Raw genomic sequence first — 230,686 nt, 5'->3', positions numbered from 1 at the left:
GCCATATAAGAATTAGAGAGTAATAACTCGTACCCTTTTTGGTTCACTGCACGATTAATATCGCTCACAACTTTAAGTAAAAATGGGTCGTCGACGGACTGTTTGGTTTCGGCTTCGAGGTTGATAATAACGGCAATGACTTTGGTTTTTTGCATCCGTAAGCGACTAGCGGCCGCGTTAACGCTAAAGTGATGCTCTTTTGCAAGCGCCTGTATGCGCTCTCGAGTTTCCTTTTTTATCAGAGGGTTATCATTGAGTGCACGGGAAGCTGTGGAGGTAGAGACTCCAGCTAGCCTTGCTAGATCCGATAGCTTTAATTGTGTTGTTCCCATCGCAAACCCCTTCTTAGCACACGTTATTACATCGCTATTCTTACAATTTTTTGATATTTAAACCATAACTAATTGAATCTCCTACCCTAACCAAGCAGAAAAGATAAGCAATCACTGTAAATTTGTAACGCCTTCCACCATTTTATGACAAATTTTTAAACAACATCATTGCAAACGTTTGCATTAAGATCTATTTTAAAAAATAGACAGTCGTTAAATACCAGTCTATGACAACAACAAGAGGGCTTTAGCCGTGATAAAAACTAACTCCTTAAACTTGATCGCTGCTGCTGTAACGCTTGCGTTAAGCGCATCAGCTCAGGCTGAGCAACAATCGAACAATAATAAAGAAAAAGTAGAAACCATCATTGTGTCAGGTACACCAGGTGGCGCAGGGATCAGAAAAATTGACGCTAGCTTTGCTGTAACTAATATCGATGCCGTGCAAATTGATAAGCTCGCCCCTAAAAGTACCGCAGACTTACTTAAAGCAGTGCCTGGGATCTGGGTTGAAAGTTCAGGAGGTGAATCCGGTGCCAACGTTTTTGTTCGCGGTTTTCCAGGCGGTGGTGATGCACCATTCTTAACAGTTAGTTTGCAAGGTAGTCCTATCTATCCCGCGCCAACGCTCTCATTTTTAGAAAACACATCGATTTTCAGACTTGATGAAACCATCAGTATGATGGAAGGCCTACGTGGTGGACCAAACCCAGTGGTGTCCAATGGTCAGCCGGGCTTAACCACGAATTTTCAACTCAAACGTGGCCAAACCGACACTGAAGGTACGTTTAAATATACCACCACAGACTATGGTCTAAACCGCATTGACGGCGTGTTAAGTGGTGAGATCTCCAATGATCTTTACTACATGGTTGGCGGTTATATCAAACGCTCTTCAGGGATCCGTGATGCGGGCTTTACCTCAGAAAAAGGTCATCAATTTACGATCAACCTAACCAAAGAGTTTGCTGACGGTGAGTTCAACCTTTATACCCGCCAAACTGATGACAGAGGCGCATGGTACCTGCCAACCCCACTTAATGTGGAGGGTGTGGATGCGGGCTTTACTCAGCTGGGAACGAATAATCGCAAAGCTATTATTTATGTCGGTGATAAAAATGCACCGATGAGCGTAGATATGGGTGATGGTCGCGGCTGGAAAGGCCATGTTTCTGGAGGTAGCTTAAAAGTAGAATTCAAAAACGGCTGGCAATTAAATGACCGCTTTAGCTTAACGCAAGGCGATGCAAATACACTAGGCCTTGTACCTGCTGGCAGTGCAATGCGTTTAAGTGAAGTGGCGGACAATGGTGAAACCGCAACAGGTAGCGTCACGGGCGATGAATACGCGGGCGATACCATGGTACAACAATATGGTCGCTGGGTTGTATTAAAAGATATCGAGGCTTTCACTAATGACTTAGCCTTGAGTAAAACCTTTGGTGATTGGTCAAGTGCCTTTGGTATTTATACAGCAACTACCTCAGCAAAAGACTGGTGGAGCTTAGGTAATACCGCCTACCACGTTTTGGAACAAGGTGGCGAAGCATTGAATGGTATCGCGTGTAATAGCGATGTTGCGGGTTGCGCCTTCAACTACGACATTAACAGTTCTGGTGATGCGACAACATGGGCCATCTACACCACCCAAAGTTACCAAGCAACGGAAGCCCTTAAGGTAGATTTAGGCTTACGTAGCGAGCAACACGAGGTTGAGTATTCGGTCGACGAAGGTTTAGATGGGGCTATCACCAAAGCGGTTGACTATGATGAGCGCAAGACTTCATGGACCTTAGGTGCTGACTATAGTTTGAGCTTAGATTCAGGTGTTTTTGTGCGTATGAACAAAGGCTACAAAATGCCTTATTTCGACGACTTTAGAGACAACTATAGCACCTATGAATCTGGCGAGTTGCTGATTAAAGAAGTCACACAAGCAGAGCTTGGCTATAAATATATGGGTGAAACCGGCGACCTGTTTGTTACTTTATTTACCAACGAAGTAAAAGGCGACACGTTTGTAAGACGCCCAGGTGTACCTGCGGAAATTCTAACCAACGAAGCAACTGGTGTAGAACTTGATTACTGTTACAACCATGAGTCGGGCCTATCGGTAAACTTGAATGCCACATGGCAAGACACTGAAATTACTGAAAGCCCGACCAATGAAGGGAATAAAGCACAGCGCCAACCTGACTGGATGCTACGTATTACACCGAGCTATGACTTTGAAATATCAGGTATGTACGCCACCTTGTATGGCACACTCTCAGCTGTAGATGACCGTTTTGGCGATAATGAAAATTCCGTTGTGTTAGAGGGCTATGAAAAGCTTGATGTTGGCCTTATCGTAGAGCCAACAGAGGGCGTAAAATTACAACTGGCGGTAGATAACCTTACTGATAAACAAGGGATCACCGAGGGGGATCCACGTAACCCAGATTCACCTAACGGCCGCTATATCATGCCAAGGAGTGTGAAATTTAGCGTTGCGTATACGTTCTAGTTGCTGTAACTAAGCGTTTAACATAGCGCTGCCCGCTTATATCAAATGTCTAAGGCTGGTAGCGCTAAAAGAAAATTACAGACTAAAACTGCCGACATCGTTATTAGGCCATACTTTCTCAATCGGATAGTTGCCCTAACTTTGTTTTCGGGCAGTGTCGAGAAAAACGATTTTAAGTGATTTATATCAATTAGCTTAATTAAGTGATCTATTTTGAGGCGAGAAAATCTTGTCGATAACTAGGCGAAAATTTTGCTATTTAGTTGTTCTAAATGAGAAATTCTTAACGCAGTTAGCGCCAGATTTGTTCCTTCAAATTGAGCAAGTATTAAGACTAATTGGTATTACTCACGTTAGCTTTGAAAAGTTTCCACATGATTTAGGATGGGACAACTACAACAAAAAAGCCGCTTAGTAAGAAACTAAGCGGCTTTTTCTATATTCAAACAAGGGCTGGATTAATCTAACCAGAACTCTTTTTTGAACTTAATACCAAACTCACTGCGGTCATTGCTGCGCATGACACCAACAAAGCCACTTTGCTGTAGACGACCTACATCGTACACTTCGTTTAGCACGTTTTCACCGTATAGCGTTACTTCCATATCGCCTTCAGCGTTGGTGTATGAGATGTTAAAGCCTAACAATTCGCGAGAATCAATATACTCACTTGCACGTGTGACAGACTGACCTTGCATGTCTGAGCGGTACGAGTAGCTTGCGTTAACTGCAATCGTTGCACCGTGCTCTAAGTCATGGAAGTAAGATGGTGCCACCATCACTGTCCATCGCGGTGTGAGTGCTGGCGCATCCCCTTTACCAATACCAATAACACCTTCATCAACATGGGTAATTTCAGAGTCTAGGTAACCGATTGAGCTGCGTACTGAAAAATCATCAGTAATTGCGATTGTCGTTTCAAGTTCAATACCTTGTGCTTTCGACTCACCCGCATTTTCAACGATAGTGACGAAACCACCGCCAGCTGTCGGGTCGTTGAAAGGTAACGCCAGATCGGTGTAATCCGTTACAAATGCAGCAACCATCATAGATACGTTTTCATGCACTTGGCCTTTGAAACCGATTTCGTAGTTAATCGCTTTAGTTTCATCAAACGCAGCGAATTGATCTGGACCACCAAATGGACGCGGCGGGAAGCCGCCACTTTGGTATCCTTTTTGGACCTGCGCGTAAACATTGATGTCACGAGTTAACTGGTATGACGCATTCACGTCCCACGTCACTTCGTCAAAATCTGCGCTTACGTATTTACGAGTGCCAAAGCTTGGAAATAGCGCGTTTGCCTCTTTTTTGTCTTCAGAGTAACGTAGCCCACCACCAATGCTTAGTAGTTCAGTCACGTCAAAGCTTGCATTGATGTACGCGGCATAGGCATCTGTTTCTTGGTTGATATCAAAGTAACCGTAGCCACCAAAAGAAGCGGTCTGACCATCATTTAATAAGCCATTTGGCGTGTTCCACGGGCTAAATACAAAAGGGCCAGAGCTGGTAAAGCCATCTTCGTTAAAGTAATAAAGGCCCGATACAAAATCCCAAGCGTCATAAGTACCGTTTAGTTGTAGTTCAAATGAATATTGATCTGCACCGCCCTCTTCTGGGAATTCAGATAGATTAAGTGCTACCGCATCGTCATCTAGGCCGCCGGTATATTCAGAGCTACGCTTGCTCGCGATAAATTTAACCGCGTAAACATCACTTGCTTGCCAATCAGCAGTCACTGAGCCGCCCCAACCAGAGTAATCTGTGCTTTCAATTCCAGCAACCGTTGTCGCCAAATCATCTGGATTGTTTGGCAGCATAGACTCTTCTAGCAATGGGAAGTCACCATTGAAAGGGTCATTTGAGTCAAGTGGATCTGTTAACTCGATAGTATACGGCGATTGACCAGACTCGTTCTCGACGCCGTCAAATGCAGCGGTAACAACTAAATCATTCGTTGCTTGCCATCTAAGCGCTAAGCGACCACTAAACTCTTGCTCTTCACCGATTTCTTTTTCAGGGTTTGCTAAGTTGATTGCTTTACCTACACCATCACGCTCTTTATAAGATGCACTCGCTGAAAAGCTTAGTGTGTCCGTTAACGTTTGGCTTGTATACAGATCAGTCGCTAAACGACCGCGAGAACCTATTTTAGCTTCAACACGCGCAATTTCTTCGGCGCCAGGTTGTTTAGTAATCACGTTTACTGCACCACCTAATGTGTTGCGGCCGTACAGTGTACCTTGTGGGCCACGCAGTACTTCTACGCGTTCAACATTTGGCAGTGAAAGGTTAGAACCCATCTGACGGCCAAGGTATACACCATCAACGTAAACACCAACACCAGGATCTGTTGTGATCACATGGTCTTGTAGGCCAATTCCACGAATAAATACAGAAGCATGTGCGGCGTTACCTACACCATAGCGAGTAATATTTAAGTTTGGAACGAACTTGCCAATATCGTCTAGATTGCTGATATTGGCTTTATCAATATCGCTAGCGCCGATAGAAGTAATCGCAGTAGGCGTTTCGAACAAACTTTCAGTACGTTTACGAGCAGTCACTTCTATTTTTTCAAAAACTTGCTTTTCTTGCTCTACATTAGCTTGCTCAGCCAATGCTGTACTAGGAAGGGCTACTGCTGCTAACACTGCAGCTGAAATCGCAGATAAACCAAGGCGAGGTAAAACTGTAATCATATAATCTCCAAAGGAACCACCATGTGTTTGCTAGTTGCGAGAGGTCGCAAACTAGAGAAGTAACAAGCTAAGTGTTATTACTTCTAGCCCTGTAATTCGTTAAATCTAGTTAGATTTAAACACTACAAATTTTGGGCATAAAAAAAGATGCACTAGCGGCATCTCTTTCCTCTGGAGGGGCATTATAGTCACAATGGGGATAAATGGAAATAATTATTTAATAAAAATTACTTTTGGGTTTTTACCACCATAATAAAACCAATATTAGAAAATTAATTTTTATAAAAAAGCGTTATAGAACAAATAATTATACTAAATAGCTGGATAATATGTTACTAAAGTGAAACTTATGCCTAGATTTTGCCATTGTTTCAGGTTCGCTTGAAAATGACTTCTATTAGCGAAGCTGCATCACTGTAATTAGGACAAACTTTGATAAATAAAAAGTTAAACTTATGAATAAGCTTCAACGAAATAAGAGCCCAAGAAGATCCCGACTTAGTTTGAAAGTGTAAACGAAAAAAAACCAGCTTAAGCTGGTTTTTTTATTTGGTGCGAATGGGGGACTTGAACCCCCACGGCCGAAGCCACCACCCCCTCAAGATGGCGTGTCTACCAATTCCACCACATTCGCAAATTCGGTGTATTTCCTAATGATTAGTTAGGAACGTCAGAAGCTGGATTTTCTTCTGTCGCTGGCACATCACTTGTTGCTGGAACCGTTGTTGCAGCTGCTGGTGCCTCTAGGTTTTCCCACTCGTTAGTCTTTTTAATTTGACCTGTAGTTAGGTTACCTAGAACAATACTTAGCACAAAGAAAATCGTTGCTAAGATTGTCGTTGTTTTGGTCATAAAGTTGCCTGCACCTGATGAGCCGAAAACTGTCGCTGATGCACCTGCACCGAACGATGAGCCCATATCTGCGCCTTTACCTTGCTGAATTAACACCATACCAATTAGTGCTAACGCGACAATTAAGTAAACAACCATTAGAATTTCGTACATTTACTTATCCTTTTGCACTTCTGCATATAGCTGCGAAACTCTCAGGTTTTAGGCTTGCGCCACCGATAAGTCCACCGTCTATATCGTCTTGTGCGAATAACAATTCACTGTTCTGTTCATTCACACTGCCACCATATAAAAGTTGCAGTGATTGTGCAATCTGCTTGTCATTTTCTGAAAGCAAATCACGTATAAATTTGTGTACTGTTTGCGCTTGCTCAGGAGATGCTGTTTTACCAGTACCAATAGCCCAAACAGGTTCGTATGCTATCACAGAGTTAGTTAGCGCTGCCACACCTAATTTGGCAATAACCGCGTTTATTTGTCTTGCAACCACTTGCTCTGTCTGCCCATTTTCTCTTTCTTCTTCGGTCTCACCAACACATAAAATTGGTGTCAGACCTTGTTCTTGAGCATGTGCAAATTTATTAGCAACATCTTCATCGCTCTCACCATAAATAGCTCGACGCTCTGAGTGACCAACTAAGGCATATGTTGCACCTAGCGCTTTTGCTAGGGACGCCTGAATTTCTCCAGTGTATGCGCCTTCTTTATATTCCGAAACAGTTTGTGTTCCGACAGTAAGCCCTTTACTTGCTGCTTGCTCAATGAGCATGGCAGGAGGAAAAACAATTACATCTGCTTGAAATGTTTGATTGCTTACTGCTTCTGATATTTGGTTAATAAGGGCTTTTGAGCCATTCATTTTCCAGTTACCAGCGACAATTTGCTTTCTAGTTATCATACGATACTCCGCAGTAGAAAGCGGGTGAGATACTAACTCCACTCACCCGAAGTTACAAGAAATAAATTTAATTTTTGGTTTAATTGCTCACAGATTCAACAACTTCAGCGATTTTTTGAGCAAAATCGATAACTTGCTTCTGTTGCTGAGCTTCAACCATGACGCGAACCACTGGCTCTGTACCAGATTTACGCAATAGCACTCTCCCCTTTCCGGCAAGCTGAGTTTCAACTTCAGCAACGACAGCTTTCACAGACTCTTGCTCGGTTGGATCATCTTTAGTGCTATAGCGCACATTGATCATCTTCATTGGGTATTTGCTAAAACCGTCACCCAAATCTTTTAATGTTTTATTCTGCGCAACCATGGCTGCAAGCACTTGCAAGCTAGAGACAATGCCGTCGCCAGTGCTGATCAGATCCAGATTTAATACGTGACCTGAGCTTTCGCCGCCGATTTTCCAGCCTTTTTCACCAAGCAGCTCCATTACGTAGCGGTCACCGACCTTACTGCGCTCAAAAGCAATTCCGCGTGATTTAAGGGCGTTTTCGAGTCCCATGTTAGACATGACTGTACCTACAACACCGCCACCTAGTGTGCCATCGGCATGAGCTTGGCATGCAATGATATAGACGATGTCATCACCATCAAATACATGACCGTCGTGATCGACCATCATGACTCGGTCACCATCACCATCATAAGCAATACCAACATCCGCTTGATGTTCAAGCACCGATTTTTTCAACGCTTCGACATGCGTTGCACCGCATTTTTCGTTGATGTTGACACCATTAGGCTCACACGCGGTTGTGATAACGTCTGCACCAAGTTCACGCATCACACTTGGCGCAATGTGATAAGTCGCGCCATTTGCGCAGTCCAACACCACTTTCAACCCTTCAAGCGATAGCTCTTTAGGAAACTGGCTTTTACAAAATTCGATATAGCGACCATCCGCACTCTCTAGACGCTTAGCTTTCCCGAGTTTTTCAGACGCGACACACGTCATCGGCTCATCCAGCTTTGCTTCTATTGCAAGTTCCACTTCGTCAGGGAGCTTTTTACCATCGCCACCAAAAAACTTGATGCCGTTATCATGGTATGGGTTATGAGATGCACTAATCACAATACCAGCCTCAGCTCTGAACGTTTGCGTCAAATAAGCAACAGCTGGTGTCGGCATAGGTCCTAATAAAATCACATTGATCCCAGCAGCAATCAACCCAGCCTCTAACGCGGTTTCAAGAAGGTAGCCAGAAATGCGGGTATCTTTGCCAATAATTACCTTTTTGGTACCACGCTCAGACAGCACTTTTCCAGCCGCCCAGCCTAGTTTCATTGCAAATTCAGGCGTAATTGGGAACTCGCCCACCATGCCCCTTACACCATCCGTACCGAAGTACTTTCTTGTTGTCATTGAGTAACTCCATTGACCGACGCCAGCCATACATTAAGGACGTCGCTTGTTTCTTTTACGTCATGAACACGAATTATATGTGCGCCTTGCTGCGCACATATCAGTGCACCGGCTAGGCTCGCAGCCACGCGCTCATGCGTTTCCCGAGTGAGTAGTTGTCCAAACATGGACTTTCTAGAGAGGCCTGTCAGAATAGGCAAATCGAAAGCGTAAAACTTGTCCAATCCACCTAATATCTGAAAGTTATGCTCTAGAGATTTACCGAAGCCAAAACCAGGATCTAAAATCAGCCGATTGGTATCAATCCCAGCTTGCTTGCACGCACTGATCCTAGCTTCGAAAAACTGACTGATGTCTGAAAATAAGTCATCATAGTGAGGGTTATTTTGCATTGAGCGAGGTTCGCCCTGCATATGCATTAAACAAATTGGTACATCGGGATATTGGGCTGCGACTTCCAACGCGCCAGATCCTTGCAATGCCCGAACATCATTAATGATATCAGCGCCAGCCTCTATTGCTTGTTTCATCACCTCGGCTTTACTGGTATCTACCGAAATCACACAGTTCGAGTGTGTGCGAATTGCTTTTATGATCGGTATTACGCGCTGTAATTCTTCTTCTAATTGCACGTTTGGTGCACCGGGACGAGTTGACTCTCCACCGATGTCTAAGATGGTAGCGCCTTGTGAAAGCATTAAATTTGCTTGTTCGAGCGCACTATCAAGGTGAGTAAAATGTCCACCGTCAGAAAATGAGTCAGGAGTAACATTTAAAATCCCCATTACTTGAGGCTTATCTAAACTAAGGGTGCGCCCTTTGGGTAAACGTAACTCGTACATTCTATACCTATTTTCTGTAATCTAAGTTTAGTGATAGCGAAAGGTTTATAGCGGTTGATTTAAGTTCTCGCATTTAGCGCTCATAAAACTTACATCAACTGATACAAAAAAGCCCCGATTGCTCGGGGCTGTCGTATTCTACCTAATCTTACGATTTGTCATCAAGTTCTGAGTTTGATGATGTGTCGCTTGACTGATCTTCTGCTGGTTTCTCAGCTTTAGGCTCAGGTTTTATTTCTGTTACTTTCGCAGATTCCGCTTTTTTCTCTGGCTTAATGTCATGGGCATCCCTCGGTGGACGAACATCACGACGCTCCATTAAGTCATCAATCTGCAATGCATCAATCGTTTCGTATTTCATCAACGCGTCTTTCATCGTGTGAAGAATATCCATATTGTCTTTTAGGATTTGCTCTGCACGTTGGTAGTTGCGATCAATGAAATCTTTAATTTCTGCATCAATCAGCTTAGCGGTTTCATCTGACATACCTGACATACGGTGAGAACCACCACCCATGTACATCTCGCCTTGCTCTTCCAAATACATCTGTGGACCAAGTTTCGGACTTAAGCCCCACTGAGTAACCATTTTCTTAGCAATATCGGTCGCGCGTTCAATATCGTTGCTCGCGCCTGTCGTTACCTTGTCATCACCATAAATCAGCGCTTCAGCGATACGACCACCGTATAAACTTGAAAGCATAGACTCTAGGTGTTGCTTAGAGTGACTTACACGGTCTTGCTCTGGTAAGTACATTGTTACCCCTAATGCGCGACCACGTGGAATAATCGACACTTTATATACTGGGTCATGCTCAGGCACTAAACGACCAACAATCGCGTGACCAGCTTCGTGATAAGCCGTCATTTCCTTTTCTTGCTCGCTCATCACCATGGACTTACGCTCAGCGCCCATCATGATTTTATCTTTCGCCGCGTCAAATTCCGCCATGCTTACCTTTCGCTTGTTTCCACGAGCGGCAAATAGAGCAGCCTCATTCACAAGGTTAGCTAAGTCAGCACCAGAAAAACCCGGTGTACCACGTGCAATCACAGATGCTTCAACATTATCGTCTAACGGTACTTTGCGCATGTGCACATTTAAGATTTGTTCACGGCCACGAATATCCGGAAGGCCAACCACGACTTGGCGATCGAAACGACCAGGACGTAACAGTGCAGGGTCAAGTACATCAGGACGGTTAGTGGCGGCGATAACGATAATACCTTCGTTGCCCTCAAAGCCATCCATTTCTACAAGCATTTGGTTAAGTGTTTGCTCACGCTCATCGTGACCACCGCCCATACCAGCGCCACGTTTACGTCCTACAGCATCGATTTCGTCGATAAAAATGATACAAGGTGCTGCTTTCTTTGCCTGTTCAAACATATCACGAACACGAGACGCACCAACACCGACAAACATTTCTACGAAGTCAGAACCAGAGATGGTAAAGAATGGTACTTTTGCTTCACCAGCAACCGCTTTGGCAAGTAAAGTTTTACCTGTACCTGGAGGGCCAACCATTAACACGCCTTTCGGAATGCTACCACCCAGCTTCTGGAACTTAGAAGGATCACGTAAGAAGTCAACTAGCTCAGTAACGTCTTCTTTCGCTTCATCACAGCCAGCAACGTCCGCAAATGTTGTTTTGACTTGGTCTTCACTCATTAATCGAGCTTTGCTTTTACCAAACGACATTGCGCCCTTGCCGCCACCGCCTTGCATTTGGCGCATGAAGAAGATCCACACCCCAATTAGCAGTAGCATTGGGAACCAAGAAATAAAGATGTTTGCAAGGAAAGATTGCTCTTCCGGTGCAACGCCTTTGATATTCACATCGTTCTTAAGTAAGTCATTAACCAAATCCAAATCAGTTAATGGAATTACTGTTTGAAAACGATCGCCGCTTGAACGAACGCCACTAATTACGCCTGTTTGACGGTCAATACTGACTTCTCTTACAGAGCCATTGCGCACATCCTTTACAAATTGTGTGTAACTCGTTTGGCGATCATATTGTTCGCCACCGTTAAAGCTCTGGAACACAGTCATTAGCACTACTGCAATCACTAACCAGAGTATTAGATTTTTAGCCATATCGCTCAAGGAGTTAACCTCTTGTATCCAAAAAAATTCAAATTCAACTTGATGCTTCCCAACTGTACTACAGTTTGTAGCCTGTCGCCACTACATATACTTCCCGTGAACGAGGACGAGACGCTTTTGGTTTACGGATCTTTACGATCTTAAAACAATTACGTACCTCTTGTACAAATTGATCAAAGCCTTCCCTTGGAAAACTTTAACTGCGAATGCACCGTTTGGTTTCAATACTTGATGACACATATCTAGTGCTAGCTCGACCAGATACATACTACCAGATTGGTCGGTTGACATATTACCGCTCATATTTGGTGCCATATCAGAAAAAACCACGTCAACGTTTTTGCCGTTTATTCTATCCAATAATACGTTTAATACCGCTTCTTCCCTGAAGTCTCCCTGAAGGAAATCGACACCCGCTAATGAGTCCATCGGTAAGATATCACAAGCAATAACTTGTCCGTCAATATCTACCTGTTCTGCAAGATACTGCGACCAGCTACCCGGGGCAGCTCCTAAATCGACTACCGTCATTCCTTTGCGGATCAATTTATCCTTTTGCTGGATTTCTTCCAGCTTAAAAACCGCTCGTGAACGATAGCCACGTTTTTGGGCTTCATGTACATACGGGTCTTCTACGTGTTCTTTTAACCAACGTTTCGAACTGGCGGAATGTTTTTTATTTGCCATATTAGCTACAACTCATTAGTAATATTGTCTAGATGGCGTTAGAATATCGATAATTCAAGCCTTTTAATAAATAAGATTGTATCAATATGACCTTATCAAATAAACAAAAGCAGTTCCTAAAAGGGCTAGCTCATTCTTTAAACCCAGTTGTTCTTCTAGGCGCAAACGGCCTAACCGAAGGCGTCATGGCTGAAATTGAGCAAAACCTGAACATTCACGAACTTATCAAGGTTAAAGTACCAACCAACGATCGTGAAACTAAGAAGCTGATTTTTGAAGCAATTGTTCGTGAAACAAATGCACATAATGTACAAACCATTGGCCATATCATTGTGTTGTACCGTCAAAGCGAAGACAAAAAGATCCAGTTACCTCGTAACTAATCTTTGTTGTCTGCGACGTTTTCACCAGAAGACGTCGCAATCTCTTGTAATAAACTCGCTTCTTCTGCTTTTACTTTCTTAATTTCCTGCTCACTCACCTGAGGCAGTAATTTCTTCTCAAGCGCCAATGCGTCAACAATAAAGTCGTTCGTTAACTGATTAATAATGCCACTCTCTGCATTTAACAGTAGACTAAATCCAACACCAAGCTCTGGAATAATCACGACATCGGTACGATAACCTTGCACCCAGCCGCTATGATAATAGAGCAACCTGCCATCGTAGCGATAGATTCGCCACCCAAGTCCATAGTATGCTTCTTCAACATGACCGCGCCAAACGCGCCTGCGGAGCTCACGCTTAGTCAACGTATACGGCACCGATTGCTTACTCAGCGCATCCGGTGATAAAACGCTTGGATACATACCTAATTGTGCTTTTAGCCACTGCGCCATATCAGCAGCACTCGCGTTTACACCAGCGGCAGGGAGTACTTTATAATAGTGCGGCTTTAATTTTGCGGTATGCCAGCGCTTTCGCCCTCTGACATGCGGCCACGCAAAATTATCGTTTTGCGTCATTTGCTCGTAACCAAGACCAGCGTCATGCATATTAAGTGGTGCAAAAATAAACTCTTCCATCCAAGTTTTGTAACTTATATTCGTCGCTTGTTCGATAACATCGCCAATCAAGCTAAACATGACATTTTGATAACCATAACACTCGCCAGGCTGACATAAGGCTTTGACTTGCAGTAAACGCTCGACAATTTGTGGATAGTCCATACGAGACTCTATCAGATTATCGTAGGCATTAGGGACTAAGCCACTAGAGTGACTTAACAGGTGATAGAGCTTAAGTTGACTATAGTCACCTTCGGTGACTTGTGGCAAATAGCGACCGACTCTATCGTCAATATTAAAATGCCCTTCGCTTACCAATTTAGCCGTTAGGCTTCCTGCAAACGTTTTTGAAACCGATGCCAAGCGAAAGCGAGTTCGTTCGTTAACTGCGCTTCCTTGTCGACTTTTTGTCCTGCCAAAACCTTGTGCGTAGCTTCCGTGCTCGACATGCACGACGGATAAAGCAGCACCGGGCACCGATTTTTCTTTTAGTTTGCGCTCGACTTGCTTAGAATAGCTCTTTAAAAATTGTGACCATTGCTGGTTTGGGGTTTTTGCAATCGTTATTTTTGGATAACTAATGCAAAAAAAACAAACTAATGTGAGAATTAGCGACTTCATAATGACTCATTTCATTAACACTCGCCCGCCATACTAACATGATGAATTGGCGGAACTCACTAAATATAAGAAAATAACTGTTTAATTGAGGTATTTTAATGCGTTTAGTGCTAGCAGCTCTATGTACAAGTCTACTTTTTGGATGTGTCACCACAGCGCCATTAGCGCCAAAGTTAGATGTACCTAAGAAGCCACTACTAAAAAAGTCTGTTTATCAAATCAGCTATAGTACCGAACTTAATTCCGCACGAATTAAATCAGTGCAATTACCCGCTCACGCTCTTGCTCAAGGGGACACAGTCTACATCAACGCCGACAAGGTAAGCCTGACAGATACACTAAGAAAGCAAATTGTTGCTTTGCTTGAGAAAAAAGGCCTGAAAGTTGTTGCTGCTAAAAACGCAAACTACACGCTAACGATTCATCAACTCGATTTGGAATTTGCAGCTAATAAAACGTACGCACTGGATAGACCAAGAAATCCACATCCACATATCGCTGAGCTGGCGCAAAATTCACCAGCATTCCAATGTACGAATATCGTGGCTTCAGTCAGTATGCGTCTAGCACACCAAGCGTCATCAGATGTAGTTTGGTTTGCCAAGTCATCAGTAGATAGCGCGGGCTTCCAGGGTATCCCTTTACAATTCACCTTTACAGAGGTGGAGAAAATAGAAAACGAACACGACGTACTTTCGTTTATCGTTGCACAAAATACTGACGAAGCACGTCGTCAACGTGGCGAGAAACCCGTTGATATTCCTCCTTACAAGATTACTAAAACGGTCTCGCCGCTCGAAAAAACCGCAGGTGCATGTACCCAAACAGAAGTATCAGCGTTAACAGCGGATATGCAAAAACACTTGGCTGAGAGTTTAATCGAGAAGCTAAATGTTAAGTAACATAAGTATTAGCCAGTTTGACAGAGGTCAACTGCAAGCTGGCGCTACACTTATTTACAGACAATGAGGCTTTTAGGATTATACTCGACGCAGAAAAATAAAAAGTTCGGAGTAAAGACATGGAGCAATACGGCACAATCTTATTGGTTGAAGATGATACTTCATTAGCGCAGTGGGTCGCTGAATATCTTGATAACCAAGGCTATAAAACACATTGCTGCTATCGCGGTGATGAAGTTATTGAACGTGTGAAGTCACTAGACCCGGACCTTGTTTTACTTGACCTAATGCTCCCGGGTAAGGACGGTATCAGCGTATGCCGCGATTTACGGCAGTTTTATAATAAGCCTGTTATTATGCTCACTGCCAAAGATGAAGAAATGGATGAAGTCATCGGTTTGGAAGTCGGCGCTAGTGATTATGTTATCAAGCCTGTTCGTCCTCGTGCTTTACTCGCTCGGATCAAAGCGAATGTGCGCGCAGCACAAGAAAAACCGCAAGACCATCATGCCGCTAATCACGAACTCGTGGTTGGACATTTATGCATCGACACTCAAGCTCGCAAAGTCAGTGTTTCAGGCCAAGAAGTCATCGTTTCTAGTGCCGAATATCTACTACTACAATTTTTAGCTAGTCACGCTGGTGAAGTTGTCTCTCGCGACGCGGTATTTAAAGCGACCAAAGGGAGAGAGTACGACGGCCTCGACAGAAGCGTCGATGTGCTCATTTCTGCTCTGCGTAAAAAGTTTAATGATGATCCTCAAAACCCTGAAAAAATTAAAACGGTGTGGGGTAAAGGATATCTACTCGTGCCATCAGCTTGGTAATGAAGGTCGCAAGCTAAATCGTGAAAAAACTCTACATCTACTTACTCGCCGGTGCGTTGATTTCGATCTTCGCATTGGGTTGGGTGATCGACACCTACAATCAGCAAACCGCCCCCTTGGAGGATAGTTTTGAGTGGCAAAGCAAACTGATTAGCGGCCTGGCTAAGCAAGTTGCAAATATTGAGCAGGAAAAACGTGAAGACGCAACGGCTTTGATTGCTCAGCAATTTGACATCAATATTAGCTATAAAGATGGCGACACATTAGCTATGCCGCTCGAGTTAAAGCAACAGATGTTACATCCTGATGGGTTAGTGATAGAAAACGAAAATGTATATCTGCTAAAAACAACTCCTGAAATGGCGCCTGATTACGTTGAACTTGAATGGCAACCTCAGGTTGAACAAGCAGATTACGATGTATTGCTGACGTTATTTTTCTACGGCGGCATTTGCGCAATATTATGGTTTATTCTCTCTCCATTAGTTAAACGCTTGATCGTACTCAATACCGCAGCAAAACATTTTGCCAGTGGCAACCTAAGCGCGCGCATCACTCCTAATCATTTCACTTACATCCGCGACTTAGAAAATACCTTCAATCGAATGGCGAGCCAAATAGAGAAGCTGATGGCTGAGAATAAGCTAATGGCTTCCAGTCTTTCTCATGACATCCGCACACCCGTTGCGTGTTTAAGATTTGGCCTAGATGCAGCGTTAGATGAGAGTGATATCGATGCCATTCACGATTATTTAACGCGCATGGAAAAAGATTTAGATCAGATGGAAGATATGCTCTCGAGCTACCTCTCGTTTGCGACGCTTGAGCAAAAGTCTCACTTACTCAAGCACGAAGTAACGACCTTATCTCGCTATGGTCAAGATTTGATGCAACAAATGCAACCAAAGCTACAAAAAAATCAACTTTCTGGTCGCGTAGACATTCCTGAGCACTTAATGATCCATGGTGACTTGCATTGGCTTGCAAGAGCAATAAGTAATTTGATTAGCAATGCCTGTGACTTTGCTAACACCAGCGTGTTATTAAGTGCACACCGCACCGAGCATTGGCTCATTATTACCGTTGAAGACGATGGTCCTGGGATCGCGAGACAAAATTGGGATAAAGTCTTTAGTCCTTTCTTTCAAGAGCAAACTCACCGCAACCGTGCAGGAAAAAGCTATGGCTTAGGTCTTGCAATCGTTGCAAAAGTCATGGATTGGCATCATGGTACAGCTACCGTCAACCAGTCTGAACGATTAGGTGGCGCAAAATTTGTGCTTTCGCTTCCCTGTAAAGAAAAATAATTATTGTAAATAAGTCGCTACACAGCGACCTATCTCATATAGAAATAATCGTGAAAACATTAGCTTATAAGCTAAGCTTTTCTTTTTGAGTGCAACAACTTAATTACGGCTAAATATCAGGCTAAAACTTGCGCTAAATCAAGGTAATTTACTCTTTTTATTTCTTTTTAATTACAGTAGATTGTCAGCGCCGTTAGAAATTTTAGAGAAGTATAATAATTATGAGCAATGTCCGAGGAGAGTTCAGCTCTCGCTTTGGTTTTATTATGGCCGCCGCAGGTTCGGCGGTAGGTTTGGGAAACATTTGGGGATTCCCAACACAAACTGCATCCAATGGTGGCGCTGCGTTTGTTTTAGTTTATCTGGTTTTGGCTTTTTGTCTCGCCTATCCAGCACTAATGGCTGAACTCGTTATTGGCCGTCACGGCCAAGCAAATGCGGTAACTTCACTGCGCAAACTCACAAATACAGCATGGCAAAGTAAGCTTGCTTTTGTTGTCGGATTCGGCGGTATCATTTGTGCGGGTCTTATTTTAAGTTTCTATGCAATAGTGGCGGGCTGGATGTTTAGTGCAACGCTTGAACCCATCGCGGAAGTAGCATCAATGACTCAAGCGCAATCTTGGCTTGCTGATCAGTCTATGTCTCGCAATATCGTCTTTACAGCCGCCTTTATCGCACTCACCGTACTTATAATTAGCAAAGGCGTAGAAAACGGGATCGAAAAATGGTCCAAGCGCTTGATGCCAGCCCTTATCGGTATCTTATTCTCTTTAATTGCGTACGTACTCACGCAAGAAGGCGCTGTTGAAGGACTCAAAGTTTATCTTGTTCCTGATTTTTCTTCCGTTCTCAATCCACAGTTACTCGTTGATGCCCTAGGACAAGCATTTTTCTCGCTTTCGCTTGGTACCAGCGTGATGATCATTTACGGTTCATACATTAGTAAAAAAGAGAATCTAGTTTCACTTGGCGCAATGGTTACCTTAATCGACGTCTTTATCGCATTCGTTGCCGGCTTACTTATCATTCCCGCCATGTATGTCGCGCAAGCGCAAGGCGTAGAGATTTTTGCAGCTGACGGCTCACTGCTAAATGAAGACACCTTAGTGTTTCAAGTATTGCCAGCATTGTTTGATAGCATGGGTAGTATTGGTCTTTTGGTAAGCTTCGCTTTCTTTGCTCTGATGAGTATTGCCGCACTCACCTCGTCTATTTCGATGCTAGAAGCGCCCGTCTCCTATGCTGTTGAACGTTTTGCACTGGGCAGAGTACAGGCCACCTGGGTCATCGGTACCTTGGTAACAGCAGTGAGCTTCACCATTTTGGTAAACATCGAAACCCTGTTCGGCTTTACTGTTAGCCTAACAACGAAGTTTGGTCAGCCACTACTTGGCATGCTGTGCTGTGTATTTGTCGGTTGGATTTGGCACAGAGCAAAATTGCTTAAAGAAATTGAATCAGGATGCCCGGAAGTTGGCAGCAGTTTCTTCTGGAAAGTATGGCCTTGGTACATCCGCTTTGTTTGTCCAATCGCCATTGCTGCGGTATTTTTAAATTCACTATAATTTCGCTCATAAAAAAGAGGCTACGCATAGCCTCTTTTACTTTTTCACAAATAACATATCCTGATGGGGGATCCCATCTTCTAGGTATTCCCCACCTTGCTTCACAAAACCGAGCCCCGTATAAAACTTGTCTAAATAACACTGCGCAGAAATAACTAAAGCTTCATGGGCAATATCCGTTTCACAGCAAGAAATCGCACGATGCATAAGGTCGTGTGCAACGCCCTGCCCTCGCTGCATTGACGAAACAATAACACGGCCGATGGATGCGGTAGTTGCGGATTTTCTATAACAACGAGCATAAGCCAAAACTTTCTCGCCTTTCACCAAGAACAGATGTCTAGTTTCAGGCGCTCTATCGATATCATCAATTTCCGGATAGGGACATACCTGTTCCACAACGAATACATCTACCCTTAACTTTAAAATTTCAAACAGCTCATCTTTTGTAAGCGCATCATAACTTTTAAGTTGCCAATTCATTTTTCTCTCTGTCATTTATGTTTGAAACAAAAACGCCCAGACAAAGCTGGGCGTTTTGGATTAAATCAAGTGATTATGAGAACAGCCGCTCCAACTGATCGCATAATTGAGAAATATTTACGTGATCGTGTTCAATCGTTAGATCGACATAACCGTCCCCTCGAAACGCTCTGTCCAACTCTATGAGTACATGGGTTCGATGCGCTTCAGGTACGAACGAGAGCTCAACTTCTTGTAATCCAAATAGTGAACGCGAGTTTGGTCGGTATTCAAGTTCTTGGTAGCAACCAGAAACAGACTGAAACTCAGAAGCCCGTAAATAGCCCTTTTCTACATCTGCTTTCACTAAATGGAAGCCTAAACGCTCCATCGCTGTCATACACGCTTTCACTGCTTCATTTGGATAAATGTGTAAAGCGTCTTTGTCCGATGGATCGATTGCTAAATCAATGTCTAAGCCAGTTTCAATCCAAACATGGCAACGGTTGAACCCCGCATTGATTTCTGTGATTGGTGTTTCTGAATGAAGTCGAGCTTCAAAAGGAATAACTTTTTCTTCGTCAGGGCCTATCGTGAAGCTATTGCCTACACGCCAACGGTCAATAACATGATTACTAAAATATTCGCCGTCTTCCCCTTCAACTTTAACTCTTGTCATTAGCGCAAGTTCTAAACCTGTTACCTCTTGGCTAACATCACCACCTTTTACTATAATTTGCGCTTGAAATTTCTGTCCCGGGTGCAAATGTTCTGTTTCCAATACAGTATCTACTTTTGCCGCACCGATACCGACAGATGCTAGGATCTTCTTAAACATTACGTCTCCTGTCCGGTATGTCCTTACCTGCATCATAACCATATTTTTTCCAACTTGTCAGCGAAAATTTATAATTTATATATCAGGAGGTTTTGGTACACTGCTCATATCTTGGATAAAAATTTAAAGTTATGGAACTGCTCTATTTTGCTGTCGCATTTGCATGCGGATTTTCTGTTTATCAATTAAAGCTTCCACCTTTGATTGGTTTTTTGATGGCGGGCTTCGTCTTAAACCTACTTGGCCATAAAACCACTGACTTACTTACCCAACTAGCAGATCTTGGTGTAACACTGCTGCTTTTCAGCATAGGTTTAAAATTACGCGTCGGTAACCTAATTAAACCTCAGGTTTGGGCACCAGCGAGTATGCACATCATTACCAGTACGGCGTTTTTCGCTAGCCTGTTGCTGATGCTAGGGCGATGAGCCTACCTTTATTTACCGACCTAGATTGGCAAAGCGCTTTATTGGTTGGTTTCGCATTTAGCTTTTCCAGTACCGTTTTTGCGGTAAAGGTGCTAGAAGAGCGCGGTGAAATGGCAAGTCTTCACGGTAAAATCTCAATCGGTATTTTGGTTATGCAAGATATCTTTGCGGTTATCTTTCTCGCCGTTAGCACTGGCAAAGTACCCAATATTTGGGCACTTGCGCTGCTTATTGTGTTACCACTTGTACGTCCAGTTATGTTTTGGGTATTGAGCCGTTCAAAACATGGTGAGTTACTTCCTCTTTTTGGCTTCTTTTTTGCGTTAGTCGCAGGTTATCATGCCTTTGAATTTGCGGGTCTCAAGGGGATTTAGGTGCGCTGATCATGGGTATGATTTTCGCCCCACATAAAAAAGCGGGCGAGTTATCAAAATCACTGCTGAATGTAAAAGACATCTTGCTGGTTGGGTTTTTCTTAAATATCGGGTTAAATGCCACAATTACGCTAGATGCACTTTTAATCGCGATTCTATTAGTAATTGTTCTCCCGATTAAAGTCTCACTGTATTATGTCTTCACCAACATGTTCAAATTGCGTGCTCGTACATCACTATTGAGCGCATTTACACTAACCAACTATAGCGAGTTTGGTCTTATTGTCTGTGCCGTAGCATCTGCTTCCGGTGCAGTTGCTCCTGACTGGTTAGCTGTAGTTGCCATTGCTGTTTCTATTACGTTTGTGATTGCGTCTCCGTTAAACAAACGCTCGAACGAGGTTTACGTCAAGTTCGAGCCTTGGTTATTAAAATTTGAGAGTCAAGACCGTTTAGAAGAAGAGCTACCCGTAAACCTTACAAATACTAAAATCGTAATATTTGGCATGGGAAGAATTGGAACGGGTGCTTATGAAACGATACAAGCCAGCTTCCCTGATACCGTTGCTGGTGTAGATATTAAGCCTGAAGTGGTTGAAAAACATGTTTCCCGGGGACGCAGAGTATTGACAGCTGACGCGACCGACCCTGACTTTTGGCAACGTGTAAATCACTCTGAAGTAGAAATGGTGATGCTTGCGATGCCCAAACATATGCAGAATATTTACGCACTAGAACAGCTCAAAGCATCGGGTTACAACGGCCAAGTTACCGCCATTGCAAACTACCCTGACCAACAGAAAGAGTTAGAAGAAATGGGCGTGAATTCTACCTATAACTTCTACCTCGAAGCCGGTAGTGGTTTTGCAGAACACGTAAAAGAGAAATTATTTACTTAAATTAGATATTGGTTCTCAGTATCATAATTGGTACTGAGAACTATTTTCATATTCAGATCATTGTGTTACATCTAGACGTCTATTTCATTATTCCATTCCGCTCATTATTCGATTTACAAAGCTTTACATCCAAGATGGTAATTTGCCCTCACTTCAGAGTAAACTGATCACATCGGACATGGCGTAAGTATCTATTTTATGAACATAAATTGATGCCAAATGCCTTTTGAACATCGTGTCACTGGATTGTGAACAAGCTATACCTTTGGGGGTTTTATGATTAAGAATAAATCTAATGGTCAATTTTCTGCAGTAGTGGATGACGTCAAGGCTGCGCCTTTTTCAGACCTCCAAGAAAGACTGGATGCGATTCAGGACGGTGGTATGACAGCGCTGGCAATTCGTAATATCCTATTTCATAAAATGCTCGATATGCATTCCGTACCAAACGATCATTATTTAAGAGATGAAGAAACACCTAATCGTTTGGACGATCCAAAACTAATTGAAAAGCTGAATGAATTAGGCTTTTTCCGCAGTAAGCCTTCATCACAGCTGCACTAATAAAGATTTAGGGAGCCTACTCTCCCACATAGGCTGACAATGCCCGTCGTCAGCCTATTTTCCTCTTCTAACCACACGCCTGAGCTTTTTGCTTATTTTAAAGAATAACCTTACTAGTAATAATACATAGCGTAATTTGTTACCGTAATTATACCAATTAGCTTAATTAAGTGATCTATTTTGAGGCGAGAAAATCTTGTCGATAACTAGGCGAAAGTTTTGCTATTTAGTTGTTCTAAATGAGAAATTTTTAACGCAGTTAGCGTCAGATTTGTTCCTTCAAATTGAGCAAGTATTAAGACTAATTGGTATTAGAACCAACAAAAACCAATTAATTGCAAAGATATGGATCTGAATAACTTAGGTCTAGTCACCTTGCGGTGATTTAAATGGCGGGTTATTTCTCCTTTTCGGTAATAACGTTTTCCAAGCCTCCTTGAATGGCTTTAAGTAAATTGCGGTAAGTGAATCATGTCCTGCATCATATTGTCCAACTCCAATAGTAATTTTTCCCACACTCGAGGCTTTAATCAGAGAGCCATATATACGATCCCAAATGGCTAGAGCAGAGCCTAAATTGGTATCGAAATGGATAGGATTATCACTATGATGCACTTGGTGTTGTGCAGGGCTAATAAACCAATTCTCTACCCTATCACCCCAACTCAGCCAGATATGTGAATGTCTTAAGTTCGCCCGAAGATATTAAACAAAAAGACAAACGCATTCGCACCAAGAATATCGTACATGCTCAAGCTGCTGCCAAATACGTAATATCCTACTCCAACCACTATCCCTTGGGTTAATGCCATGCGACAGGCGTACAGGTAGCTTTCAACTGGATGTGAGCGATAAATAGTAAAGGGTGTCAGGACTTTTGCTGAATGGTGCACCTTGTGAAACTCCCAAAAGAATGGGATTTTATGCAGCATCAGGTGCAACAAGAACCGAGTGAGGTCATCTACTATAAATAAAAATAACGTAAATAGCCCAATAACCACCCATTCTGGCGCTTCAAGATGTGACGCTGGACCAAAGAGCGTTTCAAGCCCAGCGGACAACCCCAGCGCCACGGGTACCATAGTCAACACGATAGGTGTGAACGTCGCCGCCTTTATCAATCGATTTGTGATCAACAAGCAGTAATCGAGCTTGGCGCTTTTACACCACCACACTTGCTTGGGAAATAGGAATTTAAAGAAACCTTTACTAGAGTGCGCTTTCTCTGTGGCGATATAAACAGGAACAGCCATCAAAATGGCACTAAACAAGTATGGCAAATACACTCTTTTATTGGCATCAAATAAGTAGCCAGGAAGTTCAGTTATGCTTTGCCATAATTGCTCTAACATAGTCATTTCCATCAAAAAGAAATAATGAATTCACATATTTTTGGAACAACTCCATAGGTCTAACGGCAGACTCCATGAAGCTGCGGCTCCTAATCAAGAGCCGCATAGACAATCAATTAAAACTGGTATTTGTACCCTAAACTAAATTGTCTTGGTTTGCCCGGACGCGCGCCATACGGGCGGCGACTAACAATTTCTGCTTCGTCGAACAAGTTGTCGATTTTAGCATAAATTTGACCGTACTGCCCTAGCTCGTAACTCGCGGATACATCAACAATCGTTGTGCTTGGCACCTTCGCGCCTTCAAGTACAAGCTCAAAGTCTTCAGTGCTTCTGCCGGCAGCTTCGTTCATCTCACTGATGTATTTGATGGCGACATTAACTTTCCAGTCACTTGCTGCAAGGCCAATATTAAAAGTGGCTTGATGAGACGGTAAATACGGAAGCTCATCGCCGTTTTTAATGTAACCCCATTGCGCGAACGTTGTAGCACGTTCATTCTGGAACTCACCTTTAGTATAGGTGTAGGTGAAGCTATACGGGATATCCAGTTGCAGGTTAAGTGGGTAACGCTGCGCAAACTGCATTTCGAGACCGTAAACATCCACTTCACCACCACTGAATTGCTGGTCTTGTTGGTCATTGACACCACAGTTAGACTGACCACAACTTTCATTCAGATTTTCATAATCGTTGAAAAAGCTCACAATCTCAAACTGAGTCACACCATCATTGAAGCGCCCACCAAATTCGTAGTTAACACTCTTCTCAAGCTCTATATCAGGATCTTGTTGTGGTGAAGAAGGCACAAAACCTTGGTGCACACCAAATAAAAGACCAGCATCATCAGAAAGCTGATAGAAACCACTTAGGCTAGGTAGCCAAATACGGGTGGTTTTATCAATCCAAACATCGGCATCTTTATTATCTTGGTAAGACATGTCCATCAGCTCGCCACGAAGGCCAAGGCCCAGTGTCAACGCATCAAGTTGTACTTTGTCTTCTAGATATACTGACCACGCTTTGGTATTTTCAGTATTCAGTGATGTAAACTGCTTTGAGCCTTCCAGCAACACAGGTGAACCACCTTCCATTGCATACGCTTGCTCAAAGTGTTTGCGCTCAATTTCATCTTCGTGGAAACGCACGCCAAGAGCAATATCATGGGTTAAATTAAATAGCCTAAAGCTTGTATTGGCATCGACTTGAAGACCTTGAGAGAAATACTCACGGTCATTAGTCCCCATATTCAAAAAGATGTTTGAACCTGCAACAACAGAGTCCCTTACCCCTGTGATCACGCCGTACTCATTTGCAAAAGCCTCAGGATTTGCCATGATTTTAGACAGTGATGGTCCACTTTTGCTACCTAGACTATTAAGCTTAAGCCAAGCTCGTTCATAGTCATTGCGGTACAGTCTTGTTGTAACGTTGAAGTCTTTACCATCAAGCACATGGGATAACATCACTTGAGTATGCTTGGTATCCATCTCTGCAGGCTGAGACGCTGCGTATCGACGATACGGGTTTTCAGCAAAATCTGCATCCGTTAAACCAAGGTAGGTTTCATCGGACAACTCGTCGGCGTAGCTGAGTTTTAACCCAAAGGTATGGTTTAGCTCACCTTGTGAAATTTTATAATTAAACTTGGCTAGGATATCGTTCTTCTCAAATCCCGTATCACCACCGCCATCAAGCTCTTTAAAGCCATCGGCTTGTAGATTAACCGCTTCGAATAAGAAACCAACATTATTTACCACTGAGCCATAGTAACCGTGCGCTTTGGAGTAACCATCGCTGCCAGCCGCAACATCGATACCGCCTTCTGTAAATTCAGGAACTTGACGAGTCACTAAGTTAAGCGCACCTGCAACCGTTTGTGGACCATGCTTGATAGCCGCAGGTCCTTTAAACACCTCAACCGCAGTCATCCGAGTCGTAACAGGGAAATAATAAGCGGCTGGTGCTGAATAAGGTGCGGGGCCAATGAGCACACCGTCTTCCATTATGGTGATTTTTTTACTTCGCTCAGGTGTTACACCACGAAAACCAATATTTGGTCGAAGGCCATAGCCATCCTCTTCACGAATATTAACGCCAGGCACATTAGAAAGAATACGGTGAATATCATCGTATTCGTATTCTGCCAACTGCGCTTCTGATAACAAAGTGGCAGAGCCGGCTTCTTTTCGCAATTTATCGTGGTGGCTGATAATAGATATATGCTCAATATCTTGATTGTCATCCGCAGCTTGCGCTTGAGGTAGCGCAAAAATTACCGCTACAGCTAATAAAGATCTCTTCATGTTCATGCGCTTAGTCATTGTCACCTGCCGAAGTTTGTGGAAGCTCTAGGGCGAGCTTTTCGATAAACTCAGTCTTTAAATCATCTGTCACTTTTTTAACGTCTGTATGCGTTTGCGTTACTTGCTCTGTAGAACCTGCAAGCTCAGCTTTGAGACTCGCATCCATCGCAAGCAACGTGGCCTCTGCGTCAGCAAGCCCTGCAAGCATGCGCTCTTTTACATCACTACCATTCTCAGCATCTAAAAAGTCGTCAAAACCCAATGTATTCTCTGTGTCTTGGCCATTACCGGTGAAGATGTTTCTAAATGCTCTGATGTTAGCAAGTAAGTTCTCTTTCGAATGTTCTGCAATTGGCGACTCCACCGCTTCAGAGCAAGCCTCTAAACCACACGCGTTCGGAAAACCTAGGCCTAACGGCGTCGCTATTTTGCCGTCTTTTAACTCTTCGGTCATGTAAAACAGCGCCTTTGATATTTCATTGAGCGCTAAGTGGGGCGTGTCGAACGGAGAGCCTGGTTGTCCTGCATTAACAAGCTTAGCTGCATAGCCATTTTCTCCAGTCCATTGAGACAAGAGTAAATTGCTCTGTGCTTCAATGTCTTTCGCCACTTCCGTCGCAAACTCACAACGCGCAACGGCTCTTTCCTGAGTTGAGCGGCTATTCCATGGTGCCAAAGCATCATTCACAGACGAACAGTTATGGTCAAGATTGGCATTGAACAGAAGGTGCTCTAAGGCCGTTAAGCCTTTACGGTTTGCTGTACGCTCAGAGATATTGTAAGGGTTGCTGGCATTACCATTAATAACGCCATCTTCAAAATACACTACATCCAAGTCGATATCACATAAAGAGCCAGTAGCAGGCCAAACATAAATGTTATTTTTAAGCTCTTTGCTATTGGCTGTAAGTGGACCCATTTGCATCAATTCAACATACTGCCACCCTACCATAGCGCTGCGCCAGCTTTGTTGAGCATTTAATTTTAACGCGGCGGTATTTTCAGCCAATGCCTTTTCAGCACTACAATAATTCGCGACTTCAAGTTGCTGCGTTATGGCTAGCTCATTGAATTGTTCAATTGCAGGGGTAAGCACATTATTGACTAGGTTACTCACCAAAGCCGCTTCATCAAATTGCGAGGGTAAAGTTGGGTTATCCGTTCCAGAGTTATTATCCTTCACTCCGGGGCCTTGGCTACTCGAAGTACTTTCACCACAACCCGACAATACCAAAGCTACAGCGACGGCAGCAGCACTAAAACGTTTAGATACTCTCATTTGCATTCTCTATTATCTATATACAACAAAAGGTTAGCAGAATAAACGGCTAACCTTTTAACGTTATAAACGAAAATTTAGATTACCAGTTGGCAACATTCTCAGCATCAAAATCATATGCAGTTGCGATGATTTCTCGCGCTTCCAATAAAGCAGTCTTATAAGCTTCCACTTTATCCGCCGCGAATTCAGGCTTATCACCCATCAATTCATGGATTTTAACAAAATCTGCATCTGTGACAGGAGAAAACGGATTAAACTGGAAGTTTAATGCGAAGCCTTTCATTTCTGACCAGTGCTTTGCAACTGTGTAGAATTGATCAGCATCAAAATTGCCTGATGCGATATCGTCTAAATCACCATCATCATCTGAAATTGTGTCGTTGATGTAGTGTACAACCGTCGCTGCGATCGATTTTTCCCATGCTAGCAACGCTTGATTACGTAACGTTTCTAAACGTGCTTTATCTTCATCTGACCACTGAGCAACGTTAGTACCAAAGTTACCGTTAATTAGTTTACGCGCTTCAATAAACGCCAATTGTGCTTCAGCAGTGAAGTCAGTTGGGTTAGTGTTAGATTTAGTTCCTCGGTCACGCTTTGCTGCATTGGTTGAGTTACCGAAGTTAAATTCAGACAGTAGATCGATTTTGCCATCGTTGTCTAAATCATGATAACCACTCGCATAAGCTTCACGGCCACCTTTAGCTGAAAGTTCATCATCTGTATAGTCTAGATAATCAATTGCGGCACCGAAGTAGCCATAGCCTTCATCAAACTTGTGCTCAAGTTCTGTGTAGCTTTTGCCATCCGCCAATGTCGCGTTATCGGCTGACTTTTCACCAATAAGTAAATCATCTAGATAATCATCCGCACCTTGAGAAAGCGACACTGCACCGTTTAAATGTTTTTGCATTAACTGGGCAAGATCAAGCCCTTCTGGTGTTACGTATAACTTGTTCAGTGTGATAGCGGTGCCATTATGCTCTGCTTTGATCGTTGAGCCATTTTCAAACTGCTGAAGTTGCGCTTGTAACAGGTCTAAATAATGTAGAGCTAAACCTTCAGGTGTTTTTGACTGTGTACCAAAGTTAGTCCAACCAGCCATGACCCCATCCTCTTCCCATGCTTTATGCATATTAGAGGTATCGCGCCCTGCAATTTTACCACCTTCACCAGCGACGTTTTTTAGTGAGCTTGATATTTGTCCTAATGTGGTTTGTGCTGCGTTTGCCGCAACAGCAAAATCTAGAGGTTCATCCAACACCACTGTATCTGTCGGCATTAAGAAGGTTTTAATCTCCGCGATTGCCGCTTCAGCCGTTTTTTGATCAACAGCATTACCCACAGTTTCATTATTAAGCTTACCCATTAGGCTCTTGATATGAACCATAGCCGCATGACGTGCGATTTGGCCAGAATAAGAAACTGACGATTCACCTTGTGTGTTATTAAAGGCATAGCGGTTTACACCCGCTTTGTTTTCTTCAGCAATTTGTTGAACAGCGATTTCAGCGTCAACTTCTGTTTTTTTGCCTTTACTGTCAGTTGCCGTGATAGTTACCGATACTTTACCGCCTTCAACCTGTTCGAAATTTAGTGCGTTTGCAGCTTTGAGCTTTACGGCACCGTCAACAATTTCAAAACGATTGTCAGAGATGGTTAGTGTCAGTGCACTTACTTCATCGCTATCGTCAGAAAAAGAGATATTTGCAACCGCAGCACCAAGCGTATCTTCAGATACTGATGCGCTGTCTACGGTAATAGTAGGTGCGGCATTGGTGGCTGGAGGTGGTGTTGTGTTGTTATCATCGTTGTCATTTGAGCTGCTGCTAGAGCCACCACATGCAGTGAGACCTAAAGTTGCAGCGAGTATAGCAGTCGTTAACAGAGACTTTTTAAGTGCCATTGAATTGTTCCTTTGAGACTAATTATGTTTATATCTTCATAACTAGGCGTAAAGTATACACACACCTAAATAGCAATCAATATTATTTGCATTGTATAAATAACAATTTTTTTAAGAATGCTACGTAACAGCTAACTACTCCAGCGCAATGACTCGTCAAAAAGAATATAGATACTCCATATAAAACAAAAGGATAACGCCATAAAAATGGCGTTATCCTTTTGTATCAGGAACTCGTTTCACAAATTTCTCCGAATTGAGCATTCGAAAAATTCGACGTATCTTTGCGTTATATCAAATGAATGATTGCTAGTTCCAAACATCTGTAACAAACAAATAACCTTGACGCCAAATAGTTTTGATCTTCTCTGGTCGACTTGGATTATCATGCAGCTTTTTACGCAAGCGAGAAATTCTAACGTCTATTGTCCGAGTATCTGGGCGATAGTATTTGCCAAGGATCTGCTCGTACACAAAGTCACGTTTCACTACTTTGCCGCCATTGCTCGCAAGTAACCATAGCAACTCAAACTCATGAGTTGTGAGGTCAATGCGCTCCTGCCCATAACTCACACGTCTGGTGTTTTTGTCGATATGGAGCTGGCCAAAGGTTAATTGCTCTGGCTCATCATCAAACTGTGAGTTTGCAGCTTGTCTTCTTAGCACTGCATCAAGTCGAGCTCGCCATAGTCTCGGCTTTGCATCTTTGGAAATAACTTCATCAGCGCCAAGCTCTAAAAACAGGCTGTGGACATCCTCGTCGTCGCTGTCGAGACTAACGATCACGGGGGCTTTGAATCTTTGTCTAAATTGGCTGATTGAATCGCAGGTTGGTACGGATGCGATGGCTTGATCAAGCACGATACCGTTAATGGATTTCCCTGAAAAACCGTTCAATTGACCTAATTCCCTCAACAACTCAACAGTATAGCCTTGCTCTTCAAGCATTTTTTGTTGTGATGTCAATATAGTGTTATTGCTTTGTGCAACCAAGATAGTGGACACGGACGCACCTCATTCATTCAACATGGATGAACACAGTGTAGTCACGCAACCTGAATGGATGCTTTACAACGTAAACAATCCTTTTGCCGTATCCCAAAGCGCTTTAACAACGGGGTCATATAACCGTTTATTCTTAGTTACAAGTCCAATTTCAATCTCGTCCGATCTAAGCTGCAATAGCTGAACTTGGTTTTTAAATGGACTTTGACTAATTACTATCTCGGGGACACACGCAATACCAAAACCTAAACTTGCGAGCGCAACCATAGCTTCATGACCCGAAACATGCGCATAAACCTTAGGAACAAAATTGTGTTTTTTGCAAAAGTCATCAATGCGGTCTTTTAACACACCTCGCTCTGGCATAATAAAAGATAGCCTCTGCCACGGCATTTCACTATGACTATATTCATCAATAATAGACTTAAGCGGACAATCCATCGTTGGGCCAATGAACACTAATCTTGAACGGCCGATTGGCAAGTATTCTATACCGCTTGGTAGATGTTTTGGCTTCACTGCTACCGCGATATCTTCCTTACTACTAGCAACTTCTGCTATTGAATGTGCAGGATCGCCGGTAATAAGGTTTAGCTCTACTTGCGGGTATTGATGGCGAAATTTGGAAAATAGATCATAAATAAAACTGTAAGTGGCGGTCACTGAACAAAATAAGCTCAGCTCACCAGTCAAAGGCTTATCATCGTCAACACATTCGCTCTTAAATTGCCGCCAGCTGGCCAGCGTCGCTTGCGCGTAATGAACGAATGCTTTGCCGTGTTGAGTCAGCTCAACGGTTCGGTTGTCTCGTAGGAATAAAGGCGCGCCGACTTCCTCTTCTAACTGTTTGATTTGACGACTTAATGTCGGAGGGCTAACAAAACAGCGTTCGCTCGCCCGAGAAAAATGCAGTGTATCTGCAAGTGCCAAAAAATATTTTAATTGTTTATGATTCATAGCATTTCACCTTTTGAAACACTATAGTTCAAATATATCATTTTACGCAATCAAAAGTTCGCCCTACTCTGACTTCAATCTATTTCTACAGAATCAGGAAATATCATGTCGAACTACTTTAATACTTTATCTTTACGTGAGCAATTAGCTCAGCTTTCTCAATGTGAATTCATGGATCCAAAAGAATTCGAACAAGGTGTCGACGTTCTGATTGGTAAAAAACTGGTCATCGTTGGTTGTGGCGCGCAGGGCTTAAACCAAGGTCTGAACTTAAGAGACTCTGGCTTAAACGTCAGTTATGCACTACGTCCATCTGCAATCGAGGAAAAACGTCAATCGTTCCTTAATGCCTCTGAAAATGGTTTTATTGTTGGCACCTATGAAGAACTCATTCCGGAAGCGGACTTGGTCCTAAACTTAACGCCTGACAAGCAGCATACTTCTGTTGTAAACGCGGTAATGCCGTTAATGAAAAAAGGCGCAACACTCGCTTATTCTCACGGCTTTAATATCGTAGAAGAAGGCATGCGAGTGCGTGAAGACATCACCGTAATCATGGTTGCACCAAAATGTCCTGGCACAGAAGTACGTGAAGAATATAAACGCGGCTTTGGTGTACCTACGTTGATTGCAGTTCACCCTGAAAACGACCCTGAAGGTAAAGGCCTTGAGCAAGCTAAGGCATACGCGGCAGGAACTGGTGGTCATCGAGCTGGTGTATTAAAGTCATCATTTATCGCCGAAGTTAAATCAGATCTAATGGGTGAGCAAACCATCCTATGTGGTATGTTGCAAACCGGTTCACTACTATGCTTCGACAAAATGGTAGAAGAAGGGATAGAGCCTGGATATGCATCAAAGCTCGTACAATATGGCTGGGAGATCATCACCGAAGCGCTAAAACATGGTGGTATCACCAATATGATGGACAGGTTGTCTAACCCCGCCAAGTTACGCGCATTTGAACTGAGCGAGCAACTAAAAGGTATCATGCGCCCGCTTTACAACAAGCATATGGACGACATCATCAGCGGCGAGTTTTCAGAGGGCATGATGGCTGACTGGGCTGAAAACGACAATAAATTGCTTACATGGCGTGCAGAAACCGCACAAACCGCGTTTGAAAAGCAAGCTAATACGGATGCTGAAATTTCAGAGCAGACTTTCTTCGACCAAGGTATTTTAATGGTTGCTATGGTTAAAGCCGGTGTAGAGCTGGCGTTTGAAACCATGACAGCCGCTGGCATTATTGATGAATCAGCTTACTACGAATCACTGCACGAAACGCCGCTAATCGCGAATACCATCGCACGCAAAAAGCTGTTTGAGATGAATCGTACGATTTCAGATACCGCCGAATATGGCTGCTACCTATACAATCACGCATGTTTACCACTATTGAAGCCATTTATGGAGTCAATCACAAAGCGTGAAATTGGTGGAGGCTTGTCAAACAATGATAACTATGTTGACAACCAAAAGCTCATCGCGGTGAACCGTGCGATCCGCAACCATCCTGTAGAAAAAGTAGGCGAAACACTACGTGGTTATATGTCAGATATGAAAAAGATTATTTAGTTATTAGAAATAAATTTGCGTCGATAATAAAGTTCGCTTGTTAGTAACCAAGGTCACTTTCCACCCTGAGATTGTGGCCTTTTATCTCCATTCATCAACATAAACTATCATTTAACACAAATACGGTTAACACTAAATTCTGGTTTTAACTTTATTTCATAAACCAAAATTATTTTTTTGTGATTTTGATTGTTACTTGTTCCGAGCTGGTTATTTACTATGCTAGAATAGTTGGTTCCACGGGATTACACACACAGATCGAATGCAAAACACAGGTTTAACAATTACTCAAAGAATTACCCTTTTGGGTAGTCTCATTGCAATTGCTGTCGCTTGTTTAATTGGGTTTACCTCGCTTTACAGCGCCAAAACGCTCATTAATGAACGCATGATGCAATCTGAATTGCCAAGCAAGATAGAAAGTATCAATAAATCATTAAGTAAGCAGATAGACACATTGAAAAATGCAGCCGAACAGCTTTCAGGCAACTTATTGATCACTCAAAGTGCTAAGCAAAATACTTTGGATGAAAAACTCCTTGTCAACGAACTTAAGCGTATTGCGGCGCAGTATGACTTAGTTACTGCTTCTTGGGCTAACCGTGAAACCAACCAATATTGGAATCAAAACGGCTTTTTACGGGTACTAAATAGAGAGCAAGATGGTTGGTTTTTCGACTTTACCACCGGTGACTCAGCATACTCTATTAGTATTTACCAAGAAGCTCCAGGCGACGTAAAAATGTTTGTAAACCATCAACAGCCAAACGGCATTGGTTTAGCTGGACTTGCGAAAAGTATTGATGACATGCAAGCGATGCTTGCCAACATGAAAATCGAGCAAAGTGGCTTTGTTTTCGTCATTAACAGGCAAGGTACGGTGCAATTGCACCCAGATGCAAGCAAAGTAGCAAAGTCCTCAATCGAAGACTTTTACGGTCAGCAAAGCCGTGACTTCACCTCAGCACGAGGATTTATTGTTGAAGAGTTGGAAGTGAATGGCGAAACCAATTTAGTTGCGGCGAGTCCAATTCCAAACACAGAATTACTTGTTATTGCCCAAGTGCCAACCAGTGAAGTCAATAGTGGGATCACTTCCCTGCAGTGGCAAATCATTGGTTTTGCGCTAGTGATCGCACTAGTGGCGAGCTTTTTTAGTATGCTACTGGCTAAAAACTTAAGCGCCCCACTTAAAAAGATGGCTGATTTATTTGAACAGCTTGGCAGCGGCGACGCAAAACTCAATTATCGCTTACCAGACTCAGCACAGCCCGAGCTACACGCTTTGGCTGGCGGCTTCAACCAGTTTATAGCTAAGATCGAAGAAGCTATCCACATGGTTGCTGAAGAAAGCCGCTCGATTCGTGTGACAAGTGAATCTGTGTTCAAACAGAGCCAGCTAAACTCTCAGTCACTGGATGAACAAAAGTCTCAAACTATGTCTGTTGCCGCGGCAATCAATGAGATGGGTGCAACAGTACAAGAGATAGCGAGCAGCGCGACCAACACGGCAAAGTTGACAGAAGAAAGTAAAGCGTCAACCAAGCGCAGCCGTCAAGGCGTGCAAGAAAGCCAAGAAACACTTCACCTCCTAGCTGGTGACATCGAAAATATGGCAGGTCAAGTCGCTACATTGGCAGAAAAAACACAGTCAATTGCCAACATCGTTGATGTGATCAGAGGCATATCTGAACAAACCAACTTGCTTGCTCTCAATGCCGCGATTGAGTCCGCACGAGCAGGTGAGCACGGTCGTGGGTTTGCCGTCGTTGCAGATGAAGTTAGAGCACTTGCGAGCCGTACATCACAATCTACCGACGAGATCCAAGCGACGATCTCTGAGTTAACTCAAGTGTCTGGCGCTGTCGTAAACCAGATTCAACAATCCAGTGAACAAGCAGAGCAAAGTGTTAAAACGATGCAATCGTCAGTGGAATTAATGTTGGAAATCTCGGAAACCGCAAATCAAATAAATGACATGACTGCGCTTATCGCTACAACGACCGAAGAGCAAAGTAATGTCGTGGCGGACGTTGGCCGTAATATCGAGCAAATTAGCGAAATAAGCGATGCTGTGATGAATGAGCAGCTCGACACAGAGCAGGCTATCCAGCGTCTCGCTGCATCAGCAAAAACGCTTGATGATCTAGTCGCAAGCTTTTAAGCGCTCTTCAACCCTAAGGTAAGCCTGCACGCTCAGCCTTGCAGGCTTACCTTATCCCCCTCTTTGTTACATGGTGTAACAATCACACCGCGCAAATTTTGCAATTATAGTCTAAATTCAATAATAGTAAGGGCCTTAGGTAAGCAGTTAAGCAATAACTAAAAGTCAGCCGAATGTCCAATCTGGAGGTTGTATGAAGATATTAATTCAGTTCTCTATTATTATGCTTAGTGTATTACTTAGTGCCTGTAATAGTACTCCCAAAGCGACAATAGACACATCAATTCTCAATTCGGATCATCAATTTGATATTCAGCCCGTAGAGTCATACTCAGAGGTATTTCAACTAAACAATCAAATTAAAGCAAAACTCGCTCAATATTTTCACAACGATGAAATTGGGGTTAAACGAGCAAAAATGTTGATGGCGTTTTTAGTCAATAGTGGTGACGATTCAATGTCATATTTATCCGGCGCTAATCTCACTGCAACCCAAGCTTTCAGTAATATGAATGCCAATTGTCTGTCGCTATCAATTTTAACGCATGCTATCGCTAGACAAGTGGGTTTGAGAACTCAATTTCAGCGTGTGCACATACCCGAATACTGGGATGAGAGCCAAGGCTACAGTCTGCTTACAGGGCACGTAAACATCAAAATCTTTGAGGTGGATAATACTCAAGACGCTGTAAAAACGCTTTATGTGAAACCCGCTTCCGTTACCGTTGACTTTGACCCCAATAGCCGAGCACAACAATTTAGCACATCAGCAATAGATACAAACACTATCTTATCCATGTTTTATAACAACAAAGGTGCCATGGCAATGATTAATGGCGACCTTGACATGGCCTACAGTTACTACAAAGCGGCGGTTGAGACCGACCCCTATCACGATGGCGCATGGGGTAATCTTGGGATTTTGTATCGCCTTACTCAGCAGTATGACCTTGCGGAGCGCGCATACAACCAAGCACTGGCCATTAACCACGACAATCGTAATGCCCTCGGCAATCTTGCGAAGCTTTATCATCTTACAGAGCGCGACCGCGAAGCTAAAATGATTGAGGCCAATATTCACAACTTAAGAAAGAGCAACCCTTATTACATGTTAGTGTTGGGTAACGAAGCGTTTAAGCATGGAAATTTAAGTCGCGCTAAGCATTTTTATCAAAAAGCTTATCAACTCGACCGTAGTATTCATGGCAGTTACTTTGGATTAGCAAAAGTCGCTTTTGAAGAAGGGAATAGAGAAAAAGCCGAGTATTACCTCAACAAAGCATACAAAGTGTCTGTCTTCGATCACGACAAAGCGCGTTACGAAGGCAAATTAGCCTTATTGAGAGGTGTTGCAAGCAACCAGTTGAATAACACAGATAATGATGAGAGATAATAAAAAGAATGAAGAAGCTCCCTTTCAAGCTAATCGGTATGATGCTGACCGCAATATGTACCATAAATGCAGCGGCTCAGGCGCAATATCCAACTATTGCTAATGTCGATAATATATTGGTGCAAGATTTACAAACACTCACGAGTACTAGTCACCAAGGCCGTAAAAGTGGTGCTCGGTCACCTAATATCAGTGCACAATATATTTTCGATGCTTTTAAGCAAATAGGTGGAAATCCGAGCTATCAGCACTTTACCTTTAGAGCTGGTATTTTTAGTAAAGACGCAGGTCACAACATCACTGCGACTTTACCTTGCACGCAACCTCGATGTGACAAGGCCATTGTGATCAGTGCGCATTACGACCATTTAGGAACCTCAGGACAGAGACATTACCCAGGCGCCAATGATAATGCATCTGGCACTGCTGCGATGTTGCACATTGCAAGGCAACTCAGTAAAACAAATCGCTCTCGTGATATATTGTTTGTCGCGACCGATGCCGAAGAGCGCGGCTTACATGGTGCAAAATATTATGCCAAACACCTTAATCGAGAAGTTGAACTCAATATCAACCTTGATATGTTAGGGATAAATAATAACAACCGTTTATTTGCCTTGTTTTCACCTGGCTTCAAGGAATATAAAACTAAGCTCCAGAGCAAGGCGCAATCTCCAATAAAGTTGACCATAGTATCGTCACAACGACAAATTGAGCGTTATACAAATAATCCAAGAGTTGATTGGCATAAAGCGAGCGATCACTACGCATTTTATCGCCAAGGGATCCCCTATATTTATTTTGGTATGGGTGAAGATAAACATCATCACACCACGAGAGATACGCTAGATAATATGGATTTAAATAAGTATCAGGCAGGCGTAAACCTCATCAATGACTTTATTTTGTCATTAACTCGTTCGCCATTGGACTCTACTAGCTGAATTTTTTGTGCTTTTGTAAGCTGCTTAACATGCCACTCGAGTTTTGCAGCCTGAGACTTAGTGCCGACCCGACATTGATATTTCAACGTCAAGGGCCCTTTGCCTTTTAAATTTTTTGCCCCCTTCCCAGCCTGATGCTGTTTCACTCGCCGTTCTACATTAGTTGTTATTCCTGTGTACCAATGACCCAAACGGGTTTCTAGGATGTATAGGCTCCAAGTAGCGTGGCAACCCCTTGTATTGGGCTCGCTAAGTAACACTTTTCCTAGCACTTAGTGGTTCTCCTCAAGACCTTATCAATGATTTGCGTTGCACATGACAACTATTGCAACTTATGTACGAACTTTTTACACTTAGTGCAGTCCAATTCCGCTAAGAGACTTTACCTTCTCTGTGCAATCGGTATCATGCAAACAACTGATAATAAGGATACACAATTTCATGCTGTCTAATAAAACCCTTTCTGTTTGGCTCAGTGCTGTAGTTATGACGGTGTTTATGTCTGGCTGTTCAAGCTGGATTTATCGCATCAACGTGCCACAAGGTAATTTCTTAGAGCAGTCAGATGTAGATAAACTTCGCGTCCAAATGACCAGAGAGCAGGTGCTATACGTACTTGGTACACCGCTTGCTAAAGACACTTTTAACAACAATGTCTGGCATTACCAATACGTATTCAATATTGATAGAGAATCAGAGGTCCGAAAGTCATTTACCGTTTATTTCGAGAATGACAAATTAGTTCGCGTAAGCGGCGACTTCGAAGAGCCAGAAGAATTCAACACCCCTTTAGACTCTTAATGGTTTAAGGGCACACATTATTTCGTAGTCAAAGGGGAAGGTATTTCCCCTTTTTTAGTCTTTATCTCCTAAAGAGACAGGTCGCCCACCGGTAACCTTGCTTGCACGGCCTTCTTCTTTTGCTTTTTCGGCACGGCGTCTGCGCGCTTCTTTCGGGTCAGCAATTAATGGACGATAGATTTCAATTCTATCACCGTCACTTACTACTTGATGTAATTTTACCGTGCGGTTCCAGATCCCGAGCGTCAAGTCATTCGCATCTATCTCTGGACATTTATCTAATATCCCTGACTGCAAGACCGCTTGCTCAGCAGACGTCCCCTCAGGCACATCGACCGACAACGACGTCGCGCTGTCTGGCAACGCAAATACCACTTCAACCTTGATCATCATCGCGCTCCATAAACAATTTTGGCTCGTTGGGTAAACGCAGACACCATATTCTTGGCAACTTCATTGAATAACTTACCAAACGCCATCTCAATCAACTTACTCGCAAATTCAAATTCTAATTTCAAACTCACTTTGCAAGCCTGCTCATCCAGTGCGGTAAACTCCCAGTAACCGTTTAAAGACTTAAATGGTCCATCTACTAAACACATCTTTACTCGATTGCCGTCAAATTCGTTTTTCGTGGTAAACCACTTTTTTAGGCCGGCTTTTGAAATTTCTAGACTCGCGGTCATCCCATCATCATCGCTGCTGATCACCTTTGCATCTGAACAATGCGGTAAAAACGCAGGATAAGCGTCAACATCGTTAACCAATTCAAACATTTCTTTGGTGCTATACATCACCAAAGCACTTTTTTCTATCTGCGGCATAGACACTCCAAATCTTAATACGAGGATTTTACCAAGGTTTTGCAGATTTATCTTGTTTGCAGCCACTGACTAAGTAAAAATACGTCACATTAATGAAAAAGCGCTGTCTTAAAACAGGATTTATAGGTAGACTAAGCCATTATGGCAAAGAAAAATTCAAGTAAATCAAATAGCAATACCATAGCGCTAAATAAAAAAGCGCGTCATGAGTATTCACTACATGAAAAGTTCGAAGCAGGTATCGAATTACAGGGCTGGGAAGTAAAAAGTATCCGCGCCGGTAAAGTCAATATCTCAGATACTTACATCCATATCAAAAACGGCGAAGCCTATTTGTTGGCCAGTCAAATCCAACCGTTGAATAGTGCTTCTACACATGTGATATGCGATCCGCTTCGTTATCGTAAACTGTTACTAAACAAACGTGAAATCTCACGTCTTATCGGTGCAACCGAGCGTGATGGTTACTCTCTGATTGCCACAGCAATGTACTGGAAAAAGTGCTGGGTAAAACTCGAGTTCTATCTTGCGAAGGGTAAAAAGCAACACGATAAGCGTGCAGATATTAAAGACCGTGATTGGTCACGTGATAAAGAACGTTTGATGAAACACAATGTACGTTAATTTATTTTAATATACGAACAGAACGAAAAAAGCAGGCTAAGCCTGCTTTTTTGTGTTTGGTATAAAGTTAAGCTAAAAAACTTAACCTTTGTACTTTTGCATCACAAGTGTTGCGTTAGTACCGCCAAAGCCAAAGCTGTTTGACATTACGGTATTCAGTGGTCCATCACGGCGCTCAGTTACTATGTCTAAACCTTGCGCTTGCTCGTCTAATTCATCAATGTTAATTGATGGTGCGATAAAGTCATTGTCTAGCATAAGCAAAGAGTAAATCGCTTCATGCACGCCAGCTGCACCGAGTGCGTGACCTGTCATCGCTTTAGTTGCACTGATAGCCGGAGAATTATCACCAAATAATTCTTGAATTGCACCTAACTCTTTCACGTCGCCAACTGGTGTTGAAGTACCGTGCGTGTTTAGGTAGTCAATCGGTGCGTCAAGACCTTGCATCGCTTGCTTCATACAACGCACCGCGCCTTCTCCGGATGGTGCTACCATGTCGTAACCATCTGATGTTGCACCATAACCAACAATTTCAGCATAAATGTGTGCACCGCGAGCAAGTGCATGTTCTAGCTCTTCAACTACCACAATACCGCCGCCACCAGAGATCACGAAACCGTCACGATTTGCATCATAAGTACGCGATGCGCGCTCAGGTGTTTCATTGTACTTAGTAGACAATGCCCCCATGGCATCGAATTCCATCGCGAGCGTCCAGTGTAACTCTTCACCACCACCAGCAAAGATCACATCTTGTTTACCTAGTTGAATTTGTTCAACTGCATTACCAATACAGTGTGCAGATGTTGCACATGCAGAGCTGATTGAGTAGTTCACACCTTTAATTTTAAATGGCGTCGCCAAACACGCAGAAGTCGTGCTTGCCATGGTACGCGGAACCATATAAGGCCCAACACGCTTAACGCCTTTTTCGCGCAGAATATCAGCGGCTTCAACCTGGTACTTAGACGAACCACCACCAGACCCCACAATAAGGCCTGTGCGTTCGTTTGATACTTGCTCTTCAGATAGCCCTGAATCTTCAATTGCTTGCGCCATCGAGATATAAGAAAACGCTGCCGCGTCCCCCATAAAGCGATGTGCCTTACGGTCAACTAGAGATTTTACGTCGATATCTATTTTACCAGACACTTGGCTACGTAGGTTGTAGTCTGCAAACTCTTGGTTAAAAGCAATACCGCTCTTACCTGCTTTTAATGACTCTAAAACTTCTTGCTTGTTGTTGCCGATGCTCGAAACAACACCGATCCCCGTAATAACGGCTCTTCTCATGGGTTTATTCCCTTCGATATTACAAATTATGCGTAGTATACGCTGAATTTTAGCGCCAAGTGGTCAGCTTTCCAGCGTACACATGTACTCTGAACCTAAATAACTAAAAATGCAACCAGACTATTGAGTCGAAAGACAGTAAAATAGTTCCCAAATAGTCGAACATAGAGTCTTTCATGATAAAAAACGCTCAAATACACTTCAACGATGCAGGCACCCCTGTTGCCGATAGTTTTGACGATGTCTATTTTTCCAACGATGATGGTTTAGCTGAGTCACATTACGTCTTTTATACTCAAAACCATATCGACGAGCGATTACAAAATCATGGCAAAGACCGATTTGTCATCGCAGAAACTGGTTTTGGTACTGGATTAAACTTTCTCAACGCTTGGTATCACTTCAACCAGCGTAGCAAAGACGCAAACGTTAACCAACTCCACTTTGTCTCATTTGAGAAGTTCCCCATCCATATCGGTGATTTAGTTAAAGCGCTACAAGCTTGGCCTACGCTTGCCCCGCTCGCCGAAAAACTTTGCCAACAATACCCAATGGCACTCGAGGGTTGCCATCGCCTAGAGTTTGAAAATGGTCAAGTGACCTTAGATTTATGGTTTGGTGATATTCACGATAATTTACCACAGCTAAGTTTTGAACAAGCCGGATTTGTCGACGCATGGTTTTTAGATGGCTTTGCACCGAGTAAAAACCCAGATATGTGGCAACAAAGCCTATTTGATGCGATGGCAAATATGAGCCGAGATAGCGCTACTTTGGCAACATTTACCGCAGCGGGTTTTGTCCGCAGGGGACTACAAAACGCCGGCTTTGCGTGCAAAAAAGTCAAAGGGTTTGGTCGCAAACGCGAAATGGTGGTCGGAGCGCTGAGTCGTGCCAATAAAAACGCCAATACTCCAGCGTATTACAGCACCACACCGCGTAAGCTAGAGAGTATCGCTATTATTGGCGGCGGTATTGCCTCAAGTTGTTTGTTGTATCACCTTAGTAAACGTAATCTCGGCGCAACACTTTTTTGCCAAGACGACGCGTTAGCCAAAGGCGCTTCTCACAACCGTCAAGGCGCGCTATATCCAAACCTACAAGCAGATCACTCGCCGTCGAGCGAGCTATACGCCCATGGCTTTTTATATGCAAAACGTCTTTACCAGCATATTGCAAATACAGGCTATCGGTTTGCACATGATTGGTGTGGCGTACTCTTGCAGTCCGTCAGTGAAGCGAAACGATCGCAGCATCAAAACTTAGCTGAAAAAGCAACTTGGCCGCATGACTTAATTCATGCCGTCGACGCTAAGCAGGCTTCAGCTATCGCAAATACCACGCTGCCCTACGGTGGACTTTATATTCCAGAGGCTGGCTGGCTAAACCCGGCAGAGGTAACGCAAGCGGTGTTTGATGCAGCTCACGCATTAACAGCGGTTTCGACTCATTTTAATACTGATATACAAAAGCTTGAAAAAACTGAGAGCGGCTGGCTGTTACACAGTGAAGATAATACGTTTGGGCCGTTTTCAGATGTCTTTGTCTGTGGCGGTGAGCACTCAGACCGGTTCGAGCAAACCAAACATGTTCCTTTACACGGCGTCCGCGGTCAGGTCTCTCATGTTGATGCTGGAGAAGAATCACAAAGACTCAATACCGTACTTTGCCATAAAGGGTACTTTACTCCCGCAATGAATGGGCAACATTGTATGGGCGCGACATTTGAAAAAAATAGCAAAAGCCGGGATCTAAAAGCCGAAGACGATGCGGTTAACCGCGCCCAGCTTGAACGCTTTTATAAAGACACGGGTTTAGCCGCCAGTCTTGGCGAAATCACCTCTGCAAAAGCCGCTGTACGTTGCTGTTTTAACGATCATTTGCCTATGCTTGGTCAAGTCCAGCATAACGATGAGTTTTGCTCGGCGTTTGCTAATTTAAGAAAGGGAAAACACTACGGTTTTGGGACACCAGCACTACCCTATCAAGGAATTCATATTGTTACCGGTTTTGGGGCACGAGGACTGTGCAGTGCTCCACTTACTACTGAGCACTTAGTTGCAACTCTACTTGGCGAAGCGAGACCGTTAAGCGAGCGCGTGCATCAGGCAATCCACCCAGCAAGATTGCTCGTCAGAGATTTAATTAGAAGTAAAATCTAATAAAGTGCTAGGGCATAACATCACCTTGATATTATGCCCTAAGTTATATACTCCAACTACACAGTAAATACCTGTCTATCTACGACTCCCCAATAGCCGTATTAATATTGAGATTCGTTGTAGTCAATACCTTTTAATATCATGAGAATATGACGACTACTCAAGGTTGCTAGTTGAAGAAAGCACGTAACAGCCAGGCTTTCTTGGGCAGCTTTTTCCTCGAGTACAAATCACCCGAACTGAGCCCTCAAGCCCTCGTTCAATCCACTGGATATTTAAAATCTTGGCAACACGGAGTAATTGGGTTTTCATATGATAGGGCACCACGCTCGCCCCACCATGGCTAATACAAGCTTGCTGTAACTCACCAATCAAGGCGTCGGCATCAATCCCTTGTGCATTAATAGCAGGGTTGAGATCAAGACCCGCGCAAAGCACCCTTGGACGATTCGCTACATCAACGATTTTTACTGATTCACAGCAATACAAACGCGGTTTGCCATTGACGTTCAGGATCGAAAGCTGCGCACTAGCACTATTGCTATCATCATGAAATTTACGAAATACGGCCCAGTGCTGACACGGATCGGCAACGCTACGCATATTACCCCATGGTAAAGGAATGCCATTGCCCCGATAAACCGCCTTGAGTTTACCCGCTTGATACGCATCAAAATAATGCCAATGTGGATAAGGTGAAACCGATGTCATTCTGCGCATTGCAACAGATGCCGAAATACCAAGTTGCTCATGGACGCGCACATCGTAACCTCGGCTTTCGAGTAACTGCCGAAATGGTGTACGGGGACACAATAATGCCCCTGCGAAGAAGCTCGATTCAAAATCCTGCCACGCGCTCAAAATATCTTGGGCATTTGGAGTATCATGATCGGGATTATCGTTACTTTTACGACTTTCTCCAGTAGTGAGTACACATTCTAAACCTTCACTATTGTGAAGCACGGCATGGCCAATATGAACAGCTAAATCGTATTTCATTCTCGCGGGATGAGCGTGCAACGCGCGATTTATAAACACCATGTTTGGCTCTTTGAAATAAGAAGTGATCATTCCCTCTCCGTCAGGCGAAGATTGCTCAAACCACTCCACTTTGCGACCTTTTGCTATCAAAATTGCCATGAGGTCATCACAGCTGAGATAGAGATTTTTACCTCCCACTTCATCGGCTGCTCGCTCTAAATCAGGAAAGTGGTTTTGATGGTGCTCTTGGTGGGCGCGGATCAAAAGATGCGCAAACTGCCTACCACTGATCCCCGCTTGGGACAGCATTTCTGGGATCGCAATTTGTAATATCTCTTTGGCAAAGAGGAAGTTGGGCTCTAAAGCCATTCCCACTATCCCACCGAAATTGCCTTTGTCTGGCGCTATCTCCGGTGCTTCTGGTTGACTGTCTAAAAACCACTCAATCGGTTTTTGAAATACAGTAGAGAAGTTTTCGAGCATCGCTTCACTTGGCGTGCGCTGCCCTCTTTCAATCATTGATAGGTAGGAAACAGAAGGTGCGCTGGCAGGATCTTCCTTAACACATCTAGCCGATAAGTCTTCTAAAGTCAGATGGTTACGCTTTCTTAGATTTCTTATTTTAGTGCCCAAAAAGTGAGACTTTCTAATTAAGCTTGCAACTTTTGCCATGATTTCACATCTCCATTTTTGTGAAATTCACACTGTGAAATTCTTTTTGTGAAATTATTTAAATATTTAACTTACACTCAAAATGTACACAAAACAACCAGAACATATTTCCCAATTGATGACAACATGAACAAGTGAGGTGGATCATGGCAGCGCAATTACAACCGCATACAGAGCAACTAGTTGACGATACCAAAGCACGACAATCGATGCTTGCAAAGCAGTATCTTGATGAACAATGTCCTTTAGAATTTGGTTCACACATGGAGGTGACAGACTATGTGGTTTACTACAATCACCTTCTTGCGTTTTTTGCCAACGGCACTCACTGTGGCTTAAAAAATTGTAGTCAGTTCGTCGCGCTTTGCGGTCACCGTGAAACACCAGAGGCTATTTTGTTAAAGCAAGAAGATGGCTTGCATATTGAAATCACCTTCAATCGCACAGGACTACTCGGTCAATTTGATAGCGCCCATATCGAAGATATTATCGTAGAAACACCACTGGCGTCTGTAGTCGGTAAAAAGACAAAAACTCAGCTACAAAAACTGTGGATGAGCTTTTATCACGGAGTGCAACAACCGGCAGGAAAAGCCTGTTATCGTGCCAAAAATGGGGATGATTATGAACTTTGAGTAAACACTCGATGATTTGTAATCAAATCGCTCAAACATTCAGTACGTTTTAAGCTAAGCTAATTAAAATACCGCTCTTTTTTCGACTGAGCACATGACTAAATTGCTTAATTTTCTAAAAAACATTAACTGGATGCTTTGGGCGCTCATACTTGGCATTTTTGCTGGCTTGGTTTTTGGTGAACGGTTATCATTTTTAAAACCTATTGGCACAGGTTTTGTAAACCTGATGCAAATCACCATTCTCCCTTATATTGTCGTCAGCCTTATCGTGGGTTTAGGGAAATTTAATCCCGAACAAGTTAAAAGCATTCTTGCAAAAGCGGCGTTAGTCATGATCTCCATTTGGGTGGTAGGTCTTGCTGTGATCTGGTGCTTTATTATGACATTACCAGCACATGACGCTGGTACCTTTTTCTCACCAGCACTGGTCGCCGCAGCTCCCGAGGTAGACTTCGTTAAACATTATATTCCATCTAATCCTTTTGCCTCCATGGCGGAAGGTAATGTACCGGCCTTAGTCATATTTTGTATTGCGCTAGGTATGGCGCTTATTTCTAATCAAAAGAAAAACCGTTTACTTGATGTGTTAGAAGTCGTCGGTCAAGGTCTGTCGGTTATTTCCAAGAAGATCATTGCCATCTTCCCTATCGGCATTTTTGCGATGACTGCAAGCACCGCAGGCACGATGAGCGCAGAAGAACTGTCTGAATTACAAGTGTACTGGGTTGTCGTTTTATGTGTCGGCGTCTATTTGATGTTAGTACTACTCCCTATGCTTGTTGCCGCACTCACCCCTGTTAAGTACCGCGATCTTATCATGGTTATGCGCAATGCGTGGATCACTGCATTTAGTACCGGAAACGTGTTTATTGTATTACCGGTGATCACCGAGGGGATCAAAGATCATTTACGCAAGATTAAGCAAAGTGATGAAAGCTCTGATCACATCGCTGAGGTGTTAGTTCCTATTGCTTACACGTTTCCAAGTTTAGGAAAACTTACCACTCTCATTTTTGTCTCTTTTGCGGCATGGCTTACTGGCAACCAAATCGGCATTGAACAAATACCCAATGTGTCTTTGTCGGCGATGCTAAGTTACTTTGCTAACGTGCATATCGCTATTCCCTATTTGCTCGATACCTTGCGTGTCCCGGCTGATACTTATCAGTTATATCTATCGATGTCAGTACTCACCGCAAAAGTGGTTTCACCAACCACTGTGGTATATATCTTCGCATTTGTATTTTTATGTATTTTTATCAATCGCAGACAATTACACTTAAAACGCGTGCGCTCGGTTTATTATTTAACGCTACTATCTGCATTACTCCCAGCATTTATGCTGTTGAGTTTTACAGCAAATAATTACCTCGGTAAACAAACTAAATCGGCCGATGAGGCCATAGCTAATATGGTGATCTCAGATACCGTCCCAGCTCATGTGCTTAGCTATGTCCCTAAAGCATACCAAAGTGGTGAGCTGTCTCTGACGAATATCGATGTGATTAAAAAGCGTAACCTGCTGCGTGTAGGATATCTTATCGATAATGTGCCATTTAGTTACTTTAATCAAAAAGACCAGTTGGTTGGTTTTGATGTCAGCCTCGCACATAGACTCGCATCTGATCTCGGGGTTAAAATCGAGTTTATTCCTTTTAAAAAGCCACAACTGGCAGAGTATCTCAACAAAGGATATTTCGATATTGCAATGTCCGGCCTTGAAATTAATATTGCCGACTTACAAAGCTTGCGCTTTAGTGACAAGGTATTGGAGCTGCAACTGGCGCTTCTGGCCAAAGATCATGATTTAAAGAAGTTTGCTGACAAGTCAGCCCTACTTACGCTTGATAAGCTGAATTTAGCTCACGTTGAGTATGCTCCGTTACTCAAACAATTAGCGCAGCAAAACCCTAAGGTAAAAGTGTCCAGTATTAACAATCTACAAAGCTATTTTAAGCACCCAGAAAAATATGACGCCTTAGTGATCAGCGCAGAGGCGGGCTTTGCATGGAGCATGTTCTACCCTGAATTTGGTGTTGTGGTGCCGGAAGGAGCGAGTTTGAAATACCCTGTTGGATTTGCCGTCGCCAAGCGCAATCAAGATTTACTGAGTTATGTAAATGCTTGGCTGACTATCCAGCATACCAATGGCCGTATTGAAAAAACTTATGATTACTGGATCTTAGGAAAAGGTAGTGTACAAAAGCAAACTCGCTGGTCGTTAATGGATGAACTGGAAATCGACCCAAACACACTCATTGATAAACTGAAGTTCTAATTAAAAAAACGCCGTCAGTTAACACGTTAACTGACGACAAGTCTACTCACTGGGCGAGCTAGCTTTCAAGCTCACTTTAACCTTAGTCAAACCATAAAATAAAACAAGTTTTTAACAAAAAATTCATCAATTTGATAACCGGCTTCGTAAACCACTACTGCGGCTCACACTTCGATTCATACCCTGCACTAATACTTTATATTGCGCCACCAATTCAAACTGCTGTTTAGCTCGGGTGATCCCTGTATAAATGAGCTGGCGGTTTATCCCCTGCTGCGCACGTTGAATTGGTGGTAGTATCATTGCCGTGTAAGCAAACTCCGAGCCTTGCGATTTGTGGATAGTCATTACATACACTCTATCAAAGCTCGGCAATCTGGCAGGATAAAAGCGCCTAACGCTGCCCTGCTCATCAATAAATGATGCCTGTAGCTCACCCTGTTCGTCACGTAAAATGATCCCGATATCTCCGTTAAATAGTTTCAACTGGTAATCGTTTTGAGTGATCATAATGGGCATACCAACGTAAAATCGCCCTGTCGGTTGTACCAATCCCATTTGACTAAGCTTAAGCTCTATTCTGCGATTTAATTCGTTCACACCGTAAGGGCCTTCTCGCACGGCCGCAAGCAATTGATAACTGGCAAACTCGCTATGTATTATGGCCTCACTCTCACCATGATGAATGGCAAGCAGGTATCGCTGGTATTGCTCCGCCGCTCTGGCAATTAAGGCATTGTAGGTTTCACTATTTAATTCATGATGCTGTATATCGCTATAACCTTGCCTCAGCACGCTGTCTAATTGCCGCTGATTGTTGCTGTTTACGGCAAATGCTAACTGGCCAATCCCACTTCGACTGTCAAAACGGTGACTTTTTTGTAAAAATGCCAGATTATCTTCCAACATAAAGTCAGTGCTGGTATCACCCGACTCAGGCAGGTTTTGTTTACTCAACTCAGCTAGCTTTGCTTTCAGTGCCTGACTGTAATGTGGTGCTTGTCCAAGCGTTAAGTTTTCACATAGGTCGCTGAGTACGTTACCGGTATCCACCGATGCGAGCTGGTCTTTATCACCAAGCAAAATAAGCCGTGCATGTTTTGGTAGTGCATCCACCAGCTTCGCCATAAGCGATAAGTCCACCATGGATGCTTCGTCGACAATCAACACATCTACATGCAGCGGGTTATCTTGATTGTGACGATAGTGCACGCTATTGGGAATAACACCTAACAAGCGATGAATAGTTTGCGCCTGCTCCGGCAGTAAGTCGGCAAGCGCTGGCGGCAGATTTAACCTCGATTTCGCGCCAATAATTGACTCACTGAGCCTAGCAGCGGCTTTGCCGGTTGGCGCAACTAGCTTGATGGTCAACGGGGCACTGTTATAAAGCGATTGTAAAATCGCAAGCAGTTTTGTGACCGTCGTGGTTTTTCCCGTACCGGGACCACCCGTGATGACACAAAATCGCTTAATGATAGCAAGCGTACAAGCCACTTTTTGCCAATCAATGTCTTCTTCATTGGCTGGAAAAAACGACGTCAACAGTGCACTCAGTTTTGCTTCGTCCAGCGTAACATCGGCTTTTGCCAACATTTCAAAGTGTCCTGCAAGCCTTGCTTCATAATTTGCTAATCTCGCCAAGTAGAGCTTATTACCGTATAGCCGAAGCGGCTTATCTTCACCGATTGCAGGATGCTGTGTGAGCGCTGCAACGGCTATACCTGTGCTTGAAAATGGCGACAACTCTACTGATCCATCCGCAATCGCGTAGCTGAGCTCAAACGGATCCTGATAATTAATACTGTCTAACTCTAAGCAGCTATGCTGACGTCCATGAGCGATTAATAATAGTAAAAATACATAGAAGTGATCGTCGTAGCCTTGCTGATTCAGCAATTTAGCTAATGCGATATCGGCTTTACCGACTCGTTTGTGCTCAAGCAATAACGCAATAAAGCCGTGATGGTCAAATGCCTCAAAGTCCATATTTAACTGGCTCATACAGACTCCTCAAATAATGCATCTAATTCTAATACCTGCTCTACGCTTAACTGATTGAAGAAAATCCCCTGATTGTCCGGTAATGCACGTAAAAATAAATAGTAGTTTCCACCTAAATGCTGCTCAGGGTTATAGTCCAAAAGCCGCTGCTTTAACAAACGGTGAAGTGCCACTGTATAAATCATATACTGCAAATGATACTGGTGAGACGACATCGCGGCATTGAGGTTATCGTGTTGATAATCTTCTGGGTTATCGCCAAGATAGTTGGACTTGTAATCGAGAACAAAAAACTGTCCTTGCCACTTGAAAATTAAGTCGATAAAGCCCTTCAGCATGCCTTCCACATCATCAAAGTTTAAAAACGACTTTTGCCCCGTAATATCGCTGAGGAGCTTATTCAGTTTCACTGCACTGAGCGGTTTAAGTGGCAAGTAAAACTCCATTTCAACAATGCAGTCGTCTGGTGATAACACACCAAGTTGTAAATTAGGATGTGGCGCAAGTGGTGCTGCCAAACAGCTTGTTATCCAACGCTCTGCTGTCTCTTGCCATTCAGTCGCAATACCAAACTTATCCAATGACTTAGTTACCGCTTCGCTCAGCGTAAGCTTATCATCGTTTTTGGGATAATTCGGTGCGGTAAAATCTATGAGTTCGAAGATTTCGTGCAAACAGCTACCCGGCTTGGCGCCCTTTGGAAAAGTATAAGCTGTTTTTTCCCGCTCTTGACGCTGCTCAGGTAAATCCAGTAAATGGTTTTCGTCCACAGCCCCGGCGGGTTTATCACCATGATGCGTGTGATAACTTAGCTGACTAAAGCTGGTAGTGCGCCACTGGCGTTCAATTTGGCCGGTGAAGGGTTTTGCAGACAGAGCCAAAGGCTTATCTTCAAGCGCTGCGTTTATCACTCGCTGTGGCTCTGCTAATTCATCTAATACTTCATATTCCATTCCCGAATGTGCGTTACATAACTGGCTTAAGGCACTTTGCCAAGCCTCTGCACTGTCGAAGGTTTCCGTACCAAACAAGGCAAATCCTAAAGCCGTTTTGTGCAGCGCAGACTTTTTACTGCGCCCTTGTTGAATGTCGTAAAGCCCAAGCTCGCAATAATGCACCGCACGCGTCAGTGCAACGTAAAGTAAGCGAATATCCTCTGCCAGCCTTTCTTGTTCTGCTTTCTCTTTGGCATCATCACTGCCTTTAAGGTCGACAACTAACTTATCCCCTTGGTGATAAACCAATGTATCAGGCTCACGAAATCCAAGCGCAAATGGCATAAAGACAATCGGATACTCCAGACCTTTTGATGCGTGCATGGTCACAATTTTCACCAGATTGGCATCGCTCTCTAAGCGAATTTGGCAGCTGTCACTCTGAGCATTATTTAGCTGCGATAAAAACCAACGTAACACACGCCCCGTGCCATCAAGCTCTAATTGCTTATGCTGTAAAAGCTCAGCCAAATGACGGAAGTCAGTAAGCCAACGCTCCACTTCCATTCCCCGCTGCTGCCAAATCACTGGCAGCTCACAAGTTATCAATAAGTGTTCCAGCATCGCCATCGCACCAGAGCGATACCACAGCTGTGTTAACTCACTAAATAACTGCAAATAACCTTGCCACTGCTGCTCATTAAACTGCAAGTCGTATAGCGCTTGGTTATTAAAATAAAATAATGGTCCCGCAAGCACGCCTCTGAGCGCAGCTTCGTCGTAACTCCCGTGCAGTACATCAAGCAATTGATACAACGCAATTGCTAACGGCTGCCTAAATACACTATCTCTGGCAAGGTACACACTGGCAATATCGAGTTGATTTAAGGCTCGTTTGATCAAGCTCGCTTCTATGCGGTCACGAACTAAAACACAGATATCCGCAGGGACAACTGGGTTTTCGCCAATCTTCGCAATCCCCGACTGCCCTTGCTCGATAAGCGCTGCAATTCGACCAGCGAACGCCTGGCTTAGCTGCGCTTGCGCGGCGCTTTTGTTAAGCGCTTCATCCTCATTTGGTAATACACTGAAGCGCAGAGCTGACGACTTTTTAGACGCGATAGTAAATTGCGCATCCTCGGCTTTACCTTGCGCGCTTACCTCAATGAAAGGGATATCTTTGTTGTAGATAAAACTATTGGGATGGCGAGTAAATATCGTATTCACTGCGGCAACCACGTCACTATCGGAGCGATAATTGGTTGCAAGCGTATACTGCCTGTCTTGCGCAACTTCTTGCTTTGCGCCGATATAAGTAAAAATATCCGCCCCGCGAAAGCCGTAAATGGCTTGTTTTGGATCGCCTATCAAGGTTAATGCCGTATTTTCCTTTGCGTAAACTCGGCTGAAGATCCCATATTGAATAGGATCGGTATCCTGAAACTCATCTATCATGGCAACCGGATATTGCAGTGCAATTTTTTCGGCTAAACGCTCACCACTATCACCCATCAACGCTTGATGCAGCTGCTTAAGTAAATCATCAGGAGAGATCAAGCCATACTCTTCTTTGTGAGCGTGAAGTAAAGATCTCACCTCGGCCACCGCCTGTTGCACTAACGCAATTTTAAGCCCACTCCTGACCAATTGATGGAGCTCTGCCAATGTATCAAAGTGACGAATGAGCTCATGCTCCAGCGGCGTGGTATTCTTTTTATATTGAGCAACGTCTGCAAGACTTTCACTGCCCCACAGTCCAAAGGAGTGATTACTGCTACCAAACTCAAACCACCACTGCTCACTGTTTACATAATCCTCAAGTGCTTGAAGATTAGCCTTTCGCCCTGGTGCACGATTGCCCGCAAGCCCTGCTTTTTTCAACACATTGATATAGTCAGCTTTGACTATCTCGGCCTTTAACCACAGTGCTAATGTTTGGTACTTTTCTCGAGCTGCAAACACCTCATCTAATGAAACTGAGGGTTTAATTTCGGCACTTTCTCTTGTTAATAAGGGTCTAACCTGCTTCGCCAGTGCATATGGCGTGGCAAATTGCTCTATCACAGCCAGTGTTTTTTCTGCGTCCAGCGGGTAAACAAAACGTCGCCAATGATCTGCCATTGCAGCGTCAATCAACTCACTTTCATCAAGAATAAACTCGAGGTTAAATGCGACCTTAGACTCAAAAGCATGTTGCTTCAGCATTCTTTGGCAAAAGCCGTGAATGGTGAATATCGCGGCTTCATCCATTGACTTAGCGGCTGCATCAAGGAGATCAAAGGCACGCTTTTTATCTTCAACTTGCGCCAAAATAGCATTGATCAGTTCATCTTTACAGACTTCACCTAGTAGCACGTCTCGAGCTTGAATAATGCGTTTTCTCACTCGGTCTTTGATCTCTTGTGTTGCCGCTTCTGTGAAAGTTACCACTAAGATTTGTTCAACGCTTAACGGCTCATGCTGCAGATCAGAAGTACGCAAACCGAGTAAATAACGCAGATATAAACCGGTGATGGTGTAAGTTTTCCCCGTACCTGCACTGGCTTCAATTAGGTTTTGGCCACTTAGAGGCATAGTAATGGGATTAAGCATCTCCATGGCGTACCTCCTCAGCGGCATCAAGAATAGGTGTTAACAAAGTAAGGCTAAGTGCACAAAAACGCGCTTCATGAGCTGAAAAATCGCTAAAACAAAGCTGAACATAGGGATCTTCCCCTTCTCCTCGACCAACATATTGCGGCTTAAATTTATTTTCAGCCTTTTTAATATCCTGTGTTTTGGCGTATTCCATACTAGAACTTGGGAAAAATGCCACAGGTTCACTCAGCGCTTGCTTATAAAAAGCCAGCCACTGCTCCAAATATTGTTGTGCTTGTGGCTGTGAAATAGTAGCAAAGTGCACGCTTTGATCTAGCCCAACAATATAAGTAGTGACTTCATGCCCATTACACAGGCCGCGCAGTGATGTAAAAACCCTTTAATCAAATCTTTGGCTTTAATACTGGCGCTACGATAGTAAACTTGCCTGTTGTCATACACACAATCAAGCCAACCAACCAGTATATGCTCTGCAACACCAAGTTTTAGCTCTAGAGGTTCCTTTGGTTCATTAAGCAACGGGGTCAATACGTTAACCATAGGTTCAACGCGGCTGAGCAGCCCCTCTAACTGTAGCTTGCCGATGTTTGCCTGAGGCAGCGAGCCTCGTTGTAAAATTTGCTCAAGATTTAAGGGCTTTTGCTGTAGCTGAGCATCCAGCACTTCATCTAAATATTGATAGCGCTCCAATGCATCTAATGCAAAAGGCTCTTCATCAAGTGTTAACGCTTCTATTGGTTTGAGTTTAATGCCCAGCGCTTGCTGATAAAATAACTTTTGCGGCTCACAAACGCCGCGCAGCAAATCGCTAAACTCAATTTCTGTGTCTAAAACTGGTGCTAACGGTTTTGTCTCATCAGCTTGCGCCGCTCTATGCTGCCAAAGCCAAGTACGATTGTAGCTCTGTAGTGAGCCTGCTCTAAAATGTTCGGGATTAAAAGGTTGTAATGGCAGCTGTGAAGTTAATCGAGTAACAAGCGACTGCTTTGGCATATCTTCAAAATAAAAGCTGCGATCTAAATATTCAGTCAATTCGCTGACTAGAACGGACGGCACTTGGGCTTCGTTGTTAAAGCAAGAGCGGCCAATATAACTGATATACAAGTTTTCTCGAGCACTGAGTAACGCTTCTAGAAACAAGTATCTGTCGTCTAGTTTTCGTGAGCGATCGCCTTTACGTCTCGTGGAGTGTGCGACTAAATCAAAACCAATAGGCTGCACGGTACGAGGATAGTCCGCATCATTTAGACCAAGCATACACACCACTTTAAATGGAATAGCACGCATCGGCATCAGCGTACAAAAGTTTACCGCTCCTGCTAAAAAGCGCTGCCCAACCCCTTTTTCTCTAACGCCTTGCTTAACCAAATACGCTAAGATTTTTGCTGAGACTGGCGCTTGAATATCGCCATTTTCATGGTGTTTTTCGATGTTCTCTATAATCTGCTCAAGCTTAAGCAAATCCCAACTCTGTTCAGACTCTGACGAGTAAAATAGCGCCATAGCTTCACGTAGAATTGCTGCGAAACTCGTTAAGGTCTTTTCGCTGCTGAGTTGTCGCTTTAACCAAATCAGCGCATCAACAAAGCCGATAAGCTTGTTAAGTACCACCACAGACATGCCTTCAACTTCATCTGCAGGATAAATGGATGCAAACGGCGTCTGTTCGTCGTTCGTTGCAACCCCTAAGAGCAGACGGTTGAGTCCATGTTGCCACGTATTTAGTGGTATTTTTGGCAAGCCATATTCGCTTTTATGACTGTCATTTAAGCCCCATTTCACACTAACTTGGTCTAGCCAATAGCGAATTAAATCAAACTCATGGCTTTCAAGGTTAAACTGTTCGGCGATCGGCGCAACGCCCAACAGATCGAGAATATCCGACACGCAAAAACGGTTATTGGGTAAGTCGGTTAACGTCACAAAAGACGTTAAAATAGGCCGCTCTTGCTCGATTGCAAGATCGGAAATCGCATAGGGGATCCGCTGTGTATCTTCACTGCTGTCAAACACCGCTTTAATAAATGGCGAATAGGTGCCCACATCAGGCATCATGACGATAATGTCTTTAGGCGTCAGGCTTGGATTTTGTTCAAACAGATTGAGTAAATAATCATGGAGCCGCTCGACCTCACGCAGTGGCGTGTGACAATCCTGAAAAACGATACTGGTATCATCGGCCATAATGGGTAACTTGCCCTGCTGCGAAACAAACCAATTTGGATCAGCGGTTAACGACTCTCCTTTAAATGCCAACTGGTAGATCTCTTGCTGTACCTGACCAAGCAAGCTGTCATCAAACGCGTCATCAAATCCATCAATCCAACTAGCATCAAGCTGCAATAATTGCTCAAAATAGTCACGCCCGAGCTTTCCCCATGAAGAGAGAAGTGGATTACCAATGTAATAATACTCGCCGTCTTTCGCTTCAAGCTCTGGCATCTTGGCGTATTTTGCCGCGACTTTAGCTTGAGTCTTCTCATCAACTAAATCTCCCCAGTAATGTTCACTGGGGTTAAAAAAGAATAAAAATACATTCGTTTTTTGGCCAAGCGCTTGAAAAATATCAAGCTGACTGGTCGATATGGCCGACAGTCCAAATATACAGATCCGCTCGGGAAGTTTGCCTTCTGGTGCATTGGCCAGCCCTTGCAGTAACTGATCGTGCATGTTGGCACGGTGATATGGACTTTGTTCAAGTGCTTCAACATGGTGGACTAAACGACGCCAGAGATCAGGCTGCCAAGGGGCGATGGCTTCAACATCCACATCTATAAGCGTATCTTGGCCCTGATCCCAAAGTTCAATCCACTGGGGGCGGTACATTAAATATTGGTCAAAAACGTCGGCAATTTTTTCACACAGCGCAAAGAGTTTAATCCCTGAAGGGTCATCTCCTAAATAATGCTTAAGCGCAATATATTGAGGGTTATCAATGCAGCCGGGTAATAGCGTAAATAGTTTCCAAGTCATATTGCTTTTATTAAAAGCAGATTCCTTGGGAACATCATCAATGAAATTTTGGTATAGCTTCCAAATGAAGCTAGATGGTAATGGAAAGTCGACCTGTGCACTTATTCCTAAGTGCTGACTCATGCCTAGTTTGAGCCATTCAGACATACCAGGAGATTGTACTAACACCACTTCTTTTGCAAAAGGGTTAGCGAGCGGTGCTGATTTTATGAGTGTGCAGAGTTGCGCCTGCAAGATTTCCATTCGATTCGATTGGATGATGTGTAACATGTTGTCTGCCATGCAGTTTAACGCTGTGTTAAGTGTATCTGAATCTTCCTATAAGCGGTAGTTATTGAGGTTAATGCGAGCGCGCTTGAATAGAAAAGCGACAGCCGTCGCTTCTCAGATAAACTGTTAGAACAGATCTATATCAGAACTCTCTTCCGGCGCTTCAATTTTATGCTCAGACAGCAACTCTTCGTAAAAACAAAGCATATCGCGACCGTTATCTTTTGCGTAATAAAGTGCTTTGTCTGCATTCTCAAGCACAGTGATGGGGAAATCATATGGACTAATGCGAGACATCCCGACACTGACGGTAAGCTTTTTTACGAATGGGAAGTGGGTATTTCGTACCAATTCCATAAACTCGTCCATCTTAGCTTTTATGGAGTCATAATCGGTTGGCTCAAAGACCAGTACAAACTCTTCGCCACCGAAGCGAAATAATAAGTCTGTGGAGCGAAAAAACTGGCGCATACGCTGCGCTAGCAAAAGTAACACTTCATCTCCGCATACGTGCCCGTAGTTATCGTTCACTTTTTTGAAGTGATCGATATCCATGATGGCAAGCCACGAGGTTGCGCATTTATGCACGGAGCGCACATCACCATGCCATACTGTTTTGTGTTGTTTGATAACTTGCTTTTCAATCAGTTGTTTTAAGCGCTTTTCAAACGTTTGACGATTCAGTAGTCCGGTGAGTTTATCGCGTTCATTTTCGTGAAGAATGGTGAGATAATTTTCAAAAATGCGGCAAAAAGCATTGAGTAGTACTTGATCTGCGCTCGACAACCCCGTACTGATAACCGCTATCGCACCAACCGGTTTTTCCTGAAGGCTAATTGGCACCCAACGGTGCTCTGTGCCATCTTTAGCCTGAACAGTGATGATGCAGGCAGACTGCAAGCAAGAAATTAATTCCTTATCGGGCTCTTTAACCAAGTTTCTTTCTTCCCAATCAAATTCCTTATCGGAGAGTTTCCTTAAGAGTAGGCTTCTTTCAATTGCGATCTCTCCAGGAACGAGCAGATCCTTATAAACAGCAACCTCTTTACAGCCTATGAACTCTTGAATAGTAGAGACTAAGCTGTATTCGAGAGAATCAACATCTCTCGTTTTTGTTATTTTGATAACGGAATTTAATAAATCTTCTTGCATGTCCGACGCACTCACAACTGCATTGCTGGCATATTATTACACACTTAGCGAACAAATAAACTCCAAAGTACTCCTTTATTCCTATCAATGTTAAAAAATAAGCTACAATCCAGTTGATTATTGATTAGCAAATACTTGAGGGTTAAACACTTAACCACCCTCAAGCTTAATTGATAAAGATGACAACTTTTGCATCAAAAGTTTTCGCTTTACCACTGACGCCTGCTTTAAGCTTATGCAATGTACAAAAAAATGCCAAACTTAAGTGTTTGGCATTTCTCTAAATTCGTACTTATGGATTGGTTTTAGTCTAGTGTTGCAAGCATAGATTCATCGTACTCTTTCACAGTCTGACCAGCTTGTACCCGCTCAACGTAGTCTGGGTTGGCAATAAATGGCCTCCCAATCGCCAATAAATCAAATTGTTGGTTTTGAATAGCCTCAGCACCTGACGCTGCAGTGTAGCTCCCCACACCAACTAACGTTCCTTGATAAATACTACGCAAATAAGCTGAGGCACTGCCGCCCAAATACTCAAACTCCATCGCGTCATCAAAGATACCCACGTGCAGATAGGCTAAGTTACGACTATTTAAGGCGGTAATTAAGAAATCAAATACCGCTCTGTCTCTTTGGTCACCATCCATGTTGAAGTAGGCACCGGGTGATACTCTCAAGCCCACCCTGTCGGCACCAATACGGTCAACGACCGCATCGGTGACTTCCAGAGCAAATCGACTCATATTTTCTGGCGTTTGACCATACTTATCTGTGCGCTGATTCGCGGCGTAATGTAAAAACTGGTCAATTAAATAACCATTGGCACCGTGAATTTCCACTCCATCAAAGCCTGCTTCAATCGCGTTTGCTGCCGCTTGGGCATAATCAGCAACAAGTTGTGTGATTTCTTCCTGAGTCACAGCTTTAGGAGTTTGATAGGTGAGTTCACGCATTCTTGGAACCGTACCCTCAATACCAATAGCCGACGGTGCTAAGACCTCTCCGTCAAAAAAGTATGGGTGCGCAACACGCCCAACATGCCATAACTGTGCAAACATTTTGCCACCTTCGGCATGTACGGCATCTGTTACTTTTTTCCACCCTGCAATTTGTGCTTGTGTAAACAAACCTGGGGTATTCGGGTAGCCTTGTCCATCAGGGCGAATAATCGTTGCTTCACTGATGATTAATCCTGCTTTGGCTCGCTTAGCATAGTACTTCACCATGTCATCGGTAGGAACTAAATCGTCACCTGCCATACAGCGCGTCAGTGGCGCCATCAAGATGCGATTATTGAGTGATATCGTGTTATTTAGCTTAACATTTTCAAAAAGTACCTGTGGCATGCGTGTCTCTCCATATTTGAATATACATTCAAGATAAGGATTCTTGAATCATTATTCAAGTTAAACCTTTACATTTTTTTCATTGTTATCAAAAATAGGGGGAAGTATTGGTATAATGGCGGCGTTTAAACACATTTGGTGCATTTAGGAAATCGATGAGAACAGCAGAGTTTGATAGAGAAACCGTACTGAGAAATGCCATGCAAGCATTTATGACTTATGGCTACAACAAAACCAGTATGCCCAAACTGACCGAAGTAACCGGACTCCATCCAGGTTCAATTTACTGTGCCTTCAAAAATAAAAAAGGATTGCTATTAGCTGCGATAGAACAATACCAGGCAGACAGACGAGTCCACTATCAACAGCTGTTCGAAAACAGCACCAGCCTTCGCTGCGCACTTGAGCGATTCTTACAAGATCTCGTCGGTGAGTGTTTGGGCGACGAGTCAAAGAAAGTGTGTTTGCTCACCAAAACGCTTAATGAAATTGGCGAGCAGGATGCAGAAATTCAAACGGCACTCAGCGCTAACTTGCACCAATTTGAATCACTGATCAGGCAACAATTTTTAATGGTTTGGCCCGATAGTGAAGCATTAAGTGAAGATGAAGCCACAAAGAGAGCGCGTTTTTTCATTATGTCTGTATATGGTATTCGGACTTATGCAGCGACTCAGTGCGATAGCTCACACCTAAATGCGCTGGCGGATAGGTTATTGGAAGTCTCTGTTTAAAGCCGAGGGCTTTGCGCTTGGCTAAATTGCTGTTTAAACACATCGTGTAAACTCTTGTCTATGTATTCGAGATGCCAATTAATAAAACGCTCGTCCATCGTCAAGCCCGCCAATACAGAATTAACCGCCGCTAAAAACCTCCGTGTAACGGATGTATCCCGACAAGCGATATGCCCAGTAATAAATGGAGCAAAACCACTAACCGCAATTGGTACGGGTTTTTCTGATGCGCCTTTCGCGTGGTATGCAATAACCGAAGGGTATTCAAGCAGCAACTCAAAACGCTTGCTCATCAACATAGAATACATTTGTGCTTCGTTTTCGCTGCCTTCTTTCACGTAGAGCTGATCTGGCGGCGTCTGCTGTATCATGGCATCGGCAATATCACCATATGAGCGCTCTTTTTCTACGCCCAACAACCATTTGGGATGACTCGTTAACAATGTCTCTAGGTTTTGCTCGGTTTGTGTAGACAACAATTGCGCGGAGGGTGCAGCAAAAACTTGTAACCCCAAAAAGTAAGTGGTCGGCTCAGAAAATAGCAATGTTTTACTGCGCGCTTTATTCACAACTAAGTTTCTAACGCACTCCCCCTCACCTCCTGCAATATTTTTAAGCGCACGGTCAACACTAGCATCAGACAGTGTAATCTCAAACTGAGTTAACTGGCTTTGCAGATAGGAAAATACGCGGCTTTCGGTTTGAACACCTTGAGAAGGGTTATTGTAAATTGTGATTGCTTGGAGCTGGGGCTGGGCGATTGAATAGCTACAACAAAATAACAAACCAATTAGTATGCCAAGTCTATTCATTGATACATCCTTTTATTTCCCGTTGAAACGTGCCACACACCGTTTGATATATAAGGCAGAGTATACAACGAGAACAAGCCCAAGATAAATGAATCACCGAAATTGATATCTACGGATACTTTTCACACAACACTATTACTTTCGATACTTTTCATAGAAAGAGTCAATTGAGTATTCAAATAGCGCTTTTATATGATTTTTAGCCTCTGGAATTGAGACAAGCTCAAAATCGACGGAAACAGATTTACCACCAAAGATGCCAAAAGTAGCAGGCTTAGACACAACATCCAAAGTCAGTAATCCGCGGTTATTTTCTATTGGTGTCAATTGGTAAGAGGCGGACTTACCGCCTTCATCGCCAAGTATAAAAAACAACCCGCCCCCTTCACCAAACTCCTCGAACAATTCCAATTCTTTGTCCCAAGGGTAATGATCAATAACATCCCAAGCCTCACGATAAGATTGTAATTCTTTTTCATGATTGATGAGCTCAGTGCCACCGTCACGATGTTGGTAATAGACCTTAACTCGTCTCACTAAACTTTCCTTATCCACTAACATCACATTTTTTGAGAATTTGCTGACGTAGAAAAACCTTCAGCAGCTTAGTTGACATACTCTACATTTGCGCCGCAAATACGTCATGTATTTTCTCTGGCGTTAGCTGGTTGAAATCACCGTCGTGATAGTTTTCGACATATTCAACGTTGCACTAAAGTTAAACTCGAAAAAGCGTCAAATATCGAAGCGAAGTTTGTAACAATGCTGGTCTTTATATATTTTTAAATTTACTGCTTTGAAGTAGAATTTTTCGCGTTCACTTCTCGCTGGAAAAGTTTCAAATTCAACATGTTCTTGAGCGTTAAATGAAAATGGAAGAATTAAAATCAAATTATTAAACTTTCCTTCAAGAATATATCTAGTAGTTTTATTCGTCGCCTCTTTACTTACTTCTAAAGACATTATTTGAGGTAAATTTACGTCTGGTAGTCTCACACCATAAGCAATTTTAGCCTCGTACTTAAATGAGCTGAACCCTTCATCAGAGAGTAACCATTCAATAACATTATCGAATAAATTCAGCTCATCATCAGGGAGTAACGATAGTAAGCATTTTAAAAGAGCCTTGTAAACTTTCACTTGAGAAAACTTTGGCATTACAACATTGAAACCTTTGTCGAGTGTTTCAAGGCCAGCCTGTATTTTTATAAAATTAAAATCTCCAGAGATCTTACGACCCCCTTTAAAATGAACTTCGTTAAAGCCATTTTTCCCTCTTATTCTAGTGATAAATGATGGTGGGATGAACTTAGCTAATTCGGCTTCATACTTAGCGAACTTTCTATTACAAAAATCACATTCATTTATAGTAAAGACACTTTTGTTTCCAAGCATTTCCGGAACAGATTTTGAAAGATACAGAGTGGCTTTTACAAAACCTACAAATGTTGGTATTAGTTCCTATTACTTTCTTCGGCCAATCCAAGTTATCTTTTTGTGTATGTAAAAATAAGCAGTTATTCAAGCTGGTTCCCAGAAATAGAAAGAGTTACGATATAAACACCTTGCATATATATTCTCCAATCGGAGTAACTCTCAAGCAGAAAAATATCATAAGCATAAATTGCAGGCACCCACTTCAAATGTGATTCAAATATGTAGTGTTACTTCTGAGCGACTTTTATCGAATTGTAAGTCTGAAGCATTTGTTGGTATTCCTTACTACTTTCTCCAAGTCGCAACTTAATTTCCTGCATAGCTTTTTTAAAGTCTTTCATTTGAGCACCGGAGACAACAAACGGCTCGGTAGGGGGAACATCAATCTTCCAGTTACATGTTTCTAATATAGGAGATAAAGCTGTTTTCAAACCTGTAGTATTAAATACCGCTGTAACAGGGCTTTCGTTATAAGGAGTTATTTGTGCCACGAATTGATTTGATGAAGTTATATCACGCAGTAAGCTCATAGAATTTTGCGCAAAGGATGCTTTTTTATCAGTAGATAAAGACCAATTGGAGGTTTCTGCTGATTTAGACCCAACTCGGGTTGTGACTATTGCTTCACTACCCAAATAATGATTCCAATTTATGTAAACTTCTGTTTTACCACTTTTACAACGGACATAAAAGCTTATTGGATTCCCCAAGATATTTGATCCATTAGATGCAATGAGAGAAAGAGTTATCGTCTTTGTATCATCTAAAGGGTTGATTTGGGTAAATATTCTCCAATCCCCTTCTGTGCGCTTCGTTTCCTTCACTGTACTTACAAAACCTGACTTTTGAGCCAGTTCATCGTAACAAGCTAACCTATCAAGGGATGAAGTATTGTTAGCACATTTAGAAAACTCAGTTTTATTAATTGCTGCTTGTGTATTTGCGGCATAAAGCAAAAGCAATATTTGATAAGCTGTATTAGGTTTGAAAGAAAGCATGAGTGAATTCCCTTTTAGTAATAATTGATACTGTTATGAGTTAAACAAATCATCGTAGCAATAAATAGTAACTCCCCTGTAATACGCGATTGTATCTGTGATATGTTCATGCCATACCTCGTCGGCAAGCTGCGGCGGTGTGATTGGCGTATCTGGATATTTCGACTTCAATGTCAGAAATTGTTTATACAGTACTTCTGCTTGAAAACAATCATCCTCTGTCATCCCAGCTGCGGTTTTGAGTCTATGTGTTACTCGGCTCAGATCCAAGCCCTTAAGTCGCTCACTAAGATTTGTCATCTTAATGTTCCTTTCTGCTTTCTATCTTCAGGGTATCAAATCTAAACTTAGCGCTATTTTCAAAATTGGACAACCGCTGGCAATGCTAGGTGCTAAATACTCGAGTATTCAAAACCTCTTTAAATATTAAATAGCTTCCGAATATCCAAAGTTTCATCAATTAGGTAATACACAATTTGTCTGGGAAAGTTGATAAGAGGAGAATTCAAGGCACAAAAAAACAGCTTTAGCTGTTTTAGGATGGCGGAGAGAGAGGGAGTCGAACCCTCGATACGCTATAAACGTATACACGAGTTCCAGTCGTGCGCCTTAAGCCACTCAGCCATCTCTCCGCACTGAATTGCGGGGCTAATACTATGAAAAGCCTCGCACTTTATCAAGCAGTTTTTTGCTTTTAGGATCTATTTGTCTATTAATCCTACTATTTCTGCAAGGATGCAGAAAAATCTAGCATGCGATTGAGCGAACGTAGTGCGCCTTCACGCAATTCCATATCAACGAAGACTTCTTTGCCTTGTGGGCTGATAAGCGCTTCTTCAATTGCCTGTAGGCCGTTCATTGCCATCCAAGGGCAATGGGCACAGCTGCGGCATGTAGCGCCTTCACCAGCGGTTGGTGCTTCGAAGAACTCTTTCTCAGGACAAAGTTGCTGCATTTTGTAGAAGATACCGCGATCGGTAGCAACGATAAACTTCTGATTATCCATTTCTTGCGCAGCTTTAATTAACTGACTCGTTGAGCCTACCGCATCCGCTAAGTCTACAATTTCCGCAGGAGACTCAGGATGAACCAGTACCGCAGCGTCAGGATGTAGCTGCTTCATGTCTTTAAGGGCTTTGGTTTTAAATTCATCATGAACGATACACGCACCATTCCACATGATCATATCGGCACCCGTTTTCTTTTGGATATAAGAACCCAAGTGCTTATCCGGACCCCAGATAATTTTTTCGCCTTGCTCATCAAGGTGCTCAACAATCTCAAGCGCGCAAGAGGAAGTGACGATCCAATCCGCTCTGGCCTTTACCGCAGTTGAAGTATTGGCGTATACCACCACTTTTCTGTCTGGGTGTTGATCGCAAAACGCAGAGAACTCGTCGATAGGGCAACCAACGTCCAACGAGCAAGTTGCTTCGAGTGTTGGCATCACAACAGTTTTGTGCGGTGTTAATATTTTTGCCGTTTCGCCCATAAAGCGCACGCCGGCGACGATGATCATGTCTTTGTCTTCTTGCTTAGCGCCAAACCGTGCCATTTCTAATGAATCAGCAACACAGCCGCCAGTTTCTTCAGCAAGTGCTTGGATCTCAGGATCAGTATAATAATGGGCAACCAGTACCGCATTTTTTTCAACTAATAGCGCTTTGATACGCGCTTTATACTCTGCTTTTTCTTCAACGGTAAGAGGGGCAGGTTTTGGAGGGAAGATATAATCTTCCGGCATAATACGTTCAGCTAGACTCATTTCTCGACCACTAGTCCACATTGCATAATTAGGTAGAATTATACGAAAAATACAGGGGTAATCCTAGCGAATGTTTAGCTCAAAATGGCGAGTTTAAGAAAGTATTTTGAATAATATATGAAGAATAAGAGGATGGTGGGTCATGATGGACTCGAACCATCGACCAATGGATTAAAAGTCCACTGCTCTACCAACTGAGCTAATGACCCGCTCAAGAATTATAAGTGCCATTAATTCGTCCTGAAGAGGTGTTCCGGCTCGTCGTCCTGACTCGCGTTCAAAAAGCTGCGAAGCTTAGCTTCGGTCTTTTTTCACCCAACTGAGCTAATGACTTGCTCAAAATTGAATTCATATGCTTGTAAGTGGTGGGTCATGATGGACTCGAACCATCGACCAATGGATTAAAAGTCCACTGCTCTACCAACTGAGCTAATGACCCGCTCAAGCATTAAAAATGCCATTAATTCGTCCTGAAGAGGTGTTCCGGCTCGTCGTCCTGACTCGCGTTCAAAAAGCTGCGAAGCTTAGCTTCGGTCTTTTTTCACCCAACTGAGCTAATGACCCGCTCAAAATTGAATTCGTATGCTTGTAAGTGGTGGGTCATGATGGACTCGAACCATCGACCAATGGATTAAAAGTCCACTGCTCTACCAACTGAGCTAATGACCCGCTCAAGCATTAAAAGTGCCATTGATTCATCCTGAAGAGGTGTTCCGGCTCGTCGTCCTGACTCGCGTTCAAAAAGCTGCGAAGCGTTGATTCGGTCTTTTTTCACCCAACTGAGCTAATGACCCGCTCAAAATCGAATTCGCATGCTTGTAAGTGGTGGGTCATGATGGACTCGAACCATCGACCAATGGATTAAAAGTCCACTGCTCTACCAACTGAGCTAATGACCCGCTCAAGCATTAAAAATGCCATTAATTCATCCTGAAGAGGTGTTCCGGCTCGTCGTCCTGACTCGCGTTCAAAAAGCTGCGAAGCTTAGCTTCGGTCTTTTTTCACCCAACTGAGCTAATGACCCGCTCAAAATTGAATTCGTATGCTTGTAAGTGGTGGGTCATGATGGACTCGAACCATCGACCAATGGATTAAAAGTCCACTGCTCTACCAACTGAGCTAATGACCCGCTCAAGCATTAAAAGTGCCATTGATTCATCCTGAAGAGGTGTTCCGGCTCGTCGTCCTGACTCGCGTTCAAAAAGCTGCGAAGCGTTGATTCGGTCTTTTTTCACCCAACTGAGCTAATGACCCGCTCAAAATCGAATTCGCATGCTTGTAAGTGGTGGGTCATGATGGACTCGAACCATCGACCAATGGATTAAAAGTCCACTGCTCTACCAACTGAGCTAATGACCCGCTCAAGCATTAAAAATGCCATTAATTCATCCTGAAGAGGTGTTCCGGCTCGTCGTCCTGACTCGCGTTCAAAAAGCTGCGAAGCGTTGCTTCGGTCTTTTTTCACCCAACTGAGCTAATGACCCGCTCAAAATTGAATTCATATGCTTGTAAGTGGTGGGTCATGATGGACTCGAACCATCGACCAATGGATTAAAAGTCCACTGCTCTACCAACTGAGCTAATGACCCGCTCAAGCATTAAAAGTGCCATTAATTCATCCTGAAGAGGTGTTCCGGCTCGTCGTCCTGACTCGCGTTCAAAAAGCTGCGAAGCGTTGCTTCGGTCTTTTTTCACCCAACTGAGCTAATGACCCGCTCAAATATGAATTCTAAAGCTTGTAAAGTGGTGGGTCATGATGGACTCGAACCATCGACCAATGGATTAAAAGTCCACTGCTCTACCAACTGAGCTAATGACCCACTTAACGCAGCAGTGTTTTGTTACCAATCGCCTGCTGCGGGCGCTTATAATACTTATTTAAATTTTGAGTGCAACTGAAATAGCTAGTTTTTTTCACTTTTTATGACTAAGCGCCTAATTTTAAGGCACTCAGCTCAAAAAGTGATAATTACATCTTCGCTAAACGCTCTGTTGCCAATTTTGCAGGAGTCGTACTTGGATACTCTTTAATCAATTTATTAAGGAGCGTCTTCGCTTCGGCAGCTTGTCCCTGTTTATGTAAAATAGTACCCAGCTTTAACATCGCTTCTGGACGTTTATTCGATTCAGGGAAATTATCAACAACGGTTGCAAAATGAGACTTGGCTTTACCATCGTCAGATTTTATTAAGAATAGCTGACCTAGCCAGTAATGCGCGTTCGGCACATACACTGAATTTGGATACTGTTGTAAGAAACTTTGAAACTCGGGGATAGCCGCATCGTAGCGCTTATCCTTCATTATCATGTTTACTGTACGGTCGTACGCTTCATTTTCAGACAGATTGCTGCTGAATGCTTGTTCTGGGGTAATATCAGGCGTCACCGCAGCTGCGGTGGATTGTGACTGGTCATAAGCTTGACTAACGCGATTCTCGATCTCTTGATACAGCTCACGTTGACGTTGTAGCACTTTTTCAAGCTTATAGCTCTGCTCTTCTGTCACACCGCGCACTTGGCTTACTTCTTCTTGTAGAAGATTAAGCTGTTGCTGTAGCTCAGCCTGCAGCAAATTGCGGGTTCTCATCATACTCTCAAGTTGAGAGACACGTTCTTCCAGTGTTTGATTTGAATTTGCAGCTTCTGAAACAGGAGCGGGAGCAGCCCAAACTTGGGCGCTCCCGCTCATGAGTAAGAATGCTGCCAAAATAGTATTCGGCTTCATAATAACTCTTTCTTAGTACACTAATACCGCGCGACGGTTCTTAGCGAACGCTTCTTCTGTGCGTGACTTAACCATTGGTTTTTCTTCACCATAGCTCACTACAGAGATTTGGCTGTCAGAAACACCTAGGCTTTGAAGGTATTTAGCCACTGCTTTACCACGGCTCTCACCTAGTGCGATGTTATACTCAGGCGTACCACGCTCGTCCGCGTGACCTTCCACAAGTACTTTCACGCTTGGGTTTTTCACTAGGAAATCAGCGTGCGCTTGAAGTAGTTCAGCATATTTGCTCTGAATAGTAGATTTATCGAAATCGAAGTAAACGATCTGCTCTTGACGTAGGGCTTCGTATTTCTCACGTAGCTTTTCTTCAGCAGATTTCTCGCGAGACATAGTGTTTACGTCAACAGTGTTGTCTTGTGTGGTTGCCGCTTGGTTGCTTTCGCTAGCCGCGCCCTCATCAACACTTGAAGATGAGCTACATGCTGCAAGTGTCATCACTGGCAACGCGACCATTAAGGCTTTTAGAGTTTTGTTAAGTTGCATCGAGTATATTCCTATATCTTTATAAATCTAACCAGCAAAATTACTGTAAAAACGGCGACCAGGCTGGTGCCTTAACTTGACCGTCCAAGACAGGTAACCTTGCCTTGAAACGACCATCCATAGACACCAATGCCAATACCTGCTTATTATTGTGCAAGGTGCTGTATATTATCATCGAACCATTTGGTGCAATACTCGGGGACTCATCTAGTCTCGTACGAGTCAGCACTTGAAACAACCCGGAATCTAATTCTTTTTTCGCAATGTGGTAACGGCCCAGCGTGCGGTTAACCATAATCAGACGTTTACCATCTGGCGTGATCGAACCTGCTAAGTTCATGTCGCCGTCGAACGTAATTCGCTTAGACCTACCAGTTTTTAAATTTAACTTATAAATCTGAGCATTACCACCCCTTTCAGATGTATACACAATTTCTTGACCGTTTGGATGCCAAGACGGCTCAGTATCTATACTACGATGACGAGTTAAGCGTGTTTCTTGACGAGTTTTCAAGTCGATTAGATACACTTCTGTCGCACCACCTGAATCTTTAGAGAGTACAGCAAGTAATTTAGTTCCATCTGGAGAAAATTGTGGCGCGCCATTAATACCAGGGTGACTCGTGATCAGTTCACGTTTTCCGGTGTAAATGTCTTGAATGTAGATTTGCGATTGGCGATTTTCAAAAGTCACGTACGCAAGTTTGTTTGCATCCGGCGACCATGCAGGAGACATTAACGGCTCTTTTGAGCGTAATAACACCTGTTCGTTGTAGCCATCATAATCGGCAACAACCAATTGGTATGGCTTATCTTGGCCATCACGTACGATGACGTAGGCAATCTTAGTTCTAAATGCGCCTCTTTCACCTGTTAAAGCTTCATATACTACGTCGCTAATTTGGTGCGCGTAATTTCTAAAGCCTGTACTGCTAACAATACTTTGGCGTCCTTCTAGCACATGGTCGTCGCTTTGCATTAAGCGACCATTTGACATAATGCGAGTTTCACCACCGGTAAGCTGCGCTCTGATCACATCGATCAATTCATACTTTACCAGGTAGCGCCCTGCAGATTGCTGAGTCACGGTACCTACGACTACCGCTTCAACCCCCGCATCTACCCACGCAGCGTAGTCGATTTCCGAGTCAGTGGTTGGTAATTGCGGCATATCAGCCTCGGCAACGGGCTTAAATTTACCGCTGCGCATTAAGTCTGCAGAAATAACGTCACTTAAACTCGACGGCATTTCACCAGTACCATTATATTTAAATGGCACAATTGCGATGGGTCTAGCACTGTCTACCCCTTCTGTTATCACAATTTCAAGTGCGGCTTGCGCAAACTGTGATACACCCAGAGTAAAAACCAGCAATAAGGTTGTGAACTTCTTTAGCATGTTCGTCCTTTAAAAATTTGGTTTAATTGTTAAATTGATATTCTTAAGCTGCTCAAACACGTCTTTATCTTTAGAAACAGGTAAAGTATCTGCCATTTTCACAGCACGGATAGCAGCTTCACACACTAGCTTGTCGCCACCCAATGACTCAACATGTGTCACGAGACCGTTGAAGGCTAAACGAATGTTTACTCGGCATTGTTTACCTTTCATTGTTTCATCTATAAGTAAGTTTGCTTGAATGCGTTGCATAATAAGTGCTTTAAACTTATCTACTTCGCTTAATACTTGCTGTTGACGGATCCTAGCTCTTGCTGCCTGCTCTTTCGCAAGCTGGTCACGCAGCATTTGTTCCTCAAGTGCCTTTTGACGTTGACGCTCCGCTTCTTCCGCTTTTCGTTTTTCCTCGGCTTCGCGACGTTTCCTCGCCTCTTCAGCCTTTCTTAAACGATCTTCCTCAGCTTGGCGCTGGGCTGCAGCTTTTTTAGCAGCTTCTTCTGCAGCGGCTTTTTCGGCTCTCGCTTTATCAGCCTGCTCACGTTGCTTTTTCTCTATTTCGCGAGCGCGTTTGGCTTGCGCCTCAGCTTGGCGAGTCTCTTCCAACTTCGCTTGACGCTCTTGCTCCAGTTTTTTAATGCGGCGCGCTTCGGCTTCCCGGTCTTTTCTGGCTTGCTGCGCACGCCGTTCAAGATCTCGAATACGGCGATCTTCAGCAGCTTGCTTTTCTTCTTCACGCTTTTTTAAATCAGCAATCTTTTTCTCAACCGCTTGCTGATCAACCGACACAGCAGAAACCGCTCTTTCAGGCTTTTGATCTTTTTGCTGTGGATTTAAGGTGACTTCCATCACAGTAGGTGTTTCAACTTGAAAATTTGCCGTAGCAAATAGCAGACCGCCAATCGCGCCATGAAGCAATACTGACTTAACTACGCTGCTAGATAATGAACTCATTACTCATCCTCAAATGATTTAGTCATTAGGCCAACAGAAGGAACACCCGCTTTTTTCAAGAAATCCATTAAATAAAGGACTTCTTGATACGACACTCTGCCTGAACCTTTAATCATTACAGGAGTATCTGGATTTTGTTCTAACTTAAGTTTAATCACCGCAGCTACTTCTACGGCATCCATCGGTGCTTCAGGATCGGTACCAACAGTCACAAAATAGCGACCTTCAGCATCAATGGTGGCGATAATCGGTGGCGAGTCTTTGGTTTCAACCAATTCAGACTCTTCCATCTGAGGTAAGTCTACTTTTACGCCGTGTTGGATAAGTGGAGCCGTTGCCATAAAGATGATTAACAGCACCAACATAACATCAATATAAGGAACGACGTTGATCTCCGCGACGGGACGGCGTCTCTTACGCTGATACATTTTGTTTTGCCTCTACTTGTGTTGCAGCCTGACGATAAAGGATATTAGCGAACTCTTCCATAAAGTTTATGTACTGAGTTTCTAGCTTTTCTACATTTTTGGCAAATCGGTTATACGCCATTACCGCTGGAATTGCCGCAAACAGACCCATGGCTGTCGCAATCAAAGCTTCGGCAATACCTGGCGCAACCATTTGCAGTGTCGCTTGTTTCACTTCGCCGAGCGCGATGAAGGCATTCATGATCCCCCAAACAGTACCAAATAGACCGATATAAGGACTGATAGAGCCAACTGTCGCTAAAAAAGAGAGGCTTGATTCTAACTTTTCAATTTCACGAGAAAGCGCGACACGCATTGAACGGTGAGTACCTTCAACAACAATCGAAGGAGATTGGATATTGCCTTTTTTATGCTTTGCAAATTCTTTAAAGCCGGATACAAATAACGCTTCTAATCCTGTTGCACTACCCGTTCTTGCGGCTATTTCATTATACAGTTTGCTAAGATCCATACCGGACCAAAATTTTTGCTCGAAATTCTTTGATTGGTTTTGGGCTTGAGAAATGACAGTTTTACGTTGAAAAATAATTGCCCAAGAAGCAATAGATAATCCCACCAGGGTCAACATAACAAGTTGTACCAAAAAGCTGGCTTTTAAAATTAGATCGACAAAATTTAGTCCCGATTCCACGTTATTATACTCCCAAAAGTGTTTCGGCAATGGTAGCCATTTATATTCTTGCGCTCTACCGAGCAATATCTAGAGATAGACTAGATTTACTACCAAAAGGTTCAGCTAGTTTAACCACACTACAAATACCTTACAATCTCAATACTGCGAATTCATTGTATTTGACGATAAATAGAGCAAAACAGTGTAACTCCCTTTGCTTTACCCAAACTTAAGCAAATTCGACACTCTCCAACACAGCCTCTAAATATGATCTAAAACTGCATAAAATAGGAGTTTTATGCACAAATAGAGAATAAAACCTCAAAAAACACATTGGTCTTACCAATTAACAACAAATTATCTAATATTCATATTTTGCGCATTTAACATACAATACCATATTTTACATAAACTTACACATATACATTACTATACTTAAGCTCACTTTTTAGCCTTTATAAAAATTTTGATATTAGTTTTTTCTATCTGAAAAAAGAATTTTTCTAGTTTGATGAAACACCAAAACCTCTTTAATATACACCCTGTACTGAGCGAGCAGCTGAAGTTTCAGCAAAGCACAGTTACTTGCAATAGGATTCTGATTTTTCGTATTGCTTAGATGACGCATTTTGTGGATAAAACCCAAAGTAACTCATCTTGTTCCCTGGATTACTTCCTTCAACTTGTTGTTTTGCCCGCATTATTTGCGGGCTTTTTTTTGCCTGAAATTTGGTGCAAGCTCCTTATTACGATCCACGTTTTCTTTAACACCCGGTCATTTTGCGGTTTTTATTTAGCACTTGGTTTAAAGGACGAGACAATCTACAAATAGTTTAAGCAACGTATAGCCCACACAGGTCGAGATAAATTTACCTGAGGTTTAGCAGTTAGCGCTAAAACTGGCTACTAGAAAGGCATTAATTATCCGAAGCTCAGGTAAATTACTTCAGCAGTGATGGATCTTGCCTGAATTTAGCTGACACAAAATAATGGATTTGTGCAAACGCGATTTGCGATAAGCGAGTGTAGAAATGAAATAGCCGAGTGAATACTCGGCTATGAAGAATAAAGTTGTTCGTTACCCAGCTTAGATTATTCAGGCTTGTTTAGCTCAAAATGCATGTAGGCTTTGTCAGAGACAATACGTCCCCTTGGCGTGCGTTGAATAAAGCCTTGTTGGATCAAAAATGGTTCTATCACATCTTCGATGGTTTCTTTTTCTTCTCCGATTGCCGCAGCAAGGTTATCTAGACCAACTGGGCCACCGGTAAACTTTTCTATGATTGCCAGCAGATATTTGCGGTCCATATAATCGAAGCCACATTTATCAACATCGACCATATCCAACGCTAGATGTGCAATCTCTTCAGTGATAGAGCCATCCCCCTTCACTTCAGCAAAGTCTCTTACCCTGCGTAGTAAACGGTTTGCTATTCGTGGCGTACCGCGCGCTCGACGCGCCACTTCAGTTGCGCCCGACTCGCTGATCTCTAGATTTAAATGATACGCTGAGCGAGTCACTATCGAAGACAAATCCGCAACCGAGTAAAACTCCAAGCGCTGCACAATACCAAAGCGGTCTCTCAATGGTGAGGTTAACGAGCCGGCACGTGTCGTTGCACCAACTAAAGTAAAAGGTGGTAAATCCAGTTTAATCGAGCGTGCTGCTGGACCTTCACCAATCATGATGTCCAATTGGTAGTCTTCCATAGCGGGATAGAGAATTTCTTCCACCTGAGGACTTAAACGATGGATTTCATCAATAAATAACACATCCCCTTCTTCAAGGTTAGTGAGCAATGCGGCTAAATCTCCTGCTTTTTCAAGTACAGGCCCCGAGGTCGTTTTAATATTAACCTCGAGCTCGTTTGCAACAATATTTGCAAGCGTGGTTTTACCTAAACCCGGCGGACCAAATATCAGTAAGTGATCTAAGGCTTCCTGTCTTGAACGCGCTGCCGCTATAAAAATTTCCATTTGCTTTTTAACATGCGGCTGACCAGTATAATCATTTAGTAATTTAGGTCTAATTGCCCTATCAACTAAATCTTCATTACCTTGGATCTCGGGTTCAATTAATCTATCTGCTTCAATCATAGTTACATCATCGATTTAAGAGCATCTTTAATGATACTCTCGGTCGTCATGCCTTCTCTGTTAACGGCTTTTACCGCTTTTTGTGCTTGAACTTGTTTATACCCTAATGCCATTAAGGCTGCAATTGCTTCATCTGCGGGGGTATCACTTACTGTCGGATGCTCTTGCGGCGCAAGTACAGCAGCATCGCTAAACGGTGTGAGTAAGTCATTGCCAAAGTCTTTTAGCTTATCTTTCATTTCAAGCACTAGGCGTTCAGCAGTCTTCTTACCAACTCCCGGGATCTTAACCAAAGTAGTCGCATCACCATGATTCACGCAGCTAACAAATTGCTCCGCTGACATGCCCGACAAAATTGCAAGTCCGAGCTTTGGACCGACTCCGTTCGCTTTAATTAACGTTCGAAACAATGCACGTGCGATCTTGGTATTAAAACCGAACAGTAACTGCGCATCTTCACGCACCACAAAGTGAGTAAATACTGAAACCGGCTCACCTACGCTCGGTAATTCATAAAAACAGGTCATTGGCATTTGTACTTCGTAGCCTACACCTGCAACATCAATTAATATCTCTGGTGGCTGCTTTTCTAACAGTGTTCCGCTTAATTTTCCTATCATGGTTATCTCAACCTTCCTCTTACGGTTTTACGCGCTGCGCCTGCCATTTTTATTAAGTTTTGCCTTGAGTGCGCGTGACAAATCGCTACCGCCAACGCATCTGCAGCATCAGCTTGGGGTGTGCCAGGCAGCTTTAATATGCGCTTTACCATTTCCTGTACTTGGGCCTTGTCTGCACCACCGGTACCCGCAACGGCTTGTTTAACTTGCCTTGCCGAATATTCACTCACAACCACTGACTGCATGGTCGCTGCAACAATGGCCGCACCTCGCGCTTGACCAAGTTTTAAGGCCGAACTTGGATTGTGCGCAACGAACACTTGCTCAATCGCAAAGTCGCTCGGCGAAAACTGCTCTATGAGCTGTGTGATCCCTTGATAGATCATTTTTAATCGAGTGGGAAAGTCGTGTTCACCAACTTTGATGCAACCGCTCCCCAAATATTGGAACTTTGCACCTTGGTGAGCGATCACGCCATAGCCTGTAAATCTTGACCCCGGATCAATTCCTAAAATGACAGCCAAATGCATCGTCTCATTGTTTTTTGGTTATAATGCCAAAATACTGTATAGATTACCAGTTATAAGCTAGTTCATCTGATCAAAAAAGGCGACCAAAGTCGCCTCTTTTACATCAGGTTGACGAACTTACTCGCCTTCACCTTGCTCTGCTAACTGCTTTTCTATTGAGATAGCAAGCTCTTTTAGCGCATCTGGGTTTGCAGGGCTTGGCGCATCAGTCATCAAGCACGACGCTTGCGTTGTTTTCGGGAAAGCAATAACGTCACGGATATTGTCAGTGCCGCACAATAGCATCACCAAACGGTCAAGACCAAATGCCAAACCTGCATGTGGAGGCGTGCCATATTTCAGTGCGTCGAGTAAGAAACCAAACTTCTCTTGCTGCTCAGATTCTTCAATACCCAGAATTCTAAACGCCGCCTGTTGCATTTCGTTGTTGTGAATACGAACCGAACCACCACCGACTTCGTAGCCGTTAAGTACCATATCGTATGCGTCAGAAAGTGTCCCAGCCGGGTTTGCTTCAAGTTCCGCAGCACTTACGCCCTTAGGTGCAGTAAACGGGTGGTGTACCGCGTGTAGGTTACCTTCGTCGTCTTCTTCAAACATCGGGAAGTCAACAACCCAAAGTGGTGCCCACTTAGTAAGGTCAGTGATTTCTAAATCAAGACCAATCTTCAGACGTAGCGCGCCCATCGCTTCGTTTACGGTATTACGCTTGTCTGCGCCGAATAGAATAATGTCGCCTGTGTTTGCGCCTGTGCGCTCAAGCAGTGCATTGATCACTTCTTCGTTCAAAAACTTAGCGATTGGTGACTGTACGCCGTCGATGCCAGCATCACGGTCGTTCACTTTCATCCATGCAAGGCCTTTCGCACCGTAAATACCTACAAATTTAGTGTATTCATCGATTTGCTTACGTGAAAGTTGTGCGCCACCAGGTACTGCCAATACTGCAACGCGACCTTTTTCGTCGTTAGCAGGGCCGCTTAGTACTTTAAATTCAACGTCTTTTACGATGTCTGCAACGTCGATAAGCTCAAGCGGGTTACGTAGGTCTGGTTTATCCGAACCATATTTGCTCATCGCTTCGCTGTATGGCATCACAGGGAATTCACCCAAATCAACATCTAGGAAAGACTGCCACATTTCGCGGATCATTTTTTCTGTCACGCCACGAACTTGATCTGAGTTCATAAATGACGTTTCGATATCTATCTGAGTGAACTCAGGCTGGCGATCGGCACGTAAGTCTTCATCACGGAAACATTTTACGATTTGATAGTAGCGGTCAAAACCAGACATCATTAGCAGCTGCTTAAATAGCTGCGGCGACTGCGGTAGCGCATAGAAGCTGCCTTTGTGAACACGACTTGGTACTAGATAGTCGCGTGCCCCTTCAGGTGTCGCTTTCGTTAGTACTGGCGTTTCAATGTCTAAGAATGCATTTTCATCCAAGAAACGACGCACGAAGCTACTCGCTTTAGCACGCATCTTAATACGATCGCTCATTTCTAGACGACGTAGGTCTAAATAACGGTATTTAAGACGACGCTCTTCAGAGTTTTGCTGATTGAAATCAAGCGGCAATGGTTCTGAACGATTGATAATGGTTAAGCCAGTACCTAAGATCTCAACTTCACCGGTTGCCATGTCTTTGTTTACTTGGCTTTCAGGACGCGCACGGACAACACCTTTGATCTGAACACAGAACTCTTGGCGCAACGTATTCGCTTTATCCATTAAGCCTTCCACTTCTGGATCGAATACCACTTGCACAAGCCCTTCTCTATCTCTTAAATCGACAAAGATTAGGCCGCCAAGGTCACGACGTTTATTGATCCAACCACATAGTTCAACTTCCTGATCTACATGGCTCTTATTTAGTTTTCCGCAATATATAGAGCGCATAAAATTCCTGTCAGTCCAGTTTGCTCTTACGACTAATCACTTCTCACCACACAATATGAATTCACAGTATTGGTAAGCCAGTCGCTAAGACTCATTTTCAATAACCGCCAATTATATAAAAATACGCTGCATTGTCATCCTCAATCTAAGGATCTGATACACTATTCACACATTTAATCGTTGTTTTGATCACTATGTTGTATCTGGGTTGCCCACAATGGAGTAGCGCACACTGGAAAGGTCGAGTATTTTCCAGCCATTGTAGTGCCACAAATATGCTCAAAGAGTATGGCCAAATTTTCAATAGCGTTGAAGGCAATACGACTTTTTATGCCGATCCAAATCCGCAGACCGTATTAAAATGGTTAGAACAAGTGCCCGATGACTTTCGCTTTACGTTTAAAATTCCTAGGCGTTTTAGTCATGAAATGGCGCTTAGCCACTGCCAAGATGAATTACTGGCTTGGTGTAAAAACATGGCACCGCTGTTTCCTAAATTAGGCGTATTAATGCTGCAATTACCTGCGCAGTTTGCGCCTGAACATATAAATAAAATGCGACAATTCTTATCTTGGTTGCCAAAAGCGCTAAAGGTTGGTGTTGAAGTACGGCATTGGGACTTTTTTCGCAAAGGCGATGCTGAGCGCAGATACAACCAATATTTAATCGAAAATGACTACAACCGCATCGTGATGGATACTCGCGCACTCTTTAGCGAGCCTGCCTGTACCCCTGCGATAGTAGATGCACAGCAAAAAAAGCCGCGATTACCAGTGCATGCTATTGCCACAGGGGACAGCCCTATTCTGCGCTTTGTTGGTTGCTCTCAGCTTGAATCTAACAGAGACTTTTATCAGCCTTGGTTAACAAAACTCAATCAGTGGCTTAGCGAAGGTAAATCACCTTATGTGTTTTTCCACACTGCAGACAATTTTGATGCACCATTTTTAGCAAGACAATTTATCGCTGATTTAGAGATACATCATCAAGTAAGCCATCCATTCCCCGCTGAAAAAGAAGCAAAGCAAGAGGCGCTGTTTTAATGTCCCATCCCTACTTTTTAAACTACTCCGAACAAGTCCAAACTCAAGTCACTCAATTAATAGAGAGTAAGCGACTCAGTGACTTTTTCAAAAGTCGCTATCCTGAGCCGCATCAAATAAAAAGCGACAAGCTACTCTACGAATATGTGGAAGGATTGAGGCAACAGTATTTAAAAAATACCCCACGGGTATCACAAGCTAAGTTTGAGAAGCGCAATAATATGGTATTAAATGCGTTAGGAACGCATACGTTTAAGACCACACGACACGGGCAAAAACAAAAGACCTCACACCAAATACACATAGCTGCACAGTTAAAACACGCTCCCGAGGCGGTGCTACGCGCATTGGTTGTGCACGAGTTAGCGCACTTTAAAGAGAAAGACCATAACAAGGCATTTTACAAGCTTTGTCAGCATATGGAGCCTCACTATCATCAACTGGAGCTAGAGTTACGGCTATTCATGCTGATGTGTGAGACTGAAGGCAACACCAATTACACTTAACTAAAGTGTAATTGGTGTTTATGCGAGACTAGCGTTTACAGCTTGGCGCAAAACCAGCCGCACGCGCTTTGCTCGCAGTTGCTTGGGCGGTTGTCATGTTAGCCTGTAATTGCTTAATTCGATTTTCAGGTGCGGGGTGCGTCGACATAAATTCTGGTGGACGCTGTTCGCTCGTTTTTGCCATATTTTGCCAAAGTGCAACCGAGCCTTCTGGATTAAAGCCTGCCTTAGCCATTAGATCCAAGCCAATAACATCCGCTTCGCTTTCATGAGAACGACTAAATGGCAGCGCGACACCGTACTGCGCGCCGAGACCTAATCCCTGCATAATGGCATTGCGATATTCGATATTATTCATTTCAAGCACCGCCGCACCGGCTTGCAGGCCAAACTGCAACACACTATTTTGCGACACACGCTCATTGGCGTGTTCAGCAATAACGTGCCCTACTTCATGGCCCATCACCGCCGCAAGTTGATCTTGGTTTTCTGCAACTTTGAGGATCCCCGTATGAACCCCAATTTTACCGCCGGGTAGCGCAAATGCATTGGCAGAGTCATCTTCAAATACCACAACTTCCCATTGCTGGTTTGCGTAGTTTGCAGGAAGTTGTGCTATTAAGGCATTTGCAATACACTTAACGTAGCGATTGGTTTTAGCATCAGTATCGACTTTTTGCTCTTGCTTCATTTGTTCAAAGCTCGCAACACCCATTTGGTCCATTTGCTGCTCTGAATAGAGTGCTAACTGAGTGCGTCCGGTAGGCGATGTTTTACAACCAGCAAGCGTTGCCGCCACAGCTATCGCGAGAACCAGTTTTTTCATAACTTGTTCCTTTTCTTTTTTATAACTTAAGTTTCTCTAAGTTTACCGCAATTTCGTCACTTAACGAGACTAACTTAGTACAATATAAAAAATTTTTCATGAACTTCTGCTGATCAGAACGCCGTCTTTTCGTTGCTCTACTCTAGTGCACCGAGTTCCATCTCCATATCAAGCGTCTCTGATTGGTGTATTTATTCTGCTTAACATTAATAAGGTAACAATACCAACATATGAAGTCATCAACACTCCCAGCAATACTCTTGCCATTACTGGCTAGTATTGTCGCGATAACGCCTTTGGCTATCGACTTGTATCTCCCCGCGATGCTTGCGATTGCAGACAGCTTGAATAGCCCGCTTGAGCAAGTACAGGTTTCTCTTAGTAGCTATTTAGCAGGTTATGCTGTCGGCATGATGGTGTTTGGCCCCCTTGCAGATAGATTCTCAAGACAGACGTTAGCTATTTGGGGCTTGGTCGGCTTTACCGCATCGTCAATTGGGCTTGCGCTAACGAATGACATCGATATGTTTTGCTTCTTACGGGTCGTTCAAGCATTTTGTGGTGCCGCAGCAACGGTCGTTGTACCTGGTGTGATCCGCTATCACTACAAAGAGCACACAGCTAAAGGAATGTCTTATGTCTCTATGATCATGATGATCGCGCCACTAATTGCTCCCTCTCTTGGTGCGTTGATCTTGCTGTACTTTGATTGGCACGCCATTTTTTGGTTTTTAGCAGTTTATGCGGTGCTCGTTATCATCGCACTACAGTTTTTCTGTATTGCAATTCCAACCAAAGCCGATGTACCGCTTAGCTTGTCGTTTTTCCTGAAAAACTATCGGATTGTATTAACACAAAAGAAGGCTCGCTATGATATTCTTTCTTCGATGCTAGCTTCGTTTGCATTCTTTTGCTTTTTAACCTCAGTTTCATTTATTTATCTTGAGTATTATGCAGTGTCGGAGCAGCTGTTTGGGGTGTTATTCGCCATGAATGTGATTGCATTGATGCTCGGTAACTTTGCCAATACGCGTTTAGTACCACGACTTGGTTCAAGAAAAATGCTCAATATCGGCCTCACGATTGGTGTCGTCTGCTCCACGCTCTTGGTCATACTCAGTAGCCAATCAGTCTCGGTTTGGATACTCGCATCAGCCATCGCACCTTTGATGATGAGTTTAGGGATCATTGCCAGCAACGCTGATGCGCTGATATTACTGAGTTTTGAACATCAAACCGGCACTGCGACTGCAGTGATAGGCACGCTACGATTTGGTAGCGGCGCTTTGGTCGGCCCTTTACTTGCACTCGCGGTTCCTGAATCACCTATGCCGTTCTCAAGCTTTATGTTCGCAGCCATTGTGCTAACCATCGTCTGCCAATTGTTAAATAGGCGTTTTGAGAAAAGCCTCATCACCACTGAAATCAAAGAGTAATATAAAAAAAGCCCCGACGTGCGGGGCTTTTCTATAAAGTCGTTATTAGATCATCTTAATTAAGTTCTTTATCTTTCCAGAACTTAGTGCCTTTTACTGTTGCTTGCAGTGCCAAACCACTCTCTGTAAAGGTGTACACAGTAACATCACCATAATAGGCTTCGCCTTCTACTGACGCACCTTTTTTAGCGGCTTTCGCAGCAGCATCTGCATTTCCGCCAAACGTCCAGCCTGAAGTAACAAACTTATTCATCGCTTCAGGAGTATGGAATACCATCACAATACGATAATCTTTTACACCTAGACCAAGGCCTACACCACCTTCAGCCATATTCATATACGTGTTACTTCCTACACTATTATCGTGTACGACACCGTAACCTGTTCCAGCTGCAACAAATAGCAGATTAATATTAGCATTAGAAAAAACAGCATAGCCTGGCGCTGCCGCAATTTGCGAACGCGTATCAGGCTTCTTGCTGTAAAGCTGAGTAAGTACATCGTTTTTCATATCTAGGATAGCGCGTTGCTTTTCAACCTTGTCACCATCGCCCATTGAAGCACATGCACTAAGCATGACTGCCAAAAAGCCAGCCATTAAATGTTTAACGTTTACCATAGGTTTTTCCTTTCCTGCATTAATTGAAAATAACACTACCTATCATAGACGCTTAGTTTGAATACTGGATTAATCTAGAGATATGTTTCGAGCCTTGCCAAACCTTCGGCAAAGTTACGCTTACCCGTTCCTAAACGAAAGTGGCACTCGCTTTGCAGAAGAAATAATTTTGCGGGTAACAACAGGGTTTTTGAGGCCTCCGAAAATTGACGTGACCACTTGAATGAGTCCGTTACTGCGTTTATCCTCAACAAAGACAACACTCCTCCTTGAGGCTCAACCCAAGTTACTTTTTGCGAGTATAAACTAACAAATTCACGCATCAATTGGACGTTGTTTGCAATGACTTTCGCATTGTGCGCTAAGATAGTTTCACTGTGTTGCAATGCGGTCGTCGCCAATAGGTCATCCACTTTACTGCCGCAAATACTTAAGTAGCTTTTACCTGCCAGCAAGGTATCTGCCAATGCTTTCGAACCACAAATTGCCCACCCTACACGTATGCCAGGCAACCCCATACTTTTGGATAATACGCCTAACGTAATTGACCTCGGATAAGCGGAAAAACGGCCACTTACGGCGCTGTCATCGTCACAACTCTGTGCGGATACTTCATCACTCAAAATGTAAGCACCACACTGCTCTGCCAGGAGCTGTATTTGTCCAACTTCTTTGTCAGTCAAGCATGCGCCTGTTGGATTGTGGGGAACATTGACGATAATAAGTTTGGTTTTTGCCGTCACTGCGTCTTTGAGTCTTTCTATATCAAACTGCCAGTCGTTCTCTTCTTGCAATGGTACCGTGTTGACGATAGCGCCAAACTGCGTGGGAAGTTTCGCAAGCGACGGATAGCTCGGTGTACAGACTACCACCTCATCTTGCGGGTTTAGTAACTGTGCCATCGTGGTGAAAATAGCTTCTTGAGCACCGCTAAATGTCACGATTTGAGTGAGACCCACACATGCAGTCGTCGGCAAGTGATAAGCTTTAATCGCCGCTTTTAGCCCTTCACTGCCCGCAATCGGATTGTAACCCAGTTCAATGTCTGGCAGTTCGCCTCCACCAAGCTCAATAAGTTCACTGAGCGTGACGCCTTGAGCACAGGAATCACTCAAGTTGATATCAATGGGAGCTGCTAAGCTTTGGCTAAACTTAATGTGATCGGGTAATACTAATTCCATTTTCTAACCTAAAAAATCATGCCAGCGCTTTGGCTGGCATATGTATCAACGACTATTTAAGACGCCATAGCGTAAGTTGGCATCGCTCTAGTTCAACTTTACGTGCGTTTTTACTTATGGCTGACATCACTTCGTCTTCTGCCAACAATTCAAAATCTCGTCCCAGTAAAATGTCTAGACCATCACGGCCCGTGACATTTTCACCACTGACCTTATAACCACCCAACCAGTTTTGTGCTTGGGTTAGCGTTTTATCCCACTGATAGGCTGAGCTTATCGCAAGGACCCCCCAGCATTCAAGCGCGATTTAATTTGGCTTAAGAAGGTTTTTGGCGAATATAAGTATTCCACAACACGATGGCATAAGATTAAGTCATACTCAGCAAATTGTGGTTTAAGGTTATGACCATCCCCTTGGCAAAAATGAACACGCTCGCTGAGTTCATTAAAACCTAACTGCGAAGTCGACACTTCGTGGAAGTCCACAATTTCACCTTCAATCTCGGTGGCAAAACGTACCGGCGAGCCTTCTTTTAGGGCCAACGCGTGTTGAATATTGCGCGCAGTAAAATCAATGCCGTCGACTTGGGTAAAGTGTTTGGCTAATTCAAAACTTGCGCGACCAACCGAGCAACCCAAATCCAGCGCTTTATCTGTATTACCTTGATAATGCACCATTAGCTGTGAAACAACACTTTGCAATGGATTGCCAAAATGCATAACAGGCTTGCCGTAGTGGCTATGTAGCGCATTGGCAACATCAGTATCCATTTCACATAAGTTGACCTTTTGTACAGGCACTTCAGGGTTCTCACTTTCTACGTATCTAAATCCGGCATGTTGGAAGAAGTGACGTCTAAAGGCATAACGAGAATCACGCACCGCTTCGTTGCCTGTAGAAATCCAAGAACCGCCTTTGATCAGATTATGTTTACCGTCGAAAGTAGGCGTTGAGAAGTCATCATATAATGGATGCACTTTAAAGCCGCTATATGCGTCGATCGGACTTTCCGTCCATTGCCAAACATTGCCGATGATGTCGAATAAGCCTTCAGTTTCAAAACGGTTTACCGGGCAGCTTGAAGCACATACCTCAAGGTTGATATTCCCCGGCGCTTCACTCCATGTCGGCAGATCAGCATCGAGCTTATCCCGCAGTACTTGCCACTCAGCTTCTGTTGGTAAGCGTACAAAGTGCTCACTTTGCTCAGATTTCCAATTACAAAAAGCCTTTGCTTCAAGGTAATTAACCTCGACTGGCCAATTGAGTGGTAATGGGATTTCCTCAGCTAAGTTTCGTTGCCACAAGCCGCTCTCTTTTTTTACCCAAAAGCGCGGCATGGTTGATTTAGTTGAAGCCAGCCAAGCTTGACCTTCTTCTGTCCAAAACTCAGGCTGATTGTAGCCACCTGCTTCGACAAAGGTTAAAAACTCTTGGTTTGAAACCATATACTTACTGGCTTTGAAGGGCACCACATTGACATCTTGTACCCCATACTCGTTGTCCCAACCGTAGGTTTGGTTTGATTCTGGTTTACCAAGCCGAACATCACAACCGCTTACCGAAATTAAGCTATTGTCAGGTGCATCACCATATTCATCGCACGCGCCCCAACCGGGTTGTAAAGTCAAGTCAGCCAGCGGCAACATACGCATGATCACCGACGAGGTTTCTAAGTGAATACGTTCATGTTCAATACCCATTAAGACAACCCACGCGAGGCTATCTTGAGTGATTGGTAGGGTAATATCCATCTCATCTATTAACCCGTTAATCAGCACTTTCACTTGTTGGCGATAAGCACGCACTTCCGCCACTGTAGGCCAATCATAATTATTGCTATCAAGGTCATCCCAAGACATTTCGTCTACACCAACAGCACAGGTAGATTCAATATGTGGATTAACGCGTTGAGTGATGTATTTCCCTAGCATCAACTTATTAACGTAAAAACAAGCAGTATGACCAAAATAGAAAATGAGAGGATGCCGTAACCGCTCAGCCTTGACAAAATAGGCGTCGTCATTGTTGATATTACTAAATAATGATTCGTACTGCTGCCAGCTATTGTTGAAGTATGCTTTGATCTCAGCGCGCTTTTTCTCCACGTCGCCACCTGAAAGCCAGATTGGCTTTAATGTATTTGGTCTTTCCATACAATTATCTTCTTTAAACTTGCTACTTCGATACATACACCATTTCAATGCATGCAGCTTTTAAACTTTGCTCACTTTGCCACTGAATACCGATGGCATCTTGCTGTATACGTTTGATAATCTAGCTTAGACCACTGATATCAACTTTTTATGACCTTAACTTATTCACATTTAATTTTCACTGCCGTCAGGACTATTTTCAGAAAAAACTTCATCTGTGACATGTAATGCCAAGCTTCAACGTTAAATAAAAAGAGCGCAACTCAGGTCACGCTCTTTTGGCAGCAGGGCTGCATCACAATGAAATTTACTCAACCTTGGGCTCTACAGACACAGGCAGGATGGGCGCTAATGTCAAAAATGCAATCACCATGATATTGCCGATAAACCACAAGTCTTTAATCACAAATTGTCCCAAGCCGCCAAGTAAGCTCATGTCACTAAACGCGCCCGAGGCGGTAAACAGGAAGCTTTGCGTCATAACAAATACCGCGAGACACCCAAAGCCTGCGATACTAATCAAGACTCGCTGATTAAACCAAATGCCAATGCCGAGCAAACCTGCCACCAAAATGTCATAAACGCCTATAACGTTTGAGGCTTCTTGCACGGAAAACAACTCGTACATCCAAGACATAAACGGTGAAGTTTCTACTAGTGGCACGATTGCCTTGGCTTCGAGTTCGAGAAACTTCATTCCGCCGATCCAGACTAAAACCAATGCGACGGGAAAATAATTCGCCCACACTAAAGTGCGCTCGTTGATATGTTGGCGGCAGTAAAGAAATAGCGCGATGGGCACTAAGGCGAAATATTTGATGATCCCTTGTCCAGAACCAATAACCGGAAAGCCACCATGGGCTGCAATCCAGCGATTCTCTGCAAGCAGTGTCAACAAAGTATATAAACTAATAATGGCGATTAAGGCCAGTGGCCACACCGCAGGAATAATCTTGCATTGCTGTAAAATGACTAGGCCCGAAGCCAGGATTAACGCAAAACCAAATATAATGCCAAGCGTAGCAACGGGTACCCACTCTGTTAACCCGTAAAAGCTAAATGTGCCTGAAATAGTACTTGGCCCAGCGCCAAACAAAAATGAAATGCCAAGCAGTAATAAGCTCACTGCTAACACACCTGAAATAGAATGATCGATAGTTATGAACGACATCTCTAACCTCTTAATATGCTATTGTCTATAAGACCCGAGGTTTTATAAAGTTCGTTCAGCGTTTGTGAAGTTTATACCGATTGCAAGCTGAGTTGAGTAGTTAGGTCGCCAGGCCAGTTCAACGCCAGTGCGCTGCAAAATCAATGAGTCGCGTTAATATTGGGCTTTGAAATTTATCTTTACGCGTCACCAGCCAAAACTGCCTCGGCGCTGCTTCTAAACCTGAAAGCGCCTTAATTCGTTGCTGTGCTACGGCATGTTCAGCGGAGTATTTTGAGATACACGCTAAACCTAGCCCTGCCGCAACACCATTTATTATCGCCTCGGTGGAGTTTAACTCAAACGCGGTTCGCCACGACGTAAGCTGCGCTGCGATATTCGCTAAGAAAAACTCTCGACTGCCAGAGCCTTGCTCCCGCAATAACCAGCGGGATTGACTTTGCATCAGTGCTTGAAAGTCAGTTACTGCAAAATCCATTGCACTCACGATGCACATTTCATCTTCAAACCAAGGCATGATGTCCAAATCTTCGCCTATCACTCTGCCTTCAACAAAGCCAATATCTAATTCGTAATCACGAAGCATGGCGCACACTCTCGCCGTGTTGGTGATAAACAACTGCTGTTGTGTATGCCCAGTTTGCTGCTGAAAAGCCGCTAACAAGGGGGCAGCAAATGATTGCCTAAGGTATCGCTGGCACCGATTTTAATTTCGCCATACAGCCTCTCGTTTTCTTTAAATAACGATTCTAAAAAGCGGCATCTATCCAACACTTGATGAGCATGTGGTAGTAACAGCTCACCAGCAGGACTTATCACTAGTCGATTGTTTACGCGATCGAATAATGGTTGCTCGAGATGACGCTCTAACTCCGCCAAAGCCATACTAACAGCGGCCTTAGTTAAACATAACTGATCCGCTGCGGCCGTGATCGAACGCTCTTGCACTATTACCGTAAACACGTTGAGTTGCTTAAGGGTTATCATCGCTGTTAAGAATTATTGAACACTAATTTAAATATATTCAGATATTCTTAATTAAAGCGCAAGCGTATTATCCCTTCACCGAACAATTGTTGTGAAATTACGCATGGCTACTCTTCTTTCTTATGGTAAAAAACTCACCGCCAATATCCCCACCCCTATGTCTGGTCTTGCTCTTGGGCTAGCTAGTTTAGGCTGGTGTATCAGTAACCTCTTTCCCGCATTTTTTGTGTTAAAACCTTTAAGTGCACTTCTGGCTGGCTTTATTTTATTGCTGTTAGTGCTTAAGTTTGTTCATCAACCTGCTCAATTAAGAGCAGATCTCGCGCATCCAGTGGTTGGGAGTGTATTACCAACCAGTGCCATGACAATCATGGTGATTTCTCATAGCATCGCGGCCTATTCTCACCTTATTGCAACTGTGGTTTGGCTACTCGCCATTGTGCTTCACCTAGGGTTACTAACCAGCTTCGTGTATTTTCGCAGCCGCAATTTTGAGCTTAACCAGCTAGTGCCAAGTTGGTTTATTCCCCTGTTGGGTTTGTCGTTGCCGATGTTACCTTTAACGGCATGTCAGCGTTGCAACCTTTGGCTATGGGGCTTTGGTACTTGGGAGTGATATTTTACTTACTGCTGCTACCGTTCATGATTTACCGTTTGTGTAGAGGCAGTGCCATACCACAGCAAACCCAGCCTACAATTGCAGTCATGGCAGCGCCTGCGAGTCTATGTTTGGCAGGATATTTAAGTGTCCACCCAATGCCAGCGGCTGGCGTGGTGTTTGCCCTACTGAGTATTGCTATTATTATGACCCTAGCGATATACCTTGCTTTTATTCAGCTGCTGCGACTGCCATTTAGTCCCGCTTTCGCAGCATATACCTTTCCATTAGTCATCGGCGTCACCGCCATGAGTAAAGTCGTCACTTGGCCCGGCAGCGAACACTTAAGCTCAGGCTGGTTAAGTGTGTTGCAGTACCTAGTTTGGTTTGAACTTGTTGTTGCGATCGCTGTAATTAGCCACGTTTGTATTCACTATGTGCGATTTTTACTAAAAATAAGCACCGCCAATTCAGAGAGTTAAAACTAATATTGCAATAACCTAAACACTCACCATTTACTTAGCATGCTAACTAATTTAAAATACTTAGCATGCTAAGTAAATATATCTTAAGTTATGTCGTCACTTCCATTTCATGAAACGCTCGATCTCAGTCTCTGTGGCAAGTTAGGCCGAGTCCATAGAATTTGCCGTCAAGCCGTAACCCAAGCTGTAGAGCCACTCGGTTTTACCCAGCCACGCTGGACCGCCATGATGCATATTCATCATTTAGGTGAAGGCTGCACACAACACCAATTGGCGTGCAGTTTAGATATCGAAATGCCGAGCCTGACTCGCACGATGAAACAGTTAGAAGAGAATAACGTCATTGAGCGCCGCATTGATAAGCAAGACAAACGCTGTCGAAAAATCTACTTCACTGACCACGGGCAAGCCCAGTTAGCGCAGCTAAAGATGCGGATCAGTGAAGTGAAGGCACTTTTATATCATGGGCTTAGCGATGACGAGCTCAATGCTATTGCACATGCTTTGGTGAAACTTGAGAGCAATGCTCAGCAATGTTGTGACAATATTTCTGAAAATGGGAGTACCAGTGAGTAAACTTAGTCCAGATCAGCAATTTTCCCGCTACGTAAAGGTTTCAATCGCCCTTTTTGCACTCTGCTTTAGCTATTTTATCTTTGCTGATCTCTATATTCCAATGACGCCTCAGGCACGTGTGTATCATCAAGTAACCAAAGTGACGCCTAAAGTCAGTGGTGAAGTGCTTGCCGTGAATGTCAGCAATAACCAAAGAGTACAGCAAGGGCAACTACTCCTTACTATTGATGAAGCACCGTATCGGTTAGCATTAGCTAAGGCAGAACTCGCTTTGGCTGAGGTTAATCAGCAGAACAAACAATTAGATGCACAGATAGCCGCCCAGCAAGCGCAAATTGAGGCTGCTGTAGCCAAGTATGATGAGCAACAACGACTGTATAAACGCAGTCAATCTTTGTTGACACAACACGCAATCTCAGCGCAAGAATCAGATCAAATTCAGGCAAATTTTGCGACGGCTAAGTCGCAGCTTAGTGCGCTCAAAGCAAACCTAAATGCCCTTGAAGTAAAGCGTGGTGCAACCGGCAAACATAATATTGCACTAATGCAAGCGCAAAATGCCGTAGAGCAGGCTAAATTGCAACTCAGTTATACCCAAGTGCGAGCCCCCACGATGGTGTCATTAGTAACTTACAAGTAACCATGGGTACCTATGCTCGCACGGGTGTGAGCCTAACCAGTTTGGTTTCGGACAATGTTGACTTAGCTGCGGATTTCAGAGAAAAGTCGCTTTACCACGTCAAACTTGGCGAACAAGCGTTAGTGAGCTTTGATGCGTTACCGGGCAAAATCTATCCTGCTGTGATCCATGAATTTTCTGCCGGCGTCAGTGATGGACAGCTCAATGCCGACGGCCAATTGGCTGCCGTTGAGACCTCCAACCGCTGGGTGCGAGATGCGCAGCGTCAACGCGTTCATTTAGCATTTGATGAGCCATTACCTTTACTAGCAAGTGGTGCAAGAGCGACGGTTCAAGTCCAGCCTGAAAGCACTTTGCTTGCAACCCTTGCACAAGCGCAAATCAAATTCGTCAGTCTACTTCACTACGTTTATTGATATGAAAGTTGAACTGAACGCCAATGACCTGAGACAGATGCTGCGTATTGCAACTGGTAGTACGCTAGGCTTTGCGCTAAGCAAATTGCTTAACTGGCCATACGGTATCTTTTTTACCGTATATCCCATGCTGCTGCTTGGGTTAGTACCTATGTTAAACGCACACATAGTGCGCCAGTTTATCTTAAGTGGGTTGGTCTGTGCCTTTTCAGTATTAGTACTGCAAGGGCTATTTGGCTTCCACCCTGCGTTAATGTCCCTACTCACCTTTGCCTTATTTGCCTTTTTGTTTTTGCAAATGAGCAAAGGCGTTAACTTCTTATTTGGTGCAATGAGTGTGGTGGGGCTATCAATCCAACTCCATTTTGCCAGTTATGCTTCAACCAGCGGTGGTTTATATTCACTCATAGCCAGTAACTCTCTGGCTATTATCATTAGTATCGCAACCGCTTATGTAATGCATTGGTTATTTCCGGACGTTGCTGTGCGTCAATTACCACCCCGGCCAGCGAAAGATGCTGCCAGTATTCGCCATGAAGTCTTACTGTGCGCCACCGTAGCCACACTCTCATTTATGGTATTCCAAATACTAGATTTACAAGATTCCGTTTCCGCCCAAGCGGCATCAATATTAATCCTCTTTCCACTGAGTTGGAAGGCGGCAGGCACTGCGGGCTGGCAACGCGCAGTTGGCACGCTGATAGGCTGTAACTTGGCGTTAGCAGCGCAAATCCTACTGCAAACCTATAGCCAAATTTTACTTTTTCCAATTTTGATTTTATGGATCTTGGTCTTCATTTTTAGTCGCTACCACTTGCTTAGTGGTGGTGCTCCCGGAATAGGCTTTGGTATTATTACCACTTTTGGGATCTTGTTTGGTCAGTCTCTCGCGCCAAATCAAGATTTAATTTATAGCGCACTGTATCGCTTCAGTTCAGTGAGCGTTGCTATTACGGTAAGTCTCTGTGCGATTTACCTTATTCATCGCCTACTTAATCACTTTAGTGCAACGCGCCACCATTCCTATGCCTGAATAAAAGAGGAACCCACTTGAAGCTTGGAAAACGCTTACAGACTTTGCATGATGTTGTTACCCAAGACTATCAACATATTTGGGACTGCTGCTGCGATCATGGCCAGCTTGGCGCACAATTTTTACATTCGAGCCAAGCGCACATACATTTTGTTGATGTCGTCCCAGCGCTCATTGCAAAAGTGAAGCAGGATCTCACATGCTTCTTTCCAGAAGCTGAAACGCGCTATAGCCTTTACACCCTAGATGTTGCGAAGCTCCCTCTTACGCAATACTTAGGCAGGCAGTTAGTGATCATCGCAGGTGTTGGCGGCGACTTAACCGCGACACTGATGACAAGCCTTTGCAATGATTTGCGTGATGAGGTCGATTTCTTGCTTTGCCCAGTTCATCATCATTATTCCCTGAGGCAAACCTTACAATCTCTGCCACTTAAGGTGGTCCATGAGTCACTGGTTGAAGAAAATCGACGTATTTACGAAGTGCTCTATCTCACTTCGGGTAAGACAGGCACTGCCATAACCCCATTGGGCGAAGCAATTTGGCAGCAAGGCGCGCTTTCCAAACGCTATTTGGAGAAAACGCTGGATCATTATGCGCGAGTCGCCAAAGGCAAACCCGAAGCGCAAGCCATTTTATCGGCTTATCAACATCTTACACTATAAAACACAGCGCACTCAGCCAAACTAGCTGAGTGCCATAACTTAATCGCTGATAGAGCCCACTATTTCGCTTCTGTTTATACGCTTTTGCAAGCTGATAGCTAAAACCCACACAAACAAGGACACAAGCAGTAGAAAACCAAGCAAATAGCGAGTTTAAAGGACTTACAAACCAAACCAATAAAGGGGCGATGAGCAAGCTTAATAGCATTACCATGCCCGCGAAAGAATGAATATGACACGCCCGACTTGGAGAGGTTGTGTATGGGTCGGGATCCATAGGAAAGAAACCTGCAACAGCGGTTGCTAGACCATGACAAACAATCAAACCACCAATAACGCCTAACGCCCAGCTCCCTTCAGGTACCAAGATGATATAAAAACCGAAACAACAAAATAGCAGGGCTAAGGGGTAATTATTAACTGCAGGAGACAATCGCTCTGTTGGGCTACCACTGGCGCCTAACTCACTACAAAATTGATTTTTGTGACTATAATTTGGGTAACGCTTGGCAACGCCATATACCCCTACCAGCATCCATATACTTGCTAGTATGCCAAAATAACTCACCAACTCTTGCAGCATCACGCCTATCCTTAATGCGCTAAATTCATGTCTACACACTTTATACTAATTTAGGAACATACGAAACCAAGCAGTTGCATTCAATTTAGTGTATTTTCCAGCGCTCCAAAATAGCTTGGTGCTGGCCACTTTGACTTAATTCCGCTAGTGCATACTGCAAACGGTTCGCAAGCTCATTGGGAAATTCTGCATTCACCGCCAAAGCCAGCTCACTTGGGAAATGTTCAAGAAGTAACTTATGCTCAATTGCTTGTGGGTCCAGTTTAAGGGCATTGAGTTCTTTCTCGAGTGTTAGAGTGTTGGTTAGCACAAAATCAATCCTGCCCTTAAACAATAAATTCCAAAGACTTTGGTAGTTTGACACTAATACCAACTCATAGCCTTCAGAAAAGCCAGCTTGTTTGAGAAAGGTTTCACTATAATAACCGCGTATGGTTCCAGTACGATACCGCTTTGCAGCGTCAAGATCGTTTATTGGCGTTTGAGATTGTTTCAGGCCAATGAGTGATGCGGACGTATGGCACATAGTCCCCAAAAAGCGGAAATAGACTTCTCGAGTTGGTGTTTTCAGCCAAGACAACAGCACCACATTAGGTTTAGTTTCTAATTCGTGTAACACACGTGCCATCGGCATTATTTCTATTTTAGCCGTAACATTAGCTTTATCTGCCACCGCTTGAGCAAGCTCAACTAGGCCACCATCCACTTCTCCTTGGCCATTAATAAAATGATAGGGAGGTAAATCTTCCGCTACAAAATGCACCGTTTCTTGCGGCAAAGCAATTATTTTGGTTGATGCAAGTAACGTCGTTAGGAATAAAATTTTCCGGATCATTTTATCTCAATAAATTAAACAATCATTCGGTCAGTGTGCCCGTGTTTGCATTGCAATTCAATCCGCAGCAATGGCTAGATTGCCTCAAAAGTATTTCATTTGATAATCAAGTACATCATGTAGTAATGGTTTTACCTCGCCATGGGTACAGATAGCTACTTATGACCTGCGTTTACCGCTGCCAGACCCTGCCAATCTTCTAAATCTTGTTCTGGTTTCTCAGTACGAAATTGTTGATACAATGCAATACCTTGCTCATCTTCTAAAATATCGACCTGTACGCCCTTGCTTTCAAGTAACGGCTCATTGCCTGAAGCATTAGTGATATCCCCAACCACGACTCGCTGAAAACCACGCATATAGAGTAACGTTGCGCATACGTCACAGGGACTTAGGCTGGTATACAAAGTGGTTTTACTAAAATCAATCCGTCCCGCATCTCGAATTGCCGAGGTTTCACCATGGTTATATGGGTGGCTCTCTTGTACTAGCGTATTATGTCCTTTACCTACAATTTGATTGGTTTCGTTATCAACAATAACCGCACCAATTGGGCAACCGCCCTCTTCATAACCCTTTTTTGCCAGTAAAACAGCGATGCGCATAAAGTCTTTATCGCAAAGCTTACGCGTAAAGTTGCTATCGAGTAATACGCCAAGACTCTTGGTTGGCATATGTGCAATGGCATTGAGCGCTTCGCTATTTACTTGGGTCTCTGCGTTGAGTAATACAGTCATTTTTTAATTCCTTGTTGTTTTTATAGGATCCGAGCTTAACACTATAATTTGGCGCAATTATGAAGTACCCAATCACATAGCTTATCTAGCCAAGGTTTTGCCGCATCAAGCGGCCAACCGCAATTGATCCGCAGATGGTCTTGATACAACTCTCGGCTTGTAAATAAGCTGCCTTGGCGAATTTCGACCCCAAGTTCAGCTAGCCGCAAAGCGAGAGCATCACAATCAATATTAGGCAGTTTCAGCCATAATGCCATTCCGCCCTGAGGGGAAGATATTTTACAGCCCTTCGGTAAACGCGATTTCAAATAGGTTTGGTAAGCGAAGCAGTGTGCCGCTAAGGTGCGATTAAGCGTCCGTAAATGGCGCTGGTAATGTCCTGTCTCAATAAAGCGTGATACCGCCATTTGTAAACATTGATTTGGCATGCCGTGAAATGCCTGCATGAGCGCGGCCACTTGGCTTTGATAACGCCCAGCTTCACACCATCCAACTTGCAAGCCCGGCGCTAACGTCTTAGACACTGAGCTACACCAAATTACATATCCGGCTTTATCCCACGCCTTTATCGGTAAAGGCATCGTGTGATTATGGCTCAGCTCCCCAAAGACGTCGTCTTCAATAATCGCCACTTGATACTGCGCAGCAAAATCCGCAAGCCATGCTTTTTGTTGCACAGATAGACTGTGCCCGTTGGGTTTTGGTGGTTTGCCGTAAGCAAACACGCTGATATCCTTTGCGTTGTCACTACCTGCTCCAAGGCTTCTAGATCGAGTCCTTCGGGCGTCGTTGGGACCTCAATCACCTTGAGCTGTAGCGTCGCAAGCAGTTGCAATAAACCTTGATAACATGGTGATGGCACCACCACACAATCTCCCGCTTTTGTAACAGCCTGCAGTCCCGCCATCACGGCTTGAATACAACCGCCTGTCACCACGAGATTATCAGGATTCAGCGCCAACCCCTTTTGTTTAAAGTGCTTGGTTAAATTCTCTCTAAGCGACATCAGTCCCATCGCGCTTGGATAATGAAAATGGTGATACTGAGGAGAGTCGAACGCTTGCTTTATAAACTTAGTCAAGCGATTTATGGGCATCAACTCGGGCGCTACTTGCACCGTCGATAACATCGTATTGAGCCCTACGACAGAGGGTCTTAACGCACTTTTAGGCGATTTCACTTCACTCGTAAACGTGGCAAAGTCAATGTCACTATTTTTCGCTTTCGGTTTACAAATATAAAAACCAGATTTCTCTTGAGAAGCTAAAAAGCCATTATCCTGTAGTTCCTCGTAGGTTCTAATTGCAGTACTCATGCTCACGCCATGCTGCTTGGCAAAGATCCTAAGTGAAGTCATTTTTTCACCGACTTGACGTTCACCGGCGTTTATCTCTGTAATCACCTGCTCACTTAATGTAATAAACTTCCTCGCCATCTGTACCCTTAACAACCAAGAATTCTGTATCTGTACTGCATTTTTACCGAAGTTACACTGTAATTCCAGTATTCGTTTACAAATAGGATTGGCACATGACGATGACACACAACCAATGGCAAGCATTACCCCAATTGCTCACTGAATTTTCTAAACTTACCGAGGCATTTATACAGTCTAGTAATAGCCGCCCAGTCGCAGGTCGAGATATTGCTCCGCCCGACCTCACACTCACAGAATCAGGAATTGAATTTGAGTCTCTGATAGAGATTTTTAGTAAACAAGTAGTGCCAAACTTAAGCACCAGTATTGGGCCTAGGTATTGGGGATTTGTCACCGGCGGCGCAACGCCTGTTGCCACCTTTGCCGATTGGCTGGTGTCAACCTATGACCAAAATGTCTCGAAGGGTGATGGCTCCATTGCGACCAATATAGAACGGCAAGCCATTCGCTGGCTAACCGAATTATTCGACCTACCAGCAAGCTTTGATGGCCTTTTTACTACAGGGGCGACAGCGGCAAATTACTTAGGTGCAGTCATAGCACGCCAGTTTGCAGGGCATCAACAAGGGATCAATGTGGCAGAAGATGGAGCCTTCGGTTTGGAAGTCGAGGTTTTTTGCGCGACGCCCCACGCGAGTATGATTAAGGCGCTTGGTCTTGCAGGCCTAGGCCGTAACCAAATCACGAGAGTCGCAACGCAAGTAGGCAATGAAGCTACGGATATTGCAGCGCTTGAGTCAGCGCTTGCAACAAGTAACGCCAAAGGAAAAATTGTCATCGCTAGTGCCGCCACAGTTACTGGCACTAATTTTGACGATTTAATGCAGATCCGCCGTCTATGCGATAAACACCAAGCTTGGCTGCATGTTGATGCTGCATTTGGCATTTTCGACCGTCTGGTTTCTGGCTCAGAAGGTCGCACTAAGGGGCTTGAGTTAGCCGATAGTATTACCTTGGATGCACACAAGTGGCTCAATGTTCCATACGACTGTGGGATCTTTCTCACTCGTCATTTGCACTACTTGGTTGAAAGCTGCGACGTTCCAGCTCCTTACTTAGTCACATCAAAAGCCGACCCCGACTTTTTTTCGATGGGTGTAGAGAACTCTCGTCGATTTAGGGCATTACCCGTTTGGATGTCATTACTTGCGTATGGTAAAGACGGGATCCGTCAATGGGTAAGTAAAAATATTGCGCAAACTAAACAGCTTGCAGACTGGTTTACTGATTCTCCAGACTATGAATTAGTCTACTACGGAGAGCTGAACGTGGTGCTTTTCAAGCCAAGCGGCAAAGACGACGCAGCAACAACCGCCCTCCTTCATGCCATTAATGCGGACGGCCGTATATTTGTCAGCCCAGGAAGTTGGCAAGGACAGAAGGTGATCCGTGCTGCGCTCAGTAATTGGCAAACGGAGCAAGTTGATTTAGACATAGCTAAATGCGCATTAACCGAATTAGCTAAGGCGCTTTAAGATTATAATATTTGAAGTTAGCTAACGCTGTGGTTAGGAGTAATACTTTGCGCCAATTTGCGACTGTATTCCTCAAAATCGATATTGCTTTGCTCACCAAGTCCAGCCACCGCATGAGAAATAAACTGCGGTGGTATAAATAGATAAGTACGTTTTTTAAATTTCCAATGACGCACGATGTGCTTGGGCTGATGTTTATCTTCATCTAACCCAGCCAGCGAAAATAAGTCCTGCCAGTCACGCTCGGTATCGCCTGTCAACTGGGTAATGCTTTGTGGTTCGATACTCAGCAAAATTGCAGACGTTTGTGGCACGCCCATCAACAGCTCACCAATAAAAAAGATGCTACCACTGCGGCACAACTGCTGCTGCGCTTCCGTCATCTCAGATTGCTCTGCCGTCTTCGCGCTTTGATATTGCATACCATTAAACATAGACTTGGCAAATGGCAGCTGCTTTTCAGAGAACTCCCTATTTAAGACATGCTGAAATAGCGCTTTGCCGAGCGTATTACCTACGCCATCGTGACTAAAAGTGCCTTCTTCCACATTAGTTTCAATGAAAAGCCCTGACTCTACCAAAATATTTTTCACGGCTTGATAGTTAAATATTGAAAACGGCTTACCCGTCACTGGGTTTGTTGTCGACGTCACCGCTTTTGTCATCGCAGCAAAAAACACGCTGATATCAACGAATGCACTTTTTAAGTCAGTGTCAAAGCTCTGAATGCTATCCGCCGTTGCACACAACATGATATTACCCGTTTCATTAAACACATAATGTTTAGTGATTGGAGTATATATTGGCTGTGATTGCGGTTTTGACGGTTTATCTTGCTTGCTAAACCAAGTTGAGAACATCATTCACTCCCAACACATTAACTGTCCTTTTTCGCCGCTTTGTTAGCTGAAGCACTTTGCGAAGGTGCTGTTATGACACTGCGCATCGACTCAATTAGGTTATTAAATTCTGGATCAGACATAGCTTCGTTTAGTGATGCTGCTTGCTTAACAAATGCCGGTGGCACAAACAAATATACAGATTTGCACAGACTTAACTGCACGTCTGTATGCCCACCTTGTAAGCAAGGACCCGCTTGCCAAATGGCTTTTACATCACTGGCATCAGCTGAAATGACAATGGGCGCGATCGAAATTGCCCCGAGTAAATATTCACACACAAAAATAATCGTCCCGACCTTTTTATCTTGGTTGTCAGAACTCGCACTGATACTCACCGAGGCTTGCCCCATACCAGCGATCATATCCATCAATGATTTACCTATGGAGGCTAAATTACCACTGAGCCCAAGTAAAGTTTGGATCAATTGGCTTGATAAAGTGACGCCACTTTGCTTACTTTCAAATTGAATATTGCTATCTGTTACTTTGACAAACAGTCCCGAGCTTGAGACTAATTTATTGAGTGCATCGTAGTCGTACAGACTTGTCCCAGCTTCCGCCATCGCTTTTGTGAGCGCGGCAAAAAATACGCTAACTTCACCAAATGCATTTTCAGCTTCTTGCGGCAATACACTTCCACCTGCGGTACCGTTTAGCGTACTTGCAATAAATAAGTTGCCGGTGGCATTCACTACAAATTGTTTAGTCGCTGGCACTTCACTGCTGTTTGTCGTCGTTAAATTAGCCGCTCTGGTTTGTGCATTGCTCACTACAGTGCCCGGTTGAGGTGTTGGCATACTCGTTCCTTAAATCTTGTTCTAGCAGATATTGTTCTTATGTCGATTTAGTGTAGTCGTATTTTTAATTACTTAAAATTTACTTTGTGATTTTTTGTAATCCAATCTATGTCGTAAAATATCCTTACTTAAGTTCGATCTAACCTCATCGGAATGAATCTAATACCGTTTCTCTGTGCTTCTTGCCCTGTCGCCTGAAAACCTAGCGCAATATAAAAAGATGCTGCATTTAGCGATGAACACAGTGAGATTTGAGCTGCGGATGTACTCGCTAACACAGTATCTAATAACTGCCCACCAATCCCTTTACCTTGAGCTGACTTGGCAACAAATAAATGGGTGAGATAGTTACCATCTCTTAATAAAGCAAATCCAATCAGCTCGCCGTTTAATAACGCCTTGGCACCGACAAAGTTGGCGTTGCACATCACCTGAGTCACTTCAGGTATTATTTCGTTTAAATATGTATCTCTTCCAAGCTGCGAAAAATGCGGTAAGACGTCAACCTCTGAGACTTCACACATTAACCTTTCAATGGCATCCGCATCCTCGGCCTGAATCGCATTGATTGTAACCTTCACTTATGACCTTTTGATTTATTGCGTGCTTACATTTCTGGCAAACGTTATCCCAAATAAAAAGTGCATCACTAACAGACTACTTACTACCGTACTGAGACTAAGCTCAAAGACCCAAAAACATATTGCAAATATCGGGTGTATAGAAACGAGCAGCCACCAGCCCATTCGACCAATTTTATACAAGAATTCACTGTGTTTTTGCTGAAAATTTAGTAATCCAAACGCCCAAGGAAACAATGTCCAAATCAAAGACATGATTAATAGCATGGTCACTAAGAATTTGATTAACACTTCCCCTAGCATCTATAGCCCCTCAAGTGAGGTACGCAAAACATCTTGAGGTTTAATATTGAGTTCATCACGTCCAAACGCAAAACTATCTCGTTTATAGCGGGGGAAAATATGCAAGTGATAGTGGCTCAATTCGTTAAAGTGCCCATTGTTTTGCACAAGCGTAATCCCATCTGGGGAAAATTTACGCTCAATTCGCACATAAAGGTCACGCGCAACGTGGTGGATTTCAGCCAGTATGGATTCTGGGACTTGAAGTAGCGTTTCATAAGGGGATTTGGGGCAAATTAAGATATGGCCAAAGTTTATGGGGTCATGATCGGCAAACGCAATCACCTGCTCTGATTCATATACAATAACCGCTTCTATATTCCGAGCAACTATCTGTTCTACAATCGTCATCAGCTACCTCTCCTTTACTTGATTGCATAGAGTAATGTACCTGAGCAACCTCCTTCCTACCAGCGCTATATTCTATTTTCTCCTTTGTTAAGTGAATAATTTTCAAGCCTAAATTCACTCACAACCCATTTAAACCAGTTACATTATTCAATGAATAACCCTACAAGGAATACAACATGTTAAAAACGTTAGTTACGGTGGCTTTATTAGCTTTTGGAAGTGTAGCCAGTGCCGCAAATCACGCAGCGACCCATCATGCAATTCATTATGAAGGGCGCGTCAGTAAAAACTACTCTGATGGCAGTGTGAGTTTTAATTGGCCGGGTAGCCAGCTGCATACCAAGCTCACCGGCCGCGCCTTTCGTATCGAGTTGATGGGCTATGGCGATCAATTCGATGTATTGATTGATGACAAATTTACAAAAAAGCTAAAGACCAATGCTGATGGTGTTGCTGAGACCTTCACACTATTTGAAAGTACAAAGGTAGAAACCGTCACAATTGAACTCGTTAAACGCTGGGAGCACTACGAACACAATACTCAAATCCTAAGTGTTGATGTCGACGGAAAATTAGAATCAATCCAGCAGCCACAGCCTCATATCTTATTTATCGGCGATTCAATTAGCGCCGGCTTTGGCAGTGAGTCCACCCAAAGACAGTGTGAATGGAGCGAAATTCTTGATTTGAGTAACGCACGCAAAGCCTTTCCATATATGAGCGCACAACAGTTGGGAGCCAGTTTTACCCAAGTTTCATATTCGGGTTTGGGCTTAATTCGAAATTGGGGCGGCAATCAGACGCATCATACGCTACGCAGTTACTACGACAAAATGTCAGCAGTATTTACCGACAACACTGACTTTGAAGACAAGTTTCCACAGCTTATCGTCATTGAAGTAGGCACCAATGACTTTAGTACCGATCCAACCCCTACCGAGCCTTGGCAAACCATTGACGAAGTCAAAACGCAGTGGGTAGAAACAATGGTCGTTTTCACCAAACAGCTGCGTGCTAGATATCCTGCGGTCCCCATTATTTACATGCCTCGTCCGGCATATCCATATAACTTCATTATTCCAGCAACACACGATGCAATTGCAAGGCTTAATCAGCAAGATATCAGTAAACTATACAGTCATACATTCGACTCACCATTAGAAGGCTGTGTGTGGCATCCAACCGCTTCGGAACATCAAGACATTGCTGAGAAACTCGTTACCTTTATCAAGCAGCAAACACTTCTCTAAGTAAATGTTCGGCGTTATTCAGTGAGATTAAGCTCGATGTACTGAATAACACGTAAGCCATTTACAAACTTTCACATTGTTTTTTATACAAAAATTCACAACAAAAAATCAACTAACCCGCTTTAAAAATAAATTAATGAGAACGATTTTTATTTTTAAAAATAATACCCGTTGAGATTCATGCTTTTTCCAACACTCAAAGCGCTTACTTTGAACGACTCACATTAATTTCATTATTCACAATAAAAAGTTCCAGGGATAACCTTTTGGCAATAACTCCCCTCTTTTCAAGCACGCAAAAATATGATTAATATCGTTATGTTATAACATTTTTAAAATAATCATTTGTATCGCACAAATGATGGTTCTTTTCACATTCGTTTTTGCAGTTGGAATAACAAAATGACAAGGTCACTCCTGACAGTTAGCGTGCTTAGTAGCTTATATTCTTCACTTAGTGTTGCCGAACAATCCATTGAAACAATTGATGTGCATGGCACTCGCGCGCCTCTTTACAGCACGAGAGACGTGAACGCTTCGGCATTGGGGATGAAAGACCCGCAGCTTCTTCCTATTTCCATTCAATCATTTTCTGAAGAACTGATCAGCAATCAAAGAGTAAAAACGCTAGGCGAAGTGCTTGCCAACGATGCTTCTGTTCAAAATACCTCAATTGGTACGGTGTTCGACTTTGTGAGTCTGCGTGGCTTTCAACTAGATTGGACCAACGGTCTAAGACGCGACGGTTTAGCGCTTGCCCCCTACCAAGATGTACCGCTAGAGAATATTCAGCGCATTGATATCGTTAAAGGCCCGTCAAGTCTCGTATCAGGCTTTAACAACCCCGGCGGTACAATCAACTATGTGACAAAGCGCCCTACCATGGACGCCTTTTTGGATGTCACAACAGAAGTACGTAGCCGTGGAGGAAAGTACTTACACATCGACCTCGGTGGGCCAATTTCCGAAGAGCAAACGCTCGGTTATCGTATTAATGCCGCAGCAGAGAAAAACGGTGACTTTACCGGTGGTGATGACTTAGAGCGCTATTTCTTTAGTGCAGCACTAGATTGGCAAGTCTCAGACCGCCTATTTATCCGATTAGACGGCGATTACCAAGACAAAAGCACTGTATCACAGCCTTTGATAGGACTTGCCAGCGACCCCAATGATCCTGACCGTAAAATATTACCGCCCTATGTCGACACCAGTGATGTATTGCTCGGACAACCTTGGGCAAAGTATGAAACCGAGTCATATAACCTTGCCGCACGTGCTGATTTTTGGTTGAACGACACGTGGCAATGGGTAAACCAAGCTGCGCTTTCTGGTAATGATAGGTTTACCGTTTTTCCTGATATCTACTCGGTTGATACACAAGGCAATGTGCTGTCTGCCGCTATCCATATTACCCCAGACGAAACGTATGACACGCTCTCCGCACATAGTTTTATCAGCGGTCAGCTTACCACCGCTGCAATTGAACATGAGTTAGTCGTCGGCGTTAGTATTCGTGATTATGAGTCTAAGGATGGGCGTTGGTTTGAGTTAACCAACCCCGTTGGCAATATTTTCAATCCAATTCATAGCAATAAACCGCAGTTCCCTGATTATCCCAAACCAACCAAAACTGAAGCCTCTGAAAGCGCATTGTTTATCACAGATACCTTGCACTTTAACGATGTATTTTATGCCACCTTAGGGCTGCGTCATATTCAATACAAAAAAGAGCAAACTCTACCTGGCCAAACTAAAAGCACGCTAGACGACCGCACTTTTAACACTCCCATTATAGGTCTTAACTACAATCCTAGCGATCAGCTCGCGTTTTATGCCAGTTACTCAGAAGGCGCGGGGGAAGGCGGCGTTGCTGTCATCGGTAGCGGTGCAATAAACGAGGGCGAATCACTCGGCCCACAAGAAAGCGAACAAATTGAAGCCGGTATAAAATACCAAACGGACACCATGAACTACTCGATAGCCGTTTTCGAAATAGAAAAAATGTTGGAGTACCACAATCACATTACTAACTATTTCGTGCAAGACGGTGTCCAGTCACATAAAGGTATTGAGCTCAATGCCAGTGGTTCATTTACTCACGGCCTTGCAACCGTAGCATCCATCACCTTGATGGACCCCAGCTTAAATAAGCTTGACGGCGAGCCCGCGCTTAATGGCAACACCCCAGCCAATGTGCCAGAATTTCAAGCGAATCTCTATGTCGACTATCAGCTGCCATTTTGGGAGGCATTAAGCATCAATGCAGGTATTTTCCATGTTGGTGAACGCGAACAAAACGTCAATAACACCCTACAGCTACCAGCCTACACACGCTTCGATTTAGGCGCGAAATACCACTTTACTGACATTAACACCACGCTACGACTCAAGGCCGAAAACCTGTTCGACAAAGAATATTGGCTATCTGGCGGTGCCAAAGGCATAGATTGGGGAGTCGCGCCTGGTCGTGGCCGCACCTTTATCGCCTCATTAAGCGTGAGCTTTTAAGGATAATTCATGACTACACCTGTTATTCAAATCAATAACCTGCAAAAGCGCTTTGGTGAATACCAAGCATTACAGGGACTAAGCTTGAGCGTACATCAAGGTGAAATTCTAGCGCTGCTAGGCCCAAATGGAGCGGGTAAAACCACCACGATTAATTGCTTACTGGGCTTTTTACAACCGGATGCCGGGGAAATCACCATCGCTGGAATTAATCCACAGCATGACGTAGTAACGGCAAGGCAGCAACTGGCTTATATTCCTGAGCAAGTCGCGCTCTATCCGCGACTTAGCGGACTTGAGAATCTCGCGTATTTCACCAAAATGGCCAGCGTAGAAAAGACCGACGAAGCCTTTCGCACACTGCTCAGTGAAGTAAAACTACCAAGTCACGCTGTAGACAAACCCGTTGCAACCTATTCAAAAGGGATGCGACAAAAAGTGGGCATAGCTATTGCCCTTGCAAAGCAAGCCAAGGCATTGATCTTAGATGAGCCTACATCAGGTCTTGATCCTTCAGCCAGCCATGAATTTAGCCAGCTTATTCAGTCATTAGCAAAGCAAGGTGTCGCGATTTTAATGGCGACCCACGACTTATACCGTGCTCAAGAAGATGCCCATCGCGTGGCAATTATCAATCAAGGGCAATTAGTCGATACCTTAGTCTATGAACAACTGCAAGAAGTCCAACTTGAATCCGTTTACCTCAAACATATCAAGGTGGGTGTCTGATGTTTCAAACGACATTAAAAAAGGAATGGCTCGATACCAAGCGGCAGGGACAAGCGCTTTGGCTTGGAGGCATTGCAGTATTGCTGCTCTTGCTTGCCTGCTTGACCGGTTTTAAAAGCCACCAAAGCTATCAGCAAGCCGTTACTGAGGTGTCTCAATCAGAGCAATTACGCTGGTTAAATCAAGGTGAAAAAGGCCCCCATTCCGCCGCCCACTACGGTATTTACGTGGTCAAACCCACTACCCCACTGGCCGCACTCGACGCGGGATTACAAGCATATCAAGGGAATGTGTTGAGACTTGAGGCTCATATTCGTAACGATAGTATGTTTCGAAGTGCGCAAGATAACTTGCCGATGTCACGCTTTGGCAGCTTATCACCCGCCTTTGTGCTGCAAGTATTACTGCCGCTATTGATTATATTAATTGGCTACCCACTACTTGCCCGAGAGCGTGAGCAAGGCACCTTAAAACAACTACTCGCATCGGGCGCAAGCCCAGCTAAGTTGTTTATCGCCAAATGTGCGCTGCTTTTTGCTATTTCTTGCTTATTTTTATTGCCTGTTGCGCTTTTTTTACTTTATAGCCAAGTAACAAGCACGGAGCCTCATACACTCAGAAGTGGGTTATTTTTACTGTTTTATTTAGTTTACTTATTACTTTGGTCGTTACTCACCACCACGCTTTCAAGTTTACTCCCAACGGCAAGGCGCGCATTGATCACGCTATTAACCATTTGGGCCTTTACAACGCTTTTACTGCCAAAACTGGCGATGAATATCGCGACCACCATTCACCCGCAAGGTTCAGGTCAAGCGTTTCAAGCAAAGCTTGAAAGTGAGGTTTATACCGATGCACGAGTTGAAGCCATCGCAAAGTTCAAACAGCAAACATTGACTCAATATGGTGTCAGCAATGTGGAAGACTTACCTTTTGATTATGCCGGAGCACAACTCCAATTTGGTGAACAATACGCTGATAAAATTTTTGACCGCTTATTTTCAGCGCGTTTAGCTCAACTAGAAGCGCAATCACAAAGCTATCAACTTGCTGGGATGCTAACGCCGTTTATCGCGATACAAACGCTGTCGATGGCCATCGCTGCCAGCGACTTTACCCACCAGCAAGCATTTGAGAATGCGGCAGAGCAGCACCGCCGCCTGATGCAAGAGGTGCTTAACTTTAATCAAAGAGATCACGGTCACAAGGCGGACGGACATTACACCGCGGGCGAGGAATTATGGCAGCAGATCCCAAAGTTCGCATTCCAATACCCCAATTTCATTCGTTACCTGCCTCACTACGTTATCAGCCTGTTTAGCCTGAGCTTTTGGCTAATCGCTCTGGTGTTATTGAGTTTCTTCGCGATTAAAAAGCTGCGTTTGGAGGAGCAAAGATGAAACGTTTAATGTTAGCGACTGAGTTTAAAAACCTCTGGCGAGAAAAGCTCGTACTCGCGCTGTTCTTGACCACCAGCGTGCTCGCGCTAGTGGCATTTCTTAACGCCCATTACTTTGCTAAAAAACAGCATGACGCGGTACTTGCCGCGCAGCAAATGCAGCAACAGGCCATCCAAGATGCCAAAGCTGGATTACCCGAAAGGCTCGCCAGTACAGCAGACTATAAGTGGTGGGAAGACCCATACGACCTGCGCGGGCAGGCTTTTTACTTAATGCAAAATTACGCCACCAAAACCCCGCTTGCAACGTCGCCAATCGCAACAGGGCAAGCCGACGTATTACCTTACTATTTTAAAATGCTAATCAAAGAGAAACAGCACATCGTTCATCAATATGACTATGTTCACCCGCTATCTCTGTTGTTAGGCCAGTTCGATTTAAGTTTTGTGATTGTCTACTTACTGCCATTGCTCATTATTGGCATTTGCTTTAATGCCTTGGCAAGTGAACGCCAAGGTGGGCAACTAAGACTACTGATGCTTCAAGGAGGCAGTGCGACCCGCCTTCTGACCTATCAATTATTGCTGCGAAGCGCGTTAATTGTGCTGCCATTTTTAAGTATTAGTAGCCTGCTTTTAATAACAATACGAGAGCAGCTAGGGGTGATTGAACTGCTGAGTTATAACCTTATCGCACTATGTTATTGTGGCTTTTGGATTGCCTTAACCGCTTGGGTAAATAGCAGAGCGAAAAGTGCTGCAAACAACGCAGCTACCTTAGTCACCTGTTGGCTTGCCTTGGTGATTGTGGTTCCAGCTTTGGTCAATACCAGCATCGCTTTACTCGACCCAACCCCTTCACGAATTCACTATATAGATAGCCTGCGTTCCGCCAGCGACGAAGCCCAAAAAGCGAGTGAAAAAACTTTAGCTCAGTATTTTCAAGATCATCCAGAGCTTGCAAAAAATGGCAATGGTGCCAGCGATTACGCCACCAAAAAAATCGCTACGATTAATTCTGTTGAACGCGCAATGGCAGCCCAAGATGGGCGATTTTTAACAGCGCAACAAGCACAGCAACATAATGCGCAAAAGCTACAATATCTCTCCCCCGCACTCATCGCACAAACACTGTTGGTTGATTTAGCGGGCAATGGTCTAGCACGTCATCACGCCTTTATGGCAGAAGTTGAAGCTCATCATCAAGCCCTACAAGGTTTCTTTGCCAGCGAAATTGCCAAAGCCAATCAAAGAGGCGATTTTGCACCTTGTGAGGGTTGTAGCGCAAAACCAACGCTTACGGATCTTGCGGATATTCCTCAATTTAGCAGCGACTTTGCCACACCAGTGAACAGCTTTGCACCACTAATCTGGTTGCTGCTACTTGCCGTTGGCCTACTCTTTATAGCAAAGCGCCGCGTCAACAAGTTAGACAGTGCGAGTAACAAAGAGGTGTTAGTCATATGAGTGACGCATTTGTTGCAAAATTGCATCCGCAAACACAAAGCCTGCTAACGGAGCACCACGCCAAGTTATTTGAATGGGCAGCGGCATTGGGAGCACCGCTACATTTAGTGTTTCCTCAGCGTTTTGCGGAAAATATCGAAACCCTGCAAGCCAACTTTATAAAGCTCGGGCTTGAGCATGAGATTTATTTTGCGAAAAAAGCTAATAAAGCCCAATGCTTTACTCAAGTCGCGTCTAATCACGATATAGGAATAGACGTGGCTAGTGTGCAAGAGTTTGAACTTGCCCTAAGCGGTGGTATCCAAGGTGTAAAGATTGGTGTTTCTGGTCCGCATAAATCAGATGCACTGCTTAGCTTAGCGCTTGTACATCAAGCGCTGATCGCCATTGACTCAAGTGCTGAGTTAATCTCGGTCATTACACTGGCCCGCCGGCGAAAGCGCCCTGCACGGGTGCTACTGCGTTTACAAACACAACCAACTAAAGCCTCACGCTTTGGCAGTTCACTGTGCCAGCTTACGCCGCTATTAGCCCAGTGCCGAGAATACCACGAGTGGGTAAGCTTAGAAGGATTTAGCTGCCACTTAAGCGGATACTGCCCACAAGCACGTGGCCAGAGCATCCATACTTTAATCGATGCGATAGACGAGGCTAGGCAAATAGGACTGTCGCCATCAAAAGTGAATATTGGCGGTGGCCTGCCCGTCTCCTATCTACAAAATGAGCAGTGGCAACAAGCCTTGGACTTTGAATGCTTTTTTGCAGGTAAAACCTTTGCAGGATTTTACCCCTACTATAATGAGCAAAGCCCTGCGGACACCTTACACGCTATTTTGGCAGTGAAGAACGCACATGGGCAAAATGCATTAGCGGCATTACGTCAAAGGAGCCTTACACTGATGCTTGAACCTGGGCGCGCATTGCTCGATGAGGCTGGCATTAGCTTGTTTAAAGTGCAAGGGACAAAGCCACACCTAGGCACATCAGACTGTCATATCGCTACGCTTTCTGGTTCAAGTCTATCGTTATCAGAGCAGTGGTTTGAAAGTGAATACTTACCGAACCCGCTGTTACTCTCAGCACATTCAAACCGCAAACAAGGAGCGTATCGCGTGGCCTTTGGCGGCGCAACCTGCCTAGATAGCGACATGGTAAGCTGGCGGTTTATCCCTCTGTCGCAACTACCGCGGCGCGATGATCTAATGGTTTATCTCAACACCGCTGGATATCAGATGGATTCAAATGAATCCGAATTTCACTCTGTGCCATTACCACGAAAAATCGCCGTAACCTGGGAGAACAACATACTTTCCTGGCAACTACTTAGCTAAAAAACACCCAACAACACAACGTAAAGGAGCCTATTTATGAACATAAATGCGCAGCATTCGCTCGCCTCGACATTACACCTAACCCCCTATTTAAGGGTTTCACAAAGCATTGGTAATACCCCGCTAATGCAGTTTTTAAGCCTACCAAACGGTAGCAAACTGTATCTTAAGCTTGAGCAGTTTAACCCTACCGGTAGCGCTAAGATCCGAATGGCGAAGTCTATGTTAGATGAAGCAGAAGCCAGCGGCCAACTGAAGCCGGGCGGCTGGGTCGTTGAGTCAACCTCCGGCAATACCGGCGTGGGTCTTGCACTGCTTGCAGCGGAGCGTGGCTATCGCTTTACCGCTCTTGTGGATAACCATGCGGCAAAAGAGAAAATCAGTAATATGAAAGCTTTTGGCGCGGAAGTGATCTGCGTTAGCGAAGCCGGAGACGACAGCTTATCGACTGATATTCGCGATGCAATGGCCGCAAAGCTGGCAAAAGAGCAAGGCGCATTTTGGACCGCCCAGCACAATAATTTTGCCAATAGCCGTGGTTATACAGGACTTGCGCAAGAAATCTTTTATGAACTTGGTGAACACATTACCCACCTTGTCGGCGCGGTTGGCACAGGTGGATCGCTATGCGGCACTACAAGAGCTCTGCGCGACTTAGGTTGTCATCAACTCACAACGATTGGGGTTGAACCAGTGGGTTCTGTGATCTTCGGTGGACCAGGACTGAATTATCATCAATCAGGAACGGGGACGCCGGAAGGCGCTGAGATAGGTCCTGTAATTGAGTATGAGCTCATCGACAAAGGCGTGAAGGTATCTGACAAACAAGCGTTTAATACCGCCAGATACCTTGCCAAGCACTACGCCCTAATGGTCGGTGGCTCGGCAGGTGGGGTTATATACGAAGCGCTACAGGCGTTAAAAACCGCCCCCGCCGATAGCTTATTTGTGGTGCTCGTTTGTGACGGTGGTGAGAAGTATCTCGATACGGTATTCAATGATGATTGGATGGCAAAGCACGACCTTATCGATATTAACATCGAGCAGGAGCTTGATGAGCTCTTAACGCAATATAAACCAACCGCGAGCGCCTAACCATGACTCAACAAACTGTTCTGCCGATACTAAACGAAGCCCGACTGGCGCAACTTGATTTTCCTTACAGTAAAGTCATCGAGGTGGTGGAAAATGCCTTTCGCTCACTGCATCACCCCGACTCCGCCAACCCACTTAAAGTGATTATGACACCACAAGATGGCCGCTCCATCGCCTATAGTATGGCTGGCCGAGATGCAGCTAGTAATACCGTTGGCTTTAAAGTGGTCTACGAATACGACCCTGACAGAAGCCGTAACCAATATCAGTTTTACTCTTTTATCTTCCTTTGCGATGATGCCACAGGCCACCCTGTGGCCCTAATGGATGTAAAAGAGCTGGGCCCCATGCGCACGTCAGCCACCTCGGCCTTGTTTGCAAAGTATGCCGTTCATTCAGAAGCCAAAAATGCGCTGGTTGTGGGCACAGGCGTTCAGGGACAAATCGCTTTACCCATGCTCGTCACGGCATTACCACAACTCACACACTTAACCGTCCACGGCAGCTATCAAACGGGTTTGGAAGCGGTTCAGCAAAAACTAAAAGATCATCATCGACAGCGACATGTTGCGGTATCACAAGACTTAGAAGCTTCAGTAAGGCAAGCTGACGTGATCCTTGCCGTTACTGGGTTATCCGCCAAAGAAAACATTAAATATGAATGGTTGAAACCCGGCGCAGTGGTGATTTTGGTTGGCTATGGAATCGAAAAATCAGTGCTACACCGAGCTGATAGGTTGCTCACAACGGATGCAGAACAAATGAAGGTCACCGGAGACGATTTATTAGACGAGTACGGCAAGCTACCCGCCGTTGATGCGACATTGACTGAAATACTAAATGGTGAGAAGCCGGCACGCACCCACCCTGATGAAATTATTTTTGTCTATAACAGCGGCATGATCATTACTGACGTGGCGCTCGGACGAGCCGTTGCAGACTTTGCCATCACACAGGAAAACGTGGAGGAAGTAACACTATGGTAGCTTCAGCGCGCACCGATATTTTTAAAGTAAGCCAGCTCGCAGGGCCGCTTATTCTGACCAATCTGCTCTACGTGGCAATTGCAACGATAGATCTCATCATGCTCGGGATGTTGAGCCCATTAGAGCTGGCTGCTGGTGGCCTCGCCATTGGTATTTTTAATCAATTTAGAACCATGGGAACGGGCGTGGTGACAGCAACAGGCAATTTGGTGTCTGATGCGATCGGCAAGAATAAGCGAGATCAGATCACCTCTCTTTTTAACGCCAGCATGCTTATTGGGACATTTTTAGGCCTAGTATTCGCCGCCATAATGTTTGCCATGGGACCTTTCTTAAGATTTATTGGTACATCCGAGTCGATTGCCAATTTGACGACCCAATATTTAACCGTTGTCGCGTTGGGCTTATTACCCTGTTTTTGGTTTCAAAGCGTACGGCATTTTAGTGTTGGATTGAAAAGGCCAGGGCCATTGATGTTAATTACGGGTGTGTCTGTTGTCCTCACCATCGTGCTCAATTATGGCCTGATTTTTGGTCAATTTGGTCTACCACAACTCGGCTTTGTTGGGGTTGCAGCCGCCACGTGCATCGTGCTGTATTTATCGTTTTTACTGTTTGTACTATTTGCCAAGCGCGATGACGTACTCAGCCCCTACCTCACTATAAAGTTTTGGCAAACCGACCGTGAAGCACTTAGTAAAACATGGAAAATGGGCGTGCCAATTGGCGCAACTTACGGACTTGAAGCTGGTTTTTTCACCGTGCTTGCGCTATTTGTGGCAACACTCGGTGTGAATGCCTTAGCCGCCCACAACGTGGTAAGCCAAATGGTGTACATCGTATTTATGGTATCTGCCGGCATTTCATCTGCTTGTTCTATTTACATCAGTGAAGCCAACGCTGCGGAGGACTTTCATCATGCAAAACGCATCGGCAATTTGGGTATTATTTGCGGTGCTGCGGTCATGTCTGTTTTCGCCTTAATCTATTTATTCACACCCGAATTTGTGCTGCTGCCATTTTTAAGTGCAGAAGAATTACAAAATTCCGACGTCGTTGTTATCGCCATAGAACTACTCGTTATTGCCGCCTTTTTGCAGTTTTTTGATGCATGGCAAAATATCGGACTCGGTATCTTGCGTGGACTTGGCGATGTTAAAAGCACCCTAATGCTGTCGTTAATTGGCTATTGGTGTATTGGTCTTCCCGGTGCGTGGTTATTTCAACAATTTTTTGGTTTGGGGATTTTGGGCGTTTGGTACGCCTTAATGTTAGGCCTTGCGGTCACAGCGCTATCTGAGATTTGGCTTTTTAATCATAGGGCTAACCGTTTGCTTGAGCCCACATCACTCAAGGAGCAAAATGCATGACAACGACAATGTTAAACCCAGCTCGCAAAGAAGTTGTTGCTCTGCCACCCTATGGTGCGGGGCAAACCATTGAGCAAGTAACAGCGCGCAATCTCCACCCCAATATGATAAACCTCTCGGTGAATGAAAACCCTTTAGGGCCAAGTCCCGTAGCGCTTGATGCTTTTAAAGCGCAGCTGCATACCGCTAGCTGCTATCCAGACAGCCAATGCACAGAGCTAAGTGAGTGCCTATCCACTAAACTTCACGTTACTAGAGAGCAAATAGTACTCGGCAATGGCTCTGAGGATGTACTCTCAATGCTCTGCAAAGCCTTTCTCAGTCAAGGCGACAAAGTGTTAGTGGCCAAGCCTACCTTTGCGCTGCATGGGATATATGCCAATATGATGGGGGCAAAGGTACTGGAGGTGCCGATGCAAAGCGATTTGTCCTATCGAATTGATGATTGGCTCGATGCTATCGCACGCCATCCAGACTTAAAAATGCTGATGCTTGCTAACCCGTCCAACCCTGTAGGTTGTACGTTTGATGCCAATAATTTGCAGCGCCTTATTGATGCCTGTCCGCTCAATACGATTATCGTCATTGATGAAGCATACTGCGAGTACGCACAAGGCCATGAACAGTTTACTGACAGCTTAGCGCTACTTCAAACACAGCCTCGTCCCTACGCGGTATTACGGACTTTTTCCAAAGCCTATGGTCTTGCAGGGCTTAGAGTGGGCTATGGCGTAATGGCAAATGCACAATTGGCGGATTATCTGCACCGCGTGCGTACACCTTACAATGTAAATCGACTAGCGCAGCTTGCAGCGATCGCAGTACTACAAGATCCTTCTTATTTGGCAGACACGGTCACGCAAACGAATCGCGAGAGAGAAAAACTCAGCGCCGCAATCACTGAGCTGGGTTATTTTGTCGCGCCAAGTCTAGCCAATTTTTTATTTATTGATGTTAAGCAGCCGTCTGCGCATGTCGCATCTTTGCTGCTGCAACAAGGAATTATGATAAAACCTTGGTTAGAACCAGGTTTTGATCATTTTGTAAGAGTGACCATAGGACTTCCAGAGCAAAACCGTAGAGTGCTAGAAGCCTTTAAACGGTTGTAAGTATCGCCCTCTGCGAGGGCCTTTTACGCACAAATTGCCTGCTGATTCAAATGGTAAAGCACTTGGCTGTCGGCCTTGTGGGTAAATAAGGTCGACTTTTCTGGAAAATACTTGCCTGCTTTGGCGGCAGTAAAGATGTCTTCAATGTGAGGATCGCGACAGATGGCAGTTACAACATGAGGGTCATCACTCAGTTCAACTTTATTGTTAGACCAGAGCTCCTCAAACGCTGGTAGTGCCTGCAGTGCTCTGCGCAACTGGGTCTGAATAAGATAAGAATCGCTTTTCACGTGTTGAAGAGCAAAACACAAAGCAACTTCTGCCACCCAAATAGTATAATCGGCCTCAGCCTCCGAGCATTCACAGATATCAAAATCGCTAAGGTGCTGTTTGAATTTAGTAACATCTACAGCTTGTGTATAGGATGCCTGCACTGCAAAGCTCGTCACCACTGCTTCTTGCTGTGGGACTAACCATGCCATCATCCGAGATTGAGGCGCATGACGTTGGCTTGCGGCAAACATCCTGTGATGTCCATCTGCAATTAGCCATTGCTGGTGCATTGAGATCTGCTGTCTGAATTCTTGTAGCACGCGGGGATTTTCAACAGCATAGAGCCGATGAGTACACTCACCGCAATCACTGTACCACTGCGCAGTTTCAACACACTCTGCTTGCCATCGCACCTCGTCCAAGTTAAGTCTTCCGATCAAAAGACAAGGGGGTAAAAGTAACTTCTCGAGCTGAACGCGCTTTTTCAACGCCATTGCATGGGAAACCGAAACTGACTCGTGAGGCAAAATTGCTTGCTCAGGTAACGCTGAAACGTCGAACTCGGTCAAAAGACCTGTAACCAAAATACCACCTTGTTCCACTTGGTAAAGATGGAGTGGTTCATTCGTTGTAATTATCATAAAGTAAACCTCGCACCATTTTAGATACAATATAACATACCAAAATTTAAGTAACATCAAGTTTACATGACAATCTATACTTCGCTAAGTGTTGCTATTTCTTTGCTTCAACAGAAAAGCTCAACCCTACCTTCAATAAATTGAAGGTGACTGAATCAAACTCTTTGATTAAAAAATGGGTTTTAACACTGCAACAAACCGTGATAATTCCGGTTGTAAACAACCAGCATCCTTGCCACTCTCAATAATAATCAATTCATATTGCCTATCGTTGTAAGCAACTATGAATTATTTGTTTTGAGGCTTATTAAGCCCCCTGATTGATTCTATCGGCTTTTTGCCATCACTTCCTCAATCCACTCAACATAGCGAGAGATTCTTACTTGATAGGACTTCCCACCATAAAGACCGTGTTTAAACTGCTGTAAATCGCCTTCAACATAATCCCAACTAAATAGCCCTGCTAGCTCAGGCTTGCCGTCCACCATCATTATTAAAGGGCCGCCACTATCGCCAGAACCATCAATTCCTTCTAGCGGTAAAGCTTTATCGCCGTCATCAAGCGTCATTGAAAGCCAATTTCCCTCAACGTTATCAATCCGATTTTCCATTTTCCGTAACACTTTTTCTCGCTTGGTTTCGTAAATAGAACCATTTTTCCCATCACCTGTTGACCCTCGACCAAAAGCCGTCACAGTGCTTCCAAGCTCTTCAGTTCCACGATACAGTTCGATTGGATCAACTTGGGTCACTTTCTCAGCTAGCTTGATTAATGCGATGTCGCTGGTCGATTTGTTAAATTCCATTAATGGTTTAGCGTCGCCTTTAAACAGTTTACTGTCGGGCTTTCTCGCATTTTCATGGATTATGACTTCTTCGATGATAAAGGGTTTACCATGGATCTGAATTTCTTTTCCTCTATAGTCAGAAAAAATAAGGTGTGCGACCGTCACTATCCAATTCGGATTAATCAAAACACCATGACCTTCGCCCGGCATATCAATTAAAAACTCTGGCGCCTGATCTACAAGATATTGTGTGTTTGAAACATCGTGGCGAGTAACAATAGCCATGCTAGGTAAACTAAGACCGAGCAACGACAAAGCACAAATTACCCTTTTCATAAATGTCCTTGTTTGGGATTGAGATAAAAAATGATGTAGTAAGTTTGCTTTAACTTACTGAATTTTTTGTAATACCCCAACCTTAAACATGTAACAAAAATTGTTCAGTGCTAAAAGGAACTGTTGAGATAACTCTCTTTTTACATTACAGGTTTGGTGACAACACAAGCTGATAATCATCAAAGTGTACTTCAGCCTGTTTTTGATGTTGAACCGTAACACTAGGGGAAGCGACAAGTACTTGACCCTCGGTAGATAAACTGTAAATCTCGGTCACTATTTTCACTTGGTTTTCTTGTTCAACGGTTGAAGTAAGACGAATTTTTAGCTTATCTGAAAAAACAAACTCGCTGAATGCGCCTTCTTCATTCAAAACCTGAACATCAGCCAGCGTTTGTCCTTGAGAGGTTAGCATAAGGTCAACCATCACGGGTTTAGCTGAAGCCGTTAAGGTAAAAATACTGGCTGCCATCACTGCAGTGCCTGCAAGAAATGCGGCAGCTTTGCGTTTTAATTTGGTGCCTTTCGACTTTGGCTGATGTTGAATTTCCATCACGTTAAGCTCATATACCGCAGCAAGTGCTTTTATCGACTCGAGCGATGCCGCTCCTGACTTTTCGATGCGTTGTATCGTTCGCAGGCTTAACCCAGAAACCTGTGCCAATTCAGATTGACTCCATGCCCGTTCTACTCTTTTCAATTTTATAAGTTGTTTGTTTATTTGCATTTCCATAATTGATCTCCTCTATATTGTTGATAAAACTATAACAGGAGATCTCCCTTAATATTGCGTCATCTAGGCGTCAAGGATATGCCAACACTATGACATACATAGATAAATTTATTGGGAAGAACAAACTTACTGATATTTTAAGTGCTAGACATCCACCGCCAGCGCTAATTTCTCAATGCCGTATGTCGGCAACCAACGTTTGTATTCAACAAAACCGTATTTTTGGTAGAGTGCAATAGCGGGCGCGTTTGCCGTTGCAGTTTCTACAATCACCTTTTCGACATCAAACTCCGACATCGCAAAACGTAGTAGTTCACCCGCGATCCCTTTGCGAAAATAATTGGGATCAACGGTCAGGCTATCTATTTCAAGCGTTTTCTCAAAAATGACAATTTCAATGACTGCGGCAAGATTTTGATTTTCGAAATATCCGTAAAAGTGGCTTGTTGCACTACTTATCTCTTCTACAGTCCGAGATAAAGGCGGAAAATAACTCGCCCCAATTAACTCTGCTTCTATTTTGTATGAGCGTTGAAACACATTGGAAATCCCTCTCGCCACCGACGCATCGCGATTGTTTAATTTTTGGATCATATATTCCGCTCCCCAAGCGTTCTTACAACTGTACCAGTTGGTAATCAAAAAAGTACCAATCTATTGGTCAAAACACAACGCAACCAGTTGAAAAATTTCCAAGTTTCATGGAAATACGATATAAATGGCTCAGGATCATTGCTTTTATTAATACCAAGGAGGTGCCCTATGTCCTTAGCCAAACACACACTCGATTTATCACTAACGGATAAAGTGTGGTTCAAATATGTGTCTCTAAAAAAAAATGAATTGAACGATGACTCTCGCGTGTCTCTCAAATCTATCGCCGCGCTGAGCATGCTTTCCGGTGGCGCTGAGTTTTTATTTGCATTACTCGTCTTTGCCTTGGCTATCACAGCATCTTTTATTGATGGTGAGTACCCACGCTATATTGCTTTTCCTGCTTGTTTAATCGCATTTTTAATTATCTTTTTCACTAAACGAGTCATGCTGTACAAAAAATTTGGCTTTGGCTCTCAATGGGTCATGGATGTGTCGAAAAGCCAATTGACCATTTCGCCCAAAGCAATAAAAACAAAGGTAAGCGGCACGCAAAAAATTGCCAGAGAAGACATTTCCGAAATCATCTTTCATTACCTACTATTAAAAGACCGAAAAGGCGGAAGAATAAAAACCACAGCCAATTTATGCTTTGCTGAAATCTTATTAAAAGATGGTACAAAAGTAGAGCTCAATGGTACTCGGATCGGCTTTTTTGACTTACTCTACTTGCTTATATTTTTTGACTATCCCTTAGTTTATCGAAATACGTCTGCGGGCGGCAGCTCTGATATTGCCATCATTTTACTGAGACTACTCTCTCTTTCTGCCATTGCCGCCGGTCTTGCTAAGCTTGCGCTGAATTAAAAAGATTCGCGCTTATTCTCGTTTAAATTGTGCAATAAGCGCTTCTCCTCTATTGCCATTAATTTTCTCAATAGCCTCGAGCATTTCAATGATCCGTTGACGGTCAAACGGGTTAGTGATGGTATTGCCCACATCGTCAACGATGGCTTCTAAGTAATTAAATAAACTTTCCGTCGCTTGTTGATCCGCACTTGAGCGAAACAGTATATTTTTAAACGCTTCCAACACATTAACCATGACATAGCCGTCTGTCTTTGCATAGTTTCTTATCGGAGTAAAATTATCATGCAGTAATTCATCAAAAGACGCTTCGTGGATATATAAAAGAGGCTCATTTTTAGCGTGTTTAAAGGAGTAGTTCACATCGCAAATATCCAAACGTTGGATAAGTAAAATACTCAGCATATCAATCGCCTTTACCGCAGTACCGGGATCATTAATCCCTGGGCTCATGGCTTTGACCGCAATCTCCGAGATTTGTGTTAAACCATAGCGATAATGGTCGCTGATGTACTCTTCAACATAAAAAATAAAACAGCTAAGTAACGCATCATGTAGCGCCTCATCTTCACTGAGATCCTTATTACACTTAAGAAACGGGTAGCCTTTAACGGTAAAAAATCCTTGTTTAACAGCAATATATATTTTTAAGTCATGTTGCTCGCACAACGCACACAGTTTGTCACTGTGTACTCCCTTAAAATACCCCTCTTCTGTGCTGGGTAAATTATGCCAACTCGAGAAGTCTGGAAAGCCATCAAAAGGCTGCTCTTGCTGTTTGGTGATAATATTCTTCATCTCATTTTTAGTGTTATTAAACAGGTCATTTAGCACATTATCGACCTGTATGGCGCGGGAGATTGAATGGATAAAAAACACAAAAAAGCCTAAAGAGACCAATCCAAACACCAGCGAAAATAAAACCCCTAACGCCGGGATCCCAGTTTCACCATTGCCCACGCCACGAATGTTTATCAGCATAATGATGGCATAAATGATACTACCGAGATAAAAACCCAATACTAACTGGTGCGACTTTCTGGTGATAAGGCCCGGCAGTACTCTAGGTGACAACCCAGCACTGGCATTATTCAGCACAATCATCACCATTGAAAAACTAAATACCGTCAATGAGATGATACTCCCCACAAGCGTGCTTAAAATGGTTCGTGCGTTCTCTTCACTGTCGACCAGTACAATCGCAATAAGCTCTTTAAAGTTGCTGATAGGAGCTGCATATTCAAGTGCTGTGGTTATGAGCGCGAAAATAAAAAATGCAACTGCAAGTAAGGAGGGATAGAAACCGATACTACTTATCAGTTCGCGATAATTTTCGGCTAACTTGCGAGGTGTGAACATTGCTATCCTTACACTTTGAGAGTCTGGTTATATAGCCTAGCAAGACTTGAGCAATAGAGTAAGTATTTTAGGAAGTTAGCTTCGAAGGGTTAGCAGAACTAACCCTAAAAATTTACTTGCGATTAAGCAATAATCAAGAAGCCAACAAAGGCAATAGCAGCCGCAATCAACGCATAAGGTAGTTGAGTGATGGCGTGACTGACTAAATTACAATCTGAGCCTTGGGCTGCCAATACCGTAGAATCCGAGTAGAAACACGCCTGACTACCAAATGATGATGCCGACAACAACGCGCCTATCACCAGAGGAATATTAGCATCGACAGCAACGGCCAAAGGCATCACGATAGGAATAGTCACAGCGAAGATCCCCCAACTAGAGCCAGTTGCAAAGGCCAAAATAGCCATAGATAAAAACACCATCGCAGGCAGTAAACCAGCTGTCATATAAGGACTCAGTGCATTTATCACATATTGTGGCAATAGCAGTTGATCGCACACATCCTTAAAGATAAATGCGGCGATAACCGTTCCTATCGCAGGTAGCATGCATTTAAAACCATTGATCATTTGCTCAAGCATGTCTGCAAGCGGCATCAACCTTTGCACCATATAAAATGGGATAGTCACTGCCAAAGTCGCCAACAAGCCTTTCCATACATCAATATCAAAGTACACCGTAAACGCCACCAGCAAACCAATAGGCACCAAAAAGTTAACCAGTTTGCCTTGAGTGTCGGCTTGTTCGAACTCTTGCTCAATGGCTTTTGCAGCATAGTGATCCGGTGTATGTACTTCTTCCAAATCAACTTGCTCAAGCGCGGGATGTCCTTGTTTAGCTGCAAGTTCTGCTTTTTTCATTGGGCCAAACAGAGGCACAATACCAAATATCACCAGTGGTACCATAATTACGGCCACCCAAGCATACAGCATGTAAGGAATGGCCTGAATATACGTGCTGATCCCCTGTCCTTCTCCCGCGACACCGTTATCAACCAGCAAACCGCCAAAGAACACTGCCCAAGTCGAAAGTGGTACTAAAACACAGATAGGTGCAGCGGTTGAATCCACTACATAAGCAAGCATTTCCCTAGAAATCTTAAACTTATCGGTAACGCGACGCATCGTCTCACCAACCGTCAGCGCATTAAGATAGTCATCAATAAAAATAATCACACCTAAAAAATAGGTCATAAGCAAAGACGACTTTGGCCCTTTTGCCATTTTCAGTGCATTACGGCCAAATGCTAAGGCACCGCCGGTGTGCACTAGCAGCGCTATCAAGGCACCAAACGTACCACATACCAGAATAAGCCAGCCGATGGTTTCATCGCCCATCACTTTTAGCGAAGCATCAGCAAAATTTGCCAATACGGTGGCTGGGTCTAACAATGCGAGTCCTACCAGCGCCCCCAAAACAAGGGACAAGATAGGACGACGTAAGATAATTGCAAGCGTCAATACGACGACTGGGGGAATGATGCTAATTGCACTTGGCTCAGCCATGCGAATTTCCCAAATCAAAGGAATTTGAGCAGCGGAAAAAAGGGACGCAAAGTCGGCTATAAACAGCGGTTGATGCAGTCTTATCCGTTTCCCAAATTCAGAACAAAAGGTTAATACCAATTTGTTTGATTAAGTGAGCTATTGTGAGGCTAGAAAATCTTGGCGATAACTAGGCAAAAATTTTGCTATTTAGTTGTTCTAAATGAGAAATTTTTAACGCCGTCAGCGTCGGATTTACTCCCTCAAATGGATCAAGTATCAAGTAAAATTGGTATCAAGTCACAGGCACTTAATGCATGTGAGGATCTGCCTAATATTGGGTTGACGAGTTGACTGTATGGCCCTCATTGAAACATCGCGGAGAAAATATACAGAATTTGATTTTGCGTCAATTTATTTTTTGTCTAATGCTAGTTTTGCCATGTGCTTATTTACTTGTTCTAGCTCTTCTGCAGTCAATTCAGCGTAGCGCCTAGGGTAAGACCATCCGTACCCCCAACGAAATGGCGTAGGTAAATAAGGGAGCCCACCGAGTCGCACACCCGCTAACATCAAGGTCGCCACTTCTTCTTGACCTACCGCAGCAACACATTTTTGTAAGGCAATGTCGGCATTTTCGCGCTCAATAGCGGTACCACCTTTCCAGTAGGCAAGATCGTGTGCCGTGCAACAACTCAACCACAGTTCATTTTGCGCCAAAGTACCATCAGGAAATACACTACAGCCATCGCTTGTGAATGGCTTTAATTCACCGGCACTGCCGTGACTAGCTGCAAACAGCAGCGAGAATATAATTATTATTTTTTTAATCATCGTAAATTACCGTATGGCTACTTTCATGACTTCCAACCTTAGCTGGCGCACCTTACACTTTCATTTCCATCAGCTGCGCATCTTCACCATAACTTTTGCATACCTTAATTGGCTTTGGGACAAAGCCTAGTTTCAACCAAAACCCCACGCTATTTTGTACAGCCACAAGCCGAATGCGACAGTACCCCATTTGGGTCGCCAACTCAACTAAGCGTTTAATCATCAAGGCACCAATCCCCTGCCCTGATAAGGCTTGTGAAACAACTAGGTCATGTAGAAACAACGACGAACTTAGCGGTTGTGCAGAAGTAATACCAATTTGCTGAATTAAGTGATCTATTTTGAGGCAAGAAAATCTTGTCGATAACAAGGCAAAGATTTTGCTATTTAGTTGTTCTAAATAAGGAATTTTTAACGCAGTTAGCGTCAGATTTGCTCCTTCAAATTGAGCAAGTATTTAGACAGATTGGTATAATGTAAACAAACTCGGCGGCTTTTCATCGTACCAAGGGTGCGCCAGTAAATAGGCATTCACGGCTCGATGTTGTTTAAAAACAAAACAACTCTTTGGCGAGCGCATCCATTTACTTTTTAGAATATCCACAGTTTCCGGCGCAACATCATGATACGCCTGATTTTGTAGCGTTAAGATCTCAGACCACGACGCATCTTCGATAGAGTAAAAAGTCATAATTTACTCACGTACAGCACAGAGGTTAATTGCATCCTATACACCACCATTTTGGCCTTCTTGAAATATAAGAGTGAGATTTGGGTTCAAGGGTTTTACGACTATTGGCATCAAAAACGCCGAGCACTAATGCAATGACAGGCGCGTCATCTATTGCACCTAATGTGCTACCACAATCAGGGCAAAAAGCGCGCGATGAATAATCCGATGAACGCCACACCTTAGGAGCACCGCCAGGCCCATCCCAGCTTATCTCTTCACTTGCGAACTCTACCCATGCAACGGTTAGTGCACCGCTATGTCTTTGGCACATGTTACATGAGCAAGTATGAGGGTTACGAGGGACGCCAATCGCGGTAAAACGGATCTGCCCACATAAACATCCTCCAACAAAATTGACAGCCATCCTTGTGTTTCCTTAGTATTTCACCATTATCCTAAATTAAGTACGATAGTAAATTACCGTGCCTATTAAAGTTTCAAGTGAAACACAAAACTGGACACTAAGCCACTGAATTTGTGAAGAATTAGGTAATTCCCACTTAGTTACGCACTGTTACCATCAAAGTTATCGTGGGGCTCGCCGGCAAGTTCATACTTCAATACTCCAAGCTCCTGATAATAATGCAGGATATCGATAAAAGATTCGTATTCTCTTTGCGGTGAAACCGTCAACGCAAAGCGCCCATCACCAAATTGCTCGCTCTCCACGCCAGATAGAGTAAGCTCTTGAAGTAGCTCTATGTTTTTGGCATTTTCCAACTCGTTTGTAAAGCAGACCCGCAAAGAGTGGTACTCACTTCGAGCCACAACCTCGATTGCGTCTAAAGAACCTTCGGTATCTGGTGCAACCAAAACGTGGTCATCATAGTTAACACCAAAAGCAAAAAGCGGTGCACCTTTTATCTGATAAATGTTATCGCCTACTGCCATAGCAACAATAAATTCTTCAGCACATCCTTGGAGGTGGTTTTTAAAAGTAAACCGTACTTTGTCAGCAACTACATCATTCATATGGATACAAACCGCCTTTACATGGACTGATCTCGTTTTATCTAACCGACCGTAAGTCCAACAAATAAAAGTTACCCCAATTACAATGTGTTACTTGTATATGGGCTTAGATTGCCAACATGATGCAGTAGCGAAACTGAAGAGAAAATTAAGCGACGACCTATAGAAAACAAAGTGGTTAATCACTAGCTAATTTTAGCTTTGAGATTGACTGCGTGATATTTCTTTTTATGATTTTCTGTTCAATATATAAAGAGACTCCCACTCCTATCATAGCGGTGAAAAGCATCACTAACCAAAAGGACAAACTGTCGTAAGCCAATAATCCAGAAACGGCAAGGTAGACGTTAAACGGTATCACAATAAACAATACACCAAGCGCTTTGAACAGCTCATTTAAGGTTGCTGAGTCTGCTTTCGCAGCTGTAATTACTTCATGCAATATCTGATCGTCTATCGGTTCGATATCTTTGAAATTATTCCTTATCCATCGTAAGTAATCCAATTTACCTTTGCCTCCAAATTTCGATTTTAGATATAGTATGCTCGGTACGTAAACAACTTAGGAACAGGCGCATTGAGACTCAAAGTATCGTGCTAGCGTTTACTCCAGAGCACATCAATTTCTTTACCGTGTTTAACACACTCTAGCTTCACCGTCACTTTGGTACCATTTTGTGCCTGAGGAAAAGTGCGCGTACATTGCAATACATAATGGGCGAAAAAGCGGTTATAGAATCCATGTTCGCCCATGTCATCAAAAAGATTAAATGCTTGTTCAAGCACAGAATAATTCCCTTCTTGGTGATAAGCGAGATTAAGTTGCGCAAAGCCATCGCATAGGTTTTTAATGTCCTGCAAAATCCGCGGATGCAACTCGACTATTCCTGCAAGAGTTTGGAATTTGCTCGCACCTAACCTGCGCCAATCCCGCTCTTTGCCTGCAAGTTTTCGACATCCCTTTGCTTTGAGATATTGATATGTCGCCAGAGCCACTTCATTGTGAGAGTTAAGTTGCGAATTTAACAATGCCTCAAAAATCGCATCATATAATTTCACTCGATTTTCTATAGTTGCCCGCTCAGGTAGTATTTTATGATTAATGGGTATTGCAGCAGCAAGTGAGGTGGCCAGTCTTCGACTATCAAACTGACCTAATAAAGGTAGTAACTGAACAAACGCGTTATGGTCAAGGTGTAAGGACTTAACGACTCGCACATTATCAGCATCTTTGAGTATCTCGCTCAGCCGGTGTTTTCTACCCTCAGAGTCAAACTCTGGGATCATACCCCATACCGATAAATCATCGACCAAGTGGTCTAGCTCGTTACTGGTCACACTCACCTCTTGCTGTTCATGTACGAGCGTCAGACCCAACGTAAACTCGCGTAGCTTAGGCGGCGTTGATGTTGAAAAGGCCGCCATCTGTGCATCAAAGCTGAGATAGTAATGACATTTATCGCCATTAATATCATCTTGATAACCACGCATCCCAAGCGTAGCCAGTTGCACTCTATTTAGCTTGTCTCTCGTTTCAATGGTTTTAAATGAATAGCTGTTACGGCTCATGGCCGACCAAGCACCAAAGCCTAAATTGAACCCATAGGCTTGCTTGATTTCAGTACTGGTTTGAAAGAAGAAGCGCTCTATCTCGATTTCATCTTGGTAACTAGGCTGAGTGATAGTACCAACCCGCCCAAATAACGCATCAAGATGCACCTGCTCTAGGCCTTTGGTGGTTAACCTCGCCTCAAGCAGCGATTGATGACTGGATAAACGCGTGTATTCAAACTTAACACTTAACTCGGCTTTTAGCTTTGCAGCTGTTTCAATATTTGCTAACACTGTTTTTTTAATGGTCAGCAGCTCGCTTTGAAGTCGTTCTAAACTGTCCGTTAGTGGATCAAGCTGTAAGCGATCTTTTAATCTTAAGATCAGGTCATTTTGCGCTTCATCGGGAGAGTCTGTTGCAACGAGTGAGAGGATTTCTTCAACCTTATCCAAAGGTGCATTGAATATCCCTGTCAAAATACTCGAATAAGCTTGCTTAAATCCGGCTTGGTCGGCAAATTTGGCGTTCACTCCCCCAGTGATTGTTAAAGCGGTATTCGACAATGTTGATTTTTTAATTGCGAGGAAAGTATGGTGTGGTTTATCCAAGCGTTTAGAAAAGACAACACGAAAGCCACCACGGATCTCGATATTAAGGTCCGCACTCAAAGCCGAATCAAGGTTAATATCAAGTAATTCTCCTTGATCCAACCAGCGGCTAAACATATCGAGATTTTGCGCAATTATATCTGACCACCTAAAATTGGCGCTCACCGTTAACGCCCCTGCCGTTTCCATCATTAATGCATTGTTAGGTGCAAGTGACTTAACATCCTCAACATCGAAAATAACCGGCATAGTTGCAAGGTCGCGACCTAAGGCAAGACCCACAGCTTCATGTGGTTGATGGCAAAGGTAGGCTGCTAGTTTACATTGTGCCTGCCCATCCGTATTGATCCCAAGCAGCTCCGCTTTGAAAGCACCGGAGAGATCAAAGTCAATGTGTGTGCTGTATTTTATCCAGCACACCTCATCACTGTAGGTAAGTGTTGTGGTAGGTTCGAGATCTGCATTAACCTCATTTTGCTCACCAATAATACCGTCTTCATCGATGACAGTGCTCGCGTTGATAAGCTCTACCTTAGTGTTACCAGTAACACTTGCGGTTATCCCCTCCAATGCGAAGCTATGGCTTTCTACTATTTCCCCGCGCCAAGGTAACAAATCACCATGATAGTCTTTAAGTGGTGTGAGGGTAGTCTCAACAAGCGTTTGTAAGCCCGCCATATTCAGTTCAATCGTCATCGAACTTCCTTTTCATTTAAAGTGGAATTATCTAACCTAAGCTCCGATTAACTATAGCTGTAATTTAACCCTGAGAGGATAATTTTAGACCAATAATCCCAATCATTATCAACAGTAAACTGAGTAGCTTAAGTGATGACAACGGTTCTTTAAAATAGACAAAGCCAACAATAATCGACCCTAGCATACCAATGCCAACCCAGACAGAATAAGCAACGCTAAGCGGTAAAGTTCGTAGTGCAACACTGAGAAAGTAGAAACTTGCGGCCATCGCCACTAAAGTAATAATTGAGGGAACAGGCTTCGTAAAACCGTTGGTAAATTTCAAACCAATAGCCCAAACGACTTCCAATAAACCTGCAAAAGCAAGTAGCAACCAGCTCATGACAACTCCAAAATGGGGTCGTCCCCGCCAGTAAAAGAAAGCTCTGCAGGTCGTCCACCAGAGCGAAAAAAAATTAGCACGCCCGTGAAGCTAATTCAAGCTTCACGGGCAGACAAATTAAGACTCAATTAAAATTGTAAAAGAACTAATATAACCTAAAAAATCGCAGTTAGCCGTGACAGACACCACCTTCCAACCATCTTGCTCTATCTGCTCAATCTCTTGGTTGAGTGAGTTAACGTCTGGTCGTGGCCAAAAAAAATGCTTTTTCTTATTAAATATTACAACTCTTCTCATGCACCTCTCCATGCGCAATTATCAAACTGGCTAAGTATACAGGACAACAAAAAAGGTACAAAGGTAAATAATGGCTGCGATTATATGATGATTTATTACTGTTTTAGTGTGGGTAAGACCGCTACCAGTTTTATTATTCATCATTTACAGCGCAAAAGACGTAACACCAAAGGCTGTAAATCAAATCAATACATTACTCACGTGTACCCTTTGGTGATATTACTTCGCATGTTGGCGTACAAAGCTATCAAGCGCCGCAACCGACTTAATCACATATAGTGCTTTGGTTTGCGCGCTTTGCTCTAACTGCGATAAAAATGCTTCATTCCAAAATTGCGGGCAGCGCCTTAACGTTTTAATACTGGCAATCGTCCCTTTAAACACTGAGCTACCATCTGGCCAGCCTTCAGGCTTGGTAACTATGCTTTTTAATAGACGTTTTATCACAAACCAATAACTCACTCGATATGGTAAGTCGATGTAGACTAAGGTATCTGCCGCATCTAAGCGCTGTTTAAACGCATCCAACGGACCAAAGCCATCAATGATCCACGCATCAGTATTCAATATGTTTTGATGTGCTTTATCAAAAGCGACTCTGTCAACAAACTCGCCATTTGCTTGGTAGAGCATCGAGTCTAATTGATATAACGGGATGTGTATTACCGCGGCCAGTCCTTTACTCAGCGTAGACTTGCCGCTTCCCGGTTTACCAAAAACTGCTACTTTCTTCATGTAACCTCCTTGATGTGGCCCCACAAGGCAGATACAAAAAAACCCACCTTATTTTGGTGGGTTCATTAAAAAAGCACACAAAACCACCACTCCTAAGGAATGGTAATAATTCGTGTACTTGTGAGAAATAGTTTTATATTCATAACGGTACTTTCATGTAATGATTAATTATTGTCAAGCACACGTAAGGCCAGATGAGTGCATTGAGAAACAGCATCACTTTGTGGGCAAGCGAGCCACTAACTTTGGCATCGCTACTGTTTACTTAGCAGTAAGTTACCGCCAGATAGCGCCATCTATATACGATACTATTTTCAGCAATCCCTGCTAGTATCCACGCTTTTTTATTAAATCATCTTTGTTCTTTTTCAAGGTATTTATATCAGACTATTAAAACATTCAGTGATGTTGAAACAGGCATGCTTGCATGCCGTTTAGTCTAAGTTTTTAGTGGTAGTATAACCAAGAATAACTGAGCACTAGCGTGTTGGTCTCAGCGTTTCAATCACCTTCGCATCCATCCAGTATGGATTACCTTCCAGTAACTGGTGCCATCTTTTCTGACTTTATTGTCACCTCGCCAAAAAAATAAATACTTTCCGTCTGGTGATACTTTAGGTCGTTGTTCGTACGCAGCCGTATTAATCGAGCCTCCCATATTTATTGCGTTCGTCCACGTGCCATCTTGGTTACGAAAACTAATGTAGATATCAGGCGTGTTTTCACCTTCCTTTTCAGCATCCCACATAATATAAGACTCATCTGGCGCGATGTAGGGGTGAGCAATGTACTTTCCTTGGTTAATTGCCTTACTCATTTTGTGCGGTGTTTCATATTTACCATCAACGAGCCGCGAATAACTCAAATACCCACTGCCGTCTTTCAAATCTAAGACATAAAAGTAGTGTGTCCCTTTTGCTGAGGTGGTATAGCCTCTGATTGGAATATCTTTAAAAGGCTCGATGTTTTGTATGTGTGAAACCGGTGGGCTAAATTGCTCCTGATATGCTCTCATGTCTGCTTCAGGTATCGATTTTTCAATCCATTGATTGTTTTTATATTGCATCACAATCCATGTCGGTTTTTGGTATTCTCCACCAGAGCGAGTAAAAGAAAGCTCAGACATATCTGGCAAAAACAACACTTCAGTCTCGCTGTGCTCATCCGTAGAAACGACACCTGGAGCAAATAATTCGGGTATTAATCCCGGTGGCTTTTGTCCTAAACCGTAATTGTTTTGGGTATAACCTTTATCGCAAATTATTAAACTACAAAATAAAGCAATTGCAATGCTCATCTGCTTCATAAACTGTCCTTTTATTAGAGCCGGTGTAGCTTTCAAGTAAATATAATTGCATTAGGTAACAGCATGATCCAAGTACCTTTACAAAGCCTGACAATGACACCAGTTTGTCTTAATACTTGCTCAATTTGAAGGAGTAAATCTGACGCTAACTGCGTTAAAGGTTTCTTATTTAGAATAACTAAATAGCAAAATCTTTGTCTTGTTATCGACAAGATTTTCTCGCCTCAAAGTAGAGCACTTAATTAAGCAAATTGATGTTACACTGCAAAGCCGCGCCATTGCGGCATCAAAAGGCCTGCAATAAACCAAGGAACTTGTAGTACGAGAATACACAGTGCATACAAGCGCAACTGCTCAGCTGTCCATAGCGCAGCAAACCATCCTATGATAAAGAACGACTTCCACCCTTCTATTTTTTCAGCTCCACCAAAATTTAAAATCCAAAGCCAAAATGCCGCAAGTGTGACATGAGAAAGTATCCATGCAAGTAAACTCATACCTAACTCCTTGTCTCTAAGTTCGTACTTAATCCAGCTTTCGCTTCAGAAAATAAGTTAATGAAGCTGATATTAAACCACTCGGAATTTTCATTGCCTTTTTACCGCTTAGCTTGCTCATACTTTTCAACAATCGCATTGGCAATATCATTTAATTTCCCTTGAGTGTTGTTCGCTGAAACATTTGTGGCAATAAATATTCCTAACTTCTGCTTTGGATAAAGCGCAAGCCAAGTGGAAGTACCCATAGAACCTCCGCTGTGATAGAACATAGGATTAGCTGAGTGATACTCGTAAGTATTCCAAAAAAATGCATGGCCATGTTCACTGCTGCGTTCTGTTAATAAGGTGCGCGACAACAGCACTTCTTCTGCTTGGGTGCTGAGTAAATACTGCATATAATCTGCAATTGAAGCAGAAGTAGATGTTAGTCCACCTTCAGCGAACGAGTGTGGACTGAGTAACGGTGCAATTTTGCCGTTTCTATCTACCCCTCTCGTTATTTTACTTATCTCACTGGGCTCTAAACGAAACCTTGTGTGTTCTTCACCCGATTGTTCCGTGATCAATTGCGCAACAAGTGTAGATAACGGCCGGTTATACACGTTTTCCAAAATATACCCGGTCAGATTTGCGCCAACATTGGAGTATTGAAATGTCTCACCAGGCGTTGAGGTAAGTTGGTACTGAGCTAAATCTTCAAAAAACTTCGCTTTTGAATAGTTAGAAAACAGCTCAAAAGCCTTGCCAGACTTTATATCTGCGCTTGTATAAGCAAAATCTTGCGGTAAACCACTTCTGTGAGTCGCGAGATGACGCAAAGTGATAGGCTTGCCTAGATGCTGCAAGTTTTGATAATCACCTTCCTGCATATACACCCTAATATCTTCATCTAGTTGCACTTTTTTATCTACCACTGCCTTGGCAAGCAACAACCCAGTATAGGTTTTGGTGATAGACGCAATTTCATACACGGTATCATGGTGTGGCTTTGTACCATCAGGAAACTCGCCAAACTGCTTTTGATAGTTGAGCTTATCATTCACAATCGCGATGGAAGCAACTTGTGCATTTTCCTCAATCAGAAAATCTGTAAGTTTTTTCTCAACAAATGCGTCAAAGTCTAGTTTGTTATCGTTGTTGCAGGCGGTTAAAGCCAACAAAGAGAGCATCAAAAAGAGCATCAAACAAAGTAGGGTTAATGATTTCACTGAACGTAGCAGCATATTTACTCTGTCGCCTCGGTTAATTGATTAATGTATGCCTATAGAAGGTTTTTATTTACTTCATTATCAACCAGTCGCACGGCTATTTTGGCGTTTTGCAGCGCTTGCAAGTTTTCCTCATTCGCCTCAAATGCCTTTGCTAATGACTCATAAGCTTGCCAAGACTTAGGTTGATATTCGGTGTAACATTTCGCAACTTCTATCGCTTTTAGACTCGACCTTGTCTAATCAAATACGTACTAATGAAGCCGAGCCTATTAACACTATTCCAACGCGTTGATCTTGGCAATATAGTAAAATTACAACGTTCTCTTAATTGGGCGTAGGTGTTATTAATATTTTGTAGAACATTACCAGATTTAGTCACAATATCGCGATACTTCTTTTCCTTTTTAGGTCGTCTCCAACAACAGCAAAATAAATAACTTAAGCTGCGGTCAGCGCACAGACCTACTGGCGCTGACTTGTTTTCTTTAATTTTTGTAGCGCTTTTTGGCCAAGACCCGGTACAACTGTCGCTTGCGCGCTGTTTTGAAGTATTTTTTTGATAGATGTGCCATCCATATTTACAGAAAAGACATCATAAAAGCCATACACATTCTCTGAAGCGAAATACACCTTTGTGCCGTCTGGAGACCAGGATGGGTCCCACTCTTGAATGTCATTACGGGTCAGTCGCTTGTTATTGGTTCCATCAATATCCATGACATATACTTCCTGATTGCCATCTCTATTAGATAAATAAGCTATTTTTGTGCCATCTGGGGAAATTTGAGGAGACATGTTATCAGTGTCGTCTTGAGTGAGTTGAATAACCTCACTTCCATCCAAATTGGCAATGCTAATTTGGCTGGGGCTCGCTTTAGATTGATATAGTAATCGCCCATCTGGCATAAATTCTGGAGCACGACCTTCAAGATTTTTAATTTGGCGCTGTTCACTACCATCAGCATTCATTAACCAAATTTCTTCTTGCCAAACGCCTTCCTTATTTTCATATTCTCTAGCAAACGCTATTGTCATTCCATCCAAAGACCAAGCAGGTGCACTATCCCACACATATTTTTTACTGGTTAATCTTTTCATATTGCGGCCAGTAATATCAACGGTATGAATTGACCATGTTTTGAAGTTATCGTATTTACCGTAAAAGGTTACTTTTTCTCCTGATGGTGAGACAGCAGGATAGCCGTCACTTGACGTGGCTTTCACGATCTTTACTGGTGATTTACCATCTTGGTCACTTAAGTAAATCGCTTTGCTATTACCGTCTTTAAAACCATATATAATACCATACGACTCTGTTGATGGTTCGCTATATGATTGAACTTCATGAATAAAAAACAACATAATGGTGGAAAAACAAGCCAGTTTTGAGATGCCAATTTTTTTAACAAGCATTACTCAATCTCCCTTTTGTAGTTGTGTATCTAATTGGAAGACTACAGAAGTCTATCTACCAAAAACATGATGTTTTATTGATTTTTCGCTGAATTACACTTTTTCGTACTATTTAACCTGAGCTTCAGATAATTAATGCCTTTCTAGCAGCCAATTTTAGCGCTAACTGCGTTGAATTCACTTCCAATAGCCAGCTATTGGTGCGTAAATTCGCCTTGCCTACAGGAGGTAGGTACCTTAGCGAGAGCAGGACGCGGAAGCGGTGTTATCCCCAAAACTGTCTGGCTAGATAAGGGTATAATTTAATGTGGGCTTAAAAACAATGAGTTAGCTCATTCCTTATCCAAACCTCAGGTTATTTAGCTGTCACAAAACGCAGATATTGCTATAAACCCTTACATTTATTGTATAGAATAAATCAATAACCTCAGAACGCATACTCCCCTAACTCATTGATATTTAGACTCGATGAACAGAAAATGAATAAATTTACCAAAAAACACGTTATTTTCTTGATATTTTTTCACTTTTGCCTGTATTTTAGCTTTGATAATCTCCATTTTTTAGCTAATTTAACCCTATTTAGCAACAACATTGAAACAAGGTAATTCATGAAAAGAACACTTGCTGCCACCCTAATCGCTAGCGTGACTACTATTCCAACGGTTAACGCTATCGAGATATTCAAAGATGAAAATAATAGTGTCACGGTTGGCGGCTTTATCGATGCTCGAGTTATTAACACTCAAGGCGAGACTGAGTTGGTAAACGGCGCATCGCGTATTAACTTTGACTTTAAACGTCAGTTGAAAAACAACTGGCAGGCTTTTGCACTACTCGAATGGGGTGTAAACCCTGTTGGTAGTAGTGATATTGTTTACAGCAACCGCTTTGAATCAATACAAGATGAGTTTTTATATAACCGGTTAGGTTATGTTGGCATTAAGCACGATGAATACGGCCAAATTACCCTAGGAAAACAATGGGGCGCTTGGTACGACGTAGTATACAGCACCAACTACAGCCTAGTTTGGGATGGTAATGCTGCTGGTGTTTATACCTACAACAAAGACGACGGCGCAATCAATGGTACTGGTCGTGGTGATAAAGTGCTGCAATACCGTAATCAATTTGGCAAGCTCAGCTTTGCTATACAAGCTCAGCTAAAATCTGATGACTTTTATACTTGTGATGTCGTTGATATTTCCAGCAGCTCATGTGAAACACTGTTTAATCAAGGGGATAGCGCAGCACAAATGGTAGAGTTTAATTCAACCTACGGCGCGTCACTCACCTATGCAGCAACCGAAAACTTAACCCTCACAGCCGGTGTTAACCGCGGTGAGTTTGATATTGTCTATGCTGCTGGTCGAAATCAATCGGTTAAAGATTTAATTTATGGTGTCGGCATTACCTATGGCGATTTCTATAAGCCAGGTTGGTATGCAGCTGCAAACATCAATAAAAACGAAAACCACGATACCGATAACTTAGGGCGCTTAATCAAGGATGCCGTTGGATTAGAGTCGCTTGTTAGCTACCGTTTTGACAATGACGTGCGTACATTTATCGCTTATAACGTATTTGATGCGGGCGATGACTATGTGATCCAACCAAACTTCAATGCCGATCCTAATGATGTTTTTAAGCGTCAGTTTGCCGTGATAGGCGCACACTACTTTATGTCTGAAGACACTATTTTGTACATTGAAGCGCGTAAGGACTTTAGTGACTTCTCAAGCGCCGATGCCACGCAAGAAGCACAAATGTCACAAACCGAAGACGATGGTATCGCCATCGGTTTCCATTACACGCTTTAAGACTAAGCACTGTAATAATAACTTCAAGTGCATCAAAGCTCATGACTTTCGTGATCTTTGATGCACAAATTGATTTCAACATTCTGCCTGTGGCTGTATCTGGCCAAAATATACGATATTGAAAACTTACAAATTTACAGTGAGTTTAAAAATGCCAATACGGCTGATTTATCATTTGCCGACAAGCTTTCGTAAGCTACCCTCGCAGCTTGCGCTTCACCATCATGCCATAAAATAGCTTCTTCAATTGTTCGCGCACGACCATCGTGCAGATAGCTTGGCTCAGCGGTACAAAACTCATTGCCTTGCCCACCCAACACATTATTAACACCACCTGTCACACAAGCAGACAATCCAATCCCCCATAGTGGTGCTGTTCGCCACTCAGCGCCGCTAGCGATGCCTTCACCCAAGTTATCCGCAAGGCCGGGGCCCATATCATGTAGTAATAAATCGGTATACGGATGGATAGTTTGCGCACGTAACTCCGCCAATGGATGATACTCACTGGTTTCAAATGTTGCTCTATGGCAACCTTCACAGCCAATTGAGGTAAAGCGTGTCTTTCCTAATTGTACCTCAGGGTCGTCAAGACCACGCTGCGCTCTGACACCTAGCAAAGCAATATATTTGCTTAACGCATTGAGATACTGGTCAGACACTTCTACACCGCCACTTCCGCAGCTTGACTGAGATGCCCCACAGTCAGGATTTGGAAATACCGAGTTGGTTACCCCCATATCCGTATTAAATGCACTAGCGACTTGGTGTTTAATTGATGCCGCCACCGCTTTGTAGCCAAAGCGTCCTAACCGTGTTTGACCAGTAATAGGGTCGTTCACGCGCTGCGCTTTGCCCGAGATGCCGTCGCCGTTACTGTCGTGTTCATCCGCCAAGGCTAACACCGCACTCTCTGGTATTGCTTCAAGTAAGCCCAAGCCCACCAGCTGAGGCGCGATACGCGCTGAATAACGTGCTGGAGTGGTTTTACTAAATTGGTAATTGGGCGAACGCAAACCATTATTTTCGGTCCACGAGGCAATCGTTACATCTCCCTCGCCTTGCGTCTCGGTATCTATGCCTGTGTTTTTAGGCTGTAACACATTCCCCAATAAGGGATGGGCGTTGCCATTGATATCGGCCACTTTAAACACCCATTTTGCCAATGAGCCGCCAATAGCTGGTGGAGCCGCACGACCATTGCGAACATGGCAAGCTGCACAACTGTCATTGATATAATGCGGGCCTGACTTTCCAACCACCGCACTAAACACGCCATTTTCTCCGTTGCGTTCATCGTGCTCACCATTAACAAAACTACTGTGGTGAACACGTCTCCCCTGAACAAATGGCTGTCCATTTTGGCTCGATAAATTGGTCGCCATTTGCATAAAGTGGTTGTCAGGCTCATTAGTGTAATTGTATGGCAATGTGGTTTTGCCCCCTAACCAGCCCTCTTCTGCGATCGGGTAAGAATCTTCGCGTTGCGATGAGGGATCAGCAAAGTCGCCAACGGTTTTCCATGGGACAAGCCCTTCACCCACAATGTATAAATACGTTGTACCATAATAATTTTCTCGTCCTTCTGGTGGCGCATCAAGAAATTGGCTGACTTCAAACTCCATGCGCTGGCCAACTTCGAGAGGCAAAAAGCCTGCCGCAGGGTCCCAGTTGAGCGGTCTGTAGTCATCAATGATCACTCGGTAACGATATTGCTCACCTGAGTCACTTATCTTATTAAAGTTCATATCATAACTGCCATTATCAAGCTCAACGACCGCACCGCCACCAAAGTAATTACCGTGGTACTCAGCAACTGTGCCTAAGCCACGATACCAAGCTCGAAATTCGCGCGCACCGAGTTTCCATTCTGTAATAAAGGTCACTTCAATACGTGAGCCGCCTTTTGCAACAAAATCTGCGATTTCAAATTGCGCGGTGCGATGCGTCCAATAATGCGATAAATAATGATCATAGATTTGAAACTGATCTTCTTTTGCATGGCGGTCTCGGCCACGATCAGCAAAACGCGTAATTAGCGCATCTCCACGGTCATAACTCACTGCTTGCTCTAAAGGTGTTGTTGAATCATAAAGTGGAACAATAGTGCCAAAGCTGATCTCACAACCTTGGCTATCAACTTGGCGCCCCGTTGGTGTATTGGGACATTGGTCTAGATTATCTGGTACACCATCGTTATCGCTATCATTATTAGATGAACCAGCGATATTGAACTCAAGCCAGTTTAGATTTAACTCGCCGCCCGCCATTTCAACACGAACGGTATGTACGCCCTCATTTAACGTAATCGACGCAATATTTTGACTAATAAAGGTTTGCCAGCCACCCGTAGCAGGCACAACGGTACTGGCAACTAGATTACCATTAACAAGAACGTTATACGCTCCGTTACCAACTTGAGAGGCAACGCGTGCGGTCAAGTTATAGCTTCCCGCGCCTAAATTAACCTGATATTCAAGCCACTCTCCTGCCGACGTCCAACCTACGTTGTAACCACCGCCGTTGTCGCTGGTCAGCTCAATATCAACATCATCATTGCGATATTCGCCACCTGTATTGCCTGCATCGTTATCAAAATAGTTGCTGTAGCCTTCCGCTTCGATACGAAGTTGTTCAGTGATTAAAATGCTGCATCCATCGGCATTGACAACATCTCCCACAGGCGTATCTGGACACTGATCGATGTTATCATTCACGCCATCACCATCGCTATCGTTACCAGCTGAGGATTCTGAAAGTATATAGGCCTGTTCTGCGGTATCGACGACCGTTCCGTCCTCCTGTAGGTAAGTGAACCAAAAACTCACTACATCTCCCACTCCTAGCCCAGATATCGTCAGCTCATTGCGACCATTAATCACTTGCATGCGGACATTTTGCTGCACACCGCCGTTGACTCGATAATGAACATCCGCCCAGCCGGTAGTGTTAACATAGAAAGTTAAGGTATCCAGAGAGACCTGCTCCAATCCATCGGGTAAATTATTCAGTGGGCAGCCATTCGCATCAACTTCTTCATTTGGTTGAGTATTTGGACACTGATCGACGCTATCCTCAACACCATCTTGATCGCTATCGACAGGCGCGCTACCGCCCCCTGTCCAGGTAATATCGTCAATTGCCATTTGAAAAGAATAGCTAGGCTCTTGCCCAGCGACGGAGACAATATTGAAGTGATTTTTGATTGATTGTAATGCCACTAAGCTACCAGCTAACTCAGTGATTGGAATACGTACTTCACCCCATTGGCCATCACGAACAAGGCCATACTGATTGGTGTTCGCGGGGAATGTGATCCAGTTCTCATTGGTATAAGTGTCAGCAATGCCAATTCTGAAACTCACATCCGCAGGAATTTTAATCTTAAAATTTAAGTGCCCATCCCTAAAGTTGCTCATATCTCGCGCTTGACGGCTTTGAATACCGGCTCCAAACCACTGTGCAGGCGAATATTGCCATGCAATCACCTCATTGCCTTCATAGGCAGGGGCATTACCCTGAGTGAGTGAGTTTTGGTTCCACACATAAATATCCGCGTTGCTTCTCGGCACTAACTGATTATCGCTTGGCCCCTCACTAAAAACACCAAAGGTGCCGACTTCGGGCTCGGTGACATTACCGCTGAACACTTCACCTTGACCATCTAGCTCGTAAATACGCACATAATCCACCACCATTTTCCCAGGAAGTGGCGCGCTCACCTGCTCATTGCTAAGCGCGTCCGTAAATAACCCGCCGACAGCCAAATTCATCAATAGATAAAATGGCGCGTTGAATTCGTTTGACTCTTCACTAATGGCAAACGGGCTATCGAACATATCATATTCGACCCCATTATCCTCAACTGTGAAACGGATCGCCTCTTCGGTCCAATAAGTACGATAGATAACAAAGCGATTGGTTAAGGGGGTTGAGGACAAATGTGCATTATCGGTTTTGTATGCCACACTTGCTGCACAGGTTGGATTACCTTCATTACAGGCGGCATCTGCATAAAAAATTAAGTTAGAGCCTGTATAGTTATTGCCTGGTGCACCGGGAAAGCCAGCATCATTACGAGCGGCTTGAGATTGGCCCATCTCCATGATGTCGATTTCGCCTTTTGCCGGCCAGCTAGCTGTACTCGTCCCTAGCATCCAAAGTGCAGGCCAAAGTCCCGTGTCGACATCAGATACCTTCATTCTGATCTCTATCATGCCATACTGCACAGCAAGCTTATTCTTACTCTGGATCTTACCTGAGGTAAATGCCTTGCCACCCACAGCTTGATTTTTTGCTTCAAGAACAAGGCCTTTGTTTCCCGCCTCACCTACAATGTCGCTAATATAGACATTATTTTCACTGTACCATTGTAATTCTTGATTACCCCAACCACATATTCCTTGGTCACAACCGTCACCGACATCTATGCTCCATGTGTTGGTATCTAAGCTATTAAAATTATCTTGCCAAAGTAAATTACCCACAGCCGCGTTACCTTGCGAAGACGCACAAACCATCAGACTGATAACACCGATGTTTGCGAGCCTTGCGATTAACTTGCTACTCGTTTTCACTTTATGTCTCCAAATGTAAAATATAAAACTGTTTTAGCGATCAACCACTAAAAACGGATCCTTTTAATCACTTCATAAATCGCAGAAATGAAAGCGCTTACATTTCAATCCATAACAACCCCAAACAATTGAAAAATACAGCGCATTTCAAACACACGAGCTTTACTACACTCTTTTCAGCGCGGTGTAATCGTATGTTGAATGTTAAACCTAGCATGTAAGCGCTTACATTAACAAGAAAATAACAACAATTATTTTATTTTTACTTTTATTAACTTGAGCGCTCACGAAAAATTGTGGCCTTGTAGCCTGTGATGCGGTAATAGCTTGCAGTGGATTACTCCTAGATACACAGAGCGAAGCATTATCTGTATAGAAGGTACAAAGAGGTTCCACTACTTACCACTTATAATATATAGCTATTTGTTATATGGACAATATCAACATTTGATTATTTTATGTTCAATGCGTTTTCTAATAGCGCTATAGTATTCAGTGTTACATGGCCTCATTTAATCACCTAGTTAAAGAGCCAACTCAATAAAAAAATATATGATGATTAATACCAATTAGTCTTAATACTTGCTCAATTTGAAGTAGTAAATCTGGCCACAGTAAAAGCTTCTTTAAACCACTCAGAAGGCAATGATTATGGGAACGTATAAAACAGACAGTAGCATCAACAGAAGTCATGGTATTCTTAAGACACCACAAACAGAAGCGGAATTTATTCGCATTTTAGATCATTTTGTCGGTCGTCATATTGAACTGGCTCTTGCACACTTCGGTAATCCAAAAACCGCCATCAAGCACACTGACAACAAGCAACAAGTTTATTTTTCAAAATCAGCTAACAGTTTTAATAGCAATTGCGGTTTTACTATTAATGCTTTAGGTACTATTTGCGATTACTCCTTTACCCGCACCTAAAAATAGAAAAGAAGCTTATAAAGAAATAAGCTTCTTTAACTTTTTAAAAACACACATTTATATTAACAAAAAATAAACTAACAGACCATTTTTGGAACTGGTAATCCTACCCACTCATAAAAAGCTTTTATATCTGGCTCAAAGTCATGAATTACAGGATACCAAGGAGTCGGTGCTTCAACATCATGCATCACACCACATTGCGGGCAGTAGTATTCTCGATATACTTGCCATTTAGGATCTGGCGCCATTAGTAAAGGATAGACCTCTTTAAACTTTTCGGGCTTATCGCGAACATAGATCAACGCATTCATTTTCCAGTTTTCTTTATAAGGTCCAAAAACATAGCCACAGCTACATTTATTGAGCAATTTATTTTCTTTTGATTCCACAATATAAAGATGTGGACCAAGAGGGAGAATAATTTTGTCCTGCCAACTAACCTTCTCTTGTAGAACACTAATATAATTTATAAACCTATCCTTATCCTTGGGCATAAATAACATTTTTCTGACTGTTTCCCAGTCTAAGTCACCATCCACTAAATCAGCGACTTGCTTACGTGTATATGTAGTAGACATAATAACCTCAGAATTAGTTTAGTGGCGGAATGTATTCCGCCCATTGAATTTATTGCTCGACCAAAACGACTGTACTCACATCTGGCATTTGACTTAAGTCCATCGCATGGGTTGCGCCAAAACATGGCACACCAAGTTCTTTCTCAGTAACAATCCATTCCTCAGGTAACTGCCAAAACTGACGAAATTTATCTAAAAATGGTTGCGATAACTCAAAGCTAGAAGCAAACATTTGCTTTACTTGTATTGATGCTTCTTTTGCGAGAATGCGTTCTCGCTCACTAGCCATCCATATTTTGACTGGGATCCCTCTTGCCAAACGCTCCAACCGCATCTGTTTTTGGCGAATTAATGTTTGCTGCTTATCTACTACAAAATCTCCTTCATCATTGCGACTAAATATAGCGCCGTAGACCTTTTGCGCAAACTCTTCAAGCAGCACATTATCATTGAGATCCTTTTCAATATGCTCAATACGTCTATCAAGAGGATCACCAAAGCCTGGTCCGCCGCGCAAGTAATTCAGATATAGATCACCATTACTGAATATTGCCTCCGTGGTTATACATTGCTTATCTCGCTTTATGCTTGCGCCTGGTTCAAGGTGATTTTCAAAGTCAGGGTGGTCAGGGTTATAATCATGTCCGAGAGGTAAGGATTTACCGTCAGCTATACGTTGATGCAAACCTGTATTATGTGCCTCAAACCGGTAACCCGTTGCCGAGGGATAACCTCCCATTAAGCCCCAATCGCTGTTCATATAGCCATTACCCATAAAGAACATGGTCCAATCTGCTGAGTTATGTACCATACGTAGCGTTTCAAACCCCATACCACCACGGTATTTACCATAGCCACCAGTATTCGATTTAATTGCTCGTCCCATGTAAAGAAGTGGCTCTGCAAGTTCCCAAATTTCGCAATCTCCCATGTCACCCTCTGGGTTCCAAATAGCAGCAGCATGGTTAAGACCGTCTTTCACAGCGCAAGCCCCCGTTCCACATGCCGCCGTCTCAAAGCTATTAACTGCATGTATTTCTTCTTCTTGATTAAAGCCTCCACCTTGCATCCAATTACAGGGATTAGAATTACCTGCATTCACTTCTTCCAAATAGCCACGCGCAAAGTAACCGCGACTAATAACCCGCCATAATGAACTCCACGATGACACCAAAAAGTGCCATGAGTCAGCATGTGCTGTGCGGCGATCATTCGGATTTGTCCAAGTCCCTTTTGGCAATCTAAATTCAGTCGCATACATAGCACCATCATTGATACGCTCCGTCGGTACGAGAGTTTGTGTCATCATCACCCAGATACCACTGGTGAATGCGGTAGGATTTGCATTGTAAGTGTGCCACCCCCAACGGCTGCATCCTTCAAAATCAAGCCGCCAGGTCGCATTTGGCTTGATGGTGATAGTGCAAGGTGCGTGCATAATGGTATCTACCTTGGCAAAAGGAGAGGGTAAATGAACATCCTCATGCATATAAGGTACATCCACAAAGCCCACGGTATGATATTTACCAGGAATAGTAATATCACGAATTCGGCTGACCAGACCTCGGCGGCCATCTTCGATAATTTCATGGGTAAATTGCATATAGGTGTCTATGCCAACATCGGCAATAACCTCCTCAACAATATCGCGGATCATATGATCCCCCGCTATGCGGGTTTTTTCATCTAAGATCCAATATTTGGGGGTACGTACATTACGCTGGCTCTCATGCTGCCAATCCCGCATCGGCTTATCATTAACACCCGTTTTACGACAGGTAATTTGGATCCCATCGCCAAATCGCTGCACTTGTCCATTTGACATTGAGCCAGGTCCCACCGAACCAGTATCGATTACATGGGTTACCCCTCCGACCCACCCGACTAAAAAGCCTTCGTGAAAAATAGGAACGATAGTACAAATATCACAAGGGTGAACATTACCTATTTGACAATCATTATTGGTAAACATATCTCCAGGATTAATACCAGGGTCTTCCTGCCAATTATTTTCTATCATGTACTTGATAGCGGCTCCCATTGTACCAACATGAATAATAATCCCGGTCGAAGTACAAACACAGTCTCCAGCTGTATTGTAGAGAGTAAAACAGAGCTCTCCTTCTTGTTCGACAATCGGCGAAGCAGCAATTTTTTTTGAAGTTTCCCTCGCATTTACTACCCCTGCTCGTAATTTGGAGAATATTTTTTCATATTTTATTGGCTCACTTCTCTTTAGTTTTAATTCTGTTAGACCATCATAGGTCCCTGTCTTTTTTGATCTTAAATAAATATCGTCTCTATTTTGTTTTAATGTTTTACCATTTGCTAAGATCGATGCTTTTTTATTTTGCTGATTTGGATTCACTACTGGGATATTCATAATATAAAATCCTCTTAAAGTGGCGTTGTGCTTACACTTCTATTAAATGAAATAAACGGTGGGTATCCATAAAACTTTCGAAACCCGGAGGTACCACAAAGGTGGTGGCATCGGACTCAATGATGCAGGGTCCTTTTAAACGATTACCGGCATTAATTTTTTCCATTAGATACAATTGCGCATCGTGCCAGCGGTGTTCAAAATAAAACTTTCGACTACCCAGTTTTGCTTCTTCCGAAACTTCGGGTCCTACATCCGGTTCTTCAGGAATGGTCGGTTTTTTTACATTAACAGTGCCATGCATAATGGCTGTTGTAACACCATAGCCAAGCTCAGGAGAGCGGGCAGCCCTTGCATAGACTCGGCTGAAGGTTTCTTCAAATGCAATAGTAAGTTGTTCCCAATCTTGGCTACTTGCCACAGAATGTAGAGGCGAGACAATTTCTAAATCATTTAGTTGCCCCATGTATTGCATACTAAAGCCAGGTGCAAGTGTTACGTCGCTATCTTCAAACCCATTTACTCTGAATTCTTCTAATACTTTTTCACGCAGCTCATCCCAAGCAAGCTGCAACTCTCTCACTGCGAGCTCTTTCGCTTCATCAGTACTATCAGGGGGAATGGCCACATCAACGCTTTTATCATAACGATATTCAAACTCAGCAGAAGCACAACCAAAAGCAGAAAAGCCTGCTGCCCAAGCAGGTACAATGGTTTCTTGAAATCCGAGTCCTTTGGTGTAGCCGTATGCGTGTACAGGGCCTGCACCACCATATGAAAAGCACACAAAATCAGCCGGTGCATAACCTTTACTAGAGATCATGTCCGCTAAATGCTGTCGCAACGAGGCATCAAGAAGTTCAATCACCCCAGCGGCAGCTTCTTCTACCGATAAATTCAGTTTATCGGCAATTTGCTCCTTAATGCATTGTCTTGAGCGGGCAACATCGAGTTGTAAGGTGCCACCAAGAAAGTTATCCGGATTAAGATATCCCAACACTAAGTGACAATCTGTCACCGAAACAGTTTCTATCCCTCCTTCTTGCCAACAAGTTCCAACTCTAAAACCTGCACTATCAGGACCTAATTTAATTGCTTCTGAATAGGGATCGATACGCACAAAGCTACCAGCTCCCGCTCCCACAGTATCCATCCCGACTAAAGGAAGAGATAAGACCAACCTAGCCATATCTTTATCTCGACCTATGGCAAAATTGCCTTTAGTGATCAGCGCCATATCAAAGCTCGTCCCTCCTATATCAGAGCATGCTATATTTTCATAACCCAGCTCTTTCCCTAAATATGCAGCACCGATAACACCACCAATGGGGCCTGAGACTAACGTTCGGGCGAGCTCTTTTGCTTTCCAGCTAATCGTCCCACCGTGACTTGCCATTACCCGCACATCAAAACCTCCACCTAAATACGCCATCTGATCACTGAGGGCCTTTAACGTCACGCGTGAAGGTTCGGCGGCATAAGCCTCAAGCACAGTAGTATTAGTTCGATGGCTTTCTTTTCGACTCGGGTAATAATCACAAGAGGCAAAAACTGGAATTGCCTTTCCAGATTTCTGAACTTCTTCAATACATATATCTCGCACTGCTCGTTCATGTTTTGCATTAGTGTGAGAATTTAAAAAGCTGATAACAATGGCTTTAACATCTCGTGCTATTAAGGCTTTTGCCGCCATGGCCGCTTCGGATAGGTTGACGGGGATAACTTCAGTGCCTTGGCAATCAATGCGCTCAGTCACTCCTCGAGTATCTTGAATGGTCACTAATGGGTCATCATAATGATGCGCATTCAGGTGAATACGATCTTCAAAGGCATACCCTAAATAGCTTTGTAATGCCCTACCCATACGATGGTTGTCTTCGAAGCCTTTACTACAAATTAACCCTGTACGATTTCCCTTTCGCGAAACCACACGATTTAACATTGCAGTGCCCGAGTAAACACAGGTGATCATCTCACTAAAAACCTCTTCCAGTGATCTATCCCACCCTAGTAAGGCATCTATACTTGATTCGATTACAGCCGCAGTCTCGTCATCACTACTTTGCGCTTTACCTACTATAAACTGACCATCTGCAGCAACAAAAAATGTATCAGTCATAGTGCCACCAGCATCAATACCAAGCACTTCTATTGGATTATCTACATTCATTATTATCTCCTAAGTGGATTAATATTTTTCTGAACGTTAGCCGGCTAATCCAAACTCAAGCTCGTAAATAGAGCTGAAATTATTACAAGATCTATACAGGATTTCTGCGTTTAGATTCAATTACCTAAAGCTTATAATGGTAAAGTTTGTAATCGCTATTTAGACGGTTAACTACCCTCTACCGCAAACCTTGTGCCATATAGATAATATTCCCTAATATATTTATAACATTAAGAAACTTAAGAAATTTATGTTTTTACGTAGAGTTAAGAAAAGATAAAGAAGTGAAGTATTTTCGGTCATTCGACCTAAAACCGGTCACTCGTTTACAAACATATTAATTGCACAAGGGCTGTGCTAAATAGAAGTGAAGCTTATTATTAGCCTAAGTTAAATTTTTGAATTTTTTGGTATAAGGTGCTTTTAGCTATTCCTAATTGTAGAGCCGCTTTGGTGATATTGCCTTTATTTTTCTTTAGTGCAGCAGCAACTGTCATTTGCTCAACTTGCTCGAGACTCAAGTTAGTCAATAAGCTAGTTTCAGCATTGCTAGGATCGCAATACGCTTGATTAACTGAGTCTGTTTGTTGTTTTGCTTTTTTCTTATTAAAGGTGGCTAAGAATGGAAATTCCTCAAGTAGATCCGCCACGGTTAGTCTATCCCCACTACTCATTAAGTAAGCGCAATCAATCACATTCTTCAATTCGCGTACGTTACCTGGCCAGTGGTATTCAGCAAGTAAAGCGTATAGCTCGGGGCTAATACTGGTGACTTGAGCTTCCGATTGTGTGCTCAAACGCTCAATAAAAGCAGCAACTAATTGGGGGATATCACTTTTACGTTCATTTAAAGGAGGAATATAGAGTTTAACAGTGGCAATACGATAATATAGGTCACTACGGAACAGACCTTGTTTGACCAGCTCACTTAAATCGCGGTTAGTAGCAGCTAAGACCCTAAAATGAAGTTTACGTTGCTTGGTCTCTCCTAACCGACAGATCTCCCCCTCTTGCAATACCCGCAAAAAATTAGCCTGAATATCCAGTGGTATCTCACCAATTTCGTCAAGGAATAACGTTCCACCATTAGCAGCTTCAATTTTACCTACCTTTCCACCACGAACAGCACCAGTAAAAGCACCTTCTGCATAACCAAATAATTCACTGGCAATTAACTCTCTTGATAAGCCTCCACAGTTTAGGGTCACCAAAGGGCCTTGACTAAAACCACTGCTAGCATGAATAGCTCGAGCAAAAAGTTCTTTTCCCACTCCTGTCTCGCCTTGAATTAATACAGGAATATCTAATCCACTTAAGCGCTGTGCTTTATTTATCACTTTTGTTAAAGCCGGTGCGTTGCCAATTATATGTGTAAATGAAGAGCCGTTATTTGAAACCGATAAATCAGCCCTATGTATAGCCTTTTTAGCAGGAGGAACCACAAGAAGCGTACCAAGAAGCTCATCACCCGCGAATATAGGCTGCGTCCATTTCTCGGGAAATAAGTTGCGCAGTTGCTTTAAAATCCCGCCTTCAGAATCAATTGAAGAGAGATCAGTTAAGGAAAATGGAATAGCATGCTGAGCAAGGTTAGCACCAAACTGGCGACTTTCTTTAATAACGCCTCCCTCTTTATCTAGCAAAAGTAAGCCGTTTTTTGTCGTATCAGAGTAATTCGCTAGCGCTGCATTAAACAAGGTATTATGCTGCTCAAGCTTGAGACTTAGCAGCTGATTTTCTATACGAGCTGCAGTATCAGCAACTAGGGCACGGGCATGATAACTAAATTCATGATTTAAACCTGATAAGTCTAAAACTCCGATCACTTCCCTAGTGATTGGTTCTCGAATAACCACAGCCGTGCATGTCCAGAGCTTGATCCCCTCACAAAAATGTTCAGTTGTATTGATTTGCACTTGACTACCAACCGCTAAAACAGTCCCTATTGCATTAGTCCCGGCGGCAGATTCACTCCAGATGGCACTGGGATGTAACTTAATTTCGCGCCCTGCTTCTAACGTTTTCTCATCCCCTCTACATGTAAGCATACGCCTTGTTTGTCGGCTAAAATCAGCATAGAGCCCGACTCAGCCAATAACTTTCCAACCTTACGCATAGCTGGCTTGGCGGCTTTTATCAGTTGTTCATTATTAGTTAGTAATAATTGAAAGTCGGACTCATTAATATACTGGCTAGTTTGGTTCAAAGTAGGGTCAACACCATCGTGAAGACAACGCTGCCATGAATCTGCAACGACGGTACGAATAGAGGAATGAGGCGAGTTACCAGCACTAACAAACCGCTCCCACGCGAGATTAATTTGTTTTTCAGATGCTAGAAGCTTAAGTTTATCGTTATGTAACATGCAGTATCTCCAAGCGCATTTGCGCTATCTTTATAGTGAGATATATCGTATGGGCATCATAACCTGTGCTAAATAAAGCACCAAACTAGGTTATAAAGTAACCTATAGAAAACTAAGGGTCAATGAGTAACTACTCCAGCCCTCTTAAAGCTCGCACGTGATTCGCGTATAGCCAACATAATTGGCTGAGACTGCTCACCTCTTATGATAGGGTAAGATAACGTACAGTATTTTAAATTGACATCAATCGGTTATGCTTTTACAGCACGCACACATCATCAGGTGAAGCGTAAACCTGACATCTATTGCTGCTTCAACCGTATTACAACTCGCGAATAAAATTATTTAGCCCAAGATAACCGATAAAATATCACCATGGCGTGTTGGCAAAATAGTGAGACAAATAGTCGATCAACGCCCGCACGGTTGGAGACATATACTTTCTCGAAGAATAGAGCACGTATATATTCATATCGTTTGGCTTCCAATCAGGTAGTACCTGCTTAAGCTCACCAGATTTGATGTAGTGATTAACCAAATAAGTGGGTTGAATTGCCAGACCAGCGCCATTTAACGCTGCGTGCAATAAGGCGGTCGCTTCGTTCGCAGTTAAACGGCAGTTTACCGCTACCGACTGTTGTGAGTTACCTTTGCGCAAATGCCAGATATGCTGCTGAAAGTTCTTATACCCGAGGCACAAGTGCTCAGCTAGGTCATCAGGTTTTGTGATTTCACTTGTACTCGTAAGGTACTGCGGCGACGCCACGATAACAGAGTCACATACTGCAATTGATTTACCAATCAAAGAAGGGTCCGGTACAGAGGCAATACGAATAGCAAGATCTATCTGACTCTCAGTGAGATCGGCCACAGAATCTTGCAAATCAATATCAATATTCACATCAGGATGTGCTGACATAAACTGTTGAATAGCAGGCATAAGTTGAGAAAAGCCAAAAGACATACTGGTTGCTAGTCGAACCATACCTGACAGTTTGCCGCTGGTATTCGCCAATCCGGTTATGGTGTCGGCTTGCCTCAGCCACTGTCTCACTTCTTCCAAGCAGGACTCCCCTGCTGTCGTTAAAGACACTCTTCTCGTGGTGCGATGTAATAAACGAATGTTTAGCCAGCTCTCCATTGCTTCAATGTACCGAGTTACCATGGGGCGAGACATATCTAGCCTGTCAGCCGTCGCGGTAAAGCTACCCGTGATTGCAACGTCGGCAAATACCTTAGCAGCGATGAGTCTATCCATTTATTTGCTCGATTTATGAAACAATGATATTTAGTTTGGCATGTTTTTCTGAGCCTATCAATTTCATATCATCTGCTCCGTACTAAACCTATTGAGGCAAAAGATATGAAACACCTAACATTGATAGCAGCATCGATTTTATTAGCAAGCAATGCGATGGCAGCAAACACCGCCCCACTTACACTGGATATTTATAACGCTGACAAAAATAGCTTCCACGTTAACTCAACACTGGTGATTGGTGAGAGTGAAGTGATGGTCGTAGATACGGGTTTTACCAAAGCCGATGCTCTACGCATAGCAGCCAAAGTACTCGACAGCGGTAAAACCTTAAAGACGATTTTTATCAGCCAAGCTGATCCGGATTATTATTTTGGCGCGGAAGTACTACATGCTTTGTTCCCAGAAGCTAAGATCCTAACCACAGCGGCCGTAAAAGCAGTGATTGAAGAAAAACTCGCGGGTAAATTATCATTCTGGACCCCAAAAATGGGGGAAAATGCACCTGTTAAGCCATACATCCCAACGGTTGTAGAGGGAAATACACTCTTTGTAGATGGGCACAAAATAGAGATCCACGGCACGCAATCTGAGCTGGCACACCGCCCCTACTTATGGATCCCGTCAAGTAAAGCGGTTCTGGGCAATGTTGCAGTCTACGGTAATGTGCACTTATGGATGGCCGATGCGCAATCTCAACACAGTCAACAAGCGTGGAGCCGCCAATTAAAAGAGTTAAAAGCACTGAAACCAGAGATTGTAATACCTGGCCACATGAAAGCAGGCACCAAACTTGATGCAAGTACCATAAGCTACTCGCAGCAGTATTTAAGCAACTTTAGTCAGGCTAAAGGCAGCAGCAAAAATAGCGCTGAACTGATTGATAGTATGTCTGCACGCTACCCTGATGCAGGATTACCTATGGCGTTGGGTATTGGTGCTAAGGTACATATGGGAGAGATGAAATGGTAAAAGTGCACTACTTCTTCGACCCCATGTGTGGCTGGTGTTACGGTGCGACTTCACTGTTGGATGCGATTGCAGCCAACAGTGACCTCAAGCTCGAACTGCATCCTGGAGGTATGATTGCCAATCAATCTATAGAGAAAGCGTTCCGCAACCACATTCTCACAAGCGATGCGCGTATAGCCAGCATAACAGGCACGCAGTTTGGCAAAGGTTACATCCAAAGGGTGAAAAGTAACGAGTCGATGATCCTTGACTCGTACATCACCGCTCGTGCCATCATAACCGCTGAGCAATTGGGCATAGCGCCACTTAACATGCTTAAAACTATTCAGCACGCACACTATGTAGAGGGCAAACAGGTTAACCGAGCTGAGGCTATAGAGGAGCTAGCCGTTGAGCTTGGGCTAGATAAAAACCACTGGCAACGAGCTATGCTGGCAAATCAAGGTGCTGAGCAAACAAAAATCGTGCAAAGCCGTCTATTAATGCAAAAGCTTCAAGTTACTGGTTACCCAACCCTTATCCTTGAAAAGCATGAGACCATGGTAAAACTTCCGCATACTGCCTATTACGGTAAGCCTGACGCGTGGCGCCAACTGATTGATGACTATATACAGTAGTTCTAAGACAAACTTTGGGGTTGAAATTGGAGCTACTGTTACGCTAATGTGAGCCCCAAAAGGAGCTGTCGGTATATCCGCCACTCAACTTTGGCGTTGTCACACTAGCTTGCATCGAGATTGCCACTAACCTTGCCTCCGGATTATCTAACTTTTTGAAATTGCCAACCCTTTAATTCGATAACGGACATGCTTTTATCAGCGGTTAGTTCGTAGAACTTACCCGGTCTAAGCTCTACTATAAATTCATTATCGGCTAGTCCACTGTAAACCTTGCTCCGTAAATCCCCCCAAGCAAGATATAAATCGCTGTCTCTCTGTTTAATAATCAACCGTCCAACATCCGTGTTTTCGTATACACCTTCAAGTAATGACTTAAGCGAAGGTGATATGCTCCGGCGTTTTGACAAGTCTTCTCTTTTAGCGGCAATTTCTGCCTTTGCTTTCTCGACATAAACAGCAAGATCAGTCATCTCCTCTTGATGGAATTCAATAAGCTTACTCACATCTTGATTAGTTAACATTTTATAAGCGATTTCAGTTATTCTGCCATTTAACTCATTTGCAATGAGTCCACTTTCGTTATGAACAACAACGACACCAAGGTTTTTTTCGGGAGCGTAAGATACTTGAACAGAAGCGCCATCAAACCCTCCAGTGTGCATTAACACACTTTCACCAGCCACTTTTGAGTGCATCCATCCCCATCCATAGCCGGAAAAATAGCTATCAATATCAGTAACCAGTAGTTGTTGAGACGCTCTTACAACCGACTTGGGAAACGCTGAGCGCTCTGCATTTATTGGTAACAAGTGGGTTATCAACTTACCCCAATCATTTGGTCTGGCAAAAATACCCACTGAATACAAAGTCGCATTGTTTTTATTCATATAAATCTCAGATTGACCACTTCGGAATTTATATGAATATGGGCTTGGAATAGGCCAATTTTGCAATCTTGCTTGGTCAACATCTGCTGTTGAATTTTTCATTCCTGCAGGTGAAAGCACTAGATCTTTAATCGCATTTGTCCATCCCCCTTCATAGTTCTCATCAAACCATATTGCTAAAAGATTGTACCCAAGGTTTGTGTAACCAAACTCACCTTTTTTAATTTTCGGGTGCTGTTTTAGCGAGGAAACAAAATGAAGTCGTTGCTTTTTATCATGGTTTCCAGTGTAAGAAAAAGTCCATGTCATCGCGTCATTGGTTAATCCAGAGCGATGAGACAATAAGTCTCTGACTGAGTAGTTGTCAGGATTGATATAAGAAAACTTAACGTTTGGAAATAGCTGCCTCAAAGTAGAGTCCATAGAAAGCAAACCTTCTTTTTCAGCCTGTAATGTCGCCAGCCCCATTATCGCTTTAGTTGTCGAAGCGAAGTAGTAAACCGAATTTGTATCGACAGGGATCTGCTTTTCAACATTCGCCATACCAACGTGAACTTCGTGAGTAATTTTACCATCCTTAATCAATACAACGGATGTGCCTGAAGCCGACTTGGTCACGGATTTGGCTTTAACGATAAAGTTGTCTAAAGGCGTATATTCTGACGCTACACTGACAGAGCTGATGAAACAAAGTAAATAAACGAAGCAAACAAAAGTTTTACTAGGCATGTAATTCCCTTCTGAATAGATAAGTGCTGCATTGTGCGTTATAGTGCACACAATATCACTGTACGCAATAACGCACAACATAATGAAAGTTAAATCGGAAATTTCCAAAAACCTAGGTGTTAGATTAAAAGACATCAGAAAAGAGAGAGGCCTAAGCCTAGATAAATTGGCCAACATGACCGGCATCTCCAAGGCGATGTTAGGACAAATTGAAAGGTTTGAGTCTAGTCCAACAGTTGAATTATTGTGGAAGTTGGCGCAGGGTATTGGCATAGAGTACACAATGTTACTTGATCCGAGCGACCCGCAGAATTCGAATAACTCTATCAACCAAGAAGGCTCTATATTTGCTCCTGTTTATTCATCTAACGGGAGCAAAAATACCGAGGTGTTTGTCATTTCTCTCATTCCAAATGATGAACACTTAAGAGAGCCGCATGATAATGTTGCAGAAGAGCTTGTTCATGTTCTAGAAGGTCAACTTGAAGTTTTTTATGACGGTGTTTGGCATCTCCTTAAAACTGATCAGAAAACCAAGTTTAGTGCTGCGCAAAAGCATGGTTATAGAGCTTTAGATTCTGCTACAAAGTTTATTAACGTCATAGTTTATAAGTGAATTTCATTTTAACGAATTTTTGCCGATTGGCTTTACACAAGCAGTCTCTGATATTTTAGACTCTGGAGTATTGTAGTTGCGCCCGTTCATCACTATCTTCAACTTTTGAGCGTCATACAAAATGTGAGACTTGCCCTAGCTATCGATACTCAATTACACATTTATGTTAATTCTAGGATATATTGCCTCGTTCATTTTCATTGCAAACAGCATTGGGTGGCTATTCACTTTGTCCTCAAGTGTATGATAATCCTGACCAAAGCCCGTATCATGGAATTGGTTTTCGAAGCTTTTACTTAACTCATTCAACCTAATATTGCCATAAAGGTCCTTTGCTTCGATGCCTTGCCGATCTGCACCAGAGAATCGAACAATTTGTGCAAGTCCTTCATGTACCTGTTCATAGGCATTTTTTAGCTTATTGTTTTCGTTAATTATAGACTCAAGATCATCACGCAATTTACCGCCTACACCTCCACCAACGAGTTTTAGTGTGCCATCTTCCTCTTGCGATAAATCTAAAGAACTCAAATCAATTCCTGGATTTAAGCTACTTTGTTCTTTTTTAAATTTTTCAAACTCGCTTAAGGTGGTTGCAAACGCCTCTTGCGTCTCTCCCATCACTTTATAATTTTGTTTGCTAATCTCAAAAGTTTCTTGTTTTAATTTTTGGATTTCTTCTTCAGTTAATACTGGCGTATTTTCGGCTGACAATGCCGTAGCGTTCATCTCCTTCTCTGGTGCTTGAGGTTCGATGTTATGCGCCTTAGCCTCCTTTTTAGCGGTTAAGTTACTGACTAAATTGACCTGCGAATTAACGAGTGGTGAATTAATCTTCACTGTTTCAGTCCTTGATAGTGGTAAATGTCTAATTTAGAAAACATTAACATTTGTGTTGATTTTCTCAAGGAGAAAAGAAAACAACATTTGTAACCGTTTTTAAAAGACTAAAATACTGTATAAGACATGCTGGCATAGAGAAAGTTAACTCTATGCCACTTTAATGAGGAAGTTAAGGTGTAGGTCAGGTATGATATTTTCACTACACAAACCAGATTTTAGTGCCAAAAAACTGCCTTACTCTTTTCAATATTAACGACTAGACAATTAAGAAATTAATTCTTCGTAATTCGTCATCATTGGGCGAACTTCTATATCCCATAGCTGACACATCTATTTCGCTTTGGTTAGTATTTACTGCGAGGCTCTTTACACCTTCTTGAGGGTCTTTAATACTCAAAATTTCCAAAGTACCGAGTACGTTACCGCTGTCTCCACCAATAAAATCAATATCTAACTCACCATGATGGCCCGTTTTAGCGATTACCTGAAAGACGCCATGTTCACCTCGAGGGATGACTTTACCATCAATTGAACTGCCATCACCCTCAACCCAAGAGTCTCGAGTTACTTTCGTAGTAATTGATTGATTTGTTCTATTCTTAATTGTGACATTCGCTGGACTGGACATAAACAAACTCCTTCTTTCGAACTTGTGCTTGAAGGCCTTCCCTCAAGCTGCGCACAAAGTATAGAAACGAAAAATGAGTAGGGACATTACAGCGCATTACAAAAAGTACTGATGGGATTTGCCATATTTTTACCCAACGATAAATGCATAACAAATTTGTGCAACAATGCCACAAAGCGAAATACATAAATAGGCTGACTGAAAATTGCCTGAAACAAAGCCCTGTTAGTCCCATTGAATGCTATATACTCTGGGCCATTGAGTTCTAAATTTACATTGGGTATTAGCTAAATGATCCACGACAATGCTTTACTTGTTACAATGAATTCATCATTGTTTCAAGATTACTCCATGTAATTGAACCACTTAGACTAATTTCTCCAACACCATTCAATGAATCTATATTCATTCTTACAATTTTAGATAATTTTTCTTTTCTATTATTAGAATCAACTAAATCACTAAATTTTAATATTCGTGCAGCTAGTGGTGGCAACTCAAAGCCATATGGGTTAACTGGGTTAGACTTAAATACGGACTTGGCACCAGGTTTCGATGAAAATATCACAGCATTGTTTTGTTGGCGGTACTCAAATCTGCTCCCAATTTGCCGCATGACCTTCCCAATATCTGACAGCTCATTTGTGATCAGCGCACTATCACCAATATAGTAAAGTTCAGTTCCTTCCTTATTCCCTAATAGCATGCTAACCCTAGTAAGGGCATCAGCCATCTCATCATTTGGGTAACATGCATCGATCATTAATGTGAAAGGTACGTTTGCCATTGACAGCGCATTGTATAGCTGCTCCACAAGAACAAGACCATCTCCCGACTCACTAAGTGAAGGGCTATAGCTCTGTGCAGCTCGTTCCGCGTAGTCTTTGTTTACATTACCTTGAAGTAGTGCAATTTCTCCATTAGGTAAAGAAAGGGCATGCCCTGTGTAATACACCACTAGGTGCTCTACAGGATTCTCAAGAAGCTCTAGTGCCAGATCCACCGTCCAATCCAACAGCTTATCATCACTGATCGGCATTTGTTTGGTGCTATTCAGTTGCTTTACAAAAACTGGGTCATAAGATTCAAAGAATTGCCCCATCAAAAGAGAAGCTTCTGTAGATTGCGGTATATCTAGCGAGCGAAAGTTAGCGTAATGTGCATTGCCAATTGTAACCACTCCAAATGACTTGTTCGTTTTTTGTTCTTGAACAGGGTTTTCATTACCGATCTCTGCCACTCTTCTAGAGCTTAATTCATTTAATACTAACGCACCTTTGTCAGATAAATCAGTAGCAACATAACTTGCTTCCATCACTTCATAGGCAAATACGATAGGCGAATTAATAGAAAAGGATATTTCTTTTCTACCTTCAATATTATCTGAAAAGTTAAATGAGCCAAGTCTTGCTTTCTCAACTTTATATCCAGTTTTAGACATATCAACTAGCGTTTTGACACCAGACTCATTGAGCGCGCGAACCACGTACTCAACTACACCAACATACGCGCGACTTACAATAATTGGCTCTATATTATTTTCCATAGCAGCCTGCACTAAAACATTTTTTGCAATTTTCTCCTTTAATACACCAACTGGTAATTCTGCAATAAATGCATCTTTAATATTAAGAGTTACTTCCAACTGCCCATCATTAGAAAACGCACTGTTAAACAAGCTGCTTTTTCCACCAGCATGAATATTGGACATATCGTTAACAACTGCTTCTATAGTAAATTGTTCACTTCTCAAAATAGATTCATCGTCAGCATCACCCGAGCTGTAAACCATAAATGATGAATTGCTTGGTGATAGTATTGAGCCCGGAAAACGAGCATGTTTTGGAGGGAGATTTAGCAATAACTTGCTTGGTTCGACATTTACAGCTGAGGCAATTGCTTCCTTTAATGTTTTCTTTTGTATATCTCCAATAACGAAAACAGCAATGCCAACTACTGCGGTTATAAAAACAACAATTGCGAGTGATTTTTTCATGACGGTCCCATAAATTCCTATTCACCTGTTGTAGCTCCAAAGCTACTATTGAGAAGTGTTTTTGATTGCATAACAACCGTAATCAACGAGCTATTGGGCTTTTATCTATCTTTAAATCGTCTTGTTTCCATCCATCTTATACCTCTACCATTTGCTCTAAATTCAGGATTTGATATTTTACTAAAGGGTTTAACTTCAATAAGTTTTTGCGGCTTTTTATGGTGCGTTACCAAAAAATCAGGCGTGTACCCGCAAACCTTGCCATTGAATTCATATCCAAATACTAACGGTTGAGCCTCAAAGGCTTTTATTTCACGAGAGTATTCAAAGTGAAAGCACGCATCGAACTCTAAGGATGATTCACCTAAGCAAGTGGCTTTGTTCTTTTGACTTGCAAACTTGTAGAGGTTTTTGACTCTGGAGTGCTTTAGTTTACGCCAGATCATAACCATCACCGAATATGTGAGACGATTTAAAAGTAGGCTATGCAGGGTTATATTTCAATTTTTATGCGGGGTTTTACTACAAATTTGCAGACTTACAAATTTATAGTGAAAATCATACTAAACATACAAATAATAATTAAAACAATAATATACGGTAGTGAAAAATTAGTAACCTAAAAACAGAAGCCAAACAGCAGAGCCATGCTACAATCAGACTAGTTATTCAAATCGCTGTTCTCGCTGATTGTATTCATCGGACTCGTGGTTTCTATTCTCTCTTATTGACCTATCTAAAAGAGAAAGCTTAACCTTGGCAATTTTTTGCACCCCAGGAGAGTCATGATTTAAAAGCTCTGCGAACGCCTTTTTTCTAACTTCAAGAATGTCGGCAAGCGATCCAGAATAACTAGAAGGGCGAGACCTAGAGAAAATAGTTTCAACTAAAGCTACTTTGTCCTCTGCGGCATCTAAAAGTGAAGTGATATGTTTACTAAGGGCTACTTTCTTTGGATTGTCTAGAGTCTGTGATTCCTTGTCTAAGGACGTATATGCTGAAACAGCACCAGCTACTTTCTGGATCTTATCTTGATTGCCATTACACCAACCTAACACTCGCTCAATCGGAGCTAAATTTAAAGGAGAGCTACTACGATTGCCCCTGTCTTCGAAAAGCAAATGCATAAGTAGTACGCTGTTCTCGCTGTCGATGTATACTCTATCCAATACAAATTCAGGATAGGTTTTTACCAGATGGGCTATGATATTTTCTAATTCGAAGCCATATAGCCGATATGTTTCTAGGCCGTCGCAAAGCAAGTTAACAATATCGCGAATTTCTTTCTCCGTTGCAGGTTCCGAGAAACACTCTTCCATTACTCTGTCCATTCCATGAGACTGTTGCCTGTTTATTTCATCCCTGTGCATTGAAATAAGCTTCGAGATGGCTAGCCGACCAACTGATTTTAGGCCATTGCTAGGACTATAGTTGCTATTCTTTTCAGTAAAGAATCGCATACTCAGTATTGCAATGGTTACAAATATTCCACCATCTAAATCATTAATTGCACCAAGAAGTTTTGATAAATCATCATCACATATAGGTTCATGAATCCGACCAGACCTTATATGCTGGAAGCGCCAAGCTTCCAATTCTGCATTCTTCGCTAAACCTATGAGTCTTTTTGTACCCCAAGGCGCTATTGGCGTTGCAGACAGAAGATCAACAAAATAAGGTTTTAACTCAGGTACAACCAAGACTGACTCTTGGAGTATCCGTGACAAACTCGGATTATCTGCATGAACGCCAGCAATAAATCCGCGAAAGAGGATAGTTTGAACTAATTGCAATTCTTGCCTTTGCATCAATCGAACCAGAGTATCAAAGGTTGCTCTTTGATCGGATGAACCTTTAGCCAACCCCTTGCCGAACGGCCAAAGCGCATCGATATGTTGCTTCCAAAGCCTTGGTGCCAATTTTTCAAGATACTCAGGTTCGGATACCGCTAACTCCCCTAACTTTTCTATTTTACGGTTAATTTCTTCTGAATTTTTTGTGAAATCCCCATTTATCACCTCTATGTGATCCCATGTGTTAGTCAATGCATAAGCTTCGATTTCAGAATAGGGATCACTCGGTGCAGCTAAACTTTCTAGCTCCTCAATTTTTTTCAATAATTCGGGGGTGTGCTTCTTCCCGTTGTAATGAATTGTTTTTTTAATAGATAGCCACATATCTGGCCACTGACCACCAACAGCATATTTGCGTACAATACCTTCAAGAAAGTCAAAACAACCTGCGTATGTCCATAAACCATTAAAATAGTTTGCCAGTAGTTCCTTTGCCCAGTTAACTCTGGACTCTTTTTTCGAATCTAATAGGGGTACTAATAATTCAGCAAAACCTACGTACCAATCCAATTTTTCTTTATTTGTTTTCGGCTCCCATCCATAGTCCCTGCTTCGGGCACCAAAATCAAACCCTCCAAATGAGGTCCAGTGAGAAGCCTCAAAAGCAGATCGAAGAATATTCTGTGCAATCTCTAGTTGTTTCGTATCACCGGAATCCAACATTCTTTTGACAAAAGAATGTCTTCGTGTAGGCGTAGCCTGTGTACCTGAGAGATACAATGAAAAAAGGCTCGACAATTGGCTGACGATACTATTGTTATTCTCTCCAGCTTTTTCTGTTTCAGCAAAGCGAAGGATTAGCTCAGCTGCGCGATCAAAGTGCTGATCATCATATGCAATCTTTCTAAGTAGTCGAACAATAACGGAGAAATTTTGATTGTTTCGCGAGCAAAATTCTTGAATTTCCGATGCATTGTCGATAGCTTCTAAAATTGTATCTGGAAAAACAGGCGCGATGTGGCTTAGAGCCGTAAGTAACTCAGCATCACACACTGCAATGTTGTGAAATGGCCCATCAACCTTCGTCCACGTGTAAGCGAGTTTTCGAGCTGGTTCAAAATCATGTAGATACCCTAATCGGTGAGCGCATGATTTGAATAGACGTAAATTATCACCCTTTAACAACTCGGCATTAATTTGGTCAGGATCTATGTTTTGCAGTGCTCTTCTTGCAAGACGATTAGCTAACGCATGCGGTAAAACTGCTCTCCAATTTCCTCGCTGCTGTGAAAGCTGTCTCCGCAGTAACTCTGCATGGTCACGATTTAACTTGTTGCGTTCTAACCCTCCAATTTTAGAAAGAGTGCATAATTCATTATTGAACTCTTTCATGCTTACGTTAAAGGAATAAACTAGCGATAATACCTCTGCACTTTCAAGTAAATTATCGGCAGCGCCTTTTCTTTGATTAAATAGCCTTTGAAACAACTCTTCATCAGAAAACTTTGCTAACGTCTCATCTGAATCAACTCGACTTGCCAATGCAATAGCAACACGTGCATTCCCCCAGAAAACTCTGCAATTTTATCAGCATTCACACGCCCTAGAGACGAAAACCTTTTTTGAATAAGTTTGGAAACAGTCCGCTCACTTGAGGGCTCAATATGTATTACTTCCGTTTCTTCTGGGCGATCATCCGAAATGTCATATTCAATAGTAAGAAGGCTTAATTTCGCTTGATTTGACGATACTTGTTTTTGCAGTCTCCTATGAACATCTGGTGGGCAATTATCAAGAACTACATAGCATGAAAAATCATTAGCTATTAAATATGAAACAAGCTCAGATGCAGTTGGGGATAAATCATCACCAAGATCTGCATAAATTACATTTGCTTCCGGCAAAGGTTTTTCGCATACACCATCTTCAAAAAGTGCTTGAGCAAAGCGTGTTTTTCCAACTCCAGAAAGACCGGTTATTCGAACTACTGAACCTGCTTTCAGTAATCTTTCACGTACAAGCCTGATTCCATCAGAAATAGCTACAGGTGTCTTTTGGGGAGTATTTACATCGATAATGCAAGGATGCTCGTCCAACAAAAATTCATCATCTTGATTTGGCGGGGTAGCGGTCCACGTCCCAAAAGGAAGCCATCCTGCTAGAGGCTTCCCTAGTCTAGAGCGCACCCATAAGGCTACGCCAGGAAACTGTCTCAGCCATGCGCATAGTCGATCTCTTCCATAAAAATCGAGAAGAAGCGCATCACTATTTGCTAAATCTTCAAGTGCTGACTTCATACCAAGAATGCGTTCAGACAGCATTTTATCCGAGCAATCGTCCCTTCCACTAACAATTATATAAGCGCCTTTTTTAGCTAACAAATCACCTATAACAGCTTTTACTTTCCCTTTATCAAGCATTTCCTTTTTACAGGCAGCTTTACTCATACTGTTTTTCTTTACTTGATAACCAGTATTATCACGGCTTACAAAGCCTGAATTTGATAACGGGATTGCATCAACAACCCGAACATCAAGACCACCATCGGCCGCTTCTTGCGCCCCCCCCACAAAACACAAGAAGGCTGGAGCTCCTGGCTAATTAATTCCGCTTCACACAATCTAGCAACCATTTCTCTTAGATCCGCATCACTAAGATTAGAAATATCAGATGGTTCAAGCTCAAAAAATATCAATTTTACAATTCCTTATACTGTTTAACGCACTGGAGAAACAACTATGCAAAAACATCTACTTTTCGCTTCCACGTTATATTTATCCATTTTGAAGCCTATTCACTATCCACCTATAACTGCACGGTCTTAGCTCAACTAAATCAGCCTTACGCCTTTCAGCATTCAGCGTATCAAGCTGCTCAAGAAGCAGGTCATAAACCTTTTGATACCTCACCACCGTATGTGTACGAAGGTATTCGTTGATCACTTCATCGATTAGGTCATGCACTTCTTGAGGCAGTTGCTTGGTGCGATTACCTTTGGCTTTATGCCTTGGCGTCAGTGCGTGTTTATCCCAGCCGCTTTCCACAAAGGCTTTGTTCCAATGGGCTAGCGTGCGCCATGACGGTGGACTGCTGTCGTTTATCTCCACCGCCTTTTGGGCAATAAATGGTGCTAGCCATTTCTCTGTATAGGCAGGTACGCTCTGCTCAATTGCGCCTTGCACATACTTGTAACGTCGCTCCATTTCTTTTTTGGATGTAACATCTTCCGCAGTTTCAGCTTTAGGCTTTTTAACGTTACTGAGTGGTTTAAAGGTTAACTTGGTTGGTAGCTCACGCCGCGCAATGGTTCTGAGCTGGCCGTTTGAAACAAGTTGCTCAAGCCTTGGCTTTTCAAAGTTAAACCGCCCACCGCTTTCAATATCCGTCAACACCACATCAGTACCCGCAATGCTTTCAACCACGAAGTAAGAGCATGAGTGTTCTGATAGGCGTTTTACTAAAATCAGGTCGGGGTTTTGCAAGTCCATTGTGATGGCGTTTCCTAAAACTGCGGCAAATCATAGTTCAAATAGCGTATACCCTAGTTGAACATCACCAATACCAATTAAAAGTGTTCATTTAGGGTGGTTTAAGGCGTTAGTACGCACTATGTTTATTTAGTCTAGATGCTAAATGAACAATTGCCATGAGTAAGATTGGATATGCGCGAGTTTCGACCACAGATCAGTCTTTAGGTTTGCAAGTAGCTAAACTTGAGGAAACTGGTTGTGACAAGGTGTTTACCGACATGGCTTCAGCGTCGAATACCAAACGCGATGGGTTTCAAGCCCTACTTAGCTACCTTCGTGCTGGTGACACGTTAATCGTGACACGAGTCGACCGCATCGCTCGTTCCGTACTCGACTTACAAACCTTAGTGAACCACCTAAAATCCAACGATGTTCAGCTACAAGCGCTGGAGCAGCCCATCTCAACCAACTCAGCCTCGGGCAAAGCCTTTTTAGATATGCTCGCCGTGTTCGCCGAGTTTGAACTCAATATCAGAAAAGAGCGCCAACTCGAAGGCATTGCAGCGGCTAAAAAAGCGGGTAAATACAAAGGCCGCAAGCCAATATCCGACAACACCAAACAAAGCATTTTATCGCTACGCGCAAAAGCTACACCAGTCAGCCAAATAGCAAGCACGGTGCACGTTTCAAGAAACACGGTTTATAAAGTTATCAATCAAGATATTAACAAATGAATTAACTAGGTATAACATATTGAGCTTTGCTATCTGCTTGTGAAAAGGAATAATAGTGGAAGTATTGATACCATTTGCTAAAGATAAAAATGGCTCTCTCGCATTTGTCGATGAAGTAGAAAGCGGTTTAGAGTGCAATTGTTTTTGCATCAGCTGCGATATGCCTCTTTCCGCGCACAAGTATAAAACGAACATAAGACGCGATCACTTCAAACATGCACCGAAGGTAAACTCCAAAGATAAGCCATGTGAGATAAGTTATAAACGCGCTATTTTTTGGTTGTGCCGTAATATACTTGCTACCAATTCTAGCATTCATCTTCCTCGATATGTCGGTTATCCAAACAGTGATAAATCCGATGAGGGCGTGTTGATCACTGAAGAAAAGGTATACGAATATCAATCTAAAGTAACATTGAATCCAGCCATTGAAAGCGCGCAAAACGAAATTGCTATCCTACACACCAACGACTTCGACATCACCCTTGTTTTAACGTTAGAGAGTAGTACTTACCAATTTAGCTCTACATACAACCAAAAGTCCGCCATTGTAGTTGTCGACGTAGAGGATTTTAGAAAGTATGTTGAAGGCAAAGTAAATAGCTACAGAGAGCAAGTTGAATCTGAATTACTTGAGAAGCTAAGCATCAAGCATTGGCATTACCACCCACAGCAAACACAAAGGTTTACAGAGTTTTACCGTAGTAAAAATCAAAAAATACAACTCGCTAAAAAGGAACAAGCACAACGTAAGTGGGAGGAACAACAGCAACTGGCAGAAGAGATCGAGCCGTTATATGACCCAGTTTATGGATTTCAGCAAAACCCCCGCTATAAAAGAAAACTGACACGTGCTTTTAGGGAAATTATTGATCTAAACCCCGCACCAAAACAATACGAAACAAGATGGTTTAGGTGCCCATCTTGTTTTCATGTTTGGAGCCGTTCAAGTGAAGATGTGCCATACTCCAAAAAACTAACTGAATGCTCTCATTGCACTTCACCTGTCAAAATAGATTAACTTCTGGCAGTCTTAATTGCCATACAAACTCAAGGCTTTATACCAAATGAACAAACAGATACCAGCTCCACTTATCGCTGTGTCAGCGGATGCTCTGTCAAACTTAGAAACTCACGCATCTATGGACTCTCTGTTCATGTACTCCAACGCTCCTGGGGAGCCACCTGAAGGTAGTAAGTCGGTCAAAGCCCTTGAATGGTTAAGAAGAGTCAATAGCCAATCCAATGAACCTTTAGATATCTTGGGTAAGCTTATAGAAAATTATATGGAAAACCCTGATTATCAGTCAGAATACACCGAAGTAATGTTTCAAAAAGTTGAAAACGAAGCTTACCAGTATGTTCAAAATATTAGGAAATGTTTGTCTAGATATGGACTTGAATATCATCAAGGTGGTCTTATATTAGATGGGGCTAGCGCTCCGATAAAGTCTTTATCTACCATCATCAAAAACCGAGACTTACCAGCTATAAATGCAGAATTCGACAGGGCTCTAGAAAATTTAGTTCGTGACCCAAGAGAAGCAATATTGGCAGCTTGCAACATACTTGAAGCAGTCTGTAAGACTTTTATCGAAGATGCAGGCTTAGCTATGCCTGCTAAAAAAGACCTACAGGGAGTTTGGAAAGTCATAAAAGACGAGCTCGGCTTTGATATTAGGCAGATTCAAGACGAGGACCTAATTCGAATCCTGAGTGGGTTATTTTCAACAGTTAGTGGTATTGGAGCCTTGCGCACTCATGCAAGTGCCGCACACGCTGAGGGAAGAACTCGCTATAATATAAAACCCCGTCACGCTCGACTAGCAGTACATGCAGCACATACCGCAGCCGTGTTTATTATAGAAAGCTGGGACGAGAAAAAGGTAAACTCTTGACGATATTGCCAATGCTGGGGCTAGCTATGCAATCTTACTTGTTTCATTTTTATAAGTGTTAACTATCGTTGCAGCATTAAGGGAGCATCTTCCTCAGCCCATTCACATATCCACGCTTATAAATTTCATTCCCCTCAGCATCTTTGACTTGTCCAGTTGGCATAACCTCCCAGCCTTGTTTATTGAAAAACGCATCAGAAATTGCGGCTTTTAATGTGTTGAGCTGGTCACGGTATTTGTTACGTTCGGCAATCAGTGAGCCTACAACGGCTCTAATCACAGGGTCGTCGATGGCATCCAGAATATGTTGGTCATTGCTGTTCAATAACTGTTTTTGGCGCACTGAGAGCGGCTTTTTACACGATGTGCCTGCATAGGCTGCCCAAGCCTCAATTAATTGCTGAAAATGCTTACCTGTGCGATTACGGATGGTTTGTGTTGATGGGCCGCCTTGCTCTTTAGACAGCCGCCCGATCGTTGCCATAGAAAAGTCAAGAGGCGTTATTCTACTTTGTTGCTCAAGCACAGCATTCAATACCGTTAAAGCATTGGTGGTTCTTGTGGTGGCGCTTGTGCATAGCTCTTGCAGCACTAGGGTTTGGTCAACTGGATTTAAGCTAGTTGTATTTCTGTTATTGGTGAGCCAATCCGTTAAGCCATTTAGCGCAGATAAAAGTTGATTTACGTTTGCTGTAGAGCGAGGTAACCAATATAAACCCGATGGATCATTCCCCTCAGGACTAATGGTACCCAACGATAAACGCATTACAAATGATTGAAATAACTTACTGGCGTCTGAAAATAACCCTGTGTTGGCTTCCATGTACTCGAGAAAAAGCTGGCAAGCAAACGTAATGCGATTCATCCATGGCAAACTTTTAATGTGCGACTGACTTATAACGTAATCAAGTAAGGGATCAAATACACCATATTCGCTAAGCAACACAGGTACTTCAATCAATAAACCTGAATTATCTGTTTTAACCTGTGCAAGAACTTTGACTAACACGGTAACTAAACCAATTAGTACGAATGAGTTTTAGTAGATTAGTATATGAAGTGCTATTGATCTAATGAACTGAGATCTAGTTTTTTACTTTAGAAAGATAGGAATTAGTATGTTTTAGTATAGCTTTAAGTACTATTAATAAGACTTACACTTCAAACAACAAATATGTAGGTTTGGGTGGCAGTCTTACCAGCCACATCCCGGCACACAAGTCATACGCTGTGGCTGCTTCGTTCCCGACCTGACCAGATTCACGTACTATTGTTGCGAGAGGACCAATAAGACTACCATTGAGGGCCTTGTTTGGCGCGGGATGAATTATCTCGAAGATTTCAGGGGGATGCAAGGGAAAAGTCAAAAAGCTTGGCTAACTGGGTGATGTTTAAACAGTTTGCCAAGCTTTTGTGGGTTTTATGAGGCTGTACGCTTATTTGTTCAACGCAATTTTGATTTCTTCTAGACGCTTTTTCACTTTCTTCATGTTTTCAGGACCCATTCTCAAAAACTGTTTTTGCGCCGGAGAAAGTTGCTCCCATTCTGCATAAGCATATTTATAGGTAACTGAGTCTTTTACCAAAGGCAATGCGGTGTCTGGAATGGGTGTTGCCAACAACTCGTCGATTGCATCAGTTAACGTGCCGTTGAATGCATCTCCTTCGTAGCCTATTTCTTCGTATGCTTCTTCAAATAATGGTTTGTATTGGTCATATAGTCTAACCACTTGCGCGGTACTCATGGTGTCGAACATCGCCACATAAGGTGTGTAACGCTCGTAGCTGTTAGGGTCGGTAATAATAATGTCGTCATCAATGACGCTAAAGCCATCTTGCGGCTTCACCACTGGTGCGTGGTTTTCTGCCACTTTACCCTTTGCTAGGTTATCAACATAAACTACCGTGCGGCGGATCACATCATCGTCTGCCAGCAATTTTACCGCTTGATTAGAGAGATAATTCGATACCGCTTCTTTAATTTCTACGTCACTTTGCGAAAGCGGCGGTAGCGTTACTTCAGGTTCAACCGGTTCCACTTGCTCTGGCTCGATTTGCTCTCGTTGCGGTGGCAAGGTTACTTCAGATTCAACCACTTGTTCTGGTTGTGTTTCTCTTGCGGTATTGACCAGTGGCGTTTCTGTTTGTTCAGGCACAACAATATCTTGCTTTACCTTTTGGTTTTCCGTCGATGGAGTGTCTTTTTGTGCTAGCACAAACACAGCCACAATAATCAACGCTAGTACAACTACTGCGGCAAATAACAACTGGCTGTTAGAAGGTCTTTTATTACCTTCTTGATGATTCTCTGACATGGGGACTCCCTCTTCGTCATTGTTGATACGCGTTAATGTAAAACTATCATCAAATACTTGACTAATAACTTAATGCGCGCTGAAACCCTAAAAAAATGCGTTGTGGTGCAAACTCGCATACACCTTGTTCAAACATTTGATCTTAATAAAAATACTTGAGCACCGAACTTAAGTTCAGTACATTGCAGTTAAGCTAAATCGCCACTTCATTAAATACAAAATCGCGCCAATTAGCGACTAAATTAAACCGCTAGTTTGTTAAAATTTGTTTGTGCCACCATAACGCTTTAGTGCTTAAATTTCAAAATAATAGCTCAATTTGTTGAGCAGACATGAGCACTCAGACAACTTGGGTTTTAGCTAGGTTCAACTAGAATAAATAATACAACTTAAAAACGGCTTAAGTTACTACTAAAAATAACGCATTTACTGGAGTTATCAACTCTTTGCACCTAAAGCATTGCGAAATCAATAAAGATAAATAACGCATAAAAAGACCAAATTTAAATTAAGCAAATTTAACAGCAGGATGGCCTCTTTTGAGAAAGCATAGAACAAGTGATAAAAAAATTGCCTTACTACTGACTGGAGGTGGCGCAAGAGCTGCTTACCAAGTCGGCGTGTTAAAGGCTCTAGCGCAATGCATGCCTCGTACCTCCCCCCTTCCATTTGATATTATTGCAGGTACCTCTGCTGGTGCGATTAATTCGGCGGGGATTGCCTGTTACGCATCTTGCTTTCACCTCGCGGTGAAAAAAGTAGAATATATTTGGAAGAACTTTAGCACGGACATGGTGTACAAAAGCTCGTTTACCGGAGCATACGGCCACTTATTTGCCAATATGATGCGCAGTTTTCAAGCGCAATATCTTAATCAACCACCAGCCAGTTTGTTAAATAACTCGCCTCTTCGAAAGCTGCTGGCAAATGTACTTGATTTAAATCGCATTGATCACAATCTTCACCGCAATTATCTTGATGCCGTAGCAATCACGGTTTCAAGCTATTCTACGGGTAAGTCTGTAGCATTTTACCAAGCGAACGATGCGAAGCCTTGGCAGCGCTCAAAACGCGAAGGCATTCCAGGCACGATTTCGCTCGACTTACTGATGGCAAGTTCAGCTATTCCTATGGTATTTCCGAGCGTTCGCGTTAAGCATCATTACTATGGTGATGGCTCTATTCACCAGCTTTCCCCGCTTAGCCCTGCCATTCATTTAGGTGCGGATAAAATCTTTGTGATTGGTGTTGAGCAGCCTAAACTACCACAGCCGCTCGGTTATGAACCGCATTTTCCGGGCATGTCGGTGGTTGCGGGTCATCTACTAGATAGTGTATTTAGCGATACCTTAAATTCAGACATCGAAAGACTCGATCGCGTCAACCGTACGGTAAGTTTGCTACCGGCCAGAGAAAAGCACAAAGAACTCAGACGAGTAGACCATATGCTCATCAACCCCACAGTTAACTTTAATGAAGTCGCAGATCATTATTACGAAGATATGCCGTTGGCAATAAAGCTATTGCTCAGAACCATGGGGGTTAAAAAGCATTCGCCGTCGAGTTTAACGAGTTACCTGCTGTTTGAGCGTACTTATACACAAAAACTCATTGAGCTTGGATTTGAAGACGGCATGAACCGCTTAGACGAAATGAGAGCGTTTTTGGAACTCAAGTAAGATTTACTAGGTAGTAAAGATGTATAAACCTACTATAAGCGCACTTATGCTTATCGCACTTGGGTCAATTTCATTTAGCACACAAAGCCAAACGTTCGACGTTGTTCAAACCATCCAAAATAACACCGCTGGGTTTAGCGGCTTAGATAATCCAAGGCAGCTGCGTTTTAATCACCAAGGTACGCAGGCCGTTGCAGTAAGTGGCGACGATAACGCAGTGGTTATATTTACGCTTAATGCAAATAAGCAGCTAGTCCAAGATCAACTCTTTCAATCGAGCGATGCGCATCCACTTTTACTTACTGGCGCATCCGATGCTGTATTCGTTAACAACAACCTCATTCTTAACACGAGCTTTTACGATGGTGCATTAAATGTGTTTGCGAAAGATAAAGCGGGTAAGTTTAACCTTGTGCAAACCTTTTCTGACGAAGTGTCTTACAAAGTGGTGTTTGATCCAACCAAAAATGCCTCAGCTCATGATAACCTTAGCTTGTTTGCACCTTGGAAAATTAGGTTAAGTGACGACAAGCGCTATGCATTTATCCCAAGTTATAAAAGCAATACGGTCACTGCTTTTAGGATCACACCTGCAAACAGCGTGACGTGGCTAGGCCCTATTGATAGCGTCAAGCAAACTGATATGGCTGGACCTGTGGATGTGCTAGTAAGTAAAGAGGCTAACGCGCTTATCGTCGCAGGTTATGAAGGCGATGTCATTACGCTGTGGCAACAGACAAAAGGTACTTATGCTGTTAAGCAGCGTATCGTTAAAGACGACACCAACCTGCTCGCACTCAGTAAACCACAAGCCTTGGTTGCAAGCTCAGATTTCACTGTTTTTTATGTCGCAGCGGCAGGCAGTAACAGCATTTTAGCCTTTGAGCGTCAACAAAACGGCCAATATCATTTGCTCCAGATCATTGATGCAGACCAAGTTGGTAAGCCACTTGACGGTGTCTCCTCCTTGTTACTTACTCCTGATGGCAAAAGATTGTACGCGGCCTCAGAGAGTAGCTCTGGTATTGCAGAATTTAGCGTTAACGCAACAGGCAAACTCACACATACCGTAACTATTGATGATTTGACCAATCCCCTAGCCAATATATCGGCCTTGGCTTTTGTGACTGACCCAAATCATTTAGCTGTATCTCTTGCAAAACAAGATACCATCAAAATACTCAAAATGAGGAAGCAGTAACGCATGTGGCCAACTGATAAACCACTGATAGGACACCATGTCACCCTTGAACCATTATCAACAACACATATTAATGCGCTGCAACAGGCAGTAAAAGATGGTGAAGCGTGGAAGCTTTGGTATGCCAATGTACCCAATCCAGACGATATGGAACGCTATGTTAACACTGCGATAAGTCAAGCATCTGAAGGCAACCTTGCCTATGCGGTAAGGCTAAATAGCAGCAACGAAATCGTGGGAACCACCCGCTATTACAATGCAGATATAACCAATCGCCGTGCCATGCTAGGCTATACTTGGTACAGCGATAAAGTGTGTCGAACAGCGGTTAACACGGAGTGTAAGTTTTTGCTGTTACGGCAACTTTTTGAAGATTTTTACGCCATTGCCGTTGAGTTTAGAACTCACTTTTTTAATCATGCCTCTCGCAATGCCATTGAGCGACTTGGTGCCAAGCTCGATGGTGTCTTGCGCAGCCACCAGATCGGGAGAAACGGCGAGCTAAGAGACACCGTTGTGTATTCGATTATCGCCTCAGAATGGCCCGCCGTTAAGCAGCACTTATCGAGCAAGCTCGACAGGTAGGTAGTAAAAGCATAAAAGATCGCAGGGTGAACCTGCTCCTACTTCATATTGTAGGAGACGCTTTACGCGGCGATCTGTGACAACAAAAACCACATACAAGATCGCAGGGTGAACCTGCTCCTACTCCGTGTTGTAGGAGACGCTTTACGCGGCGAGCTGTGACAACAAAAACCACACACAAAGCCGCAGAATGAACCTGCTCCTACTTCATATTGTAGGAGACGCTTTACGCGGCGATCTGTATAGCTTACTGCACGATTTTACTTTTTGCTTGAGCTATCATGCTTTCGAAATAATCATATACTGACGGATCGTCGACTTGCTGTGCTTTCGCAAGTTGCAAGGCGTGATTAAAGCTTTTAAGCGCCTTGTTATACGCTTTGTTCTCTAAATATCCATGGCCTAGGCTTGCATGTGCATAAGACGAATCGGGATAACGCGTGACAAATGCATTTAAAGTCACAAGTGCAGCGTCTAGACGTTTATGGCTGGTTTGCACGTCAGCAAGTGCTCTGTATATAGACTCAGGCATTAACACATCAAACTCATAGCGCTTAGAGAGCTTTAGATAATAATCTTCAATATCAGAGATATGCGCATATTTTCCTGCTTCTTCATTAAGCTCAAAGTAAAAATCGTCAAAAAGTTTCGTTAATCCTTCATAGAGACTTGGGTAAAACGTAGTTTGGTGCGTTTCCAATTCTTTGAGGCTAAATTGCCAATTTACTTCTTTTGATCGGAGTGCTTTCAGGTTTGACGCAACTCGCATACCGTTGGTGTAAAAGTCGCCACCTTCCCCAGCGATACTAAGATACAGATTGCGACGTAAATCATGAGTTGAGTTGCTAAGCGCTTTAAACTGCTGATCGAGCTCTTCCGCCCCCCACCAACCTGGTGGACTAACAAGCAGATAATTGGTAAATATCTCTGGTTTGCTTAAAAAGGTGTGTAGTCCGAAGATCCCGCCATTGGAATACCCTACTAACGTACGATTAGGTTTGAGTGAATATTGCGACTCAATGAAAGGAAATAACTCTTGAGTTAAGAAGGCTGTAAATTCGGCTGTCTTGCCAAATTGAGGAAACTTCTCTTTAATCCAGCGCTGTCTATCGCTTTGAGCCTCACCGCTAATTGGCGGTAAGTAGTCTCTTGTTCTCACTGTGGTTTTCAACCCAACAACGATGGTAGCAGGTACTTTTCCAGTGCTAACCAAAGACTCCACAATGCCCACGGTTTGAGTAAAAAAGAATTCAGCGTCGAGTAAATACAACACTTGATATTGTTTCTTAGGGTCATAGTCATTTGGCGTATAAATCATGACCTCCCTATTCTCATTTAATATCTTAGATGCAAAAGTTATTTTAGTTCCAATCGTGATGGCTTGTTGTTCTAATGTTTGCCCATACACCTTGCCCCATGTTGCAAGTAGCATTAACACTAGCAAAATTATAAAACGCATGACTTTCCTTTTTAGTTTATTTTTATCAGTGTGTTACATTAGAAAAAAACAGGGCGATAAAACAGCAAAGTTTGCTGATTTTTCGCTGATAATTCGCTGAAAAAAGAATTTTAAAATGGAATTAAAGCAGTTTTTGATTGCAGAGCACCTTGTGGATGTAAACCGCAATCATATTGTTATCGACCAACAGACATTTGCGCTCCCCCCTAAAGCAATTGCGGTACTTTGTGAGTTGGCAAAACAACCAGGAGAAGTGGTGAGCTTTGAGCAACTACTTAACACCGTTTGGCACGACAGAGTTGTTTCTCCAAATACATTGCAGCGCTGCATTTTCCAAATCCGCCAAGTATTCAAATATGCTGATAGTGAGTTAGAGTTTATAAAAACGCACAGTAAAAAAGGCTATAGTTTAGAGGCACCCGTTACGTCGACAAGCGATAAGCCGATCGCGCATAAAGCGACCCAAAAATCTCGCCCACGCGCTGCAAAACTTGGTGTAGCGGCCCTAGCCATAGTTATCACGGCTTATCTCTTTACGGTTATAATTCAACCAGAGACCAACCCCAGAGTACCTATTCAACCTACTTTTACTCCAATGACCACAAGTGACGCATGGGATGCAAATGCCAGCTACTCACCTGATGGCCAATGGATTGTTTTTCAGCGCTTTAGCGATAATTGCCATAGTCAGCTTTGGGTAAAAAATCTAGCCTCGCACAACACCTCTCGCTTAACCGCTCGCCAAGGCGTGTACGGAAAACCAAGTTGGTCACACGACGCAAAGCAACTAACTTTTACCGAACGGAGTCATTGCAAGGCTCAAGAGACATCTTCCTTTTGCTGGTCTTTAAACACACTAGATGTCGATACCGCAATCAACTCACCACAAAATCCACATGCCGTTATCGCTTGCCAAGAAAAGCCCATGTGGCGTGCAAATTGGATGAAAAACGGCGAGATAAGTTACTTATCTCATTTGCGTCCTAAACAAGCAGTGCCCTACCTTTTTGATTTAAAAACAAGAAAAAGCCGCACTACCGAGTATTTGCCAAACTTTGAAAACTACACTCTTGACTACCTTGCAAATCAAAATGTTTTCGCCATGGTAAGCATTGATGAGCACAACTCTCATCACCTGAATATTTACAATCCCGATAAGACGCCAACGGTCACGGCAAAGATAGTACTACCGCACGAATTGTCACCATTGCAGCCAATTGAAGTCAGTTACCACCCAAGCGGCGAGTATTTGCTCGCATCGACGACCAACGGACTTTATAAACTGGAAACCAACGGGAGAATGGTTGCACTTGATACTGGGGGTAGAAAGAATCTAAGAGAGGCTTCTTTTTCAGCTGATGGAAAACAGATTTTAGCGACACAGATAAATGCCGATACCGATATTTTTACCTTAAGTCTTGCTCAAATACGAAATCACCAAACCGCTACGACAGCTAAGATTGCCAGAACAACAATGAGGGAAGACAACCCACAGTTTCAACCTCATGGTGATCATATTGCTTTTACATCTACACGTACCGGCTCAAGGCAATTATGGCTTTACAATGACCAAGATGTTTCACAGCTTACCGATTCACAGCAAGACAATATCAGCAAACGAATTGTGTGGTCTCCTACGGGTAATGCGATAGCAGGGACAACACAACAAGGACTCACGTTGTGGTCTTTAAATGGTGAGAAAACCCTCATTTCTAATTCGCTTGCCATTGATTCTGTCCTGCAGTGGCTAACGCCAACAACGTTATTGGTCACAGCAAGGGAGAATGGAAATGCTGGGCTTTACATTCTTAACAAAGATACCAAAGAATCCTCGCTCATTGTTTCTGAAAATGTAGTTTGGGCCGCGCAAGTAGATAGTGAACATTTTCTTTATCAAGATATGAGTCAGCGTTTTTGGCTTGTTAACACAAACACAGTTCCCGTACCGACTGAGATCTATGAGTTACGCACTCAGTTAGCTCAGCCATTTGCTGTTTATAAAGACGGTATATTGTACGGCGTAAACAACGACAACCAACTATGGTCTTATCATCTCAGTAAAAAGATATATCAACGCCTTGCAAATGTACCCAGTAACAGCCGTTACTTGGCAGATTTTAACGGTGAAACCTTTTTGTTTACTCAAATGCATTTGTTGCAAAAGCATATCGTGTCATTTAATTCACCTGATGATCAAGGTACATAGATAGAGCAAGAGCGCAGGGGGAACCTGCTCCTACTTCATATTGTAGGAGACGCTTTACGCGGCGAGCAGTAGCAACAAAAACAACACACGAGATCGCAGGGTGAACCTGCTCCTACTCCGTGTTGTAGGAGACGCTTTATGCGGCGACCTGTGACAACAAAAACCACACACGAGATCGCAGGGTGAACCTGCTCCTACTCCGTGTTGTAGGAGACGCTTTACGCGGCGAGCAGTAACAACAAAAACAACACTCGAGATCACAGGGTGAACCTGCTCCTACTCCTACTCCTACTCCGTGTTGTAGGAGACGCTTTACGCGGCGATCAGTAACAACAAAAACCACACACAAGATCGCAGAATGAACCTGCTCCTACTCCGTGTTGTAGGAGACGCTTTACTCGGCGATCAGTAACAACAAAAACCACACACAAGATCGCAGGGTAAACCTGCTCCTACTTCATATTGTAGGAGACGCTTTACGCGGCGATCTGTGACAACAAAAATCACACACAAGATCGCAGGGTAAACCTGCTCCTACTCCGTGTTGTAGGAGACGCTTTACGCGGCGATCTGTGACAACAAAAATCACACACAAGATCGCAGGGTAAACCTGCTCCTACTTCATATTGTAGGAGACGCTTTACGCGGCGATCTGTTAAAAAGATATAGATTTAAGAAACCTTATTACGGAAGGCCGTCGAGTAAAAACTGTTCCGCACGTTCAACGCGGCGGGGTTTACCCTTTAACAGCAACACATCGTTAACGCGTAAAACGGTTTGCTCAGCTGGTTGAGCAATTTCTTCGCCGTCGCGTCTTAGCGCCGTAATGTCAACGCGCTTAACGTTGAGTTCAAGCTCGGCGATTGACTTGTTAACAGCAAAAGCGTTATCAGGTAAGGCGATGGCATGCAAATACTCTAATCGCTCGCCTTTTACTTCATGCAAGTCGCCGCTGTCTCCGGCAAAGAAACCATGTAAATACGGATAACGATTTTCTCGCTCTTTACTGACGCGACGGAAAATCCTTCGCATGGGTACGCCAGACATATAAAGCACATGAGAAACCAGCATCAAACTTGCTTCTAAGGTTTCTGGCACGACTTCTGCGACACCCATCGCTTTTAATTGCTCCATATAGCTGTCATCTTTCATTCGTACTAGGATCTTCACTTCGTGAGTACGTCGACGAATGGCGTCAACAACCACTTGCGTCTGCTCAAAGTCATCAAAAGTAATAATAACCAAGCGTGCTTTATCAATATTCGCTGACTTTAACAGCGTTTTTTGTGCTGCATGACCAAATAATACAGGCTCACCAGCAATTTGTGCGTCTTGTACAATTTGCGGGTTGCGCTCTACCGCAATATAAGGAATAGCTTCTGGACGTAAAAATCGTGCGATAGTTTGACCCACACGAGCGTAGCCAAAAATCACAACATGATCTTTTAAATCAGCTGCGTTATAACCACTTGGCGCTTCGGGTTGCCAATCTTTTTCTATCCCTAAGATATTGATGATATAAGCAGTCTTACTGATGAGATAAGGCGTTAACGCCATAGATAGTACGCCGAGCGTAATTAAAAAAGACACTTCGTTTTTGTCTAGCAACTGGTGCTTATTAGCCAAAGCAACTAATACAAAGCCGAACTCCCCCATTTGCCAGATCAAAATACCCGCGCCCCATGCATCTTTTTTACGCTCCCCCATTAACTGTGCAATAGCAACAATAATCAACATTTTGATCACAAGCACGACTGCAAGTGCTGCAACAATATAAATAAACTGGTCGAGCACATAAGGAATATCCAACTGCATACCCACTGTGACAAAAAATAGCCCCATCAGAATATCTCTAAAAGGTCTGATTTCGGCTTCGAGCTGATGCCGATATTGGCTTTCACCCAACATCATGCCCGCTAAAAATGCGCCGAGCGCCATAGAGAGCCCAAACGAATAAGTTAGCGAGCCTGCGCACAGGGCAACAACCAATGTAGACAAGACGAACAACTCGTCCGTTCTTACCATCGCTATTTCGTTAAATATTTTTGGTAGTAACCACTTACCTATCGCCCATAATACCAGACACACAACCGCACCTTTGGCAAATGCGAATAGCAGCGCAGATGCCAACTCCGAGTTGCTAGCGGAAGAAATAAGCGGAAACGCGATAAGGAGCGGCACAACGGCGATATCTTGAAATAACAACATGCCAATACCGAGCTGACCATGGCGCGTGTTGAGCATGCCAAGCTCTTTTAATAATTTAACCACAACCGCCGTAGAAGAGAGTGCAATGAGACTCGCTATAACAAATGCCCCCACCCACTCGTATTGCATAAATCGCAACACCAGCATACCGATAATTGTGGTCACGATGACCTGCAAACTTCCTAAACCGAATACCACATTTCGCATTGCCATTAATTTTGGCACGGAAAATTCAAGCCCTAAACTGAACAGTAAGAACACAATACCAAGCTCGGCCATAAAGTGAATCTCTTGGCTGTCGCTCATCCAACCAATGCCGTGGCTGCCCGCGATTACCCCTGTGAGTAAATACGCAAGAATAGGCGGCAAGCCAATCCGCTTAAAGGACCAGACCAAAATCACAGCACACAATAGCAAGGCAAAAACCTGCGCGAAGATACTTTGCAATCTGCCTCCTGAGCGAAAAAGTTGACGGGGAATTAAGGTGGATTTCTTTTTCTTTCTTTTAAATATAGCAAGCGTTTGTTTTTAAGCCAGTTTAAATTTTTGGCATAAAGTTCGCATAGTAATCATGTATTGTTGTATTTAAGGGGAAGAAATATGGAAAATGTCCATATTTTGACACAAAGGTTGCCGACCAGAGGCGATTACTTGCCGTTCAATTCCGAACAGTATAGTACGCAAGGCGGCGAACACTATGCACGATTAGTCGACAAACTTCAGACAACGCTAGACATTGAAGAGCTGTTAACTATTTATGCGGAACATGTGGCAAGAATTTCAAAAATCTCGGGACTCCAGTTCCACTGTAGCTTTGGCGTCTTTCAGATGAAAGACAGCGATAGTCAATTTCCGGCTAGCACGTTTGATCTTGAGCTTGAAAAAGAGCACTTAGGCCAGCTGGTATATTTCAGTGAGTTTCCATTTAGTGAAGCTATCAAGGCAAAATTGTCAAAATTACACGCGTGTCTAATTTACCCAATGCGTAATGCCCTGATGTACAACCGAGTATTGCAATTAGCAACCAAGGATTCACTCACAGGACTTTATAATCGTAGTCAATTTACTGACAACCTAGATGAGAAGCTCGAGCGCTGCCGTCGTCAACATCGCAATTTCAGCCTAATGCTTTTAGATTTAGACAACTTTAAGCAAGTGAATGATGTTCATGGTCATAAAGCGGGTGATGAAGTACTGGTTGAGTTTTCGCGCATTTTGCAAACCTCAACGCGCGCAACTGATTCAGTATTTAGATTCGGTGGCGATGAGTTTGCCATTTTAATTGACGACCCAGCGTTCACGACCAACAAAGTAATTGCAGAAAGAATTATGGAAGCCGTAAGAAAGTCGAGCATGTTGGCTAAATATACGGTGACCACGAGCATTGGCTTTACGCTGGCATCAAGCCATGATACTGCCGACAATATATTTGCTCGTTCGGATAGCGGCTTATACCGCGCCAAAGCAGCCGGACGAAACTGCGCACGCGCAGTCTAAAAAGACCACTTCCCCTTTGCTCGGCGTTATGCGTTAACGCTGAGCTCCTTTTCCTAAGTAAAGGTACGCCATTAGGGTCAGTGCCGCGCCGTTAAAAAATCCATTTATTACCCATGCAAGCGCAAGGAAATCGGGTAACTCTGAAAACATCACCGCAAGCATTGGCGCAAGCAAACCAAGAATAAAATACATTCCTCCTTTACCGTGCCAATACAATAGTAAAAACACGATACTGATAATGCCAGATGCAGAAGCAAATACTTGATTCAGCCACACGACTTCGCTGGATATAAATAACACGATAAACACCGCCACAGTAAATGCTACCGCGTAAGGCGCTTTTCGTGCTAACTGCTGGCCAATCTTTTTACTTTCAGTCATCTTTTACTACCCAAATAATGCCATTGTCTTTTGCGTGTTCGGCACTCACAAACAGTCCGTTCACCGCAACCGGTGTGTCATTGTAATAAACAACTGCAATAGAATCACGCTCCCAGCTTGGAATGTGTAAATCTTTTAGCCAATGTTTCAAGGTATTAGAGCCAGGCTTACTCTGTGGTTTGATTCTATCTTTAAGTCTGCCGTAACGAATACTAACAATTTCGTCCGCGAAAGGCCTGCGGATCCCCTTGCCTGTTTGTATAGCGACAGGTGTACTTTGCCCACTGAGTTCGTTAAGGTTAACGGCCTCAATGTCATGCTTTTGGCGATTTTTCGTTACCCAATAAAGTGCATCACGATAACGCCTGACCGCGCCTTGTTTAAAACGCATTTCAAGTTGACTGTCTTGGCGTGATGAAAAGGCCTGCTGTACAATTTCATCAAGTTGCTTTTGGCTCGGCATATCAACGCCCTGTTTTGATAGCCAAAGTCTGATGACATTATCTCTTCTCGCATCAGAAAGCTGTTGTAAAGCCACGATATTTAGCGCCGCTTGGCAACGACACTTTTGCAAATCTTCTTCACTGACTTCGTCAATAATGGCTTGCTGGCGCTGCAAAATATCTATACTGCGTAGCGTGCTACCTACAAAACCATTGAATCGAGATTTAAGTAACGGGATCACTTGATTACGCAAAAAGTTACGCTCAAACGCATCGTCTGCGTTGGATTCATCCGTAATATGCTCAAGGCCAAACTGAAGTGCAAATGCTTCAATGTCGCAGCGATTAACGGCAAGTAGCGGACGAATACAATATCGCCCTGATGGCAGCTGAGTTGTCGCTCTCATCGCACCGAGCCCGAGTAACCCAGAGCCACGCTTTAATCTCAGTAAGAACGTTTCGACTTGGTCATCGGCATGTTGCCCAAGCACAATTGCGTAACCGGCTTTGGCCGCTTCATCTAATGCTTGAAAGCGAGCTTCGCGCGCTTGGGCTTCAAGGCTAGTACGGGTTTTCCGAGTGATAGAAACCTGTTTTGCAACGAAGGGAACATTGAGCGTTTCGCAAAGCGATTGGCAAAATTGCTGCCAGTGCGTAGCGTGCTGTGATAAGCCATGATTAACATAAATCGCTTGGAGTGTAACGTCATGCTTTTCTGCATATACCCGACAAAGATGGAGCAACACCACAGAGTCTACACCGCCAGATAAGGCAATACATAACCCTTTGACGTCAAGGCTGGAGCTCAATACCTTTACACTTCGCTCTAGTTGTTGGTAAACCCGACTATTAATCATGTTTTCTACAATCAATAAAAAAGCCGCTCATATAGCGGCTTTTTAACTTAAATTAGCATTGATATCAATACGAGAAGAAACCCGTATTAACAATAACCAAATGACATCAGGCGCTTATAGCGCTGATCTAACATCTCTTCGGTGCCTAGCGCTTCAAGATCAGCCAAGTCACGTTTAAGCTGCACTTTTAGGTTTTTCGCCATCGCATCGTAGTTGCGGTGCGCACCACCTAGTGGCTCTTCGATGATGTTATTGATAAGGTCCAGCTCTTTTACGCGAGAGGCTGATACACCCATTGCTTCTGCTGCAAGTGAAGCTTTGTCTGCACTCTTCCAAAGAATAGAAGCACAACCTTCAGGTGAAATGACTGAGTATGTACTGTATTGCAGCATGTTTACTCTGTCACCTACCCCGATAGCCAATGCACCACCAGAGCCGCCTTCACCAATTACGGTACAAATGGTTGGCACTTTGAGCGCTGCCATCACCTTAAGGTTACGTGCAATCGCTTCACTTTGACCGCGTTCTTCAGCACCTACACCCGGATAGGCTCCCGGTGTGTCGATAAAGGTAATGATTGGCATCTTAAAGCGTTCAGCCATTTCCATTAAGCGTAATGCTTTACGGTAACCTTCCGGCTTTGGCATACCAAAGTTACGCTTGATTTTTTCAGCAGTATCACGACCTTTTTGCTGACCGATAATCATTACTGGCTTGTCGTCAAGACGTGCAACACCACCAAGAATAGCCGGATCGTTAGCAAAAGTGCGGTCGCCCGCGAACTCGTCAAACTCGGTAAAAATGCGTTCAATATAATCGCGAGTATATGGACGAAGCGGATGACGCGCTAACTGAGACACCTGCCAAGTACCTAAACCATCGAAAATTTTCTTGGTTAGCTCAACATTTTTGTCTTTTAAGCGGCTGATCTCTTCTTCAAGGCTAAGATCTAAATCGCCAGAGCGGCTTACGTTTTGTAATTCTTTGATTTTTGCTTCCAATTCAGCGATTGGAAGTTCAAATTCAAGATAATTGAGGCTCATGCTCTAAACTACCTGTTTAGTTAAATTCTAATTCTAATTCCTGCGCCGCCAACAGTGATAAACGAGTTAAAAGCTCATCACTTGGCGTCACACACCATTGTGTTCCTAATGTTAACTCTGCTAATGCATCAGGACGCTGATATTTAATTTTTACTGGACACGTTCCAAATTTATATGGTTCTAGCACTTTTTTGAAATTATCAAAGAAGTTCGCGTCAATTTGAGCCATATTTAGCGTCATTTTTATTGCACTAATACGCTTTTCTCGCGCCTGAGCAATGGTAGAGATTTCTCTTGCGGTCATTGTAATGCCACCAGAGAAGTTATCAAAGCTGACCTGTCCAGATATTACCAAGATTTGGTTAATTTGCAGCATTTCTTGGTACATTTCAAACTGTTCAGGAAATAAGCGTACATCAATTCGGGCACTTTTGTCATCTAAAGTGATAAGTCCCCAACGCGCTCCTTTTTTGTTTATTAGGGTACGTGCATTGATGACCAATCCCGCCGCGGTTGCTACCGTATCACGATTACCGGGTTGTAAGTCAACTAACTTACCAGAGGTATAATATTTTAACTCTTTACGGTATTGGTTAATTGGGTGGCCCGTTAGATAAAGACCTAAGGTTTCTTTTTCCCCATTTAACCATTCTTTATCGCTAAGCGGTGTGGCTTTAATAAAGGCTTGCTCAACTTCCTCAGGCTCAACCGCAAGCAAACCAAATAAGTCACTCTGTCCAAGTGATTCAGCTTTGTGATGCTGCTCCGCTGACTTCATGGCATCCTTTAAGCTTGCCAGTAAAGTCGCACGCCCTGGCTGATCTCTGTCTGGGCCAAGCTTATCAAGCGCTCCGGCGTAAATGAGCTTTTCAATCACGCGTTTATTTAGGCGCTTTAAGTCAACTCGCGCACAGAAGTCGAATAAATCTTTAAATTCTCCCCCTTCGGCTCGCGCTTCAAGGATCGCTTCAACTGGGCCTTCACCCACACCTTTTATCGCGCCTATACCGTAGACGATTTCGCCTTGGCGATTTACAGTAAATTTGTAGACACCGGCGTTCACATCTGGTGGCAGCAGCGTCAACTTCATGTTTTCGCATTCATCTACCAAGGTTACGATTTTGTCGGTGTTATCCATATCCGCAGACATTACCGCCGCCATAAACTCGGCAGGGAAATGGGTCTTCATCCACAGCGTTTGATACGACACTAACGCGTAAGCTGCGGAGTGTGATTTGTTAAAGCCGTAACCCGCGAACTTCTCTACCAAGTCGAAGATTTTCATGGCAAGCTCGCCTTCGACGCCATTATCTTTGGCACCATCTTCAAACGTTGCACGTTGCTTCGCCATCTCTTCTGGCTTTTTCTTACCCATCGCACGACGAAGCAAGTCAGCGCCGCCTAGGCTATAACCTGCAAGCACCTGCGCTATCTGCATTACCTGTTCTTGGTAAAGGATGATCCCGTAGGTCGGCTCCAGTATGGGTTGTAGACTTTCGTGCTGGTATTGTGCATCTGGATACGATACTTCTTCACGACCATGCTTACGGTCGATAAAGTTATCTACCATGCCCGATTGCAAAGGACCCGGACGGAATAGCGCAACCAGTGCGATCATGTCTTCGAAACAGTCAGGCTTCAAGCGACGGATCAAGTCTTTCATACCACGAGATTCCAGCTGGAATACCGCAGTTGTTTGTGCGTCTAACAACACCTTAAAACTTGCAGGGTCATCCAGTGGGATAGCAGCGATATCAATCGGCTCACGACTTTCTCTGCCAAGGCGCTCGTTCGCCATATCGAGCGCCCATTGTAAAATGGTTAGCGTTCTTAGACCAAGGAAGTCAAACTTGACCAGACCGGCAGTTTCTACGTCGTTCTTGTCAAATTGGGTAACTGGGAACTTACCTTCTTCGTCGCAATACAGTGCAGCGAAGTCGGTAATGGTCGTAGGCGAGATAACAACACCGCCGGCGTGTTTACCCGCGTTACGCGTACAACCTTCAAGAATACGGCATTTATCAATCAGTTCTCGGACTTCTTCATCACTGTCGTAGGCCTCAGGCAAGCGTGGCTCAACATCAAACGCTTTAGCAAGCGTCATACCAGGATCGCCCGGCACAAGCTTGGAGATCCTATCTACGAAGCCATAAGGGTGGCCAAGCACACGACCAACGTCTCGAATTACCGCTTTTGCCGCCATCGTACCAAAGGTGATGATCTGAGATACTGCGTCACGACCGTACAGTTTAGCCACGTGGTCAATTACCTCGTCACGCCTATCCATACAGAAGTCGACGTCAAAGTCAGGCATCGAAACACGTTCGGGGTTAAGAAATCGTTCGAATAGGAGATCGAATTCAAGTGGGTCAAGATCTGTGATCTTAAGCGCATATGCCACTAAAGAACCTGCACCGGAACCACGACCGGGACCTACAGGGATGCCGTTATCTTTACTCCACTGAATGAACTCCATTACGATTAAGAAGTAGCCTGGGAATCCCATTTGGTTGATAACGTCGAGCTCAACCTGCAGACGTTCGTCATACTCACCACGCTTTTCTTTGCGATCATTTTCATCAGGAAATAAAAACTGTAACCGTTCTTCTAGACCATCACGCGACACTTTGACCAAGAAATCTTCGATCGCCAGATCACCCGTCGGATAATCCGGTAGGAAGTATGTGCCAAGCTGTACCGTCACGTTACAGCGCTTGGCGATTTCTACGGTGTTTTCTAAGGCTTCTGGAATGTCACTAAAGAGCGCCTGCATTTGTTCAGAAGTCTTTAAATATTGCTCTTTAGAAAAGCGCTTTGGTCTATTTTTGTCTTCTAATGTGTAACCGTCGTGAATAGCAACGCGAATTTCGTGGGCATCAAAGTCTTTTTCGTGTAAAAACACCACTTCATTCGTCGCCACAACGGGTATATTACGCGCAGCCGCAATCTCCACAGCACCGTGGAGATATTCTTCTTCTCGTGCACGTGCGGTACGTTGCAGCTCAATATAAAAATGGTCGTTAAAATGCTGTTCGTAAAACGCCAGCGTTTCTTCAATTAGCTTAGGATTGCCTTTTAAGATGGCTTTACCTAAATCGCCATCTTTCGCGCCGGAGATAAGGATCAGCCCTTCTTTGTATTTGGCGAGCCATTCTTTATCAATAACGGGACGATGGAATACATGGCCGCGAAGATAGGCATCAGAGATCAACAAGGTTAGATTTTTATACCCTTGATTGTTCTTAGCAAGAACGAGAATTCTACTCGGCTCATCGGGAAATTGATCTGACTTCAGCCAAAAATCCGCACCGATGATTGGCTTAATCCCTGCCCCGTGTGCGCTACCATAAAAACGCACTAAACCACATAAGTTCATTTGATCGGTGATGGCAAGCGCGGGCATTGCAAGCTCTTCGGCCCTTGCCACAATTGGTTTGGTCTTCGCTAGACCATCCACCATTGAGAAGTCACTGTGTACACGCAAATGGACAAACTGCGGGGCTGGCATGCTTACTCCTTCTCGGCCAAAATTCGTTGCACAGGCTTAAAGCTGGTACGGTGATGCGGAGTAACACCATGAGCTTCGAGCGCGGCAAAGTGGGCTTTGGTTGGATAACCTTTGTGGCCTGCAAAACCAAATTCTGGAAACTCAGAGTCGAGTGCTAACATCTCATTATCTCGGGTTACTTTCGCCAATATGGATGCTGCACTTATCTCGGCAACTAGGCTATCCCCTTTTACGACTGCGGTCGCCGAGATACTCAGCTTAGGTAAGCGATTTCCATCAACAAATACATGTTCAGGCTGAATGTCCAGTCCTTCAACCGCGCGTGTCATCGCCAACATCGTTGCATGGAGAATATTTAGCTCGTCAATTTCTGCAACCGACGCTCTCGCAATACAGTAGCACAATGCCTTTTCTTTTATTTCTTCTGCCAATGCGATACGCTTTTTCTCCGACAGCTTTTTCGAGTCGGTTAAGCCTACAATCGGCTTGGTTGGATCTAAAATGACGGCTGCAGTCACAACGTCACCCACCAACGGGCCACGTCCTACTTCGTCAACGCCTGCAATATACTGCACATCAGGACGTTCAATTTGCATCTATTAACTCCATCACAGCCTGAGCCGCTTGTTTGCTAGCATTTAGGCGAATGTTTTCATGTATCTCGTAAAACTTTCTAATCAGCTTGCTATTGTCGCCTTTTAACATCGGAAAAAGTGCATCTGCTAGTGCATCGGGATTACATTCTGCCTGTAAAAATTCTGGTACTAGCGGTGCGTCGGCCAATAAGTTCGGCAAAGCAAAGTACTTGATGTTAAAAGTAAAAAAGGTATTAAAAATCCAATAGCTCTTTGGATTTAGCTTATACCCTACCACCATTGGCTTTTTATATAGCATCGCCTCAAGTGTGGCAGTACCCGAGGCCAGTAAAACAGTATCCGCTGCTTGCATTGCCAGTGCTGACTGGCCGTCAAGCATAATTGGGTTCAATTCCGGCGCGACTTCTTTCAAGGCTTCTAAAAACTGCGCTCTGCGTTTTTCATTCACCAACGGCACGACAATTTTTAAATTGGGAATTTTATCGACTAATCTCTTTGCTGTTGCAAGGTAAGTGCGACTCAATAAACCGACTTCTGAACCTCGGCTACCGGGAAGCAACGCTAAAACGGTATCGTCTTGACTTAAGCTCAGCTGTGCACGCGCACCTGCGGTATCCGGCTCAAGTGGAATTTCATCCGCCAGCGTGTGACCCACAAATGTACAAGGCACTTCATGTTTATCATAAAAGGCTTTTTCGAATGGCAGCAAAGACAGCACTAGGTTAGTCGCTTCAGCAATCTTATGGATGCGTTTTTGACGCCACGCCCACACACTCGGGCTGACATACTGGATGGTTTTAACCCCAGCCGCTTTCAATGGTTTTTCAACACGCAAATTAAAATCCGGCGCATCGATACCGATGAATACATCAGGTGGATTATCAATAAAGTAGTTCACCAACTGCTTTTTAATTTTTAGCAAGCGAGGCAAGCGACCAAGCACTTCAACTAATCCCATAACTGCCAGTTCATCCATATCAAACAGACTATTACAGCCAGCTTGTTGCATTTTAGGACCACCGATCCCGACAAAATTGGCATTTGGGTAATGAACTTTTAGCGCATTTATGAGGCCTGCGCCGAGTATATCGCCCGATAACTCTCCTGCGACCATGCCAATGGTGATATTTTTTTCGTTAGCCATTGTTATTTTTCAGTATAAAAAAACGCCATACAAAATGTATGGCGTAAGTATAACCTGTATTGCGGTTCAAGTTTAGCGGATCAAACCACGATTAGAAGTCGCAATAAAATCAATCATTTGTTGAACTGCTGCGAACTCAGAAGCCTCTTCTTTTAGTGCTTCTAACGCATCCTCTAAACGCAGCCCCTTACGGAACAACGTTTTGTATGCGCGTCTTGTTGCCATGATTTCATCGGACTCAAAGCCGCGACGCTTTAAGCCTTCTGTATTAATCGCAACGGGCCTCGCTGGCGTGCCAGTCGTTGTCACAAAAGGCGGCACGTCTTGATTCACACCCGAGTACATACCAATAAAAGCATGTGAACCCACTTTACAAAATTGGTGTACACCAGAATTACCTGCAAGGATAACCCAGTCACCGATATGTACATGTCCGGCTACACTTGCATTGTTAGCGAAAATCACATTGCTGCCAATGACTGCGTCATGTGCCACATGAGTGTAAGCCATAAATAGGTTGTTGCTACCAATTCGAGTGATCCCTTCGTCTTGAATTGTGCCACGATGGATAGTCGCACACTCACGAATAACGTTGTTATCACCAATAATTAGCTTAGTTGGTTCATCCTTGTACTTTTTATCTTGGCAGGCTTCCCCTACTGACGCGAATTGGAAAATGTGATTGCCTGAACCAATCTCAGATGGGCCTTTGATCACAACATGTGATTCAATCTTACAGTTATCACCAATGACTACGTCATTGCCAATATAACTATAAGGGCCTACAGAAACATTCTCGCCTAAACGCGCGCCTGATTCGATAATTGCGGTAGGATGAATAGCCATTAAAACTCTCTTCTAGCACACATAATTTCAGCTGAACACACAGTCTTGCCTTCTACTTTAGCTTCAGCACTGAATTTCCAGATATTACGGCGTTCTTTTTCGAACTTAACGTGCAAATGCATCGTGTCACCCGGTAGAACAGGTTGTTTGAAACGTGCATTATCAATTGCCGCAAATAAGTATAGTTCATTCTCGCTGCGATTCTCGACCGTTTTAAAACCAAGTAAACCTGTTGCCTGAGCCATCGCTTCTAGGATCAACACACCTGGGAAAATAGGTTGCTCTGGGAAGTGACCCGTGAAAATAGGCTCATTAATCGTCACGTTTTTAATCGCGTGAAGATATTCACCAGGCTTAAAGTCTACTACTTTGTCAACTAGCAACATGGGGTAGCGGTGTGGAAGAAGTTTTAAAATCTCTTGGATATCAAAGCTGTTTAATTCGTTAGCCAAAATAGCTTCCTTATTCTACATCAATATCTTTAAGCTGTGCTGTCAGCACCTCAAGTGCCTTCAGGCGCGACTTAAAGTCAGATAAATTGCGTAAGTGTGCAATAGACTTACGCCACTCTTTATTCGTTTGGTGAGGTAAACCAGAAGAATAGATCCCCGGCTCTGTAATTCCTTTAGTAACCATGCTCATACCAGTAATGACAACACCATCACAAATTTCGTTGTGACCATTGATTGCTGTCATGCCACCGATTTGACAATACTTGCCGATTTTAACACTGCCCGCCAGTACCGTGCAGCCTGCTATGGCTGTACCGTAACCAACTTCGACGTTATGGGCGATTTGGATCTGGTTATCTAAAATGACGTTGCTATGAATAATGGTGTCTTCTAGCGCACCTCTATCAATAGAGGTACTCGCGCCAACTTCAACGCGGTCGCCAATAATTACGGTGCCAACTTGAGGGATTTTAACCCACTCGCCTTTTTCGTTGGCGTAGCCAAAACCATCACTTCCTATTACGGCACCTGACTGGAATAGACATTGTTCGCCTATCTGTACTTCATGATAGACGGTTACGTTTGCCCAGAGTTTAGTCTTTGCGCCTATTTTGGCATGTTTTCCAATGAAACAGCCTGGCCCTATCTCAACATCATCACCAATCACAGCGCCATCTTCAATTACAGCGTTCGCGCCCACACTGACGTTTGCACCAAGTGTTGCGGTATCAGAGATAACTGCTGTACGATGAACTCCTGATGCTGCGCTAGGTGTTGAGTCTAGCTTCTGTGCAAGTTTTGCATAGGCTACATAAGGATCTGCGATTATGAGTTTATTACCCGCAAAATAATCCGCATCTTTTTCACTCAAGATCACGGCCCCCGCAGTCGTGCTTTCAAGCTGACCACGGTATTTGCTGTTGGCTAAAAACGCGATTTGGTCGTCTTTTGCCTGTGCGAGAGTGGCGATATTTCGAATTGATTTATCGCCATCACCTTGCAGCTGAGCACCTAGATACTCAGCGAGTTGAGATAAGGTGTGAAGTTTTGTCATTACTTATTGCTAACCGCTTTTACCACTTCTTCAGAAAGGTCGGCTACTTTATCAGGATTGAAGTAAATTGTCGTATCTTTTACTTTAACTTCGTCAAACTTACCTTTTTTAGCAACAGACTCAATCGCATCCACGATTAACTTTTGTACTTTAGCAAGCTCTTGGTTTTGACGAACCTTAATCTCTTGCTCTAGTGGACGACCTTTTTCAGCAAGTGTCTTCTGCATGCCTTGGATCTTTTCACGAAGCGCCTCTTTTTGCTCTTCACTCATTGTTGTCGCTTCGCGCTTAAATTTCTCCGCTTCAAAACGAATGTCACCTTGAATTTTTTCAAGCTCTTGGCGACGTTCTGCAAATTCGGCTTGGAGTGTCTGTTCAATTTTCGCCATTTGTGGAATTTGCTTATACACTTCCTGCATATCTACGATGCCTACTTTGTGTGCAAATGCGCTACCTGAAGCACCCATCATTAGTGCTGCTGTCATGGCTAGTGTTGATGATTTAATAAATTTTTTCACAATAAAACTCCTTAGAATGTATTACTGATATTGAAGCTGATCGTCTTCGTATCGTCTTCTTCTTCTTTTTTGAGTGGGTAAGCGAAACTGATCAGCATAGGTCCCATAGGCGAGATCCACTGAATCGATAAACCCGTTGATACTCTGAACCTTGATGGATCAGAGAAATCAGAAAGTAGATTGTATTGATCTTCTGGCAAGTTGTTATAACGGTCTACATCAAACTCAGTATCCCAAACGTTTGCCGCATCGACGAAGAAACTCGTTCTTACTGAGCTCGTGTTTTCTTCGTCTAGGAATGGCGTTGGTACGATAAGCTCAAGACCTGCTAGTGCTTTTGCGTTACCACCGATACGACCACCTAGATTTAGCGTATCAAATTGCTGATCGCCGCCAATACAGCTACCTGATGTACCATCTGGTTTAGGTGTGCCCGGAATACACTTAGGCGCACGCTGTACCGCTCGAGGTAGAATCGTGTTTCGGTCAAAGCCACGTAGTTCTTGCTCTGAAATACGGAAGAACTCTTGGAATGGCAACACTTGCTCAAAGCCATTCGTTTCGCCATAACCATTACCATAGCCTAAACCCGCTCTCGCTGAGAATACCCAACGATGGTCATTACTGATTGGCCAGTAAAAACGTGAATCGTAATTGATCTTGAAGAAATTAAGATCTGAGTTTGGTGTAGTAATACTTAAGTTCAAGCTTTGACGAGAACCTGCTGTTGGGAACATACCACGGTTAACCGTTACACGTGACCAACCTGCACTTAACTCATATTTAGTAAAGTCATAATCGGCATTTGGATCGCTTTCGTTTAAGAAGCTTTCACGAAGTACTCGTGTTTGCTCAAAGTCTGAAATTTGCGAAAGGCTTTCTTCAATCCAACGAATACCAAAGTTAACGCGGTTAATCGCATTGATTGGGAAACCAAAGTTAGTGCCGATACCATAGCTCGTCGATTTGTAATCTACAATCCCAAACTCACTCGCATCGAACTTACTATAGAAGATACTGCTGCCTTGCGACACGCCATCAGGCGTAAAGTAAGGATCGGTATAAGACACACTATAACGCTCTGAACCACGCGAAGTGTTGATATTGAAAGCAACTTGGTTACCAGATCCTAGGAAGTTTGACTCACTGACACCAATGTTAAACTGAAGGCCCGCATAAGAACCGTAAGCCACACCCGCCTGAAAACTACCTGCTGGCTGTTCTTTTACTTTAAAGTCAACATCAACCTGATCTTCAACACCAGGAATTGGCTTGACTTCAAACTCTACCGATTCCATATATGGCAAACGTTGAATTTGAAGCTTTGAACGCTCTAGGTTTTGGTTAGACAACCACGCACCTTCAAGCTGCGTCATTTCACGACGTAATACCTCGTCTGCTGTATTTTGGTTACCGTTCACCACGATACGACGTACATATACGCGCTTTCCAGGATCAACAGATAGTGTTAATTGTACTTCTTTGTTTTCATCATCGATTTCTGGAACAGTTCGTACTTCAGCATTGGCGTAACCAAAACGCGCCAAATAACTCTTAATGAAGTCTTCAGTTGCCGTTACAACTGAGCCGTTGTAAAGCTCACCAGCGCGAAGTGGCACTATGCCTTTAATTAAGTCTTCACGACCTAATAAGTCACCAATGAAATCAAACCCTTTAACGGTATATTTTTCACCTTCGGTGATGTTCGCCGTAACATAAACTGATTCACGTTCTGGACTTACTGAAACCTGCGTTGAATCGATGTTAAAACGTAAATAACCACGGTCTAGGTAAAAACTGCGGATCTTTTCTAAATCGCCTTCAATGGTTTGTTTTTGATAGCGGTCATTAGAGAGGAAACGCCACCAAGGCAAGTCCTGCTGAGACTCAATTAGGTTAAGAAGTTCTTCGTCCGAGAACAGCTCATTACCAACAAGGTTAATTTGGCGTACAGAAGCAGCATCACCCTCTTCAAACTTCAGCATCAGCTTCACGCGGTTACGTGGCAATTCAACAATGCTCACTTCAACCTTAGCGTTGTATTTACCAATACTGTGGAAGAACTCCGTTAGGCCTTTTTCGATACTATCCAGTACCGTCCTGTCTAACGGCTCGCCTTGGCGAATATTTTGCTGCTCTAAACTCTCATTTAGCTGCTCGTCTTTGATATCTTTGTTTCCATCAAATTCGATTGAGCTGATTGTCGGACGTTCTTTAACCTTAAAAATTATCTGATTACCATCACGGAATACCGCGATGTTGTCAAAGTGGCCAGACTTATACAACGCCTTGATTGTGCGCGAAATAGTAAACTGATCGACATTGTCACCAACGTTGATCGGAATATGTGTCAAAGCAGCACCTAGTGCAACGCGCTGCAGCCCTTCTACTTTTAAATCTTCTACGATAAAGGAGTTTTGCCCTAAGGCAGCAAAACTAGCGCCCAGTAAACTGGTTACTGCAATGTGTTTTTTTATAGGCATTTTATTATCTTTATCCTTTACAACAATTTTGGCGCGATACGCTAAGGCCCACTACATCACAACATTCAAACGTTACAGCTTTTGTAATATGTTATCCGTTGTATGCTTGAACAAAAATGCAAACATTTAAACTGCATATAATGTGCGCTTTCTAGCACCGCACGGCTTAAAGCCGAGAAACATCATTAAATAGTGCAAAAAACGTTAAGGCAAGAAGAAGCGCTGCTCCAATCTTAAACCCAAACTCTTGTGTCTTTTCAGAGACTGGTTTTCTGCGAATTAGTTCAATTAAGTAATACATTAAATGCCCACCATCTAAGACAGGGAGCGGTAATAAGTTAAAAACTCCTAAGTTCACGCTGATAAGCGCTAAGAAGCCTAAAAATGCAACTAACCCGTAACTAACACTATTTCCGGCACTCACCGCGATCCCCACGGGCCCGCTTAAGTTTTTTACCGAGACTTGGCCCGTGATTAAGTTGCCGATCATGTCGAAACTTAAGGCAATCAAGTCGTAAGTTTTACGAATGCCCAGCACCATACTATCTAGGATGCCGTATTGTCTAGTTTCAATATAACCATTTGGCCATTTTTCCATCACAGGCACGACGCCCAAGTAGCCTTGTACGACACCTTCTGGTGAAGTTTTTGCCTGTGGTGTTACTGTTAGAGTTTGTGGCTTGCCATCGCGTAAAATATCAATGCTTATGGCTTGATTTGCAGATTTTTGAACTCGGCTCACCAGCTGTTGCCAAGACGCCAATTTGTCGCCATTTATCGCAACTAGTGTATCTTGAACTTGTAAGCCACCTTTATCGGCAGCTGCACCTTCTTCGATATAACCGAGCTGCAGCGTCAGCGGCGGCCTATATGGCGTAATGCCGACTGATGTCAACGGCGCTTCATCTTGCTTTTCCAGTTTCCAATCGCTCAAACGTAGCGTGCGGATAGCCAAGCTACCTTTTTCATCTTGTACCTTGGCAACCAAGGATGGCTCACCTAAATGCGCCATCAATTCAAATGTGACGTCTTGCCATGAGTGCACTAATTCATCATTCAGTGCAATGATATGGTCGCCTGATTGAAATCCAGCATCCGCTGCGATACTGGTTGGTGTCACACCACCAACGACGGGTTTTGCTGATTGAACCCCTGCCATATACATTGCCGCTAATGCGACAATGGCAAACAAAAAGTTCGCAATGGGGCCTGCAGCTACCACAGCGATACGAGAAAGTACTGGCTTGTTATTGAAGGCAAGGTGGCGCTCTTGCTCTGGCACATCGTCAACCCGTTCGTCGAGCATTTTAACATAGCCACCAAGTGGGATTGCGGCGATAACGTATTCGGTTTGGTGTTTGTCATGCCACTTTACCAGAGGCTTACCAAAACCGATAGAAAAGCGTAAAACCTTAACTCCGGCTTTTCTGGCAACCCAAAAATGGCCATATTCATGAACGGTAACTAAAATCCCTAGAGCAAGAATAAATGAACCTAAGTGCCAGAAAAATTCAAACATGGTTACCTCAATGTGGCGATAATTTGCTGCGCTCGGTGGCGTGCCGTTCGGTCTGTTTCCATAATAGACTCAACGGATTCTAATACGCTTAGCGCACTTTGCTCAAGTGTTAAGGCGTTGACTCGATAGATATCACAAAACCCTATTTTCCCCTCTAAAAATGCCGCTACGGCAATTTCATTTGCCGCATTTACTGTTGTTGTTGCGGCCTGACCACTACGACAGGCGTCAATTGCTAATTTGAGGTTAGGATAACGGTTAAAATCAGGTTTGGTAAAAGTGAAATCGACAATCTGAGAAAAGTCTAATGGTTCAACGCCCGCGTCGATTCTTTCTGGGTAGGCAAGCCCATACGCAATCGGCGTTCGCATGTCTGGCTGCCCCATTTGTGCCAGCACTGAGCCGTCGCGATACTGCACCATAGAGTGGATCATACTTTGTGGGTGGATCACCACTTCAATATCGTCAGCTGAGCAGTTGAATAACCACTTAGCCTCAATAAACTCTAGCCCTTTATTCATCATAGTCGCAGAGTCGACAGAGATTTTTCTGCCCATGGACCAATTAGGATGCGCAACCGCTTCTTCGACTGTTACTGAAGCTAAGGTAGCCAATGAGCGCTGCAAGAAAGGTCCACCAGAACCGGTTAATAAAATCTTACTAACACCGCTGTGACTTAGGTTTGAAGATTGTCCCGTTTGAATGGTCGCTGGTAGGCACTGATAAATAGCATTATGTTCACTGTCGATAGGGAGTAAAGTCGCACCATGCGCTTTTACTTTATCCATAAACAGCTGGCCACTCATTACTAACGACTCTTTGTTCGCCAGCAGCACTTTTTTACCCGCTTCAACTGCCGCTAGTGTCGGTAACAACCCTGCTGCACCAACGATTGCGGACATCACGATATCCACACCCACATGGCGAGCCATCTCAGCCATTGCTTCAACGCCATGGAGTACTTCGGTGGTAATGCCCCTCAAACGTTGAGAAAGTTGCCGAGCTGCGTGCTCAGAGCTCATAACCGCGTATTTAGGCTGATGACGTAAACAAAGCTCAGCCATCTTTTCCGCGTTTTGACCTGCGACTAAGGCAAATACACGATATTGTTCTTTATTGCGGCTGACAACATCTAAGGTTGATAGTCCAATAGAGCCTGTAGCTCCCAGTACTACCAAGTTTTGCTCGCTCATAACACAACCGTCCAAGCGTAGCAAAAAGCAAAAATGGGTGCTGCAGCCGTTAAGCTATCAATGCGATCTAGGATACCGCCGTGACCTGGCAAACAACGGCCTGAATCTTTAAGACCTACTTCGCGCTTAAACATACTTTCAAGCAAATCACCAACAGCAGAAAATAGCGCGATAATAATGGTCATTGCAGCATAAATTGGCCACATATTGAGGTCAATCGCGGCGAAGTGACAAAACACTAACACAAAAACAACCGCGGTGATCACGCCACCGACTAGACCTTCAATCGTTTTATTAGGGCTCACTTTAGGCATGAGCTTATGCTTGCCTAAATTCTTTCCTGCGAAGTAAGCGCCAATGTCCGCGCTCCACACTATCCCCAATACCACCATGATAAGGACTGAGCCTATGTGTTCACCATCTTCGTATCCGGCGCTACGCATCACGTTTAACGCAAGCCACAGCGGTACTAGCGTCAGTACACCGGCGATGGAGCGCATCATGATCCCTTCATTCCAAGCCCGAGCTGCTCGTGGGTATTTAACCACTAAGAAAGTGGCAACCAACCACCACGCAAAAGCGAGCGTAAATACATAATTAGCATCAGCGACTAAGCGCCCTTGCTGCCATAAATCCTGTATCGGCCAATGGGTGTTAAGCAATAGAATTAACACCGCCATGACGCCAACGAAAGTAAAACGCTGACGCTTTTGACACAGGCCTGCAAGCGCCGACCACTCCCATGCACCAAGCAAAACGATTAGTGCGGCAATAGTACTGAACATTGCCAGCGGTGTATAAAACACCAAAAGTAGAGCCAGAGGTGCAAGCACCGCTGACGTTAGAATACGTTGTTTTAACAAATTTGAACCCTTAACTTGTTGCGTCTTTCTCTGCGAGGAGCTGCTTTATCTGCTCTCCTGTGCATCCGAAGCGTCGCTCTCTAGACACGTAACAAGCAATGGCTTCAGAGAATGCTTGCTCGTCAAAATCAGGCCAAAGCGTGTCGGTAAAATAGAGTTCGGCATACGCAGCTTGCCACAGCAAGAAGTTACTGATGCGGAAGTCGCCTCCCGTTCTGATCAGCAAGTCGAGATTCGCTTGATCGGCCATCGTCATCTGCTCTGTCAAGGCATCTTCGGTTATATCACTTGGTTGCAATTCACCCGCTGCAACTTGTTTTGCGAGGTGTTGTGCTGCCTGTGTGATATCCCAACGCCCACCGTAATTTGCTGCAATGTTTAAGTTAAGCCCTGTATTGTCCTGGGTCAATGTTTGGGCTTCATGAACACGCTTTTGGAGGTTGTCAGGAAAACGAGAAAGATCGCCAATAATGGTTAGCTTTACGTTGTTCTTATGTAATTTTTTAACTTCTTTAGACAACACATAAATAAATAATTCCATTAACGTGCTGACTTCATCTTCTGGCCTACGCCAGTTTTCACTACTAAAGGCAAATAGCGTCAGAGACTCTATACCTAACTTGGAACAGAATTGTACAGCACTACGAACCGAATCTACGCCCTTCTTATGTCCGAAGGCGCGAGGACGCCTGCGAGCTTGAGCCCAACGACCGTTGCCATCCATTATTATCGCAACATGTTTTGGCAATGATTGCTGCGAAATAACCTCTGCTTTTAAAACCATAATTCCAATTTAAGTGAAAAAAAACGCCGCCTAGTATACCCTAGGCGGCGCTTCAAACCTAATAAATTTGTCATTGTACCCAGCCAAAAAAACGCTAACTGCTCAGAAACAAAGCAGAATTTTCTGCAATACGTAAACAGTGCGTAAATATAAACGCTAGGATAAAGACATCTAGATTTCCATCAACTCAGCTTCTTTCGCGCTTAGTTGTGTATCCATTTCTTTGATGAACTTGTCAGTCAATTTTTGGATATCATCTTCCGCTTGACGCGCTTCGTCTTCTGAGATTTCTTTGTCTTTTAGCAATGATTTAATATCACCATTTGCATCACGACGAATGTTACGCACTGCAACACGACCGCCCTCAACCTCTCCACGTACGATCTTGATTAGATCTTTACGACGCTCTTCAGTTAGCGGAGGAAGTGGAACACGGATCACGGTACCCGCTGACATTGGGTTTAAACCTAAGTCAGAAGACATGATTGCCTTTTCTACCGCTTGTGCAAGCGATTTGTCGAATACGCTAATAGCCAGTGTACGAGAATCTTCCGTCGTTACGTTTGCTACTTGGTTTAGCGGTGTATCTGCACCGTAGTAAGAAACAGAAATACCATCTAGTAGCGCAGGGTGCGCACGACCTGTGCGGATTTTAGAAAGCTGGCTTCCAAGTGCCGCCACACTTTTTTTCATGCGCTCTTGAGCGTCTTTTTTAATATCTTCGATCACAATACTTTCCTAGTCTGTTCTTGTTATGCCAGATTATACTCGCAATTTAGAGATTCGCTACTTAACTACGAGTTGCTGAAATAGTCGTCAGATTATTCTGCTGCTTGAGAAGAGATAAGGGTACCTTCCTCTTCACCCATGATGACATTTTTCAATGCACCCGGTTTATTCATGTTGAATACGCTGATTGGCATATTGTGGTCACGTGCCAATGTAAATGCAGCTAAATCCATCACTTTCAATTCTTTGTCGATAACTTCGTTGTAAGTCAACGTGCGGTATAGCGTAGCATCTGGGTTTTTCACCGGATCGTCACTAAATACCCCTTCAACCTTAGTGGCTTTAATCACGGTATCCGCTTCAATCTCGATACCGCGCAAACATGCTGCTGAGTCCGTGGTAAAGAATGGGTTGCCCGTACCTGCAGAGAAAATAACAACACGGCCAGATTTTAATAGGCTAATTGCTTCCGCCCAATTGTACGCATCACACACGCCATTTAGCGGGATAGCAGACATTAAACGTGCGTTTACAAAAGCACGGTGCAGCGCATCACGCATCGCAAGGCCATTCATGACGGTCGCTAGCATGCCCATGTGGTCGCCCACAACGCGATTCATGCCCGCTTCTGCAAGTGAACCACCACGTAAGAAGTTACCGCCACCGATAACCAAACCCACTTCTACGTCGAGCTCTACTAACTCTTTGATTTCTTGTGCCATACGATCCAATACTTTTGGATCGATACCAAAGCCTTCATCTCCCATTAAAGCTTCACCACTAAGCTTTAAAAGAACGCGTCTAAAAACAGGTTTTTTATTGATAGTCATAATATCCGGGCCAATTAAAAGTGAGGTAAAAAATAACCGCGCTTATGCTAGACATAAATGCGCGGTTATTTTAGAGAATTTTCAGCAATGACGCAAAGCTAATGTCAGCTTTTACATCATTAGGCATCACAATAAGTGATTACTGGCCTTTTGCTGCAGCGATTTGTGCTGCAACTTCTGCTGCGAAGTCTTCTTCTTTCTTCTCGATACCTTCACCTACTTCTAGGCGAACGAATGAAGAAACAGATGCATTCTTCTCTTTAAGGTAGTCACCCACTGATTTCTTAGGTTCCATGATGAAAGCTTGACCAGTAAGAGAGATCTCACCAGTGAACTTCTTCATACGACCAACAACCATCTTCTCAGCGATTTCAGCTGGCTTACCTTCGTTCATTGCGATTTCAACTTGAACCGCTTTTTCTTTTTCAACTACTTCAGCAGGTACGTCTTCTGGGTTTAGGTAGTCTGGCTTAGAAGCAGCAACGTGCATTGCAACGTGCTTAAGTGTTTCTTCGTCAGCATCACCAGCTACAACAACACCGATACGCTCGCCGTGACGGTAAGCAACTAGCTTGTCACCTTGGATGTAAGAAACACGACGGATGTTCATGTTCTCACCGATTTTAGCTACTAGTGCAACACGAGTCTCTTCAAACTTAGCTTGTAAGTCTTCGATAGTGAGTTGCTCAGCTACAGCTGCGTCAGCAATTTCGTTAGCAAATGCAAGGAAGCTTGCATCTTTTGCTACGAAGTCAGTTTGACAGTTAACTTCTACTAGTGCAGCAAAACCTTCGCCTTGCTTGATGATGATTGTACCTTCAGCAGCGATGTTGCCTGCTTTTTTAGCAGCTTTAGCAGCACCACTTTTACGCATGTTTTCGATTGCTTGATCGATATCACCACCAGTTTCTGTCAGTGCTTTTTTACAATCCATCATGCCAGCGCCAGTGCGCTCACGAAGTTCTTTTACTAGGGCAGCAGTTACAGCCATTAGAATATCCTCAAATCTGAATTCAGTTCTTGATAAAACCAACCTTAGGTTGGCTGAATATCAAATCAAGTACAGCTCGCCTCAATTTGATAAAAATCCGTTATCTTTCAAGGTCTGCTTGGCAAACAACGGGATAAGCAGTTAATCGCTTATAAAGAATATCAAGTCTTCACCAATAATTTGATGAAGACTTGATGACAGCTAATACCTAATCAGGTAATTACTCAGCTTCAACGAAGTCGTCGTTTTCTGCTTGAGCAACGATGTTGCTTTCACGACCTTCAGTGATAGCAGTCGCTACTGCACCAGTGTATAGCTGGATTGCACGGATAGCGTCGTCGTTACCTGGGATGATGAAATCAACACCATCTGGGTTTGAGTTAGTATCAACAACAGATACTACTGGGATACCTAGGTTGTTAGCTTCACGGATAGCGATGTGCTCGTGGTCAGCGTCGATAACGAAGATAGCGTCAGGAAGACCGCCCATATCTTTGATACCGCCAAGGCCTTTTTCAAGCTTTTGCATTTCACGAGTAAGCATTAGCGCTTCTTTCTTAGTAAGCTTCTCGAAAGTACCGTCTTGGCTTTGAGTCTCAAGCTCTTTAAGACGCTTGATTGATTGACGAACTGTTTTCCAGTTAGTCAACATACCACCTAACCAACGGTGATTTACGTAGAACTGCTCACTTTGGATAGCCGCTTCTTTAACTGCTTCGCTTGCAGCGCGCTTAGTACCTACGAAAAGGATTTTGCCTTTGTTAGATGCTACGTTCTGTAAGAACTTAAGTGCATCGTTGAACATTGGAACAGTTTTTTCTAGGTTGATGATATGAACGCGGTTACGTGCACCGAAGATGAACGGCTTCATCTTAGGGTTCCAGTAACGTGCTTGGTGACCGAAGTGAACACCAGCTTGAAGCATATCGCGCATTGAAACGTTTGCCATTGTATTTTTCCTCTAAAAGTTAGGGTTAGGCCTCCACATATCCCATAGCACCAACACGAAGTTTTTATAACTGCATGCACCCAAGTGTATGTGTCGATATGTGTGTGTGTTAATATTAATAAGTGTGTTGTCTTAACTACAGACATTCAATCTCATCGTGTGAGGAAGAATTATTTGTAAAAAGACGGCGCGCTTTATACCATATATAAAGAATTAACTCAATCTTATGCGTAAAATTTGTGCATAATAAATGTTCATCTAAATTGACTTGGAGTCTAAATGAGTGCAGTGATCAAAACCCCTGAAGAAATCGAAAAAATGCGTGTTGCCGGGCGTTTAGCCGCGGAAGTACTGGAAATGATCGAGCCGTATGTTAAGCCAGGGGTGACCACCGACGAATTAAACACCATTTGTCACAACTACATTGTTGATGAGCAAGGTGCCATTCCTGCACCGCTAAATTATCACGGCTTTCCGAAGTCTATTTGTACCTCAGTTAACCACGTGATCTGTCACGGTATCCCGAACGATAAACCGCTAAAAGAAGGCGACATTATCAATATCGACATCACCGTGATCAAAGATGGTTATCATGGCGATACGTCAAAAATGTTTTATGTCGGTACACCAACTATCCAAGGTAAGCGCTTAAGCGAAATCACGCAAGAGAGCCTATACCTTGCGATAAAAATGGTAAAACCAGGCGTGCGTTTGGGTGATATTGGCGCTGCAATTCAAAAGTATGCAGAAGGCTTTAACTACTCTATCGTACGTGAATATTGTGGTCACGGCATTGGTAAAGAATTCCATGAAGAGCCACAAGTAATGCACTACGGCAAACCGGGCACCGGCGAAGTACTTAAAGCTGGTATGTGTTTAACTATCGAGCCTATGGTTAACGCGGGTAAGCGCCAATGTAAGCTACTAAAAGATGATTGGACTGTAGTCACCAAAGACCGTAGCCTTTCGGCACAATGGGAACACACGCTGCTTGTCACAGACAATGGCGTTGAGATCTTAACGCTACGCAATGATGAAACGATAGATCGCGTTATTACGCATTCAGCTTAATTACCAAAGAATTTGTCAAAGCCAGCTACAGCGCTGGCTTTTTATTGTAAAACTCACGCCACAACCGTTACAGTGCCTCTTGTTTTTAGATATCCGTTACACGTAGGGATTAGTTGTCCAATCCTTGACCCTTCGCCTTTCCGTCACTCGCAATTCTTATTTATTTAGTGTAAAACAGGACTCTACTGTTTTTGCGCGCATGACACAGGATCCTAAGTGGCATTACCGAACAAAGTGAAGACGCTTCTTGATGAAGCACAAGAACTTACCGATTACCGTGATTGTCTTGCTTTTTTCTACAAATGGTTAAGCAATCAATTTGCCAAGCAACCCGTTAGAAATCTAATTAACTCTCGCGCCGAATTTATCGACCGATTGTTGATTAAACTGTTTAATGAAACTGGACTGGCGCATCAACCAGACTTGTCGTTAATCGCCATTGGTGGTTATGGCCGTGGTGAGTTGCACCCGTTCTCTGATATCGATTTTTTGGTGCTGACCAAATCTGCCCCCTGTGAAGAGGTGACCAGCTGTTTAGAGCGTTTTGTCACTTATCTATGGGATTTAGGTCTAGACATTGGCCATAGCGTAAGAACCCATGAACAAGTCTTAGAACAAAAACAAGAAGACGTTCACTTTGCCACTAGCCTGCTGGAAAGCCGCCTCATTTGTGGTAACCATATTGAATATGAACGCCTCAAACGACATATTGTCGAAACCCCAATTTGGCAATCTAGTGACTTTTTTATCGCCAAGGTCAATGAGCAAAATATTCGCCATAAAAAATGCCATGGTACCGCATACAACCTTGAGCCTAACATTAAAGAAAATCCTGGTGGCCTTCGCGATCTGCAAACCATTTTTTGGGTCGCTAAAAAGCACTTCCGCGCTGAAACTTTGGAAGAGTTAATCAATCACGGTTATTTGACCCATGAAGAATATCAAGAGCTGTTAGAGTGCATCGAAAACCTGTGGAACATTCGCTTTGCGCTGCACTTAGCCGCTGGCCGCAGTGAGAACCGTTTACTGTTTGACCATCAACCACATGCTGCAGAGCTCCTCGGTTTCGGCTCTGAAGGTAAAGCCTCAGTTGAGCGCATGATGAAACGCTTATTTAGGATCATGAGCCGAGTGCGCGAAATGAACCAAATGCTGCTTTCCTATTTCGAACAAAGTATTCTTCCTGAGCAGTTGGAACAAGAGGCCGTGCCACTCGACAGGAACTTTGAGCGTATTGGCAACAAAATTCGCGTTAAAAACCCTTCAGTATTTTTCCGTCGAGAGAATTTGTTTGTCCTTTTTGAACACATTGCAGACAACCCTAAAATCAATCAGATTGACCCAAGTACCATCCGTACTATGCGTCAAGTCAGACGTCGTTTATTGGGCGATTTGCAAGATTACGCAGGCTGTCGTGACGCTTTTTTAAGGCTATTGAAACACCCAAATGGCATGGGGCGAGCATTTACTCTCATGCACAAACACGGGATCATTGCGGCCTATTTACCGCAGTGGCGTAATATTTTTGGTCAAATGCAGTTCGACCTATTTCACGCCTACACAGTGGATGAGCATACCCATAAGCTCATCAATAATATCTACCGGTATTTCGATAAAGAGCATATTAGCGAGTTCCCGATTTGTTCTGAGATTGTCGCCCGTATGGACAAGCCTGAGTTGCTTTACTTAGCCGGGATCTTTCACGATATTGCCAAAGGTCGAGGTGGCGACCATTCCGAGCTTGGCGCAGTCGATGCCATGGCATTTACCAAAATGCACGGCTTTACGCCGTCGGATGCAAAGCTTGTCGCGTGGCTGGTACAAAATCATCTACTGATGTCTGTCACTGCCCAGCGTAAAGATATTAACGACCCAGATGTTATTGCTGAATTTGCACAAAAAGTGAAAAATGAACGTCAGCTAGATTATCTCTACTGTTTAACGGTCGCCGACATTCGTGCAACCAACGACAACCTCTGGAACGATTGGAAAAATACCCTCTTACGTGAGCTGTATTTACATACCCAACGAGCACTACGATTGGGTCTTGAAAACCCGATGGATATGCGCGATCAGATCCGTGACAAGAAACGCCAAGCCAAGCAACGTCTGCTTAATCTGGGCTACTTTGAAGAATACATTGACCTTATTTGGTCACGCTTTAAGGCGAACTATTTTACTGCATTTAGCGAACAGCAAATCTCTTGGCATACTGAACATTTATTAAAATCTGATGATTTAAGTCAGCCAAGCGTGATCGTTTCTGACAAGCCCATGCATGGCGGAACACAAGTATTCGTATATAGTCCTTATGAGTCGGCGTTGTTTGCCAAACTGGTCAGTGTGATTGGTTCTAAAAAAGCACAGATCCAGCATGCTCAGGTCATGACTACCAAAGATGGCTATGTTGTCTTTAGCTTTGTTATTTTAGAAGTGAATGGCGACCCACTCAGTACCGGCCGCGCCGCGGGGATCAGAAGAGGCTTAGAGACGCTCTTAAAAGATCCAAAAAAGAAAATCAGAGTCAAAAAGAACCGCTCACAGAAGTTTAAAGATTTTAATATTAGGCCAAAAATTATCTTGCGCCCTCATGCTAGAGCAAACCGTAGTCTTATTGAAATACAAGCCATTGATATTCCTGGATTACTGACTAAAATTGCTGAGGTATTTCAGGCCTATTCACTACATATTCATGCCGCGCGCATTACAACCGTCGGCGAACGCGCAGAAGACTTTTTCGTCGTCTCGAACAAAGATTACAAGGCACTAGATGAAGTACAAAAAGCTGAGCTTCATCGTGCCCTACTCAAAAAATTAAATGCTGAAACAGATTAACGAGGAATTTATGTCTGATTTAAAAACGACTATTGAAACCGCGTGGGAAAACCGCGATACCATCACTCCAACAACGGTATCAGACGAAGTAAAACAGGCGATTGTCAACGCACTAGAAATGCTAGATTCAGGTGCAGCACGTGTTGCTGAAAAAATTAGTGGTGAGTGGGTTGTACATCAATGGTTGAAAAAGGCGGTACTCCTGTCTTTTAGAATTCGTGACAACCAACCAATGAGCGATGGCGTTAACCAGTTTTACGACAAAGTACCATTAAAATTCTCAGACTACACGCCAGAGCAGTTCCAACAAGGTGGTATGCGCGTAGTACCAAACGCGGTAGCACGTCAAGGCAGCTTTGTCGGTAAAAACGTGGTACTTATGCCGTCCTACGTCAATATTGGTGCATATGTTGATGAAGGCACTATGGTTGATACTTGGGCAACCGTAGGCTCGTGTGCACAGATCGGTAAAAACGTACACCTATCTGGCGGTGTGGGCATTGGTGGCGTATTAGAGCCGCTACAAGCCAATCCAACGATTATTGAAGATAACTGTTTCATCGGCGCACGTTCTGAAATCGTAGAAGGTGTGATTGTTGAAGAAGGTGCGGTTATCTCCATGGGTGTCTATATTTCACAAAGTACTCGTATTTACGACCGTGAAACAGGCGAAACCCATTATGGTCGCGTACCAGCCGGTGCGGTGGTAGTACCTGGATCACTACCAAGCAAAGATGGCTCCCATAGCCTATACGCAGCAATTATTGTGAAAAAAGTAGATCAGCAAACCCGCGAAAAAGTAGGGATCAATGCACTACTTCGCTCACTAGACGACTAAATATCACAATGGTTTCAAAAAGGGAGCTTTCTGCTCCCTTTTTCATGTATTACCAGCGGTAGTCCATTGACACTAGAATGTTTCTTGGTCTTCCAGGAAAGTACCTTTCACCACTAAACGAAGTGTAATCGGCACGCTCAGCGTAACGTTCGTCGCTTAGATTTTTCACTCTCATCGTCAGCGCCAAATGCGGATTTACCTGCCATTTTCCTCGTAAGCTCAGCAAGTCGTGACCAGAATAACGATGAAGATTTTCGGGGTCAGTAAAATACTCTCCTACATGATGCCAAGCTAAAGACCAACTGAGATTGTCCAGTACTTGCCAGTGCAATTGGGCGTTAATGATGCTCCTTGGTGCTGAATCTAGATCGTTGCCATTAATATTGATGCCCCCAAGAATATTATCTTGTTCATAAGTATGCTTAGCACGCGTTGCGGCGAGATCTAGTTGCCAATGTGCTGAGAATGAATAACTCAGCTCCAACTCCACACCTCGGTGTCTTGAGCGACCATCGTTGATATAGAAAAAGTCACTATCTCGGAAGATCAAATTTTCTTTTTCCATGTCATAAATCGCGACCTGATAGTCAAGGCTATCTGCACTCCCCTTTAGGCCAAGCTCGATATTGTCCGCCTTTTCTTCTTCTAGCGATGCTTTTAGCTGCTCTCGCTGCAATTGGTAAAGCTCAGCAGCTTGTGGTGCGCGATAGCCTTTGGACACGTTAGCATAGGCAATATGCAGTTCAGTAAACGCGTAGCTTAAACCAAATTTTGGTGAAAAATAAGTAAAGCTATCTTTGCCACTGGCTGGGCGACTATAACGACACCCGCCCATTGCACACTCCGAGCCATCTTCTTTGGTGCGCCCAATAGGCAAAAAGTTGCGATAATCGTATTTCATTGACTCAAAACGACCGCCCAGTTCAACTAACCAGTTACCCTGTCGCCAACTGAGATTTGCAAAAGGCGCGAGTTGCCTTGCATCTACTTCATAGTCGTAGTGTTTTCCTGTGGGGATAGTTGAGCGCAAAAATACAGAGCCTTCAGTCGGCGTAGGCTGATACTGCAACATCTCGCCTTGGGTATATTCCGCATCCATTCCCCAATCTAATTGTATTGAGTCACTTAGTTCAGTGTGTATAAGCGTTTGCAGCCCTACGCCAGTTTGACCATTTTCTTCAAACGGCTTACCCGGCAAGAAATGCTTAACAAACTCCATCTCTTGCCAACGTACATAAGGTTTTATTAGCACGGTGTTGCTATCATCAAAGTGCCCGGTTATTTCTGTCCAAGCTCTCAATGACTCTGCCTTTCTAAATGCTTCAGGGTTTTCGTTTTGCTTTGCCAATTGCTTATTTTTATAGCTATCCACTCCTGTTATATAACCCGCAGTTTGCTGATCTAAGTGGGTGTATGTCATCCCAGATACGACACCAATCTTCTTACCTTCATATTGGTGTTTGACGCTCAACTTTTGTTGCTCGACGCTTTCATCGTCACGATAACCCGTATCTTTTGTAAGGGTTAACGCGGCGCCCAAGCCAAGGGCTTTGTCGCCAGCTTGCATCCGAGTTCGGCTATAACCATAGGAGCCGATATCTAGTGCGATCCTAGGTGTCTTTTGAATGCTGTTTGAAGTAATCACATTGACCACTCCATGCACCGCATTAGAGCCATACAACACGCTATTAGGCCCTTTTAGCACTTCAATACGCTCTGCCGCTTCAAAGTGCGACTCAAAGAGTTCATTGATATTACAAAAGCCAGCGGCTCTGAGTGCAATACCATCTTCAGCCATTAAAATGCCGCCACATGCGCCTGCACCAGAGAGCACTTGAGAACGCAATGCAGGTAGATACTCTTGACCATTACCATGTTGTATATTTGCACCAGCAACAAGCCTCAACGCTTTTTCGATATGCGTGACGCCGATGTCATCTAACTGAGCTTCTGTGAGCAAAGCGAGGCTTACAGGGCGCTCTCCTACCGTCTCAGCTAACCTGGATGCCGTAGTAGTGATGATTTCAAATTCATTGTTCTCTGTCGCTTCGCTAAGTTGTGGTGCAAGGGCACAACTTGCAAAGACCAACACCATTTCTTTCATTTTGATACCAATTGTATTAACCTGATTACAAGGCAAAAAGAAAGGGCTACACAGCCCTTTCGTTTTCTTTACCGCTTAGCGTTATGCCTGTCTTGCCTCTAACATCAAACGCTTCATATCTCGTACTGCCTTTTCCAGTCCATCAATTGCCGCTCGAGCGACAATGGCATGACCAATGTTAAGCTCGTAGATTTCTGGCATTTGTGCAATCGGTTTAACGTTATGGTAATGCAAACCATGCCCAGCGTTGACGATAAGACCTAGGCCATGAGCATACTGAACGCCTTCACGAATGCGTTCAAGCTCAGCGCTCATTTCGGTGTCGTTCTCAGCATCAGCATAAGCACCAGTGTGGATCTCAATATAAGGCGCACCGCTTTGCTTTGCAGCATCTAGCTGCTTTTTATCCGCGTCGATAAACAAGCTTACTTTGATACCTGCATCAGCTAGACGCTGAGTTGCCGCTGTGATCCTATCTAGATTACCCGCCACGTCTAAGCCACCTTCCGTGGTTAATTCTTCGCGTTTTTCTGGCACTAAGCAAACATATTCAGGTTTTACTTCGCAAGCGATGTCGAGCATTTCGTCAGTTACGGCGATTTCTAGATTCATACGTGTTTGGATGGTTTTTGCCATCACGTAAACATCGCGATCTTGAATGTGGCGACGATCTTCGCGTAGGTGAATAGTAATGCCGTCGGCACCTGCGTGCTCAGCTACGGCAGCGGCATGTGCTGGATCAGGATAGCTAGTGCCACGCGCCTGACGAAGTGTTGCAATATGATCTACGTTAACGCCGAGTAAAATATCTTTCATCGTTTATCCCTTGATAATATGACGTAGCAAGTGAATTACCCACTTATTACTGCGATACCGATTTATATCTTTGATTAAATTGGTATTATTTCTTTGAAATAAATAGCTCTCTACTTTTCAGCCCTTGCTTACCAACCAGCGGTGCCATTAATTTTCGTGTTAATAGCTTAGCCGCCCTTCTCACGGCAAGGTCTTGGAAATCTTGATTGGCAATGGCTAGTAACATACTGCCCGGTATCGTATCAGGTTCACGACCGACTGCAATAAAACCATACTCAGATACGTACTTATACGCGGCTTTTGGCCGCACTGGATTACCTTCTGCGTCAAACTCCAGTTCCACACCAAACCCAAGTTCACCCAATAATTGCAACTCAAAGCTGCGTAAGATAGGTTCGACATCTTCATCTTGGGCCAAACGCATTAAATGTAACTGATAGAGCGCAAAGATCTGCTCTAGCGGTTCGTTGGTGGGTACCACGCGTTGTGTTAGCTCATTGAGATACAAGCCACAATATAACTGCCGCCCAACGAGTTGGATTTGGTTGTCTGTGGGTTCAAAACGGTTTACGTATTTAAAATCGTATCTGCCTGCATATTGCAGTAAAAGTAATGAAAATGGCCGCAACTGGGCATTATGTTTGAGGGATTGCTTGCCCTTTACTCGGGCAAGCATTTTGAGTTGTCCAACGCCTTCGACTAGTACGTCAAGCAGTACCTGAGAATCGCTGTAAGGTCTGCGATGTAACAGATAGGCCTGTCGAAAGTCGCTATCCAATCAGTCTTCTCCGTACCCTAAGCTACGAAGAGCACGTTCGTCGTCTGCCCAGCCAGATTTCACTTTAACCCAGCATTCGAGATAGACTTTGTTGTCTAGCATGTTTTCAAGATCTTTACGCGCTTCGCGACCGATCACTTTGAGCTTTTCGCCTTTGTTGCCGATCACCATGCGTTTTTGCGATTCGCGCTCAACAAGGATCAACGCGTTTATCTGCCAAACGCCGTTGTCTTGCCACTTAAACTGTTCGATCTCAACCGTCACCGAGTACGGTAGCTCATCGCCCATAAAGCGCATCAGCTTTTCACGCACGATCTCTGCCGCCATAAAACGCATTGAGCGATCGGTAACATAATCTTCAGGGAAATAGAATTCACACGCAGGTAAACGCTTGTGCACTTCTTCTCTGATCATATCAACGTTCTTACCTTGCTTCGCAGAGATAGGTACGATCCCGATAAAATCACCCTGTTCACTCAACCACTGAATATGTGGCATCAACAAGTCTTTATCTTTTACCTGATCGGTTTTATTCATCACCACCAAGATGGGACGGCCGCTGTCTTTAACTTTAGCCAGTACCATTTCGTCATCAGGCGTCCAATGCGTTCCTTCTACAACGAAAATAACCAGTTCAACATCGCCGATTGAGCTTGATGCTGCTCGGTTCATTAAGCGGTTAATTGCACGCTTTTCTTCAATATGAAGTCCTGGCGTATCAACGTACACCGCTTGATGATTACCCTCTGTATGGATCCCCATGATGCGGTGACGAGTCGTTTGTGGTTTACGCGAGGTAATACTTACCTTTTGCTCAACCAGTTTATTTAATAATGTCGATTTACCTACGTTAGGTCTACCGACAATGGCAATCATGCCGCAATGTGTATCAAGCGTCATTCTTTAATATCTTAAGCGCTTTTTCGGCAGCTTTTTGCTCAGCTTTGCGTCGCGAGCTGCCTACTGAAATTATACTTTCCATCCCTTCCACTATACATTCGACCGTGAATGTTTGGTTGTGAGCTTGCCCTTTGGTATCTATTACAGTGTAGCCCGGCAAAGGTAATTTTCGAGCTTGTAGATACTCCTGCAGCAGTGTCTTCGGGTCTTTTTGGTTATGACCAGGTGAAATCGCAGTTAAGCGTGATTCGTACCAGCTTAGTACCAAATCTCTACACACATCGATGTCAGAGTCTAAGAAGACTGCACCAATAATGGCTTCTACTGCATCTGCGAGCGTCGACTCACGGCGAAAACCGCCACTCTTCAGCTCACCTGGACCTAAGCGCAGATAATCACCTAGCGCGAATTCCACACCGAATTCCGCCAGCGTTTGACCACGCACTAACGTTGAACGCATGCGGCTTAAATCACCTTCACGCGCTTTTGGAAACTTGTGATACAAGGCATTTGCAATCACAAAGCTTAAAATAGAGTCGCCCAAAAATTCGAGACGCTCGTTGTGCTGGCCTTTGTGACTGCGATGCGTCAAAGCCTGCTCAAGCAGCGCCTTATCAGAGAAGTTGTACCCTATTTTATTATAAAGTTCTTCTACGTTTCTTTTCATTGTTACTGAATACTACCTAGGCGTTCAAAACGAACACCAGTTGGAACCCACCCTGGCAAAATGCTGTCTGGGCCATTATCAAAATCAAAACTCAACCAAATAAATACTGCTCTTCCAACCAGATTTTCATCAGGTACAAAACCCCACATACGGCTGTCTTGGCTGTTATTACGGTTATCACCCATCGCAAAATAACTTCCTTCTGGTACTACCCACTCATCGCGGCGAGTACCCGGTTGTTGATAGTAGCGATCTGTTAATTCTAACACTTCAGGATTAATTAAAATATCATGTTCTACGTTTGGCAAATGCTCTGTTAGACGCACTAACTGCATCGGACCTTGCGTAAATTCGTCACGGTTTACAATGTCTACATCAATCTTGTTATATTCGCCACACGTCAATCCGTTTGCTTCGCTCTGCCCGTCTTCACACTTAGGTTTGATGTAAAGCTGACGATTACGATAAACAATGTGATCGCCTGGTAAACCAACGATACGTTTGATGAAATCAATACGCTCGTCTAGCGGAAACTTAAACACAGCAATATCACCGCGCTCAGGCGTGCCCGTTTCAACGATTTTGCTGCGCCACACAGGGTCTTTAATCCCGTATGCATATTTTTCCACTAGGATAAAATCACCATCCAATAAGGTTGGCATCATGGAGCCAGATGGAATTTGAAACGGTTCAAAAATAAACGAGCGGAAAATCGTGATTGCGGCAATCATTGGAAAAATAGATTTCGCATTTTCAACGATGGCAGGTTCAGGGGCTATTTCCGCAATGATGTCGGCATCCAACTGAGCGTCAGATGCACCTTGCGCAATAGCAAGCCTAGCTTGTCTTTTTGGTGCATACACCAAATGATCGATCAACCAAATAAGGCCTGAACCGACCGTGAGTAGCACCAATAAAATTGAAAAATAACCTGCCATTTGTATTTCCTGTTACTTACCTACTTTCAATATTGCTAAGAATGCGTCTTGTGGCACTTCAACGTTACCAAGTTGCTTCATACGCTTCTTACCTTCTTTTTGCTTTTGCAGTAGCTTTTTCTTACGGCTCACGTCACCACCATAACATTTTGCGATTACGTTTTTACGTAACTGCTTAACTGTACTACGCGCAATAACGTGATTACCAATTGCAGCTTGAATAGCAATATCAAACATTTGGCGAGGGATCAATTCTCTCAGCGCTTCAGCTAACTGACGACCACGCGTTTGTGAACCATCGCGGTGAACAATTATTGCAAGCGCATCAACACGGTCGCCATTGATTAGAATATCCACTCGTACCATGTCTGACGCTTCAAAACGTTTGAAGTTGTAATCAAGTGATGCAAAACCACGGCTGGTCGACTTCAACTTATCAAAGAAGTCCATTACCACTTCTGACATCGGCAGTTCATAGGTTAACGCAACTTGCTTACCGTGATAGGTCATCTTGGTTTGCATACCACGCTTTTCAACACACAGCGTGATAACGTTTCCTAAATATTCTTGCGGAACGAGAATATTCGCTTCAACAATTGGTTCACGAATTTCAATAATGTCGTTTACTGGCGGTAAATCCGATGGATTATCGATTTTCACCACACCGTGCTTAGTTTCTACTTCATAGATTACCGTTGGTGCCGTGGTAATAAGATCCATATCGTATTCACGTTCAAGGCGCTCTTGAATAATCTCCATGTGGAGCATACCAAGGAAGCCACAACGGAAACCAAAACCCAGTGCCGTCGAGTTTTCAGGCTCGAAGAATAGTGATGCATCGTTTAAGCTCAGTTTATTAAGCGCATCGCGGAAGTTTTCGTAATCATCAGATGAAATTGGGAACATCCCCGCGTATACCTGAGGCTTTACCTTTTGGAAACCAGGCAAACGGTCTGTTGCAGAATCACGCGCCATGGTAATGGTATCACCAACTGGTGCACCATGGATGTCTTTGATACCTGCGATAACAAACCCTACTTCACCCGTTCTCAACACACCAGTATTGGTTTGTTTCGGTGTAAAAATACCAACTTTGTCTACTTGGTGAGCTTGCTCTGTAGACATGATCTTGATCTTTTCGCCCGCTCTTAATTCACCGTTTTTAATACGCACCAATGAAACTACGCCTTGGTACGGGTCAAACCATGAATCGATAATCAGTGCCTGTAATGGCGCATTTGGCTCACCTTCTGGCGGCGGAATATCACGTACGATCACTTCGAGCACTTCATCAATGCCGATCCCCGTTTTCGCACTACAACGCACCGCTTCTAATGCTTCAATACCGACGATATCTTCAATTTCTTCAGCTACGCGAAGTGGATCAGCCTGTGGTAAGTCAATTTTGTTCAGAACGGGAATAACTTCCAAGTCCATCTCTAGTGCGGTGTAACAGTTCGCTAGTGTTTGTGCTTCTACACCTTGACCCGCGTCAACAACCAATAGCGCACCTTCACAAGCGGCTAGAGAGCGCGAAACTTCATAAGTGAAGTCAACGTGTCCCGGCGTATCGATAAAGTTTAGCTGGTAGGTTTCGCCATCTTTTGCTTGATAGTTAAGCGTTACACTCTGTGCTTTGATGGTAATGCCGCGCTCACGTTCGATGTCCATCGAATCCAGTACCTGCTGCTGCATTTCGCGGTCTGTTAAACCTCCACAAACTTGGATTAAGCGGTCTGATAGCGTCGATTTTCCATGGTCAATGTGGGCAATAATAGAAAAGTTACGGATATGCTTCATATACTGGATTCAATACTTCTGTTAGTCACAAATAGAGATTAAGGCCTCGATTTTACATTTTATTTAGTACAATCACCATCTATTTGCGTTATTGGTAGGCTAATTGGGTAAATTTTTATCACTTTTACCTGATGTTTGAGTTTATCCCCTTGGACTCTGGCGAAAAATAAACCGAGTGCAGCACTCGTAAATGCAATAAGTATCTGCAAAGGTTCATTAAGACCAAGTACGAGGGCTGCGATAAACATGCCGGCAAAAGCAAAAAGCAATGGCATCATGTAAACATAAAACGCATGCTTCACCACATTAGAGTCGTCTAATGCCAACTTAATTTTTTGGCCAATTTCGACAGACTCCGTCAAATCTACAGGGAATTGTTTTTTGTGGGTGCCAAAGAGTTTGGCGAATACTTGGGAGCCGCATTTGCCGTTACAGCCTTCACAAGCGGGTTTTGGCTGTGCTTCTAAATAGACAGTTGCGCCTTTGATGGCGGCAACTGTCAGAGTTTGTTCTATCATAAAGGTCTTTTCACAGACTCAGCGATTGCTTTTGCGGTCAATGCTGGAATATTTCCAACCACAGATACATCAAACGCACCGGTGTTATGTACGTAAACCGTCGTTGCACCTGACGAAAGCGCTCCACTTGGGCGCTGCCCCGGTAAAGGACGTTGTACAAATACCGAAATATCGACAAGACCGTCAGAAAACAAGTAGTAGTCTGCTAGCTCATTGTTTAAATCTAACTTATGTCTGTCAGATTTTAGCAGCTCAAAGCCCTGAGGTAACCAACCAATTTGCCAATTGTTTTTTGTGCCATTCTCAAGTGTCTTCAACAACCCAGATACGGCTTCAGGAAACTGCTTTTGTGAAAGTTCTAACAATTGCTCGGCTGGGGTTTCAGTCACGCTGATATGGGTAAGCTGAAGTTGTTCTAACAATTCGCCTTGTTGGTTTACGTAAGCAGATTTTAGCAACAGAGATGACTCGGTATCGATCCACAACCAATAGTTGTATTTAGCGTCGTCCTTTGCTTCTAATCTGACAAGCTGAGCAGGTCTGTCAACAATCCGACCTTTACCACCTAAGACAAAATCATAGCTTTCTTTGAGGCTGTCGATATTTTTGAACAAAACTTCGGGAATAGGACCTGCTATCGAATCTGTTTGGATGGTGTAAGGCTCAGACTTAGGTTCAAAATAAGTCACTTTGTCACCAATGCGGATCATTTCAAGTCCAGCACCATTGAGTAAACTTAAAAGCTCAAATTCAGTCCCATCTTGGTTACCATGAAGCCAGCGGTAAGGCTCCATAGATTTTCCTTTCACCACGACAAACGATGCATCAAAGTTTCTATGATGCACCGCTTCGGCCATGTCTTTTAGCAGTTGTTTGGCTGATACGCTTTCATTTGCCCACAGCCAACTAGAGAAAAATACACTTACTACAACTAACAGTGCTCTCATTTATTGCTCTTTTTCCTCTTGCTTTTCAGCGGTGTTGTTTTCACCTGATTGCTGCAGTGCATACGCCATGCGTGACTGTCTTTGGTGCTCTAGCACCAATGCACCAATACGTTGCTGCTGTAACTCTCTAATGCCTTTAGCCGCTGATTCAAGCGCAGGCTCAGTTGATAAGCTCACAGGAGAAACACCTCCAGCAAAAGGAGTAGATTGCAACTGTAAGGTATCGCCCGCAGGTATTGTCGCGTCTGTACTTAACGTGTTAACACCAAGTATAGCAAATAAAGACACGCTTGCCGCGATAGCCACTTGTGCAAACGGCTTACGCCATGCACTTAACTCAATCACATTGCGCTTCGGCGTCGTTTCTAGCACTTGCTCAACGGTAGGCTCGCTATACGTCTGCTCTTGTTCAAGTGCCGCTGCAAAGCTGCTGGTGATGTCAATGCAAGGTGTGTCTTGCTTTTGACTACGCATTACATCACCAATCAAGGCATACCGAGCAAACTTTTGTTCGTCTAACCGAACATCAGTTTCAGCGTTGAGTGACAGATCACCGTCAAAAATTTGCGATGTCGTTAAATCTTCTGTCACTTGTTTTTCAGCTTGTGCCATATTAAGACTCACCTATTAATGGGTTCAAATTGTTATCTATCGCTTCCCTTGCGCGAAAAATTCTCGAACGAACTGTACCAACCGGACAATCCATAATGACAGCTATTTCCTCGTAGCTCATACCTTCGATTTCACGCAAAGTAATTGCGGTTTTTAAGTCGTCAGGCAAGCGCTCAATGGTTTTGAAAATAACTGCTTTCACTTCGTCGCTTAACAATAGATTTTCCGGTGAAGCGTTCGATCTCAGTTGGTCTGCACCATCATAAAACTCGGCTTCTTCCGCGTCTACGTCGTTTGCTGGCGGCTTTCGACCAAGCGCCACCAAATAATTTTTTGAACAGTTAACCGCGATTCTATACAACCAAGTATAAAATGCGCTTTCGCCCCTAAAGTTAGGCAACGCTCGATAAGCTTTAATGAACGTTTCCTGTGCCACATCTGCCACATCACCTTGATTCGCTACATAACGAGAAATAAGCGCTGCGACTTTATTTTGATACTTGGCAACTAACAGGTTGAATGCGTTTTTATCTCCCTGTTGAACGCGTTTAACTATATCTAGATCTAAATCCTGCTCGCTCATTCGAGCCGGTACTCCTCTTTTTGCTTTTCTAAATCGTATCTAGTTGCCATCATTCACAGCTACTCTGACTTAGTACTGAATAAAAAGTTCTGTTTTTTTGTATTTTTTTTTAAAATAAGCGAATTCATCCAACTTTGCGTACTAGTTCTTGGCTGCTTTTTAGCGTAATTCCATTAGCAGTCACACAAAATGTTCTAAATGATTCTCGTTAAACGGAACAAACTCTCTGCCTCCTATGATAGCAGATGTGGTATAAATAGCAGAATTAAACGCAAAAACAGTAAAGATCTTCGAATATGAAAAATACGACTCACCACAATACTGATGTAGTCATTATTGGTAGTGGCGCTGCTGGACTCTCTCTGGCGCTCTCTTTAGCAAACCACTGTAAGGTTACTGTGATAAGCAAAGGTGCGTTAAAAGAAGGCTCCACACTTTATGCTCAAGGTGGCATTGCTGCAGTATTCGATAAGAAAAATGACAGTATTGAATCTCATGTCGAAGACACACTTGCGGCAGGCGCTGGCTTATGTGACCGCGATGCAGTGCACTACACTGCCTCAAATGCAAAAAACTGCTTGAAGTGGCTGATTGAACAAGGCGTGCCATTTGATATGGAAGTCGATAGCAAAGGGAAAGAGCGCTTTCATTTAACGCGTGAAGGTGGGCATTCACATCGTCGTATATTGCATGCAGCTGACGCTACGGGTAAAGCAGTTCAAACCACATTAATTAGCCAAGTGCAGTTACACCCCAAAATTAATATACTTGAGCAATACAACGCCATCGATCTCATCAAAGATAAACATGGCGACTCAAGCGATATCAAAGGTGTTTACGTCTATAATCGCAAAGCGGACAGAGTTGAGAGCATCTCGGCTAAGTTTGTCGCTTTAGCAACGGGCGGGGCAAGTAAAGTTTACTTGTATACCTCAAATCCAGATGTTTCTTCGGGTGATGGTATCGCAATGGCGTGGCGTGCGGGTTGTCGTGTGGCCAACATGGAGTTTAACCAATTTCATCCAACCAGCTTATACCACCCTGAGCTACAAAACTTTTTAATAACCGAAGCCATGCGCGGTGAAGGTGCTCTACTTAAACGTCCCGACGGCACACGCTTTATGCCTGATTTCGATGAGCGCGAAGAACTCGCCCCCGCGATGTGGTCGCTCGTGCCATTGACTATGAGATGAAACGATTGGGTGCAAATTGCGTCTATCTGGATATCTCGCATAAAGACAAGGAATTCATCATTGAGCACTTCCCTACGATTTATGCTAAGTGCTTAAGTGTTGGTCTAGATATCACCAAAGAGCCAATTCCTGTGGTACCAGCGGCGCATTACACCTGCGGTGGCGTGATGACCGACTTTAACGGTCGTACTGACATCGATAACTTATACGCTATCGGCGAAGTGGCTTACACAGGCCTACACGGCGCAAACCGCATGGCGAGTAATTCGTTATTAGAATGCATCGTGTTTGCCCACGCTGCCGCAAAAGATATTTTAGCTAAAATAGATAATCGTCCTGAGCCATCGAAGTTACCAGATTGGGACGAAAGCCGTGTCAGCGACTCGGATGAAGAGGTTGTTATCACCCACAACTGGCACGAACTTCGATTGTTTATGTGGGATTATGTTGGCATTGTTCGCTCAACTAAACGGTTAGAACGTGCGCTACGCCGCGTTGAGTTATTGCAGCAAGAGATCCACGATTATTACGCCAACTTTAGAGTGAGTAACAACCTGCTTGAATTACGTAACTTAGTACAAGTAGCTGAACTGATTATTCGCAGCGCGTTAGAACGTAAAGAAAGTCGCGGACTGCACTACACCATTGACTTCCCAGACATGGCTGAAAACCCCGCACCTACCGTTTTGTCACCGACAAAATAATAATATTTGCATGTAGAGCATGTGCTGATTTTTATCGCCACGCTCTCTTCGTTCTTTCTAATTGGCTTGCAGCGCAGTACGACAAAGTAAACGCCAGTCTGCTTCTGGTATTGCCCGTCGAGTCAAAAACACCTGCTGCTTAGCTTGGTTCGCATCCATGATTTTTAGCGCTATTTGACTATCAAACCATATGGTCGCACCAATAAGCTGCCCTTTGCAATTTATCGTTTGCGACTGTATTTCAACAAAGTTTTCTTTTGGGAGCATGAGTATAGTACCCGCCTTTGGCGTACGAGATAGAACAGTTTGCCAACTGCAATAACCCGTCACGGCAAACACGATTGCCACTAACCACCACAGCGTAGGAAACAGCAGAAAAAGGATAAAAGCGAGGCAAGAAAAAAGAACCACAAAGAAGGTGTGGTTCTGAAGATTGTGTTGAAAGTCGATTCTATACGCGGATCCGATCAAGGATTAACTTAACCATGCGTTTTAGCTCTGGATCTGGACATTCTTCATGACCCATAAACCAAGCGAATAAATCTGGATCCTCACAGGTAACTAGACGCTGAAACACGTACTTACCTTCGTCGGATAGCGCGTCATAAGCCTGCTCAACAAACGGCTCTAAAATAACGTCCAGCTCTAACATGCCACGACGGCAAGCCCATTTAACTCGAGCTTTAGGCAGTAACTCAACCATAAACTGATTAACCCCTCATAAACTATTGAGAAAATTATACCCACTGTGCAGGACATATGCCATAAAACTTATAGAAATGGCACATTGAAATCGTCCGTCCCTATCTCCACTTATGATTTTACGGTAACATTACGAAAACACTTTAATAGGGATCAACATTATGTCAATTGCTCGTGCTTATGCGCTTCCGTTCAAGGTTATTCGCATTTCAGGACAAGATAAACTTAGCTATTTGCACGGTCAGGTTACTCAAGACATTAACCTTATCAAAGAAGATAATTTCATGTGGTCTGGGCATTGTAGCCCTAAAGGCAAACTTTGGTCTGTGTCGCGCTTAACTCGCTATCAAGACGACTACTTAATGCTTGCTGGTGTAGCCGAAGCTGAAGCATCACTTCGTGAGCTAAAAAAGTACGGCGTTTTTGCCAAAGTTGACATTGATTTTGCCGACTGCGAAGTCTTTGGCTTAATGACTCAGGACAGTAAAGCGCTTGCTACTGCCTTTGGCGTTGAGCTTTCGTCTGACGCAAGTGCTGTGGATGTTGCCAACGGCAAGCTGCTAAAACTCGCAGACGAGCGCTTTGTTTTCCTCGCGTTCGAAGGCGCAAATTTACCCGCGGACGTGGAACAACAGAGCAATCCAGCAGCGTTTATTGCGGCCAGCATTTTAGCAGGAGAGCCAAGTCTTGATGCAGAACACGTGGACGAATTTGTACCACAAATGGTTAACCTTCAAGCCCTTAACGGGATCAGCTTTAAGAAAGGTTGCTATACTGGTCAAGAAACCGTAGCTCGTATGCGCTATCTTGGTAAAAACAAACGTGCCATGTACATAGTGACAGGCAATGCTGCAGAGCGCATCGAAGAGGCAGATATTGAACTGCAGATTGAAGACAACTGGCGTCGTGGTGGCAAGGTTATTCAACAAACCTTTGATGCTAACAGCGGCCGTTATTATGCGCTGGCTGTGATGCCAAATGACACACCGCAGGACGCGGTGCTAAGAGCAAAAAATTCACCAGAGGTGAGTCTTACTATTCAACCTCTACCTTATTCTTTAGAAGACAACTAACGGGATCTTATATGATTATTGGCCCTAACTCGGTAGTGACAATCCACTACTCAGTTCAAGACAAAGACAACAACACGATTGATAGCACATTTGATGATGAGCCTGTGATAGCGATGCTTGGCTCAGGCTATCTGATCCCAGGTCTTGATGATGCCCTACAAGGCAAACAAGCTGGTGACACTTTCAGTGTGACCATCGAGCCACAAGAAGGTTATGGTGAGCGCTTTGACGAACTGACTCAAGCTGTTCCTAAATCAATGTTTGAAGACATGGAAATCGAAGTGGGTATGCAGTTTAGAGCGACCACCGACGAAGGTGACCAAATCGTTGTGATCATTGGTATCGAAGACGAAGAAGTCATTGTTGATGCGAACCACCCGCTTTCTGGGATCACGCTAAATTTTGACGTTGAAGTGCTTGAAGTACGTGAAGCAACAGCAGAAGAAGTTGCCCACGGCCATGTTCATGGCGAAGGTGGTTGTGGTCACGACCACTAAGATAATTACTACTAAAAAGCGCTGATCATTCAGCGCTTTTTTCTTGTTTAAGCTTACTTTCCATTGCCGTAACCAAATTTGCCTGGTCATTGGTACCTAAGCGATATTTTGTGCCGTCCTTCATCACCACTTCGAGTGCCTTGAATCCGGCAACTGTGTATACCCAACCGTCTGTGCTTATCCGCATGCCAATACCATGACGTAAAGAATTAGTCACAGGCTGAACATAATCGATATCGTCAAACTTTAAGGTCATTTTGGCGACCGACGGTCCAAACCACCAGCTTAACGTTTGTTGCTCTTTGTTCACTTGAATGGTTAAGCCGTAAAAAATAAACGCAACAAGCGCGAGGATCACCAAAAAGCCAACAAAGGCGAGATTGCTACCAGTTAGGAAAATTGCCAATATGGTAAAACTGGCGATAAAGGCTAGAAACAGCCATATAACCCATGCAAACTGTGTATTTTTATACATCGATAGTCTTCTTAATCAAAGCTGTAAACTAATGTAGCACCAAGTTCGGTATCTACCTTTTCTTTTTCATTTTCTGGCTGCGAATTATAACGGTAAATAAACGCAAACTTCAGCGCAATCCCGCCAATCACTTGTGTGACTAGCGCAGACTCAGCAAACAATCGGGAGTTTAAACCTGACAGCGATTGCTCAAAACTGACGTCTTGATTAAAGCGGGTACGCTTTGAAACGTTTCTTTCCCACTGCAATGCCATACGCAAAAGCTGGCCTTGTTGCGTTCTATCTTCTTCCGGTTCAAGCTCGATTTCGTTATCCACACGAGAAATGGACATACCGGGACCAACGTCGATATCTACAGTATTCTTTCGTCCCTCGTACACACGATTGCCATAACCAAGCGCAAATGTCGTGGTATATTCCTTGCCATTAAACCTGTCACGCTCATAGTCACCGTACATAAAGAACGAAGCGTTATCGTCCCCTAATTTGTAGTTACCTTGTGCCGAACCAAAGTAGCGCGACGCTGAGACATCTTCGACATCCGTTTCTGTATTTTGCTCGCGGCGATAAAGGCCATTGAATTTAAATTGATTACGCCACTTGGGGAAATCTTGGTAAAGGTTACTTTTAAACTTAAATGACGTGTTTTGCGTATTACCTTTGTTAACGATAAAGCCAAATTCAACGTCACCGTACAGCATTTCGCCCTTATGTTTTTGATGAATTTCATCATCGGGCATTTTTCCATATTCGTGAAAATCTTCGAATGGATCCGTAGCTAAGCTTGGTAGCGAAACCAAGCCAATTGCAAATAATGCGAAAGTTCTAAAAAACGGCACTGACAACTACTTTTCGGTTATTGCTTCCAAATGATATGACAAAACGGTGCATCTAAATCTCTGCTGATTAGGATTTTTGCGTACACCTGATCCGAGTCATCAAACTCGATACCTACCAAGACCTGAACGAAGTGCTCTGGTTCCGCTTCTTGTTCATACGCGGTTATGCTCGACCAACTGTCATCCGGCTCACTCTCTTCAATGAAACCACGATCTTCGCGATGTTCGTTAAACATATTGATATCGTGTTCTTCAAGATTATCAGGGGCCAACTCAAGGAAGATATCATATGCTTGGTGAGTGGCTTCTTCGATGCTACAAAGTCTTGCTGTCATGGACGCTAGCCTGTTGTTTTAAAGTTGGCGCAATGATAGCAAAATGAGGTAAAACATAAATACATAGTCGCGATAATCAAACAGAAAATAACGCTAACTGGCGAACAAACTAGCAGTAAAAGTTGAATGTTACGCCACTTTTGAGTTATTACTCTAAAATCATCGCATAATAACAAGCAGGGACTACCTCATCATGATTTCATTTTCCGAAGCGAACAACATCGCATTTGTGACCTTATCTCGACCAGAAAAACAAAACGCGCTGTCTGTTGAAATGTTTGTTGGTTTAGATAATGCAATAAAGAAAATTAGAAAAAGCAAATCAATTAGGGCTGTCGTGATCCAAGGTGAAGGCGCACATTTTTGTGCAGGTCTAGATGTAAAAAGCGTTCTAAACAAACCTTCAGGGATCATCAAGCTACTGAAAAAATGGTTGCCTGGCAATGCTAACCTAGTACAACGAGTCGTACTCGGCTGGCAAGCTTTGCCTGTTCCTGTCATCGCCAAGATCACTGGCAACTGTTTGGGTGGTGGTTGTCATATTGCATTAGGCGCGGATATTCGTTTAGCCGACAACAGTGCAAAATTCGCCATTATGGAAGCCAAATGGGGACTCTGCCCTGACATGGGCGGCAGCTTGCTGTTGCCCGCTACTATGAATAAAGATAAAGCACTATTGATGACAGTTCATGCACAGCGAATAGATGCTCAGCGCGCACTGGAGGACGGCCTCATTACCGAGCTCTGTGATGATGTTGACGCTAGACTCTCAGAATTACTCACTCAATTTACCGCGCGCTCACCAGATGCCATTGCAGCAATTAAGAAAGTGTATAATCGAGCCTACAACCAGCCCGCCCGTAAACTGTTATGGTTAGAAACGTGGTCACAAATCAAATTACTCAAAGCTAAAAATACCAAAATTGCGATGAAAAATGCCTCTGTAGCAGACGAGAATAAAAAGCCATTTTTGCCTCGCATGAAGTGGTAACGCTAGATTGAATCCCTGTTTGCCCAAAAGTATAATGGTGATCGCAAAACGAAAGCGTACAATGAGCCATCATACATGCTAGAGCTATTGCAACGCTGAGGATTTACAATTAATGGTACACAGAGCGAAGTTGATATTACGATTTGCACTAGGCTTTGCCATTATTTTGGCGTGCCTCTTCAGCGCTAAGTGGATAATTCAGCTTAGTGCTTTACATCTCCCGGCCGCCCTACTTGGCATGGTGTTTCTCGTCATACTCCTTGCTACAAAAATCATTAAAGTAGAATGGTTAGCACCTGCAGCAGAGCCCATCTTAAAATATATGGCGCTGTTTTTTATTCCAGCGGGTGTGGGCTTGGTAGAGCATCTCAGTTTGTTTCAATCCCACTGGCTTATGCTCCTGTTATTGCTAGTCGGTGTTCCAACAGTAAGTCTTGTATTGTTAAGTCCTATCGTTAAGAGCATCAAGTTTCGTGATTAATATGATTATCGCGTCAGCGGTCACTATCCTGTTATTTTTTAGTGCACGCAAACTATATCAGCGCATCTCCTTACCGATATTAAACCCTGTGCTGATCTGCATTTTGGCCATTTCGGCATTTTTACTGCTCACGAAATTCGAATACAAGATATATCAACAAGCAACGCTACCAATTCATTACTTGTTAGAGCCAGCTGTCGTTGCGCTCGCCTACCCCTTGTATAAACAATTTCACCAAATTAAACCGGTATTTTTTGCACTATGCTTAACCAGTTGGTTGGGTGTTTCATTGTCTACGTTAAGCGCTTTTCTTATATGCCAGTTTTTTGCTGCCGATCCGCAGCTCTCAGCTTCAATGGCAGCCCTGTCGGTTACAACACCAATCACCCTACTCATTAGTGATTATCTCGGGGAATTCCCGCTATTGCAGCGATTATGGTGATACTAATTGGTGTATTTGGTGGCGTGTTTGGACTACATATTTTGCACTGGTGTAAAGTTGACCATATGCAAGCGAAAGGCACCGCGCTTGGTGTTGCTTGCCATGCTATAGGTACAGCCGCAGCCATTGAACATCACCCTATGGCTGGCGCTTTTGCTTCTGCGGCGATGACAATTACCGCGATGATAACTGCACTTTGGGTGCCTTTGTTTTATCATTGGTTGGCTAATCTAATTTAATAACTCGGGATACGACTGTGATCAATCAAGAAATCGAGCAAATAGAACACTATTATAATATTATTCGAGAGTATCTGGTGACGTATAGTTTCCAATTGCTCGCCGCGATATTCATCTTCTTTCTCGGTTTGTGGTTATCAAGAAAGCTGTCAAAAACGACTGAAAACTTGATGCTAAAACACAATATTGATCCTGCTTTAACCAACTTTATTGGCAATGTGATCAAAGTGCTTATCATCGCCATGTTTGTGATTATTTCTCTTGGCAAGATTGGTATAAGTATCACGCCATTTGTTGCCGCCATCGGCGCTGCATCTCTTGGTGCGGGTCTTGCGCTACAAGGTATGCTGGCAAACTACGGCGCTGGGCTTGCCATCATTGCCACCCGTCCATTTGTGATTGGCGATACCATCAGCATCAAAGGTGTTAACGGCCAAGTTAAAATGATTGAGCTTGGACATACCACACTCATCAACGAAGACAAAGTAGAGATCACTATTCCCAATAAACATGTGGTGGGAGAAATTCTCCATAACTCGTTTGCAAACTCTCTGGTTAAAGGTGAAATAGGGATAGCCTATGACGCCGATTATCAAGGCGCATTGACGCTCATTAATCAGGTACTCGCAGATAATGCTAAGGTCAGCCAAGAGCCCAAGCCTCAGGTAGGTATTGAGGAGTTTGCCGACAGCGCAGTGTTATTGAGCTACCGTTACTGGGTGCCTACGACTTCACTTATCGAAACTAAATTAGAAGTGAATAAAGCGGTGTTTGCTGCGATTAAAAATGCGGAAATCGAAATTCCATTCCCACAACGAGTGGTTAAAGTCATTCAGTGAGTAAAGTCACTAACGGCTAGCACTCTAGCCGTTATTCTGCATTTAGGTTTCATCTGGCTTTGCCATAGAAAAGCCGCTGCGCAAATGAAGATCGCGCTGTGGAAACGGAATTTCGATTTGATATTTTCGAAAGGCATCATCGATAGCCCAGAGGTAATCAGAAACCAGCGCCGTTGGCCGCTTAACCTGCTCTGGTTGCACCCAAACTCCTAGCGTGAAATTCAAGCTACTGTCACCAAACCCTGTCATCCATACCGTCGCTTCTCGCCCTGGCGTATTCAACGTATATTGAACGTTTTTGGCGGCTTCCAATGCAGCACGTTTCACCTTCTCTTTATCGCTGCCGTAGGCCACCGAAAAAGGAATACGAAAACGGCGAAATTTATCCGACATTGTCCAATTGGTAATTGTATTTGACACCATTTCCGAGTTTGGAATAAGCAGGTCGACATTGTCATTTGTGCGGATCCAAGTTGAGCGCATGTGGATGGCTATCACTTCTCCCACTACTCCATTGGTCAGCTCAACAAAATCCCCTACTTTTACCGTTTTCTCTAGTAGTAACACCAGACCAGAAACAAAGTTATTCACGAGACCTTGCAGACCTAAGCCAATCCCAACTCCAAGCGCACTGGCAACAAGCGCCAATTCAGTGATCTCTATGCCTAAAGCCGTCAGCGCAATAATAAAACCAATAAATAACACGATGTAGTGAATGATCCTGCCTATCACATACGCGGAAGTATGCTGAATGACTCCTTGCCTTGAAGCAATGCGATTAAATGCGAGTCGCAGTATCTTGGAGATCACCAAAGTCGCAACTATGACGGCGATAAATGAGAGTGCCTCTCCCACCTCGAGTGAAAATTTACCTAATGAAAACAGCTTTTGGTCGAGCCACGGAATGTCTAGGTCTATATCTATTGGTGCTTTTATCATAGTTATATTTTTTGTTATCTCGTGAAATTAAGTGTGTGTGGCTGGCAGCAAAAATACAAGTTTTAAAGGCGCTTAAATCAGCTCTCACTCTTGCAGCTCGCTTGACCTTTTGCAAGGCACATGACTAAATAAGGGACAAATAAATAACAATAATGCTATTGAGTATTAATTCATTATGAAAAAATCCTTGCTCGCTTTAACTACTTGTCTCGCGCTTGCGTTGCCAGCTCATAGTCAACCGCTTGCGGACCTTACCACGCTCGAAGCACAATCCAAAATACAAAATCGAACTTTATCAGCCACACAACTTACTGAGTTTTATTTAAAAAGGATTGCCCAACTTGACGATAGCGGCCCCATGCTCAACGCTATTATCACTATCAACCCCAACGCTTTACAAGACGCCAAAAAGCTTGATGCCGAACTAGTCGCTGGAAAATACCGAGGACCACTTCATGGTCTGCCAATTATTGTTAAAGATAATATCGACACCAGAGCGCCAATGGCAACAACCGCGGGCGCGCTTGCGCTACAACACAACGTAAAAACCCATGCAGCCCCCCTTATCATGCAGTTAGAACAAGCCGGTGCTATCATCCTTGGCAAAGCCAATTTAAGTGAATGGGCGAATTTCAAATCGAGTTTCAGCTCAAGTGGCTACAGCACGTTAGGTGGTCAAACCAAAAACCCGTATGTGTTAGATAGAACACCATGTGGCTCAAGTTCAGGCTCTGCCGTTGCCGTCTCCGCAGGTCTTGCGCTGCTCGCCATTGGCACGGAAACTGACGGCTCTATTGTTTGTCCTTCGGCTCACAATGGTGTCGTTGGCATTAAACCGACTGTCGGCTTGGTTTCTGGTGATGGCATTATCCCTATCAGTCATAGCCAAGACAGCGCTGGCCCCATGGCAAAATCGGTGATGGGCGCCGCCTTATTACTCAATACTATCGTTAACAGTACAAAACAGCCCATTGATTTTACCCAAGGCTTAAGTGCTGCCAGCCTCAAAGGCAAACGAATTGCTATCACCAGTCATGTAGGACAGTTTCCGCCTGCAGTTCAAGCGGTATTTACACAAGCTGTTGCGACCATGAAAGCAAATGGTGCAGAAATAATTGAGGGGATCGACTTACCTGAGATGGAAGCATTAGGCTCTGCTGAATTGGATATTTTGCTTTATGACTTCAAACATGATCTCAATGCTTACCTTGCCACGACACCAGAGCAGGTCAAGGTAAAAAATCTAAACCAGCTCATCCAATTCAACCAGCAGCATCCCTCCACTATTAAGTACTTTGATCAATATTTGATAGAGGAAGCCGCAAAGAAAGGCGATATCACAGAACACCGATATCAAGAAGCCCAAGCTTTGGTTGAAAAATTTGCCCGCCAACAAGGCATTGATAAAATAATGCAAGAACATCGCCTTGATGCATTTATCGCGCCAACGAATACCCCTTCGTGGAGTATCGATATCATTAATGGTGATAATTTCTCGGCCTCGTCATCCTCTCCCGCCGCGATTGCAGGGTACCCAAGCATTACGGTACCAATGGGCTTCTATTACGGGCTACCACTGGGTATTTCTTTCTTCGCTGAAGCCTATAGCGAGGCGAAATTAATCAAACTTGCCTATGCTTTTGAGCAGTTGACGAACGCACGCAAAGCGCCTCAGTTTAAGGCGACATTAACACCATAAAAACAAAAATGCCTTCACACCGTGAGATGTGAAGGCATTTTTGTTTGAGTCTCTTGGTACCGAGCAGACTAAGCTTTACGCCAAGTCGTTTTACCCGCGCTATCTTCTAACACAACGCCTAAAGCAGTTAGCGCGTCACGCGCTTCATCCGCTGCGGCCCAATCTTTATTTTCGCGAGCGCTGCGACGCTTTTCAATCAATGCTTCGATTTGCGCCACTTCGTCGTCGTCTTGCTCGCCTTGTAAGAAAGATTCAGGGTTTTGCTGTGCAATGCCTAAGACTTCCGCCAGTTTCACAAGAATAAACGCGTGCTCACCTGCCACTTTTGCGTCGCTGTCTTTTAAGCGGTTCACTTCTTTTGATAATTCAAAAATCACTGGCAGTGCTTCTGGCGTGTTGAAGTCGTCGTTCATCGCGGTCTCGAAACGCTCAACGTAAGCATTACCTTTGAGCTCGACTTCCACCAACTCAACGCCGCGTAGCGCAGTGTAGATACGCTCAAGCGAAGAACGTGCTTGTTCAAGGTTTTCTTGTGAGTAGTTTAGCTGACTACGATAGTGACCATTGATCAAGAAATAACGTACAGTTTCTCTATCAAAGGCTTTAAGCACTTCACGTACGGTAAAGAAATTGCCAAGAGACTTAGACATTTTCTCTTTATTAACTTGTACCATGCCGGTATGGATCCAGGTATTCACATATCGGCCGTTATTTGCACAGCAAGATTGGGCAATCTCATTTTCATGATGCGGGAATTGCAGATCTGAACCCCCACCGTGAATATCAAAGAATTCACCCAAATGCTTTGAGCTCATTGCGCTACATTCGATGTGCCAACCCGGACGGCCTTCGCCCCATGGAGACTGCCATGCAGGCTCGCCCGCTTTGGCTGTTTTCCACAATACAAAGTCGAGCGGATCATCTTTGTCTTGGGCTACTTCAACGCGTGCACCCGCTTGCAGCATATCTAAATCTTGCTGAGATAGCTGACCGTATTGCTCAAACGTTGAGACATCAAACAATACATCTCCGTTTTTCGCAACGTAAGCATGGCCTTTTTCAATCAGGCGCGCGATCATCTCAATGATTTCGTCCATGTGCCCTGTTACCGTCGGCTCAATATCTGCAGGTAACATGTTCAATGCCGTAAAGTCTTCATGCATTGCTTTGGTCATGCGAACGGTTAAGTCATTAATCGACTCTTTGTTTTCAGCAGCGCGTTTAATGATTTTGTCATCCACGTCAGTAATGTTACGCACATACGTGACGTCATAACCTAAATAACGTAAATAACGGTTCATTACGTCAAATGAAACGTAAGTGCGTGCGTGTCCTACATGACAGAAATCATAGATAGTGATACCACACACGTACATATCAACCTTGCCTTCTTTGAGCGGTTTAAAAGGGGCTTTTTGGCGAGTGAGTGTGTTGAAAATCTGCAACATGTAGTTTTCTTCCTAAGTACGGTTCATTTTTTAACAAAAGTGCTTTTAATCATACCACCTGCATAGCAGCGCCTCTAGATTTTAATAACGAATTGCAGCAGTTTTTTGATTTTTTACACTGATTTTCAAGGAATGCTTTTTCACAAAAGCCCAGTTGATATAAAATAGGGTTTTATCATTCAACACGATGGACACTAACATGGTTGTTTTAGAAACAAATCACGGCGAAATCCGTATTAATCTTTTCGCTGACAAAGCGCCTGAAACGGTAGCTAACTTCCTAAACTACGTAAACAGCGAGTTTTATAACGGTACTATTTTCCACCGTGTAATCGACGGCTTTATGGTTCAAGGTGGTGGATTTACAGCTGGTATGGAACAAAAGGCCGTTGAAGCACCGATCAAAAACGAAGCAAACAACGGTGTTGCAAACAAAGTGGGTACTCTAGCAATGGCACGTACACCAGATCCACACTCTGCAACTGCGCAGTTCTTTATCAATGTTAACGACAATGATTTCCTTAACTTCTCAAGCGAAACGTCGCAAGGTTGGGGTTACTGTGTATTCGGTGAAGTTGTTGAAGGCATGGACGTCGTAAATAAGATTAAAGGTGTTGCTACTGGTTCTTCGGGTTTCCATCAAGACGTACCGCTTGAAGATGTGATTATCGAAAAGGCATACGTTGCTGAGTAATATCCTATTTTTTATTCAAGGTCAGTATTTATGCTGGCCTTATACCATTTGACTTTATATATGCTCAATTTGAAGGATTAAATCTGACGCTACCGGCGTTAAAAGTTTCTTATTTAGACCCCACTAAATAGCAAAATTTTTACCTGGTTATCGACAAGGTTTTCTCAGTCTCACAATAGACCACTTAATTAAGCAAATTGGTATTATTCGTTTTGAGGTCCCATGGGTAAAACCTATTTTATCGCCGACTTGCATTTAACCGAGCACCGTACTGATATCACCGACGCTTTTTTCGCTTTTCTCGACCATCATATGACTGCTGATGTCGACGCTTTATATATTCTGGGTGATTTTTTTGAAGTGTGGATTGGAGACGATGAAAGAGACCCTTATGCCATGAGTATTGCACAAAAACTGCGAAGCTTGAGTCGCCTCGGCATTCAAGTCTTTTTTATTCACGGTAATCGAGATTTTCTAATCAAACAAGCCTTTGCCGACGAATGCCGAATGACTCTGCTACCTGAACAAGCGGTGATAGATCTATACGGTACGCCGACGGTGATTTTGCACGGCGATGAAATGTGCACGCAAGACGAAGCCTATCAAAAGTTTCGTAAGAAGAGCCGCGGTTGGTGGTGGCCAAGACTAATGCTTGCTATGCCACTTTGGTATCGTCGCAAGGTCGCTGCAAATGCAAGACGTAAGAGCATTGAAAACCAAAAAGGCAAGCCTCTCGAGATTTTAGATGTCACCGAAGAAGCGGTGGCAGACATGTTCGCAAAACATGGCGTAGACAATATGATCCACGGCCACACCCACAGACCAAAAGTGCACACCTACCAAGGTGGTAAGGTACGCACCGTGCTTGGTGATTGGTATTCACAAAGCTCATATATCGTCGTTGATGATAGTGGTAAACAGCAGCTCCTTTGCCATCCTTTTGAATAAATGTAGTGCTTAAATAGGCGCACCTGAGTGGAACTTGAAATCGGGGTCCGGCGAGCTGATAAGCTCATTTTCCACTTGCTGAAATAATTGAATACGCCCAGCTACATCGCAGCGCTTAGGATCGGTTGCACTGGCAACTTGATGCGCCAAATCAATGTAGTCTTGATAATGTCTAGCTTCTGAACGCAGCAGCGACACGTAAAATTTAGCAATTTCTTGGTCTAAGTGCGGCGCAAGTTTTGCGAAACGCTCACAGGAACGGGCCTCAATATAAGCGCCAATGATCAGCTTATCAACCAATGCGGCTGGCTCATAAGTACGAATATGTTTAATCATTCCAGACGCATAGCGAGACGCTTGCACATACTCAACAAGAATATCACGCGCCCTTATGATCTCAAGTACCTGCTCAAAATGGTGTAGCTCTTCTTTGATAAGCCTCACCATCTTACTCAAAATGTCTTGATTGTAGGCATATTCAGGTCGTGCAGTCAGTTCACCGATTAATTCATTTTTACTGCCCGAAAACTCACCATCGCCAACACTACGATAAATAAAGTCTTCATACGGCTGCAACCAACTTAGCAGTGTTTTTGCAGACGCATCATCTATTGCATATTTGCGAATTAAGAAGGCTGCGCTTTGCGCCGCTTTTAACTCACAATGCATATGATCGATAAGCAATAATGGTAAGTGCTCGCTTTGCTTTGCTTTTTCAATCCAGGTCTGCGGAGTTTCACAGCCCAAAAAGTGGTGAATTGGCGTAAGTAAATCTGTGTACTTTTCTAACATAACAACAAAAGACTAATGTGTTTGCGCCATTTTATCATAACTTCTCGCTGCGAGGTGCACCGCTAGGCTATTCCCCAAGAAGTTTTAGATCATTCTGAAAATAGTAATATTGCTATTCAACTACATTTTCTTGACAAAAATTAACTCATCTCTCATAACTTAATTGAATTGTACAAAAATAGTACAAACTTATAATTGAGGGGCTAACTATGATCTTTAATCATCTTTGGGGCTTATATGCCCACCCACACGAAGAGTGGCAAACAATCGACAACCGCCACGAAAGCATGTTTTACAGTTTGTCACATATTGCACTTGTCGCGTTGATCCCAAGCATTATGGGGTACTATTCTTCGGTCTACTTAGGCTGGAGTGTTGGCACAGGTGACGCCGTCTATTTAACTCATGAGTCGGCAATACTAATTGGTGTTGCGATGTACTGCGCATTGATTGCTGGGGTATTTATTCTGGCTTATCTGGCCCATTGGATGGCCATCACTTTTGGTTCAACACCCACCTACACTCAAACTTTAGAGCTATCGGCTTACACCGCAACGCCAATGTTTATGTCGGCATTTGCAGCGTTTTATCCAGAGCTCTGGTTTGTCGTATCAGTTGGGATGGTTGCACTTGCCTACTCCGTTTACCTGCTTTATACGGGGGTGCCTATTCTTATGCATATTCCTGAAGAGCGCGGTTTTATTTATGCCAGCTCGGTTGTGACTTGTGGCCTAGTGCTATTAGTCATCATTCTTGCTGCAACCGCAATCTTGTGGACTAATGGCATAATTAGCCCTACGTTTACGTAGCCTGAGGGTGGGATAAGAAATAGATTAATCTATTTCTGCTACCGCTGGTTGTATTTGGTTGGAAAATGAAAAGACGAACGATTTCTTAGCTTTTATCCTAAATTATGAATAAAAACGGCGTTTGTTTAGCGCCGTTTTTATTTTGTAGTTCGAAATATGATATGGGGTTGTCGATAGTTGTCGCTATTTACCTTACCAATATTTGTCGATATTTACCGATATTTGTCGACATAAATGTCGACCTACTCTGCGAATACTTCGTCGGTTTTAGCTGCACAAATAAAATCGTTTTTATGCAGACCTTTAATTGAATGACTCCACCACGTTACCGTCACTTTGCCCCATTCGGTAAGTAGACCTGGGTGATGGCCTTCTTCTTCAGCCATATCGCCCACTTTGTTAGTGAATGCAATTGCTTGCTTAAAGTTTTTAAACTTGTAAACACGCTCAAGCTGCATAATGCCATCGCGTACTTCAGGTACCCAATCAGGGATCTGTTTGATTAGAACCGCTAGTTCTTCATCTGATACTTTAGGCGCATCCGCACGACACGCTTCACATTTTTGTGCACTTAAATCAGACATTGATAATTCCTTAACTTGCTAGTTTTTCTTTTGGCGGAAACTTAGGTTCAAATAACCCTAGCTCTTTTGCTTGTTCAACCAGCGACATGATATCCATTTTAGAGATCTCAAATAAGTCGTTGATTGAGTTAATTGTATAATAAACAGGTTGCATAATGTCGATGCGATAAGGCGTACGTAACACATCTAACACGTTAAGCGGATTAATTTCTGGTTTGTCAGAGTAGACATATTGAGTCTCACCAGGGCTTGAAAGCACACCGCCACCATAGATGCGTAGGCCTTGCTCGGTTTGCATCAAACCGAATTCGACGGTAAACCAGTATAAGCGTGCAAGGTATACGCGGTCTTTCTTCTCAGCTGCATAGCCTAGTTGACCATATTTGTGTGTAAACTCGGCGAATGCTGGATTCGTTAGCATTGCACAATGGCCAAAAATCTCATGGAAGATATCTGGTTCTTGCAGGTAATCAAACTCTTCTCTTGAGCGAATAAAGGTCGCTACAGGAAACTGTTTGTTGGCAAGCAATCGAAAGAATTCATCGAAATCAATCAGTGCCGGCACTGGCGCTACCTGCCAACCCGTTTCTTTCGCTAGTGCTTCGTTTAACTCACTTAGTTGTGGAATGCGGTCTTTTGGTAAGTTAATTTTCTCAAGGCCTGCTAAATATTCATCGCAGGCTTTGCCTTCGATACACGCTAGCTGACGTGCAACTAACTCTGACCAAATTTGATTCTCTTCTTCTGTCCAAGCAATAACGCCATTTTCATCTGGCTGCTTAGATACATATTTACTTGCTTTAGCCATTTTACATTCTCACTTAATTCGCTCCGAGTTTATGATCTTGCAATTTCAATTGCTGTCCTGTTGATGGTTCGGGGCGCTTCAACTTGTGACTTTGATACTAAGTAAAAGTGAAGGAAAGTTTAATAGTTAGCACGTTTATCACATTTCGCACAACAAGTAATTTTGTAAACAATTAAACACACAGCCGTAAACCCACAATGACACCGATACAAAAAAAGGGCTACACCCAGCCCTTTTGTAAAAATTAAATTACAGCTATATTTTATCAAACGCCTGCTTAAGATCATCAATAATGTCTTCTACGTCTTCAAGCCCCACTGAAATCCGAATTAGTCCATCAGAAATTCCCGCCGCCAGCCTTTCTTCTTGTGTGTACGGGGAATGTGTCATTGATGCAGGATGTTGAATTAGCGTTTCTGGGTCACCTAGGCTTACCGCTAACGTACACAGCTCTGTCGCATTGATAAATTGTTCGCCCTGCTCTAGCGAGCCGTTGATTTCAAAAGCAATTACCCCACCAGCCCCTTTCATTTGTTCACCAAGAAATTGGTAACCAGGATGCGAAGGTAAACCTGGGTAGTAGACTTTATTCACTTTAGGGTGCGCTTCTAGGAACTCTGCTACAGTTTGTGCACTTTGACAGTGGCGCTGTACACGTAAAGCTAAGGTTTTCAACCCTCGATTGATTAACCAAGCATCGTGAGGACTGATTGTAGCGCCAATGTCTTTTAACACAGTTAATTTGATAAGTTCTATGTGTTCTTTTGAACCGCACACGAGCCCAGCTACCACATCCCCATGACCATTTAGGTACTTGGTTGCGCTATGCACAATAAGATCAGCACCATAATTCACAGGCTTTTGTAAAAGCGGTGTCATAAAGGTATTGTCAACGACAAACAGGAGCTCGTGCTGTTTAGCGATTTCCCCTAACATTTTCAGATCTAATACCGTCATGTTAGGGTTGATCGGCGTTTCGGCAAACAATAGTTTTGTATTTTCCTGTACCGCATCACGTAACGCTTGCTCATCGGTTAAGTCAACAAATGACACCTCAATACCGAATTTAGGCAACATATGCGCAAATAGTGCGAAGCTACAGCCATACAATGCGCTTGATGCAATCATATGATCGCCTTGCTGCAAAAAGCTCAGCACCGATGCAGACACGGCACCCATACCAGTGGCGGTCGCCGCAGCATCTTCCATTCCCTCAAGTCGCGCTACTTTTTCTTCTAACTCTCGCGTCGTAGGGTTGCCTAAGCGAGTATAGATATAACCGGGCTCTTCACCGGCAAATCTCGCAGCTCCTTGCGCTGCGTCTTTAAAGTGGAATGTTGAGGTTTGATACAAGGGCGCGGTTAACGCCCCATGTGGGTCGTCAAAATGATTGGGTCCGTGAATACACTGACTGTCATCTCTTAATTTTTTCATACTTGCCTGCTGATTTTATTATTGCCAATCAAGTCATCGCGAGGTGATTAGCGTTGTTTTTGTGTCATAACCAATATGTAGGGCAGTTTAGAAAAATAGACAAGCATGCCAGATGGGGAGACGGCTAGTTCACATGTTATGACTAGCCCGTTTAAGTTAAAGAGGTGTATAAAATTGTTGCCGTTTAATCCCTTTTGTTTCTGCGTAGTAGCACATCCACAACCGAGCTAATGGCATTTTTCAAAAGACTTTGTTTGTGCTCCAAACGTGGTAATGGGCGACAAAGCTCCATAGCCTTATAACCCAATCGAGCGGTAAATATCCCAGCACTTAAGCCCTGTGCCGAACGGGTAGAAAGCTTACCAAGCAATTCAGCGCCCACACTGGTTGCTGCAAGGTCACTTATCAATTCACTTGCGCCAACAAACACCATTTGCTTCAACAGCATTTTGTATAATGTAATGCGACTACGGTACGCCAACCGAATACCATAGTGCTTGCTGATTTTTTCTACCAGCACCACTCCGCGCCAAAGCACAGCCAACATATCCACAAGTGCAAGTGGGC

Annotated in this window: 195 protein-coding genes, 10 tRNA genes, 1 other RNA gene and 10 pseudogenes (2 of these 216 cut by a window edge); 65 read left to right on the top strand and 151 right to left on the bottom strand. The window is 43.5% G+C overall.

Annotation, left to right across the window (positions count from 1 at the left end):
- Window positions 1-332: the 5' end (the start) of a LacI family DNA-binding transcriptional regulator gene (locus B1L02_RS06390; protein ID WP_088530355.1), read on the bottom strand. The gene continues 670 nt to the left of window position 1, outside the view; only the first 332 of its 1,002 coding nucleotides appear in the window; its start codon is at window positions 330-332; its stop codon lies off the left edge, out of view.
- Window positions 333-585: 253 nt separating this feature from the next.
- Here B1L02_RS06390 and B1L02_RS06385 point away from each other — a divergent pair, with 253 nt between their 5' ends.
- Entirely contained in the window at window positions 586-2,838 is a 2,253-nt protein-coding gene (locus B1L02_RS06385; RefSeq protein ID WP_088530354.1) for a TonB-dependent receptor, read from the top strand.
- 458 nt (window positions 2,839-3,296) lie between these two features.
- Here the strand turns inward: B1L02_RS06385 and B1L02_RS06375 are convergent, their stop codons facing one another.
- From B1L02_RS06375 to rlmE, 8 genes and pseudogenes are all read right to left on the bottom strand, one after another.
- A complete protein-coding gene (locus tag B1L02_RS06375; protein ID WP_088530352.1) occupies window positions 3,297-5,540 on the bottom strand; it encodes a TonB-dependent receptor in 2,244 nt (747 codons plus the stop codon).
- A 550-nt stretch (window positions 5,541-6,090) separates the two neighbouring features.
- Window positions 6,091-6,174 (bottom strand) — tRNA-Leu (locus tag B1L02_RS06370).
- Between the two features lie 23 nt (window positions 6,175-6,197).
- Window positions 6,198-6,545 (bottom strand): preprotein translocase subunit SecG, encoded by a 348-nt coding sequence (gene secG / locus B1L02_RS06365; RefSeq protein WP_088530351.1) that lies wholly within the window; start codon window positions 6,543-6,545, stop codon window positions 6,198-6,200.
- 4 nt (window positions 6,546-6,549) lie between these two features.
- Complete coding sequence (gene tpiA, locus B1L02_RS06360; protein WP_088530350.1) at window positions 6,550-7,290, bottom strand: triose-phosphate isomerase; 741 nt, start codon at window positions 7,288-7,290, stop codon at window positions 6,550-6,552.
- 79 nt (window positions 7,291-7,369) lie between these two features.
- Window positions 7,370-8,710, bottom strand: a complete 1,341-nt coding sequence (gene glmM, locus B1L02_RS06355; protein WP_088530349.1) for a phosphoglucosamine mutase — start codon at window positions 8,708-8,710, stop codon at window positions 7,370-7,372.
- Window positions 8,707-9,552 carry a dihydropteroate synthase gene (gene folP, locus B1L02_RS06350; RefSeq protein ID WP_088530348.1) on the bottom strand — a complete coding sequence of 282 codons (846 nt, stop codon included), beginning with the start codon at window positions 9,550-9,552 and terminating at the stop codon, window positions 8,707-8,709. The genes glmM and folP overlap by 4 nt, the downstream gene beginning before the upstream one ends.
- A 148-nt stretch (window positions 9,553-9,700) precedes the next feature.
- Window positions 9,701-11,653, bottom strand: a complete 1,953-nt coding sequence (ftsH, locus tag B1L02_RS06345; RefSeq protein WP_088530347.1) for an ATP-dependent zinc metalloprotease FtsH — start codon at window positions 11,651-11,653, stop codon at window positions 9,701-9,703.
- A gap of 67 nt (window positions 11,654-11,720) precedes the next feature.
- Window positions 11,721-12,349: pseudogene (gene rlmE / locus B1L02_RS06340) on the bottom strand (23S rRNA (uridine(2552)-2'-O)-methyltransferase RlmE).
- Between the two features lie 86 nt (window positions 12,350-12,435).
- Here rlmE and yhbY point away from each other — a divergent pair.
- The gene (gene yhbY, locus B1L02_RS06335) at window positions 12,436-12,732 is read left to right on the top strand and encodes a ribosome assembly RNA-binding protein YhbY (RefSeq protein ID WP_088530346.1); all 297 of its coding nucleotides are present in this window, start codon (window positions 12,436-12,438) and stop codon (window positions 12,730-12,732) included.
- Here yhbY and B1L02_RS06330 read toward each other — a convergent pair.
- On the bottom strand, window positions 12,729-13,976 hold the full coding sequence (locus B1L02_RS06330; RefSeq protein ID WP_088530345.1) for a serine hydrolase domain-containing protein: 1,248 nt from the start codon (window positions 13,974-13,976) through the stop codon (window positions 12,729-12,731). The two genes, yhbY and B1L02_RS06330, sit on opposite strands and share 4 nt — an antisense overlap.
- A gap of 98 nt (window positions 13,977-14,074) precedes the next feature.
- Here B1L02_RS06330 and B1L02_RS06325 point away from each other — a divergent pair, with 98 nt between their 5' ends.
- From B1L02_RS06325 to B1L02_RS06310, 4 genes are all read left to right on the top strand, one after another.
- Complete coding sequence (locus tag B1L02_RS06325) at window positions 14,075-14,878, top strand: hypothetical protein (RefSeq protein WP_088530344.1); 804 nt, start codon at window positions 14,075-14,077, stop codon at window positions 14,876-14,878.
- 119 nt (window positions 14,879-14,997) lie between these two features.
- The gene (locus tag B1L02_RS06320; protein WP_088530343.1) at window positions 14,998-15,705 is read left to right on the top strand and encodes a response regulator; all 708 of its coding nucleotides are present in this window, start codon (window positions 14,998-15,000) and stop codon (window positions 15,703-15,705) included.
- A gap of 20 nt (window positions 15,706-15,725) precedes the next feature.
- Complete coding sequence (locus tag B1L02_RS06315) at window positions 15,726-17,012, top strand: sensor histidine kinase (RefSeq protein ID WP_088530342.1); 1,287 nt, start codon at window positions 15,726-15,728, stop codon at window positions 17,010-17,012.
- 221 nt (window positions 17,013-17,233) lie between these two features.
- On the top strand, window positions 17,234-18,580 hold the full coding sequence (locus B1L02_RS06310) for a sodium-dependent transporter (protein WP_088530341.1): 1,347 nt from the start codon (window positions 17,234-17,236) through the stop codon (window positions 18,578-18,580).
- 36 nt (window positions 18,581-18,616) lie between these two features.
- Here B1L02_RS06310 and B1L02_RS06305 read toward each other — a convergent pair whose 3' ends face one another.
- A complete protein-coding gene (locus B1L02_RS06305; protein WP_088530340.1) occupies window positions 18,617-19,063 on the bottom strand; it encodes a GNAT family N-acetyltransferase in 447 nt (148 codons plus the stop codon).
- Window positions 19,064-19,136: 73 nt separating this feature from the next.
- On the bottom strand, window positions 19,137-19,880 hold the full coding sequence (locus tag B1L02_RS06300; protein ID WP_088530339.1) for a sporulation protein: 744 nt from the start codon (window positions 19,878-19,880) through the stop codon (window positions 19,137-19,139).
- A gap of 131 nt (window positions 19,881-20,011) precedes the next feature.
- Between B1L02_RS06300 and B1L02_RS06295 the strand changes: the two are divergent.
- Window positions 20,012-21,581: pseudogene (locus tag B1L02_RS06295) on the top strand (cation:proton antiporter).
- Between the two features lie 276 nt (window positions 21,582-21,857).
- Complete coding sequence (locus tag B1L02_RS06290; RefSeq protein ID WP_088530338.1) at window positions 21,858-22,145, top strand: hypothetical protein; 288 nt, start codon at window positions 21,858-21,860, stop codon at window positions 22,143-22,145.
- A 366-nt stretch (window positions 22,146-22,511) separates the two neighbouring features.
- Here the strand turns inward: B1L02_RS06290 and B1L02_RS06285 are convergent.
- From B1L02_RS06285 to ilvY, 6 genes and pseudogenes are all read right to left on the bottom strand, one after another.
- Window positions 22,512-23,497: pseudogene (locus B1L02_RS06285) on the bottom strand (sterol desaturase family protein).
- A 116-nt stretch (window positions 23,498-23,613) separates the two neighbouring features.
- A complete protein-coding gene (locus B1L02_RS06280; protein ID WP_088530337.1) occupies window positions 23,614-25,821 on the bottom strand; it encodes a TonB-dependent receptor family protein in 2,208 nt (735 codons plus the stop codon).
- Window positions 25,814-27,082, bottom strand: a complete 1,269-nt coding sequence (locus B1L02_RS06275; protein ID WP_088530336.1) for an imelysin family protein — start codon at window positions 27,080-27,082, stop codon at window positions 25,814-25,816. Before B1L02_RS06275 ends, B1L02_RS06280 begins: the two co-directional genes overlap by 8 nt.
- 82 nt (window positions 27,083-27,164) lie before the next feature.
- Window positions 27,165-28,991 (bottom strand): Ig-like domain-containing protein, encoded by a 1,827-nt coding sequence (locus tag B1L02_RS06270; RefSeq protein ID WP_088530335.1) that lies wholly within the window; start codon window positions 28,989-28,991, stop codon window positions 27,165-27,167.
- Between the two features lie 309 nt (window positions 28,992-29,300).
- Window positions 29,301-29,996 (bottom strand): response regulator transcription factor, encoded by a 696-nt coding sequence (locus tag B1L02_RS06265; protein WP_088530334.1) that lies wholly within the window; start codon window positions 29,994-29,996, stop codon window positions 29,301-29,303.
- A 63-nt stretch (window positions 29,997-30,059) separates the two neighbouring features.
- Window positions 30,060-30,953 carry an HTH-type transcriptional activator IlvY gene (gene ilvY, locus B1L02_RS06260; protein WP_088530333.1) on the bottom strand — a complete coding sequence of 298 codons (894 nt, stop codon included), beginning with the start codon at window positions 30,951-30,953 and terminating at the stop codon, window positions 30,060-30,062.
- A 105-nt stretch (window positions 30,954-31,058) separates the two neighbouring features.
- Here ilvY and ilvC point away from each other — a divergent pair, with 105 nt between their 5' ends.
- The 4 genes from ilvC to B1L02_RS06240 all read left to right on the top strand — a co-directional run bounded on the left by ilvC (window position 31,059) and on the right by B1L02_RS06240 (window position 37,032).
- Window positions 31,059-32,531: a ketol-acid reductoisomerase gene (ilvC, locus tag B1L02_RS06255; RefSeq protein ID WP_088530332.1), complete on the top strand. Its 1,473-nt coding sequence runs from the start codon at window positions 31,059-31,061 to the stop codon at window positions 32,529-32,531.
- Window positions 32,532-32,793: 262 nt separating this feature from the next.
- Window positions 32,794-34,695, top strand: coding sequence for a methyl-accepting chemotaxis protein (locus B1L02_RS06250; protein ID WP_088530331.1), 1,902 nt, complete (start codon window positions 32,794-32,796; stop codon window positions 34,693-34,695).
- Between the two features lie 193 nt (window positions 34,696-34,888).
- A complete protein-coding gene (locus B1L02_RS06245; RefSeq protein ID WP_088530330.1) occupies window positions 34,889-36,088 on the top strand; it encodes a tetratricopeptide repeat protein in 1,200 nt (399 codons plus the stop codon).
- An 8-nt stretch (window positions 36,089-36,096) separates the two neighbouring features.
- The gene (locus B1L02_RS06240) at window positions 36,097-37,032 is read left to right on the top strand and encodes a M20/M25/M40 family metallo-hydrolase (protein WP_088530329.1); all 936 of its coding nucleotides are present in this window, start codon (window positions 36,097-36,099) and stop codon (window positions 37,030-37,032) included.
- On the opposite strand, the gene B1L02_RS06235 is transcribed toward B1L02_RS06240, so the two are convergent.
- On the bottom strand, window positions 36,960-37,292 hold the full coding sequence (locus tag B1L02_RS06235) for a GIY-YIG nuclease family protein (protein ID WP_088532244.1): 333 nt from the start codon (window positions 37,290-37,292) through the stop codon (window positions 36,960-36,962). The two genes, B1L02_RS06240 and B1L02_RS06235, sit on opposite strands and share 73 nt — an antisense overlap.
- Window positions 37,293-37,473: 181 nt before the next feature.
- On the opposite strand from B1L02_RS06235, the gene B1L02_RS06230 reads away from it, so the two are divergent.
- Window positions 37,474-37,833, top strand: coding sequence for an outer membrane protein assembly factor BamE (locus tag B1L02_RS06230; RefSeq protein WP_088530328.1), 360 nt, complete (start codon window positions 37,474-37,476; stop codon window positions 37,831-37,833).
- 54 nt (window positions 37,834-37,887) lie between these two features.
- On the opposite strand, the gene B1L02_RS06225 is transcribed toward B1L02_RS06230, so the two are convergent.
- A complete protein-coding gene (locus B1L02_RS06225) occupies window positions 37,888-38,223 on the bottom strand; it encodes an RnfH family protein (RefSeq protein WP_088530327.1) in 336 nt (111 codons plus the stop codon).
- Window positions 38,223-38,657 carry a type II toxin-antitoxin system RatA family toxin gene (locus B1L02_RS06220; RefSeq protein WP_088530326.1) on the bottom strand — a complete coding sequence of 145 codons (435 nt, stop codon included), beginning with the start codon at window positions 38,655-38,657 and terminating at the stop codon, window positions 38,223-38,225. Before B1L02_RS06220 ends, B1L02_RS06225 begins: the two co-directional genes overlap by 1 nt.
- 141 nt (window positions 38,658-38,798) lie before the next feature.
- Here B1L02_RS06220 and smpB point away from each other — a divergent pair, with 141 nt between their 5' ends.
- Window positions 38,799-39,281: an SsrA-binding protein SmpB gene (gene smpB / locus B1L02_RS06215; protein WP_010379116.1), complete on the top strand. Its 483-nt coding sequence runs from the start codon at window positions 38,799-38,801 to the stop codon at window positions 39,279-39,281.
- An 81-nt stretch (window positions 39,282-39,362) separates the two neighbouring features.
- Here the strand turns inward: smpB and fabB are convergent, their stop codons facing one another.
- On the bottom strand, window positions 39,363-40,577 hold the full coding sequence (gene fabB, locus B1L02_RS06210) for a beta-ketoacyl-ACP synthase I (RefSeq protein WP_010379118.1): 1,215 nt from the start codon (window positions 40,575-40,577) through the stop codon (window positions 39,363-39,365).
- A gap of 176 nt (window positions 40,578-40,753) precedes the next feature.
- Between fabB and mnmC the strand changes: the two genes are divergently transcribed.
- Window positions 40,754-42,739: a bifunctional tRNA (5-methylaminomethyl-2-thiouridine)(34)-methyltransferase MnmD/FAD-dependent 5-carboxymethylaminomethyl-2-thiouridine(34) oxidoreductase MnmC gene (gene mnmC / locus B1L02_RS06205; RefSeq protein ID WP_088530325.1), complete on the top strand. Its 1,986-nt coding sequence runs from the start codon at window positions 40,754-40,756 to the stop codon at window positions 42,737-42,739.
- 156 nt (window positions 42,740-42,895) lie between these two features.
- Here mnmC and B1L02_RS06200 read toward each other — a convergent pair whose 3' ends face one another.
- Window positions 42,896-44,392: a DUF3612 domain-containing protein gene (locus B1L02_RS06200; protein WP_088530324.1), complete on the bottom strand. Its 1,497-nt coding sequence runs from the start codon at window positions 44,390-44,392 to the stop codon at window positions 42,896-42,898.
- Window positions 44,393-44,538: 146 nt separating this feature from the next.
- Between B1L02_RS06200 and B1L02_RS06195 the strand changes: the two genes are divergently transcribed.
- Both B1L02_RS06195 and B1L02_RS06190 read left to right on the top strand, forming a co-directional pair.
- Window positions 44,539-45,027, top strand: coding sequence for a malate synthase (locus B1L02_RS06195; RefSeq protein WP_088530323.1), 489 nt, complete (start codon window positions 44,539-44,541; stop codon window positions 45,025-45,027).
- A gap of 94 nt (window positions 45,028-45,121) precedes the next feature.
- Complete coding sequence (locus tag B1L02_RS06190; RefSeq protein WP_088530322.1) at window positions 45,122-47,308, top strand: cation:dicarboxylate symporter family transporter; 2,187 nt, start codon at window positions 45,122-45,124, stop codon at window positions 47,306-47,308.
- A 126-nt stretch (window positions 47,309-47,434) separates the two neighbouring features.
- Here B1L02_RS06190 and recD read toward each other — a convergent pair whose 3' ends face one another.
- The 5 genes and pseudogenes from recD to B1L02_RS06165 all read right to left on the bottom strand — a co-directional run bounded on the left by recD (window position 47,435) and on the right by B1L02_RS06165 (window position 58,586).
- Entirely contained in the window at window positions 47,435-49,312 is a 1,878-nt protein-coding gene (gene recD, locus B1L02_RS06185) for an exodeoxyribonuclease V subunit alpha (RefSeq protein WP_088530321.1), read from the bottom strand.
- Window positions 49,309-52,845, bottom strand: coding sequence for an exodeoxyribonuclease V subunit beta (gene recB / locus B1L02_RS06180; RefSeq protein WP_088530320.1), 3,537 nt, complete (start codon window positions 52,843-52,845; stop codon window positions 49,309-49,311). Before recB ends, recD begins: the two co-directional genes overlap by 4 nt.
- Window positions 52,832-56,088: pseudogene (gene recC, locus B1L02_RS06175) on the bottom strand (exodeoxyribonuclease V subunit gamma). The gene recB and the pseudogene recC overlap by 14 nt, the downstream one beginning before the upstream one ends.
- Window positions 56,089-56,214: 126 nt before the next feature.
- Window positions 56,215-57,240: a GGDEF domain-containing protein gene (locus B1L02_RS06170; RefSeq protein ID WP_088530319.1), complete on the bottom strand. Its 1,026-nt coding sequence runs from the start codon at window positions 57,238-57,240 to the stop codon at window positions 56,215-56,217.
- Window positions 57,241-57,545: 305 nt separating this feature from the next.
- Window positions 57,546-58,586, bottom strand: a complete 1,041-nt coding sequence (locus B1L02_RS06165) for an alkene reductase (protein WP_088530318.1) — start codon at window positions 58,584-58,586, stop codon at window positions 57,546-57,548.
- Window positions 58,587-58,741: 155 nt separating this feature from the next.
- Here B1L02_RS06165 and B1L02_RS06160 point away from each other — a divergent pair, with 155 nt between their 5' ends.
- Complete coding sequence (locus tag B1L02_RS06160; RefSeq protein WP_088530317.1) at window positions 58,742-59,320, top strand: TetR/AcrR family transcriptional regulator; 579 nt, start codon at window positions 58,742-58,744, stop codon at window positions 59,318-59,320.
- On the opposite strand, the gene B1L02_RS06155 is transcribed toward B1L02_RS06160, so the two are convergent.
- The 25 genes from B1L02_RS06155 to aspS form a co-directional block, all read right to left on the bottom strand.
- Window positions 59,317-60,132, bottom strand: coding sequence for a hypothetical protein (locus tag B1L02_RS06155; protein WP_088530316.1), 816 nt, complete (start codon window positions 60,130-60,132; stop codon window positions 59,317-59,319). The genes B1L02_RS06160 and B1L02_RS06155 overlap by 4 nt on opposite strands.
- Before the next feature lie 135 nt (window positions 60,133-60,267).
- Window positions 60,268-60,669, bottom strand: coding sequence for a hypothetical protein (locus B1L02_RS06150; RefSeq protein ID WP_088530315.1), 402 nt, complete (start codon window positions 60,667-60,669; stop codon window positions 60,268-60,270).
- Window positions 60,670-60,867: 198 nt separating this feature from the next.
- Window positions 60,868-61,527: a hypothetical protein gene (locus tag B1L02_RS06145; protein ID WP_088530314.1), complete on the bottom strand. Its 660-nt coding sequence runs from the start codon at window positions 61,525-61,527 to the stop codon at window positions 60,868-60,870.
- A gap of 269 nt (window positions 61,528-61,796) precedes the next feature.
- Window positions 61,797-62,567 carry a type VI secretion system-associated protein TagO gene (locus B1L02_RS06140; protein WP_088530313.1) on the bottom strand — a complete coding sequence of 257 codons (771 nt, stop codon included), beginning with the start codon at window positions 62,565-62,567 and terminating at the stop codon, window positions 61,797-61,799.
- A 33-nt stretch (window positions 62,568-62,600) separates the two neighbouring features.
- Window positions 62,601-62,867, bottom strand: a complete 267-nt coding sequence (locus B1L02_RS06135) for a hypothetical protein (RefSeq protein WP_088530312.1) — start codon at window positions 62,865-62,867, stop codon at window positions 62,601-62,603.
- 241 nt (window positions 62,868-63,108) lie between these two features.
- Window positions 63,109-63,199 (bottom strand) — tRNA-Ser (locus B1L02_RS06130).
- Between the two features lie 89 nt (window positions 63,200-63,288).
- Complete coding sequence (gene nadA, locus B1L02_RS06125) at window positions 63,289-64,332, bottom strand: quinolinate synthase NadA (RefSeq protein ID WP_026000839.1); 1,044 nt, start codon at window positions 64,330-64,332, stop codon at window positions 63,289-63,291.
- A 133-nt stretch (window positions 64,333-64,465) separates the two neighbouring features.
- A tRNA-Lys gene (locus B1L02_RS06120) sits at window positions 64,466-64,541 on the bottom strand.
- A gap of 154 nt (window positions 64,542-64,695) precedes the next feature.
- Window positions 64,696-64,771 (bottom strand) — tRNA-Lys (locus tag B1L02_RS06115).
- A 154-nt stretch (window positions 64,772-64,925) separates the two neighbouring features.
- Window positions 64,926-65,001 (bottom strand) — tRNA-Lys (locus B1L02_RS06110).
- 154 nt (window positions 65,002-65,155) lie between these two features.
- A tRNA-Lys gene (locus tag B1L02_RS06105) sits at window positions 65,156-65,231 on the bottom strand.
- Between the two features lie 154 nt (window positions 65,232-65,385).
- Window positions 65,386-65,461: transfer RNA gene (locus tag B1L02_RS06100), tRNA-Lys, on the bottom strand.
- Window positions 65,462-65,615: 154 nt separating this feature from the next.
- A tRNA-Lys gene (locus B1L02_RS06095) sits at window positions 65,616-65,691 on the bottom strand.
- Window positions 65,692-65,845: 154 nt separating this feature from the next.
- Window positions 65,846-65,921: transfer RNA gene (locus B1L02_RS06090), tRNA-Lys, on the bottom strand.
- Window positions 65,922-66,076: 155 nt separating this feature from the next.
- A tRNA-Lys gene (locus B1L02_RS06085) sits at window positions 66,077-66,152 on the bottom strand.
- A 149-nt stretch (window positions 66,153-66,301) separates the two neighbouring features.
- Window positions 66,302-67,057 (bottom strand): tol-pal system protein YbgF, encoded by a 756-nt coding sequence (gene ybgF, locus B1L02_RS06080; protein ID WP_088530311.1) that lies wholly within the window; start codon window positions 67,055-67,057, stop codon window positions 66,302-66,304.
- A gap of 12 nt (window positions 67,058-67,069) precedes the next feature.
- Window positions 67,070-67,603 carry a peptidoglycan-associated lipoprotein Pal gene (pal, locus tag B1L02_RS06075; RefSeq protein ID WP_088530310.1) on the bottom strand — a complete coding sequence of 178 codons (534 nt, stop codon included), beginning with the start codon at window positions 67,601-67,603 and terminating at the stop codon, window positions 67,070-67,072.
- Between the two features lie 40 nt (window positions 67,604-67,643).
- Window positions 67,644-69,002, bottom strand: a complete 1,359-nt coding sequence (tolB, locus tag B1L02_RS06070; RefSeq protein WP_088530309.1) for a Tol-Pal system beta propeller repeat protein TolB — start codon at window positions 69,000-69,002, stop codon at window positions 67,644-67,646.
- A gap of 9 nt (window positions 69,003-69,011) precedes the next feature.
- Window positions 69,012-69,953, bottom strand: a complete 942-nt coding sequence (gene tolA / locus B1L02_RS06065) for a cell envelope integrity protein TolA (protein ID WP_088530308.1) — start codon at window positions 69,951-69,953, stop codon at window positions 69,012-69,014.
- On the bottom strand, window positions 69,953-70,381 hold the full coding sequence (gene tolR / locus B1L02_RS06060) for a protein TolR (RefSeq protein ID WP_010377593.1): 429 nt from the start codon (window positions 70,379-70,381) through the stop codon (window positions 69,953-69,955). The genes tolA and tolR overlap by 1 nt, the downstream gene beginning before the upstream one ends.
- On the bottom strand, window positions 70,368-71,072 hold the full coding sequence (gene tolQ / locus B1L02_RS06055) for a protein TolQ (RefSeq protein ID WP_088530307.1): 705 nt from the start codon (window positions 71,070-71,072) through the stop codon (window positions 70,368-70,370). Before tolQ ends, tolR begins: the two co-directional genes overlap by 14 nt.
- A 1,074-nt stretch (window positions 71,073-72,146) precedes the next feature.
- A complete protein-coding gene (gene ruvB, locus B1L02_RS06045; protein ID WP_088530306.1) occupies window positions 72,147-73,151 on the bottom strand; it encodes a Holliday junction branch migration DNA helicase RuvB in 1,005 nt (334 codons plus the stop codon).
- 2 nt (window positions 73,152-73,153) lie between these two features.
- Window positions 73,154-73,771 carry a Holliday junction branch migration protein RuvA gene (gene ruvA / locus B1L02_RS06040; protein WP_010377584.1) on the bottom strand — a complete coding sequence of 206 codons (618 nt, stop codon included), beginning with the start codon at window positions 73,769-73,771 and terminating at the stop codon, window positions 73,154-73,156.
- A 2-nt stretch (window positions 73,772-73,773) separates the two neighbouring features.
- Window positions 73,774-74,295 (bottom strand): crossover junction endodeoxyribonuclease RuvC, encoded by a 522-nt coding sequence (ruvC, locus tag B1L02_RS06035; protein ID WP_010605128.1) that lies wholly within the window; start codon window positions 74,293-74,295, stop codon window positions 73,774-73,776.
- 123 nt (window positions 74,296-74,418) lie between these two features.
- Window positions 74,419-76,203, bottom strand: a complete 1,785-nt coding sequence (gene aspS / locus B1L02_RS06030) for an aspartate--tRNA ligase (RefSeq protein WP_088530305.1) — start codon at window positions 76,201-76,203, stop codon at window positions 74,419-74,421.
- A 275-nt stretch (window positions 76,204-76,478) separates the two neighbouring features.
- On the opposite strand from aspS, the gene B1L02_RS06025 reads away from it, so the two are divergent.
- Entirely contained in the window at window positions 76,479-77,246 is a 768-nt protein-coding gene (locus B1L02_RS06025; protein ID WP_088530304.1) for a DUF72 domain-containing protein, read from the top strand.
- Window positions 77,246-77,752 (top strand): M48 family metallopeptidase, encoded by a 507-nt coding sequence (locus B1L02_RS06020; protein ID WP_088530303.1) that lies wholly within the window; start codon window positions 77,246-77,248, stop codon window positions 77,750-77,752. The genes B1L02_RS06025 and B1L02_RS06020 overlap by 1 nt, the downstream gene beginning before the upstream one ends.
- 28 nt (window positions 77,753-77,780) lie before the next feature.
- Here B1L02_RS06020 and B1L02_RS06015 read toward each other — a convergent pair whose 3' ends face one another.
- On the bottom strand, window positions 77,781-78,578 hold the full coding sequence (locus B1L02_RS06015) for a M48 family metallopeptidase (RefSeq protein WP_088530302.1): 798 nt from the start codon (window positions 78,576-78,578) through the stop codon (window positions 77,781-77,783).
- Window positions 78,579-78,808: 230 nt separating this feature from the next.
- On the opposite strand from B1L02_RS06015, the gene B1L02_RS06010 reads away from it, so the two are divergent.
- On the top strand, window positions 78,809-80,014 hold the full coding sequence (locus tag B1L02_RS06010; RefSeq protein WP_088530301.1) for a Bcr/CflA family multidrug efflux MFS transporter: 1,206 nt from the start codon (window positions 78,809-78,811) through the stop codon (window positions 80,012-80,014).
- Between the two features lie 55 nt (window positions 80,015-80,069).
- On the opposite strand, the gene B1L02_RS06005 is transcribed toward B1L02_RS06010, so the two are convergent.
- From B1L02_RS06005 to B1L02_RS24310, 6 genes and pseudogenes are all read right to left on the bottom strand, one after another.
- Window positions 80,070-80,633 (bottom strand): YSC84-related protein, encoded by a 564-nt coding sequence (locus tag B1L02_RS06005; protein ID WP_088530300.1) that lies wholly within the window; start codon window positions 80,631-80,633, stop codon window positions 80,070-80,072.
- A gap of 74 nt (window positions 80,634-80,707) precedes the next feature.
- Window positions 80,708-81,814 (bottom strand): aminotransferase class I/II-fold pyridoxal phosphate-dependent enzyme, encoded by a 1,107-nt coding sequence (locus B1L02_RS06000; RefSeq protein ID WP_088530299.1) that lies wholly within the window; start codon window positions 81,812-81,814, stop codon window positions 80,708-80,710.
- A gap of 52 nt (window positions 81,815-81,866) precedes the next feature.
- Window positions 81,867-83,971, bottom strand: a pseudogene (ovoA, locus tag B1L02_RS05995) (5-histidylcysteine sulfoxide synthase).
- A 307-nt stretch (window positions 83,972-84,278) separates the two neighbouring features.
- Complete coding sequence (locus tag B1L02_RS05990; RefSeq protein WP_088530298.1) at window positions 84,279-85,142, bottom strand: DUF417 family protein; 864 nt, start codon at window positions 85,140-85,142, stop codon at window positions 84,279-84,281.
- Between the two features lie 118 nt (window positions 85,143-85,260).
- The gene (locus tag B1L02_RS24315) at window positions 85,261-85,806 is read right to left on the bottom strand and encodes a LysR substrate-binding domain-containing protein (RefSeq protein ID WP_232003148.1); all 546 of its coding nucleotides are present in this window, start codon (window positions 85,804-85,806) and stop codon (window positions 85,261-85,263) included.
- Window positions 85,800-86,129: a LysR family transcriptional regulator gene (locus tag B1L02_RS24310; RefSeq protein ID WP_232003147.1), complete on the bottom strand. Its 330-nt coding sequence runs from the start codon at window positions 86,127-86,129 to the stop codon at window positions 85,800-85,802. The genes B1L02_RS24315 and B1L02_RS24310 overlap by 7 nt, the downstream gene beginning before the upstream one ends.
- A gap of 103 nt (window positions 86,130-86,232) precedes the next feature.
- Here B1L02_RS24310 and B1L02_RS25075 point away from each other — a divergent pair.
- The 5 genes and pseudogenes from B1L02_RS25075 to B1L02_RS05960 all read left to right on the top strand — a co-directional run bounded on the left by B1L02_RS25075 (window position 86,233) and on the right by B1L02_RS05960 (window position 90,542).
- Window positions 86,233-87,209 (top strand): annotated as a pseudogene (locus B1L02_RS25075) (TDT family transporter).
- Between the two features lie 93 nt (window positions 87,210-87,302).
- Window positions 87,303-87,788, top strand: a complete 486-nt coding sequence (locus B1L02_RS05975) for a MarR family transcriptional regulator (protein WP_088530297.1) — start codon at window positions 87,303-87,305, stop codon at window positions 87,786-87,788.
- Window positions 87,781-88,844: pseudogene (locus B1L02_RS05970) on the top strand (HlyD family secretion protein). The gene B1L02_RS05975 and the pseudogene B1L02_RS05970 overlap by 8 nt, the downstream one beginning before the upstream one ends.
- Before the next feature lies 1 nt (window position 88,845).
- On the top strand, window positions 88,846-89,877 hold the full coding sequence (locus tag B1L02_RS05965; RefSeq protein WP_088530296.1) for a DUF2955 domain-containing protein: 1,032 nt from the start codon (window positions 88,846-88,848) through the stop codon (window positions 89,875-89,877).
- 17 nt (window positions 89,878-89,894) lie between these two features.
- The gene (locus B1L02_RS05960) at window positions 89,895-90,542 is read left to right on the top strand and encodes a tRNA (adenine(22)-N(1))-methyltransferase TrmK (RefSeq protein WP_088530295.1); all 648 of its coding nucleotides are present in this window, start codon (window positions 89,895-89,897) and stop codon (window positions 90,540-90,542) included.
- Here B1L02_RS05960 and B1L02_RS05955 read toward each other — a convergent pair.
- From B1L02_RS05955 to B1L02_RS05940, 4 genes and pseudogenes are all read right to left on the bottom strand, one after another.
- Window positions 90,532-91,125 carry a DUF998 domain-containing protein gene (locus tag B1L02_RS05955; RefSeq protein WP_017216006.1) on the bottom strand — a complete coding sequence of 198 codons (594 nt, stop codon included), beginning with the start codon at window positions 91,123-91,125 and terminating at the stop codon, window positions 90,532-90,534. The two genes, B1L02_RS05960 and B1L02_RS05955, sit on opposite strands and share 11 nt — an antisense overlap.
- A gap of 85 nt (window positions 91,126-91,210) precedes the next feature.
- Window positions 91,211-91,960 (bottom strand): substrate-binding periplasmic protein, encoded by a 750-nt coding sequence (locus B1L02_RS05950; RefSeq protein WP_088530294.1) that lies wholly within the window; start codon window positions 91,958-91,960, stop codon window positions 91,211-91,213.
- Between the two features lie 155 nt (window positions 91,961-92,115).
- On the bottom strand, window positions 92,116-92,697 hold the full coding sequence (locus tag B1L02_RS05945) for a nucleoside deaminase (RefSeq protein WP_088530293.1): 582 nt from the start codon (window positions 92,695-92,697) through the stop codon (window positions 92,116-92,118).
- Window positions 92,698-92,738: 41 nt separating this feature from the next.
- Window positions 92,739-93,703: pseudogene (locus tag B1L02_RS05940) on the bottom strand (PLP-dependent aminotransferase family protein).
- 524 nt (window positions 93,704-94,227) lie between these two features.
- On the opposite strand from B1L02_RS05940, the gene B1L02_RS05935 reads away from it, so the two are divergent.
- Complete coding sequence (locus B1L02_RS05935) at window positions 94,228-95,610, top strand: pyridoxal phosphate-dependent decarboxylase family protein (protein ID WP_088530292.1); 1,383 nt, start codon at window positions 94,228-94,230, stop codon at window positions 95,608-95,610.
- Window positions 95,611-95,627: 17 nt separating this feature from the next.
- Here the strand turns inward: B1L02_RS05935 and B1L02_RS05930 are convergent, their stop codons facing one another.
- From B1L02_RS05930 to B1L02_RS05910, 5 genes are all read right to left on the bottom strand, one after another.
- Window positions 95,628-96,473, bottom strand: coding sequence for a hypothetical protein (locus B1L02_RS05930; protein ID WP_223191905.1), 846 nt, complete (start codon window positions 96,471-96,473; stop codon window positions 95,628-95,630).
- Between the two features lie 14 nt (window positions 96,474-96,487).
- A complete protein-coding gene (locus tag B1L02_RS05925; protein ID WP_088530290.1) occupies window positions 96,488-97,309 on the bottom strand; it encodes a hypothetical protein in 822 nt (273 codons plus the stop codon).
- A gap of 128 nt (window positions 97,310-97,437) precedes the next feature.
- Entirely contained in the window at window positions 97,438-97,890 is a 453-nt protein-coding gene (locus tag B1L02_RS05920; RefSeq protein ID WP_088530289.1) for a GNAT family N-acetyltransferase, read from the bottom strand.
- A gap of 15 nt (window positions 97,891-97,905) precedes the next feature.
- Window positions 97,906-98,193: a hypothetical protein gene (locus B1L02_RS05915; protein ID WP_088530288.1), complete on the bottom strand. Its 288-nt coding sequence runs from the start codon at window positions 98,191-98,193 to the stop codon at window positions 97,906-97,908.
- Window positions 98,194-98,583, bottom strand: coding sequence for an HIT family protein (locus B1L02_RS05910; RefSeq protein WP_088530287.1), 390 nt, complete (start codon window positions 98,581-98,583; stop codon window positions 98,194-98,196). It abuts the gene before it with no gap.
- Window positions 98,584-98,759: 176 nt separating this feature from the next.
- Here B1L02_RS05910 and B1L02_RS05905 point away from each other — a divergent pair, with 176 nt between their 5' ends.
- The 10 genes from B1L02_RS05905 (at window position 98,760) to hisC (ending at window position 111,827) form a co-directional block, all read left to right on the top strand.
- Window positions 98,760-99,833, top strand: coding sequence for an SGNH/GDSL hydrolase family protein (locus tag B1L02_RS05905; RefSeq protein ID WP_088530286.1), 1,074 nt, complete (start codon window positions 98,760-98,762; stop codon window positions 99,831-99,833).
- 402 nt (window positions 99,834-100,235) lie between these two features.
- A complete protein-coding gene (locus B1L02_RS05900; RefSeq protein WP_088530285.1) occupies window positions 100,236-102,341 on the top strand; it encodes a TonB-dependent siderophore receptor in 2,106 nt (701 codons plus the stop codon).
- Window positions 102,342-102,350: 9 nt separating this feature from the next.
- A complete protein-coding gene (locus B1L02_RS05895) occupies window positions 102,351-103,070 on the top strand; it encodes an ABC transporter ATP-binding protein (protein WP_088530284.1) in 720 nt (239 codons plus the stop codon).
- Window positions 103,070-104,470, top strand: a complete 1,401-nt coding sequence (locus B1L02_RS05890; RefSeq protein ID WP_088530283.1) for a DUF3526 domain-containing protein — start codon at window positions 103,070-103,072, stop codon at window positions 104,468-104,470. Before B1L02_RS05895 ends, B1L02_RS05890 begins: the two co-directional genes overlap by 1 nt.
- Complete coding sequence (locus B1L02_RS05885) at window positions 104,467-105,936, top strand: DUF3526 domain-containing protein (RefSeq protein ID WP_088530282.1); 1,470 nt, start codon at window positions 104,467-104,469, stop codon at window positions 105,934-105,936. Before B1L02_RS05890 ends, B1L02_RS05885 begins: the two co-directional genes overlap by 4 nt.
- Window positions 105,933-107,267 (top strand): alanine racemase, encoded by a 1,335-nt coding sequence (locus B1L02_RS05880; RefSeq protein WP_088530281.1) that lies wholly within the window; start codon window positions 105,933-105,935, stop codon window positions 107,265-107,267. The genes B1L02_RS05885 and B1L02_RS05880 overlap by 4 nt, the downstream gene beginning before the upstream one ends.
- A gap of 36 nt (window positions 107,268-107,303) precedes the next feature.
- The gene (locus B1L02_RS05875; RefSeq protein WP_088530280.1) at window positions 107,304-108,362 is read left to right on the top strand and encodes a cysteine synthase family protein; all 1,059 of its coding nucleotides are present in this window, start codon (window positions 107,304-107,306) and stop codon (window positions 108,360-108,362) included.
- Window positions 108,363-108,364: 2 nt separating this feature from the next.
- A complete protein-coding gene (locus B1L02_RS05870; protein ID WP_088530279.1) occupies window positions 108,365-109,348 on the top strand; it encodes an ornithine cyclodeaminase in 984 nt (327 codons plus the stop codon).
- On the top strand, window positions 109,342-110,718 hold the full coding sequence (locus B1L02_RS05865; RefSeq protein WP_088530278.1) for an MATE family efflux transporter: 1,377 nt from the start codon (window positions 109,342-109,344) through the stop codon (window positions 110,716-110,718). Before B1L02_RS05870 ends, B1L02_RS05865 begins: the two co-directional genes overlap by 7 nt.
- Entirely contained in the window at window positions 110,715-111,827 is a 1,113-nt protein-coding gene (gene hisC / locus B1L02_RS05860) for a histidinol-phosphate transaminase (RefSeq protein WP_088530277.1), read from the top strand. Before B1L02_RS05865 ends, hisC begins: the two co-directional genes overlap by 4 nt.
- Window positions 111,828-111,850: 23 nt before the next feature.
- Here the strand turns inward: hisC and B1L02_RS05855 are convergent, their stop codons facing one another.
- The 4 genes from B1L02_RS05855 to B1L02_RS05840 all read right to left on the bottom strand — a co-directional run bounded on the left by B1L02_RS05855 (window position 111,851) and on the right by B1L02_RS05840 (window position 115,192).
- On the bottom strand, window positions 111,851-112,798 hold the full coding sequence (locus B1L02_RS05855) for a DUF1015 family protein (RefSeq protein WP_335682197.1): 948 nt from the start codon (window positions 112,796-112,798) through the stop codon (window positions 111,851-111,853).
- A gap of 269 nt (window positions 112,799-113,067) precedes the next feature.
- Window positions 113,068-113,865 (bottom strand): trypsin-like serine protease, encoded by a 798-nt coding sequence (locus tag B1L02_RS05850; protein WP_088530275.1) that lies wholly within the window; start codon window positions 113,863-113,865, stop codon window positions 113,068-113,070.
- A gap of 145 nt (window positions 113,866-114,010) precedes the next feature.
- Window positions 114,011-114,598: a helix-turn-helix transcriptional regulator gene (locus tag B1L02_RS05845; protein WP_088530274.1), complete on the bottom strand. Its 588-nt coding sequence runs from the start codon at window positions 114,596-114,598 to the stop codon at window positions 114,011-114,013.
- A gap of 144 nt (window positions 114,599-114,742) precedes the next feature.
- The gene (locus B1L02_RS05840; RefSeq protein ID WP_088530273.1) at window positions 114,743-115,192 is read right to left on the bottom strand and encodes a GNAT family N-acetyltransferase; all 450 of its coding nucleotides are present in this window, start codon (window positions 115,190-115,192) and stop codon (window positions 114,743-114,745) included.
- A 168-nt stretch (window positions 115,193-115,360) separates the two neighbouring features.
- On the opposite strand from B1L02_RS05840, the gene B1L02_RS05835 reads away from it, so the two are divergent.
- The gene (locus tag B1L02_RS05835) at window positions 115,361-116,059 is read left to right on the top strand and encodes a hypothetical protein (protein WP_088530272.1); all 699 of its coding nucleotides are present in this window, start codon (window positions 115,361-115,363) and stop codon (window positions 116,057-116,059) included.
- Between the two features lie 12 nt (window positions 116,060-116,071).
- Here B1L02_RS05835 and B1L02_RS05830 read toward each other — a convergent pair whose 3' ends face one another.
- From B1L02_RS05830 to B1L02_RS05750, 16 genes are all read right to left on the bottom strand, one after another.
- The gene (locus B1L02_RS05830) at window positions 116,072-117,418 is read right to left on the bottom strand and encodes a DUF2254 domain-containing protein (RefSeq protein WP_088530271.1); all 1,347 of its coding nucleotides are present in this window, start codon (window positions 117,416-117,418) and stop codon (window positions 116,072-116,074) included.
- A gap of 122 nt (window positions 117,419-117,540) precedes the next feature.
- Window positions 117,541-118,923: a Na+/H+ antiporter NhaC family protein gene (locus tag B1L02_RS05825; RefSeq protein WP_088530270.1), complete on the bottom strand. Its 1,383-nt coding sequence runs from the start codon at window positions 118,921-118,923 to the stop codon at window positions 117,541-117,543.
- A gap of 393 nt (window positions 118,924-119,316) precedes the next feature.
- Window positions 119,317-119,736, bottom strand: a complete 420-nt coding sequence (locus tag B1L02_RS05820; protein ID WP_088530269.1) for a hypothetical protein — start codon at window positions 119,734-119,736, stop codon at window positions 119,317-119,319.
- A gap of 52 nt (window positions 119,737-119,788) precedes the next feature.
- Window positions 119,789-120,106, bottom strand: a complete 318-nt coding sequence (locus B1L02_RS05815; protein WP_223191908.1) for a GNAT family N-acetyltransferase — start codon at window positions 120,104-120,106, stop codon at window positions 119,789-119,791.
- Between the two features lie 87 nt (window positions 120,107-120,193).
- Complete coding sequence (locus tag B1L02_RS05810; protein ID WP_223191909.1) at window positions 120,194-120,427, bottom strand: hypothetical protein; 234 nt, start codon at window positions 120,425-120,427, stop codon at window positions 120,194-120,196.
- 25 nt (window positions 120,428-120,452) lie between these two features.
- Window positions 120,453-120,833 carry a GFA family protein gene (locus B1L02_RS05805; protein WP_088530268.1) on the bottom strand — a complete coding sequence of 127 codons (381 nt, stop codon included), beginning with the start codon at window positions 120,831-120,833 and terminating at the stop codon, window positions 120,453-120,455.
- Window positions 120,834-120,973: 140 nt separating this feature from the next.
- Complete coding sequence (locus tag B1L02_RS05800) at window positions 120,974-121,441, bottom strand: DUF4265 domain-containing protein (protein ID WP_088530267.1); 468 nt, start codon at window positions 121,439-121,441, stop codon at window positions 120,974-120,976.
- Between the two features lie 178 nt (window positions 121,442-121,619).
- A complete protein-coding gene (locus B1L02_RS05795; RefSeq protein ID WP_088530266.1) occupies window positions 121,620-121,946 on the bottom strand; it encodes a hypothetical protein in 327 nt (108 codons plus the stop codon).
- Between the two features lie 92 nt (window positions 121,947-122,038).
- Window positions 122,039-124,297, bottom strand: a complete 2,259-nt coding sequence (locus B1L02_RS05790) for a hypothetical protein (protein ID WP_088530265.1) — start codon at window positions 124,295-124,297, stop codon at window positions 122,039-122,041.
- A gap of 64 nt (window positions 124,298-124,361) precedes the next feature.
- Window positions 124,362-124,682: a DMT family transporter gene (locus B1L02_RS05785; RefSeq protein ID WP_088530264.1), complete on the bottom strand. Its 321-nt coding sequence runs from the start codon at window positions 124,680-124,682 to the stop codon at window positions 124,362-124,364.
- A 117-nt stretch (window positions 124,683-124,799) separates the two neighbouring features.
- Window positions 124,800-124,979, bottom strand: a complete 180-nt coding sequence (locus tag B1L02_RS05780) for a hypothetical protein (protein ID WP_010377480.1) — start codon at window positions 124,977-124,979, stop codon at window positions 124,800-124,802.
- Between the two features lie 219 nt (window positions 124,980-125,198).
- Window positions 125,199-125,714: an adenylate kinase gene (locus tag B1L02_RS05775; RefSeq protein WP_088530263.1), complete on the bottom strand. Its 516-nt coding sequence runs from the start codon at window positions 125,712-125,714 to the stop codon at window positions 125,199-125,201.
- A gap of 505 nt (window positions 125,715-126,219) precedes the next feature.
- Window positions 126,220-127,020 carry a hypothetical protein gene (locus B1L02_RS05770; RefSeq protein ID WP_232003145.1) on the bottom strand — a complete coding sequence of 267 codons (801 nt, stop codon included), beginning with the start codon at window positions 127,018-127,020 and terminating at the stop codon, window positions 126,220-126,222.
- 257 nt (window positions 127,021-127,277) lie between these two features.
- On the bottom strand, window positions 127,278-127,517 hold the full coding sequence (locus B1L02_RS05760; RefSeq protein WP_088530261.1) for a hypothetical protein: 240 nt from the start codon (window positions 127,515-127,517) through the stop codon (window positions 127,278-127,280).
- A gap of 101 nt (window positions 127,518-127,618) precedes the next feature.
- Entirely contained in the window at window positions 127,619-128,743 is a 1,125-nt protein-coding gene (locus tag B1L02_RS05755; protein WP_223191910.1) for a serine hydrolase domain-containing protein, read from the bottom strand.
- A 450-nt stretch (window positions 128,744-129,193) separates the two neighbouring features.
- Window positions 129,194-130,144 carry a TolB family protein gene (locus B1L02_RS05750; RefSeq protein WP_088530260.1) on the bottom strand — a complete coding sequence of 317 codons (951 nt, stop codon included), beginning with the start codon at window positions 130,142-130,144 and terminating at the stop codon, window positions 129,194-129,196.
- A gap of 611 nt (window positions 130,145-130,755) precedes the next feature.
- On the opposite strand from B1L02_RS05750, the gene B1L02_RS05745 reads away from it, so the two are divergent.
- Window positions 130,756-131,964 carry a porin gene (locus tag B1L02_RS05745; protein WP_088530259.1) on the top strand — a complete coding sequence of 403 codons (1,209 nt, stop codon included), beginning with the start codon at window positions 130,756-130,758 and terminating at the stop codon, window positions 131,962-131,964.
- Between the two features lie 134 nt (window positions 131,965-132,098).
- On the opposite strand, the gene B1L02_RS05740 is transcribed toward B1L02_RS05745, so the two are convergent.
- Entirely contained in the window at window positions 132,099-136,541 is a 4,443-nt protein-coding gene (locus B1L02_RS05740) for a di-heme oxidoredictase family protein (protein WP_088530258.1), read from the bottom strand.
- A 651-nt stretch (window positions 136,542-137,192) separates the two neighbouring features.
- Between B1L02_RS05740 and B1L02_RS05735 the strand changes: the two genes are divergently transcribed.
- Window positions 137,193-137,471, top strand: a complete 279-nt coding sequence (locus B1L02_RS05735) for a hypothetical protein (RefSeq protein WP_088530257.1) — start codon at window positions 137,193-137,195, stop codon at window positions 137,469-137,471.
- Between the two features lie 77 nt (window positions 137,472-137,548).
- On the opposite strand, the gene B1L02_RS05730 is transcribed toward B1L02_RS05735, so the two are convergent.
- The 6 genes from B1L02_RS05730 to B1L02_RS05705 all read right to left on the bottom strand — a co-directional run bounded on the left by B1L02_RS05730 (window position 137,549) and on the right by B1L02_RS05705 (window position 146,228).
- The gene (locus B1L02_RS05730; protein ID WP_088530256.1) at window positions 137,549-138,052 is read right to left on the bottom strand and encodes an acetone carboxylase subunit gamma; all 504 of its coding nucleotides are present in this window, start codon (window positions 138,050-138,052) and stop codon (window positions 137,549-137,551) included.
- Between the two features lie 49 nt (window positions 138,053-138,101).
- Window positions 138,102-140,435 (bottom strand): hydantoinase B/oxoprolinase family protein, encoded by a 2,334-nt coding sequence (locus B1L02_RS05725; protein WP_088530255.1) that lies wholly within the window; start codon window positions 140,433-140,435, stop codon window positions 138,102-138,104.
- Between the two features lie 31 nt (window positions 140,436-140,466).
- Entirely contained in the window at window positions 140,467-142,605 is a 2,139-nt protein-coding gene (locus B1L02_RS05720) for a hydantoinase/oxoprolinase family protein (protein WP_088530254.1), read from the bottom strand.
- Between the two features lie 380 nt (window positions 142,606-142,985).
- Window positions 142,986-144,653, bottom strand: coding sequence for a sigma-54-dependent Fis family transcriptional regulator (locus tag B1L02_RS05715; protein ID WP_088530253.1), 1,668 nt, complete (start codon window positions 144,651-144,653; stop codon window positions 142,986-142,988).
- Window positions 144,620-144,970: a hypothetical protein gene (locus B1L02_RS05710; RefSeq protein ID WP_088530252.1), complete on the bottom strand. Its 351-nt coding sequence runs from the start codon at window positions 144,968-144,970 to the stop codon at window positions 144,620-144,622. Before B1L02_RS05710 ends, B1L02_RS05715 begins: the two co-directional genes overlap by 34 nt.
- Window positions 144,971-145,340: 370 nt before the next feature.
- On the bottom strand, window positions 145,341-146,228 hold the full coding sequence (locus B1L02_RS05705; protein WP_088530251.1) for a LysR family transcriptional regulator: 888 nt from the start codon (window positions 146,226-146,228) through the stop codon (window positions 145,341-145,343).
- 105 nt (window positions 146,229-146,333) lie between these two features.
- Here B1L02_RS05705 and B1L02_RS05700 point away from each other — a divergent pair, with 105 nt between their 5' ends.
- Together B1L02_RS05700 and B1L02_RS05695 are read left to right on the top strand one after the other, a co-directional pair.
- Window positions 146,334-147,200, top strand: a complete 867-nt coding sequence (locus B1L02_RS05700) for an MBL fold metallo-hydrolase (protein WP_088530250.1) — start codon at window positions 146,334-146,336, stop codon at window positions 147,198-147,200.
- Window positions 147,194-147,817 carry a DsbA family protein gene (locus B1L02_RS05695; RefSeq protein WP_088530249.1) on the top strand — a complete coding sequence of 208 codons (624 nt, stop codon included), beginning with the start codon at window positions 147,194-147,196 and terminating at the stop codon, window positions 147,815-147,817. The genes B1L02_RS05700 and B1L02_RS05695 overlap by 7 nt, the downstream gene beginning before the upstream one ends.
- Before the next feature lie 143 nt (window positions 147,818-147,960).
- Here B1L02_RS05695 and B1L02_RS05690 read toward each other — a convergent pair whose 3' ends face one another.
- The gene (locus B1L02_RS05690; protein ID WP_157757222.1) at window positions 147,961-149,436 is read right to left on the bottom strand and encodes a serine hydrolase domain-containing protein; all 1,476 of its coding nucleotides are present in this window, start codon (window positions 149,434-149,436) and stop codon (window positions 147,961-147,963) included.
- Window positions 149,437-149,518: 82 nt separating this feature from the next.
- Here B1L02_RS05690 and B1L02_RS05685 point away from each other — a divergent pair, with 82 nt between their 5' ends.
- Entirely contained in the window at window positions 149,519-150,052 is a 534-nt protein-coding gene (locus B1L02_RS05685; protein ID WP_017216057.1) for a helix-turn-helix domain-containing protein, read from the top strand.
- 153 nt (window positions 150,053-150,205) lie between these two features.
- Here B1L02_RS05685 and B1L02_RS05680 read toward each other — a convergent pair whose 3' ends face one another.
- The 7 genes from B1L02_RS05680 to B1L02_RS05655 all read right to left on the bottom strand — a co-directional run bounded on the left by B1L02_RS05680 (window position 150,206) and on the right by B1L02_RS05655 (window position 158,800).
- The gene (locus B1L02_RS05680) at window positions 150,206-150,781 is read right to left on the bottom strand and encodes a hypothetical protein (protein WP_223191911.1); all 576 of its coding nucleotides are present in this window, start codon (window positions 150,779-150,781) and stop codon (window positions 150,206-150,208) included.
- 370 nt (window positions 150,782-151,151) lie between these two features.
- Window positions 151,152-151,523 (bottom strand): hypothetical protein, encoded by a 372-nt coding sequence (locus B1L02_RS05675; RefSeq protein WP_088530246.1) that lies wholly within the window; start codon window positions 151,521-151,523, stop codon window positions 151,152-151,154.
- Window positions 151,524-151,839: 316 nt separating this feature from the next.
- Window positions 151,840-153,519, bottom strand: a complete 1,680-nt coding sequence (locus B1L02_RS05670) for a hypothetical protein (RefSeq protein WP_088530245.1) — start codon at window positions 153,517-153,519, stop codon at window positions 151,840-151,842.
- A 101-nt stretch (window positions 153,520-153,620) separates the two neighbouring features.
- Window positions 153,621-153,965: a Tn7 transposase TnsA N-terminal domain-containing protein gene (locus tag B1L02_RS05665; RefSeq protein WP_223191912.1), complete on the bottom strand. Its 345-nt coding sequence runs from the start codon at window positions 153,963-153,965 to the stop codon at window positions 153,621-153,623.
- A 219-nt stretch (window positions 153,966-154,184) separates the two neighbouring features.
- Entirely contained in the window at window positions 154,185-156,854 is a 2,670-nt protein-coding gene (locus B1L02_RS05660; protein WP_223191913.1) for a hypothetical protein, read from the bottom strand.
- Window positions 156,821-157,882: a hypothetical protein gene (locus B1L02_RS24295; protein ID WP_223191914.1), complete on the bottom strand. Its 1,062-nt coding sequence runs from the start codon at window positions 157,880-157,882 to the stop codon at window positions 156,821-156,823. The genes B1L02_RS05660 and B1L02_RS24295 overlap by 34 nt, the downstream gene beginning before the upstream one ends.
- Before the next feature lie 204 nt (window positions 157,883-158,086).
- Entirely contained in the window at window positions 158,087-158,800 is a 714-nt protein-coding gene (locus B1L02_RS05655) for a hypothetical protein (RefSeq protein ID WP_088530244.1), read from the bottom strand.
- A gap of 158 nt (window positions 158,801-158,958) precedes the next feature.
- Here B1L02_RS05655 and B1L02_RS05650 point away from each other — a divergent pair, with 158 nt between their 5' ends.
- From B1L02_RS05650 to B1L02_RS05640, 3 genes are read left to right on the top strand one after another with little or no spacing between them, the layout of a single operon-like run.
- Window positions 158,959-159,516: a recombinase family protein gene (locus tag B1L02_RS05650; RefSeq protein ID WP_088530243.1), complete on the top strand. Its 558-nt coding sequence runs from the start codon at window positions 158,959-158,961 to the stop codon at window positions 159,514-159,516.
- Window positions 159,517-159,571: 55 nt separating this feature from the next.
- Window positions 159,572-160,537 (top strand): hypothetical protein, encoded by a 966-nt coding sequence (locus B1L02_RS05645; RefSeq protein ID WP_088530242.1) that lies wholly within the window; start codon window positions 159,572-159,574, stop codon window positions 160,535-160,537.
- Window positions 160,538-160,583: 46 nt separating this feature from the next.
- The gene (locus tag B1L02_RS05640) at window positions 160,584-161,414 is read left to right on the top strand and encodes an abortive infection family protein (protein ID WP_088530241.1); all 831 of its coding nucleotides are present in this window, start codon (window positions 160,584-160,586) and stop codon (window positions 161,412-161,414) included.
- Between the two features lie 76 nt (window positions 161,415-161,490).
- Here the strand turns inward: B1L02_RS05640 and gmtX are convergent, their stop codons facing one another.
- From gmtX to B1L02_RS05620, 3 genes are all read right to left on the bottom strand, one after another.
- On the bottom strand, window positions 161,491-162,423 hold the full coding sequence (gene gmtX / locus B1L02_RS24290; RefSeq protein ID WP_223191915.1) for a gamma-mobile-trio protein GmtX: 933 nt from the start codon (window positions 162,421-162,423) through the stop codon (window positions 161,491-161,493).
- 184 nt (window positions 162,424-162,607) lie between these two features.
- Window positions 162,608-162,704: signal recognition particle sRNA small type (gene ffs / locus B1L02_RS05625), an RNA gene on the bottom strand.
- Between the two features lie 146 nt (window positions 162,705-162,850).
- On the bottom strand, window positions 162,851-163,729 hold the full coding sequence (locus tag B1L02_RS05620) for a DUF3014 domain-containing protein (protein ID WP_088530240.1): 879 nt from the start codon (window positions 163,727-163,729) through the stop codon (window positions 162,851-162,853).
- Window positions 163,730-164,268: 539 nt separating this feature from the next.
- Between B1L02_RS05620 and B1L02_RS05615 the strand changes: the two genes are divergently transcribed.
- From B1L02_RS05615 to B1L02_RS05605, 3 genes are read left to right on the top strand one after another with little or no spacing between them, the layout of a single operon-like run.
- Window positions 164,269-165,408, top strand: coding sequence for a patatin-like phospholipase family protein (locus tag B1L02_RS05615; protein WP_088530239.1), 1,140 nt, complete (start codon window positions 164,269-164,271; stop codon window positions 165,406-165,408).
- A 19-nt stretch (window positions 165,409-165,427) separates the two neighbouring features.
- On the top strand, window positions 165,428-166,609 hold the full coding sequence (locus B1L02_RS05610; RefSeq protein WP_088530238.1) for a beta-propeller fold lactonase family protein: 1,182 nt from the start codon (window positions 165,428-165,430) through the stop codon (window positions 166,607-166,609).
- A 3-nt stretch (window positions 166,610-166,612) separates the two neighbouring features.
- The gene (locus B1L02_RS05605; RefSeq protein WP_088530237.1) at window positions 166,613-167,194 is read left to right on the top strand and encodes a GNAT family N-acetyltransferase; all 582 of its coding nucleotides are present in this window, start codon (window positions 166,613-166,615) and stop codon (window positions 167,192-167,194) included.
- Window positions 167,195-167,441: 247 nt separating this feature from the next.
- Here B1L02_RS05605 and B1L02_RS05600 read toward each other — a convergent pair whose 3' ends face one another.
- Complete coding sequence (locus B1L02_RS05600) at window positions 167,442-168,653, bottom strand: alpha/beta hydrolase-fold protein (RefSeq protein WP_088530236.1); 1,212 nt, start codon at window positions 168,651-168,653, stop codon at window positions 167,442-167,444.
- Between the two features lie 115 nt (window positions 168,654-168,768).
- Here B1L02_RS05600 and B1L02_RS05595 point away from each other — a divergent pair, with 115 nt between their 5' ends.
- Entirely contained in the window at window positions 168,769-170,859 is a 2,091-nt protein-coding gene (locus tag B1L02_RS05595) for a winged helix-turn-helix domain-containing protein (RefSeq protein ID WP_088530235.1), read from the top strand.
- Window positions 170,860-171,543: 684 nt separating this feature from the next.
- Here the strand turns inward: B1L02_RS05595 and B1L02_RS05590 are convergent.
- On the bottom strand, window positions 171,544-173,514 hold the full coding sequence (locus B1L02_RS05590; RefSeq protein WP_088530234.1) for a monovalent cation:proton antiporter-2 (CPA2) family protein: 1,971 nt from the start codon (window positions 173,512-173,514) through the stop codon (window positions 171,544-171,546).
- A 153-nt stretch (window positions 173,515-173,667) separates the two neighbouring features.
- Here B1L02_RS05590 and B1L02_RS05585 point away from each other — a divergent pair, with 153 nt between their 5' ends.
- Complete coding sequence (locus B1L02_RS05585; protein ID WP_088530233.1) at window positions 173,668-174,564, top strand: GGDEF domain-containing protein; 897 nt, start codon at window positions 173,668-173,670, stop codon at window positions 174,562-174,564.
- 33 nt (window positions 174,565-174,597) lie between these two features.
- On the opposite strand, the gene B1L02_RS05580 is transcribed toward B1L02_RS05585, so the two are convergent.
- The 19 genes from B1L02_RS05580 to rpsB all read right to left on the bottom strand — a co-directional run bounded on the left by B1L02_RS05580 (window position 174,598) and on the right by rpsB (window position 195,747).
- A complete protein-coding gene (locus B1L02_RS05580; RefSeq protein ID WP_088530232.1) occupies window positions 174,598-174,945 on the bottom strand; it encodes a hypothetical protein in 348 nt (115 codons plus the stop codon).
- Window positions 174,938-176,245, bottom strand: coding sequence for a tRNA lysidine(34) synthetase TilS (gene tilS / locus B1L02_RS05575; protein WP_088530231.1), 1,308 nt, complete (start codon window positions 176,243-176,245; stop codon window positions 174,938-174,940). The genes B1L02_RS05580 and tilS overlap by 8 nt, the downstream gene beginning before the upstream one ends.
- Before the next feature lie 86 nt (window positions 176,246-176,331).
- The gene (gene accA, locus B1L02_RS05570) at window positions 176,332-177,288 is read right to left on the bottom strand and encodes an acetyl-CoA carboxylase carboxyl transferase subunit alpha (protein ID WP_088530230.1); all 957 of its coding nucleotides are present in this window, start codon (window positions 177,286-177,288) and stop codon (window positions 176,332-176,334) included.
- A gap of 16 nt (window positions 177,289-177,304) precedes the next feature.
- On the bottom strand, window positions 177,305-180,796 hold the full coding sequence (gene dnaE, locus B1L02_RS05565) for a DNA polymerase III subunit alpha (RefSeq protein WP_088530229.1): 3,492 nt from the start codon (window positions 180,794-180,796) through the stop codon (window positions 177,305-177,307).
- Between the two features lie 2 nt (window positions 180,797-180,798).
- Complete coding sequence (gene rnhB / locus B1L02_RS05560; RefSeq protein WP_088530228.1) at window positions 180,799-181,392, bottom strand: ribonuclease HII; 594 nt, start codon at window positions 181,390-181,392, stop codon at window positions 180,799-180,801.
- Window positions 181,382-182,536, bottom strand: coding sequence for a lipid-A-disaccharide synthase (lpxB, locus tag B1L02_RS05555; protein WP_088530227.1), 1,155 nt, complete (start codon window positions 182,534-182,536; stop codon window positions 181,382-181,384). Before lpxB ends, rnhB begins: the two co-directional genes overlap by 11 nt.
- Window positions 182,537-182,608: 72 nt before the next feature.
- Window positions 182,609-183,382 (bottom strand): acyl-ACP--UDP-N-acetylglucosamine O-acyltransferase, encoded by a 774-nt coding sequence (gene lpxA / locus B1L02_RS05550; protein WP_088530226.1) that lies wholly within the window; start codon window positions 183,380-183,382, stop codon window positions 182,609-182,611.
- A complete protein-coding gene (gene fabZ / locus B1L02_RS05545) occupies window positions 183,382-183,834 on the bottom strand; it encodes a 3-hydroxyacyl-ACP dehydratase FabZ (RefSeq protein WP_010371351.1) in 453 nt (150 codons plus the stop codon). Before fabZ ends, lpxA begins: the two co-directional genes overlap by 1 nt.
- A 10-nt stretch (window positions 183,835-183,844) precedes the next feature.
- The gene (lpxD, locus tag B1L02_RS05540; RefSeq protein ID WP_088530225.1) at window positions 183,845-184,888 is read right to left on the bottom strand and encodes a UDP-3-O-(3-hydroxymyristoyl)glucosamine N-acyltransferase; all 1,044 of its coding nucleotides are present in this window, start codon (window positions 184,886-184,888) and stop codon (window positions 183,845-183,847) included.
- Window positions 184,888-185,406 (bottom strand): OmpH family outer membrane protein, encoded by a 519-nt coding sequence (locus tag B1L02_RS05535; protein ID WP_010371344.1) that lies wholly within the window; start codon window positions 185,404-185,406, stop codon window positions 184,888-184,890. Before B1L02_RS05535 ends, lpxD begins: the two co-directional genes overlap by 1 nt.
- Window positions 185,407-185,417: 11 nt before the next feature.
- The gene (gene bamA, locus B1L02_RS05530; protein WP_017216088.1) at window positions 185,418-187,889 is read right to left on the bottom strand and encodes an outer membrane protein assembly factor BamA; all 2,472 of its coding nucleotides are present in this window, start codon (window positions 187,887-187,889) and stop codon (window positions 185,418-185,420) included.
- Between the two features lie 166 nt (window positions 187,890-188,055).
- Entirely contained in the window at window positions 188,056-189,408 is a 1,353-nt protein-coding gene (gene rseP / locus B1L02_RS05525; RefSeq protein ID WP_088530224.1) for a sigma E protease regulator RseP, read from the bottom strand.
- Window positions 189,409-189,410: 2 nt separating this feature from the next.
- A complete protein-coding gene (gene ispC / locus B1L02_RS05520) occupies window positions 189,411-190,601 on the bottom strand; it encodes a 1-deoxy-D-xylulose-5-phosphate reductoisomerase (protein WP_088530223.1) in 1,191 nt (396 codons plus the stop codon).
- Window positions 190,598-191,464 carry a phosphatidate cytidylyltransferase gene (locus tag B1L02_RS05515; RefSeq protein WP_017216091.1) on the bottom strand — a complete coding sequence of 289 codons (867 nt, stop codon included), beginning with the start codon at window positions 191,462-191,464 and terminating at the stop codon, window positions 190,598-190,600. Before B1L02_RS05515 ends, ispC begins: the two co-directional genes overlap by 4 nt.
- 10 nt (window positions 191,465-191,474) lie before the next feature.
- Entirely contained in the window at window positions 191,475-192,248 is a 774-nt protein-coding gene (locus B1L02_RS05510; protein ID WP_088530222.1) for an isoprenyl transferase, read from the bottom strand.
- Window positions 192,249-192,419: 171 nt separating this feature from the next.
- Complete coding sequence (gene frr / locus B1L02_RS05505) at window positions 192,420-192,977, bottom strand: ribosome recycling factor (protein WP_010371327.1); 558 nt, start codon at window positions 192,975-192,977, stop codon at window positions 192,420-192,422.
- Between the two features lie 92 nt (window positions 192,978-193,069).
- Window positions 193,070-193,807 carry a UMP kinase gene (gene pyrH, locus B1L02_RS05500; RefSeq protein ID WP_010371324.1) on the bottom strand — a complete coding sequence of 246 codons (738 nt, stop codon included), beginning with the start codon at window positions 193,805-193,807 and terminating at the stop codon, window positions 193,070-193,072.
- Between the two features lie 139 nt (window positions 193,808-193,946).
- The gene (tsf, locus tag B1L02_RS05495; protein ID WP_010371321.1) at window positions 193,947-194,798 is read right to left on the bottom strand and encodes a translation elongation factor Ts; all 852 of its coding nucleotides are present in this window, start codon (window positions 194,796-194,798) and stop codon (window positions 193,947-193,949) included.
- A 220-nt stretch (window positions 194,799-195,018) separates the two neighbouring features.
- Entirely contained in the window at window positions 195,019-195,747 is a 729-nt protein-coding gene (rpsB, locus tag B1L02_RS05490) for a 30S ribosomal protein S2 (protein WP_010371318.1), read from the bottom strand.
- Between the two features lie 279 nt (window positions 195,748-196,026).
- Here rpsB and map point away from each other — a divergent pair, with 279 nt between their 5' ends.
- The 3 genes from map (at window position 196,027) to dapD (ending at window position 200,491) form a co-directional block, all read left to right on the top strand.
- The gene (map, locus tag B1L02_RS05485; RefSeq protein WP_010606768.1) at window positions 196,027-196,818 is read left to right on the top strand and encodes a type I methionyl aminopeptidase; all 792 of its coding nucleotides are present in this window, start codon (window positions 196,027-196,029) and stop codon (window positions 196,816-196,818) included.
- 216 nt (window positions 196,819-197,034) lie between these two features.
- Window positions 197,035-199,653: a [protein-PII] uridylyltransferase gene (gene glnD, locus B1L02_RS05480; RefSeq protein ID WP_088530221.1), complete on the top strand. Its 2,619-nt coding sequence runs from the start codon at window positions 197,035-197,037 to the stop codon at window positions 199,651-199,653.
- Between the two features lie 10 nt (window positions 199,654-199,663).
- Window positions 199,664-200,491 carry a 2,3,4,5-tetrahydropyridine-2,6-dicarboxylate N-succinyltransferase gene (gene dapD / locus B1L02_RS05475; RefSeq protein WP_039497128.1) on the top strand — a complete coding sequence of 276 codons (828 nt, stop codon included), beginning with the start codon at window positions 199,664-199,666 and terminating at the stop codon, window positions 200,489-200,491.
- Between the two features lie 49 nt (window positions 200,492-200,540).
- Here dapD and B1L02_RS05470 read toward each other — a convergent pair whose 3' ends face one another.
- From B1L02_RS05470 to rpoE, 11 genes are all read right to left on the bottom strand, one after another.
- On the bottom strand, window positions 200,541-202,595 hold the full coding sequence (locus B1L02_RS05470; protein ID WP_088530220.1) for a TonB-dependent receptor: 2,055 nt from the start codon (window positions 202,593-202,595) through the stop codon (window positions 200,541-200,543).
- Window positions 202,596-202,676: 81 nt separating this feature from the next.
- Window positions 202,677-203,411, bottom strand: coding sequence for a pyridoxine 5'-phosphate synthase (gene pdxJ, locus B1L02_RS05465; RefSeq protein WP_088530219.1), 735 nt, complete (start codon window positions 203,409-203,411; stop codon window positions 202,677-202,679).
- Window positions 203,412-203,496: 85 nt separating this feature from the next.
- Window positions 203,497-204,189, bottom strand: coding sequence for a DNA repair protein RecO (gene recO, locus B1L02_RS05460; RefSeq protein WP_017216096.1), 693 nt, complete (start codon window positions 204,187-204,189; stop codon window positions 203,497-203,499).
- Window positions 204,190-205,089 carry a GTPase Era gene (gene era / locus B1L02_RS05455; protein ID WP_088530218.1) on the bottom strand — a complete coding sequence of 300 codons (900 nt, stop codon included), beginning with the start codon at window positions 205,087-205,089 and terminating at the stop codon, window positions 204,190-204,192. It lies immediately after the preceding gene.
- Window positions 205,079-205,756 carry a ribonuclease III gene (gene rnc, locus B1L02_RS05450; protein ID WP_010371291.1) on the bottom strand — a complete coding sequence of 226 codons (678 nt, stop codon included), beginning with the start codon at window positions 205,754-205,756 and terminating at the stop codon, window positions 205,079-205,081. Before rnc ends, era begins: the two co-directional genes overlap by 11 nt.
- 2 nt (window positions 205,757-205,758) lie before the next feature.
- Window positions 205,759-206,694, bottom strand: a complete 936-nt coding sequence (gene lepB, locus B1L02_RS05445; RefSeq protein WP_088530217.1) for a signal peptidase I — start codon at window positions 206,692-206,694, stop codon at window positions 205,759-205,761.
- A 12-nt stretch (window positions 206,695-206,706) separates the two neighbouring features.
- Window positions 206,707-208,494 (bottom strand): translation elongation factor 4, encoded by a 1,788-nt coding sequence (gene lepA / locus B1L02_RS05440; RefSeq protein WP_017216097.1) that lies wholly within the window; start codon window positions 208,492-208,494, stop codon window positions 206,707-206,709.
- Between the two features lie 59 nt (window positions 208,495-208,553).
- Window positions 208,554-209,012 (bottom strand): SoxR reducing system RseC family protein, encoded by a 459-nt coding sequence (locus B1L02_RS05435; protein WP_010606761.1) that lies wholly within the window; start codon window positions 209,010-209,012, stop codon window positions 208,554-208,556.
- Window positions 209,009-209,959, bottom strand: a complete 951-nt coding sequence (locus tag B1L02_RS05430) for a MucB/RseB C-terminal domain-containing protein (RefSeq protein ID WP_088530216.1) — start codon at window positions 209,957-209,959, stop codon at window positions 209,009-209,011. Before B1L02_RS05430 ends, B1L02_RS05435 begins: the two co-directional genes overlap by 4 nt.
- The gene (locus B1L02_RS05425; RefSeq protein WP_088530215.1) at window positions 209,960-210,571 is read right to left on the bottom strand and encodes a sigma-E factor negative regulatory protein; all 612 of its coding nucleotides are present in this window, start codon (window positions 210,569-210,571) and stop codon (window positions 209,960-209,962) included.
- A 1-nt stretch (window position 210,572) separates the two neighbouring features.
- Window positions 210,573-211,154: an RNA polymerase sigma factor RpoE gene (gene rpoE / locus B1L02_RS05420; protein WP_010371267.1), complete on the bottom strand. Its 582-nt coding sequence runs from the start codon at window positions 211,152-211,154 to the stop codon at window positions 210,573-210,575.
- 296 nt (window positions 211,155-211,450) lie between these two features.
- Between rpoE and nadB the strand changes: the two are divergent.
- A pseudogene (nadB, locus tag B1L02_RS05415) lies at window positions 211,451-213,051 on the top strand (L-aspartate oxidase).
- Between the two features lie 57 nt (window positions 213,052-213,108).
- Here nadB and B1L02_RS05410 read toward each other — a convergent pair.
- Entirely contained in the window at window positions 213,109-213,462 is a 354-nt protein-coding gene (locus B1L02_RS05410) for a protein YgfX (RefSeq protein ID WP_316827250.1), read from the bottom strand.
- A 40-nt stretch (window positions 213,463-213,502) separates the two neighbouring features.
- A complete protein-coding gene (locus tag B1L02_RS05405) occupies window positions 213,503-213,754 on the bottom strand; it encodes a succinate dehydrogenase assembly factor 2 (RefSeq protein ID WP_010371260.1) in 252 nt (83 codons plus the stop codon).
- A 160-nt stretch (window positions 213,755-213,914) separates the two neighbouring features.
- On the opposite strand from B1L02_RS05405, the gene ygfZ reads away from it, so the two are divergent.
- Both ygfZ and B1L02_RS05395 read left to right on the top strand, forming a co-directional pair.
- Window positions 213,915-214,826, top strand: coding sequence for a tRNA-modifying protein YgfZ (ygfZ, locus tag B1L02_RS05400; protein ID WP_088530213.1), 912 nt, complete (start codon window positions 213,915-213,917; stop codon window positions 214,824-214,826).
- 11 nt (window positions 214,827-214,837) lie between these two features.
- Window positions 214,838-215,323: an FKBP-type peptidyl-prolyl cis-trans isomerase gene (locus tag B1L02_RS05395; protein ID WP_010371256.1), complete on the top strand. Its 486-nt coding sequence runs from the start codon at window positions 214,838-214,840 to the stop codon at window positions 215,321-215,323.
- 25 nt (window positions 215,324-215,348) lie between these two features.
- On the opposite strand, the gene B1L02_RS05390 is transcribed toward B1L02_RS05395, so the two are convergent.
- From B1L02_RS05390 to B1L02_RS05380, 3 genes are read right to left on the bottom strand one after another with little or no spacing between them, the layout of a single operon-like run.
- A complete protein-coding gene (locus tag B1L02_RS05390; protein ID WP_088530212.1) occupies window positions 215,349-215,798 on the bottom strand; it encodes a hypothetical protein in 450 nt (149 codons plus the stop codon).
- A gap of 11 nt (window positions 215,799-215,809) precedes the next feature.
- Entirely contained in the window at window positions 215,810-216,637 is an 828-nt protein-coding gene (locus tag B1L02_RS05385) for a DUF481 domain-containing protein (protein WP_088530211.1), read from the bottom strand.
- 17 nt (window positions 216,638-216,654) lie between these two features.
- Entirely contained in the window at window positions 216,655-216,972 is a 318-nt protein-coding gene (locus tag B1L02_RS05380) for a DUF440 family protein (protein ID WP_088530210.1), read from the bottom strand.
- Between the two features lie 193 nt (window positions 216,973-217,165).
- On the opposite strand from B1L02_RS05380, the gene B1L02_RS05375 reads away from it, so the two are divergent.
- From B1L02_RS05375 to B1L02_RS05360, 4 genes and pseudogenes are all read left to right on the top strand, one after another.
- Window positions 217,166-217,963 carry a crotonase/enoyl-CoA hydratase family protein gene (locus tag B1L02_RS05375; protein WP_088530209.1) on the top strand — a complete coding sequence of 266 codons (798 nt, stop codon included), beginning with the start codon at window positions 217,166-217,168 and terminating at the stop codon, window positions 217,961-217,963.
- A gap of 112 nt (window positions 217,964-218,075) precedes the next feature.
- Entirely contained in the window at window positions 218,076-218,444 is a 369-nt protein-coding gene (locus B1L02_RS05370) for a CidA/LrgA family protein (RefSeq protein WP_088530208.1), read from the top strand.
- Window position 218,445: 1 nt separating this feature from the next.
- Window positions 218,446-219,125 (top strand): annotated as a pseudogene (locus B1L02_RS25160) (LrgB family protein).
- A 17-nt stretch (window positions 219,126-219,142) separates the two neighbouring features.
- Window positions 219,143-219,964 carry a mechanosensitive ion channel family protein gene (locus B1L02_RS05360; protein ID WP_088530207.1) on the top strand — a complete coding sequence of 274 codons (822 nt, stop codon included), beginning with the start codon at window positions 219,143-219,145 and terminating at the stop codon, window positions 219,962-219,964.
- A 42-nt stretch (window positions 219,965-220,006) separates the two neighbouring features.
- On the opposite strand, the gene B1L02_RS05355 is transcribed toward B1L02_RS05360, so the two are convergent.
- Window positions 220,007-220,903, bottom strand: a complete 897-nt coding sequence (locus B1L02_RS05355; protein ID WP_088530206.1) for a mechanosensitive ion channel family protein — start codon at window positions 220,901-220,903, stop codon at window positions 220,007-220,009.
- A 175-nt stretch (window positions 220,904-221,078) separates the two neighbouring features.
- Here B1L02_RS05355 and B1L02_RS05350 point away from each other — a divergent pair, with 175 nt between their 5' ends.
- Window positions 221,079-222,602, top strand: a complete 1,524-nt coding sequence (locus B1L02_RS05350; protein ID WP_088530205.1) for an amidase — start codon at window positions 221,079-221,081, stop codon at window positions 222,600-222,602.
- A 68-nt stretch (window positions 222,603-222,670) separates the two neighbouring features.
- Here the strand turns inward: B1L02_RS05350 and cysS are convergent, their stop codons facing one another.
- Window positions 222,671-224,050: a cysteine--tRNA ligase gene (gene cysS, locus B1L02_RS05345; RefSeq protein ID WP_088530204.1), complete on the bottom strand. Its 1,380-nt coding sequence runs from the start codon at window positions 224,048-224,050 to the stop codon at window positions 222,671-222,673.
- Between the two features lie 199 nt (window positions 224,051-224,249).
- Here cysS and B1L02_RS05340 point away from each other — a divergent pair, with 199 nt between their 5' ends.
- Together B1L02_RS05340 and B1L02_RS05335 are read left to right on the top strand one after the other, a co-directional pair.
- Window positions 224,250-224,744: a peptidylprolyl isomerase gene (locus B1L02_RS05340; RefSeq protein WP_088530203.1), complete on the top strand. Its 495-nt coding sequence runs from the start codon at window positions 224,250-224,252 to the stop codon at window positions 224,742-224,744.
- A gap of 222 nt (window positions 224,745-224,966) precedes the next feature.
- Window positions 224,967-225,692 carry a UDP-2,3-diacylglucosamine diphosphatase gene (locus B1L02_RS05335; protein ID WP_088530202.1) on the top strand — a complete coding sequence of 242 codons (726 nt, stop codon included), beginning with the start codon at window positions 224,967-224,969 and terminating at the stop codon, window positions 225,690-225,692.
- Window positions 225,693-225,701: 9 nt separating this feature from the next.
- Here the strand turns inward: B1L02_RS05335 and miaE are convergent, their stop codons facing one another.
- The gene (miaE, locus tag B1L02_RS05330) at window positions 225,702-226,484 is read right to left on the bottom strand and encodes a tRNA isopentenyl-2-thiomethyl-A-37 hydroxylase MiaE (protein WP_088530201.1); all 783 of its coding nucleotides are present in this window, start codon (window positions 226,482-226,484) and stop codon (window positions 225,702-225,704) included.
- 209 nt (window positions 226,485-226,693) lie between these two features.
- Here miaE and B1L02_RS05325 point away from each other — a divergent pair, with 209 nt between their 5' ends.
- Window positions 226,694-227,293 (top strand): Yip1 family protein, encoded by a 600-nt coding sequence (locus B1L02_RS05325; RefSeq protein ID WP_010606742.1) that lies wholly within the window; start codon window positions 226,694-226,696, stop codon window positions 227,291-227,293.
- A gap of 242 nt (window positions 227,294-227,535) precedes the next feature.
- Here B1L02_RS05325 and B1L02_RS05320 read toward each other — a convergent pair whose 3' ends face one another.
- The 4 genes from B1L02_RS05320 to B1L02_RS05305 all read right to left on the bottom strand — a co-directional run.
- Window positions 227,536-227,877: a 4a-hydroxytetrahydrobiopterin dehydratase gene (locus B1L02_RS05320; protein ID WP_010371199.1), complete on the bottom strand. Its 342-nt coding sequence runs from the start codon at window positions 227,875-227,877 to the stop codon at window positions 227,536-227,538.
- 10 nt (window positions 227,878-227,887) lie between these two features.
- Window positions 227,888-228,685 (bottom strand): phenylalanine 4-monooxygenase, encoded by a 798-nt coding sequence (phhA, locus tag B1L02_RS05315; RefSeq protein WP_088530200.1) that lies wholly within the window; start codon window positions 228,683-228,685, stop codon window positions 227,888-227,890.
- 255 nt (window positions 228,686-228,940) lie between these two features.
- On the bottom strand, window positions 228,941-230,119 hold the full coding sequence (locus B1L02_RS05310; RefSeq protein ID WP_010606739.1) for a trans-sulfuration enzyme family protein: 1,179 nt from the start codon (window positions 230,117-230,119) through the stop codon (window positions 228,941-228,943).
- A 184-nt stretch (window positions 230,120-230,303) separates the two neighbouring features.
- Window positions 230,304-230,686, bottom strand: the 3' end of a protein-coding gene (locus B1L02_RS05305) for a TIGR01620 family protein (protein ID WP_088530199.1). It continues 643 nt past the right edge of the window; 383 of the gene's 1,026 nt are visible here — the last part of the coding sequence; its start codon lies beyond the right edge, outside the window; its stop codon occupies window positions 230,304-230,306.

Origin of the sequence: Pseudoalteromonas piscicida (assembly GCF_002208135.1) — a bacterium.
GTDB classification, from domain to species: domain Bacteria; phylum Pseudomonadota; class Gammaproteobacteria; order Enterobacterales; family Alteromonadaceae; genus Pseudoalteromonas; species Pseudoalteromonas piscicida_A.
The sequence above is the reverse complement of the archived record's forward strand: the minus strand, read 5'-3'. Positions and strand labels throughout refer to the sequence as shown.

Coding starts and splice junctions, on each gene's coding strand:
- B1L02_RS06375 (WP_088530352.1), bottom strand. CDS start 5,540: ATGATTACAGTTTTACCTCGCCTTGGTTTATCTGCGATTTCAGCTGCA.
- secG (WP_088530351.1), bottom strand. CDS start 6,545: ATGTACGAAATTCTAATGGTTGTTTACTTAATTGTCGCGTTAGCACTA.
- tpiA (WP_088530350.1), bottom strand. CDS start 7,290: ATGATAACTAGAAAGCAAATTGTCGCTGGTAACTGGAAAATGAATGGC.
- glmM (WP_088530349.1), bottom strand. CDS start 8,710: ATGACAACAAGAAAGTACTTCGGTACGGATGGTGTAAGGGGCATGGTG.
- folP (WP_088530348.1), bottom strand. CDS start 9,552: ATGTACGAGTTACGTTTACCCAAAGGGCGCACCCTTAGTTTAGATAAG.
- ftsH (WP_088530347.1), bottom strand. CDS start 11,653: ATGGCTAAAAATCTAATACTCTGGTTAGTGATTGCAGTAGTGCTAATG.
- yhbY (WP_088530346.1), top strand. CDS start 12,436: ATGACCTTATCAAATAAACAAAAGCAGTTCCTAAAAGGGCTAGCTCAT.
- B1L02_RS06330 (WP_088530345.1), bottom strand. CDS start 13,976: ATGAAGTCGCTAATTCTCACATTAGTTTGTTTTTTTTGCATTAGTTAT.
- B1L02_RS06325 (WP_088530344.1), top strand. CDS start 14,075: ATGCGTTTAGTGCTAGCAGCTCTATGTACAAGTCTACTTTTTGGATGT.
- B1L02_RS06320 (WP_088530343.1), top strand. CDS start 14,998: ATGGAGCAATACGGCACAATCTTATTGGTTGAAGATGATACTTCATTA.
- B1L02_RS06310 (WP_088530341.1), top strand. CDS start 17,234: ATGAGCAATGTCCGAGGAGAGTTCAGCTCTCGCTTTGGTTTTATTATG.
- B1L02_RS06305 (WP_088530340.1), bottom strand. CDS start 19,063: ATGAATTGGCAACTTAAAAGTTATGATGCGCTTACAAAAGATGAGCTG.
- B1L02_RS06300 (WP_088530339.1), bottom strand. CDS start 19,880: ATGTTTAAGAAGATCCTAGCATCTGTCGGTATCGGTGCGGCAAAAGTA.
- B1L02_RS06290 (WP_088530338.1), top strand. CDS start 21,858: ATGATTAAGAATAAATCTAATGGTCAATTTTCTGCAGTAGTGGATGAC.
- B1L02_RS06280 (WP_088530337.1), bottom strand. CDS start 25,821: ATGACTAAGCGCATGAACATGAAGAGATCTTTATTAGCTGTAGCGGTA.
- B1L02_RS06275 (WP_088530336.1), bottom strand. CDS start 27,082: ATGAGAGTATCTAAACGTTTTAGTGCTGCTGCCGTCGCTGTAGCTTTG.
- B1L02_RS06270 (WP_088530335.1), bottom strand. CDS start 28,991: ATGGCACTTAAAAAGTCTCTGTTAACGACTGCTATACTCGCTGCAACT.
- ilvY (WP_088530333.1), bottom strand. CDS start 30,953: ATGAATCATAAACAATTAAAATATTTTTTGGCACTTGCAGATACACTG.
- ilvC (WP_088530332.1), top strand. CDS start 31,059: ATGTCGAACTACTTTAATACTTTATCTTTACGTGAGCAATTAGCTCAG.
- B1L02_RS06250 (WP_088530331.1), top strand. CDS start 32,794: ATGCAAAACACAGGTTTAACAATTACTCAAAGAATTACCCTTTTGGGT.
- B1L02_RS06245 (WP_088530330.1), top strand. CDS start 34,889: ATGAAGATATTAATTCAGTTCTCTATTATTATGCTTAGTGTATTACTT.
- B1L02_RS06240 (WP_088530329.1), top strand. CDS start 36,097: ATGAAGAAGCTCCCTTTCAAGCTAATCGGTATGATGCTGACCGCAATA.
- B1L02_RS06230 (WP_088530328.1), top strand. CDS start 37,474: ATGCTGTCTAATAAAACCCTTTCTGTTTGGCTCAGTGCTGTAGTTATG.
- B1L02_RS06225 (WP_088530327.1), bottom strand. CDS start 38,223: ATGATCAAGGTTGAAGTGGTATTTGCGTTGCCAGACAGCGCGACGTCG.
- B1L02_RS06220 (WP_088530326.1), bottom strand. CDS start 38,657: ATGCCGCAGATAGAAAAAAGTGCTTTGGTGATGTATAGCACCAAAGAA.
- smpB (WP_010379116.1), top strand. CDS start 38,799: ATGGCAAAGAAAAATTCAAGTAAATCAAATAGCAATACCATAGCGCTA.
- fabB (WP_010379118.1), bottom strand. CDS start 40,577: ATGAGAAGAGCCGTTATTACGGGGATCGGTGTTGTTTCGAGCATCGGC.
- mnmC (WP_088530325.1), top strand. CDS start 40,754: ATGATAAAAAACGCTCAAATACACTTCAACGATGCAGGCACCCCTGTT.
- B1L02_RS06200 (WP_088530324.1), bottom strand. CDS start 44,392: ATGGCAAAAGTTGCAAGCTTAATTAGAAAGTCTCACTTTTTGGGCACT.
- B1L02_RS06195 (WP_088530323.1), top strand. CDS start 44,539: ATGGCAGCGCAATTACAACCGCATACAGAGCAACTAGTTGACGATACC.
- B1L02_RS06190 (WP_088530322.1), top strand. CDS start 45,122: ATGACTAAATTGCTTAATTTTCTAAAAAACATTAACTGGATGCTTTGG.
- recD (WP_088530321.1), bottom strand. CDS start 49,312: ATGAGCCAGTTAAATATGGACTTTGAGGCATTTGACCATCACGGCTTT.
- recB (WP_088530320.1), bottom strand. CDS start 52,845: ATGGAGATGCTTAATCCCATTACTATGCCTCTAAGTGGCCAAAACCTA.
- B1L02_RS06170 (WP_088530319.1), bottom strand. CDS start 57,240: ATGCAAGAAGATTTATTAAATTCCGTTATCAAAATAACAAAAACGAGA.
- B1L02_RS06165 (WP_088530318.1), bottom strand. CDS start 58,586: ATGCCACAGGTACTTTTTGAAAATGTTAAGCTAAATAACACGATATCA.
- B1L02_RS06160 (WP_088530317.1), top strand. CDS start 58,742: ATGAGAACAGCAGAGTTTGATAGAGAAACCGTACTGAGAAATGCCATG.
- B1L02_RS06155 (WP_088530316.1), bottom strand. CDS start 60,132: ATGAATAGACTTGGCATACTAATTGGTTTGTTATTTTGTTGTAGCTAT.
- B1L02_RS06145 (WP_088530314.1), bottom strand. CDS start 61,527: ATGCTTGGAAACAAAAGTGTCTTTACTATAAATGAATGTGATTTTTGT.
- B1L02_RS06140 (WP_088530313.1), bottom strand. CDS start 62,567: ATGCTTTCTTTCAAACCTAATACAGCTTATCAAATATTGCTTTTGCTT.
- B1L02_RS06135 (WP_088530312.1), bottom strand. CDS start 62,867: ATGACAAATCTTAGTGAGCGACTTAAGGGCTTGGATCTGAGCCGAGTA.
- nadA (WP_026000839.1), bottom strand. CDS start 64,332: ATGAGTCTAGCTGAACGTATTATGCCGGAAGATTATATCTTCCCTCCA.
- ybgF (WP_088530311.1), bottom strand. CDS start 67,057: ATGAAGCCGAATACTATTTTGGCAGCATTCTTACTCATGAGCGGGAGC.
- pal (WP_088530310.1), bottom strand. CDS start 67,603: ATGCAACTTAACAAAACTCTAAAAGCCTTAATGGTCGCGTTGCCAGTG.
- tolB (WP_088530309.1), bottom strand. CDS start 69,002: ATGCTAAAGAAGTTCACAACCTTATTGCTGGTTTTTACTCTGGGTGTA.
- tolA (WP_088530308.1), bottom strand. CDS start 69,953: ATGAGTTCATTATCTAGCAGCGTAGTTAAGTCAGTATTGCTTCATGGC.
- tolR (WP_010377593.1), bottom strand. CDS start 70,381: ATGTATCAGCGTAAGAGACGCCGTCCCGTCGCGGAGATCAACGTCGTT.
- ruvB (WP_088530306.1), bottom strand. CDS start 73,151: ATGATTGAAGCAGATAGATTAATTGAACCCGAGATCCAAGGTAATGAA.
- ruvA (WP_010377584.1), bottom strand. CDS start 73,771: ATGATAGGAAAATTAAGCGGAACACTGTTAGAAAAGCAGCCACCAGAG.
- aspS (WP_088530305.1), bottom strand. CDS start 76,203: ATGCGCTCTATATATTGCGGAAAACTAAATAAGAGCCATGTAGATCAG.
- B1L02_RS06025 (WP_088530304.1), top strand. CDS start 76,479: ATGCTCAAAGAGTATGGCCAAATTTTCAATAGCGTTGAAGGCAATACG.
- B1L02_RS06020 (WP_088530303.1), top strand. CDS start 77,246: ATGTCCCATCCCTACTTTTTAAACTACTCCGAACAAGTCCAAACTCAA.
- B1L02_RS06015 (WP_088530302.1), bottom strand. CDS start 78,578: ATGAAAAAACTGGTTCTCGCGATAGCTGTGGCGGCAACGCTTGCTGGT.
- B1L02_RS06010 (WP_088530301.1), top strand. CDS start 78,809: ATGAAGTCATCAACACTCCCAGCAATACTCTTGCCATTACTGGCTAGT.
- B1L02_RS06005 (WP_088530300.1), bottom strand. CDS start 80,633: ATGGTAAACGTTAAACATTTAATGGCTGGCTTTTTGGCAGTCATGCTT.
- B1L02_RS06000 (WP_088530299.1), bottom strand. CDS start 81,814: ATGGAATTAGTATTACCCGATCACATTAAGTTTAGCCAAAGCTTAGCA.
- B1L02_RS05990 (WP_088530298.1), bottom strand. CDS start 85,142: ATGTCGTTCATAACTATCGATCATTCTATTTCAGGTGTGTTAGCAGTG.
- B1L02_RS24310 (WP_232003147.1), bottom strand. CDS start 86,129: ATGATAACCCTTAAGCAACTCAACGTGTTTACGGTAATAGTGCAAGAG.
- B1L02_RS05975 (WP_088530297.1), top strand. CDS start 87,303: ATGTCGTCACTTCCATTTCATGAAACGCTCGATCTCAGTCTCTGTGGC.
- B1L02_RS05965 (WP_088530296.1), top strand. CDS start 88,846: ATGAAAGTTGAACTGAACGCCAATGACCTGAGACAGATGCTGCGTATT.
- B1L02_RS05955 (WP_017216006.1), bottom strand. CDS start 91,125: ATGCTGCAAGAGTTGGTGAGTTATTTTGGCATACTAGCAAGTATATGG.
- B1L02_RS05950 (WP_088530294.1), bottom strand. CDS start 91,960: ATGATCCGGAAAATTTTATTCCTAACGACGTTACTTGCATCAACCAAA.
- B1L02_RS05945 (WP_088530293.1), bottom strand. CDS start 92,697: ATGACTGTATTACTCAACGCAGAGACCCAAGTAAATAGCGAAGCGCTC.
- B1L02_RS05935 (WP_088530292.1), top strand. CDS start 94,228: ATGACGATGACACACAACCAATGGCAAGCATTACCCCAATTGCTCACT.
- B1L02_RS05930 (WP_223191905.1), bottom strand. CDS start 96,473: ATGATGTTCTCAACTTGGTTTAGCAAGCAAGATAAACCGTCAAAACCG.
- B1L02_RS05925 (WP_088530290.1), bottom strand. CDS start 97,309: ATGCCAACACCTCAACCGGGCACTGTAGTGAGCAATGCACAAACCAGA.
- B1L02_RS05915 (WP_088530288.1), bottom strand. CDS start 98,193: ATGCTAGGGGAAGTGTTAATCAAATTCTTAGTGACCATGCTATTAATC.
- B1L02_RS05910 (WP_088530287.1), bottom strand. CDS start 98,583: ATGACGATTGTAGAACAGATAGTTGCTCGGAATATAGAAGCGGTTATT.
- B1L02_RS05905 (WP_088530286.1), top strand. CDS start 98,760: ATGTTAAAAACGTTAGTTACGGTGGCTTTATTAGCTTTTGGAAGTGTA.
- B1L02_RS05900 (WP_088530285.1), top strand. CDS start 100,236: ATGACAAGGTCACTCCTGACAGTTAGCGTGCTTAGTAGCTTATATTCT.
- B1L02_RS05895 (WP_088530284.1), top strand. CDS start 102,351: ATGACTACACCTGTTATTCAAATCAATAACCTGCAAAAGCGCTTTGGT.
- B1L02_RS05890 (WP_088530283.1), top strand. CDS start 103,070: ATGTTTCAAACGACATTAAAAAAGGAATGGCTCGATACCAAGCGGCAG.
- B1L02_RS05885 (WP_088530282.1), top strand. CDS start 104,467: ATGAAACGTTTAATGTTAGCGACTGAGTTTAAAAACCTCTGGCGAGAA.
- B1L02_RS05880 (WP_088530281.1), top strand. CDS start 105,933: ATGAGTGACGCATTTGTTGCAAAATTGCATCCGCAAACACAAAGCCTG.
- B1L02_RS05875 (WP_088530280.1), top strand. CDS start 107,304: ATGAACATAAATGCGCAGCATTCGCTCGCCTCGACATTACACCTAACC.
- B1L02_RS05870 (WP_088530279.1), top strand. CDS start 108,365: ATGACTCAACAAACTGTTCTGCCGATACTAAACGAAGCCCGACTGGCG.
- B1L02_RS05865 (WP_088530278.1), top strand. CDS start 109,342: ATGGTAGCTTCAGCGCGCACCGATATTTTTAAAGTAAGCCAGCTCGCA.
- hisC (WP_088530277.1), top strand. CDS start 110,715: ATGACAACGACAATGTTAAACCCAGCTCGCAAAGAAGTTGTTGCTCTG.
- B1L02_RS05855 (WP_335682197.1), bottom strand. CDS start 112,798: ATGTTACTTAAATTTTGGTATGTTATATTGTATCTAAAATGGTGCGAG.
- B1L02_RS05850 (WP_088530275.1), bottom strand. CDS start 113,865: ATGAAAAGGGTAATTTGTGCTTTGTCGTTGCTCGGTCTTAGTTTACCT.
- B1L02_RS05845 (WP_088530274.1), bottom strand. CDS start 114,598: ATGGAAATGCAAATAAACAAACAACTTATAAAATTGAAAAGAGTAGAA.
- B1L02_RS05840 (WP_088530273.1), bottom strand. CDS start 115,192: ATGATCCAAAAATTAAACAATCGCGATGCGTCGGTGGCGAGAGGGATT.
- B1L02_RS05835 (WP_088530272.1), top strand. CDS start 115,361: ATGTCCTTAGCCAAACACACACTCGATTTATCACTAACGGATAAAGTG.
- B1L02_RS05830 (WP_088530271.1), bottom strand. CDS start 117,418: ATGTTCACACCTCGCAAGTTAGCCGAAAATTATCGCGAACTGATAAGT.
- B1L02_RS05825 (WP_088530270.1), bottom strand. CDS start 118,923: ATGGCTGAGCCAAGTGCAATTAGCATCATTCCCCCAGTCGTCGTATTG.
- B1L02_RS05820 (WP_088530269.1), bottom strand. CDS start 119,736: ATGATTAAAAAAATAATAATTATATTCTCGCTGCTGTTTGCAGCTAGT.
- B1L02_RS05810 (WP_223191909.1), bottom strand. CDS start 120,427: ATGACTTTTTACTCTATCGAAGATGCGTCGTGGTCTGAGATCTTAACG.
- B1L02_RS05805 (WP_088530268.1), bottom strand. CDS start 120,833: ATGGCTGTCAATTTTGTTGGAGGATGTTTATGTGGGCAGATCCGTTTT.
- B1L02_RS05800 (WP_088530267.1), bottom strand. CDS start 121,441: ATGAATGATGTAGTTGCTGACAAAGTACGGTTTACTTTTAAAAACCAC.
- B1L02_RS05790 (WP_088530265.1), bottom strand. CDS start 124,297: ATGACGATTGAACTGAATATGGCGGGCTTACAAACGCTTGTTGAGACT.
- B1L02_RS05785 (WP_088530264.1), bottom strand. CDS start 124,682: ATGAGCTGGTTGCTACTTGCTTTTGCAGGTTTATTGGAAGTCGTTTGG.
- B1L02_RS05780 (WP_010377480.1), bottom strand. CDS start 124,979: ATGAGAAGAGTTGTAATATTTAATAAGAAAAAGCATTTTTTTTGGCCA.
- B1L02_RS05775 (WP_088530263.1), bottom strand. CDS start 125,714: ATGAAGAAAGTAGCAGTTTTTGGTAAACCGGGAAGCGGCAAGTCTACG.
- B1L02_RS05770 (WP_232003145.1), bottom strand. CDS start 127,020: ATGAAGCAGATGAGCATTGCAATTGCTTTATTTTGTAGTTTAATAATT.
- B1L02_RS05760 (WP_088530261.1), bottom strand. CDS start 127,517: ATGAGTTTACTTGCATGGATACTTTCTCATGTCACACTTGCGGCATTT.
- B1L02_RS05755 (WP_223191910.1), bottom strand. CDS start 128,743: ATGCTGCTACGTTCAGTGAAATCATTAACCCTACTTTGTTTGATGCTC.
- B1L02_RS05750 (WP_088530260.1), bottom strand. CDS start 130,144: ATGCTTGTTAAAAAAATTGGCATCTCAAAACTGGCTTGTTTTTCCACC.
- B1L02_RS05745 (WP_088530259.1), top strand. CDS start 130,756: ATGAAAAGAACACTTGCTGCCACCCTAATCGCTAGCGTGACTACTATT.
- B1L02_RS05735 (WP_088530257.1), top strand. CDS start 137,193: ATGGGAACGTATAAAACAGACAGTAGCATCAACAGAAGTCATGGTATT.
- B1L02_RS05730 (WP_088530256.1), bottom strand. CDS start 138,052: ATGTCTACTACATATACACGTAAGCAAGTCGCTGATTTAGTGGATGGT.
- B1L02_RS05725 (WP_088530255.1), bottom strand. CDS start 140,435: ATGAATATCCCAGTAGTGAATCCAAATCAGCAAAATAAAAAAGCATCG.
- B1L02_RS05720 (WP_088530254.1), bottom strand. CDS start 142,605: ATGAATGTAGATAATCCAATAGAAGTGCTTGGTATTGATGCTGGTGGC.
- B1L02_RS05715 (WP_088530253.1), bottom strand. CDS start 144,653: ATGCTTACATGTAGAGGGGATGAGAAAACGTTAGAAGCAGGGCGCGAA.
- B1L02_RS05710 (WP_088530252.1), bottom strand. CDS start 144,970: ATGTTACATAACGATAAACTTAAGCTTCTAGCATCTGAAAAACAAATT.
- B1L02_RS05705 (WP_088530251.1), bottom strand. CDS start 146,228: ATGGATAGACTCATCGCTGCTAAGGTATTTGCCGACGTTGCAATCACG.
- B1L02_RS05700 (WP_088530250.1), top strand. CDS start 146,334: ATGAAACACCTAACATTGATAGCAGCATCGATTTTATTAGCAAGCAAT.
- B1L02_RS05695 (WP_088530249.1), top strand. CDS start 147,194: ATGGTAAAAGTGCACTACTTCTTCGACCCCATGTGTGGCTGGTGTTAC.
- B1L02_RS05690 (WP_157757222.1), bottom strand. CDS start 149,436: ATGCCTAGTAAAACTTTTGTTTGCTTCGTTTATTTACTTTGTTTCATC.
- B1L02_RS05685 (WP_017216057.1), top strand. CDS start 149,519: ATGAAAGTTAAATCGGAAATTTCCAAAAACCTAGGTGTTAGATTAAAA.
- B1L02_RS05680 (WP_223191911.1), bottom strand. CDS start 150,781: ATGAACGCTACGGCATTGTCAGCCGAAAATACGCCAGTATTAACTGAA.
- B1L02_RS05675 (WP_088530246.1), bottom strand. CDS start 151,523: ATGTCCAGTCCAGCGAATGTCACAATTAAGAATAGAACAAATCAATCA.
- B1L02_RS05670 (WP_088530245.1), bottom strand. CDS start 153,519: ATGAAAAAATCACTCGCAATTGTTGTTTTTATAACCGCAGTAGTTGGC.
- B1L02_RS05665 (WP_223191912.1), bottom strand. CDS start 153,965: ATGATCTGGCGTAAACTAAAGCACTCCAGAGTCAAAAACCTCTACAAG.
- B1L02_RS05655 (WP_088530244.1), bottom strand. CDS start 158,800: ATGGACTTGCAAAACCCCGACCTGATTTTAGTAAAACGCCTATCAGAA.
- B1L02_RS05650 (WP_088530243.1), top strand. CDS start 158,959: ATGAGTAAGATTGGATATGCGCGAGTTTCGACCACAGATCAGTCTTTA.
- B1L02_RS05640 (WP_088530241.1), top strand. CDS start 160,584: ATGAACAAACAGATACCAGCTCCACTTATCGCTGTGTCAGCGGATGCT.
- B1L02_RS05620 (WP_088530240.1), bottom strand. CDS start 163,729: ATGTCAGAGAATCATCAAGAAGGTAATAAAAGACCTTCTAACAGCCAG.
- B1L02_RS05610 (WP_088530238.1), top strand. CDS start 165,428: ATGTATAAACCTACTATAAGCGCACTTATGCTTATCGCACTTGGGTCA.
- B1L02_RS05605 (WP_088530237.1), top strand. CDS start 166,613: ATGTGGCCAACTGATAAACCACTGATAGGACACCATGTCACCCTTGAA.
- B1L02_RS05600 (WP_088530236.1), bottom strand. CDS start 168,653: ATGCGTTTTATAATTTTGCTAGTGTTAATGCTACTTGCAACATGGGGC.
- B1L02_RS05595 (WP_088530235.1), top strand. CDS start 168,769: ATGGAATTAAAGCAGTTTTTGATTGCAGAGCACCTTGTGGATGTAAAC.
- B1L02_RS05585 (WP_088530233.1), top strand. CDS start 173,668: ATGGAAAATGTCCATATTTTGACACAAAGGTTGCCGACCAGAGGCGAT.
- B1L02_RS05580 (WP_088530232.1), bottom strand. CDS start 174,945: ATGACTGAAAGTAAAAAGATTGGCCAGCAGTTAGCACGAAAAGCGCCT.
- tilS (WP_088530231.1), bottom strand. CDS start 176,245: ATGATTAATAGTCGGGTTTACCAACAACTAGAGCGAAGTGTAAAGGTA.
- accA (WP_088530230.1), bottom strand. CDS start 177,288: ATGAGCCTCAATTATCTTGAATTTGAACTTCCAATCGCTGAATTGGAA.
- dnaE (WP_088530229.1), bottom strand. CDS start 180,796: ATGCCAGCCCCGCAGTTTGTCCATTTGCGTGTACACAGTGACTTCTCA.
- rnhB (WP_088530228.1), bottom strand. CDS start 181,392: ATGCAAATTGAACGTCCTGATGTGCAGTATATTGCAGGCGTTGACGAA.
- lpxB (WP_088530227.1), bottom strand. CDS start 182,536: ATGGCTAACGAAAAAAATATCACCATTGGCATGGTCGCAGGAGAGTTA.
- lpxA (WP_088530226.1), bottom strand. CDS start 183,382: ATGGCTATTCATCCTACCGCAATTATCGAATCAGGCGCGCGTTTAGGC.
- lpxD (WP_088530225.1), bottom strand. CDS start 184,888: ATGACAAAACTTCACACCTTATCTCAACTCGCTGAGTATCTAGGTGCT.
- bamA (WP_017216088.1), bottom strand. CDS start 187,889: ATGCCTATAAAAAAACACATTGCAGTAACCAGTTTACTGGGCGCTAGT.
- rseP (WP_088530224.1), bottom strand. CDS start 189,408: ATGTTTGAATTTTTCTGGCACTTAGGTTCATTTATTCTTGCTCTAGGG.
- ispC (WP_088530223.1), bottom strand. CDS start 190,601: ATGAGCGAGCAAAACTTGGTAGTACTGGGAGCTACAGGCTCTATTGGA.
- B1L02_RS05510 (WP_088530222.1), bottom strand. CDS start 192,248: ATGGTTTTAAAAGCAGAGGTTATTTCGCAGCAATCATTGCCAAAACAT.
- pyrH (WP_010371324.1), bottom strand. CDS start 193,807: ATGACTATCAATAAAAAACCTGTTTTTAGACGCGTTCTTTTAAAGCTT.
- tsf (WP_010371321.1), bottom strand. CDS start 194,798: ATGGCTGTAACTGCTGCCCTAGTAAAAGAACTTCGTGAGCGCACTGGC.
- rpsB (WP_010371318.1), bottom strand. CDS start 195,747: ATGGCAAACGTTTCAATGCGCGATATGCTTCAAGCTGGTGTTCACTTC.
- map (WP_010606768.1), top strand. CDS start 196,027: ATGAGTGCAGTGATCAAAACCCCTGAAGAAATCGAAAAAATGCGTGTT.
- dapD (WP_039497128.1), top strand. CDS start 199,664: ATGTCTGATTTAAAAACGACTATTGAAACCGCGTGGGAAAACCGCGAT.
- B1L02_RS05470 (WP_088530220.1), bottom strand. CDS start 202,595: ATGAAAGAAATGGTGTTGGTCTTTGCAAGTTGTGCCCTTGCACCACAA.
- pdxJ (WP_088530219.1), bottom strand. CDS start 203,411: ATGAAAGATATTTTACTCGGCGTTAACGTAGATCATATTGCAACACTT.
- era (WP_088530218.1), bottom strand. CDS start 205,089: ATGACGCTTGATACACATTGCGGCATGATTGCCATTGTCGGTAGACCT.
- rnc (WP_010371291.1), bottom strand. CDS start 205,756: ATGAAAAGAAACGTAGAAGAACTTTATAATAAAATAGGGTACAACTTC.
- lepB (WP_088530217.1), bottom strand. CDS start 206,694: ATGGCAGGTTATTTTTCAATTTTATTGGTGCTACTCACGGTCGGTTCA.
- lepA (WP_017216097.1), bottom strand. CDS start 208,494: ATGAAGCATATCCGTAACTTTTCTATTATTGCCCACATTGACCATGGA.
- B1L02_RS05435 (WP_010606761.1), bottom strand. CDS start 209,012: ATGATAGAACAAACTCTGACAGTTGCCGCCATCAAAGGCGCAACTGTC.
- B1L02_RS05430 (WP_088530216.1), bottom strand. CDS start 209,959: ATGAGAGCACTGTTAGTTGTAGTAAGTGTATTTTTCTCTAGTTGGCTG.
- B1L02_RS05425 (WP_088530215.1), bottom strand. CDS start 210,571: ATGGCACAAGCTGAAAAACAAGTGACAGAAGATTTAACGACATCGCAA.
- rpoE (WP_010371267.1), bottom strand. CDS start 211,154: ATGAGCGAGCAGGATTTAGATCTAGATATAGTTAAACGCGTTCAACAG.
- B1L02_RS05405 (WP_010371260.1), bottom strand. CDS start 213,754: ATGGTTGAGTTACTGCCTAAAGCTCGAGTTAAATGGGCTTGCCGTCGT.
- ygfZ (WP_088530213.1), top strand. CDS start 213,915: ATGTCAATTGCTCGTGCTTATGCGCTTCCGTTCAAGGTTATTCGCATT.
- B1L02_RS05395 (WP_010371256.1), top strand. CDS start 214,838: ATGATTATTGGCCCTAACTCGGTAGTGACAATCCACTACTCAGTTCAA.
- B1L02_RS05390 (WP_088530212.1), bottom strand. CDS start 215,798: ATGTATAAAAATACACAGTTTGCATGGGTTATATGGCTGTTTCTAGCC.
- B1L02_RS05380 (WP_088530210.1), bottom strand. CDS start 216,972: ATGACAGCAAGACTTTGTAGCATCGAAGAAGCCACTCACCAAGCATAT.
- B1L02_RS05375 (WP_088530209.1), top strand. CDS start 217,166: ATGATTTCATTTTCCGAAGCGAACAACATCGCATTTGTGACCTTATCT.
- B1L02_RS05370 (WP_088530208.1), top strand. CDS start 218,076: ATGGTACACAGAGCGAAGTTGATATTACGATTTGCACTAGGCTTTGCC.
- B1L02_RS05355 (WP_088530206.1), bottom strand. CDS start 220,903: ATGATAAAAGCACCAATAGATATAGACCTAGACATTCCGTGGCTCGAC.
- B1L02_RS05350 (WP_088530205.1), top strand. CDS start 221,079: ATGAAAAAATCCTTGCTCGCTTTAACTACTTGTCTCGCGCTTGCGTTG.
- cysS (WP_088530204.1), bottom strand. CDS start 224,050: ATGTTGCAGATTTTCAACACACTCACTCGCCAAAAAGCCCCTTTTAAA.
- B1L02_RS05340 (WP_088530203.1), top strand. CDS start 224,250: ATGGTTGTTTTAGAAACAAATCACGGCGAAATCCGTATTAATCTTTTC.
- B1L02_RS05335 (WP_088530202.1), top strand. CDS start 224,967: ATGGGTAAAACCTATTTTATCGCCGACTTGCATTTAACCGAGCACCGT.
- miaE (WP_088530201.1), bottom strand. CDS start 226,484: ATGTTAGAAAAGTACACAGATTTACTTACGCCAATTCACCACTTTTTG.
- B1L02_RS05325 (WP_010606742.1), top strand. CDS start 226,694: ATGATCTTTAATCATCTTTGGGGCTTATATGCCCACCCACACGAAGAG.
- B1L02_RS05320 (WP_010371199.1), bottom strand. CDS start 227,877: ATGTCTGATTTAAGTGCACAAAAATGTGAAGCGTGTCGTGCGGATGCG.
- phhA (WP_088530200.1), bottom strand. CDS start 228,685: ATGGCTAAAGCAAGTAAATATGTATCTAAGCAGCCAGATGAAAATGGC.
- B1L02_RS05310 (WP_010606739.1), bottom strand. CDS start 230,119: ATGAAAAAATTAAGAGATGACAGTCAGTGTATTCACGGACCCAATCAT.